Annotated in this window: 228 protein-coding genes, 2 tRNA genes and 1 riboswitch (2 of these 231 cut by a window edge); of the genes, 101 read left to right on the top strand and 129 right to left on the bottom strand. The window is 65.1% G+C overall.

The window, feature by feature from the left end; translation table 11 throughout:
• Together AC3WJR_RS03730 and AC3WJR_RS03725 are read left to right on the top strand one after the other, a co-directional pair.
• Positions 1-1,126, top strand: partial view of a DEAD/DEAH box helicase gene (locus tag AC3WJR_RS03730; protein WP_492722397.1) — the 3' portion only. The gene continues 368 nt to the left of window position 1, outside the view; 1,126 of the gene's 1,494 nt are visible here — the last part of the coding sequence; its start codon lies off the left edge, out of view; its stop codon occupies positions 1,124-1,126.
• A gap of 11 nt (positions 1,127-1,137) precedes the next feature.
• Entirely contained in the window at positions 1,138-1,362 is a 225-nt protein-coding gene (locus tag AC3WJR_RS03725) for a DUF1289 domain-containing protein (protein ID WP_492722395.1), read from the top strand.
• Positions 1,363-1,369: 7 nt separating this feature from the next.
• Here AC3WJR_RS03725 and AC3WJR_RS03720 read toward each other — a convergent pair whose 3' ends face one another.
• The 9 genes from AC3WJR_RS03720 to AC3WJR_RS03680 form a co-directional block, all read right to left on the bottom strand.
• Positions 1,370-1,993, bottom strand: coding sequence for a glutathione S-transferase family protein (locus tag AC3WJR_RS03720; RefSeq protein ID WP_492722394.1), 624 nt, complete (start codon positions 1,991-1,993; stop codon positions 1,370-1,372).
• A 63-nt stretch (positions 1,994-2,056) separates the two neighbouring features.
• Positions 2,057-2,929 (bottom strand): dienelactone hydrolase family protein, encoded by an 873-nt coding sequence (locus AC3WJR_RS03715; protein ID WP_492722393.1) that lies wholly within the window; start codon positions 2,927-2,929, stop codon positions 2,057-2,059.
• Between the two features lie 48 nt (positions 2,930-2,977).
• Complete coding sequence (locus AC3WJR_RS03710) at positions 2,978-4,072, bottom strand: MBL fold metallo-hydrolase (RefSeq protein ID WP_492722391.1); 1,095 nt, start codon at positions 4,070-4,072, stop codon at positions 2,978-2,980.
• Between the two features lie 57 nt (positions 4,073-4,129).
• Entirely contained in the window at positions 4,130-4,636 is a 507-nt protein-coding gene (locus AC3WJR_RS03705) for an EF-hand domain-containing protein (protein ID WP_492722388.1), read from the bottom strand.
• Positions 4,637-4,638: 2 nt separating this feature from the next.
• Positions 4,639-5,673 (bottom strand): tRNA preQ1(34) S-adenosylmethionine ribosyltransferase-isomerase QueA, encoded by a 1,035-nt coding sequence (gene queA / locus AC3WJR_RS03700; RefSeq protein WP_492722386.1) that lies wholly within the window; start codon positions 5,671-5,673, stop codon positions 4,639-4,641.
• A 47-nt stretch (positions 5,674-5,720) separates the two neighbouring features.
• On the bottom strand, positions 5,721-6,482 hold the full coding sequence (locus tag AC3WJR_RS03695) for a peptidylprolyl isomerase (protein ID WP_492722384.1): 762 nt from the start codon (positions 6,480-6,482) through the stop codon (positions 5,721-5,723).
• Positions 6,483-6,612: 130 nt separating this feature from the next.
• The gene (gene coaD, locus AC3WJR_RS03690) at positions 6,613-7,131 is read right to left on the bottom strand and encodes a pantetheine-phosphate adenylyltransferase (RefSeq protein ID WP_492724143.1); all 519 of its coding nucleotides are present in this window, start codon (positions 7,129-7,131) and stop codon (positions 6,613-6,615) included.
• Positions 7,132-7,133: 2 nt separating this feature from the next.
• The gene (locus tag AC3WJR_RS03685; RefSeq protein WP_354280066.1) at positions 7,134-8,033 is read right to left on the bottom strand and encodes a polyprenyl synthetase family protein; all 900 of its coding nucleotides are present in this window, start codon (positions 8,031-8,033) and stop codon (positions 7,134-7,136) included.
• 4 nt (positions 8,034-8,037) lie between these two features.
• Positions 8,038-8,277 carry an exodeoxyribonuclease VII small subunit gene (locus AC3WJR_RS03680; protein ID WP_354280064.1) on the bottom strand — a complete coding sequence of 80 codons (240 nt, stop codon included), beginning with the start codon at positions 8,275-8,277 and terminating at the stop codon, positions 8,038-8,040.
• A gap of 110 nt (positions 8,278-8,387) precedes the next feature.
• Between AC3WJR_RS03680 and AC3WJR_RS03675 the strand changes: the two genes are divergently transcribed.
• The gene (locus AC3WJR_RS03675) at positions 8,388-9,734 is read left to right on the top strand and encodes an NAD-dependent succinate-semialdehyde dehydrogenase (protein ID WP_492722381.1); all 1,347 of its coding nucleotides are present in this window, start codon (positions 8,388-8,390) and stop codon (positions 9,732-9,734) included.
• 135 nt (positions 9,735-9,869) lie between these two features.
• On the opposite strand, the gene leuB is transcribed toward AC3WJR_RS03675, so the two are convergent.
• The 4 genes from leuB to AC3WJR_RS03655 form a co-directional block, all read right to left on the bottom strand.
• A complete protein-coding gene (leuB, locus tag AC3WJR_RS03670) occupies positions 9,870-10,922 on the bottom strand; it encodes a 3-isopropylmalate dehydrogenase (RefSeq protein ID WP_492722379.1) in 1,053 nt (350 codons plus the stop codon).
• Between the two features lie 52 nt (positions 10,923-10,974).
• The gene (recO, locus tag AC3WJR_RS03665; protein WP_492722377.1) at positions 10,975-11,601 is read right to left on the bottom strand and encodes a DNA repair protein RecO; all 627 of its coding nucleotides are present in this window, start codon (positions 11,599-11,601) and stop codon (positions 10,975-10,977) included.
• A 325-nt stretch (positions 11,602-11,926) separates the two neighbouring features.
• Positions 11,927-13,330, bottom strand: coding sequence for an NAD(P)H-dependent flavin oxidoreductase (locus tag AC3WJR_RS03660; protein WP_354280057.1), 1,404 nt, complete (start codon positions 13,328-13,330; stop codon positions 11,927-11,929).
• 67 nt (positions 13,331-13,397) lie between these two features.
• Positions 13,398-14,414 carry a glycosyltransferase family 4 protein gene (locus AC3WJR_RS03655; RefSeq protein ID WP_492722373.1) on the bottom strand — a complete coding sequence of 339 codons (1,017 nt, stop codon included), beginning with the start codon at positions 14,412-14,414 and terminating at the stop codon, positions 13,398-13,400.
• Here AC3WJR_RS03655 and AC3WJR_RS03650 point away from each other — a divergent pair.
• Positions 14,371-15,681, top strand: coding sequence for a GGDEF domain-containing protein (locus AC3WJR_RS03650; protein ID WP_492722371.1), 1,311 nt, complete (start codon positions 14,371-14,373; stop codon positions 15,679-15,681). The two genes, AC3WJR_RS03655 and AC3WJR_RS03650, sit on opposite strands and share 44 nt — an antisense overlap.
• Before the next feature lie 78 nt (positions 15,682-15,759).
• Here AC3WJR_RS03650 and AC3WJR_RS03645 read toward each other — a convergent pair whose 3' ends face one another.
• The 4 genes from AC3WJR_RS03645 to AC3WJR_RS03630 form a co-directional block, all read right to left on the bottom strand.
• The gene (locus tag AC3WJR_RS03645) at positions 15,760-16,158 is read right to left on the bottom strand and encodes a hypothetical protein (RefSeq protein WP_492722368.1); all 399 of its coding nucleotides are present in this window, start codon (positions 16,156-16,158) and stop codon (positions 15,760-15,762) included.
• A 127-nt stretch (positions 16,159-16,285) separates the two neighbouring features.
• The gene (locus tag AC3WJR_RS03640) at positions 16,286-17,413 is read right to left on the bottom strand and encodes a glycoside hydrolase family 130 protein (protein WP_492722366.1); all 1,128 of its coding nucleotides are present in this window, start codon (positions 17,411-17,413) and stop codon (positions 16,286-16,288) included.
• The gene (locus AC3WJR_RS03635) at positions 17,410-18,168 is read right to left on the bottom strand and encodes an SDR family oxidoreductase (RefSeq protein ID WP_354280049.1); all 759 of its coding nucleotides are present in this window, start codon (positions 18,166-18,168) and stop codon (positions 17,410-17,412) included. The genes AC3WJR_RS03640 and AC3WJR_RS03635 overlap by 4 nt, the downstream gene beginning before the upstream one ends.
• 35 nt (positions 18,169-18,203) lie before the next feature.
• Positions 18,204-19,079: an alpha/beta fold hydrolase gene (locus AC3WJR_RS03630; RefSeq protein WP_492722363.1), complete on the bottom strand. Its 876-nt coding sequence runs from the start codon at positions 19,077-19,079 to the stop codon at positions 18,204-18,206.
• Positions 19,080-19,116: 37 nt separating this feature from the next.
• Here AC3WJR_RS03630 and AC3WJR_RS03625 point away from each other — a divergent pair, with 37 nt between their 5' ends.
• Positions 19,117-20,478, top strand: coding sequence for a protein adenylyltransferase SelO (locus tag AC3WJR_RS03625; RefSeq protein WP_492722361.1), 1,362 nt, complete (start codon positions 19,117-19,119; stop codon positions 20,476-20,478).
• 51 nt (positions 20,479-20,529) lie between these two features.
• Positions 20,530-21,942 carry a succinylglutamate-semialdehyde dehydrogenase gene (gene astD, locus AC3WJR_RS03620; protein WP_492722359.1) on the top strand — a complete coding sequence of 471 codons (1,413 nt, stop codon included), beginning with the start codon at positions 20,530-20,532 and terminating at the stop codon, positions 21,940-21,942.
• Positions 21,943-21,995: 53 nt separating this feature from the next.
• On the opposite strand, the gene AC3WJR_RS03615 is transcribed toward astD, so the two are convergent.
• The 6 genes from AC3WJR_RS03615 to AC3WJR_RS03590 form a co-directional block, all read right to left on the bottom strand.
• Positions 21,996-22,319 (bottom strand): hypothetical protein, encoded by a 324-nt coding sequence (locus AC3WJR_RS03615; RefSeq protein WP_354280041.1) that lies wholly within the window; start codon positions 22,317-22,319, stop codon positions 21,996-21,998.
• Between the two features lie 105 nt (positions 22,320-22,424).
• Entirely contained in the window at positions 22,425-22,979 is a 555-nt protein-coding gene (locus AC3WJR_RS03610; RefSeq protein WP_354280040.1) for a F0F1 ATP synthase subunit B family protein, read from the bottom strand.
• The gene (locus AC3WJR_RS03605) at positions 22,972-23,466 is read right to left on the bottom strand and encodes a F0F1 ATP synthase subunit B family protein (RefSeq protein ID WP_354280038.1); all 495 of its coding nucleotides are present in this window, start codon (positions 23,464-23,466) and stop codon (positions 22,972-22,974) included. Before AC3WJR_RS03605 ends, AC3WJR_RS03610 begins: the two co-directional genes overlap by 8 nt.
• Before the next feature lie 19 nt (positions 23,467-23,485).
• Positions 23,486-23,698, bottom strand: coding sequence for a F0F1 ATP synthase subunit C (locus AC3WJR_RS03600; RefSeq protein ID WP_354280586.1), 213 nt, complete (start codon positions 23,696-23,698; stop codon positions 23,486-23,488).
• Positions 23,699-23,758: 60 nt separating this feature from the next.
• Positions 23,759-24,517, bottom strand: a complete 759-nt coding sequence (locus tag AC3WJR_RS03595) for a F0F1 ATP synthase subunit A (RefSeq protein ID WP_492724140.1) — start codon at positions 24,515-24,517, stop codon at positions 23,759-23,761.
• Positions 24,518-24,537: 20 nt separating this feature from the next.
• Complete coding sequence (locus tag AC3WJR_RS03590) at positions 24,538-24,822, bottom strand: AtpZ/AtpI family protein (RefSeq protein WP_492722355.1); 285 nt, start codon at positions 24,820-24,822, stop codon at positions 24,538-24,540.
• 219 nt (positions 24,823-25,041) lie between these two features.
• Here AC3WJR_RS03590 and radC point away from each other — a divergent pair, with 219 nt between their 5' ends.
• The 4 genes from radC to arsH all read left to right on the top strand — a co-directional run bounded on the left by radC (position 25,042) and on the right by arsH (position 27,585).
• The gene (gene radC / locus AC3WJR_RS03585; protein ID WP_354280034.1) at positions 25,042-25,734 is read left to right on the top strand and encodes a RadC family protein; all 693 of its coding nucleotides are present in this window, start codon (positions 25,042-25,044) and stop codon (positions 25,732-25,734) included.
• Between the two features lie 341 nt (positions 25,735-26,075).
• Positions 26,076-26,408, top strand: coding sequence for an ArsR/SmtB family transcription factor (locus AC3WJR_RS03580; protein WP_492722350.1), 333 nt, complete (start codon positions 26,076-26,078; stop codon positions 26,406-26,408).
• An 11-nt stretch (positions 26,409-26,419) separates the two neighbouring features.
• Positions 26,420-26,848, top strand: a complete 429-nt coding sequence (gene arsC / locus AC3WJR_RS03575; protein ID WP_492722347.1) for an arsenate reductase (glutaredoxin) — start codon at positions 26,420-26,422, stop codon at positions 26,846-26,848.
• A complete protein-coding gene (gene arsH / locus AC3WJR_RS03570) occupies positions 26,848-27,585 on the top strand; it encodes an arsenical resistance protein ArsH (protein WP_492722345.1) in 738 nt (245 codons plus the stop codon). Before arsC ends, arsH begins: the two co-directional genes overlap by 1 nt.
• 579 nt (positions 27,586-28,164) lie before the next feature.
• Here arsH and AC3WJR_RS03565 read toward each other — a convergent pair.
• Positions 28,165-28,617: an EF-hand domain-containing protein gene (locus AC3WJR_RS03565; protein ID WP_492722343.1), complete on the bottom strand. Its 453-nt coding sequence runs from the start codon at positions 28,615-28,617 to the stop codon at positions 28,165-28,167.
• A gap of 237 nt (positions 28,618-28,854) precedes the next feature.
• On the opposite strand from AC3WJR_RS03565, the gene purB reads away from it, so the two are divergent.
• Complete coding sequence (gene purB / locus AC3WJR_RS03560; protein ID WP_492722341.1) at positions 28,855-30,174, top strand: adenylosuccinate lyase; 1,320 nt, start codon at positions 28,855-28,857, stop codon at positions 30,172-30,174.
• A gap of 468 nt (positions 30,175-30,642) precedes the next feature.
• On the opposite strand, the gene dnaJ is transcribed toward purB, so the two are convergent.
• Both dnaJ and dnaK read right to left on the bottom strand, forming a co-directional pair.
• The gene (gene dnaJ / locus AC3WJR_RS03555; RefSeq protein ID WP_492722339.1) at positions 30,643-31,776 is read right to left on the bottom strand and encodes a molecular chaperone DnaJ; all 1,134 of its coding nucleotides are present in this window, start codon (positions 31,774-31,776) and stop codon (positions 30,643-30,645) included.
• 123 nt (positions 31,777-31,899) lie between these two features.
• On the bottom strand, positions 31,900-33,801 hold the full coding sequence (gene dnaK, locus AC3WJR_RS03550) for a molecular chaperone DnaK (RefSeq protein WP_354280021.1): 1,902 nt from the start codon (positions 33,799-33,801) through the stop codon (positions 31,900-31,902).
• A gap of 168 nt (positions 33,802-33,969) precedes the next feature.
• Here dnaK and AC3WJR_RS03545 point away from each other — a divergent pair, with 168 nt between their 5' ends.
• Positions 33,970-34,410: a copper chaperone PCu(A)C gene (locus AC3WJR_RS03545; RefSeq protein WP_492724138.1), complete on the top strand. Its 441-nt coding sequence runs from the start codon at positions 33,970-33,972 to the stop codon at positions 34,408-34,410.
• Positions 34,411-34,419: 9 nt separating this feature from the next.
• A complete protein-coding gene (locus tag AC3WJR_RS03540) occupies positions 34,420-34,887 on the top strand; it encodes a vgr related protein (RefSeq protein ID WP_492722336.1) in 468 nt (155 codons plus the stop codon).
• A gap of 27 nt (positions 34,888-34,914) precedes the next feature.
• On the opposite strand, the gene AC3WJR_RS03535 is transcribed toward AC3WJR_RS03540, so the two are convergent.
• From AC3WJR_RS03535 to glmU, 7 genes are all read right to left on the bottom strand, one after another.
• Positions 34,915-36,753, bottom strand: a complete 1,839-nt coding sequence (locus AC3WJR_RS03535; protein ID WP_492722334.1) for an ATP-binding protein — start codon at positions 36,751-36,753, stop codon at positions 34,915-34,917.
• Positions 36,750-38,663, bottom strand: coding sequence for a putative bifunctional diguanylate cyclase/phosphodiesterase (locus tag AC3WJR_RS03530; RefSeq protein ID WP_492722332.1), 1,914 nt, complete (start codon positions 38,661-38,663; stop codon positions 36,750-36,752). Before AC3WJR_RS03530 ends, AC3WJR_RS03535 begins: the two co-directional genes overlap by 4 nt.
• Before the next feature lie 62 nt (positions 38,664-38,725).
• Entirely contained in the window at positions 38,726-39,634 is a 909-nt protein-coding gene (locus AC3WJR_RS03525; RefSeq protein ID WP_492722330.1) for an ROK family protein, read from the bottom strand.
• Positions 39,631-41,454 carry a glutamine--fructose-6-phosphate transaminase (isomerizing) gene (gene glmS / locus AC3WJR_RS03520; protein WP_492722328.1) on the bottom strand — a complete coding sequence of 608 codons (1,824 nt, stop codon included), beginning with the start codon at positions 41,452-41,454 and terminating at the stop codon, positions 39,631-39,633. Before glmS ends, AC3WJR_RS03525 begins: the two co-directional genes overlap by 4 nt.
• 15 nt (positions 41,455-41,469) lie before the next feature.
• Positions 41,470-41,850, bottom strand: coding sequence for a PIN domain-containing protein (locus AC3WJR_RS03515; protein ID WP_492722326.1), 381 nt, complete (start codon positions 41,848-41,850; stop codon positions 41,470-41,472).
• A complete protein-coding gene (locus tag AC3WJR_RS03510; RefSeq protein ID WP_492722324.1) occupies positions 41,847-42,221 on the bottom strand; it encodes a CopG family transcriptional regulator in 375 nt (124 codons plus the stop codon). The genes AC3WJR_RS03515 and AC3WJR_RS03510 overlap by 4 nt, the downstream gene beginning before the upstream one ends.
• 30 nt (positions 42,222-42,251) lie before the next feature.
• A complete protein-coding gene (glmU, locus tag AC3WJR_RS03505; protein ID WP_492722322.1) occupies positions 42,252-43,601 on the bottom strand; it encodes a bifunctional UDP-N-acetylglucosamine diphosphorylase/glucosamine-1-phosphate N-acetyltransferase GlmU in 1,350 nt (449 codons plus the stop codon).
• A 61-nt stretch (positions 43,602-43,662) separates the two neighbouring features.
• Here glmU and AC3WJR_RS03500 point away from each other — a divergent pair, with 61 nt between their 5' ends.
• The 10 genes from AC3WJR_RS03500 (at position 43,663) to AC3WJR_RS03455 (ending at position 53,382) form a co-directional block, all read left to right on the top strand.
• Positions 43,663-44,337: an HAD-IA family hydrolase gene (locus AC3WJR_RS03500; protein ID WP_492722320.1), complete on the top strand. Its 675-nt coding sequence runs from the start codon at positions 43,663-43,665 to the stop codon at positions 44,335-44,337.
• A gap of 137 nt (positions 44,338-44,474) precedes the next feature.
• Positions 44,475-45,758, top strand: coding sequence for an ATP-binding protein (locus tag AC3WJR_RS03495; RefSeq protein ID WP_492722318.1), 1,284 nt, complete (start codon positions 44,475-44,477; stop codon positions 45,756-45,758).
• A gap of 91 nt (positions 45,759-45,849) precedes the next feature.
• The gene (locus AC3WJR_RS03490) at positions 45,850-46,926 is read left to right on the top strand and encodes a substrate-binding domain-containing protein (protein WP_354280581.1); all 1,077 of its coding nucleotides are present in this window, start codon (positions 45,850-45,852) and stop codon (positions 46,924-46,926) included.
• 32 nt (positions 46,927-46,958) lie between these two features.
• A complete protein-coding gene (gene pstC, locus AC3WJR_RS03485) occupies positions 46,959-48,335 on the top strand; it encodes a phosphate ABC transporter permease subunit PstC (protein WP_492722316.1) in 1,377 nt (458 codons plus the stop codon).
• On the top strand, positions 48,328-49,626 hold the full coding sequence (gene pstA / locus AC3WJR_RS03480) for a phosphate ABC transporter permease PstA (RefSeq protein WP_492722314.1): 1,299 nt from the start codon (positions 48,328-48,330) through the stop codon (positions 49,624-49,626). The genes pstC and pstA overlap by 8 nt, the downstream gene beginning before the upstream one ends.
• On the top strand, positions 49,623-50,393 hold the full coding sequence (pstB, locus tag AC3WJR_RS03475; RefSeq protein ID WP_492722312.1) for a phosphate ABC transporter ATP-binding protein PstB: 771 nt from the start codon (positions 49,623-49,625) through the stop codon (positions 50,391-50,393). The genes pstA and pstB overlap by 4 nt, the downstream gene beginning before the upstream one ends.
• Positions 50,394-50,404: 11 nt before the next feature.
• Positions 50,405-51,109 carry a phosphate signaling complex protein PhoU gene (phoU, locus tag AC3WJR_RS03470; RefSeq protein ID WP_354279993.1) on the top strand — a complete coding sequence of 235 codons (705 nt, stop codon included), beginning with the start codon at positions 50,405-50,407 and terminating at the stop codon, positions 51,107-51,109.
• Between the two features lie 13 nt (positions 51,110-51,122).
• Complete coding sequence (gene phoB, locus AC3WJR_RS03465; protein WP_010187105.1) at positions 51,123-51,815, top strand: phosphate regulon transcriptional regulator PhoB; 693 nt, start codon at positions 51,123-51,125, stop codon at positions 51,813-51,815.
• Positions 51,816-51,898: 83 nt separating this feature from the next.
• Complete coding sequence (locus AC3WJR_RS03460; RefSeq protein ID WP_354279990.1) at positions 51,899-52,297, top strand: hypothetical protein; 399 nt, start codon at positions 51,899-51,901, stop codon at positions 52,295-52,297.
• A 185-nt stretch (positions 52,298-52,482) separates the two neighbouring features.
• A complete protein-coding gene (locus AC3WJR_RS03455) occupies positions 52,483-53,382 on the top strand; it encodes an SDR family NAD(P)-dependent oxidoreductase (protein WP_354279988.1) in 900 nt (299 codons plus the stop codon).
• 132 nt (positions 53,383-53,514) lie between these two features.
• Here the strand turns inward: AC3WJR_RS03455 and AC3WJR_RS03450 are convergent, their stop codons facing one another.
• The gene (locus AC3WJR_RS03450) at positions 53,515-53,859 is read right to left on the bottom strand and encodes a DUF2794 domain-containing protein (protein ID WP_492722308.1); all 345 of its coding nucleotides are present in this window, start codon (positions 53,857-53,859) and stop codon (positions 53,515-53,517) included.
• On the bottom strand, positions 53,859-54,539 hold the full coding sequence (gene epsC / locus AC3WJR_RS03445) for a serine O-acetyltransferase EpsC (RefSeq protein WP_492722306.1): 681 nt from the start codon (positions 54,537-54,539) through the stop codon (positions 53,859-53,861). The genes AC3WJR_RS03450 and epsC overlap by 1 nt, the downstream gene beginning before the upstream one ends.
• 159 nt (positions 54,540-54,698) lie before the next feature.
• Here epsC and AC3WJR_RS03440 point away from each other — a divergent pair, with 159 nt between their 5' ends.
• Entirely contained in the window at positions 54,699-55,478 is a 780-nt protein-coding gene (locus tag AC3WJR_RS03440; RefSeq protein WP_354279982.1) for a sulfite exporter TauE/SafE family protein, read from the top strand.
• A 61-nt stretch (positions 55,479-55,539) separates the two neighbouring features.
• On the opposite strand, the gene ahpD is transcribed toward AC3WJR_RS03440, so the two are convergent.
• Positions 55,540-56,061, bottom strand: a complete 522-nt coding sequence (ahpD, locus tag AC3WJR_RS03435; RefSeq protein ID WP_131531504.1) for an alkylhydroperoxidase, AhpD family — start codon at positions 56,059-56,061, stop codon at positions 55,540-55,542.
• Between the two features lie 132 nt (positions 56,062-56,193).
• Positions 56,194-56,736, bottom strand: a complete 543-nt coding sequence (locus tag AC3WJR_RS03430; protein ID WP_354279980.1) for a peroxiredoxin — start codon at positions 56,734-56,736, stop codon at positions 56,194-56,196.
• Positions 56,737-56,885: 149 nt separating this feature from the next.
• On the opposite strand from AC3WJR_RS03430, the gene AC3WJR_RS03425 reads away from it, so the two are divergent.
• Complete coding sequence (locus tag AC3WJR_RS03425; RefSeq protein ID WP_354279978.1) at positions 56,886-57,785, top strand: hydrogen peroxide-inducible genes activator; 900 nt, start codon at positions 56,886-56,888, stop codon at positions 57,783-57,785.
• 76 nt (positions 57,786-57,861) lie between these two features.
• Positions 57,862-58,569 carry a fasciclin domain-containing protein gene (locus AC3WJR_RS03420; protein WP_492722302.1) on the top strand — a complete coding sequence of 236 codons (708 nt, stop codon included), beginning with the start codon at positions 57,862-57,864 and terminating at the stop codon, positions 58,567-58,569.
• Here the strand turns inward: AC3WJR_RS03420 and AC3WJR_RS03415 are convergent.
• The 3 genes from AC3WJR_RS03415 to pgsA are packed head-to-tail and all read right to left on the bottom strand — an operon-like array spanning position 58,566 to position 59,841.
• Complete coding sequence (locus tag AC3WJR_RS03415) at positions 58,566-59,006, bottom strand: molybdenum cofactor biosynthesis protein MoaE (RefSeq protein WP_492722300.1); 441 nt, start codon at positions 59,004-59,006, stop codon at positions 58,566-58,568. The genes AC3WJR_RS03420 and AC3WJR_RS03415 overlap by 4 nt on opposite strands.
• 7 nt (positions 59,007-59,013) lie before the next feature.
• Positions 59,014-59,271 carry a molybdopterin converting factor subunit 1 gene (gene moaD / locus AC3WJR_RS03410; protein WP_492722298.1) on the bottom strand — a complete coding sequence of 86 codons (258 nt, stop codon included), beginning with the start codon at positions 59,269-59,271 and terminating at the stop codon, positions 59,014-59,016.
• A 3-nt stretch (positions 59,272-59,274) separates the two neighbouring features.
• Entirely contained in the window at positions 59,275-59,841 is a 567-nt protein-coding gene (pgsA, locus tag AC3WJR_RS03405) for a CDP-diacylglycerol--glycerol-3-phosphate 3-phosphatidyltransferase (RefSeq protein WP_277969676.1), read from the bottom strand.
• A gap of 167 nt (positions 59,842-60,008) precedes the next feature.
• On the opposite strand from pgsA, the gene AC3WJR_RS03400 reads away from it, so the two are divergent.
• Positions 60,009-61,298, top strand: coding sequence for an MFS transporter (locus AC3WJR_RS03400; RefSeq protein ID WP_354279970.1), 1,290 nt, complete (start codon positions 60,009-60,011; stop codon positions 61,296-61,298).
• Positions 61,299-61,347: 49 nt separating this feature from the next.
• Here AC3WJR_RS03400 and AC3WJR_RS03395 read toward each other — a convergent pair whose 3' ends face one another.
• On the bottom strand, positions 61,348-61,554 hold the full coding sequence (locus AC3WJR_RS03395; protein ID WP_492722295.1) for a hypothetical protein: 207 nt from the start codon (positions 61,552-61,554) through the stop codon (positions 61,348-61,350).
• 148 nt (positions 61,555-61,702) lie between these two features.
• Between AC3WJR_RS03395 and AC3WJR_RS03390 the strand changes: the two genes are divergently transcribed.
• The 3 genes from AC3WJR_RS03390 (at position 61,703) to AC3WJR_RS03380 (ending at position 66,552) form a co-directional block, all read left to right on the top strand.
• Positions 61,703-63,493, top strand: coding sequence for a sensor domain-containing diguanylate cyclase (locus AC3WJR_RS03390; protein ID WP_492722293.1), 1,791 nt, complete (start codon positions 61,703-61,705; stop codon positions 63,491-63,493).
• A 43-nt stretch (positions 63,494-63,536) separates the two neighbouring features.
• Positions 63,537-65,225, top strand: coding sequence for a M28 family metallopeptidase (locus AC3WJR_RS03385; RefSeq protein ID WP_492722291.1), 1,689 nt, complete (start codon positions 63,537-63,539; stop codon positions 65,223-65,225).
• Positions 65,226-65,535: 310 nt separating this feature from the next.
• Positions 65,536-66,552: an alpha/beta fold hydrolase gene (locus AC3WJR_RS03380; RefSeq protein WP_492722289.1), complete on the top strand. Its 1,017-nt coding sequence runs from the start codon at positions 65,536-65,538 to the stop codon at positions 66,550-66,552.
• A 3-nt stretch (positions 66,553-66,555) separates the two neighbouring features.
• Here the strand turns inward: AC3WJR_RS03380 and AC3WJR_RS03375 are convergent, their stop codons facing one another.
• From AC3WJR_RS03375 to AC3WJR_RS03365, 3 genes are all read right to left on the bottom strand, one after another.
• Positions 66,556-68,520, bottom strand: coding sequence for a glycoside hydrolase family 127 protein (locus AC3WJR_RS03375; RefSeq protein ID WP_492722287.1), 1,965 nt, complete (start codon positions 68,518-68,520; stop codon positions 66,556-66,558).
• A gap of 69 nt (positions 68,521-68,589) precedes the next feature.
• Positions 68,590-69,381, bottom strand: coding sequence for an IclR family transcriptional regulator (locus AC3WJR_RS03370; protein WP_492722285.1), 792 nt, complete (start codon positions 69,379-69,381; stop codon positions 68,590-68,592).
• Positions 69,382-69,410: 29 nt separating this feature from the next.
• On the bottom strand, positions 69,411-71,840 hold the full coding sequence (locus AC3WJR_RS03365) for a glycoside hydrolase family 95 protein (protein WP_492722283.1): 2,430 nt from the start codon (positions 71,838-71,840) through the stop codon (positions 69,411-69,413).
• 187 nt (positions 71,841-72,027) lie between these two features.
• Between AC3WJR_RS03365 and AC3WJR_RS03360 the strand changes: the two genes are divergently transcribed.
• The gene (locus tag AC3WJR_RS03360) at positions 72,028-73,038 is read left to right on the top strand and encodes a zinc-binding alcohol dehydrogenase family protein (protein ID WP_492722281.1); all 1,011 of its coding nucleotides are present in this window, start codon (positions 72,028-72,030) and stop codon (positions 73,036-73,038) included.
• Positions 73,039-75,378: 2,340 nt separating this feature from the next.
• Positions 75,379-77,397, top strand: coding sequence for a family 43 glycosylhydrolase (locus tag AC3WJR_RS03355; RefSeq protein WP_492722279.1), 2,019 nt, complete (start codon positions 75,379-75,381; stop codon positions 77,395-77,397).
• A 22-nt stretch (positions 77,398-77,419) separates the two neighbouring features.
• Here the strand turns inward: AC3WJR_RS03355 and AC3WJR_RS03350 are convergent, their stop codons facing one another.
• From AC3WJR_RS03350 to AC3WJR_RS03340, 3 genes are all read right to left on the bottom strand, one after another.
• Entirely contained in the window at positions 77,420-78,445 is a 1,026-nt protein-coding gene (locus AC3WJR_RS03350; protein WP_492722277.1) for an aspartyl/asparaginyl beta-hydroxylase domain-containing protein, read from the bottom strand.
• A 263-nt stretch (positions 78,446-78,708) separates the two neighbouring features.
• Positions 78,709-80,274 carry an alpha-N-arabinofuranosidase gene (locus tag AC3WJR_RS03345; RefSeq protein WP_492722275.1) on the bottom strand — a complete coding sequence of 522 codons (1,566 nt, stop codon included), beginning with the start codon at positions 80,272-80,274 and terminating at the stop codon, positions 78,709-78,711.
• Between the two features lie 186 nt (positions 80,275-80,460).
• Positions 80,461-83,691, bottom strand: a complete 3,231-nt coding sequence (locus tag AC3WJR_RS03340) for a glycoside hydrolase family 2 TIM barrel-domain containing protein (protein WP_492722273.1) — start codon at positions 83,689-83,691, stop codon at positions 80,461-80,463.
• A 489-nt stretch (positions 83,692-84,180) separates the two neighbouring features.
• Here AC3WJR_RS03340 and AC3WJR_RS03335 point away from each other — a divergent pair, with 489 nt between their 5' ends.
• The 6 genes from AC3WJR_RS03335 to AC3WJR_RS03310 all read left to right on the top strand — a co-directional run bounded on the left by AC3WJR_RS03335 (position 84,181) and on the right by AC3WJR_RS03310 (position 89,620).
• A complete protein-coding gene (locus tag AC3WJR_RS03335) occupies positions 84,181-84,900 on the top strand; it encodes a FadR/GntR family transcriptional regulator (protein WP_492722271.1) in 720 nt (239 codons plus the stop codon).
• 60 nt (positions 84,901-84,960) lie between these two features.
• Entirely contained in the window at positions 84,961-86,319 is a 1,359-nt protein-coding gene (locus AC3WJR_RS03330; protein WP_492722267.1) for a glycoside hydrolase family 27 protein, read from the top strand.
• Between the two features lie 115 nt (positions 86,320-86,434).
• Complete coding sequence (locus AC3WJR_RS03325; RefSeq protein ID WP_492722263.1) at positions 86,435-87,931, top strand: helix-turn-helix transcriptional regulator; 1,497 nt, start codon at positions 86,435-86,437, stop codon at positions 87,929-87,931.
• Positions 87,932-88,058: 127 nt separating this feature from the next.
• Entirely contained in the window at positions 88,059-88,286 is a 228-nt protein-coding gene (locus AC3WJR_RS03320; RefSeq protein ID WP_492722259.1) for a CsbD family protein, read from the top strand.
• Positions 88,287-88,296: 10 nt separating this feature from the next.
• Complete coding sequence (locus AC3WJR_RS03315; RefSeq protein ID WP_354279939.1) at positions 88,297-89,217, top strand: hypothetical protein; 921 nt, start codon at positions 88,297-88,299, stop codon at positions 89,215-89,217.
• Between the two features lie 136 nt (positions 89,218-89,353).
• Complete coding sequence (locus AC3WJR_RS03310) at positions 89,354-89,620, top strand: CsbD family protein (protein ID WP_492722256.1); 267 nt, start codon at positions 89,354-89,356, stop codon at positions 89,618-89,620.
• A 72-nt stretch (positions 89,621-89,692) separates the two neighbouring features.
• Here AC3WJR_RS03310 and AC3WJR_RS03305 read toward each other — a convergent pair whose 3' ends face one another.
• From AC3WJR_RS03305 to AC3WJR_RS03280, 6 genes are read right to left on the bottom strand one after another with little or no spacing between them, the layout of a single operon-like run.
• On the bottom strand, positions 89,693-90,559 hold the full coding sequence (locus AC3WJR_RS03305; protein WP_492722254.1) for an RDD family protein: 867 nt from the start codon (positions 90,557-90,559) through the stop codon (positions 89,693-89,695).
• Positions 90,540-91,568, bottom strand: coding sequence for a stage II sporulation protein M (locus AC3WJR_RS03300; protein ID WP_492722252.1), 1,029 nt, complete (start codon positions 91,566-91,568; stop codon positions 90,540-90,542). Before AC3WJR_RS03300 ends, AC3WJR_RS03305 begins: the two co-directional genes overlap by 20 nt.
• Positions 91,565-92,875, bottom strand: a complete 1,311-nt coding sequence (locus AC3WJR_RS03295; protein WP_492722250.1) for a DUF58 domain-containing protein — start codon at positions 92,873-92,875, stop codon at positions 91,565-91,567. Before AC3WJR_RS03295 ends, AC3WJR_RS03300 begins: the two co-directional genes overlap by 4 nt.
• 52 nt (positions 92,876-92,927) lie before the next feature.
• Positions 92,928-93,899, bottom strand: coding sequence for an AAA family ATPase (locus AC3WJR_RS03290; protein WP_492724135.1), 972 nt, complete (start codon positions 93,897-93,899; stop codon positions 92,928-92,930).
• The gene (locus AC3WJR_RS03285) at positions 93,881-95,092 is read right to left on the bottom strand and encodes a hypothetical protein (RefSeq protein WP_492722249.1); all 1,212 of its coding nucleotides are present in this window, start codon (positions 95,090-95,092) and stop codon (positions 93,881-93,883) included. Before AC3WJR_RS03285 ends, AC3WJR_RS03290 begins: the two co-directional genes overlap by 19 nt.
• Positions 95,089-95,793: a DUF4129 domain-containing protein gene (locus tag AC3WJR_RS03280; protein ID WP_492722247.1), complete on the bottom strand. Its 705-nt coding sequence runs from the start codon at positions 95,791-95,793 to the stop codon at positions 95,089-95,091. The genes AC3WJR_RS03285 and AC3WJR_RS03280 overlap by 4 nt, the downstream gene beginning before the upstream one ends.
• 415 nt (positions 95,794-96,208) lie before the next feature.
• Between AC3WJR_RS03280 and AC3WJR_RS03275 the strand changes: the two genes are divergently transcribed.
• From AC3WJR_RS03275 to AC3WJR_RS03260, 4 genes are all read left to right on the top strand, one after another.
• Positions 96,209-96,994: a hypothetical protein gene (locus AC3WJR_RS03275; RefSeq protein WP_492722246.1), complete on the top strand. Its 786-nt coding sequence runs from the start codon at positions 96,209-96,211 to the stop codon at positions 96,992-96,994.
• Positions 96,995-97,056: 62 nt separating this feature from the next.
• Positions 97,057-97,527 (top strand): DUF2141 domain-containing protein, encoded by a 471-nt coding sequence (locus AC3WJR_RS03270; RefSeq protein ID WP_492722244.1) that lies wholly within the window; start codon positions 97,057-97,059, stop codon positions 97,525-97,527.
• Positions 97,528-97,530: 3 nt separating this feature from the next.
• Positions 97,531-100,119: a hopanoid transporter HpnN gene (hpnN, locus tag AC3WJR_RS03265; RefSeq protein WP_492722243.1), complete on the top strand. Its 2,589-nt coding sequence runs from the start codon at positions 97,531-97,533 to the stop codon at positions 100,117-100,119.
• A 316-nt stretch (positions 100,120-100,435) separates the two neighbouring features.
• On the top strand, positions 100,436-101,293 hold the full coding sequence (locus AC3WJR_RS03260; RefSeq protein ID WP_492722241.1) for a serine hydrolase: 858 nt from the start codon (positions 100,436-100,438) through the stop codon (positions 101,291-101,293).
• 202 nt (positions 101,294-101,495) lie between these two features.
• On the opposite strand, the gene AC3WJR_RS03255 is transcribed toward AC3WJR_RS03260, so the two are convergent.
• On the bottom strand, positions 101,496-102,509 hold the full coding sequence (locus AC3WJR_RS03255; RefSeq protein WP_492722239.1) for an MlaA family lipoprotein: 1,014 nt from the start codon (positions 102,507-102,509) through the stop codon (positions 101,496-101,498).
• Positions 102,510-102,541: 32 nt separating this feature from the next.
• Positions 102,542-103,147 (bottom strand): ABC transporter substrate-binding protein, encoded by a 606-nt coding sequence (locus AC3WJR_RS03250; RefSeq protein ID WP_492722237.1) that lies wholly within the window; start codon positions 103,145-103,147, stop codon positions 102,542-102,544.
• 248 nt (positions 103,148-103,395) lie between these two features.
• On the opposite strand from AC3WJR_RS03250, the gene ispH (AC3WJR_RS03245) reads away from it, so the two are divergent.
• The 3 genes from ispH (AC3WJR_RS03245) (at position 103,396) to AC3WJR_RS03235 (ending at position 105,948) form a co-directional block, all read left to right on the top strand.
• Positions 103,396-104,403 (top strand): 4-hydroxy-3-methylbut-2-enyl diphosphate reductase, encoded by a 1,008-nt coding sequence (ispH, locus tag AC3WJR_RS03245; RefSeq protein WP_492722235.1) that lies wholly within the window; start codon positions 103,396-103,398, stop codon positions 104,401-104,403.
• Positions 104,404-104,411: 8 nt separating this feature from the next.
• Positions 104,412-105,557, top strand: coding sequence for an adenosyl-hopene transferase HpnH (gene hpnH / locus AC3WJR_RS03240; RefSeq protein WP_492722233.1), 1,146 nt, complete (start codon positions 104,412-104,414; stop codon positions 105,555-105,557).
• 73 nt (positions 105,558-105,630) lie between these two features.
• Complete coding sequence (locus AC3WJR_RS03235; RefSeq protein ID WP_492722231.1) at positions 105,631-105,948, top strand: hypothetical protein; 318 nt, start codon at positions 105,631-105,633, stop codon at positions 105,946-105,948.
• Between the two features lie 6 nt (positions 105,949-105,954).
• Here the strand turns inward: AC3WJR_RS03235 and AC3WJR_RS03230 are convergent, their stop codons facing one another.
• The 7 genes from AC3WJR_RS03230 to hpnA form a co-directional block, all read right to left on the bottom strand.
• Entirely contained in the window at positions 105,955-106,713 is a 759-nt protein-coding gene (locus AC3WJR_RS03230; protein WP_492722229.1) for a phosphorylase family protein, read from the bottom strand.
• A 2-nt stretch (positions 106,714-106,715) separates the two neighbouring features.
• Positions 106,716-108,815 (bottom strand): terpene cyclase/mutase family protein, encoded by a 2,100-nt coding sequence (locus tag AC3WJR_RS03225; protein WP_492722227.1) that lies wholly within the window; start codon positions 108,813-108,815, stop codon positions 106,716-106,718.
• 9 nt (positions 108,816-108,824) lie between these two features.
• Complete coding sequence (gene hpnE / locus AC3WJR_RS03220; RefSeq protein WP_492722225.1) at positions 108,825-110,093, bottom strand: hydroxysqualene dehydroxylase HpnE; 1,269 nt, start codon at positions 110,091-110,093, stop codon at positions 108,825-108,827.
• The gene (gene hpnD, locus AC3WJR_RS03215; protein WP_492722223.1) at positions 110,090-110,929 is read right to left on the bottom strand and encodes a presqualene diphosphate synthase HpnD; all 840 of its coding nucleotides are present in this window, start codon (positions 110,927-110,929) and stop codon (positions 110,090-110,092) included. The genes hpnE and hpnD overlap by 4 nt, the downstream gene beginning before the upstream one ends.
• The gene (gene hpnC / locus AC3WJR_RS03210) at positions 110,926-111,765 is read right to left on the bottom strand and encodes a squalene synthase HpnC (RefSeq protein ID WP_492722218.1); all 840 of its coding nucleotides are present in this window, start codon (positions 111,763-111,765) and stop codon (positions 110,926-110,928) included. Before hpnC ends, hpnD begins: the two co-directional genes overlap by 4 nt.
• On the bottom strand, positions 111,762-113,009 hold the full coding sequence (locus AC3WJR_RS03205; RefSeq protein WP_492722216.1) for a glycosyltransferase: 1,248 nt from the start codon (positions 113,007-113,009) through the stop codon (positions 111,762-111,764). Before AC3WJR_RS03205 ends, hpnC begins: the two co-directional genes overlap by 4 nt.
• A gap of 178 nt (positions 113,010-113,187) precedes the next feature.
• Positions 113,188-114,186, bottom strand: a complete 999-nt coding sequence (gene hpnA / locus AC3WJR_RS03200) for a hopanoid-associated sugar epimerase (RefSeq protein ID WP_492722213.1) — start codon at positions 114,184-114,186, stop codon at positions 113,188-113,190.
• A 156-nt stretch (positions 114,187-114,342) separates the two neighbouring features.
• On the opposite strand from hpnA, the gene hpnI reads away from it, so the two are divergent.
• The 5 genes from hpnI to AC3WJR_RS03175 are packed head-to-tail and all read left to right on the top strand — an operon-like array spanning position 114,343 to position 118,906.
• Positions 114,343-115,521, top strand: a complete 1,179-nt coding sequence (gene hpnI / locus AC3WJR_RS03195; RefSeq protein ID WP_492722211.1) for a bacteriohopanetetrol glucosamine biosynthesis glycosyltransferase HpnI — start codon at positions 114,343-114,345, stop codon at positions 115,519-115,521.
• On the top strand, positions 115,518-116,963 hold the full coding sequence (gene hpnJ / locus AC3WJR_RS03190; RefSeq protein WP_354279896.1) for a hopanoid biosynthesis associated radical SAM protein HpnJ: 1,446 nt from the start codon (positions 115,518-115,520) through the stop codon (positions 116,961-116,963). Before hpnI ends, hpnJ begins: the two co-directional genes overlap by 4 nt.
• A gap of 12 nt (positions 116,964-116,975) precedes the next feature.
• A complete protein-coding gene (locus AC3WJR_RS03185) occupies positions 116,976-117,173 on the top strand; it encodes a hypothetical protein (RefSeq protein WP_492722208.1) in 198 nt (65 codons plus the stop codon).
• Entirely contained in the window at positions 117,170-117,994 is an 825-nt protein-coding gene (gene hpnK / locus AC3WJR_RS03180) for a hopanoid biosynthesis-associated protein HpnK (RefSeq protein WP_492722206.1), read from the top strand. Before AC3WJR_RS03185 ends, hpnK begins: the two co-directional genes overlap by 4 nt.
• Before the next feature lie 15 nt (positions 117,995-118,009).
• Entirely contained in the window at positions 118,010-118,906 is an 897-nt protein-coding gene (locus tag AC3WJR_RS03175; RefSeq protein ID WP_492722204.1) for a ferritin-like domain-containing protein, read from the top strand.
• A gap of 7 nt (positions 118,907-118,913) precedes the next feature.
• Here the strand turns inward: AC3WJR_RS03175 and AC3WJR_RS03170 are convergent, their stop codons facing one another.
• Positions 118,914-120,311 carry a methyl-accepting chemotaxis protein gene (locus AC3WJR_RS03170; protein ID WP_492722202.1) on the bottom strand — a complete coding sequence of 466 codons (1,398 nt, stop codon included), beginning with the start codon at positions 120,309-120,311 and terminating at the stop codon, positions 118,914-118,916.
• A gap of 347 nt (positions 120,312-120,658) precedes the next feature.
• Here AC3WJR_RS03170 and AC3WJR_RS03165 point away from each other — a divergent pair, with 347 nt between their 5' ends.
• On the top strand, positions 120,659-121,633 hold the full coding sequence (locus tag AC3WJR_RS03165) for a lysylphosphatidylglycerol synthase domain-containing protein (protein WP_492722200.1): 975 nt from the start codon (positions 120,659-120,661) through the stop codon (positions 121,631-121,633).
• A 57-nt stretch (positions 121,634-121,690) separates the two neighbouring features.
• On the top strand, positions 121,691-123,751 hold the full coding sequence (locus tag AC3WJR_RS03160) for an NAD(+) synthase (RefSeq protein ID WP_492722198.1): 2,061 nt from the start codon (positions 121,691-121,693) through the stop codon (positions 123,749-123,751).
• Positions 123,752-123,930: 179 nt separating this feature from the next.
• Here AC3WJR_RS03160 and AC3WJR_RS03155 read toward each other — a convergent pair whose 3' ends face one another.
• Positions 123,931-124,263 carry a DUF6481 family protein gene (locus AC3WJR_RS03155; protein ID WP_354279883.1) on the bottom strand — a complete coding sequence of 111 codons (333 nt, stop codon included), beginning with the start codon at positions 124,261-124,263 and terminating at the stop codon, positions 123,931-123,933.
• Positions 124,264-124,299: 36 nt separating this feature from the next.
• A tRNA-Ser gene (locus AC3WJR_RS03150) sits at positions 124,300-124,389 on the bottom strand.
• Positions 124,390-124,538: 149 nt separating this feature from the next.
• Between AC3WJR_RS03150 and hspQ the strand changes: the two genes are divergently transcribed.
• The gene (gene hspQ / locus AC3WJR_RS03145; RefSeq protein WP_354279881.1) at positions 124,539-124,919 is read left to right on the top strand and encodes a heat shock protein HspQ; all 381 of its coding nucleotides are present in this window, start codon (positions 124,539-124,541) and stop codon (positions 124,917-124,919) included.
• A gap of 257 nt (positions 124,920-125,176) precedes the next feature.
• On the opposite strand, the gene AC3WJR_RS03140 is transcribed toward hspQ, so the two are convergent.
• Positions 125,177-127,807, bottom strand: coding sequence for a TonB-dependent receptor plug domain-containing protein (locus AC3WJR_RS03140; protein WP_492722195.1), 2,631 nt, complete (start codon positions 127,805-127,807; stop codon positions 125,177-125,179).
• A 540-nt stretch (positions 127,808-128,347) separates the two neighbouring features.
• Between AC3WJR_RS03140 and rplU the strand changes: the two genes are divergently transcribed.
• From rplU to AC3WJR_RS03125, 3 genes are all read left to right on the top strand, one after another.
• Complete coding sequence (rplU, locus tag AC3WJR_RS03135) at positions 128,348-128,698, top strand: 50S ribosomal protein L21 (RefSeq protein ID WP_010162753.1); 351 nt, start codon at positions 128,348-128,350, stop codon at positions 128,696-128,698.
• A gap of 13 nt (positions 128,699-128,711) precedes the next feature.
• Positions 128,712-128,981, top strand: coding sequence for a 50S ribosomal protein L27 (gene rpmA, locus AC3WJR_RS03130; protein ID WP_277968727.1), 270 nt, complete (start codon positions 128,712-128,714; stop codon positions 128,979-128,981).
• A gap of 164 nt (positions 128,982-129,145) precedes the next feature.
• A complete protein-coding gene (locus tag AC3WJR_RS03125) occupies positions 129,146-129,682 on the top strand; it encodes a GNAT family N-acetyltransferase (protein ID WP_492722192.1) in 537 nt (178 codons plus the stop codon).
• 22 nt (positions 129,683-129,704) lie between these two features.
• Here AC3WJR_RS03125 and AC3WJR_RS03120 read toward each other — a convergent pair whose 3' ends face one another.
• Positions 129,705-130,781, bottom strand: a complete 1,077-nt coding sequence (locus AC3WJR_RS03120) for an alpha/beta hydrolase (protein ID WP_354279876.1) — start codon at positions 130,779-130,781, stop codon at positions 129,705-129,707.
• Positions 130,782-130,904: 123 nt separating this feature from the next.
• Positions 130,905-131,765 (bottom strand): metal-dependent hydrolase, encoded by an 861-nt coding sequence (locus AC3WJR_RS03115; protein ID WP_492722190.1) that lies wholly within the window; start codon positions 131,763-131,765, stop codon positions 130,905-130,907.
• An 85-nt stretch (positions 131,766-131,850) separates the two neighbouring features.
• Here AC3WJR_RS03115 and AC3WJR_RS03110 point away from each other — a divergent pair, with 85 nt between their 5' ends.
• The 15 genes from AC3WJR_RS03110 (at position 131,851) to AC3WJR_RS03040 (ending at position 146,294) form a co-directional block, all read left to right on the top strand.
• Complete coding sequence (locus AC3WJR_RS03110) at positions 131,851-132,462, top strand: TetR family transcriptional regulator (protein ID WP_354279872.1); 612 nt, start codon at positions 131,851-131,853, stop codon at positions 132,460-132,462.
• Between the two features lie 17 nt (positions 132,463-132,479).
• On the top strand, positions 132,480-133,526 hold the full coding sequence (gene obgE, locus AC3WJR_RS03105; RefSeq protein ID WP_492722187.1) for a GTPase ObgE: 1,047 nt from the start codon (positions 132,480-132,482) through the stop codon (positions 133,524-133,526).
• 53 nt (positions 133,527-133,579) lie between these two features.
• A complete protein-coding gene (locus AC3WJR_RS03100) occupies positions 133,580-134,140 on the top strand; it encodes a Uma2 family endonuclease (protein WP_492722185.1) in 561 nt (186 codons plus the stop codon).
• Positions 134,141-134,196: 56 nt separating this feature from the next.
• The gene (proB, locus tag AC3WJR_RS03095; protein WP_492722183.1) at positions 134,197-135,303 is read left to right on the top strand and encodes a glutamate 5-kinase; all 1,107 of its coding nucleotides are present in this window, start codon (positions 134,197-134,199) and stop codon (positions 135,301-135,303) included.
• On the top strand, positions 135,300-136,214 hold the full coding sequence (locus AC3WJR_RS03090) for an NAD-dependent epimerase/dehydratase family protein (protein WP_492722181.1): 915 nt from the start codon (positions 135,300-135,302) through the stop codon (positions 136,212-136,214). Before proB ends, AC3WJR_RS03090 begins: the two co-directional genes overlap by 4 nt.
• A 60-nt stretch (positions 136,215-136,274) precedes the next feature.
• Positions 136,275-136,517, top strand: a complete 243-nt coding sequence (locus AC3WJR_RS03085) for an acyl carrier protein (RefSeq protein WP_010162746.1) — start codon at positions 136,275-136,277, stop codon at positions 136,515-136,517.
• Between the two features lie 7 nt (positions 136,518-136,524).
• Positions 136,525-137,784, top strand: a complete 1,260-nt coding sequence (gene spt / locus AC3WJR_RS03080) for a serine palmitoyltransferase (protein WP_354279863.1) — start codon at positions 136,525-136,527, stop codon at positions 137,782-137,784.
• A 56-nt stretch (positions 137,785-137,840) separates the two neighbouring features.
• Complete coding sequence (locus AC3WJR_RS03075) at positions 137,841-139,793, top strand: ATP-binding protein (protein ID WP_492722178.1); 1,953 nt, start codon at positions 137,841-137,843, stop codon at positions 139,791-139,793.
• A 171-nt stretch (positions 139,794-139,964) separates the two neighbouring features.
• Complete coding sequence (locus AC3WJR_RS03070) at positions 139,965-141,137, top strand: LptF/LptG family permease (protein ID WP_492722176.1); 1,173 nt, start codon at positions 139,965-139,967, stop codon at positions 141,135-141,137.
• Entirely contained in the window at positions 141,134-142,228 is a 1,095-nt protein-coding gene (gene lptG / locus AC3WJR_RS03065; protein WP_492722174.1) for an LPS export ABC transporter permease LptG, read from the top strand. The genes AC3WJR_RS03070 and lptG overlap by 4 nt, the downstream gene beginning before the upstream one ends.
• Positions 142,229-142,330: 102 nt before the next feature.
• Positions 142,331-143,131 (top strand): uroporphyrinogen-III C-methyltransferase, encoded by an 801-nt coding sequence (cobA, locus tag AC3WJR_RS03060; protein ID WP_492722171.1) that lies wholly within the window; start codon positions 142,331-142,333, stop codon positions 143,129-143,131.
• Positions 143,128-143,424, top strand: coding sequence for a DUF2849 domain-containing protein (locus AC3WJR_RS03055; RefSeq protein WP_492722168.1), 297 nt, complete (start codon positions 143,128-143,130; stop codon positions 143,422-143,424). The genes cobA and AC3WJR_RS03055 overlap by 4 nt, the downstream gene beginning before the upstream one ends.
• Positions 143,425-143,514: 90 nt before the next feature.
• Positions 143,515-145,146 carry a nitrite/sulfite reductase gene (locus AC3WJR_RS03050; RefSeq protein ID WP_492724133.1) on the top strand — a complete coding sequence of 544 codons (1,632 nt, stop codon included), beginning with the start codon at positions 143,515-143,517 and terminating at the stop codon, positions 145,144-145,146.
• Positions 145,139-145,546, top strand: coding sequence for a DUF934 domain-containing protein (locus tag AC3WJR_RS03045; RefSeq protein WP_354279852.1), 408 nt, complete (start codon positions 145,139-145,141; stop codon positions 145,544-145,546). Before AC3WJR_RS03050 ends, AC3WJR_RS03045 begins: the two co-directional genes overlap by 8 nt.
• Complete coding sequence (locus AC3WJR_RS03040) at positions 145,539-146,294, top strand: phosphoadenylyl-sulfate reductase (protein ID WP_354279850.1); 756 nt, start codon at positions 145,539-145,541, stop codon at positions 146,292-146,294. Before AC3WJR_RS03045 ends, AC3WJR_RS03040 begins: the two co-directional genes overlap by 8 nt.
• Positions 146,295-146,473: 179 nt before the next feature.
• Here the strand turns inward: AC3WJR_RS03040 and AC3WJR_RS03035 are convergent, their stop codons facing one another.
• A complete protein-coding gene (locus tag AC3WJR_RS03035) occupies positions 146,474-147,964 on the bottom strand; it encodes a replicative DNA helicase (protein ID WP_354279848.1) in 1,491 nt (496 codons plus the stop codon).
• A 332-nt stretch (positions 147,965-148,296) separates the two neighbouring features.
• Here AC3WJR_RS03035 and AC3WJR_RS03030 point away from each other — a divergent pair, with 332 nt between their 5' ends.
• Genes AC3WJR_RS03030 through dcd form a run of 4 tightly spaced genes read left to right on the top strand, consistent with a single transcriptional unit; the run spans position 148,297 to position 150,575 of the window.
• Entirely contained in the window at positions 148,297-148,779 is a 483-nt protein-coding gene (locus tag AC3WJR_RS03030; RefSeq protein WP_354279846.1) for a UPF0262 family protein, read from the top strand.
• A 16-nt stretch (positions 148,780-148,795) separates the two neighbouring features.
• The gene (locus tag AC3WJR_RS03025; RefSeq protein WP_492722164.1) at positions 148,796-149,485 is read left to right on the top strand and encodes a glycoside hydrolase family 25 protein; all 690 of its coding nucleotides are present in this window, start codon (positions 148,796-148,798) and stop codon (positions 149,483-149,485) included.
• A gap of 11 nt (positions 149,486-149,496) precedes the next feature.
• Positions 149,497-149,961, top strand: a complete 465-nt coding sequence (locus AC3WJR_RS03020; protein WP_492722162.1) for a cytidine deaminase — start codon at positions 149,497-149,499, stop codon at positions 149,959-149,961.
• A 59-nt stretch (positions 149,962-150,020) separates the two neighbouring features.
• Positions 150,021-150,575 (top strand): dCTP deaminase, encoded by a 555-nt coding sequence (gene dcd / locus AC3WJR_RS03015; RefSeq protein ID WP_010162822.1) that lies wholly within the window; start codon positions 150,021-150,023, stop codon positions 150,573-150,575.
• A gap of 135 nt (positions 150,576-150,710) precedes the next feature.
• Here dcd and AC3WJR_RS03010 read toward each other — a convergent pair whose 3' ends face one another.
• The 5 genes from AC3WJR_RS03010 to AC3WJR_RS02990 all read right to left on the bottom strand — a co-directional run bounded on the left by AC3WJR_RS03010 (position 150,711) and on the right by AC3WJR_RS02990 (position 153,821).
• Positions 150,711-151,067, bottom strand: coding sequence for a tetratricopeptide repeat protein (locus AC3WJR_RS03010; protein ID WP_492722160.1), 357 nt, complete (start codon positions 151,065-151,067; stop codon positions 150,711-150,713).
• A gap of 170 nt (positions 151,068-151,237) precedes the next feature.
• Positions 151,238-151,666, bottom strand: coding sequence for an ExbD/TolR family protein (locus AC3WJR_RS03005; protein WP_354279838.1), 429 nt, complete (start codon positions 151,664-151,666; stop codon positions 151,238-151,240).
• 29 nt (positions 151,667-151,695) lie between these two features.
• Positions 151,696-152,175, bottom strand: a complete 480-nt coding sequence (locus AC3WJR_RS03000; RefSeq protein WP_354279837.1) for an ExbD/TolR family protein — start codon at positions 152,173-152,175, stop codon at positions 151,696-151,698.
• A 93-nt stretch (positions 152,176-152,268) separates the two neighbouring features.
• Entirely contained in the window at positions 152,269-153,078 is an 810-nt protein-coding gene (locus AC3WJR_RS02995) for a MotA/TolQ/ExbB proton channel family protein (protein WP_354279835.1), read from the bottom strand.
• A gap of 68 nt (positions 153,079-153,146) precedes the next feature.
• On the bottom strand, positions 153,147-153,821 hold the full coding sequence (locus AC3WJR_RS02990; protein WP_354279833.1) for an energy transducer TonB: 675 nt from the start codon (positions 153,819-153,821) through the stop codon (positions 153,147-153,149).
• An 84-nt stretch (positions 153,822-153,905) separates the two neighbouring features.
• Between AC3WJR_RS02990 and AC3WJR_RS02985 the strand changes: the two genes are divergently transcribed.
• Positions 153,906-154,916 (top strand): hypothetical protein, encoded by a 1,011-nt coding sequence (locus AC3WJR_RS02985; RefSeq protein WP_354279831.1) that lies wholly within the window; start codon positions 153,906-153,908, stop codon positions 154,914-154,916.
• 28 nt (positions 154,917-154,944) lie between these two features.
• Here the strand turns inward: AC3WJR_RS02985 and AC3WJR_RS02980 are convergent, their stop codons facing one another.
• From AC3WJR_RS02980 to AC3WJR_RS02970, 3 genes are all read right to left on the bottom strand, one after another.
• Entirely contained in the window at positions 154,945-155,271 is a 327-nt protein-coding gene (locus AC3WJR_RS02980) for a Rossmann fold domain-containing protein (protein WP_492722152.1), read from the bottom strand.
• Positions 155,272-155,278: 7 nt separating this feature from the next.
• Positions 155,279-155,650, bottom strand: coding sequence for a dihydroneopterin aldolase (locus AC3WJR_RS02975; RefSeq protein WP_492722150.1), 372 nt, complete (start codon positions 155,648-155,650; stop codon positions 155,279-155,281).
• A gap of 75 nt (positions 155,651-155,725) precedes the next feature.
• A complete protein-coding gene (locus AC3WJR_RS02970) occupies positions 155,726-156,358 on the bottom strand; it encodes a glutathione S-transferase family protein (RefSeq protein WP_492722148.1) in 633 nt (210 codons plus the stop codon).
• Between the two features lie 169 nt (positions 156,359-156,527).
• On the opposite strand from AC3WJR_RS02970, the gene AC3WJR_RS02965 reads away from it, so the two are divergent.
• The 4 genes from AC3WJR_RS02965 (at position 156,528) to AC3WJR_RS02950 (ending at position 159,440) form a co-directional block, all read left to right on the top strand.
• Complete coding sequence (locus AC3WJR_RS02965; protein ID WP_492724130.1) at positions 156,528-156,992, top strand: GNAT family N-acetyltransferase; 465 nt, start codon at positions 156,528-156,530, stop codon at positions 156,990-156,992.
• Positions 156,993-157,060: 68 nt separating this feature from the next.
• Positions 157,061-157,627 (top strand): DUF1285 domain-containing protein, encoded by a 567-nt coding sequence (locus AC3WJR_RS02960; protein ID WP_492722146.1) that lies wholly within the window; start codon positions 157,061-157,063, stop codon positions 157,625-157,627.
• Positions 157,624-158,223, top strand: coding sequence for a CoA pyrophosphatase (locus tag AC3WJR_RS02955; RefSeq protein WP_492722145.1), 600 nt, complete (start codon positions 157,624-157,626; stop codon positions 158,221-158,223). The genes AC3WJR_RS02960 and AC3WJR_RS02955 overlap by 4 nt, the downstream gene beginning before the upstream one ends.
• Positions 158,211-159,440: a CCA tRNA nucleotidyltransferase gene (locus AC3WJR_RS02950; RefSeq protein ID WP_492722143.1), complete on the top strand. Its 1,230-nt coding sequence runs from the start codon at positions 158,211-158,213 to the stop codon at positions 159,438-159,440. The genes AC3WJR_RS02955 and AC3WJR_RS02950 overlap by 13 nt, the downstream gene beginning before the upstream one ends.
• Here AC3WJR_RS02950 and AC3WJR_RS02945 read toward each other — a convergent pair.
• On the bottom strand, positions 159,410-161,125 hold the full coding sequence (locus tag AC3WJR_RS02945) for a putative bifunctional diguanylate cyclase/phosphodiesterase (protein ID WP_354279819.1): 1,716 nt from the start codon (positions 161,123-161,125) through the stop codon (positions 159,410-159,412). The genes AC3WJR_RS02950 and AC3WJR_RS02945 overlap by 31 nt on opposite strands.
• A 223-nt stretch (positions 161,126-161,348) precedes the next feature.
• Positions 161,349-163,610: a DNA topoisomerase IV subunit A gene (gene parC, locus AC3WJR_RS02940; protein ID WP_492722141.1), complete on the bottom strand. Its 2,262-nt coding sequence runs from the start codon at positions 163,608-163,610 to the stop codon at positions 161,349-161,351.
• Between the two features lie 103 nt (positions 163,611-163,713).
• On the opposite strand from parC, the gene AC3WJR_RS02935 reads away from it, so the two are divergent.
• The 5 genes from AC3WJR_RS02935 (at position 163,714) to purQ (ending at position 167,856) form a co-directional block, all read left to right on the top strand.
• Complete coding sequence (locus AC3WJR_RS02935) at positions 163,714-164,613, top strand: alpha/beta hydrolase (protein WP_492722139.1); 900 nt, start codon at positions 163,714-163,716, stop codon at positions 164,611-164,613.
• On the top strand, positions 164,610-165,824 hold the full coding sequence (kynU, locus tag AC3WJR_RS02930) for a kynureninase (protein WP_492722137.1): 1,215 nt from the start codon (positions 164,610-164,612) through the stop codon (positions 165,822-165,824). The genes AC3WJR_RS02935 and kynU overlap by 4 nt, the downstream gene beginning before the upstream one ends.
• Positions 165,825-165,943: 119 nt before the next feature.
• Entirely contained in the window at positions 165,944-166,723 is a 780-nt protein-coding gene (gene purC, locus AC3WJR_RS02925) for a phosphoribosylaminoimidazolesuccinocarboxamide synthase (protein ID WP_354279811.1), read from the top strand.
• A gap of 234 nt (positions 166,724-166,957) precedes the next feature.
• A complete protein-coding gene (gene purS / locus AC3WJR_RS02920; RefSeq protein ID WP_131531432.1) occupies positions 166,958-167,188 on the top strand; it encodes a phosphoribosylformylglycinamidine synthase subunit PurS in 231 nt (76 codons plus the stop codon).
• A complete protein-coding gene (gene purQ / locus AC3WJR_RS02915; RefSeq protein WP_492722136.1) occupies positions 167,185-167,856 on the top strand; it encodes a phosphoribosylformylglycinamidine synthase subunit PurQ in 672 nt (223 codons plus the stop codon). The genes purS and purQ overlap by 4 nt, the downstream gene beginning before the upstream one ends.
• A gap of 17 nt (positions 167,857-167,873) precedes the next feature.
• Here purQ and AC3WJR_RS02910 read toward each other — a convergent pair whose 3' ends face one another.
• Both AC3WJR_RS02910 and AC3WJR_RS02905 read right to left on the bottom strand, forming a co-directional pair.
• Positions 167,874-168,182 (bottom strand): hypothetical protein, encoded by a 309-nt coding sequence (locus AC3WJR_RS02910; protein ID WP_492722135.1) that lies wholly within the window; start codon positions 168,180-168,182, stop codon positions 167,874-167,876.
• Positions 168,183-168,267: 85 nt separating this feature from the next.
• On the bottom strand, positions 168,268-169,032 hold the full coding sequence (locus AC3WJR_RS02905) for a queuosine precursor transporter (protein ID WP_492722133.1): 765 nt from the start codon (positions 169,030-169,032) through the stop codon (positions 168,268-168,270).
• A gap of 79 nt (positions 169,033-169,111) precedes the next feature.
• Here AC3WJR_RS02905 and AC3WJR_RS02900 point away from each other — a divergent pair.
• Positions 169,112-169,188, top strand: a tRNA-Arg gene (locus AC3WJR_RS02900).
• 63 nt (positions 169,189-169,251) lie between these two features.
• Here the strand turns inward: AC3WJR_RS02900 and guaA are convergent.
• Positions 169,252-170,808 (bottom strand): glutamine-hydrolyzing GMP synthase, encoded by a 1,557-nt coding sequence (gene guaA / locus AC3WJR_RS02895; RefSeq protein WP_354279804.1) that lies wholly within the window; start codon positions 170,806-170,808, stop codon positions 169,252-169,254.
• Positions 170,809-170,964: 156 nt separating this feature from the next.
• Between guaA and AC3WJR_RS02890 the strand changes: the two genes are divergently transcribed.
• Positions 170,965-172,617, top strand: a complete 1,653-nt coding sequence (locus AC3WJR_RS02890; protein ID WP_492722130.1) for a DUF6311 domain-containing protein — start codon at positions 170,965-170,967, stop codon at positions 172,615-172,617.
• On the opposite strand, the gene AC3WJR_RS02885 is transcribed toward AC3WJR_RS02890, so the two are convergent.
• The 37 genes from AC3WJR_RS02885 to AC3WJR_RS02705 form a co-directional block, all read right to left on the bottom strand.
• Entirely contained in the window at positions 172,611-174,740 is a 2,130-nt protein-coding gene (locus AC3WJR_RS02885; RefSeq protein ID WP_492722128.1) for a prolyl oligopeptidase family serine peptidase, read from the bottom strand. The two genes, AC3WJR_RS02890 and AC3WJR_RS02885, sit on opposite strands and share 7 nt — an antisense overlap.
• Before the next feature lie 77 nt (positions 174,741-174,817).
• Entirely contained in the window at positions 174,818-175,240 is a 423-nt protein-coding gene (gene rplQ / locus AC3WJR_RS02880) for a 50S ribosomal protein L17 (protein WP_492722126.1), read from the bottom strand.
• Between the two features lie 208 nt (positions 175,241-175,448).
• On the bottom strand, positions 175,449-176,516 hold the full coding sequence (locus AC3WJR_RS02875; protein ID WP_242137497.1) for a DNA-directed RNA polymerase subunit alpha: 1,068 nt from the start codon (positions 176,514-176,516) through the stop codon (positions 175,449-175,451).
• Positions 176,517-176,610: 94 nt separating this feature from the next.
• A complete protein-coding gene (gene rpsK / locus AC3WJR_RS02870; protein WP_010164557.1) occupies positions 176,611-177,000 on the bottom strand; it encodes a 30S ribosomal protein S11 in 390 nt (129 codons plus the stop codon).
• 54 nt (positions 177,001-177,054) lie between these two features.
• Positions 177,055-177,423, bottom strand: a complete 369-nt coding sequence (rpsM, locus tag AC3WJR_RS02865) for a 30S ribosomal protein S13 (RefSeq protein ID WP_010164558.1) — start codon at positions 177,421-177,423, stop codon at positions 177,055-177,057.
• Positions 177,424-177,580: 157 nt separating this feature from the next.
• A complete protein-coding gene (locus AC3WJR_RS02860; protein ID WP_492722121.1) occupies positions 177,581-178,927 on the bottom strand; it encodes a glycosyltransferase family 4 protein in 1,347 nt (448 codons plus the stop codon).
• Positions 178,928-179,093: 166 nt separating this feature from the next.
• Positions 179,094-180,434: a HAMP domain-containing sensor histidine kinase gene (locus tag AC3WJR_RS02855; RefSeq protein WP_492722118.1), complete on the bottom strand. Its 1,341-nt coding sequence runs from the start codon at positions 180,432-180,434 to the stop codon at positions 179,094-179,096.
• Positions 180,431-181,123, bottom strand: coding sequence for a winged helix-turn-helix domain-containing protein (locus AC3WJR_RS02850; protein ID WP_492724128.1), 693 nt, complete (start codon positions 181,121-181,123; stop codon positions 180,431-180,433). The genes AC3WJR_RS02855 and AC3WJR_RS02850 overlap by 4 nt, the downstream gene beginning before the upstream one ends.
• Before the next feature lie 404 nt (positions 181,124-181,527).
• Positions 181,528-182,178 (bottom strand): adenylate kinase, encoded by a 651-nt coding sequence (locus AC3WJR_RS02845; protein WP_492722115.1) that lies wholly within the window; start codon positions 182,176-182,178, stop codon positions 181,528-181,530.
• A gap of 29 nt (positions 182,179-182,207) precedes the next feature.
• Positions 182,208-183,560 (bottom strand): preprotein translocase subunit SecY, encoded by a 1,353-nt coding sequence (gene secY / locus AC3WJR_RS02840; protein ID WP_492722113.1) that lies wholly within the window; start codon positions 183,558-183,560, stop codon positions 182,208-182,210.
• Between the two features lie 194 nt (positions 183,561-183,754).
• Entirely contained in the window at positions 183,755-184,297 is a 543-nt protein-coding gene (gene rplO / locus AC3WJR_RS02835) for a 50S ribosomal protein L15 (RefSeq protein WP_131531388.1), read from the bottom strand.
• A 172-nt stretch (positions 184,298-184,469) separates the two neighbouring features.
• Positions 184,470-185,558: an acyltransferase family protein gene (locus AC3WJR_RS02830; RefSeq protein ID WP_492722110.1), complete on the bottom strand. Its 1,089-nt coding sequence runs from the start codon at positions 185,556-185,558 to the stop codon at positions 184,470-184,472.
• Between the two features lie 94 nt (positions 185,559-185,652).
• Positions 185,653-185,829 carry a 50S ribosomal protein L30 gene (gene rpmD, locus AC3WJR_RS02825; RefSeq protein ID WP_492724126.1) on the bottom strand — a complete coding sequence of 59 codons (177 nt, stop codon included), beginning with the start codon at positions 185,827-185,829 and terminating at the stop codon, positions 185,653-185,655.
• A gap of 5 nt (positions 185,830-185,834) precedes the next feature.
• Positions 185,835-186,560 carry a 30S ribosomal protein S5 gene (rpsE, locus tag AC3WJR_RS02820; protein WP_492722105.1) on the bottom strand — a complete coding sequence of 242 codons (726 nt, stop codon included), beginning with the start codon at positions 186,558-186,560 and terminating at the stop codon, positions 185,835-185,837.
• 3 nt (positions 186,561-186,563) lie between these two features.
• On the bottom strand, positions 186,564-186,923 hold the full coding sequence (gene rplR, locus AC3WJR_RS02815; RefSeq protein WP_010164568.1) for a 50S ribosomal protein L18: 360 nt from the start codon (positions 186,921-186,923) through the stop codon (positions 186,564-186,566).
• Positions 186,923-187,456 carry a 50S ribosomal protein L6 gene (gene rplF, locus AC3WJR_RS02810; RefSeq protein ID WP_354279791.1) on the bottom strand — a complete coding sequence of 178 codons (534 nt, stop codon included), beginning with the start codon at positions 187,454-187,456 and terminating at the stop codon, positions 186,923-186,925. The genes rplR and rplF overlap by 1 nt, the downstream gene beginning before the upstream one ends.
• Positions 187,456-187,851, bottom strand: coding sequence for a 30S ribosomal protein S8 (gene rpsH, locus AC3WJR_RS02805; protein WP_010164570.1), 396 nt, complete (start codon positions 187,849-187,851; stop codon positions 187,456-187,458). The genes rplF and rpsH overlap by 1 nt, the downstream gene beginning before the upstream one ends.
• A gap of 10 nt (positions 187,852-187,861) precedes the next feature.
• Entirely contained in the window at positions 187,862-188,167 is a 306-nt protein-coding gene (gene rpsN / locus AC3WJR_RS02800; RefSeq protein ID WP_010164571.1) for a 30S ribosomal protein S14, read from the bottom strand.
• A gap of 1 nt (position 188,168) precedes the next feature.
• A complete protein-coding gene (gene rplE / locus AC3WJR_RS02795) occupies positions 188,169-188,771 on the bottom strand; it encodes a 50S ribosomal protein L5 (protein ID WP_354279789.1) in 603 nt (200 codons plus the stop codon).
• Positions 188,764-189,081, bottom strand: a complete 318-nt coding sequence (gene rplX, locus AC3WJR_RS02790; RefSeq protein ID WP_242137509.1) for a 50S ribosomal protein L24 — start codon at positions 189,079-189,081, stop codon at positions 188,764-188,766. Before rplX ends, rplE begins: the two co-directional genes overlap by 8 nt.
• Positions 189,081-189,449, bottom strand: coding sequence for a 50S ribosomal protein L14 (rplN, locus tag AC3WJR_RS02785; protein WP_492722097.1), 369 nt, complete (start codon positions 189,447-189,449; stop codon positions 189,081-189,083). The genes rplX and rplN overlap by 1 nt, the downstream gene beginning before the upstream one ends.
• A gap of 65 nt (positions 189,450-189,514) precedes the next feature.
• On the bottom strand, positions 189,515-189,787 hold the full coding sequence (gene rpsQ, locus AC3WJR_RS02780) for a 30S ribosomal protein S17 (protein WP_010164576.1): 273 nt from the start codon (positions 189,785-189,787) through the stop codon (positions 189,515-189,517).
• A 10-nt stretch (positions 189,788-189,797) separates the two neighbouring features.
• The gene (rpmC, locus tag AC3WJR_RS02775; protein WP_010164578.1) at positions 189,798-190,004 is read right to left on the bottom strand and encodes a 50S ribosomal protein L29; all 207 of its coding nucleotides are present in this window, start codon (positions 190,002-190,004) and stop codon (positions 189,798-189,800) included.
• A 1-nt stretch (position 190,005) separates the two neighbouring features.
• Positions 190,006-190,440 carry a 50S ribosomal protein L16 gene (gene rplP / locus AC3WJR_RS02770; protein WP_010164579.1) on the bottom strand — a complete coding sequence of 145 codons (435 nt, stop codon included), beginning with the start codon at positions 190,438-190,440 and terminating at the stop codon, positions 190,006-190,008.
• A 10-nt stretch (positions 190,441-190,450) separates the two neighbouring features.
• Positions 190,451-191,152 carry a 30S ribosomal protein S3 gene (gene rpsC / locus AC3WJR_RS02765; RefSeq protein ID WP_010164580.1) on the bottom strand — a complete coding sequence of 234 codons (702 nt, stop codon included), beginning with the start codon at positions 191,150-191,152 and terminating at the stop codon, positions 190,451-190,453.
• Positions 191,152-191,529, bottom strand: a complete 378-nt coding sequence (gene rplV / locus AC3WJR_RS02760; protein ID WP_010164581.1) for a 50S ribosomal protein L22 — start codon at positions 191,527-191,529, stop codon at positions 191,152-191,154. The genes rpsC and rplV overlap by 1 nt, the downstream gene beginning before the upstream one ends.
• On the bottom strand, positions 191,529-191,804 hold the full coding sequence (gene rpsS, locus AC3WJR_RS02755) for a 30S ribosomal protein S19 (protein ID WP_010164582.1): 276 nt from the start codon (positions 191,802-191,804) through the stop codon (positions 191,529-191,531). Before rpsS ends, rplV begins: the two co-directional genes overlap by 1 nt.
• Position 191,805: 1 nt before the next feature.
• The gene (gene rplB / locus AC3WJR_RS02750; protein ID WP_131531372.1) at positions 191,806-192,660 is read right to left on the bottom strand and encodes a 50S ribosomal protein L2; all 855 of its coding nucleotides are present in this window, start codon (positions 192,658-192,660) and stop codon (positions 191,806-191,808) included.
• A 4-nt stretch (positions 192,661-192,664) separates the two neighbouring features.
• Positions 192,665-192,976 (bottom strand): 50S ribosomal protein L23, encoded by a 312-nt coding sequence (locus AC3WJR_RS02745; protein WP_131531370.1) that lies wholly within the window; start codon positions 192,974-192,976, stop codon positions 192,665-192,667.
• A complete protein-coding gene (rplD, locus tag AC3WJR_RS02740; protein ID WP_492722089.1) occupies positions 192,969-193,595 on the bottom strand; it encodes a 50S ribosomal protein L4 in 627 nt (208 codons plus the stop codon). Before rplD ends, AC3WJR_RS02745 begins: the two co-directional genes overlap by 8 nt.
• Before the next feature lie 2 nt (positions 193,596-193,597).
• Positions 193,598-194,353, bottom strand: a complete 756-nt coding sequence (rplC, locus tag AC3WJR_RS02735; protein WP_354279783.1) for a 50S ribosomal protein L3 — start codon at positions 194,351-194,353, stop codon at positions 193,598-193,600.
• 247 nt (positions 194,354-194,600) lie between these two features.
• Positions 194,601-194,909, bottom strand: coding sequence for a 30S ribosomal protein S10 (gene rpsJ / locus AC3WJR_RS02730; RefSeq protein ID WP_007406109.1), 309 nt, complete (start codon positions 194,907-194,909; stop codon positions 194,601-194,603).
• A gap of 159 nt (positions 194,910-195,068) precedes the next feature.
• The gene (gene tuf / locus AC3WJR_RS02725; protein ID WP_242137512.1) at positions 195,069-196,262 is read right to left on the bottom strand and encodes an elongation factor Tu; all 1,194 of its coding nucleotides are present in this window, start codon (positions 196,260-196,262) and stop codon (positions 195,069-195,071) included.
• 122 nt (positions 196,263-196,384) lie between these two features.
• Positions 196,385-198,481 (bottom strand): elongation factor G, encoded by a 2,097-nt coding sequence (gene fusA / locus AC3WJR_RS02720; protein ID WP_354279779.1) that lies wholly within the window; start codon positions 198,479-198,481, stop codon positions 196,385-196,387.
• 94 nt (positions 198,482-198,575) lie between these two features.
• Positions 198,576-199,046, bottom strand: a complete 471-nt coding sequence (gene rpsG, locus AC3WJR_RS02715) for a 30S ribosomal protein S7 (RefSeq protein WP_010164592.1) — start codon at positions 199,044-199,046, stop codon at positions 198,576-198,578.
• A gap of 57 nt (positions 199,047-199,103) precedes the next feature.
• Positions 199,104-199,475: a 30S ribosomal protein S12 gene (gene rpsL / locus AC3WJR_RS02710; protein ID WP_010164594.1), complete on the bottom strand. Its 372-nt coding sequence runs from the start codon at positions 199,473-199,475 to the stop codon at positions 199,104-199,106.
• 283 nt (positions 199,476-199,758) lie between these two features.
• The gene (locus AC3WJR_RS02705; RefSeq protein WP_492722081.1) at positions 199,759-200,607 is read right to left on the bottom strand and encodes an alpha/beta hydrolase; all 849 of its coding nucleotides are present in this window, start codon (positions 200,605-200,607) and stop codon (positions 199,759-199,761) included.
• Positions 200,608-201,099: 492 nt separating this feature from the next.
• Between AC3WJR_RS02705 and glpD the strand changes: the two genes are divergently transcribed.
• Together glpD and AC3WJR_RS02695 are read left to right on the top strand one after the other, a co-directional pair.
• Positions 201,100-202,554 carry a glycerol-3-phosphate dehydrogenase gene (glpD, locus tag AC3WJR_RS02700; protein ID WP_492722079.1) on the top strand — a complete coding sequence of 485 codons (1,455 nt, stop codon included), beginning with the start codon at positions 201,100-201,102 and terminating at the stop codon, positions 202,552-202,554.
• A 45-nt stretch (positions 202,555-202,599) separates the two neighbouring features.
• Positions 202,600-203,538: a DMT family transporter gene (locus tag AC3WJR_RS02695; RefSeq protein ID WP_492722077.1), complete on the top strand. Its 939-nt coding sequence runs from the start codon at positions 202,600-202,602 to the stop codon at positions 203,536-203,538.
• A gap of 4 nt (positions 203,539-203,542) precedes the next feature.
• On the opposite strand, the gene AC3WJR_RS02690 is transcribed toward AC3WJR_RS02695, so the two are convergent.
• From AC3WJR_RS02690 to AC3WJR_RS02665, 6 genes are all read right to left on the bottom strand, one after another.
• Entirely contained in the window at positions 203,543-204,175 is a 633-nt protein-coding gene (locus AC3WJR_RS02690) for a DUF938 domain-containing protein (RefSeq protein WP_492722075.1), read from the bottom strand.
• A gap of 16 nt (positions 204,176-204,191) precedes the next feature.
• Complete coding sequence (gcvPB, locus tag AC3WJR_RS02685) at positions 204,192-205,853, bottom strand: aminomethyl-transferring glycine dehydrogenase subunit GcvPB (protein ID WP_492722072.1); 1,662 nt, start codon at positions 205,851-205,853, stop codon at positions 204,192-204,194.
• Positions 205,850-207,208 carry an aminomethyl-transferring glycine dehydrogenase subunit GcvPA gene (gcvPA, locus tag AC3WJR_RS02680; RefSeq protein ID WP_492722070.1) on the bottom strand — a complete coding sequence of 453 codons (1,359 nt, stop codon included), beginning with the start codon at positions 207,206-207,208 and terminating at the stop codon, positions 205,850-205,852. The genes gcvPB and gcvPA overlap by 4 nt, the downstream gene beginning before the upstream one ends.
• A 121-nt stretch (positions 207,209-207,329) precedes the next feature.
• Positions 207,330-207,701, bottom strand: a complete 372-nt coding sequence (gcvH, locus tag AC3WJR_RS02675) for a glycine cleavage system protein GcvH (RefSeq protein ID WP_492722067.1) — start codon at positions 207,699-207,701, stop codon at positions 207,330-207,332.
• Entirely contained in the window at positions 207,701-208,873 is a 1,173-nt protein-coding gene (gcvT, locus tag AC3WJR_RS02670) for a glycine cleavage system aminomethyltransferase GcvT (protein WP_492722065.1), read from the bottom strand. The genes gcvH and gcvT overlap by 1 nt, the downstream gene beginning before the upstream one ends.
• A gap of 162 nt (positions 208,874-209,035) precedes the next feature.
• Positions 209,036-209,127: riboswitch (glycine riboswitch) on the bottom strand.
• A gap of 65 nt (positions 209,128-209,192) precedes the next feature.
• Positions 209,193-209,849, bottom strand: a complete 657-nt coding sequence (locus AC3WJR_RS02665) for a hypothetical protein (RefSeq protein ID WP_354279761.1) — start codon at positions 209,847-209,849, stop codon at positions 209,193-209,195.
• A gap of 117 nt (positions 209,850-209,966) precedes the next feature.
• Here AC3WJR_RS02665 and ispH (AC3WJR_RS02660) point away from each other — a divergent pair, with 117 nt between their 5' ends.
• From ispH (AC3WJR_RS02660) to AC3WJR_RS02645, 4 genes are all read left to right on the top strand, one after another.
• The gene (ispH, locus tag AC3WJR_RS02660; RefSeq protein WP_492722062.1) at positions 209,967-210,926 is read left to right on the top strand and encodes a 4-hydroxy-3-methylbut-2-enyl diphosphate reductase; all 960 of its coding nucleotides are present in this window, start codon (positions 209,967-209,969) and stop codon (positions 210,924-210,926) included.
• Positions 210,927-210,929: 3 nt separating this feature from the next.
• Positions 210,930-211,895, top strand: coding sequence for a homoserine kinase (gene thrB, locus AC3WJR_RS02655; protein WP_492722060.1), 966 nt, complete (start codon positions 210,930-210,932; stop codon positions 211,893-211,895).
• Between the two features lie 9 nt (positions 211,896-211,904).
• Positions 211,905-212,381, top strand: a complete 477-nt coding sequence (gene rnhA, locus AC3WJR_RS02650; protein ID WP_492722057.1) for a ribonuclease HI — start codon at positions 211,905-211,907, stop codon at positions 212,379-212,381.
• 213 nt (positions 212,382-212,594) lie between these two features.
• On the top strand, positions 212,595-213,089 hold the full coding sequence (locus AC3WJR_RS02645) for a protein tyrosine phosphatase family protein (RefSeq protein WP_492722055.1): 495 nt from the start codon (positions 212,595-212,597) through the stop codon (positions 213,087-213,089).
• Between the two features lie 157 nt (positions 213,090-213,246).
• Here AC3WJR_RS02645 and AC3WJR_RS02640 read toward each other — a convergent pair whose 3' ends face one another.
• Complete coding sequence (locus AC3WJR_RS02640) at positions 213,247-214,338, bottom strand: NAD(P)/FAD-dependent oxidoreductase (RefSeq protein WP_492722053.1); 1,092 nt, start codon at positions 214,336-214,338, stop codon at positions 213,247-213,249.
• A gap of 6 nt (positions 214,339-214,344) precedes the next feature.
• Positions 214,345-215,289, bottom strand: coding sequence for an alpha/beta fold hydrolase (locus tag AC3WJR_RS02635; RefSeq protein ID WP_492722051.1), 945 nt, complete (start codon positions 215,287-215,289; stop codon positions 214,345-214,347).
• 48 nt (positions 215,290-215,337) lie between these two features.
• Between AC3WJR_RS02635 and AC3WJR_RS02630 the strand changes: the two genes are divergently transcribed.
• The 8 genes from AC3WJR_RS02630 to AC3WJR_RS02595 all read left to right on the top strand — a co-directional run bounded on the left by AC3WJR_RS02630 (position 215,338) and on the right by AC3WJR_RS02595 (position 222,830).
• Positions 215,338-215,820 (top strand): A24 family peptidase, encoded by a 483-nt coding sequence (locus tag AC3WJR_RS02630; RefSeq protein WP_492722049.1) that lies wholly within the window; start codon positions 215,338-215,340, stop codon positions 215,818-215,820.
• A 35-nt stretch (positions 215,821-215,855) separates the two neighbouring features.
• Positions 215,856-216,899 (top strand): Flp pilus assembly protein CpaB, encoded by a 1,044-nt coding sequence (cpaB, locus tag AC3WJR_RS02625; RefSeq protein WP_492722047.1) that lies wholly within the window; start codon positions 215,856-215,858, stop codon positions 216,897-216,899.
• Between the two features lies 1 nt (position 216,900).
• Positions 216,901-218,469, top strand: a complete 1,569-nt coding sequence (locus AC3WJR_RS02620) for a type II and III secretion system protein family protein (RefSeq protein WP_492722046.1) — start codon at positions 216,901-216,903, stop codon at positions 218,467-218,469.
• Positions 218,470-218,489: 20 nt separating this feature from the next.
• The gene (locus AC3WJR_RS02615; RefSeq protein ID WP_492722044.1) at positions 218,490-219,143 is read left to right on the top strand and encodes a CpaD family pilus assembly protein; all 654 of its coding nucleotides are present in this window, start codon (positions 218,490-218,492) and stop codon (positions 219,141-219,143) included.
• A complete protein-coding gene (locus tag AC3WJR_RS02610; protein ID WP_492722042.1) occupies positions 219,140-220,438 on the top strand; it encodes a CpaE/TadZ family protein in 1,299 nt (432 codons plus the stop codon). The genes AC3WJR_RS02615 and AC3WJR_RS02610 overlap by 4 nt, the downstream gene beginning before the upstream one ends.
• Positions 220,439-220,495: 57 nt before the next feature.
• Positions 220,496-221,470, top strand: coding sequence for a type II secretion system F family protein (locus AC3WJR_RS02605; RefSeq protein ID WP_354279738.1), 975 nt, complete (start codon positions 220,496-220,498; stop codon positions 221,468-221,470).
• A gap of 30 nt (positions 221,471-221,500) precedes the next feature.
• A complete protein-coding gene (locus AC3WJR_RS02600) occupies positions 221,501-222,466 on the top strand; it encodes a type II secretion system F family protein (protein WP_492722041.1) in 966 nt (321 codons plus the stop codon).
• A 67-nt stretch (positions 222,467-222,533) separates the two neighbouring features.
• A complete protein-coding gene (locus tag AC3WJR_RS02595; RefSeq protein WP_492722039.1) occupies positions 222,534-222,830 on the top strand; it encodes a hypothetical protein in 297 nt (98 codons plus the stop codon).
• Positions 222,831-222,976: 146 nt separating this feature from the next.
• Here the strand turns inward: AC3WJR_RS02595 and ppdK are convergent, their stop codons facing one another.
• Positions 222,977-225,643, bottom strand: a complete 2,667-nt coding sequence (gene ppdK / locus AC3WJR_RS02590) for a pyruvate, phosphate dikinase (RefSeq protein ID WP_492722037.1) — start codon at positions 225,641-225,643, stop codon at positions 222,977-222,979.
• A 79-nt stretch (positions 225,644-225,722) separates the two neighbouring features.
• Positions 225,723-225,813, bottom strand: the 3' end of a protein-coding gene (gene glyS, locus AC3WJR_RS02585) for a glycine--tRNA ligase subunit beta (protein WP_492722035.1). 2,186 nt of this gene lie beyond the right edge of the window; 91 of the gene's 2,277 nt are visible here — the last part of the coding sequence; its start codon lies off the right edge, out of view; the stop codon is at positions 225,723-225,725.

The following is a 225,813-nucleotide window of genomic DNA, read 5'->3' as shown; positions in this document are numbered from 1 at the left end:
GGACGTGCTGATCGCGACGCCGGGCCGGTTGATGGACCTGTTCGGACGCGGGAAGATCCTGCTGACTGGCTGTTCGATGCTTGTGATCGACGAGGCCGACCGGATGCTCGACATGGGGTTCATCCCCGACATCGAGGAAATCTGCACCAAGCTCCCCAAGACGCGGCAGACGCTGCTGTTCTCGGCGACGATGCCGCCGCCGATCAAGAAGCTTGCCGACAAGTTTCTCTTGAACCCGAAAACGATCGAAGTCGCGCGGCCCGCCACCGCGAACGTCAACATCAAGCAATGGCTGGTCAACGTGACCGCGGCAAAAAAACGCGACATGCTGATGAAGCTGCTGCGTTCGGAAGACGTGCAGACCGGGATCATCTTCTCGAACCGCAAGACCACGGTGCGCGAACTTAACAAGGCGCTGCAGCGCTCGGGGTTCGCCTCGAGCGAGATTCATGGCGACATGGAACAGTCGCAGCGCATCGCCGAACTCGACCGGTTCAAGAAGGGCGAGGTCAAGATCCTTGTCGCCTCCGACGTCGCGGCGCGCGGAATCGATATCAAGGGCGTCAGCCACGTCTTCAACTTCGATGCGCCGTGGCATCCGGACGACTATGTCCACCGCATTGGCCGCACTGGTCGCGCGGGAGCAACCGGTGTCGCCTTCACCTTCGCGACGCCGGATGACGCCGAAAACATCCAGAACATCGAAAAGCTGACCGGTCTCAAGATCGAACGCTACGCAAGCACGGAAGCGACTCCTGTCGAGGACGCGCCCCCCGTTGCCGACGCCAGCGAGGCCCCTGCCCCAAAGAAGCGGCGCACGCGCTCCAAGCCCAAGACCGAGTCAACGCCCGAAGTCGCGGTTGCCGAAGAGCCGGTGGACGAGATCGTGCCAATCGTCGAAGCGCCGCAACCGGCCGCTGCGCCGGTCGACGCACCCGAGGCCGAACGCTCCTCCGTTCCCGAACGCCCACGGCGTGAGCGCGAACCACGGCGCGGTCGGTCGCAGGATCGCGCGACACCGGTCGCGCAACCGCCCCAGCGTCCGGAAGCGGACGAGCCGTCCTTCGCCGACAGCGACTGGAACGGCCCGGTCCCGAACTTCCTGCTCGCGCGGTTGACCTACTGATCGCTCGGACCGTGACGGCGGCGCGTTCTCTTGTCCCTGCGCCGTCGATTACAAGTCCATGCGTATCATTGTGTCGGATCGACCCCACCGGCGCTCTGTGCATTGGATGCGCACGGACTCTTGCGGAGATTGCGGCCTGGTCGACCGCGACCCCCGAATGGCGGAACCAGGTGATGGATGCGCTTCCCGCACGCCTCGCAGCCTATCGAGAGCGCAACCCGGCCCCGCAGTCCTAGCGCGCTATCATGCGGCCTCTGTAGCCGCAGCGATCAGTGCGTCGTCGATTTCTGCAGCCCGCGCATACGCCGCGCGGCTTGTGACGCGGCTCGCGTAATCCTCGAACACCGCGTTCTTGGGGATCGAGCCGAACCGCATCCCCCACAGGATTTGTGATCCCGCGTACACGTCGACCGCACTGAAGGACTGGCCCGCAAAGTACGGGTTGACCGTAAGCGCCTTGGTCAACGTCTCGATCGTCAGGTCGAACGTTCCATACCCTGCCATGCGCTGCTGCTGCTCGTTCGGGACCACGCCAAGCGACTTGTTGGTAACCGCGTGTTCGACCGGTCCCGCCGCGAAGAACATCCACCGGTAATAGTCCGCGCGGTCGTCGAGCGACGGTGCCAGGCCTGCGCCGGGAAACGCATCCGCCAGATACGTGCAGATCGCCGCGCACTCCGTCACGATCCGTCCGTCGTGGACGATCGCGGGGACCTTCCCCATAGGGTTGATCCCGCGATACGGCTCGTGCTTCATCGTCGTGGCGTAATCGAGCACGACCGTTTCGTACGGCTGCCCGACTTCCTCGAGCATCCAGCGCACCATACGACCGCGCGACATCGGATTGGTATAGAACGTCAGCGACATTGTTTCTCTCCCGAATCGACCTGGAACGGGAGTAGAACGATGCGGTGCCCACGGTCAATGTGGTCAGAGCGTCCGCCCGAACAGCGCTAACATGCGACCCCATGCCCGGTCCGCCTGAGCCGCGTCGTACACGCGGCTGTCAGGCGGGCACCAGCCGTGCTTGGTGCCCGGATAGACTTCGATCTCGGCGGGCAACTTTGCCGAGGCAAAGGCAGCCTTCAGCGTATCCTTATCGGTCGGTGCGCGCTGATCGTCATTCTCCGCGATCGCAATCAGATACGCCGCCTTCATCTGCGGGATCAGCTTGTCGGGCGCATCGGGTTCGCTCCCGACCATGCCACCGCCGTGGAAGGTTGCGCCCGCCTTGATCCGGCCCGGCACGGCCGCGGCGGTCCGCATCACCATAGGTCCACCCATGCAATAGCCGCTCGACGCCATTCCGCGTTTGCGATCGACCTCCGGCTGCGCATCAACGAACGCGGTGAAGGCGATCGCATCGCGCATCGTCCCCGCCGGACTTAGCGCCTTGGTGAACGGCATGATCTTGGCACGGACCTCAGGCTGGTCGAACGATTCGCCGGGGGCCAGGAACGGCGACTTAGTCGAACGGTAGAATTGGTTGACGACCAGCACCGCATAACCCGACTGCGCCAGACGGTCCGCCATCTGCCGGAATGCCGGGCGCAAGCCCATGATGTCGGGCCAGATCAATACCGCAGGATGCTTGCCGGTTGCTGGCGCGACGAAATAGGCGTCCGCGCTGCCATCCGGCGTCTTGATCGCAACGTCGCGGCCCTTGATCGTGGCCGCATTCGCCGGCGCGGGCAGCAGCATCGCGAGACCCGCAGCGCCGCTCATCGCCCCGAACTGCCGTCGCGAGATGGCACCATTGCCGAGGAACGTGTCGTTATCGGCTGCGGTATGCTCATCGCACATAGGGCTCTCCTGTGATTCGCACGGTGGCGTTGCGGAGAGGCTAGCGTGTCACCGCGCGCGATACCACCAGACGCCGTCCATGATTTCACGCTCGGCCCGCCCCTCGACTTCGAGCCGCCGCAAATGCGCGAGCGCCTCCCCCGTCGCCATACCGAGGACATCGGGGCCGATCGCGCGCCGGAACAACCGACCGAAGCAATCGACCGCGCGCCGCGGTTCGGACAGGAACACGTGCAGTTCGTCGAGCCGCTCGCGGTGTTCGCGGTCCATCGCATCAAGCCGACGGTCCAGCCCGGTGAACGGGTCGCCGTGCCCCGGCAGCACGAGCACATCGCCGGGCAGTTGCTTCAACCGCGCGATCGACGCGAACCATTCCCCGAGCGGGTCGGCCTCGGGCTCGGTCACGCCAAGCGATACGTTGGGACTGATGCGGGGCAGCACCTGATCACCGGCGATCAGCACCTTGCCGATTGGGTCGTAGAGGCATGCATGTTCCGGACTATGCCCGGACCCGACGACCACGCGCCATGCGACTCCCCCGATCGTCAACGTGTCGTCGTGCGCGATCCGCGTGAAGCCGAGCGGCAACGGCGTGACGATACGCTGGAACCCGGCCCAGCCACGCGTCTCGGCATGCGCGACCTGCGCGTCGTCCCACCCTGCCCCGCGCCAGAACGCGACCATTTCGCCGGGGACGGCTTCGCGGGCATCCGCGATCAACATCCGGGCCGTGAGCCACTCGCCCCGCGTCATGACGAGCGGCGCAGCGTGGCGATCACACATCCAGCCGGCCAGTCCGATATGATCGGGATGGAAATGCGTTCCGATCATCCGGGTCACCCGCACGCCGGCAAGATCGCTGCGCCACAGCGCCTTCCACGCATCACGCGCGGCGTCGGTGTTCATCCCGGTATCGATCATCGCGACACCGTCACCGCGTGCATCGCTATCGTCGAGCAACCAGCAGTTGACGTGCCGCAATGGCCCCGGAACGTGCAGCCGGACCCAGCGGACACCGGGTGCGACCGGCATCGCGGTTCCCGCTTCCGGCTCGATCCCGCCAAACGGATATACCAACCCCTTGTGCGTGGTCGGCTTATGTTCCTGCACAGGGCGGACGAGCGCGTCGGAGACTTGAGACATCGGTTGCAACTAGCAACGCGTTGCGCCGCAAGTCACGCGATATGTGCGGCGGTCACCTCACCGCGCGCCGCGACGCCCGCGCTTGCCGGTTTCGACGGGACGCAGGCCGCTGCGAATCGACAGGACTTCGGCGCGCGTCACCACGCCGTTCCGATCGACATCGTACCGGTCGAACAGCCGGCCGAACTCCGCCTGCAACTCGTCCGGGGTGATCCTGTCGTCCTGATTGGTGTCGACGCCGAACGGGCTCGGCAGGGCATTGCGATCACCAAGCCATAACAAAGCCCAGTCGGCATATCCGATATAACCGATCGACCCGCTGTTGGCGGTGTCGATCCGTGCAAAGCTTCGCGTGACGCACGCGGTCAGTTCGGCGCGCGTGGTGCGGCCGTCCGCATCCTGATCGCATGCCGCGATAAATACCGCTGCGGGTTCGGCGACGATCGTCGCGGTCGGTTGCGCAGGTGCGGATGGGGTGACGGCGGCGGGGGGCGGCGTCTGCGCCGTAACCGTTGCACCGACGGGCGCGGCGATCATCAGGGTGGCAGCCAGGAAAGCGCGCATCGTTACCCTTTCGACGGAAGCAGCAGGCTAGCATCACCATAGCTGTAGAAGCGATAGCCCTCGCGGATCGCATGGTCGTAGGCGCCTTGCATCCGGTCAGTGCCCATCAGCGCGGAAACGAGCATGAACAGCGTCGAGCGCGGTAGATGAAAGTTGGTCATCAGCCCGTCGATCCCGCGGAAGCGATAGCCCGGCGTTATGAAGATCGACGTATCACCCTCGAACGGGCGGATCATGTCAGCCTCATCGGTCGCGCTTTCGATCAGCCGCAGACTGGTCGTACCAACCGCAATGACGCGTCCGCCATTCGCGCGCACCGCATTGAGCCGATCCGCCGTCGCTGCGTCGATCCGGCCCCATTCGGCGTGCATCTTGTGCTCGGTCGTGTCGTCCGCCTTGACCGGAAGGAACGTGCCCGCCCCGACGTGGAGCGTCAGCATCGCATGGTCGATGCCCGCCGCGCCGAGCCGCGCCAGCAAGTCCGACGTGAAGTGCAGCGCCGCAGTAGGGGCCGCAACGGCGCCTTTCTCCGCGGCGAACATCGTCTGGTAATCGTCCTGGTCCTGCGCATCGGCCGGGCGGCGCGCCGCGATGTACGGCGGCAACGGCATCCGCCCCGCGCGTTCCAACAGCAGCTCGACCGGCTCGTCCCCTTCGAAATCGAGGGCAAAGCTGCCGTCCTCGCCGCGGTCGCGCGCGATCGCGACGACGCCTGCACCAAAGTCGATCGCATCGTCCTGCTTCAGTCGCCGCGCATTGCGGATGAACGCGCGCCAACGGCGCGGCCCCTCGCGCTTGTGAAGCGTCGCACCGATCTTCGAATCGCCACGCCGCCCTTCCAGCTGCGCCGGGATCACACGCGTGTCGTTGAAGACGAGCAGATCGCCTGCCCGCAATGTGGTCGGGAGATCCGCAACCGACCGGTCGCGCGTCTCCGCGCCGTCCAGCACCAGCATCCGCGCGGAGTCGCGTGGCACAGCAGGGCGCAGCGCGATCCGCTCCGGCGGTAGCGCGAAATCGAACAGGTCGACCTTCATGACGTTCCTCTACCGCGCCCCTCTACCGTGTCGTAACGGCTGGCGGATTATGCCGCCTTCTTGCGGGGTGCAGGCGACGCCGCGGGACGGGGCTTCGCCTTGGGCGCGAGCTTCAGGACCGGTGCAGTGGTCGGAAGCGCGACCGGTGCAGGCGGTGCGGGGACATAAGCGGGGGGATTGTCCGTGCCGAGATAGGCGTGGAGAATCCGCGACGGTGCCGTTGGCGGCTCGCCGCGCGCGACCTGATCGACATATTCCATGCCGGAGATGACGCGGCCGAACACGGTGTACTTCTTGTCGAGCTTCATCGTCGGATTGAACACGATGAAGAACTGGCTGTTGGCGCTGTTCTCGGCCTTGGTCACTGCCTCGACGGTCGCGCCTTCGGGGGCACCCTCGCGCGCGGCCGAAACCGCGCCGCGCACGTGCGGCAGCCAGTTGAACTCGGCGTCAACGTTCGGCAGCGTCGAGCCGCCGGTACCGTCACCCTTGGGGTCGCCGGTCTGCGCCATGAAGCCTTCGATCACGCGGTGGAACAGCAGGCCGTCATAGAAATGCTGGCTGGTCAGCAGCTTTACCCGTTCGACCATCTTGGGGGCGGCATCCGGACGCAACCAGATGACGACACGGCCACCGGTCGACAGGTCGAGATACCACAGGTTCGCGGGGTCGGTGACCGACGGCACAGCCGGGCGGTTGGCGGTCGACACCTTGGCGTCCTGGACCTCGACCTTGTCTTTCTTTGCGGCGAAAGCGGGGCCGGAAACCAGTGCCAGGATGAAGGCAAGAAGGGTGGCTACGAAACGCATCAGGTCCCCGCGAAAATCTCGATGAATGGTCGCTTAGACCAAGTCGTCGCTTGCGCCAACGTGAACGTCACCGCCAGCGTGTTGCGGCAGATGCCGTGCGAAAGCGACCACATTAGGGCCGTGGCGGAAATCAGGCCCGCTGGCGATGCGCTTCGCCCTTGCGACCGATGCGATCGACCCGTTCGGCGACCTCCGCGGCGACGGTCGCGGTGACGAAACGGTCGATCGGCCCGCCGTAGAGCGCGATTTCCTTGACCAGTCGGCTGGCGATCGGTTGGAGCGAAACGTCCGCCATCAGGAATACGGTCTCAACGCGCGGATTGATCTGCTGATTCATCCCCGCCATTTGATACTCATATTCAAAATCGGCGACCGCCCGAAGTCCGCGGACGATGACCTTGGCGCCTTCGCGCTCGGCGAAATCCATCAGCAGCGAATCGAAGCTGACGACGTGAATCTCACCCGCGACGCCTTCGACCTCGCGCTGGACCATCGCCATCCGCTCGTCGATCGTGAACATCGGCGACTTGGACGGGTTGGTCGTAACCCCGATCACCAGCCGGTCGACCAGCTTCGCGCCGCGCCGGATGATGTCCATGTGTCCCAGCGTGACCGGATCGAAGGTGCCGGGATAGACCCCCGTGCGGATCGTCACCGATCTCTTTCGAGCGTGAACCGGGCGATCTCGCGGAGTAGATCGGCTTCCGCGCCATAAGGCTTGAGATGCGCGATCGCCTGATCGACCAGCATCCGCGCCTGTTCGCGCGCGCGCGGCAGGCCAAGCAATGAGAGGAACGTCTCCTTGCCCGCACCCGCATCCTTGTGGAGCTTCTTGCCGACCGCGGCTTCATCGCCTTCGACGTCGAGGATATCGTCGGCGATCTGGAACGCGAGGCCAAGATCACGCGCGTAGCCACGCAGACCGGTGCGCCCTTCCGGCGGCAACTTGCCGAGGATAGCGCCCGCCTCGACCGAGCAGGCGATCAGCGCGCCGGTCTTCATCGCCTGCAGCCGCGTGACGGTCGGAAGGTCGAAGGTGGTCTTCTCCGCCTCCAAATCCATCGCCTGACCGCCCGCCATTCCGGCGGGACCGGCTGCACGGGCAAGATCGAGCACGAGCTCGCTCCGCACGAACGGATCGGCGTGGGTCGCGGGATCGGAAAGGATCTCGAACGCCAGCGCATGCAGGCAATCGCCCGCAAGGATCGCGGTAGCCTCGTCAAACGCCTTATGGACGGTCGGCTTGCCACGGCGCATGTCGTCATTGTCCATCGCGGGCAGATCGTCGTGGATCAGCGAATAGACGTGGACGCATTCAATCGCCATGCCGGCCCGGCCGACACAATCGCGATCGACCGCGAACAGCCGCGCGGTCGCCATGACCAGCAACGGACGAAGCCGCTTGCCGCCACCGATCGCGGCGTGCCGCATCGCGCGGTACAACGGCGCGCGCGCGTCGTCGGGGACCGAGATCAGCGAATCGAGCCGGGTATCGATGTCGAGACTCACCTCGGCCAGGGCCTCGGCGAGCGACAGGGGCGCCATGCTCACGGGATCAACCTGCTGCAAAGGGCTGCGTGCCGATGGCGCGCCCCTCACTGTCGGTGCGGATCGCCTCGATCCGGGCCTGCGCGGCGTTCAGCCGGTCGTCGCAACGGCGGCGAAGCTTGTCGCCGCGTTCGTAGAGCGCGATCGCCTGATCCAGCGGCGCGTCCCCACTTTCCAGTCTCGACACGATCCCCTCCAGTTCCTTTAGCGCCGCTTCGAACGTCAGCTCATCGATCGGTGTATCCATTGCCAACCTATGCGGCAGGCAAGCGACGGGGGTCAAGGATACCGCGGCAAGACTTTGCGTTTGTCAGAACATAATCCCATCCCGGACCCATGTCACAGGAGCCTTCGCCCATGTTCACCAGCATCAACCCCGCCACCGGCGCGCCGGGCGAAAGCTTCGCCGAGCTGACCAAGGACGAGATCGCGGCGAAGGTTGCACAAGCTGACGCCACCTATCGTCAGTGGCGGCTGACCGACCCGGCGGAGCGCGCCGCGCTGTTGGAGCGGATTGCAGAGCAATTTGACGCCAACACGCATCGCCTCGCCGAGATCGCGACGCGGGAAATGGGCAAGACCCTCAAGTCCGCGATCGCCGAGGTACAGAAATGCGCCGCCGCTTTCCGTCATTATGCGCAGGAAGGCCCCGCGATGCTGGAGCCGCGCAGTTTCCCCGGCGCGACCGCGACGTGGCACCCCATGGGGCCGGTGCTCGCGGTGATGCCGTGGAATTTCCCGTATTGGCAAGTGGTTCGCTTCATGGCGCCGACGATCATGGCGGGGAATGTCGGGCTGCTGAAGCACGCCTCCAACGTTCAGGGCTGCGGTGCCGCGCTGGAGGAAATGGTGATCGCCGCGGGTGGCCCCGCGGGTCTGTTCCAGAACCTTGCGATCAAATCGGACAAGGTCGCCGACCTGATCGCGGACGACCGGATCGTTGCGGTGACACTTACCGGCAGCGAAGGCGCGGGGATGAAGGTGGCGGAAGCCGCGGGGCGCGCGCTCAAGAAGGTGGTGCTGGAACTGGGCGGGTCGGACCCGTTCATCGTGATGCCGTCCGCCGACATCGACGAGGCGGCCAAGCAGGCGGTCACCGCGCGCGTCCAGAACACCGGGCAATCCTGCATCTGCGCAAAGCGAATGATCGTGCATTCAGATGTTTATGACACGTTCTTCGAGAAGTTCTCTGCGGGTATGAAGGCCGTCGTGGCGGGTGATCCGTTCGATCCGGACAGCACGATGGGGCCGCTTTCCAGCGAGGAACAGCGCGACACAGTGCTTGGACAGCTCAAATTGTTCGAACAAGCCGGGGCCAAGCTGCTGTTCGGCGGCGAGGCGTTGCCCGGCAAGGGGGCGTATATGTCGGCCGGGATCCTGGTCGACGTGCCGCTCGATCATGCTGTCGCCCAGGAGGAATTGTTCGGGCCGATCGCGATGCTGTTCCGCGCCGACGATCTGGATGCGGCGATCGCGCTGGCGAATGCGGTGCCGTTCGGGCTGGGATCGTCGGTGTGGACCAACGATGCCGACGAACGGGCGCGGTTCGAGCGGGATATCGAGGCGGGCATGGTCGCGGTGAATGCAATGCTGGCGTCATCGCCGGAAGCGCCGTTTGGCGGCGTGAAGCGGTCGGGGCATGGGCGGGAGCTCGGGCCGTATGGGCTGCACGAGTTCATGAATTTGAAGACGGTGATCGGGTGAGGCGCTGACTATAAAAGCCCCTCCCCTTCAGGGGAGGGGTTGGGGTGGGGGAGTCCAGCAGAACCTTGCTCTCCATAAGACACGTCCCCACCCCCAACCCCTCCCCTGAAGGGGAGGGGCTTCAGAAGTAGAAGATCAGTTCAGCGCTGCCAGGATCGCGTCGCCCATCTGCGACGTCGTCAGCGTACCCCCGAGATCCACGGTTCGCGCGCCGTCGGCAATCGCCGCACGTACTGCCGCCTCCACACGCACCGCCGACTCCTCGTCCGACAGCGAGTGCCGCAAGAGCAGCGCCGCCGACAGAATCGCCGCGCAGGGGTTGGCCTTGCCCTCCCCCGCAATGTCGGGCGCCGACCCGTGGATCGGCTCGTATAGGCCGCAGCTACCCTGCCAGTCGTTGAGCGATGCCGACGGGAGCATCCCGATCGACCCCACGCACATGCTCGCCTGATCCGACAGGATGTCGCCGAACAGGTTGCTGGTCACGATCACGTCGAACGCCCCGGGATTGCGCACCAGCTGCATCGCGGCGTTGTCGACGTACATGTGGCTGAGCTTCACCTCGGCATAGTCACGCGCGATCTCGTTGACGATCTCGCGCCATAGCTGCGACGTCTCGAGCACATTGGCCTTGTCGACCGAAGTCAGCCGCCGGTTGCGCCGCGCCGCCATCTCGAACCCGACGCGCACGATCCGGGCGATCTCGACCTCGTCGTAGCGCATCATGTCATGCGCCTCGCGCAGGCCGGTGTGCGAAAAACCACGGCTCTTGTCGCCGAAATAGACGTCGCCGGTCAGTTCGCGAACGATCACCATGTCGATCGCGCGCGCGATCTCGGGGCGGAGCGCGGAAGAATCCTCCAGCCCCGGGAGCATCGTCGCGGGCCGGATGTTGGCGAACAGCCCGAGTTCCTTGCGCAGGCCGAGGATCGCCTGTTCGGGGCGCACCGCGCGTTCGAGCCCGTCCATGTCCGGATCGCCGACCGCGCCGAACAGGATCGCGTCCGCACGCTTCGCGAGCGCGAGCGTCTCGGGCGGCAGCGGGTGGCTGGTCTTGCGGTAGGCGGCGCCACCGACCAGCCCGGTCTCGAACGTGAGGTCGAGCCCGAGCGCTTCGAGCACGCGGCGTGCCTCGTGCGTCACTTCGGGGCCGATGCCGTCTCCAGCGAGGATTGCGATCAGTGCCAAGGTCCGTCCCCATCCGTCAGTCGAAGGCGCGGCCATGCCGAGCCTTGCGGCTTCACGCAACCGCCCTTTTGAGCCGATCGATCAAACGCGCCCGTGATTCGAGCGTTACGGCGCGTCGATCGACCATGATTTGCGCGCCCAAAGCGTCGCCCAACACGTGCAGGGCCGCGAACACGTCGGACCAGTCGTCCGCCGTGGGATCGGTCAGCGCACGCGGCAGCGCGTCGTCGTCGAGCCCGTAGCCGAGTTCCGCGAGCACCAGTTGCTCGTAACGCGCAAGCGTCAGCGCCCAGCCGCGTGCGGCGGGGGCAAGCGCGATCGCTTCGATCACCGCATCGAGCGCGAGGTACAGGCGGGGATAGGGCAAGGCCTCGGGCAATGCGGCGGCGGTAAGCGCGGTCACCCAGTCGAGCGCCAGCGCGGGCAGCGGTTCGGCGTAGAGCGGCGCGCGGCTGGTGACGAGTTCGACCGTCAGGCTGGCGAGCTGGTCATCGGTCCGCGCGCGCCATTCGCCGACGACGCGGTTGGCGGGTTGCAGGATCGGGCGGATTCGGCTGGACCGGCCGCCACGCACATAGCCCGCCTGCAATCCATCCTCGGGGGTCAGCGCGCGCACGATCGCGCCGTGTTCGCCGTGGTGGCGGACGCCGAGGATCAGGGCGGTGGTGCGCAGGTGCATCGCAGGGCTGTAGCGCGTGGGGGGCGGTGTGGGAACGGCGGGGGGGGACGATCCGCGTCGCCCCTCCCTTTCAGGCTTCCCCCTCCTTCCGCTTCCCCCTCCTTCCGCTTCCCCCTCCTTCCGCTTCCCCCTCCTTCCGCTTCCCCCTCTTTTCGCTTCAATCCTCTTTCCGCTTCCCCTTTTTCCGCTTCCCCGGCGAAGGCCGGGGCCCAGTCGCGAAACAGGAAAATGCTGGCCGCTGTGCTCCATTACCAAAACCTGCGCTACTGGGCCCCGGCCTTCGCCGGGGAAGCGCAGTAAGTGATGAGATTGGAGAGTTCGTCCCTCAGTCACCCGTCAGGATGCGATCCACCAGCTGCTTCACCGTCGGCACGAACCCATTCGAATAGAACGGATCACGCTTGAACTGGTACGCGCCATGCCCGGCGAACATCAGATTCTGCTCGACGTCACCACCGTGCGCGATGTCCTGCAGCGTCTTCTGGATGCAGAAGCTGCGCGGGTCGGCAAGGCGACCGGTCGAGTTGGTCTCCGTATCCGACCAAGACGAGAAGGAGCACTGGCTGAGGCAGCCCATGCAATCCGCCTGATCCTTGCGGATCACGCCCTTGTCCTCGGGCGTCACGAAGACGAGCGTGTTGTCGGGCGTCTTGAGCGCGTCGGTATACCCCGCGCCGAACCATTCGCGCGCGCTGAGCAGGTCGTTGCGCGTGACCCAGAAGTTCTTGCCCTTCACGCCAACGTCGAGCTGGAACGTGTGATCGCCCGCGCTTTGCGTCGAGAAGGCGATCTGGCGCTCGGAGCGCGCCTGCAGATGCCGCAGGAACGGGTTTAGCACCGCGCTCGAATAGAAACCGGTCGGGGAGAAGCGATGCAACAGCACCTCGCCTTCCTGGATATTGGTGAGGCGCGCCTTCCAATCCTCGGGGATCGGGCTTTCCTGCGTCAGCAGCGGGCGCGTGCCGAACTGGAAGGCGATCGCGCCGAGCTCGGGATTGTCGATCCAGTCGGACCAGTCGCGCAAATACCAGACGCCGCCCGCCATCACGATCGGCACGTCGTCCGAAATGCCGCCTTCGCGCATCGTGTCGCGCAGCGCCTTGACGCGCGGATACGGGTCCTGCGGCTGCAACGGATCCTCGGCGTTGGACAGGCCGTTATGCCCGCCCGCGAGCCACGGGTCCTCATAGACCACTGCCGACAGATAGTCCGCCGCCTTGGAATAGGCGCGCTTCCACAGCGCGCGGAACGCGCGGCCCGAACTGACGATCGGGAGATAGCTGACCTCGTAGGACGAGGCGATCTCGCTCAGCTTGTACGGCATCCCCGCGCCGCAGGTGACACCCGCGACAAGACCACGGGTGCGTTCGAGCACGCCGTTCAGGATGCGCTGCGCGCCACCCATTTCCCACAGGACGTTGATGTTGATCGCGCCCTGGCCACCCGCGATATCATAGGCCCGCTGGACCTGCTGGACCGCGCCCTCGATCGCGAACTCGATCAGTTCCTCATGACGTTCGCGCCGGGTCAGCTTGGTATAGACCTGCGGGATGATCTTGCCGTCGGGATCGTAGCTGTCGGCGTTGACCGCCGATACCGTCCCGATCCCGCCAGCCGCGGCCCAGGCACCCGCGCTCGCATGGTTGGTCGCGGCGACGCCCTTACCGCCCTCGACGAGCGGCCAGACCTCGCGGCCTCCATAAACGATGGGCTTCAAACCTTTGAACAAGTGAACGGCTCCCGGGTTAACATACGTTCGATATAGGCGTTGGATGCCATCAGCGGCAAATCGTGAATCAGCCCAGCCGGCCTGGCTGGCCGAGGACCGTGGAGTATAACGCGCGATACCGCGCAATCATCGTCGCCTCGTCAAATTCCGCGATCGCCTTTGCCCGATTCTTCTGCCCCAGCCAGCCGCGCTGCTCGGGCGTGGCATCACATAAGGTCTGCAGTGAATCGCGCAAAGCCACTTCATGCGTGCGCCGTTCGATAAAGCTGTGATTGTCGGGCGAAACCATCGCCAGGATATCCCCGACGGGGGTCGCGACGATCGGCAGGCCCGCCGCCATCCCCTCGATCACCGCGATCGGCAGTTGCTCGCTCCTCGACGACAGCGCGAGGATGTCGAACAAGCCGATGTAGCGATGCGGATCCGGCAGGAAGCCGGGAAGCACGAGCTGGCTCTCCATCCCCATGCGCTCGGCGGTGTCGAGAATCGCCTGTCGCTCGGGCCCTTCCCCGACGATGACCAGACGCACCTTACCCGACAGGCCCCCGACTGCACGGACCAGCATCGGCAAATCCTTGACCGCGCGCAGGCCAGCGAGCGTGCCGATGACGACTTCGCCGGGCTTGCGCTTGAAACCCGGGATCGCCTTGGGGTCGGGCTTCTTGGCGTACAGCGCAGTGTCGACTCCGGTGGCGATCCGGTGGACGCGGTCACGCGGCTGTTTCCACGTCTTGAGCGCGACCCCTTCCAGCGTCTGCGACGGCACGACGAGCGCATCGGCCTTGGTCAGCGCGAAACGGCGATACAGGTTGCGTTGCGGCTTGAGCCCGTCGGCTTCGTCGGCATCGAAGCCATCCTCGTGATGCACAACCGGGGGCATCCCCTTGGACGACACGCGCTTCGCCATCACCCCATCGATCGCGCCCCAATCATACGTCAGCACCAGATCAAACCGGCGCATATACGCGGCGATCGCCTCGTACCGCTGGACCGAGGGGCCACCCGTCAGCGGCGGCGGGTTCTGCGCAATCTCGTAATCGATGCCCGACGCGATCCCGCTCTGGGCGCCATATGCGCCGTCCATACTGAAGGCGATCGTATGGCGCGCAGTGGCGCCGAACGCATTGATCAGCCGCACGCAACGCGCCGCCTTCCCGCCCGGCGAGAAGGTCGAGTGCAGATGGAGGATGTTCACGGCGCGCATTGCGGGCGTGCTTACCGACTCCGCGGCGCAAAACCAGCCCCGTCGTGTCGGAGGGCTGGCGTTGGCGCGATGGGCGGTTCGCCTGCCAGGTAAACGCCAAGGTGACGGCGCGACGAAGCTGCGTCAGTGCAGTCCTCTCCCGCCGGTGCCTCCCGCCGATGGCATGGTAACACAAGCTTTACCTTATGATCGTTACGGCACCCAAATGAATAGACCATTGTCTCTTCAAGCGATGCCGCCTCCCCGGCGCTGGCATGACCGGCTGGATGCGTTGATTGCCTGGACGACCGCACTCTCGCGCGCCCGGGCACGCGCCCTGACCGCCACAGCGGTCGTCATCGTCGGGCTCGCCGATTATGCGACCGGGAATACCCTCTGGTTCGGCCCGATCTACCTGCTGATCCTGTGCATGCCCGCCTGGACCCTGGGATGGCGCGACGCCGCGCTGACCAGCGCCGCCTGCGTCGCGGTATCGCTCGCCGCGAACGGGCTAGAAGCCTATCCGCTCGGCCATACGGCGATCGCCTGGAACATGGCCATGCGTCTGCTGGCGGTGGCGATCATCATCGTCCTGATGGCCGGCACGCGCCGCTCGTACGATCGCGAGTGGCATCGCGCACGCAGCGATTCCTTGACCGGGCTCGCCAACGAGCAGGCCTTCTACGACAATGCCGGTGCGGTCGCGCGGCATCGCGCGTGGGGCATCCTTGCCTATGTCGATCTCGATGGCTTCAAGCAGATCAACGACCGGCACGGCCATGCCGCGGGGGACGAAGCCCTCCAGGCGTTCGCGCACGGGGTCCGGGATTTGATCCGACCGAACGATGTGTTCGCCCGGATCGGGGGCGACGAGTTCCTGCTGTTCCTGCCGGTCGACAGCGAAGCCGAAGGCTACCGCCGCGCCACGACCCTGCATCTGGAGATGAACTGCATGCAGACGCCGTTTCCGCTCGGCTGCAGCATCGGCGCCCTGGTGTTGAATCTCAGCGAAACCGGTGTCGACAAAGCGCATGTCGGCGTCGCCGACCGGCTGATGTATCAGGCCAAGAACGACGGCGGCACCATCTGGATCCGCACACTTGGCGTGGCGGAAGACGGCTGGCTGGACGGCCCCAGCGACGACCAACGATCACTACGCGCTGCTTAGGGTGATCTCGGTTCGACTGTCGTGGTTTGGTGGTTATGAGACAGTCCGGTTTCGGGCTGGAACGCCGCCAAGCGGACGTTAGCTCCGCACGCACCGTTTCTCCTGTTCTGAATAGCGCCAGTTCTCAACTGCAACTGAGACAGCGTTTTCAGAGCCATCTTGGAGAGTCAAAGGGTCGCGCAGAAGACGAGCACGAACCCGATAAGCTGTTGCCGCGCACAAGATCACGCGCAGATCGTTTGGACTTGCCCATGTCACGCGTGTCGCATCCACAATAGCGGCGTCAGCAGACACGATTTCTCCCGGCGAGATCAGCGTTCCTCCGTTGCCATTCTCGACGCTGATGCGCGTGGTGTTAGAGCTTGATGCGCCCCGCAATTGTACCTCTACAGTGGCCACTGCGCGACCGTCAGGCGACGTTTTCTGGTCTGTCTGGTGCCATTCTCCGCATGCCGAAAGGCCGGTGAGGACGATCAAGTAGCATGTCATATGGATACGCATCCGTTGAACCTACCGGATCGACGAACGTCCGCAATCAGGATCAACCGACTGCGATCGGTATATCCGCAAATGGGCGGAAGCGGCCTCCGCCGTCCCGACGATATTAGCGAAACAGCGCCTTGGGCAGATGCGAGATCCGGCACGCCAGATCCGCCTCCCCGCTCGCGACGACATAATGATCCCCCGCATCGGCGATGCCCGTAGTGAAGACGACGTTGTCGATATACATCTGGTCGCGCAGCGTATCGGTCAGCGCCGGGTTCGCTTCGATCAGCGCGTCGTGGCTGGTGCGGATCACCCGGCTGGGATCGTCGCGGTCGAGCAGCGACCAATAGGTGCGATACACGCCGACCACGCCCATCGGCTCGACCCCGTGCCACAGGCTCAGCCAGCCGCCGCCGTCCGGCCCGTCGACCAGAATCGGCGGGGTGCCGCCGCCCATCCGCGCGGTCGCCATCGTCGCCGAATGCGGGCGGATACCGGGGCGGTCGTGCGGCTTCCAGTGAAGCGCGTCGGGCGAGGTCGACAGGTTGATCGACGGCCCCGCGCGCCATTCGCTCCCCGGCGGATAGGCGAAGTACAGGTCGCCCAAGGGCCGCGTCTGCGCCCAGTATTTGTCGCCGACCAGCCCTTCGAAGATCAGCATGTCCTTATTCTGGTGATCGAGCACGATCCCCTCGAGCGTCCAGTCGAGCGCATTGTCGGAGCTGTACAAGGTCGTCGAATGCCGCTCCGGGCTGACCGAGCAGGTCGTCATCAGATAGCGATCGCCGACCTTGCTGATCCGCGCATCTTCGACGCCATAACATTGGTAGGACGCCTGCGGTGCGATCGCCTTGTCGTAATGCACCGCCACCACCGCCGTGCCGTCGGCGTTGAGTTCGACCGGGAGCAGCCACGACAGCGAGGTCAGCGCCATCACCTTCCACCCGCCGCCGCGCATCATGAACTTGCGCGGGTCGGCCGTATCGACGAAATCGAGCGGCCAAGCATCGAGGCAATAGCCGCCGTCATGCCAGCGGATCGCGTGGATCTGCTGTTCCTTGATCGGCGTGCGCAGCGCCTCCGCGATCCGCACCATCAGTAGCAGATTGCCGTTGGGCAACCGCGTCATCCCGGGATTGAACGCGCCGAGGACATAGGTCTCAGCGTCGATCTGTCCGGCGAGCGGAGACTTGCTCAGGTCGACGTCGGCAGGAGTGAAGATCAGCGCGTCATGGGGAAAGGTCATTCTGAATCCTGGTTCCGCGGCGAGATGGTGAGCTGCTGGATAACCGTGCGGCGTGGCTGCGTCAGGATGTACTGCACGCCGACCGCAATGTCTTCCGCGCGCAGCGAGGTTTCATCGCGGATCTTCTCGCGCTGCTTCTCGGGCGGCGATTCGGGTTCCTGCATCGTCGATCCGGTGAGACCGGGTTCGACCAGCGATACGCGCACGCCCTTCGGCCCCATCTCGCGGCGAAACGCCTCGGCAAAGCCCTGGATGCCGTATTTGATCCCGGCGTAGACCGTGGAGTTGGGCCCGAGCACATGCGCGCTCATCGATCCGATCAGCACGATGTCGCCCGCGCCATCGAGCGCAGGGATCGAGGCGTGCGCGGTCATCAGATATCCGGTGAAGTTGGTAGCAATGGCATAGCGGACCTCCTCCTCGGACATGTCGCTCAGGCCTTCCGCAGCGATCGCCGCGTTGATCACCGAGACATCGACCCCACCCAGATACGCCTTGCCTGCCGCGACGAACGCCTTGGGGCTCGCCTCATGCGACAGGTCGAGCGTGATCCCGTCGCCCTCGCCCACTTCGCGGATCCGCGCGAGCGCATCGGCCAGATGTTCGTCGCTCCGACCGCAGATAAAGACACGCGCACCTTCGCTCGCCAGCAGCACGGCGATTGCGCGACCGATGCCGGTGGTGCCGCCGGTGATGATCACCCGTTTGCCCTTCAGGCTCGGCATCGCGGTATGCGCGTCGGACAGGTCGGTCATGCAAGGGCTCCCGGTTTCAGTCCCTTGGAGACGCCTCAGCCCGAAGCGGGTTCCGCGGCGATCCGGGCGAGCAGCCGGTCGATCGCGGCGATCGCTTCGGGTTCGTCCAGCGTCGGCGCGTGGCCGGTGTCGGGGATCGTGAGGAGGTCGCCCTGTTCGAGCACCCCGGCCATCCGCTCGGCAACATTCGCCGCGAGGACGTCCGAGGTCGCGCCGCGCACCAGCAACGTGGGTACGGTCTTCAACCCGTCGAGCGCGCGCCACATGTCGGGTCCGGCCTCGTTGCCGGGAACGCGGAACGGTTCGGCGATCTTCATGTCGTAGTCGAGCACGATCCGCCCGGCGCTGTTGAGCCGGTACAACCGCTTGGCCATCGCCAGCCAGTCCTCGAGCTGGAAGTCGGGATAGACCGACTCGTTCGCCTCCGCGACCGCGCGCGCTGCGTGGAGCCAGGTCGGCCAGGTGTTGGACTTGCCGACATAGCTGCGGATCCGCGACAGGCCCTCGGGGCTGATCTCCGGGCCGACGTCGTTGAGTACCAACCCCGCCAGCTTTTCCCGAGCGGTCCCGGCGAGCAGCATCGCGACGATCCCGCCGAGCGACGTGCCGAACGCGACGTAACGCGCTACGTCCAGTTCGCGCAGCAACGCCTCCACGTCCTGGACATAGGTGAGCGGCACATAGCTCATCGGGTCCTTGGCATAGCCGCTGTCGCCGCGCCCGCGCAGGTCGATCGCGATCACGCGCCAGTCGGGGGACAGGCGCCGCGCGAGGTCGTGATAATCGCGCGCGTTGCGCGTCAGACCGGGCAGGCACAGGATCGGCGGGCGATCGGCAGGACCCGGATAGTCCCGATAATGGAGCCGGAGGCCGTCATTGGACCACCAATATCGGTTTTCGTACGGTGGCATGGTTGCGTCCTGCGGTTGGTACCCTCCATATTCACGTATGGACCAGCACCCGCAACCCTATCGCCCCGAAACCGCGATCCTCGATCTCGGCGACGCATTCTATGATCCTGTCGTCGCGGCGAATTTCCCCGAAACGCACCTGCGTTTCCGCAACGATCGCGCCGCCGCCGAGGTGGGGCTCGGCGATCTTGGTGCCGCAGAATGGATCGAGCATTTCGGGCGCTTCGCGGCGATGCCGGGCAGTCTCGAGCAGCCGCTTGCGCTGCGCTATCACGGCCATCAGTTCCGAAACTACAACCCAGAGATCGGTGACGGCCGGGGGTTCCTGTTCGCGCAGCTCCGCGATGACCGCGGCCGGCTGATGGACCTTGCCACCAAGGGGTCGGGGACGACGCCGTGGAGCCGCTTCGGCGATGGCCGACTGACGCTCAAGGGCGGGATGCGCGAAGTGCTGGCGACCGAGATGTTAGAGGCGCTGGGCGTGCCGACGTCGCGGAGCTTCTCGCTGATCGAGACCGGGGAGGAGTTGGAGCGCAACGACGAGCCTTCGCCGACGCGCTCGGCGGTGCTGGTGCGGCTCAGCCACAGCCACATCCGGATCGGCACGTTCCAGCGGCTCGCCTATCTGCGCGATGCGGAAAGCATGACCCGGCTGGTCGGATATGTGCTCCGCAACCTGTATGGCGAGGAACCGGGCGAGGACGCGCCTGCGCGGCTGCTCGACCTGGTCGTCGGGCGGACCGCGACGCTCGCGGCCAGCTATATGGCGGCCGGGTTCGTCCACGGCGTGCTCAACACCGACAACATCAACGTGACGGGCGAGAGCTTCGACTATGGCCCGTGGCGCTGGGCGCCGACATGGGACCCGGCGTTCACCGCCGCCTATTTCGACCACGCCGGGCTTTACGCCTTCGGCCGCCAGCCCGAGGCGATTCACTGGAATGCGATGCAACTCGCAGTCGCCTTGCGCACCGTCAGCGAGGCGCAACCGCTGATCGACATCCTCGAGACCTTCCCCGAGCGCTATCAACGCGCCGTGTCGGACGCGATCCTGTGGCGGCTCGGCGTGGTGCCGCAGGAGCCGACACGCGACCGTGCGCTGGTCCAGACGATCGAACAAGGCCTTACGCAGAGCGCGATCGGGATCGACCGCTTCTTCTTCGACGCCTTCGGCGGCACCGTTCCGGAGGGCGAGGCTTTCGATCCCCTGCGCGCCGCGCTCGCGGGCTATGCGCCGCGGAAAGCGCGTACCCACCCCTATTGGTCAAGCGCACCGTGTTCGATGCTGATCGACGAGGTCGAGGCGATCTGGGCGGCGATCGATCAGCGCGATGATTGGGCACCATTCCATGCGAAGATCGCCGCGATCCGCCAAATGGGCGAGGCATTGGCGGGATAACGTCGCGTCAGGGAAGTGGATTCACCCTTAATTCTGGGGCAAGACTCTCCGATGACGAGCAATCTCCTATCCTACGAACCCGCAACCGGTGCCTTGCTGTGGGAGGGTGCCATCGGCGACGCCGACGTCGAGGTCGCCGCCGCGCGGGCAAGCTGGGCATCGTGGGCGGCGCAACCGCTGACCAACCGGATCGAGACGCTCCGCCGGTTCGCCAATGTCGTCCGCGCGCGGGCCGAGCCGTTTGCCGACCTGATCGCGCGCGAGACCGGCAAGCCATTGTGGGAAGCGCGCACCGAGGTCGAGACGGTGATCGCCAAGGTCGACATTTCAGTCAGTGCCTATGCCGACCGGACTCCGCAGCGGCGGCTCGATTCGCAGATGGCCGGACGGATGGCGCTGCGTCACAAGCCGCACGGCGTGCTGGCCGTCCTCGGGCCGTACAACTTCCCGGCGCATCTGCCCAACGGCCACATCGTGCCCGCGCTGCTCGCAGGGAATGCGGTGGTGTTCAAACCGTCCGAGAAGACCCCGGCGACCGGCGCGTTCCTGGTCGACTGTCTGCGCGCGGGCGGCGTGCCCGAGGGGTGCATCCGGCTGCTGATCGGTGGCGCGGACGAAGGCAAGGCGCTGGCGGCGCATGACGGGATCGACGGGCTGCTGTTCACCGGCTCGGCACCGACCGGGATCGCCCTCAACCGTCAGTTCGCGACTCGCCCCGAGAAGATCCTCGCGCTCGAAATGGGGGGCAACAACCCGATCATCGTGTGGGAGTCGCCTGATCTCCATGCCGCGGCCGTGCTGATCGTCCAGTCCGCCTTCACCAGCGCGGGCCAGCGCTGCACCGCCGCGCGCCGGTTGATCGTCGACGAGAAGCAATACGATCCGCTGATGGACGAACTGACCAAGCTGGTCGGACGGATCATCGTCGATGAACCGCACGCCTCCCCTGCCCCGTTCATGGGACCGGTGATCGACAATCAGGCCGCTGACCTGCTGACCGAGAGTTTCCTCGAACTGATGATGCGCGGCGGTCGTGCAATTCGCCACCTCGAGCGTCCGGTCCCCGACCGTCCGTTCCTGCGCCCGGCGCTGATCGACACGACCGATCTCAACGACCGCCCGGACATCGAGCTGTTCGGGCCGATCCTGCAGGTGATTCGTAAGGCGAGCTTCGAGGATGCAATCGTCGAGGCGAACAACACGCGCTACGGCCTGTCGGCGTCGCTGCTGAGCCAGAACCCGAAGCTGTACGACCAGTTCTGGGCGAATGCCCGCGCCGGAATTGTCAACTGGAACAAGCCGACCAACGGCGCTTCGTCGGGCGCACCGTTCGGCGGGATCGGCTGGTCGGGCAATCATCGCCCGAGTGCTTATTATGCCGCCGATTATTGCGCCTATCCGGTCGTGTCCAACGAAGCGGAGCAGGCGCGCGCGAGCATCGGTGTGGGCTTGCGCGACGCCTGAACCGCGCTTGCCCGCATTCCGGGCCCAACAGGCCCGGAATGCGGGCAGAAATGCTATTTCAGCGCGGCCAGGTCCGCCTTGACCTTGACCAGCGCCGCATCGGTCAATGCGCCCTGCGACAACGGCTGGACTTGGGACAGCGACATGCTCTTGAACTGATCGTACATCGGGTGCGCGGTGATGTTGTCCAGGTCCGCGTCGAGCACCTGTTTCGCCGCGGGATCCGCGGCGATCGTCTCGATCGGCGTATCGAGCGTGAATTTCGCGGCCGGAGCGGGTGCGGGCGCAGTGGTGGTCGGGGTCGTAGGCGCGGTCGATTGGGCCGCCAGAGGTGCTGCCGATGACAGCATGACGGCAGCGAGGACGAAAGTTTTCATGACGGAGCCTCGTTGAGTGACGACGGCGCGAATCGCCGTGGCACGCTACCCTAGCTCCGACGTGTGACAAGGCAAACGCAGCGCGCCGGATCGACCGGCGCGGGCTTAGTTGAGGCGGCCCAACCCTGCGATTGTGCGGTCGACCAGCGCCTTGTCGGCGTCGGCACCGTGACGCTCGGCAATGATCGTCGATGCGGCGCGGGCGGCTGCATCGGCGGCCGAGGCGCGGACTTCGGCGATGGCACCGCGCTGTGCAGCGGCAATCTGGTCCTGCGCCATCGTCTGGCGACGTGCGACGAGCTCGGCCAGATCGGTTTCTGCCTTTGCCACCATCGCGGCGGCTTCGGCTTCGGCATGCTTGACGATCGCGGCGGCGTCGCCCGCGCTTGCCGCATCGCGTGCCTGCGCCGCCACGAGCAGCGCTTCGGCCTCGGCCCGCAACCGCGAGGCCTCGTCCAGTTGCGACCGGATCTTCTCGATCTGCCCGTCGAGCATACGGGCAACGAGGCCCGGTACGTTCTTCCAGAGCAGCAGCCCGATCACGACCAGCATCGACAGCGCGACCCAGCCGGCTGCGTTGATGCCGAACGCGGTTGGCTCGTGATGGAGTTCGGCGACGCCCGTCGATGCTACCGTTTGTACGGTGGAACCCTCAGCCATGCGCCAATTCCGTCTTCACACGCGCTTCGATCGTCGAACGGTCCACCGCCACGCCCGAAAGCTTGGCGACGATCGCTTCGACCGCATCGGTCGTTGCTGTTTCAATCTCGGCGAAGGCCTGCGTCTTGGACGCTGCGACCTGCGCGGTTGCGGCGGCAAGCTGTGCCTGCATCGCCGCATCGCTTGCCTTGAGCTTGGCTTCGGTATTCGCGGTTGCGCGATCCTTGGCCTCGCCCAGCGCCAGGGCAGCCTTCGACCGGGCGTTTTCAAGCCCGGTCTGATAGGCTGCCTCGACGGCGTGCGCTTGCGCGCGCGCAGCCTCTGCCGCGGCGATGTCACCGTCGATCCGGCCGTTACGATCGTCGATCGTCGCCTCGATCTTGGGGACCATCGCCTTGCCGATCCCGAAATAGATCAGCGCGAATACGATCGCCAGCCAGAAGAGCTGGGAGGCGTAGATCTCACCGATCTGGGAAAGCTGCGGCATGGGCTGCGCTCGCTCTTACTTAGCGGACGACGAAGAGGATGAGGATCGCGACGACGAACGCGATCAGGCCGAGCAGCTCCGATGCTGCGAAGCCGATGAACAGGCGGCCCTGCTGGCCGTCTGCTGCGCCCGGGTTACGCAGTGCGCCCTCGAGGAACGAACCGAACACGTTGCCGACGCCGAGTGCCGCGAGACCGACACCGATCGCTGCCAGGCCGGCACCGATGTACATTGCACCAAGATCAGTCATGTTAAGCTCCTTAGAATACAGTCAGATGGGTGTTGAAAACGATTAGTGCAGATGCACCGCGTCGTGCAGGTACAGCGACGTGAGCAGTGCAAAGACGTAAGCCTGGATCGCGCAGACCAGCAGCTCGAGCGCGCTGACGCCGACGATCATGATGAAGCTGAGCACGCTGACGATCGGGCCGAGCGCGCCGCCGGCGTTGATCCCCTGCACCACGAAGCTGCCGAACACCTCGAGCAGGATGTGCCCGGCGGTCATCGCGACGAACAGTCGCAGCGCGAGGCTGAACGGGCGGACCATGAACGACACGAACTCGACCGGGATGATGACGGGCATCAGCCAGCCGGGCGCACCGTGCGGCACGAACAGCGAGAAGAACTTGAGGCCATGCTTGGCGAAGCCGACGACCAGCACGATCGCAAACGACAGGAACGCCAGGATCGCGGTGACCGTGATGTGGCTCGTCACCGCGAAGGTGTGCAGCCCGGGCAGGATCGCAAGCGGCATAACGCCGATCAGGTTGGCGAACAGGATGAAGAAGAACAGCGAGAAGATGTAGGGGGCGAACTTCTTGCCGCCCGAACCGATGTTCACGCTGACCATCGAATCGATGAAGCTCACCGCGTTCTCGGCCATCACCTGCCAGCGGCCGGGGATGAGCTGGCGCTTGAGACCGCCCGCCATGAATACCGCCAGCAGCACGAACACGACGACCATGAACAGCGCCGAGTTGGTGAAGGAGACGTCGTAACCGAACAGCTCGATATGGCGGCCCAGGACGGGCTCCACCATGAACTGTTCCATCGGATCGATTTTGCCGGCGCTCACTCCGCGCGCTCCTTCGAAATCTTCATGATGTTCATGAACGCTCCAACGACGGCCAGCGCCAGCACGATGAGCAGAGCCCACGGGCTGGTACCGAGCCACGAATCAAGCGCCCAGCCAAGAATTCCACCACCAAGCAACGCACCAAGCAATAGCGCGAGAACCCGGGTTCCCTGGCCATAGCCCTTTGCCTGCGGCACCACGCCCTGGCCACGCGCCTGCGATGCCGCACGTGCCGAAGCAATGCGGGCGTCGAGGTCGTCGGTCGGGCGTTGATCGGCCAAGGGGCGCGTGTCCTGATAAGAAAACGCCGCCGTGCCGTCATGGCACCGCGACGATATGTGCGGGAAACAGGGGCAACCCCCGTGTGACGGATCGTTTAAGAAGCAGACCGGGGGGTGTCAACCATTGGTCGCCGTCCGGACCTACCAGCGGCACGCCAATATTGGAGACATAGACGCGCGCGTTGCTTCGTCGCAAGCGTAACGATAGGTCTGAGGACGATGAGCGCGCCAGCCCCTTCCCTTCCGGACCAAGCGGGGCACCGTGCGCGGTTGCGTCAGCGGCTGTTCCTCCAGGGCGAGGAAGCCCTGCTCGATCACGAACTGGTCGAGTATCTCCTCGCGCTCGCGATACCGCGCCGGGACACCAAGCCGTTGGCCAAAGCGCTGCTCGCCGAATTCGGCGGGATCGGCGGCGTTTTCGGGGCCGAGCCCGAGGCCCTGATGCGGGTTGCCGGAATGGGCGATACGTCGGCGGCCGCGATCAAGATCGTGCAGGCCGCCGCGCTCCGCCTGCTGCGGGTCGAGGCGAGCACGCGCCCGGTCCTCGCGAGCTGGCAGGCGCTGCTCGACTATCTCCATGCCGACATGGCGCACCGCACCAACGAGCGCGTCCGAGTGCTGCATCTCAATGCGCGCAACATGCTGGTCCGCGACGAAGTGATGAGCGACGGATCGATCGACGAAGCCGCGCTCTATGTTCGCGAGGTGATCCGGCGGGCGATCGACCTGGGGTCTGCGGCGATCATCCTGGTGCATAATCATCCGAGCGGTGACCCCGCGCCGAGCCGTGCGGACATCGACATAACGCGGCGCGTTGCCGAGGCGGGCAAACGGTTGGGGATCGCCTTGCATGATCATATTATCATCGCTGGGTCGGGACATTCGAGCCTGCGCGCTATGGGGCTGCTGTAGGGCGGTGGCTGCGGAAGGTTAGGGGGAGTCGCCTCCCGGCGCCGGCGGCCGCCCGGTGGGGCGAGACCTTCGCAAAGGGCTTGGCACGGCCGTCTGCTGCGCCACCCCACACCCCAACCGCTGCCGTCATGCTGAACTCGTTTCAGCATCCACCGTGCAACAAGGATGGTCCGGACTCGCGGTGGGCTGGATCCTGAAACGAGTTCAGGATGACGGACGGTTTCGCAGAACTCATCCGAACGTATCAAACCTGCCCTTATTCGTACCATGCCGTACCGGACAGCTGGCCTTTCAATTAGATACCCCCTTGCACACGAACAACCATCCGCTATTCCGGATATATGGAATCAGCTCTCGCCATCGCAGCGCTCAGCGCGCTCGCCCAGGGAACGCGCCTCGATACGTTCCGTCTGCTCGTCCGGCACGTCCCCGAGGGCCTTCCCGCCGGCGAAGTCGCCCGGCAACTCGGTGTCCCGCAAAACACCATGTCCGCGCATCTGGCGATCCTGACGCGATCCGGCCTCGTGCGATTCGAGCGCCAGGGCCGGACGATCTTCTACCGCGCGGACCTCGATTCGGTCCGGGGGCTGATGCTGTTCCTCGTGCAGGATTGCTGTGCTGGCAATGCCGATCTGTGCACGCCGCTGATCGAGGCGCTCACCCCCTGCTGCTGAAAGGTCACGCCATGTCCGTCGATATCATCGTCTATCACAACCCCGCCTGCGGGACGTCGCGCAACACGATCGGGTTGATTCGCAACGCCGGGATCGAGCCGCATGTCGTCGAATATCTCAAGACACCCCCGTCGCGCGACCTGCTCGTCGATCTCGTTCGCCGTGCCGGGATCACGCCGCGCGCGCTGTTGCGCGAGAAGGGCACGCCCTATGCCGAGCTAGGTCTGGCCGACGAAACGCTGTCGGACGACGCCCTGTTCGACGCGATGGTCGCACACCCGATCCTGATCAACCGCCCGCTGGTCGTCTCGCCAATGGGTGTCAAACTGTGTCGTCCGTCGGAAGCGGTGCTCGATCTGCTCCCAACCGCGCAACAAGATGCGTTTGCCAAGGAAGACGGCGAACAGGTGATTGACGCCGCTGGTCAGCGCGTCGCCTGATGCCGTTACGCCCCCTGCCCGACCCGACGCATTTGCCCGCGCTCGACCGCCGCTATGCCATCGCGCGCCCGGCCTCAGGGTTGGGCGCGGGCGACCCGCCGCCGCGGATCCTGCTGCTGTACGGGTCTTTGCGCGAACGGTCGTTCTCGCGGCTCTGTGTCGAGGAAGCCGCGCGGCTGCTGCAATTCTTCGGGTGCGAGACACGGATTTTCGATCCCTCGACCTTGCCGCTGCCCGATCAGGTGGCGGGCGACGATCACCCGGCAGTCCATGAACTGCGCGAGCATTCGCTGTGGTCCGAGGGACAGGTGTGGTGCAGCCCCGAGCGGCACGGCCAGATCACCGGGATCATGAAGCTGCAGATCGATCACCTCCCGCTCGCGATGGGTGGAATGCGCCCGACCCAGGGGCGGACGCTTGCGGTGATGCAGGTCTCGGCGGGGTCACAATCGTTCAACAGCGTCAACACGCTGCGCATTCTCGGCCGCTGGATGCGGATGGTGACGATCCCCAACCAGTCGAGCGTCGCCAAGGCCTTCGCCGAATTCGACGAGGCCGGGCGGATGAAACCGTCGAGCTATTACGACCGGATCGTCGACGTGATGGAAGAGCTGGTGCGCTTCACGGTGCTGCTGCGCCCGCATGGCGCGCAACTGGTCGAGCGCTATTCGGAGCGGAAGGAAGCGGGGCGCGTGATCGACCCCGCGACGGATCTGGCAAGCATCGCCGGGGGCTGAGCGATGCGCTGGAAGCCTGGAAGTTGGTGATCGCATGCCCCCGTTCGCCCTGAGCGAAGTCGAAGGGCCAGCTCGACCGGGGCAAAGCAGTGCTTCGATTGCGCTCAGCACGAACGGGGAATGGAAGAAATGGTCGGAAAGGTAGCCAACCCCTCCTCACCGTTCGCCCTGCGCGCAATCGAAGGGCCTACTCGACCGGGGCAAAGCGGTGCTTCGACTTCGCTCAGCACGAACGGGGAATGGAAGAATTTGCTGGAAAGGTAGCGCCCCCCTCCTCCCGTTAGCCCTGAGCGCAGTCGAAGGGCATGCTCAACCGGGGAAACGCAGTGCTTCGACTTCGCTCAGCACGAACGGGGAATGGGAAAAATGGTCGGAAAGGTAGCCCACCCCTCCCTCACCGTTCGCCCTGAGCGCAGTCGAAGGGCATGCTCAACCGGGGCGAGGCAGGGCTTCGACTGCGCTCAGCACGAACGGGGGGCGGGGCGCGGAAATAGTGACACAATGGCGCGCGCTGATGGCGCGGTCCCGCCCCTCATCGCCGCGCCGTGCGCAGGCGACGAGGAAGCGGCACGGGATTGATCAGCCAGCGGCCGACAGGAAGGTGGTCAGTTCGCCCTTGGACACCTTCTTGTTCTTGTCCGCGTCCGCCTGCGCGAACGCCGTCGCGACCCAGGTCTTGGTCGCAGGCGCGGTTGCCTTGGTCGAAGGGTCGCTCGCGGTCTTGAGCGCGACCATCCAGGCACTGAACTCGGTGGCGCTCAGCGAACCGTCGCTGTTCTTGTCATAGGTCGGAAATTCGGTGCCGACGACATCAGCGATCTGCGCACCCGTCGCGGGTTGCGCTTCGGCGGCCTGCGCCGGTGCCGATTCGGTGCCAGCCGGTGGCTGCGCCATAGGTGTCGCCTGGCTGGGGTCAGCATTGGTCGCACCTTGCTGCGTATCGGCAGGAACAGCGGCAGACGGTTGCGTGACTTGGGCCAGTGCCGGTGCAGACACGACCAGTGCGCTGGCAATAATGATCGACTTCAACATTACACGTCTCCTTGACTTGGATCGCACGGGTTTGCGGCCCAGCGATGCCAATACCGCCTTATGCTGCACCACGCCGCCCATTGCTATGGCTGGAGCCCCTTGCGCCCACATTTGAAGCCTCGCCCCGTCCCTGCTAACGCCCCGCTCACCCGGTTGCGTGCCGAATCCACGATGGGCCGATCCGGCCCCTTGTCCGGTGCACGACCCCACTCGCTGCGTTTTGATGAAGGATTGCCGATGGTCCCCCGCTACTCCCGCCCCGCGATGACCGCGATCTGGACGCCCGAGGCGCGTTTCCGCATCTGGTTCGAGATCGAAGCGCATGCAACCGAGGCGCTGGCCGACCTCGGCGTCGTCCCGCGCAAGGCAGCGGACGCGCTTTGGGCGTGGTGGGCGACCAAGCCCGCAATCGACGTTGCCGCGATCGACGCGATCGAGGCGGTCACCAAGCATGACGTGATCGCCTTCCTTACCTGGGTGGCGGAGCAGGTCGGCGATGAAGCGCGCTTCATGCACCAGGGGATGACCTCGTCCGACGTGCTCGACACCTGCCTCGCGGTGCAGCTGGCGCAGGCGGCGGATTTGCTGATCGCGGATATCGACGCGCTGCTCGCGGCGCTGTCGGTCCGCGCGCATGAGCACAAGATGACCCCGACGATCGGGCGGAGCCACGGAATCCACGCCGAACCGGTGACGTTCGGTCTAAAACTGGCGCAGGCTTATGCTGAATTTGCGCGAAACCGGGAGCGTTTGGTGGCTGCGCGTGCTGATATTGCAACCTGTGCGATCTCGGGCGCGGTCGGGACCTTCGCCAATATCGACCCGCGCGTCGAGGAACACGTCGCCGCCAAGCTCGGTCTGACCGTCGAGCCGGTCTCCACTCAGGTCATCCCGCGTGACCGCCATGCGATGTTCTTCGCGACCCTGGGCGTAATCGCCTCGTCGATCGAACGACTCGCGACCGAAGTGCGCCATCTCCAGCGCACCGAAGTGCTGGAAGCGGAAGAGTATTTCTCGCCCGGCCAGAAGGGCTCGTCGGCGATGCCGCACAAGCGCAACCCGGTGCTGACCGAGAACCTCACCGGTCTCGCGCGGATGGTGCGCGGCTATGTCACGCCTGCGCTCGAGAATGTCGCGCTGTGGCATGAGCGCGACATCAGCCATTCGTCGGTCGAGCGCTATATCGGCCCCGACGCGACGATCACGCTCGACTTCGCGCTCGGGCGGATGACCGGGGTGATCGAGAAGCTGCTCGTCTATCCGGTGCGGATGGAGAAGAATCTCAACAAGATGGGCGGCCTCGTCCATTCGCAGCGCGTGCTGCTCGCGCTGACGCAAGCCGGGGTGAGCCGCGAGGATTCGTATCGCCTCGTCCAACGCAACGCGATGAAGGTGTGGGAATCGGATGGCGAATTGTCGCTGCTCGAACTGCTGAAGGCCGATCCCGAAGTGACCGCCGCGCTGTCGGTCGCGGAGATCGAGGACAAGTTCGATCTCGGCTATCATCTGAAGCACGTCGACACGATCTTCGCGCGGGTGTTCGGGGCGCAGGGTTAACCGTTCGTCTACACCAGAGCACGTTTCAACGTGCAAATGCTGCACGTGCGAATGCGCGTAATAATATTGCTGAGTTAAGCAACAATCTCCAAATGTCTCCGTGCCGGGATGATCCGGCACGGAGACTCTCAAATGCGTATCCTGCAGAACCTGGCCAGCGGCCTTATTGCCGTGGCCGGCGTCGCGCTGGTGGCGGAAGTCCTGATCTTCTGACCACCCGACCGCTCGACCGCCCCTTGTGACAAGGGGCGGGAGAAGCGCTTTTTGGCTTCCTGACTTTTTCGCGCGGGCCTGTTCCCCGCCATCTCCTACCCCGGCGAAGGCCGGGGCCCAGTCGAGATGGCCGAGGTAACGTAGCGCAGCGCTTAAGGCTCTTATGTGTCACTACTGGGCCCCGGCCTTCGCCGGGGAAGTAGCAGATAGGGGGGAAGCGCTTCCTTACGCCCGTTCACGCCACCCCCTTCAGCATTACACCCAGGCGCTCTTCACCTTCTTGAAGAACCCGGTCGTCTGCGGGCATTCCTTGCCCGTCTCCGTCGCGCGGAATTCCTCGAGCAACTCGCGCTGGCGCGACGTCAGACTCGTCGGCGTCTCGACCTCGACGCGAATCACCAGATCACCGCGCCCGCGCCCCTGCAACACCGGCATACCCGCGCCACGCTGGCGCAACTCGCGCCCGCTTTGCGTCCCCGCCGGGATCTTGATCGTGTGATCGACCCCATCCGGCCCCGGAATCGTGACCTCGCCCCCGAGCGCCGCGGTCGTGAAGCTGATCGGCGTGCGCGCGAACAGCGTGGTGCCCTCGCGCTCGAACAGCGGATGCCGCGCGACGTGGAGGAAAATGTAGAGATCTCCCGACGGTGCGCCGCGCAGACCCGCCTCGCCCTCGCCGGTCAGGCGAACGCGCGTGCCCTCGTCGACCCCGGCCGGAATGTTGACGGTGCGCGTCTTGGTCTGGTCGATCCGACCTTCGCCATGGCATGCGCCACAAGGGTCCGCGATCGTCTGGCCAGCACCATGGCAGCTCGGGCAGGTCCGCTCGACCACGAAGAAGCCCTGCTGCGCGCGGACCTTACCGTGACCGTGGCACGTAGCGCAGGTCTTGGCGGACGTGCCGCGCGTCGCGCCGCTGCCGTCGCACACGTCGCACGGCGCGGACACGTCGATCGTGATGTCGGTCGACTTGCCGTGGAACGCGTCCTCGAGCGTGATTTCCATGTCGTAGCGCAAGTCCGCGCCACGTCGCGGTCCCTGAGCGCCACCGCCACCGCGCTGGCCGCCCATGAACTCGCCGAAGATGTTCTCGAAGATATCGGAGAAAGCGCCGAAGTCCTGCGCGCCACCGCCCCCGCGACCGCCGCCGCCACCGCCCTGCCGGAATGCCTCATGGCCGAAACGATCATAGGCCGCGCGCTTCTGCGGATCCTTGAGGCAATCATACGCCTCGCTGATCGCCTTGAAATGCGCCTCGGAATCCTTGCAACCGGGGTTGCGGTCCGGGTGATATTTCATCGCCAGCTTGCGATAGGACGTCTTGATCGTCCCGTCGTCGGCGGTGCGCTCGCATTCGAGCAGTTCGTAGAAATCGACTTCGGTGCTCATGTCAGGCCCTCAGACCGGGAGACGGTGGCGGGTGGAACAGCGACCGGATCAACCGCCCTGCCCATGCCCGCCACCGCCGCGCCCGGCGGCCCTCCCCCGCCAAGCGAGAGAGGGCGTTTGTGCTTATGCCTTGGTGTCGTCGACTTCGGAGAATTCCGCGTCGACCACGTCGTCCTTCGGTGCCGCTGCACCATCGGCGGCGGGCGAAGCGTCGGCCTGCGCCTGCTTCTCGTAGATCGCCTGTCCAAGCTTCATCGCAACCTGGCCGAGTGCTTCGGCCTTGGCCTTCATCGCTTCGGGATCGCCACCTTCGACCGCAGTCTTGGCTTCGGCGATCGCCGCTTCGATCTCGCCCTTGAGCGACGCGTCGACCTTGTCGGCATTGTCGGCAAGCTGGCGCTCGGTCGTGTGGATCAGGCTCTCGGCGTTGTTCTTCGCCTCGGCCGATGCACGGCGCTTCTTGTCGTCCTCGGCGAACTGCTCGGCGTCGCGAACCATCTGCTCGATGTCGCGATCCGACAGGCCACCCGATGCCTGGATGCGGATCTGCTGCTCCTTGCCGGTGCCCTTGTCCTTCGCCGACACGTTGACGAGGCCGTTGGCATCGATGTCGAACGTGACCTCGATCTGCGGCACGCCGCGCGGTGCGGGCGGGATGCCGACCAGGTCGAACTGGCCGAGGATCTTGTTGTCCGCCGCCATTTCGCGCTCGCCCTGGAAAACGCGGATGGTGACAGCGCCCTGGTTGTCGTCCGCGGTCGAATAGGTCTGCGACTTCTTAGTCGGGATCGTCGTGTTGCGATCGATCATCCGGGTGAACACGCCACCCAGCGTCTCGATGCCGAGCGACAGCGGGGTCACATCGAGCAGCAGCACGTCCTTGACGTCACCCTGCAGCACGCCCGCCTGGATCGCCGCACCCATCGCAACGACCTCATCGGGGTTGACGCCCGAATGCGGCTCCTTGCCGAAGAAGTCCTTCACGACCTGACGGACCTTGGGCATGCGCGTCATGCCGCCGACGAGGACGACTTCGCTGATGTCGGCCGACTTGACGCCCGCATCCGCCATCGCCTTCTTGCACGGCTCGAGCGTACGCTGGATCAGGTCCTCGACCAGACGCTCGAGATCCGAACGCGTGATCGCCTTGACGAGATGCTTCGGGCCGGTCGCGTCCGCGGTGATGAACGGCAGGTTGACTTCGGTCGTGGCTGCCGACGACAGCTCGATCTTCGCCTTTTCGGCCGCTTCCTTCAGACGCTGGAGCGCCAGCTTGTCCTTGGTGAGGTCGATGCCTTCGGCCTTCTTAAAGTCTTCCGACAGGAAGTTGAGCAGCTTGTTGTCGAAATCCTCACCGCCGAGGAAGGTATCGCCGTTGGTCGCCTTCACTTCGAACACGCCGTCGCCGATCTCGAGGATCGAGATGTCGAACGTACCGCCGCCGAGGTCATAGACCGCAATCGTCTTGTTGGTGTCCTTGTCGAGGCCATACGCAAGCGCAGCAGCCGTCGGCTCGTTGATGATGCGGAGCACTTCGAGACCGGCGATCTGCCCGGCGTCCTTGGTCGCCTGGCGCTGCGCGTCGTTGAAGTACGCGGGCACGGTGATGACCGCCTGCGTGACCGTCTCGCCGAGATAGGCTTCCGCGGTTTCCTTCATCTTTTGCAGCGTGAATGCCGAGATCTGCGAAGGCGAATATTCCTTGCCGCCAGCGCCGACCCATGCGTCGCCGTTGTTGCCGCGCACGATGTGGTACGGGACCAGCTCGGTGTCCTTCTTGGTGATCGGGTCGTCGAAACGACGGCCGATCAGGCGCTTCACCGCGAAGATCGTGTTCTCCGGGTTGGTCACTGCCTGGCGCTTGGCCGGCTGGCCGACCAGTCGCTCGCCATCCTTGGCGAATGCGACGATCGACGGCGTGGTACGCGCGCCTTCTGCGTTTTCGATGACCTTCGGCTTGCCGCCTTCCATGACGGATACGCAGCTGTTGGTCGTGCCGAGATCGATTCCGATTACTTTTGCCATTGGTCCTCTTGGGCCCCCGTCAGTCAAAAAATGGACGTTCAGCCGTGCCCTCGAACTGAGCGGCACGACCCGTTACTCCAGCGATATAGGGGGGCTTTTGCTTGTCGCAAGATTTTCGCACGCCTAGAGACGCCTTTGGGTTCCCAATGCGGGAGATAAGATTTGAACGTGCGGTTTTTTGCGGTTTTGGCGTGCACTGCGGTTGCCGGCTGCCAGTCGCCGCCCGAACTCAAGGTCGATCACGGCTATGTCCGTCTGGGCACGATGCCCAGCCGCCCGTCCGCGGGCTATTTCACGATCCACGGCGGGCCGACCGCAACGACGCTGATCGCGGTCAACAGCCCGGTCGCGGTCAAGAGCGAGCTGCATGAATCGATGACCGCCGGGGGCATGGCGACGATGAAGCCGCTCGGCGACCTCAAGATCCCCGCTTTGTCCACGACCGAGTTCAAACCCGGCGGCAAGCATCTGATGCTGTTCGACATGAACCCCGGGATCAAGCCGGGCCGCCCGATCACGCTGACCTTCACCTTCTCCGACGGTCGGCGGATCAACGCGCTCGTTCCAACGATCGCGCCGGGCGCGTCTGCTCCCGTGTTCAAGGACTGAGACGACAGCGTGGCACGGGCACCGAAACGGACGTTGACCGACGGCGAAGTAACGCTCGCGCGCAGTGTGTTCGGCGATGCGATCGATTACGCAAAAGTGCGGCTGACGCAGCGCAAATGGGCGTTCTTCCAGCCGCGCGAGACCGTCATGGCCCCCACCGGATGCATCTGCTTCCATCCCAAGGGATCGCTCTACCACGATGATTTCGCGTGCGGAAATCTCGATGCGCAGGGGCTGCTGATCCATGAGCTGACGCACATCTGGCAGACTCAGCGCGGCATTTTCCTGCCGCTCGTGCGGCATCCGTTCTGCCGCTATGATTATGCGATCCGGCCCGGGTTGCCGCTCAAGCGTTACGGGATCGAGCAGCAGGCGGAAATCGTACGACATACCTTCGTGTTGCGCCACGGCGGGTTCATTCGCGGAGCGCTGCCGCTGGCGACCTATGAGAGCATCCTGCCGTTTCGGCCTGACTGACGCAGGGGCGACAGAGGAACCTGCCGGTTAAACAGCATCGCTTTCATCGGGCGCCAGCCGCAGCGACAGCGTCGCGACCGCCCCCTGCCCCGGCCCCGCACTGTCGAGCCGCAGCGTCCCCTGCATCGCCTGCATCGCGTTGGCGCACCAGTGCAGCCCAAGCCCCCCGACCTTGTGCTGCCGGGTGGAATAGCCACGCTGAAAGAGATTGGGCGCCGCGCCAGCCGCGAACCCCTCGCCATCGTCGCGGATCACGATCTGAGCCATGTCGCCGGTCTGTTCGATCGTGACCCGGATGCTGCCACTGCCGGTCCCGTGCGCCGCGATCGCGTCGGCGGCGTTGGCGAAGAGATTGCCGATCACCTGACTGAGGATGATCCGGCTCGCCAGCACTTGACAGGGTTGCGCGGGGAAACCGACCGCGATCGAAACGCTGCCTGAATAGCGCGCGATCGTCGCGTTACGCGCGATGATGTCGGTCACGTCGCACGGCGACATTTCGGGGCGTTCGTGAACAGCGCGCTGCTGCTGCCCGATGATTTCGAGCACCTGACCCATCGCCTCGCGCGCCACCAGCAGCGCACGATGACGATCGGTGCGATCCTGCACTTCCGCCGCGACCGCCGTCGCGACGAACGCCGCCAGTTTCTCCCGGCGCGCGGGCGCAACCGTATCGTTCGCCAGTTCCGCGACAGCGCGGTTGAGCAGCGCCAGATCGACCGGCGCGGTCTGCGTGCTTGCGCGGCTCAGAATCGTGCTGACCGGGGTGAGCGCATTGCGGACGTTGTGCAGCATCGCGGTGGCGCTCTCGCTTTTACCCAGCGCGAAATTCTGCGACTCAAGTTGCTGCCGCAAATCGTGCAACTGCCGCAACATCGCGTTGAAGCTGGTGGCAAGCGATCCGATCTCATCGGCAGACATCGGGCCAGGTAACAGCGCCAGCGTACCGGAACGCTGGACCGTCTTCATGTGACGCTCCACCCGCGCGAGCGGGCGAAGCACCTGCGTGGTGATCAGCCATCGCACTGCCAGCAACAGCAGCAGCAACAGGACGACCGATCCCGCGACCGCGAGCAGCAGCATCCGCTGACCGAGCACCGCGAATTCCCGCCGTACGGTGAACGCGGCACCCGCAACCGCTTGTCCGTCAGGTCCGCGGATCGGTACGACGATGTGCATGGCGGTGCGCGTCGCCTCGGTCGTCGCGCCATCTGCGGTACTGTCGAGATCGACCCGCGTCGGCAGGTGGGACGCTTCCGACAACAGGGTCGGCGAAAGACGGCGGGCTAGCAGGACGAAATGCGGCGGGGTGCGACTGTCCTTGCCCGAAATCCGCACGACCCCCACGGCCGCGACCGCCTTCCCCAGTCTCAGGTAGAAGTGCGCAGACCGGTTGAACCCCACGAGCCGGTCGAGCGGGAGCGGTCGTATCGCATCGGCAAAGGCCCGCTGTATTGCCCGCCCATCGCCGGATCGCCATTGGACGCTACCGTTTCCGTCAGGCGTCTCATTCTCTGCGCCGCCCAGCCAGGCGATCCCATCCACCTGTCGATCGTCGAAGATGTGCCGAGCCTGCGCGCGGTTCGGTGCGAATGCGGCATCTTCGGCGAAGTCACGCGCCTTGAGTTCGACCGTGCGCGCCACCGCCTCAAGCGCAGTCCGGGTGCGGTCCATTTCCACCTGGATCGACTTGCCCTCGAGCGACTTGAAACTGGGGATGATGACACTCGACAGAACCGCGATCAGGAAGACCGCCCCGATCAGCCCGACCCCGGTCAGGATGGCGACAAGTTTCGCCGCAAGCGCCCGCGAAGCCCGCGATGCCCGGGTGCGTCGTCGAATCCACCGGGCGAGGGCGGACCTCATGGTTGCGGTACGGTGCTGCCTCCGAACAGCAACTCGGGCTTCTCGGGCGGAAGCGGCGGGCCGTTGTCGACCATGTAGCGCGTGAGCGCGATCTGCCGTGCGAACACCTTGGAAACCGGACGGCTGAACAGGAACCCCTGCATGTGCGAGCAGCCCGCGACGCGAAGCGCCTGCAACTGCGCCTCGCTTTCCACGCCCTCGGCGACCACGCCCAGCCCCAGCGCACGCCCGAGATGGATGATCGACTGGACGATCGCCGCACTCTCGCGCTCGCGGCCCATGCCGTCGATGAAGCTGCGGTCGATCTTGAGGCAATCGAGCGCGAACTTGCGGATGTTGTAGAGGCTCGAATAGCCTGTCCCGAAATCGTCCAGCGCGATGCGGAAGCCCATCTGGCGCAACTTGTAGAGCGTGTCCGCTGCCCGGTCGGCATCGTCGAAGATCGCGGTTTCGGTGATTTCGATCTGGAACCGCGTCGGATCGACGCCAGCGCGCTGCACTTCCTCGATCAACCGTGCGACGAAATTGTGCCGCCGGAACTGGCGCGGCGAGAAGTTTACCGACACATACTGCGTCGGCCACTCGCAGAGCACCTTCAGCGATTCACGCACCACCCAGTCGCCGATTTCGTGGATCAGGTTGGATTCCTCTGCGATCGGCACGAACACTTCGGGCCCGATCGGTCCGTGCGCATCGGTCTCCCAGCGCAACAGCGCCTCGAACCCGACGATCTCCAATTGCTCCCGCTCCACGATCGGCTGGAATGCGAGCGACAGTTCGTTGCGCGCGATCGCGCCCGACAGTCCGGTTTCGATCGCACGACGCAAACGGATCGTCTCGTCCATCCCGTCGTCATAGACCCGGACGATCCCCCGACCGTCGCGCTTCGCATCGTGGAGCGCGAGGTCGGCCCGGCGCATGAGATCGACCGGATCGCGTGATTCGCCCGGCTCGGTTGCGATCAGGCCGATCGATGCGCCACCCTGCACGGAATGGCCCAGGACCTTGAACGTCGATGCGCACGCCTTTGCGATCCGGGCGCAATCCTGTTCGGCGGCATCGGTCCCGGCGGTGTCGAACAACAGCCCGAACTCGTCCCCGCCAAGCCGCGCGACCATTCCGCCCGACGGTATCGAGCGCTGCAACACCGCGCACATCGTGCGGATCAGTTCATCGCCGGCGAGATGCCCGAGCGTATCGTTGACCAGCTTGAACCGGTCGAGATCGACCATCGCGACGGCAAACTGCGCCCCCGACTTGGCACGGTCGCTCAGTGCGCGCCGGAACGCCAGACGGTTGGGCGCTTCGGTCAATGAATCGTGGTTGGCGAGATGCATCGCCCGGCTTTCGTTCGCCGCGAGTTCGTGGCCTTGCTCTTCGAGTTGCCGCACCTGCGCCGCCAGCGTCTCGCGCGCGGCAGTCAGTTCCCGGTCGCCTTCCCAGCGATGCCCGAGCGCGATCGCCATCTGCTGGACCTCTGCGACCTCGAACGGTTTGGCGATGTAGAAGATCTTGTCCGGAGGCCCGGCGACCCGCGCGATCTCGGTCGGTGTGAAGTCCGAATAGCCGGTAACGATGACGATGTGGATGTCCGGGTCGAGTGCACGGATGCGCTGCGCTGTGTCGCGGCCGTCGATTCCGGGCGGCATGCGCACATCGATGAACGCCACCGCAAAGCGCTTCTTGTCGCGCATCGCATCGGCAACCGCAGACACGCCTTCCGCCCCTTGCAGCGCGAAGGTCAGCTCGAACGCAGGTCCGTGTTCGACGGTATCGGGGGCCAAATCGTCCCCGAATAATTCCGCAGCCATTTCCCCAAGGGTGGCGGCCATACCACTGTCATCACAGGTAAAACTGCGTCGATAGCTTTCGTGCATGGCCGGTTCGTCATCGACGATCAGAATTCGCATCGGACACCATCTCACAAGACAAAAGGCGCGATGCACCTTTTGTTCCTGCTACGCAAACTGGGTTAACAATTTCTGAAGCTCGACCCCTTGCTCAGTGCCCGTACGCCCAGCTCGATCGCACCCAGCGGACCGGCCATGCCGCCAAGTTCCGCTGGAACAACAAAGGCTTCGAACGGCATCAGACCACGCGCATTGCCATATCCCGCCAGGCTCTCGGCGAGCTTGTGCTGGATCATCGCGAACAGATGCGGAACACCGACCATCACACCGCCACCCATCACAATGCGACGTGGTATCCCGGTCAGAACCAGCGTGTGGCACAGTTGCGCCAGCGCGTGCGCGACGCCGTCCCATACGGGATCACCGATCGCGATGTCCTGCGCAGGTGTTCCCGCGCGGGCGCGGATCGCGGTGCCCGACGCCAGACCTTCGAGGCAATCGCCGTGGAATGGGCATGACCCTTGCCAAGTGTCGCCGGAAAGCCGGACTGGACGGATATGCCCGAGCTCGGAATGCGTAAGCCCTGAAACCGGGGTCCCGCCAAGCACCAGGCCAACGCCGAGCCCGGTCCCGACCGTGACATAGGCATGATCCGCCACGGTGCGCGACGCGCCCCAGCGCCCCTCGCCGAGCGCCGCGCCCGCGACGTCGCTGTCGAACCCGGTCGGGACGCCGGCGACGCGCGCCAGTCGCTGCCCGACGTCGGTGTCCGACCAGCCGGGCTTGGGCGTCGCGGTGATAAAGCCGTGCCTGGGGTCGGCGGGATCGAGCGACACCGGACCGAAACTCGCAATGCCGAGCGCCTCATAACCCGACCAGCGCCCAAGCACGGCCTCGACCGCGTCCATCGTTTCCGCAGGCGTCGTGGTCGGGATCGTCACCGTGTCGCGGACATCGTCGGGTCCGCTGGCGAGAACGCAGATGACCTTGGTTCCGCCGAGTTCGATCCCGGCGACGAGGGGCGTGCTCATTCTACCGTCACCGACTTTGCAAGGTTGCGGGGCTGGTCGACATCGGTCCCCTTGATGACAGCCACGTGATAGGCGAGCAACTGTACCGGCACCGCATAGACCAGCGGGGCGATCAGCGGATGGACCTTGGGCATGGTGATCGTCGCGAGGCAATTGTCGCCCGCTGCCTGGATACCGTCGTAATCTGAAATCAGCACGACCTTGCCGCCGCGCGCCTGGACTTCCTGCATGTTGCTGACGGTCTTGTCGAACAGCGGGCCCGAGGGGGCGATGACGATCACCGGGACATTCTCGTCGATCAATGCGATCGGCCCATGCTTCATCTCGCCTGCGGCATACCCTTCGGCGTGGATGTAACTGATTTCCTTCAGTTTCAATGCGCCTTCCAGCGCCAGCGGGTAATCCGTCCCGCGGCCCAGATACAGCACGTCGCGCGCGACCGCGACGTGATGCGCCATCGCCTCGATTGCCTCGTCATAGGCGAGCGCACCGTTGAGCGCGGCGGGCGCTTCGGCGAGATGCTTGACGATCATCTTCTCCTCAGCGGGGCTGAGCTTGCCCTTGGCACGCGCGAGATTGGCGGCGAGTGCCGCGAGCACCGCGAGCTGGCACGTAAACGCCTTGGTCGAGGCGACGCCGATCTCGGGACCGGCATGGGTGGGCAGCAACAGGTCGGCTTCGCGCGCCATCGTGCTCGTCGGCACGTTGACGACGACCGCGATCGTCTGCCTCTCGGCCTTGGCATGGCGCAGCGCCGCGAGCGTATCCGCGGTCTCGCCCGACTGGCTGATGAACAGCGCAAGACCGCCCTCCTCCATCACCGGCGCGCGGTAGCGGAATTCGGACGCGACATCGAGATCGACCGGCACGCGGGCGAACTGTTCGAACCAATATTTGGCGACCATGCCCGCGTAGAAGCTCGTCCCGCACGCGACGATCGTGACGCGCTTGATCGTCGACAGGTCGAACTCGGGGATCGGGAGCGTCACGCGCTCCTCCATCCGCTGGAGGTACGACCGCAGCGTCTGCGCGACGACGATCGGTTGCTCGTAAATCTCCTTGAGCATGTAATGCTTGTGGTTGCCCTTGGACACCAGATCGCCGGTCACGCCGGAGATCGTGATCGGCCGCTCGACGGGCGTGTTGTCGCGGTCATAGACCTGCGCGCCGTCGCGCGTCAGCACGACCCAGTCGCCCTCGTCGAGATACGCGATCCGCTGCGTCAGCGGCGCGAGCGCGAGCGCATCCGAGCCGAGGTACATCTCGCCCTCGCCATGCCCGACGACCAGCGGCGAACCGAGCCGAGCACCGATCAGCAGATCGGGGTGTTGGCGGAACAGGATTGCTAGCGCGAACGCGCCGTGAAGCCGTGGCAGGATTTCGCGCACCGCCTCGATCGGGCCAAGCCCCGCCTCGACCTTCTCGCTGATCAGATGCGCAACGACTTCGGTATCGGTCTCGCTGGTGAAGGTGCGCCCGCGTGCGATGAGTTCGTCACGGAGCGGCTTGAAATTCTCGATGATGCCGTTGTGGACGACCGCGACTTCGCCAGTCGCGTGCGGGTGCGCGTTGTTGGTGGTCGGGCCGCCATGCGTCGCCCAGCGGGTGTGCGCGATCCCGGTCTTGCCGGGCAGCGGGTGCGCCGCAAGTTCATTGGCGAGGTTGACCAGCTTGCCCGACGCACGCCGCCGCTCGATCGCGCCGTCGAAATCGGTTGCGATCCCCGCGGAATCATAGCCGCGATATTCGAGCCGCTTGAGCCCGTCGAGCAGACGGTCCGCCACGTCTTCGGTGCTCAGGATGCCAACGATGCCACACATGTGCTTGTCTCGACCTTAGAGGGTGTAGGGGATGTGGATGCCCGGCATGTTGGCCGGAAAATCCCTGGTGTTCCGGGTCACTAGCACGCGACCATGAATTTGGGCTGATGCGAGGATGATGGCATCGGGCGAATTCAACCCGGCCCGGTGCCGACGCAGCGTCGCTGCGCGCAACGCCGTCTTGGGATCAATCTCATCGAGCTCGAAGCGCTCCATGAACGCCATCGCTTCACGGACGACTCGATCGTCGCCTTTCGACAGGACTTCGATCCACGCCATGCGACTGACCCACAGTCCTTCGCCCGTCTCGGCAATGCGCGCCAACTCTGTCTGCGCAGGCTGATGGGCAAGCAGGGCGTCGATCAGGATGTTCGCATCCAGACTATAGCCGCTCACGTGCCGGACGCTGGCTTGGCGGCGGCGGCACGCATCAGCGCGAGATAATGCTCGCGCTCGCCATCATCGTCGGGCGTGAAACAGTCCGGCGACTCGGCGCGCACTGCTTCGTAATCATCGTCCCACGGACGAGTCCATTCGGCGCGGCGGCGGCGCTCATACTCTTTCGGATCGACAATCATCCCGTGCCGCGCCCACAGGCCAAAACCCTGTTCGAGCCAATCCGCTGGCGGGGTGGCCTGGACGGTCTGAGACTTATACCGGGACACCGCCTCTCGGAGAATGGAGGCGCGAGACTTGCCTTCCTCAACGGCGCGCTGATCGAGCCATCGAATATCGTCGTCAGGCAGATCGGCGAGAATACGCGTCATCCGAAATTGATATCACCAGGCGATATCATGTCAAGACCTCGCCTTCCGCGCCGCCATCGTAGCGCGGAACCGCTTGCCCCAGCCGGGTCGTGCTTCCTGCCGCGCGCGTGCCAGCCCAAGCGCATCGGCCTCGACATCGGCGGTGATGACCGACCCTGCCCCGACCGTAGCGCCCGCGCCGATCATGACTGGCGCGACCAGCGCGGAGTTGGATCCGATGAACGCGCCCGCGCCGATCACCGTCTTGTATTTGAAGAAGCCGTCGTAATTGCAGGTGATCGTGCCCGCGCCGATGTTCGCGCCCTCGCCTACTTCGGCATCGCCCAGATAGGTCAGGTGGCTCGCCTTCGCGCCCGCGCCGAGCACCGCCTTCTTCATCTCGACAAAATTGCCGATCTTGGACGCTTCGCCCATTACCGCGCCGGGGCGCAATCGCGCGAACGGGCCGACCTCGGCCTTCGCGCCGATCCGTGCGCCCTCGATATGGCTGAAGGCATGGATCACTACCCCGTCGGCAATGGTGACACCCGGACCGAAGAAAACGTTGGGTTCGATCACCACGTCGCGACCGATCTGCGTGTCATGCGCGAACCATACCGTCTCGGGCGCAATCAGCGTCGCGCCCTCGGCCATCGCGCGCACGCGGCGCTGCACCTGCCAGTCCGCCTCGACCGCGGCGAGTTCGGCGCGGCTGTTGACGCCCGCGACTTCGCCCGCGCTGGTCTCGATCACCGCGGACCGGCGGCCATCGGCGGCGGCGAGCATGACGATATCGGGAAGATAATATTCCCCCGCAGCATTGTCGTTCCCGACGCGTGCGAGCAGCGCGAACAAATCTTCGCTGCGCACGGCCATCAGCCCCGAATTGCACAGGTCGACCGCGCGTTCGGCGTCGGTCGCGTCCTTATATTCGACCATCTTCTCGATCACGCCGTCATGCGCGATGATGCGGCCATAGGCCCCGGCATCGCTGGGGCGGAAGCCGAGCACGACGATTGCTGGCGCATCCGGCGCGGCAAGCCGGTCGAGCATGGCGCGCATCGTCGCGGTCGAGACGAGCGGCACGTCGCCGTACAGGATCAGCACGTCGCCGTCGAAGCCGGCAAGTGCCGCCTCGGCCTGCGCCACCGCATGCCCCGTACCGAGTTGCTCGGCCTGCAGCGCGGTGGCGATGCCGAGCGGGGCGACCGCCGCCTCGACCTGCTCCCGCCCGGCCCCCGTCACCACCACGGTCCGCGCGGGATCGAGCGCGGCGATGCTGCCGACCAGATGGAGCAGCATCGACCGCCCCGCGATCGGATGGAGGACCTTGTGCAGGTCGCTTTTCATGCGGGTGCCCTTGCCAGCGGCAAGGACGATTGCGGCAACGGGTCGGTTCATCCCCAAAGCACTGCCACGACCGTCTTGCCAATTCCATAGCAACCCTGCCAGTCATGCCGTCATGACGAAGAATTCATTCGATATCGTGGGGTTCGACCTCGATGGGACGCTGGTCGACAGCAGCGGCGATCTGACCGCGGCGGTGAACGATACGCTCGCGTCGGTGGGCCGTGCCCCGCTGACGATCGCGCAGGTCAAGACGATGGTCGGCGGCGGCGCGAAACACATGCTGACCCAGGGGCTGGACGCGACCGGCGGGATCGAGGCCGATGCGTTCCGCGCGCTCTACAAGCGGATGCTCGCTTATTATGGCGATCACCTCTCGGTGCATACACGCCCCTTCCCCGGTGCGGTTGCGGCACTCGACGCGCTGGCGGAACGCGGCGTACGCGTCGCGGTGTGCACCAACAAGTTCGACTCCTTCGCGACCCGGCTACTGACCGACCTGGGTCTGATCGACCGGTTTGCCTGCATCATCGGGGGCGACACGCTCGGCCCCGGCCTGTCCAAACCCGACCGCGCGCCGATCGACGAGATGATCCGGCGCTCGGGCGGCGGTCGCGCCGCGTTCGTCGGCGATTCGATCTATGACATCATGGCGGCCCGCAATGCGGGGATTCCGGGCATCGCGGTCAGCTTCGGCTTCCTGCTCGAGCCGGTCGAGCAAATGGGTGCGGATGCGGTGATCGATTCGTTCGACGACCTGATCCCGACGCTGGATCGCCTGGCAGCCTGACGCCGGGGCCGCGCCGCGCTGGCGCAGCCCGGGCCACAAAAGCCATGCCAGCAGGCCCTGTGGCTTCCCCCAGCTGGTACAGCCGCACGCTGCACTGTTCGCTTCCGCCTGCCTGCAACACTCGCTAAGGCACTCCGATGCTGCAAGGGTTCGGGACACGCACGGTTACCGCCATCGGGCTCGTCGTGATCGCGGCGGTCGCGGTATTCCTGCTCGAATGGAATCTCCAGGCGGCGATCATCGCGCTCGTTGGCGGTATCGCCGCCGCGCTGGTCGCGACCGGGACCGGCGACCAGCCGATCGAATCCCCGCGCCCACCCGAAGTCGTGCCGCAAGCCCCCGTGCCGCACCTGCAGGAAGTGATCGAGGCGGTCCTCGGCCCCGTGCTGATCGTCGCCGAAGGATTGGTGACCCATGCCAATGCCGCGGCAACCGGGTTGCTCGGCAATCATATCGTCGGGGAAGACGTGCGCGTCGCGATCCGTCATCCGGGCGCCGCCGAACGGCTCGCGAGCCCGCTGGCAACTACGCCGCAGGGGCCGACCAACCTTGTCGGCCTCGGCGCGCGCGACCAGCATTGGGAGATGCACGTTACCCCCGCCACGAACGGCCAGCGGATCGTACATCTGATCGACCGGACCGGCAGTTATGCGGCAGAACGGATGCGGGTCGATTTTGTCGCCAACGCCAGCCACGAACTGCGCACGCCGCTGGCGTCGATCCTTGGCTACATTGAGACGCTCGGCGACGACAAGGCAGGCGAGGACGCGCAGGTCCGGGGCCGTTTCCTCAAGATCATGTTCGACGAAGCGCGCCGGATGCAGCGCCTGATCGAGGATCTGATTTCGCTCAGCCGGATCGAGGCGGAGAAATACCGCCTGCCCGATCGCGCGGTCGATCTCGCCGAGTTGATCGAGGAAGTGCGATCCGAACTGCTCGACGCGCAAGCCAGACGCAGCGCGGACATCGTCGCGGATCTCGACCTCGGGGTGCCCGCGGTGGCGGGTGATCGCGCGCAGCTGAGCCAGATCCTCCACAATCTGATCGGCAACGCGATGAAATATGGCCGCGCCGGAACCCCGGTGACGGTCAAGCTGTGGAGCGACCGGCTTGGCATGGTGCGGATCAGCGTCGCCGACGAAGGCGAAGGCATCGCGCCCGAACACCTGCCGCGCCTGACCGAACGCTTCTACCGCGTCGATCCGGGGCGCAGCCGCGCGGCGGGCGGGACCGGACTGGGGCTGGCGATCGTCAAGCACATCGTCGAGCGGCACCGAGGCCGGTTCGACGTCGCCAGCACCGTCGGCACCGGCACGACCGTCACCGTCATGCTTCCACCGCATGCGAAGACCAGCCCGCCCTCCTCCGCAGCTGTGCGCTCTACGAACGGGCTTTCCGATGCTATTGTCATCAAACGGTAACGTGAACGTCACAGAGGCAGCGTGCGACGATGGTAAGCGGTTCAGGACACCAGCCTTCCGCCATGCGAATCGTTGACCGTAGGGAATCATGATGAACCGGAAGCACGGCAAGTTTGCGAAGGTCGGCGGCGTCATTCTGGCTGCCGTGGCGATCGGTTCGCTCGGCGCATGCCAGGATCAGGCGAATGGCGGCGGTGCCGGATCGCGCGATCACATCACCGTGGTCGGGTCGTCCACCGTATTCCCATTCACCACGCTGGTGGCGGAACGGCTCGTCAACGGCACGCCCGGCATGAAGGCCCCCGCGATCGAGGCAACCGGGACCGGCGGGGGGATGAAGCTGTTCTGCGCCGGCGTCGGCGCGGCCTACCCTGACATCGAGGACGCCTCGCGCCGGATCAAGGCGAGCGAGTATAAGACGTGTGTCGGTAACGGCGTCTCGAAAATCATCGAAGTCCAGATCGGCCTCGACGGCATCGCCTTTGCAGAAGCCAAGACCGGCCCGAAATTACAGCTGACCGCAGTCGACCTGTACAGCGCGCTCGCGGCCGCACCGAAGGGGCGCCCCAATACCGCCAAGACGTGGAAGGACGTGAATGCGGCGCTGCCCGCGATCCCGATCCAGGTCTATGGTCCTCCTTCGACCAGCGGCACGCGCGACGCATTTGCCGAACTGGTGCTGGCACGCGGGTGCGAGACGGTCCGTCCCGAGATGGCCGCGGTCAAGGAAAAGGATGCCGCCGCCTTCGCGAAGGGCTGCACCGCGATCCGCGAGGACGGCGCCTATATCGACGCGGGTGAGAACGACAATCTGATCGTCCAGAAGCTCCAGTCCAACCCCAATGCCATTGGCATCTTCGGCTATTCGTACCTCGAACGGAACACCGACAAGCTGAACGGCGTCCCGCTCAACGGGGTCGAGCCGACCTATGAGACGATCGCGCGCGGTGCCTATCCGGGGTCGCGGCCGCTCTACCTGTACGTCAAGGCGGCGCACCTGAGCGCGATCAAGGGGCTGCGCGAGTTCCTCGCCTTGTACGCAACATCGTGGGAGCCGGGCGGTCCGCTTGCGGCCAAAGGGTTGATCGCCGCGCCCGAAGACGTTCGCAAACGCAATGCCGAGATCGTAAAGAACGCTACGCTGCTTCTGCCGTCGCAACTCAAATGACCTGTCCTCCAGCCCAAGATCGAGCCTGACGCGTGTCCTTACTCGCCCTTTTCCTGGTTGTTGCCGGACTCGGCCTGATCGGCTGGCTGACCGCGCGGTTGCGTGCGGTCGCGTTCCGGCGCGGCAGCACCGCGCGGTTCAGTTCGCTGCCATCGCATTTCGGCGGCTATGTCGCCCTGTGGACGATCCTGCCCGCCACGCTATTCCTCGCGATCTGGGCGTGGACGTCCCCCGCGCTCGTAACCAACAGCGTGTTGCAGGACCCGATCGCGGCACAGTTGCCGCCCCCCGGGTTCGACCGCGCCGCAATCCTGTCCGAAGCGCGCAGCCTGGCGTCGGGCAACAGTTTCGGCGCGTTCAACCCGCTCGCCGAGAAGCTCGCACCCGCCTATGCGGTCGCGCAGGGACAGATTGACTGGATCGGCACCGCCGTTGCTCTGCTGCTCGTGGTGGCGACCGGCGGGTTTGCCTATACGCGGGTCCGCCCCGATTTCCGCGCACGGACACGGGTGGAGTTCTTCGTGATGGGCGGCCTGCTCGCCGCCTCGCTGATCGCGATCCTGACGACCGTCGGGATCGTCGCGTCATTGCTGTTCGAATCATGGCGCTTCTTCGAGATCGTCCCAATCACCGATTTCCTGTTCGGCACGCACTGGAGCCCGCAGGTGATCGACCCCGCCGATCCGGGCGCGACGCTCGGCGCGGTGCCGTTGTTCTGGGGGACGTTCCTGATCGGCGCGGTGATCGCGATGATCGTGGCGATCCCGTTCGGGCTGATGAGCGCGGTCTATCTGACGCAATATGCGACGCCGACCGCGCGCCGCTGGATGAAACCGATCCTCGAGATCCTCGCGGGCGTGCCGACGGTCGTCTACGGCTATTTCGCCGCGCTGACCGTGGCGCCGGCGGTGCGGGATCTGGCGGTGTCGATCGGCGTGACCTGGGCCAGTTCCGAGAGCGCGCTTGCTGCGGGGCTGGTGATGGGGGTGATGATCATCCCGTTCGTCTCCTCGATGGCAGACGATTCGCTCGCCGCGGTGCCGGGCTCGATGCGCGACGGCAGCCTTGCGATGGGCGCGACCTCGTCCGAGACGATCCGCCGCGTGTTGCTTCCCGCAGCACTTCCCGGCGTGGTCGGCGGCGTGTTGCTCGCGGTGTCGCGCGCGATCGGCGAGACGATGATCGTGGTCATGGCCGCATCGGGCGTCGCCACGCTGACGCTCAACCCGTTCGCCAGCGCGACCACCGTGACCAAGCAGATCGTCGACCTGCTGACCGGCGAAGCCGAGTTCGACAGCCCGAAGACGCTCGCCGCCTTCGCGCTGGGCCTCACGCTGTTCGTCATCACCCTGCTGCTCAACATCGTCGCGCTGACGGTCGTCAAACGGTATCGCGAAGCTTATGAGTGAAACCCTCGTTGCCCAGCTCCCGGTCGGTGCCGCCGAACCCGACGAGCGCGCGCCGACCGACTGGCGGACGCAATCGATGCAGCGCCGCATCCGTCAGCGCTATGCCGCGGAACGCCGGTTCCGGCTGCTCGGGCTCGCCGCGGTCGTGCTGTCCGCGGGGTTCCTCGCGGTGCTGCTCGTCACGATGGTCTACAATGGCGCGAGCGGCTTCGTGCAGACGCGGATCGCGCTGCCGGTCGATTTTGCCCGGGCGGGGCTGGTGCTCGATCCCGCGCGATTGCGCGGGCCGGGTGCGGATCTCGCGCTTGCCGCCGCGGGCGTGGAGGACGCCACCGACAACGCCGCCGTCGCGGCCTTCGGCAAGGACGGCGCGACGCTGCTGTCGGACGGCGCGTGGCTTTCGGTACGCGCGGCGATCAAGCTCGATCCTGCGATCATGAACGGGCGGAGCATCGTCTGGGTGCCCGCGTCCGAGGCGATCGACAGCGCTGCGAAACGCGCCGACAGCCCGGCAAACGAAGCGATCGTTGCACAGCTCAAGGCGCGCGGCGCGCTCTCGACCGGGTTCAACTGGCCGTTCCTGACCGCGTCCGATTCGAACGATTCGACCCGTGCGGGGATCTGGGGGGCATTCAAGGGCTCGCTGTTCACAATGGTCGTGACGCTGCTGATCGCCTTCCCGGTCGGCGTACTATCTGCGCTATATCTTGAGGAATATGCGCCGCGGAACCGCTGGACCGATCTGATCGAGGTTTCGATCAACAATCTGGCGGCGGTGCCCTCGATCATCTTCGGCTTGCTCGGCCTCGCGGTGTTCCTCGGTACCATGGGTCTTCCCCGCTCGGCCCCGATCGTCGGCGGGCTGACGCTAGCGCTAATGACGATGCCGGTGATCGTCATCGCCGGGCGCAACGCGATCAAGGGCGTGCCCCCGTCGATCCGCGATGCGGCCCTCGGGATCGGCGCGAGCCCGGTGCAGGTGGTGTTCCACCACGTGCTGCCGCTTGCGCTGCCGGGCATCCTGACCGGCACGATCATCGGCATGGCGCGCGCGCTGGGCGAGACCGCACCGTTGTTGATGATCGGGATGCGCGCGTTCATCTCCGCCCCCCCGGGCCGCATTTCCGACCCCTCGACCGTGCTGCCCGTGCAGATCTTCCTGTGGTCCGACCAGATCGACCGTGGCTTTGTCGAGAAGACGAGCGCGGCGATCATCGTCCTGCTGGTCTTCCTGCTCGCGATGAACGGCTTTGCGATCTACCTCCGAAACAAGTTCGAGACCCGCTGGTGAACATTCCCAACCAACCCAAGATCTCCGCAAAACGGGTCAGCGTCTATTATGGCGCGAAACGCGCGATCGACGACGTGTCGCTCGATTTCGACGAACGCTATGTGACCGCGCTGATCGGCCCGTCGGGCTGCGGCAAGTCGACCTTCCTGCGCACGCTCAACCGGATGAACGACACCGTCCCCAACGCGCGGGTCGAGGGTGACATCACGCTGGACGGTGAGGATATCTACGACCCGTCGATGGACGTGGTGCAGCTTCGCGCGCGCGTCGGCATGGTGTTCCAGAAGCCAAATCCCTTCCCCAAGTCGATCTTCGAGAATGTCGCCTACGGCCCGCGCATCCACGGGCTTGCCGCGAACAAGACGCAGATGGCCGAGATCGTCGAACAGTCGCTGCGCCGCGCGGGGTTGTGGGACGAGGTCAAGGACCGACTGAGCGACAGCGGCACCGCATTGTCGGGCGGGCAGCAGCAGCGTTTGTGCATTGCCCGCGCGATCGCGGTCGATCCCGAAGTGATCCTGATGGACGAACCGTGCTCCGCGCTCGATCCGATCGCCACCGCCAAGATCGAGGAACTGATCCACGAACTCAATGGGCGCTATGCAATCGTGATCGTGACGCACAACATGCAACAGGCCGCGCGCGTATCGCAGCGGACGGCATTCTTCCACCTGGGTACGGTCGTCGAATATGGCGCGACCTCGGACATCTTCACCAATCCGCGGCAGGAACGCACCAAGGATTACATCACCGGTCGGTACGGCTGAGACGGGACGGAATGGGCAGCATGGAACATACGGTCAAAGCCTTCGACGCCGACATCGGGCAGTTGCGCGGGCTTATCGCGCAGATGGGCGGGCTCGCCGAACAGGCGATCGGCGCCGCGATGGAAGCGTTGCGGCTCCACGACCTGGAGGGGGCGCGGCGCATCATCGACGGCGACAAGCGGATCGACGCGCTCGAGATGGAAGTCGAACAGTTGGCGGTTCGGATCATCGCGCTGCGTGCGCCGCTGGCGGACGATCTTCGCGAGGTCGTCGCGGCGCTCAAGATCGCGGGCGTGGTCGAGCGGATCGGCGATTACGCCAAGAACATCGCCAAGCGCGTCCCCGCGATCGAAAGCCACGGCGAGATCGAGCCGCTGTCGGTGCTGCCCGCCATGTCGGTGCTTGCGGTGCAGATGGTCCACGACGCGCTCGACGCCTTTGCGGCACGCGATGCGGCGGCGGCGGAGGAAGTCTGTGCGCGCGACCGGCAGGTCGACGATTTCTACAACAGCCTGTTCCGCGTGCTCGTCACGCACATGATGGAAAACCCCAAGACGATCGGTCAGGTCGCGCAACTGCTGTTCGTTGCGAAGAACCTGGAACGCGTCGGCGACCATGCCACCAACGTCGCCGAGATGGTCTATTTCTCGGCGACCGGCACGCACATGGCCGAACGCGATCGCGGACCGAATTCCTATTTAACGCCGACCGCTTGAAGGAATACACGCCATGGCGCGCGCGAAAATGTTGCTGGTTGAAGATGATGCGGCGCTGGCCGAACTGCTGATCTGGCATTTCAAGCGCGAGGACTTCGAGATTGCCCAAACGCCCGATGGCGAGGAGGCATTGTTGCTGGCGAAGGAGAACACGCCCGACATCGTCCTGCTCGACTGGATGGTCGAGGGGCTGTCGGGGATCGAAGTCTGCCGCCGCCTCCGCCGGATGCCCGAGACCGCGAACGTCCCGATCATCATGCTCACCGCACGCGGCGAGGAGGAGGACCGCGTTCGTGGGCTCGAGACCGGCGCGGACGATTATGTCACCAAGCCCTTCTCCCCGCGCGAACTGGTCGCTCGGGTCGGTGCGGTGCTGCGGCGCGTGCGCCCCGCGCTCGCAGGCGAACAGTTGACCTATTCCGACATCGAGATGGACACGGTCGGCCACAAGGTCCGTCGCTCGGGTGAGGTCATTCCGCTCGGGCCGACCGAATTCCGACTGCTCAAGCACTTCCTCGAACATCCCGGCTGGGTCTTCTCGCGCGAGCGGCTGCTGGATGCGGTGTGGGGGCATGACAGCGACATCGAAAGCCGCACCGTCGACGTGCATATCCGTCGCCTGCGCAAGGCGATCAATCGCGGCGATCGACCCGATATCATTCGCACGGTTCGGTCAGCAGGCTACGCACTCGATTCGGGAGCGTAAGAATTTTGGGAGCCATGACCGGACATGCGCGTTTGTCCGGTCGTGCAGTACGCAATGCTGCCATTGTTTGCAGGAGTCCCGATATGAAGTTCACGATGCTCGCAGCGCTTGCTGCCACGGTCGCCATGCCTGCCCTCGCGCAGACCACCCCGACCACCGCCGACACGTCGATGCAGCAGCCCGCCCCAGCGCAGCCCGCAGGCGCGCCCGGCATGCAGCAGGCTCCGGCAGACCCGGCCATGGCGCCCGCAGCACCAGCCGCTCCGGCAGCCGACCCCGCAATGGCACAGCCCGCCGCCCCCGCAGGCGGTCCGGCAATGGCACCCCAGGGTGGCCAGCCGCCAATGGCAGCCCCGGCCGCAGCAGCGCCGATGCCGGCAACCGCCGATTATCCGGCATGCTCGGCCTCGGTGAAGGATCAGTGCATCGACAAGCGCGGCACCGGTTCGCGCAAGGCGACGATGCGCCGCAAGCGTAAATAATCGTACCGGCGGCGCATCACGCGCCGCCACCGCGATCGACCAAGGCCGACGTAGGGGAAAGTCCCTGCGTCGGCTTTTTCGTGTGTTCGGTTTGGCGCAGATCGGGGCGGATCCGGGGGATTCCCGCCCTTGCGCGCTCTGCGCATTGGCCTAGGACGCGCTCCAGCGATATTAGAGGAGCCAGTATGACCATCCGTTTCGACGACAAGGTTGCGATTGTCACCGGTGCAGGCGGGGGCCTCGGCCGGGCCTATGCGCTCGAACTCGCAAAGCGCGGGGCGAAGGTCGTGGTCAACGATCTCGGCGGATCACGCGACGGCACCGGCCATAGCGATGCGGCGCTCAAGGTCGTCGAGGAAATCGAAGCCGCGGGTGGTACCGCGATGTCGAACGGCGGCAGCGTCACCGAATATGCGCAGATGGTCGAGATGGTCGCCAAGGCGAAGGAGGCCTGGGGCGGCGTTCATATCGTCATCAACAACGCAGGCGTGCTGCGCGACAAGAGCTTCGCCAAGATGGAGCCCACCGACTTCGAGTTCGTGGTCGACGTTCACCTCAACGGCTCGGCCAACGTCACCAAGGCGGTGTGGGAGACGATGCGCGCGCAGAATTATGGCCGCTTGTTGATGACCGCATCGTCGACCGGGCTGTTCGGCAATTTCGGGCAGGCGAATTACGGCGCGGCAAAGCTGGGTCTGGCCGGGCTGACCAAGACGCTCGCGATCGAGGGTGCCAAGAACAACATCAAGGTCAACACGATCGCCCCGACCGCGGGCACGCGGATGACCGAGGACCTGTTCCCCGCCGAAGCGTTCGCCGCCTTCGCGCCCGAGAAGGTCGCCCCTGCGGCGCTGTATCTCGTGTCGGAGGATGCGCCGACCAACATGATCGTCGGCGCTGGCGCGGGCGTGTTCCAGGCGTCCTATGTCACGCTGACGCAGGGCAAGTTGCTGACCGGGGACGATCTGTCGCCCGAAGGCATCGCGGCGCACTGGGCCGAGATTACCGATCGTACCGGCGAGCTGACGCCGCAGAGTGGCGCGGAGCAGGCGATGAGCATCCTGAAGAAGCTGCAGGGCGGCTGATTCGCCTTGGGGGTCGAAGCTTGCGTCCAGTGCAGGCTTCGACTTCGCTCAGCCCGAACGGAGTTTGGAGCGGGCGGCATCCCTCCCTCCGTTCGCCCTGAGCGAAGTCCAAGGGCCGACCCAACGCCCGCGTCAGTCCTCGACCACCTTCATCAACCGCCGCTCGACCGGGGCCAGCACCGGCCCCAGCTCATGCCCGCGCTTGAGCACGACGCCCTGTTCGTTGATCAGCGCCCACATCCCCTGCCGATTGCGCAAGGCAGGGCGTTTCTCGATCCGCACTTCGGGCCGCTCGGCCGCGCGCCGGAACGCCGCGAAGATCGCGACGTCGTGGCCGAACTCCATCGCATAATCGCGCCAGATCCCGGCCGCGACCATCCGCCCGTACAGGTCGAGGATGCGGTTGAGTTCGAGCCGTTCGAAACCGATTTGCTCAGGCTTGCCCCGTGTCGCGGGGAATGGCGTTACCGTCCCCATCAGGCGCGGTCGCGCACGTCCTGATGATCGGCCAGCAACGCATCGAGCCGCTTGCGCATCGTCTCCAGTTCACAACGGAGCAGTTCGACCTTCTGCGTTTGCGGGTCGAACACGTCGGAGCACGGTGTACCGTAGGCGAGGAATTGCGCGGGCTGCTTGCCACCCTCGACCATCGTCGCGCGGGCCGGGATGCCGACCATCGTCGCGCCCTGCGGCACGTCGCGCGTGACGACCGCATTCGCGCCGACACGCGCGCCCTGCCCGACCGTGATGGGTCCCAGCACCTGCGCGCCCGAACCGATGATGACGCCGTCGGACAAGGTCGGGTGCCGTTTGCCGGGGACGCCATTGTCGGGGTTGGTCCCGCCGAGCGTGACGCACTGATAGATCGTGACATTGTCCCCGATCTCGGCGGTCTCGCCGATCACGACGAAGCCGTGGTCGATAAAGAAATGCCGCCCGATCTTCGCACCCGGATGAATGTCGATCGCGGTCAGGAAACGGCTCATGTGGTTGACCGCCCGCGCCGGGAAAAACAGCCCCGCCCGGAACAGCCGGTGCGCGACGCGGTGATAGGCCAGCGCCCAGACACCGGGATAGGTCAGAATCTCCCACCGCGAGCGCGGTGACGGATCTCTCGCCTTGATCGAATCGAGATAGGCGAGCAGCCGTCCCATCATCTCAAAAATCCCCTTAATTCGGCTGGCTATTTAGGCCTTCGCGCGTGCGAATTAAAGGTCCGCGGAATGATGATCGACGGTGGCAATACCCGACCAAAGCTATAGGACATGGGAAACACCGTGATGTGGACGCGTCCAAGGACCTGAGAGTACACGCTTATGCCCGATTTCGCACAGATGGATTTCGCGACGGTGTTCTGGACGATGCTGCCGTTCATCGCGGTGGGATTTGCCGCGCAGATGGTCGACGGCGCGCTCGGCATGGCGTTCGGGGTTATCACCAATACCGCGCTGGTGGTGTTCCTGGGGCTGCCCCCACGCCTCGCGTCGGCGACGGTCCATGCGGTCGAGACCTTCACCACGGCCGCGTCGGGCGTGAGCCATATCCTGCACCGCAACGTCGACTGGAAGCTGTTCGTGCGGCTGGTCATCCCCGGGATGATCGGCGGGGTGCTCGGCGCCTATGTGCTGAGTTCGATCGATGCCGAAGTCGCGAAGCCGTTCGTGATGGTCTATCTCGCGTCGATCGGGCTGTACCTGCTGTACCGCGCGTGGCGCGGGCGAGTCGAACCGCGCGAGCCGCGGATCGTCGAGCCGCTCGGCCTGATCGGCGGGTTTCTCGATGCCGCTGGTGGTGGTGGCTGGGGGCCGGTGGTGACGTCGAACCTGCTTGTGCAGGGCGCACAACCGCGCAAGACGATCGGGACGGTCAACACGTCCGAATTCTTCCTGACCGCGACGATCTCGGCGACGTTCATCTTCACGATCGGGTTCGCGGCGTTCACCGTCCAGGCGATCGGGATTCTGATCGGCGGGGTGGCTGCGGCGCCGTTCGGCGCGGTGCTGGCGAAACGTGTCCCCGCGCGACCGTTGATGGGGCTGATCGGCGGCTTGCTGACCGCGACGAGCGCTTATTCGGTATGGGCGGCGCTGACCTGAGGGACCACCCCCGTCATTCCCGCGAAGGCGGAAATGACGGAGGAGGCGGAGAAGCGACCGCTTAGTTGATCGCGGCGTGAACCGTGGCAACCGCCTTCATCACCGCGCCGATGCGGACCGATGTCTGGATCGCTTCGGCGGTGGCGCCGGCCTTCTTCAGGATCTGCTCGTGCGAATCGATGCACATGCCGCAGCCGTTGATCGCGCTGACCGCGAGGCTGAACAGCTCGAAATCGACCTTGTCGATCCCCGGCTGGCCGATCACGTTCATCCGCAGCTTGGCGGGCATGTTCTGATATTCCGCATTCCCGGCAAGATGCGTGAAGCGATAATAAACGTTGTTCATCGCCATCACCGCCGCCGCTGCGCGCGATGCGTTGGCCGCCTCGGGGGTCAGCTTGCCCGCGACTTCGGCTTCGGCGGCATCGACCAGCGGCTTGTAACCGGTGGCATGCGCGCAGGCGAGGAACAGGCCGAACTTCTGCTGGTCGGGCAGATGCGCCTCATTAAGCAACGATCCGACGTTGAGGCGGATGTCCTTGGCGAAATCCGGGAGCGTCCCGGCGAAATCCTTGAGTGACATGGGGGGTCTTCTTTCTTGCTCCCCTCCCGTCTGCGGGAGGGGTCGGGGGAGGGCCGGGACATAGAAAAGGGGCGCCCGTTCCCGGCACGCCCCTCCCCTAGCCCCTCCCGCAAAGCGGGAGGGGGACTTCGCTTACGCTGCGAGCTGGAGGACGTCGTCGCCCTTGTTCCAGTTGCACGGGCAGAGCTCGTCGGTCTGCAGCGCGTCGAGCACGCGGAGCGTCTCGGCCGGGTTGCGGCCGACGTTCAGGCCGTTGACCTGGACTGCCTGGATGACGTTGTCCGGATCGACGATGAAGGTCGCACGGAACGCGACATGCTCGTTCTTGTCGAGAATGCCGAGCTGCGAAGCGAGCACGCCGCCGTTATCCGCGAGCCACGGGAAGTCCGCTGCCGCCAGATCCGGGTCCGACTTGCGCCATGCGAGGTGGACGTGCGCGGTGTCGGTCGATGCGCCGATGAGAACCGCGTCGCGATCCTCGAAGTCGCCCTTCAGGCCGGCATAGCCGACGATCTCGGTCGGGCAGACGAAGGTGAAATCCTTCGGCCAGTAGAACAGGACCTTCCACTTGCCGGGGAACGCATCCTGGCTGAGCGTCTCGCCTGCCGGAAGCGCGCTGGTGCCCTGCTGAACGGGAACGGTGAAGTCGGGGAGCTTGTCGCCGATGGTCAACATGATGGTGGCCTCCTGGTTGAATTGGGGCCTCTCACCAGCATCCTCAAAAGCGCCGCTTTGCCGCGTCGTCTCGTTGCCATCTTCATATAGGGCCTAGTTTAATCGATCCAAGTGGTTATTTATCCACCAGTGATCGATTGGAGCAATGAGTGGCCACCTACCTACCGACGTTGAAACAGCTGCAATATCTCGTGGCGTTGCAGGACCACGGGCATTTCGGACGCGCGGCGGAATCGTGTTTCGTGACGCAATCGACCCTGTCCGCGGGGCTTCGCGAGCTCGAAACGCTGATCGGCGTGACACTGGTCGAGCGCACGCGGCGAGTCGTTCGGTTCACCCCGCTCGGCGAACGGATCGCCGAAAAGGCGCGCCGGGTGCTGCGCGAAGCCGATGAGCTTGGCGACATGGCGCGCGCTGCCGGTCGGCCATTGTCGGGGGAGATGCGGATGAGCGTCATCCCGACGATCGCGCCGTTCATGCTGCCGCGCATTCTCCCACGGCTGCGGCGCGACTATCCCGACCTCAAGCTGTTCCTCCGCGAGGAACCCAGCGGGCCGGCGTGCGAGGGGCTGCACCACGGACGCGCGGATTGCGTGCTGCTCGCGCTGCCCTTCGCGTGCGGCGAAGTGGATTCGGAAGTTCTGTTCGAGGATCGACTGTTCGTGGCGGGCGCACCCGACGAGATGGGCGATGCCACGCTCGCGATGCCAGCGGGCGAGATCGACGAAACCCGGCTGCTGCTGCTCGAGGACGGGCATTGCCTGAAGGACCATGCGCTATCCGCCTGCGCGCGCCCCGAATTGCGCGCTGAAGCGACGATGCTCGGCACCTCGCTCCACACGATCGTGCAGATGATCGACAATGGATTGGGCCTGACGATGCTGCCCGAAATGGCGCTCAAGGCGGGGATCCTCGATCATACCGGACTGATCGCCCGGCCGCTCGACGCGAGCAGTCCATCGCGCAAGATCGCGCTTGTGTGGCGGCGGGGTTCGCCGCGGGAGAAGGACTTCCAGCTGCTCGCCACGGCGCTGGCGGACGCGGCCTGACGAAACCATTTCGTTGCTCAACCGTATTTATGCTGCGCCGCCCCCAGGGGTCGCCATCATTTTCACGGAGAGCCTTATGACCCTCAAGAACACTTTCTATGCCACGGCAATGGCCAGCGCCCTCGCAATCGGCGCTGCCGCCACCGCGCAGACCGCAACGCCCCCGGGCGCGCCCGCAACCGGCATGCAGCAGGCCCCGACCGCGCCCACGACCGGCACGCAGACCGCACCCGCACAAGGCGCTCCCAACGCTGGCGCACCGGCAGCAGGCACACCCGCCGCCCCGGCTGCAACGACCAATCCGACCGTCGGTGGTGCCGCAATGGATGCGACCAAGACGATCACGGACAACGCAGCGGCTGCGCCGAACCTCAGCACGCTGGTAAGCGCAGTTAAGGCAGCTGGCCTTGCGACGACGCTGTCGGGCACGGGTCCGTTCACGGTGTTCGCGCCGACTAACGATGCATTCACGCGTCTGGCACCCGGCACGGTCGACACGCTGATGAAGCCCGCCAACAAGGCGACGCTGGCCAAGGTCCTGACGTATCACGTCGTCCCGGGCACGATCACGCTTGCCGACCTGCAGCAGAAGGCGACCGCCGGTGGCGGGAAGGTCGTGCTGACCACGGTCGAGGGTGAGCCGCTGACTGTCGAGATCGCCAACGGCGCAGTCGCGCTGACCGACGTCAACGGCAACAAGAGCTATGTCGAGACGCCGGACGTCCGCCAATCGAATGGCGTCGTCCATGTCGTCAACGGCGTGGTCCTGCCGAAGCTGAACTAAGCCTTCCACCGCGCGGCGGCGGCATCGTCGCTGTCGCGCGGTTCTACCCAGCTGGTCTCGCCCCCGCGCGTTTCCTTTTTCCAGAAGGGCGCCTCGGTCTTCAGGCGATCGATCAGGAATGCGCAGGCCTCGAGTGCCGCGCCACGGTGGCGCGCTGCCGTTCCTACGAACACCACGATCTCCCCCGGATACATGTCGCCGACACGGTGCGTGATCCGTGCACCGATAAGCTCCCACCGCGCGATCGCGCCGTCGGCAAGCGCCTCAAGCGCGGCTTCCGTCGCGCCGGGATAATGTTCGAGCGACAGCGTCGCGACATTGTCGTCGCTGCGGACGAGACCGACGAATGTCGCAATGCCCCCCGCCCCGCTCGCTGAAATCGTGGCGAACTCGACGCCCGCGTCGATGATCGCTTCGCTGACCGTGACCGTCATCATGCGCGCGTCACCCGCCCGTGACTGGAGGAAAGATTGCGACTTCGCGTGCGTTGCCCAGCGGCGAATCGAGCGCGACGAACACCTGATCCACCGCCGCGCGCAGCCGTTGCCGGTCGACAAAGGCGGCGGCATGCACCGCGCTGTCCGCCGCCAGCCAGTCGATCAGCTGCGCGACCGTGGTCACGGTCTCCGGCGGCGAGACGGTCTCGCTCGCCTTCCCGATCCGTTCACGCACCCACGCGAAATACAGCAACTCTATCGTCAAGGTTCAGTCCATATGCTTCAGGCCGACGCGCAGGTAATCCCAGCCCGTCACCAGGGTGAGCGCTGCCGCGCCCCATAGGGTGATCAGCCCGACCTGATCGACCCACGGATAGGCGGTGAGCGCCCCGCCGAGGATCAACGCGCCAAGCGATACGAGTTGCAGCGTCGTCTTCCACTTTGCGAGTTTCGAGACGGGCACGGAAACCTGCAACTGCGCCAGGAACTCGCGCAGCCCCGACACCGCGATTTCGCGCAGCAGGATCACGAGCGCCGCGATCTGGTGAATGCCCGGGATGATCGCGGGTTCCGGTCCGCGCGTGCCGACCAGCAGCAGGATGACCGCGGCGACCATGATCTTGTCCGCGATCGGATCGAGGAAGACGCCGAGCTTCGACACCGTGCCTTGCGTCCGCGCCAGATAGCCGTCGAAATAATCGGTGATTCCCATCAGGCAGTACAGCACGAACCCCGCTGCATAGCCGTCGAGCCAGTCCGGCCACCACAGGAACCACGCGAGCAAGGGGATCGCGACGATACGCGACAGGGTGAGGAGGTTGGGGAGCGTCAACACCCGCCTGCTCTAGCTCTGTGGGCCGCGCGGCGAAAGCCCGCGATGGTAAATCGTGTCGCCCAAGGGGTTTGCCGATTGGGGGTTTGCAGATTGGCGGGTTGCCGCTTGGCGGAAGGGTGGGCTATGGAGCGGGCTTATTCCCGCCACATCGAGGCAACGATCCCATCATGCACAACGCGCTCGGCTTGCTGAAGGAGCGCCGTTTTCTCCCGTTGTTCGTCACCCAGTTCCTCGGCGCGCTCAACGACAATCTGTTCAAGACGGTGATGGTGCAGTTCGCGATCTACAAGATCTTCGCGGACCCCAAGCTGGAGCAGAATTTTACGGCATTGGCGACAGCCCTCGGCATCCTTCCGTTCTTCCTGTTCTCCGCGCTCGCCGGACAGCTGGCGGACACGAACGACAAGGCCAAGATCATCCGCATCGTGAAGACGGCGGAGATCCTGATCATGATCGTCGGCGCGGGGGGGCTGCTGCTCGCATGGACCGGCTATTCGACCGTCGGGCTGGTGATGATGCTGTTTTCCACGCTGTGCTTGGGGATTCACTCCGCTTTCTTCGGGCCGATCAAATACGCGATCCTGCCGCAGCATCTGCATGAGGACGAAGTCCTCGGTGGTACCGGTCTGGTTGAATCTGCGACCTATATCGCGATCCTGCTAGGCACGATCCTCGGTGGCTTCATGGCGGTGCAACACGCCGCGATCGCGGTTCTAACGATTGCGGTAGTCGGCTGGCTGGTCTCGTTCAAGGTCCCCCCGGCCGCGCGCGAGGGCAAGGAACTCGTCGTCAACTATAACCCGTTCACGTCCTCCTGGCGGCTGATCTCGGGGACGATGCACATCCGCCGCCTGTTCCTCGCGATCTGCGCGATCAGCTTCTTCTGGACGATGGGATCGATCCTGATCATCGTCTTCCTGCCGCTGGCGAAGAACGTGCTGACCGCGAACAACCACGTCTTCACGCTGATGACCGCGCTGTTCTCGATCGGCGTCGCGGTCGGATCGGTGCTGATCAACTCGCTGCTCAAGGGGCATACTTCGGCCAAATACGCGCCCGCCTCGGTGCTTGCGATGGGTGGATTCGTGGTGTTGTTCTCGCTGCTTGTGCGCGGCTGGCCGGTGGCACCGGTCGGCACGCTGTACGATCTGGCAAGCTTCATCGCGATCCCGCGCGCGATCCTGCTGGTGTCGGTGCTGATGGGGATCGCGATCACCGGCGGGATGTTCGTGGTGCCGCTGTACGCATTCCTGACGACGACGGTGTCGAAGGACGAGACCGCGCGCACCGTGGCGGCGAACAACGTCGTCAACGCGGGCGCGATGACGATTGGCGCGCTCGGCGTGCAGGGGCTGACGCTGCTGGGCGTCACGCCCGACAACATGCTGCTGGTGGTCGCGGCGATGTGCCCGGTCTCGGCGTGGATCGCGTGGAAGCTCCACGTTGCCTGTGATTGACCGGGCCTGCGATTGACCGATCCGGGCTGCGCCGGACCGGACGCGTCCCTTAAAAGATAAACGTGTAGAAGCAGACGAAGAAGGCGGAGAAGCTCAGCACGAAGAGCTTCACGTCCTCCTCGTCGCGCACGCGAGTCCGCGCGATGCGCTGAGCGGCGATAGCCTGTCGGAAAGGATGGCGGGCGCCGGATGCGGAAAGCGGGAGGGTGCGTTGCATGATGCTAGTTAACGCTTTGTTTACGATTTCAGCCAGCATCCGTTGCGGTTAACGGACGTCCAAAATCGGGACTCGGCACCCGCCCGAATCCTCGACGTATCCGCCCACCACACGACCTGTCGCAATAGTTCACTGACGGATCAGCTTGTTAAGACGTCGTTGACCAACGGTCGTGTTAACCAGTGGCATGAGTATCCGGCGTATCCCCTCCGAACATACGGTGGCGTTCCTGTTGGGCGTCGTGTTCTTCGCGGTGGCCACGGCGTCGGTCAGCTTCGCGCGGTTCGATGGCGGAGTCGCCTATGTCTGGGGTGCCGCCGGACTGTTGCTGGCCCGCCTGGTGACCTTGCCGATCAACCGCTGGCATTTGCCCTTGCTGTGGTGTGGGCTGGGTTGCGTGCTGGAGATCGCGGTGTTCGGGCTCGGCTGGCGCGCGGTTCCGGCGCTGACGCCGGTGCTGCTGCTCGAACCGGTCCTTGCGGCGATGCTGCTCCGCCGCGTGCTGGGGCCGGGGCTGCACATCGCGACGGTGCGCGGCATGCTGTGGTTCATCGGGCTTGCCGGGATCGTCGGGCCGCTGGTGTCGGGGGTGTTCGCCGGCGCGATCGTCGTTTTCTACGCAAACGCACCGTATTGGACCAACCTGCTCCACTGGGTCGTCGCACACGGGCTCGGCGCGGTGCTGGTCACGCCGATCGCTTATGTCGCGTTCAACCCGGAATGGATCGGCCGTATCAGCCATTGGAAACGCAGCGACCTGTTCGCGAACACCGCGCTGTTGCTGGTGGTCGCGGCAACGTCGGTGTTCGTCTTCTACCAGAAGACCGCGCCGATCCTGTTCCTGCCGCTGCTCCCGATGGTGCTGGCGACGGTTCGCGGCGGACGGATGGCGGCGATCGCCAGCGTCATCATCGTTGGCGCGACCGGCGCGGTGCTGACCGCGCAGGGCCGCGGCCCGATCAACCTGATGCCGGGATCGACGGGTGAGAAGACGTTGCTGCTGCAGGGGTTCATCGCCTGCACCGTCCTGCTCGTGCTGCCGGTCGCGTCGCTGCTGACGCAACGCCGGATCATCGCGGAACGCTGGCGCGAGAGCGAGGCGCGCTATCGCACGATCGCCGACAGCCTGGGCGACGCGATCATCGACGTCGCCGCCGACGGGACGATCCGCTACGCATCGTCCGCGATCGCGGGAATGACCGGCCTGCCCTCCGATGCCGTCGTGGGCAGCAGCGCGCAGGACTTCATCTTCGCTGACGACGCGCCAACCGTCGCCGAAGCCTATCGCCAGGCGCTGGAGACCCCGGGCCGGGCGGTCATCGTGCAATATCGCGGCGCACCCGTCGACGACGGCGAGCGTCGCTGGTTCGAGGCATCGATCCGCGCGGTGACCGCGCAGGGCGAGGCGCTGGGCATCGTCGGGTCGATCCGCGACATATCGGACCGCAAGAGCCTGGAACTGTCGCTCACGCGCGAGGCCCGGCTCGATCCGCTGACCGGGCTGGCGAACCGGCGCGCGTTCCTCGAGCAGCTCGAACAGCGTTGCGCGGCAACGCCCTCCGCCTCGCCCAACGTGCGCGCGGGGAGCCTCGCGATCCTCGATCTCGATCATTTCAAGCGGATCAACGATCGCTTCGGCCATCCGGCCGGCGATGCGGTGCTCCAGGCGGTGGCAACCGAAGCGATGCGCTTCTGCCGCAGCCACGATCTGGTCGCGCGGATCGGGGGCGAGGAGTTCTGCGTCATCTTCGGCGGCGCGACCATGGCGGATGCCGAGACCGCTGCGGACCGGCTGCGGCAGGCGATCCGCGCGCTGCGCATCCCGATCGGCGACGGCCAGACGATCACGGTCACCGCGAGCATCGGCCTGGCCGAGATCGTCCCCGGCGGTGCCGCGCCCGAGATTCTCAAGCGGGCCGATACCGCGCTGTACGAAGCCAAGCGGCACGGGCGCGACCAGTTGCGGATCGCTGCGTAAAGCCGTTGGCGACGGCGAAAAGGTCCCCTAAGCAACGGGAATGATGAGCCCCTTTCCCCGTCGCCGCAGCCATTCCCTCCGTCGTCTCGCGGCCTTGCTCGCGGTTTCCACGGCAATCCCGCTCGCGCCCGTCGCCGCCCAGATGAAGACCGACGCCGCGCGGATCGAACAAAGTGTCCGCACGCTCGCCTCGGACACGTTCGAAGGCCGCGCACCGGGGACGCGTGGCGAGGACCGGACGCTCGGCTATCTGATCGCGCGGTTCCAGTCGCTCGGGCTCGAGCCCGCCGGGACCGATGGCGGATGGGTCCAGAAGGTCCCGCTGATCCACACCCGGCTCGGCACGCCGCGGACGATGCGGTTCGATGCGGCCAAGGGTCCGCTTCCTGCCGAGCAATCGAAGGAGATCTACGTCTCCACCATCCGCCCCGATGATGCGGCAAAGATCGCCGCCGCCCCGGTCGTCTTCGTCGGCTACGGCGTGAACGCGCCCGAGCGGAAGTGGGACGATTTCAAGGGCACCGACCTCAAGGGCAAGGTCGTCGTGATCCTGGTCAACGACCCCGATTTCGCCGCCGCCAAGGGCGAGCCCGTCGCGGGGACGTTCGGTGGCCGGACGATGACCTATTACGGGCGCTGGACCTACAAGTTCGAGGAAGCCGCGCGGCAGGGCGCGATTGGCGCGCTGATCGTCCACGATACGCCGGGCGCGGGGTACGGCTGGAACGTCGTGGTCAGCAGCGGCGGCGAAAATTACGACATTGTGCGCGACCCGTCCAAGCTGACCAGCCTTGCGCTGCAGGGCTGGATCGAGGGCGACGCCGCATCGCGCGTTTTCGCGGCGGGCGGGCTCGATCTCGCCAAGATGCGGATCGAGGCGCGCAAGGCGAGCTTCCGTCCGGTGCCGCTCAAGGGCGTGACCTTCACCGCCGACGTGCCCGTCCAGCACGAGCAGGTCGACAGCTACAACGTGCTCGCGCGCATCCCCGGGACCGAGCGGCCCGACGAAGCGGTGATGTTCGGCGCGCATTGGGACGCATACGGGTCTGGCAAGCCCGATGCGCAGGGGCGGATCTACCGCGCGGGCGCGAATGACGATGCGCTGGGGATCGCGGGCCTGTTCGAGATCGCGCGCAACATGAAGGCCGCGACGCCGCCCAAGCGCAGCGTCGTATTCGCCGCCTGGACCGCGGAGGAACGCGGACTGCTCGGATCGGAATATTATGCGACGCATCCGACCATCCCGATGGCGAAGACCGTCGCCAATCTGACGATCGACATCCTGCAAACCGCGGGGGCCGCAAAGGACGTCGTGCTGGTCGGCGCGGGGCAGAACAGCCTCGAAGACGACATGGCACGCGTCGCGGCGACGCAAGGCCGTCACGTCACGCCCGAGGGCTTGCCCGAGCGCGGGCTGTTCTACCGCGCGGACCACTTCTCGTTTGCCAAGCAGGGCGTGCCGACGCTGCTGCTGATGGGGATCGCGGGGGCGTCCGACATCAAGCAGGGCGGCGTCGCGGCGGGGCAGGCGTGGATCGATGCCTATACCGGCAAATGCTACCATCAGGCCTGCGATGCGTGGAGCAGCGACTGGAAGCTGGACGGGGCGGTGCAGGATATCGACCTGATCGGCACGATCGGCACACAGCTCGCCAATTCGACCGCCTGGCCGATGTGGAAGGCCGGGTCCGAATTCAAGGCAATCCGCGACAAGACCCGCCCGACGCGCTGAACGATTCGGCACCCGGGCTTGTCTTGGGGGCCGCGGTCGGTTGCGCTGGCACGCGCTGCCTTACCTTGAAACTCTTCCCCGGCGAAGGCCGGGGCCCAGGAGCGGAGGTCGTCGTAGCTTGGCACAACGCGCGCATTACGACCGCCTCACTCCTGGGCCCCGGCCTTCGCCGGGGAAGCAGAAATGAGAGAGGGTAGCGACGGAACCCCGGAACGTCGGTATCGGTCGCCTCCCGCCCCGTCGGAACGCCCTGCCCTCCGCAAGCATTAGGGATCCAACGTCGCTGTGCGGCGGAACGAAGGACCCCGATATGCGCGCTATCCCCGCCCTGCTGTTGCTCGCTGCCGCATGGACCAGCGCGGCCGCGGCGCGCGACGTCCCGGCCGCCCCCGCGGTAACGCCCCTCGGCGCGAACCTCGAAAAGTTCGACTACCCCTACCCCGTCCAATGGTTCGACGCGCAATCCCAAGGCGCGCCGGTACGCATGGCCTATCTCGACGTCCCCGCAACAGGTCAGGTGAACGGGCGGACGGTCGTGCTGCTCCACGGCAAGAACTTCTGCGCGGCGACATGGCAGGAAACGATCGGCGCGCTGTCCAAGGCAGGCTACCGCGTGATCGCGCCCGACCAGATCGGTTTCTGCAAATCGTCCAAGCCGGCGGGCTATCAGTATAGTTTCCGTGCACTCGGTGCGTTGACGGCAGGGCTGCTCGACAAGGCGGGGGTCGGCAAGGTGACGCTCGTCGGGCATTCGACCGGCGGCATCCTCGCGGCGCGGTTCGCGCTCAGCTATCCCGACCGGGTCGATCGCATCGTGCTGGTCAACCCGCTCGGCCTCAACGACACGCTGGCGCAAGGCGTGCCCTATACCGATCTTGGCGCATTGCGGCAGGAGGAAGCCAAGACCGACGCCGCGTCGATCAAGGCATATCAGTTGCGCAACTATTATCACGGCGCATGGCGCCCGGCCTACGACCGCTGGGTGGCGATGCTCGCGGGGCAATATGCGAGCCCCGACGGCGACACCGTCCGCGATGCGCAGGCGCGCCTGTCGGACATGATCGAGACGCAGCCGGTCGCCGCCGAACTCGACCGGATCACCGCGCCGGTCACGCTCATCATCGGCCAGCGCGACCTGACCGCCTTCCGCGCCAACACCGCACCCGCGGCGGTACGCGACCGCGTCCTGACGGTCCCGCGCGCCGCCGAGGGCGCGGTCGAGCGCTTCCCCCATGCGCGCCTGATCCGCATCCCCGACGCGGGCCACGCCCCGCAGGTCGAGGACCCGGCCGGGTTCAATGCGAAGTTGCTGGCCGAACTGCGCTGACCGCTAAACCGCGGCGGGGCGGACCTTCCAATAGGTCGCGTAACGGTCGTGCGCGACCCGGTGGTACGGGACAAGGCGGACCGCGCTCTGATCTTCCGACGCGATCGTGAACTCGAGCGGCGCTGCACCGGGGCGAACTCGTGCCGCGATCGTATCCGGAAGCCCCGTCAGGGTCGGCGGGGTGAACGGCGCGTCGTTATACTCACCATATTTGCGCTCGCTGACGATGATGTCAGCGTCCTTCGCCAATCCCTTGGTGCCGAACACCCCGGCCAGCACGATCGGCCCATAAGTGAACGCCACCACGTCCGGCGCGGCGGGTGCATGGTCGGTCGCGACTTCCATCGCGAGGCGCAGTTCGACCGTATCCCCGTCGCGCCACGTCCGCGCGACTTTGACGTAGCTGCCCGCGGCATTCGACCGGACGGTCTCCACCCCGTTGACGAGCACGGTCGCGGTCCTGCTCCAGCGCGGGTGGCGCAATTGCAGCGTCAGTTCGGTCGGTCGTCGCAATGTCCAGCGAAGCGTCGTCGTCGGCGAATCCGGGAAAGTCGTCACCTGCCGCAACACCGCCCCCTTCTCGCGCCACGTCACCGACGAGGGAACGAACAGGTTCACGTACAGCGCACGATCGTCGTGAAAGTAGATCGAGTCGCGATATTTGACGTGGTTTTCCATCCCCGTGCCGGTGCAGCACCAGAAGGAATGCTCAGGCGTGTGGTACAGCTTCATGTAGCCGGGCCGCGCGCCCTGGAAATAGGTTACCATCCCCGAATCCGGATCCTGCGACGCGAGGATGCCGTTGTAGAGCGTCCGCTCGTAATAATCGGCATAGTCCGCCTGCGGGTTCTGCAGGAACAACGCGCGGGTCAGCTTGAGCATATTGTGCTGGCAGCAAGTCTCCGACCCCTTGGCCGAAAAGACGTGCTGCTCGAAATCCGCCATCGGGAAGAAGTGCTCGTTGTCGCCGTGCCCGCCGGTCGCGAACGAGCGCGTCAGCGCGACGGTCTTCCAGAAGAACGCGGCGGCATCGCGGTATTGCGGGTTGCCGGTCACTTCGTAGACGCGCTGGAAGCCGATGATCTTGGGCACCTGCGTATTGGCGTGCATCCCGTCCAGACGGTCGCGTCCAAGCGCCAGCGGCTCGAGGATCGCCTTGTGCGAGAAGCGTTCGGCCATCTCGCGATAGGCGGGGTTGCCGGTCATCACGAACAGGTCGGCGAAGGTCTCGTTCATCCCGCCATGTTCGGTATCGAGCATCGTCTCGAACTGCGCGGCCGTCAGCGGGCGCGTCGCCACCACCGCCCAGTCGGCCATCCGCAGCAGGACCGCCTTCGACGCGGCGCTGTCCGCGAGCAACGTCGCATCGCGCAGGCCCGCATAGACCTTGTGCAGCGTGTACCACGGCACGCCGGTGATCTTGTCGCCGCGCAGATGCGCCGCGACCAGCGCCGCGCCATCGGGAAACGCACAGACCAGCCCCGTCTTGGCGGCATCCTGGCACGCCGCGAGTTCGCCCGCGATATAGTCGATCCGCTGCTTGAACTGCGGCTCGCGGGTGGAACGATACGCCAGCGCGCATGCCGACAGATAATGGCCGAGCGTATGCCCGTGGCAGTTGATGTCCGCCCACTGCGCTTCCGATTCCCAGCCGCCATAGACGGGGGCCTTGGGCTTCAACCCGGCGTTGACGCGGAAATTGTGGAGCATCCGGTCGGGGCTGAGGCTCATCAGATATGCGATCGTCTTGCGCTGCGCATGGAGGAACGGTCCTTCGGACAGCTCGACGTCGGCAAGATCGAACGGCTGCAACGCAGCCTTGGGGCGCGGGCCGGTCGTGGCGGAAGGCTGCGCCGCGAAGACCACGCCCGGCATCCCGGCGAACATTCCCGCGACCAGCCCGCCCGCGCCCGAACTGGCAAGGAAGCGTCTGCGCGTGGCGCCAGTACGGCGGGTCTCGATCGTCATGATACACTCCTAGGTCGTGCCGTTAAGACGGCATCGTTGTGGTGCAGGGGATAGTCCCGGGGTCCCGGATCACCCTAACCGATTGGCGCGATACCCCAAAGTTTCCGAAATGCGCGCCACCGCCGCATGCAGCATCGCGCGGGCGGCTTCCGCGTCCACCTTCTGCGATCCGTCGATCAGTTCGAGGAAGGGAATGGTGAGCGCGGCGGCGACGTTGCCGTCGAACCCGAAGACGGGGCAACTGATGTCGGTCACGCCGTGCGTGATCGGGCTTTGTCGACGATCATAGCCACGCGTGCGGATCAGCGCGAGCTGCTCCGCCAACCGCGTACGATCGATCGGGTCGGCGCGGTCCTGCTCGGCTGCCGCGAGAATCTGTCCGGCGCGCGTCTCGCTCGAAAAGGCGAGCAGGACTTGTCCGGAGCAACTGTTGACGATGTCGATCTTGGCGCCGACCCGCAGCGAAAACCCGCGGATGCCCGGCTGCTGCTCGCATGCGATGACCAGGCCGCTACCGGCGTTGGGCACGACCAGATGGCACGACTGCCCCGCATCCTGCGCCAGCCCCTGCATCTGCGGCAAGGCGGCGCGGGTGATGTCTTGCGCGGGCGTGGCGCGATAGGCGACCTCGAGCAATTTGTACGCGACCGTATAACGATCGGTCCGCGCCGACTTCTCGAGATAGCCAAGCCGTTCCATCACGATGATGATGCGGAACAGTTCGCCGACCGAACGCCCCAGCAACGTCGCCATCTCGCTGACCAGCGCGCCCTCGGGATGTTGCCCGAGCAATTCGATCACCTCGAACGCCTTCTCGATCGCCGGTGCGGTGTAGGTGCCTTGCGGGCCGCTTTGCTTCATCACTTCCCCGATGTGTTACGCCTGCCCGGTCACGCCCAGCGCCGCCGGTATTGCCCCGCCGTGCCGATCCGGGCCGTGAAGCTCTCTTTGCCAGCCCGTACCGCCACCGTCGATCCCGCGGGTCCGCGAATCGTCAGCGCCTGCGGCCGCCCCTGCCGCCATGTCAGGTCGACGCGCAGACCGCCGCGCGCGCGAAACCCGGTGATCGCACCGTCGGGCCACGCGCTCGGCAACGCCGGAAGCAAATGGAGCGTATCGCCCCACGACTGGAGCAGCATCTCCATGATCCCCGCCGCCCCGCCGAAATTGCCGTCGATCTGGAACGGTGGATGCGCATCGAACATGTTGGGATAGGTGCGCTTGGGGCCGAGCAGCCCGTTGAGGATGTCATGGGCGTGATCCCCTTCCCCCATCCGCGCCCACAGGCACAGCCGCCACGCGGTCGCCCAACCGGTCGACAGGTCGCCGCGCCGCCGCAGGGTGACCTTGGCCGCTTCGATCAGTTCGGGCGTATCGCGCACGTTGATCTGCCCGCTCGGATAGACCGCATAGAGATGCGAGACGTGGCGATGATGCGGATCGGGGGCCTGTTCGTCCCAATCTTCGAGCCATTCCTGCAACTGCCCCTGCGCGCCGATCCGGTCAGGCGCGATCCGCGCGCGCGCGGCGGCGACCGTCTCGAGCCACGCCGCATCGCGCTTCAGCCGCTTGCCCGCCGCGACGGTGTTGGCGAACAGGTCGCGGATGATCTGGCGGTCCATCGCCGGGCCGACGCATAGCGACGATCCGAACGGGTGCAGATTCTCGGGCGACACCGACGGCGATGTGACGAGGCCACGCCCCTTCGGATCCTCGATCAGCGTATCGAGGAAGAAGCGCGTCGCCCCCGCCAGCAACGGATACAGCCGCCCGAGCAGCGCGTCGGTGCGGTGATGATCCCAATGCATGAACAGCGTGTTGCACAGCCACGCTCCGCCGCACGGCCACAGCCCCCACAAAGGCCCGTCGATCGGCGCGCTCGCCCGCCACAGGTCGGTATTGTGATGCGCGACCCAGCCCCCCGCACCGTACATCGCGCGCGCGGTCCGTGCGCCGGTAACCGCAAGTTCCTCGGTCATCCGCAGCAACGGCTCGACGCACAGCCCGAGGCCCGCGGGGTCGGCGGGCCAGTAGTTCATCTCGGTATTGATGTTGATCGTATATTTGCTCCCCCACGGCGGGCTGGTCCCTTCGTTCCAGATCCCCTGCAGGTTCGCCGGCTGCGTGCCTGGGCGCGACGACGCGATCATCAGGTAGCGGGCGTATTGAAGGTACAGCGCCGCCAGCCCCGGATCGGTCCCGCCCTCCCCCGCCGAGATCCGCCGATCGGTCGGCAGTGCGGCGGCGGCGGGGTTGCTGCCGAGGTCGATCGTCATCCCGCCGAACAGCGCGGCATGATCTGCGACATGCGCGCGCCGGAGCGCTTCGTAGGATTTCGCCGCGGCCTCGGTACCGACCGAGCGGACGAGCGCGACCGGGTCGGCACGCTGATCCGTGGGCCCGCGGTAGCTCGTCGCGGCGGCGATCAGCAGAGTCACCTGCCGTGCGCCACGGACGGTGATCCCCGCAGCGCTGGCGACGATCCTGCCATCACCTTGGGCAATCACGCGCAACGCATAGGTCAGCCCCGCCGCGATCCCGTCGGACGCTTCGTTGCGGCCCGTGACCAGCATCGCATCCGTGCCATCGGCGGCGACCGTGACGCCGGGTCGCGCAGGCTCGGTGGTCTCGCGCTGCAGCCAGTCGGTCTTGGCGGTCGCAGGGGGGGCCGCACCCTCGACGAACTGCTCGCGCGGAACCGCGACCTTGCGCGGGCCGCGATACGCGAGGTCGAAATCGAGCGTCCCGCCCTCCGCGGTCAGCCGCAGCACAATCACCTGATCGGGTTCCGAGGCGAACACCTCGCGCGCATAGCGTTTGCCGCCGCCGCCATAGGTCGTGGTCGCGATCCCCGATGCGAGATCGAGCGATCGCCGATAGTCTTCGGGTCGCCGCGCATCGACGAAGGTCAGCAACAGGTCGCCGAGCGCACCATAGGGCATTTGCGACAGCGGCTTGGCCATCAGCTTCGCCGATGCCAGATCGGTCGCGTCCTTGTAGCGACCAGCCGCGAGCAACGCACGGACCTGCGGCAGCGCGGCCAGCGCCGCGGGATTGTCGGGGTCGTAGGGTGATCCCGCCCATAGCGTGTCGCTGTTGAGCTGGAGCCGTTCCTGCGCGACGCGTCCGAACACCATCGCACCCAGTCGACCGTTGCCGACCGGCAGCGCCTCGGTCCAGGCACCCGCCGGCTGGCGATACCACAGCATCTCGTCCTTGTGGCCGGTGCTTGTCCCGGCGGCGGCGACCGCGGGCAGCGCGCCGAGCGCAAGACCGGTCGCCAGCGTCTCGCGCCGCGTCAGTCCATCCGCAGTTTTCATGCGCCGCATCCTCCTCCCCTTGGCCGTAATCTCCACCGCCTGCCGCGATGGTTTGCCTGTCGAGGATTGTCCGGCACTATGCGGCAATAGTCCAGCGCCGGATTGCGCATATGATCGCTTGCTTGCATATACGCGACAAATTGTCGGACCCGACGCATGCCTGACTCTGTTTTTTGAGGATCGTACCATGAAGACCGTCGTTTGCCGGGAGCCGTTCGATCTGGCGATCGAGGATCGTCCCGCCCCCGCCGTGCGCGCCGGTGAGGTTCTGGTCCGGATACGACGCGTCGGCTTGTGCGGCACCGATTATCACATCTACGCCGGGCGGCATCCGTTCCTCGCCTATCCGCGCGTGATGGGGCACGAACTCTCGGGCACCGTCGAACAGGCGCCGGAGGGGTCGCCGCTGCGTCCGGGCCAGATCGTCGCGATCAACCCGTATCTCGCCTGCGGCACCTGCATCGCCTGCCGCAACGGCAAGCCCAACGCCTGCGTCAACATTAGCGTGCTCGGGGTGCATTCGGACGGTGGCATGACCGAACTGATCGCCGTCCCCGAAAGCGCGGTGCTCGACGCGGGCGACCTGACGCTCGAACAGGCCGCGATGATCGAGTTTCTCGCGATTGGGGCGCACGCGGTCGCGCGCGCGGAGGTTCCGTCGGGGGCGCGCGTGCTGGTGGTGGGGGCCGGGCCGATCGGCGTTGGCACTGGTCTGTTCGCCCGCTTCAACGGCGCGCACGTGACCCTCGTCGACACGCGCCCGACGCGACTGACGTTTGCGCGAGAGAAGCTCGGTTTCGACGCCACCGTCGAAGCCGGCCCCGACATGGCCGCCGCACTGGCGGAGGCCACGGGTGGCGAAATGTTCGATGCGGTGTTCGACGCGACCGGCTCGCTTGCCGCAATGGCGGGCAGCCTCGCTTATGTCGCGCATGGCGGGAAGCTGATCCTGGTCGGTGTCGCCCCCGGCGACCTGGTCTTCGCCGACCCCGAATTCCACAAGCGCGAGACAACGCTGATCGCCAGCCGCAACGCGCTCTCGGCCGATTTCGAGCGCGTCAAACGGGCGATGCTCAGCGGCGCCATCCCGACCGACGCGCTGCACACGCACAGTCTCGACGCGGATGACATCCCGGTGCGGATGCCCGAACTGATCGCCGAGGCCGACCACGTGCTGAAGGCGATCGCGCGCTTCTGAACGGGGGGTCGGAGCCAGTAGCGGACAATAGGCCGCTATCTACCGTTTGCTCCGACGACTGAACGTTGCCCACGTAAGGAAAGCCCATATTCCGCCAACCGGAAGGAGGCCTCGCGTGGCAAAGAACCAAGGAACGACTTCTGAACAGGGCCGCGGGTCTTTGGGGCTATCGCATGGGAAACTCAGGAGGCTGTGGGATACCCAGAGAAGACCGAGCAGTGCTACGCACGCAGCCGTAAAGGCAACATATGCTGCTATGGCAAAGATGCGTTTGCTCGTCACTTAGTCTGTTTTACATGCGTCAGTAGTAAAGGTCACCGGCAAGTTTAGGCATTGGGCGGAGCATGTGCTCTCTACCAGGTCATGACGTTCAGCCGCTACTGGCGTGGCAACCATTCATGAATAGCCGACTGGCAGCTTTCGGGTGTCCGAGCGGGCGGACTGCAAACGCCCATTTCCGGACATTCGCTAATAGCCGCGGCAGCCGCAGCATTAGACAGCCAGTTTCACACTTATGCGGTATATCGCCCCGCCTTATCAGGTATAGATGCTTTTGTAGCGAATTGGAGCCGACAGCATTGGGCTGATAATGGTAGACTCCGCCACTAAACTCTGCCCAATGTTACGATAAACCGTTATTCTCTCATACCGGTCGCCTATATACTTCGTCTCTACAATTTCATCATCTTGCCTGGCTGATACATCTATAACTTGGCCATCATTTATCTTCCACTTCACCGGTCCACCGTCTGAATAAACGTGGATTATTGGCCTAGGGCTATCGTCGCTGATCAAAATTCGACCTGCTACGATTGTAAATCTGAAAGTGTCCGTGGGCAGACTGGACTTGTATATTTTCCTACGGAGTTCAGGCCAATAGATGTTGAGAGGGTTCGGAGCGGCGTTCGCTATCACTCGCGCAGCATTATCGCTTTGTTTGCGGTCTAGGATATATGTTTTTGAGATTAAACTTTGCGCCGAGCTTGCAGGACTATGTGCAACAATGGCGATTGCGACCACAACCGGGAAAGTCCAACGATCCATCATACTTTCCTAACGCTTCGCTGATTGCAGAAGAAGTGTAGTGCTGATCCGATCCGCCGTATAGGTCGCCTTCGCCTGTCGCGGAGACCGCCAACATCCTTCGGAATCCGACGTTCGCGGCGATAGGACTGATTGTCCGCTACCGATGGGACAATATGTTTATCAATTCCGTTATGCTGGCGATGACGCAATAGGACGTCGCCCGCCAATTGCGGAATATCCGCTTGCCACCAGGACGGGACGTTCAAGCACTCTTAGCGTGCCGGCCGTTCCTAGAAGCTGACTGGCAGCGTTCAAGTGGCAATGCGGACGGACCGGAGACGCTCAATTGCGGACGATCAATCGCGCGGGTAACGGGGCGTATGAATAAGCTAAGACTCATTCACTTACTTATGCTTCCCGCTGCGACCTTAATGTCGTGCAATAGCCGGACCGACTCCGAGGTCGTGGCAATAATTGAAGCAAAGTGCGGCATCAAAAACGTTGTTAGCTTAGAGCACAATAGAGGCGACACGCCATGGAATGGCTGGTCGGCTATCCGCGAAAATCAACGGATTTCTGTAAGGAAGCAACTATGTGTGGAAAAGCAAACGGCACTCCTTGGCTACAATTATAGGCATCGGATTGCTCCCCCCAATCCAGGTTCGGAATGACTGTTTTCCACCACCTATCGCCGTTTAGACCCTTCGGCGGCGTCCATCGTGCCCGAAAGCCGACCGGCAGCTATCGGGCGGGAAAGCTGACGGTCCGCAAGCGCCCAGTTGCAGACGTAGGTGAGTGGATGCATCATCGTCGCCATGGCTCTTCTCCGAAGTCTCACCACCTCTGCCAAGTGGCTGGCGTTCGAGTTGGTCGCCTTGCTCGGTGCAGTCGCGTATGTCTTGCTTAGCAGCGCTCTGCCGGAAAGCGGCGCACAAGTGCTGGCGGGGATGGTTCTTATACTGATCGTGGCGGGCGTTGGTTATCGGCTAGTTCAGGTGCTGAGAGACCCTGTTGGCGCGATTCAACGACGACCCAAGAAGTGATCTAAGCGGAATTTCGGCACGTCTGCTTTCCACCACATTGCGACGTTCCGCCACTATGAACGCGACCACCGTTCCCAAAAGCTGATCGGCAGCTTGCGGGCGAACAAAGATGGTTTCGCAGAGGCCATGCTTCCGCAGAAAACGACCTGCGGAAGGCAGCCCATGCACCGGTCACGCCCGCGCGATCGGTTGCCAAGCCACCGGATCGCGCTATTACTCATACTAATGAAGCCGCGCCCTTGCAGCGCGAACCACGCGCGGGGAGAGACGTATGAAATGGTGTTGGCTCGCGAGCGTCGCCCTAGCCCTCCCCTGCGCGACCGTCCTCGACGCGGCCCCGCAACAGCCGCGCCCCGGCACCACCTGGACCGCCGACAACGGCAACGGAACCTTCACCAACCCGTTGTTCTTCGACGAATTCTCCGATCCCGACATGATCCGCGTCGGTGACGACTTCTATCTGACCGGCACCACCATGCATGCCATGCCGGGCCTGCCGATCCTCCATTCACGCGATCTGGTGAACTGGGATTTCGTCGCCTACGCGCTCGACACGCTAGACCTTGGCCCGGAATATCGGCTCGAAAACGGCCAGAACGTTTACGGTCGCGGCATCTGGGCGCCGAGCTTTCGCTATCACGCGGGCACCTTCTACATCTTCAGCAACGTCAACGGGCAGATGACCCAGATGCTGACCGCGCCCTCCCCGCGCGGGCCGTGGAAGCGCACGCCGATGAAGCGCAGCTTCCATGATCTGTCGGTGCTGTTCGACGACGACGGCAAGACCTACGTCATCTGGGGCTATCAGGAGATCCACCTCGCGCAGCTCGACCAAAGCCTGACCGACATCGTCCCCGGCAGCGAACGGATCATCATCCCCAAGGGCAGCGGGATGGGCGAGGGCTCGCACTTCTTCAAGATGAACGGCAAATACTTCATCACCAGTGCGGAATATGCCGGCCCCTTCCGCATGCCCGCCGCGCGGTCCAGTTCGCCGCTCGGCCCCTATGAGATAAACCCGTCGATCAGCCAGTGGGAGGATTTCGGCGAGCTGCAGGGCTACCGCGTCAAGGATGCGCGCGCCGAACCGCTGGTACTGACGCCGCCCAATCCGAAGGCGCGCGGCGGGCTGTCGCTGCATCAGGGCGGGATCATCCAGACGCCCAAGGGCGACACCTGGGGCTGGTCGATGTTCGAGGGCAACTCGGTCGGTCGCCTGACCGCGCTGTCGCCGGTAACGTGGAAGGACGGCTGGCCGTATTTCGGGCTCCCCGGCAATCTCGGCCGAACGCCGCGGACCTGGGTGAAGCCCGATCTGCCGACGACACCACCCCATGCGCCTTACGTACGAAGCGACACGTTCGACGGCCCCGGCCTGCGTGCCGTATGGCAATGGAACCACGTCCCCGTCCCCGCCGCCTGGTCGCTGACCGAGCGCAAGGGCGCGCTGCGGCTCCACGCTTTGCCCGCGACCGGCTTCCTGCAAGCGCGCAATACGCTCACGCAGCGCGCGATCGGTCCGCAATCCTCCCCGACGGTCGAGCTCGACGCGAGCGCGCTTAAGGTCGGCGATGTGGCCGGGCTGGGGCTGCTCAACCGGCCGTACAGCTGGTTCGGGGTGCGGCGCGATGCGACCGGGCTGACGCTGGTGCAGACCGACGAGACCGGCGGTGAGAAGGCGCGCATGCCGCTCCAGAACGCGCATGTCTGGCTCCGCAGCGATGCCGACTTCTCGACCGAGACCGCGCGCTACAGCTATTCGCTCGACGGGCGGCGGTTCGTGGCTTTGGGCTCACCCGTGCCGATGGCGTTCCAGCTGATCACCTTCCAGGGCGTCCGTTACGCTTTGTTCGCCTATAACGGTGGCGGCACCGCCGGTGGACAGGCGGATTTCCTGTCCTACACCCTCACCGAAGGCCGACCGGAAAGCCGACCAACGATCCCTTATGGCCGGACGGTCCGCTTCACGCCGGTGGGGACGAGCGACGCAGCCGGAATCCTACGCGACGGCGTGCGCGTAATCGACCACGGTCTCGGTCGCGTCGGTCTGGAACAGGGCAACCGTGCGCTGACGGCAGCAGCGGATGGCAGCGTGGCGTGGCAACCCAAGCGTGACGGGCATGACGCTACGCAAAGCTTCCAGTGGATGGAGAGCCTCAGCGGCGGTGCGATGCTGATGGCCTTGTCGACCAACCGCTATCTCCACCTGACCGACGCCGGCACGCTCCGCGCCGACAGCCCCGGCGTGACGGCGGACAATGCCGACCGGAGCCGCTGGACCGTCCGGTGATGTGACATTCCCCCGGCTGCGATCATTGCCCGCCAGCGTAAAGGCCCACTGACTCGAACAGGATCGTCAGCGCGGCGCGTTCGTCCGCCGAAAGCTCGGGGCGCCACACCTCGAACAGCAACACGACGCGCGTTGCGTCCGATCGATTCCACGCTTCATGTTCGATCGAATCGTCGAAGATCATGAGCTTTCCCCGTTCCACGGGCTCGATCTGATTGCCCACGCGCAACGTGCAGTCCGGTGGGACGATCAGCGGCAAGTGGCAGATCAGACGCGTATTGAGCATACCGGTGTGCGGCGGAATATGCGTGCCTGGCTGCAGGACGGAGAACAGCGCCATCGGAGATCGCGCGGCAATCACGGGCATCGGGACCTTCGCCAGCACCTCCAACGTGCGCGGAAACCGCTCGGTGGCATCTGGGACCGGGGCACCGTTTTCGATCAGGTGAAACGCGCTCCAGCGCGGATCGTCGAGCAGCGCGTGACCGCGGTTGGCCCGCGTCGGGTCCGCGCGCACATAGGGTGACAGGCCGGAACCCTCCTTCAATACCGCCCGAAGTTCGGCCTCAATGTCATCGGTTGCCGCCATCACATCGGCGGCCCAAACGAATTCGGTCGGTGGGAAGAATTGTCGGTGCGGCAAGCCCGGGAAGAAGAAGCTCGTCGGGCTCTGGAAATACAACTGCTTTTCCCCGAGCACGAGCGCGACGGCCTCGTCGAAGCGTGCGCCGGCCGGATGGGCTGCCATGGTGGCCCGGAGATGCGTCGCAAAGCGCTCGGCCATCCGCGCCAGCTTCGCCTGTGCCTGACTTATCAAGGCTTTGGTCGCGGGATCCGCCGCCTGCGCGCCTTGCCGCTGCGAAACGGCCAACTGATAGTAGGACGTTGCCGCACGGTCATCTGCGGCCCGATCTCCCTTCAGGATCAACGCAGCAACGTTGCGCGGCTCCATCGCGAGCACGTGATCGAGTGCCTGATCGACAAGGTCTTCGGCACCGGTCGCAATCCGCGCCTGCGCCAGGAGCAGCCACAATGCCGGGGTCGCCACGCCCGCCGCGGCGATATCCTCGAACAAGGCGCGGGCGGTCGCGACATCGCCCCGCTGCCATGCGGCCCATCCCGCCTGAGCGGTCGCGCGCTGATCGTCCTGTGCCATTCGTGGCAGCGTACACCGATATTGGCCAGCGTCACTGTCGCAGTTGACGTGCAGCGACATCTCCCGACCCAGCGTTTTGCCACGGCGCTTTGGAGGCGATGTCGTGACGCTCCGAACCAAGGACCGCGACGTTGCCGCCGCGGTCCCTCAGCCCATCACTTGATGTCGAGCATCACGATCGCCTTGGCCGGGATCGCGACCGTCAGCACCCCGCCCTGCAACGTCGCACCGGTGAAGGCGACCGGCTTGACCGTCTCCGGCGCATCGAACGTGTTGTGCGCATCCATCACGCTTCCCGTCAGGATCCGCCCCGACACGGTCGCCCCCGTCACGCCGTCTAGCTTGACGCTCACCGTAGTCGCACGGTTCGGGTCGACGTTGGTCAGCCCGACATGCACCACGCCGTCAGTCCCCCGCACCGCGCTCGCGCTGACCGCCTTCATCGTCCACTCGTTCTTGTTGTAATAATGCGACTGGACGTCGATCGGCAGGACCGTGCCGTCCTGATAGTCCTTGTACAGATCGAACACCCAATAGGTCGGCGTCTTCACCATCCGCGCGCCATCGGTCAGCAGCATTGCCTGGAGCACGTTGACCATCTGCGCGATATTGGCCCCGCGCACGCGGTCGGCGTGGCGGGCGAAGATGTCGAGGTTGAGGCTCGCCACCATCGCGTCACGCAGGCTGTTCTGCTGGTACAGGAAGCCCGGGTTGGTGCCCGGCTCGACGTCGTACCACGTGCCCCATTCGTCGATCAGCAGGGCGACCCGCTTGGCCGGATCGTATTTGTCCATCATCTTGGAATGGCCGACGATCAGCGCATCCATCCGCAGCGTCTTGGAAAGCGTGCGCGCCCAAGCGTCCTCGTCGAACCCGGTCGCCGCGCCTTTCTTCTTCCAGTCATAGGGGATCGTGTAATAATGCGCGCCGATCCCGTCGATCTGATCGCCCGCCTTACGCATCATCGTCTCAGTCCAGACGTAATCGTCGACGTTCGCGCCGCTGGCGATCTTGAGCAGCTTCTGGCCTTCAGGCACCTTGAGGAAGGTCGAATAACGCCGCGTGACGTCCGCGCCATAGTCCGGAAGCATGTTGCCGCCGCAGCCCCACAGCTCGTTGCCGATGCCGAACATCGTCAGCTTCCACGGCTCCTTGCGGCCATTGGCGCGCCGCTGGTTGGCGATCGTCGAGACGGTCGGCGAGGTCATATACTCGACCCATTCCGCCATCTCCTGCGGCGACGCCGTGCCGACATTGCCCGAGACGTAGCTTTCCGCGCCGACCAGCTCGGCATAGTTCATGAACTCATGCGTTCCGAACGCATTGTCCTCGGTCACGCCGCCCCAGTTGGTGTTGACCTTGACCGGACGCTTGCCGCGCGGGCCGATCCCTTCCCGCCAGTGATATTCGTCGGCAAAGCAACCACCTGGCCAGCGGATCAACGGAACCTTGATCGCCTTCAATGCGGCGATCACGTCGCTGCGATAGCCCTGCACGTTGGGGATCTTGCTGTTCGTGCCGACCCAGATGCCCGAGTAGATGCCCTTGCCGAGATGCTCGGCGAATTGACCGAACAGGCGCTTGTCATATTTGGGACCCGGGCGATCGCCGTGGACCGTCACCGTATCGGGCGCGGTGGCGGGGGCTTCCTGCGCGAGCGCGGGCATGCTCGCGCTGAGCAGCAAGGTGGCCAACGTCAGTCCGGCAAAACGTTTCATCATCCATTCCCTCTTTGATATTGCTGCAAAACCGCGCTGCCCCCGTGTCCCTACCCCCGGCGAAGGCCGGGGCCCAAGAGCGATACGAAAGCAGGCGGTCCGCTGCGCTTCGTTACTGTGACCATCGCACTTGGACCCCGGCCTTCGCCGGGATGGTCCATCTCCTGTCGGCGGCCGAACTTTTCTTGCTTACTCGCCGGTGGTCGCGGTCGCTGGCAACGCCTTGTCGGGCGTCGTTCCCGCGCCGGTGAACGGCGCGAGGCGGAAGCTGACACGGGTGGGTGCGAGCGGGATGCGATATTTGGGGAGCGGCTTGCCGATCTCGCTCCACTCCGTATCCCCGCCGACGCCCCATTGCGCGCCATCTACCAGCAACGTCACCTGTCCGTGCGGGACGACGTCGGTCGATTTCCAAGTGCCGGGCGTATGCCGGTCTAGGTCGGCATACGGGAAGGCCAACGCGTTGATCATCAGCGGTGTGTCACCGCTGACACGCAGGCCGTGCCCTGCCCCACTCAGCTCCATCCAGCGCACGTCGACCTTGTTGCCGGTTTCCTGCGGGCGGATGTAATCGTGGTTCTGCTCGGCGATCGCGCCGCGCCACAGGCCGATCGGCGCGGACGTCTTGCGGTCGACATAGCTTTCATGCGGCCCGCGGCCATACCATTCCGCCGTCGTGATATCGGTCGGCATCGCAAAGGCGAACCCGACGCGGAACGGGGACGGCAGATCCTGCTTGAGCGGGGTCAGATCGCCCTGCACCGCGACTGCGCCGTCGCCGGTCATCGTGTACAGCGTGGTGAACGTCGCCGCTCCGTCGCCCAGCGCATAATCGACGCGCACACCGGCGGCTCCATCGGCGCCCGCAACGCGCGTGACGCTGCGGACGGTGCGCGTGTCGTTCATTGTCTTCCACACCGCCAGTTGCTTGGCGGTGCCAATGCCGAGGTCGTTGTCCGTCACCGCGCGCCAGAAGTGCGGCGCACCGCCGGTCGCGAGCGTCACGTCGCCTTGCGCATAGCGCCGCACCAGCCCGGTCTTGCGATCGATCGCCAGCGTCGCGCCGCCTGCGCTCAGCGTGAGCGCGCCGTCCCGGTCGGTCGTGGTGACGGTTCCGCGCGCAGCCGCGACGGCCGGTGCGGGCGCTGGCCCGGTCGCGAACTGTTCGAAGCCGACGACATAGCCCGCCGGCACCAGCGGCACCGCCCCGGCTTCGGCGCGCGCGCGCACCGTCACGAAATATTCGGAGCCCGGCTTGCGCGGGATCGTGCCAATCGGGAGCGTCACCGTCTCGGTTCCGTGCGCGGCGGTCTTCATCGCGGGGAGCGCGCCCTTGGCGATCGCGACGCCGTCTTCCTGCACTTCCCATTCGAAGCCGAAGCCCGACAAGTCACGGAAATCATGCCGGTTGCGCACTGTCACGCGTCCGGTCGCGGGGTCGAAGCCCTCGAACTGGATCGGCGCATAGACCTTCTGCAATTCGTACCACGCCGGATTGGGCGTGCGGTCCGACTGGAGCAGGCCATCGCCGAACTCGATGTCGCCACCGGGGTTGGGGCCATATTCGCCACCGTCGCCCCAATAACGGCGACCGTCCTTGGTGTAGCGATACATCGACTGGTCGACCCAGTCCCAGATGAAGCCGCCCTGCAGTTTCTTCGGATGCGCGTAGATCGTGTTCCAATATTCGAGCAGATTGCCGCCGGAATTGCCCATCATATGCGCATATTCGCACTGGATGATCGGCTGCGCGAAGTTCCAGTTGGTCGCGTAGTTCGCCATCTGATCCGCGCTGTCGTACATCGGCGCGTAGATGTCGGCATAGAAGTTCGGGCGGTGATCATCGATCTTGTCGAACGTCCCCCAGCCGAGATAGCTGATCAACCGGTTCGGATCGCGTGCCCGCGCGGCAGCGGCGGCGGCGGCGAAATTGGGGCCGATCCCGGCTTCGTTGCCGAGCGACCAGAAGATCACCGAGGGGTGGTTCTTGTCGCGCTCGACCATGTTGACGACGCGGCTGACGTGCGCCTCTTTCCACGCTGGATCGAAGCCGAGCTGGTATTTGGCGCGCTCCTCGGCGTGGTTGTTGCCATACTCCATATAGGCGTGGCTCTCGATATCGGCCTCGTCCATCACGTACAGGCCGTATTCGTCCGCCAGCGCATACCAGCGCGGATCATTGGGGTAGTGCGACGTGCGCACCGCGTTGATGTTGGCGCGCTTCATCAACTCCATGTCGCGGCGCATCGACGCTTCGGAAATGACGTGGAAGGTTTCCGGGTCATGTTCGTGGCGGTTGGCGCCGCGGATGATGATCGGCTTGCCGTTAACGCTGACCTGGCCGTCCTTCATTTCCACGGTGCGGAAGCCGATCCGCTGTGGCGTCGCCTGGATCACCTTGCCGTCCGTGCCCACCAGCTCGACCAGCAGCGTGTAGAGATTGGGCGTCTCGGCGGTCCACGGCTTCACGCCCGGCACGGGGGCCGCGAGCGTCACGGTCTGTGCCGCCGCGCCGGCCTTCACCGCCTGCGCGCGGACCAGCACCGCGCGGTCGCCTTCCATCAGCGTCATCCGCGCGGTGACGGGCTTCGTCGTCGGCGACACGGTCACCTCGGTCGACAGCACGCCGTCGCGATATGCCTTGTCGAGCCCGGCGTGGACGAAGATGTCGTTCACGCGGGTCTTGGGCGCCGCCATCATATACACTTCGCGCTCGATCCCCGAGACGCGCCAGAAATCCTGATCCTCGAGATAGGAGCCGTCCGACCAGCGATGGATCTGGATTGCGACCGTGTTGCGGCCTGCGGTCACGAAGGGCGTGACGTCGAATTCGCTCGGAAGCTTCGAATCCTCCGAATAGCCGACCTTCTTGCCGTTGACCCACACGTCATAGGCGGAGCCCGCCGCCCCGATGTGCAGGATCACGTCCTGTCCGCTCCAAGCAGCGGGCAGCGTAACGTCGCGGCGATAGCTGCCGACCGGATTGGTCGCGTGCGGGATCAGCGGGCGGTTGGCGGGGAACGGATAGACGATGTTATTGTAGCGTGCCTGATCGAACCCCTGCGTCTGCCAATCCGCGGGCACCTTGATGTCCTTCCAGGATGCAACGTCGAAACCGGGCTGCTCGAACCCGGTCGGGGTGGCATCCGACGACGGCGAGAACGCGAACTTCCACGTCCCGTCGAGGCTGAGGAACCGCGCCGATCGCGCCTTGTCCCCGGCGAGCGCCGCAGCGCGGGTCTCGAACGGGAAGCTCGTCACATGCGCAGGCAGCTTGTTGCGCGCGAACACCGCGGGATTTTCCCAGTCGGGGCGCGACGGATCGACCTGCACCGGCTGAACCTGCGGCGCATTCTGCGCGAAGGCGGTGGTGGCAAGACCCAGCGTGCTGACGCCGATCAATAGGGTGCGAAGCTTCATCTGAGTCTCCCGGTATCGTATCAAGGGATGCGCACGGTCGCTGGCGCGAAACTGTGGCGCGGAAGGTGGCGAATAGAATGTTGCAGAATCGACCCCGGACCTGAAAAAACGCCGACGTGGCGGAGGGCACCACGTCGGCAGGAGGGAATCAATAGGGTGCAAAAGTCGAACAGCGGCGACGCTGCTGGCTCAATGGGAAGGGCACGAACCGCCGCCTTGGGCGATCGCTGACGAATGTCGATCCGCCGTGGGCGATACGCCTGACAGCGTGGTGTAGCGAATGTTCGCGATGACCGGCCCCTTCCCCTCGATGCGCGATGTCGTCAACGACTTGCCCGTCGTCCGCATCAACTGCTTGTATGAGTTATTAGCACGCTCAAATTGTAGGACAAGACTGAAATTTGCGTGATAAGGGTGCCCGCAATCTTTTATGTTCGTGCAGCCAAACGTGGCGCACGATGCGCAGTACCGACGGGGAGGAACGCCTTGATGACCAGCCACCCGATTGCCGAACGACGACGTGGCCCGGCGCACAGCGCCGTCGCGCGCGATATCGGCATCGCGATCGTAACGGGCCGCTACCCGCCGATGTCGATCCTGCCGGGCGAGCATGAACTCGCCGACCAGCGCGGCATTTCGCGCGGGGTCGTGCGCGAGGCGTTGCGGATGCTCAGCGCGAAGGGGCTGCTCGAGAGCAAGCCCAAGACGGGCACCCGGGTCCGTGAGCGTGCTGAGTGGAATTTGCTCGATCCCGATCTGCTCGCCTGGATGTTCGAGGCCGAACCCCCCGTCTCGTTCGTGCGCAGCCTGTTCCAGCTCCGCTTGATCATCGAACCCGCCGCGGCGGAGCTCGCTGCGATGACCCGCACGTCGCGCCAGGTGTCCGGCATGGGCCATGCGCTCGAGGAAATGCACCAGCACGGCCTCGCCTCCGCGATCGGTCAGGCCGCCGACCAACGCTTCCACCACATCATCCTCGAGGCGACGCACAACGAGCTGCTGGTCAGTCTGGCCGGGACGATCGGATCCGCGGTGCGCTGGACGACGATCTACAAACACCGTCAACCCGTCAAACCCAGCGATTCGATGCCGCAGCATCAGCGCCTGTTCGATGCGATCGCAGAGGGGGAACCCGACGCCGCGCGCGAGGCGACGATCGCGCTGATCCGCCAGGCCGAAGACGACACCGCGATCCTGATCCGCGCGTGACATCGCGCTTGCAGACCGCGCACAGAACGCGGCCAATTCCCGCATCGGAGACCTGACGCCATGAGCGTAACCCGTCGAACAATCCTCCAGGGTGCCGGGCTCGGCATCGGCAGCGGTGCAGCACTTGCGGTGTCGGCGCCGCTCGCCGCCAAGGCGCGCGGCGCCGCGGTGCTCGCGCCGCGGCCGCCGATGGGGTGGAACAGCTGGAACAGCTTCGCCACCACGATCACCGAGGCGCAGGCGATCGAGACCGCGCGGATCATGGCAGAAAAACTGCTGCCGTCGGGCTATGACGTGTTCACCGTCGACATCCAGTGGTATGATCCCGACGCCAAAAGCTACACTTACAACGCCAAGCCGAAGCCCACGATCGACGCGCACGGGCGGCTGATCCCTGCCCTCAACCGTTTCCCGTCGAGCGCGGGTGGCGCAGGGTTCCGCCCGCTCGCCGATACCGTGCACAAGCTCGGCCTGCGCTTCGGGGTTCATCTGATGCGCGGCATTCCGCGGCTTGCGGTCGAGCGCGACCTGCCGATCCTCGGCACCAACCTGCGTGCCAGCGCGATCGCAGATACCTCCAGCGTGTGTAGCTGGAACCCCGACATGTACGGCGTCGACATGCGCAAACCGGGTGCGCAGGCCTATTATAACAGCGTCTTCGCGCTGTTCGCGTCGTGGGGCGTCGACTTCGTCAAGATGGACGACATGAGCCGTCCCTACGATGCGCATGCGCCCGAGATCGAAGCCGCCGCCCGCGCTATTGCCGCCACCGGGCGTCCGATCGTGCTGAGCCTGTCGCCCGGGGAAACCCCCGTGGATCGCGCCGAGCATGTTCGGCAACATGCACAGATGTGGCGGATTTCGGACGATTTCTGGGACAATTGGGCGATGCTGGAGGCGCAGTTCACCCGGCTGGAGAATTGGAACCCCTATCGTCGCGCGGGCGGTTGGCCCGATGCCGACATGCTCCCGCTCGGACGCCTGTCGCTCGGCGAGCGCGATACGCGCTTCACGCCGGACGAACAGCGCACGCTGATGACGCTCTGGTCGATCGCGCGGTCGCCGCTGATCATGGGCGGCGATCTGCGGCACCTCGATGCGCCGACGCTCGCGCTGCTCACCAACCCCGAGATCATCGCGGTCAACCAGGCAAGTCGCGACAACCAGCCGCATTACCTCACCGACGCCGCACGGGTCTGGTCGGCGCGCCCCGAAGCCGGGGCGGACCGCTATCTCGCACTGTTCAACACCGGCAAGGAGCCCAGCACCGTGACGATCGACTTGCGCGCGGTCGGCGCGCCGGAAGCGGTACGTGTGCGCGATCTGTGGAGCCGGACGGACGAAGGCGTCGTCCGAGGTCGCCTGACGCGGCGGCTGCCGGTGCATGGTGCGGCCCTGTATCGCCTCGCACCGGAATGACGGCAGAACGCAGCGCGACCTGACCGCGTCCGCCGGAATTTTCGCAACGGTTGCTCCCGACCCTTGGTCATCCGCGTTGTAACATTTGTTACTAGATTTACGGAAGCCGAAGGCAATGCCCGCATTACATCACACCGGCGTCGATCTGCGTCGCCTTCAGCAGATCGTGTCGGGTCTGACCGAGGGGGTGATCATCGTGTCCCCCGATCAGGATATCCTGTGGGCGAACGAAGCGGGTTTGCGGATGCACGGGGTCGAGCGGATCCCCGATCTCGGGAAGACGATCGACGAGTATCGCAACCGGTTCCGCCTGCGCTATCGCAACAACCATTGGCTCGAAGCCCCCGATTATCCGCTGGAACGCGTCGTCGCCGGGGAGGCGTTCAGCGAGGTCATCGTCGAAGTGCTGCGCGAGGGCGACGAGGAAGCCCGCTGGATCCACCAGATCCGCAGCCTGGTGCTGACCGACAGCGAGGACAAACCCGATCTGCTCGTGCTGGTGATCCAAGACGTATCGATGCTGTTCGAGGCGGAGGAACGGTTCGAGCAGACGTTCAAGGCCAACCCCGCCCCCGCGGTAATCTGCCGCCTGTCCGACCAGCGTTTCGTAAAGGTCAATACGGGCTTTCTCGAGATGACCGGGCGCGAACGCGAGGACGTGCTGGGCCGCACCGTCTACGAACTCGACGTGCTTGCGGACGTGTCGGACCCGGGCCTCGCCAAGCAGCGGTTGCGCGAAGGGCGGACGATCCCGCAGATGCAGGCGGACCTGCATTTGCCGAACGGTGGGCGCAAACTGGTGATCGTCGGCGGGCAGCCGATCGACCTGAACGAGCAACCGTGCATGCTGTTCACCTTCGCGGATCTCGAGCCACGCCGCCGGATTGAGGGGGAATTGCGCGAAAGCGAGGCGCGTGCGCATCGCACGTTCGAACTGGCACCGATCGGCCTGGCGGTCGCCACGCTCGACGGGCATCGGTTCCTTCAGGCCAATGCGGCGCTGCTGGAACTCACCGGCTACACCACCGAGGATATCCAGCAGCAGTCGGCCTGTTCGCTCAAGCTGCTCGACGGGGCAACCGTGCGAACCGAAATTGAGCGGGCAATCCGCGACGATGGCGGCTTCCACGCGCGCGACGCCTGCCTTCAGCGCAAGGATGGTGAACGCGTCGACGTACTGATTTCGACCGGTATCATTCCGATGCATGGCAGCGATTGCGTGCTGTGGGTGATCCAGGACATCGCCGAACGCCGACAGTCCGAACGCGAACTGATCGGCGCGATCGAAACCGTGATGCGCGACACCAACTGGTTCAGCCGCACGATCGTCGAGAAACTCGCCAACCTTCGCGCGCCCAGTGCACAGCGCCATGTCGCGGAAGTATCCTCGCTCACCGGTCGCGAACGCGAGACGTTGAGCCTGATGTGCGAAGGGCTCGACGACGCCGCGGTCGCCGAGGCGATGGGCGTGTCGCGCAACACCGTGCGCAACAACGTCGCGCGTATCTATGGCAAACTGGGGGTCAATCGTCGTTCCGCCGCGATCATTTGGGCACGCGAGCGCGGCTTCCCGCTGCCATCCGCGCGGCGTCCGGCGATCAAGGATAGTTAATATACCCTGATTCTGCACTAAACGATTTGGTGCAAATCGATCTAGGGTACGCCCATTTCGGTATTACTTCTGGTCTCAACGGGGGCGCGGTTTCGACCGCGTCGCCGGTAGCAGAAGGAATTGCGAGATGGACGACCGCATCGAAGGTGCCGGAAAGCAGGTAGTCGGATCGATCAAGGAAGCGATCGGCAAGATTACCGGCAATCGCAACATCGAAGCGCAAGGCGCCGCCGAGAAGGCCGCCGGCAAGGCACAAGCCGAACTCGGCGAAGCGCGGTCCGCCACACGCGATACCCTCGATAAACAGGACGATCGCGGGCGGGTTCCGCCCCGCGATTCCGTCATCGCAGCATAAGGATTAGCATATGGCCCATACCTACGTTGACCCGATCCACGGATCAGACCCGATCGCGCCGCACGATCGCGCGCTCGGTGCGCCCGGTGGGGCGATCGTCCACCGGTCGCGCATGTCGTGGCAGGCAGTGTTCGCCGGCGTGACGATCGCGATCGCGGTCCAGATCGTGCTGGGTCTGCTTGGCACCGGGATCGGGATGAGCCTGGTCGATCCGGTCAACGGCTCGACGCCCAGCGCGAGCGGCTTCGGGATCGGCGCAGGGCTGTGGTGGGTCGTGAGCACGATCGTCGCGCTTGGCGCGGGCAGCTATGCAGCATCGCGGATCGCGGGCCTGACCGACCGGTTTGACGGGTTCGTCCACGGCCTCGTCATCTGGGGCGTGACGCTCATCATCACGCTGTATCTGCTGAGTTCGGCAGTCGGCTCGATCATCGGCGGCACCTTCCGCACGATCGGCAGCGTCGCTAGCGTCGCTGGCACGAGCATCGGCGCAAGCGCACCGACCGTCGCCAAGGCAGCGGGCATCGACGTCGAGGATCAGGCTGCGGCCTATCTCGATGCAGCCCCCAGCGATCCCGCGCTGATGACGTCGCAGGAAGCGCAGAAGGAAGTCGCCAAGCAACTCCCCGCAATGGCGCAGGGCGGTGCCGAGGGTAACCGGGCCGAGGCACGGGTGGTCGACATCGTCGCGGCACAGCGCAAGATCTCGCGTCCGGAGGCGGCAGCGCAAGTCACGCGCGCCAAGCAGCAGTTCATCGCAGCGAAGAACAGCACGGTCGAAACCGCCAAGTCGGCAGCCGACACCGGTGCCAGCGCCGCCGCAGGAACATCCTTTACCGCTGTCATCGCGCTCCTGTTGGGTGCCGGTGCAGCAGGGTTTGCCGGGGCGGCTGCAACGCGCCGCCGCGGCCACGAAGTCCGCCGCGCCTAACGGCGTCGGAGGATGCGCGTCTGCCCCCCCGGCGCGCTGAGACGACGACCACCGCCTGTAGCGTATCAATGCGGTGGTCGTCGGATCTAAATAGCGATTTTCGAGTATATAACCCCCTAGCCAAAGGAGACTTTTCATGGACACGCATCAGGTAACGGGCGGCATCAAGCAGGCCGCAGGTTCGATCGAGGAAGGCTTCGGCAATCTGACTGGCGATCGTTCCACCGAAGTTTCGGGTGCCGTGCGCAAGGTCGCTGGCCAAATCGAGGGAACCTATGGCGATGCAGTCGACGCAGCCCGCGCGACCGTCGAGGATAGCCCGCTGCTTGCGCTCGGCCTGACCGCGATCGTCGGCTTCGCGCTCGGCGCGCTGGTCACCGGCCTCGGCGCGCGCCGCGGCTGAACGATCGCTTGCCGCTGTTGCGGCATCCCACTGTCGAAAGCCCGACGCGACTTCCGTCGCGTCGGGCTTTTTTCATCGTCCAGTCGCGAACTTGTCGGCCCGCCGCCTGCCAACGAGAAGACCCCGTTCCAGCCGGACACACAAAGCGGCGTAATAATCGCTCAGAAAGCCCACGTCGTCGCCATCATCCGGTAAGCCCGCCTTGCGCCGGATCGTCACAGCTACCGTCGCGATCGCGTCCGGCTTCCCGCTGCGCAGCACCTCCTCGAGCGTCTGCAATTCATATTCACCGTACAGGCTCAACGCGGCATCGCTGAACACACGGCGCGGGTGCGCCGACGGCATTGCCAGTTCCGCCCCCAGCGCAACGCCGACGGTGCGGACGACCCAGGTCCCGGCGAGCAGATCCCCGACGCGCAGCCGATCCCGATTGAACAGTGGGAACAACAGGAAGATGCCGCTCCAGCCGAGCGCGAACAGCGTGACGAAGGTATCCGCCGTGCCCTCCGCCGTTTGCTGGCCCAAGAAGGTCAGCGGCAGGAACAGCTCGATCTCGCGCATCGCATTGCGCGCGATCACCGCGCCGCCGCTCAGCCGTGCGCCGTCGCGCGCGACGACGCGCAGGCCCAGGATGCGCTTGCCCGGCGTCGCGCCGCGCCCGCCCATCTCGAACAGCGTGAACCATCCGTTGCGCAGCACGAAGAAGCCGATCATCCACACGATCGCCAGCGCGGGCGCATTGACCGAGAAGAACAGCGAGAAGACCACCACCGTCGCCGCGACCAGCACCAGCATGATCGCGCCGGCGTCGATCAGGAATGCCGCCGCACGGGTTCCCGCACTCCCCAGTTGAAGCCGCAGGTCGACGCCTTCGGGCGTGACGAAGCTGCGCCGCAAGGTCACCGCATCGGCGTGGCGCTCAGCCCGCGGCGGTCGCATCGGATTTCCTCGGCAGGTAGAAATACAGCAACCAACCGATCAGCATCGCCGTGCCGATCGCATAGCGGGTGAGGTCGTCGGTCAGCACTTGCCGCCCGATCCCCTCGAGCATCCCCGCGACGAGCAGCATCACGACCGTCCCCGCCATCGCGACCGCGCCGGTCTGCCCCGCGGCCACCGCCGCATCGCCGCGCGTGCGCCGTCCCGGGAACGCGATCGCCGTACCGATACGGAACCCCGCCGCGCCGGAAAGGATGATCGCGAACAATTCGGTCGTGCCGTGGATCATGATCCAGCCGGTGAAACCGAACCCCAGCCCCTTGGGCACGAACACCGCCATGAACGCCCCCAGCATCATCCCGTTATAGGTGATCAGCAATGCGGTCGGCACAGCGAACGCAAAGCCGAGCGCGAACGAGAAGATCGCGATCTGCGCATTGTGCGTGAACAGATAAGCCGCGAACGTCGCCAGCGCGTTCTGCTGCTCGGTCGCGTAGATCGTCTTGCGCAACGTCTCGACCGAGGCGGACGGATCGCGCCCGCCCGCCATGCCGTCACCGACGATCGCGAAGAACCACGCCGCATCCCCGCGCACGATCAGATAGCCGACCACCGCCCCCGCAACCGTCAGCAACAGCGAGACGAGCGTCTCGCGCCACAGCGACTGGACCGCAGCGGGCCAGCCATGCACGAAGAACCGCTTGAGCTGAGTCCATGCCGATGTCTGGACGCCGTACAGTTGGAAATAGGCGCGCGTGCAAAGCTGCTCGAGATAGTCCGTTAGCGCGCGGTCGAGCGACGTTTCGCGCGCGACCGACAGCGACGACAGCGCGGTGCGATACAGCAGCGGCAGCGCGAGCAGGTCCTCCTGCGGCACCGCCCGGATCGAGCGCCGCTCGATCCGCCGGATAATCGCGTCGAGCCGTTCCCACTCGGGGGCGTGCGCTGCGCGGAAACGGCTGGCGTTGACTAGCACCGGCTGGGTCACCGGCGACACGGACGCGGTCACAACAGGTTCCTCCGTTTGAGCGCGACATAGCCCGCGACGAGACGTTCGCCGACTCGGTCATGCTCCGCCTCGATGACATGGACGCCGACGTGCTCCAGCCGCGCGAGCACCAGCTTGCGGTCGCGGAGCAATGCCGCGGCGGTGACCGCGCGCGTGACGTCATCCGCGGTGGCGGGCGCACGGTCGACGATCGCCTCGACGTCCTCGTCCCGCAACACGACGATCAGCAACAGGTGGGTCTTCACGATCCGCATGGCTGCGCGCACCAGAAAGTCCGCGCTCGTCAGGTCGGTGAATTCGGTGAACAGCACGATCATCGACCGCCGCGTCAGCCGCGTGGCGAGCGTGGTCAGCGCGAACGTATAATTGGTTTCCTCGACACTATAGTCGATCTCCGCCGCGAGCCGCTGCAGATTGGCGAGGGCGGGCATTCCCGACACCAGCCCGCTCGCGATCCGCGGCCGCGAATCGAACGCATGGAGCGCGACCCGGTCGCCCAGCTTGAGCGCGACCCATGCGGTCAGCAGCATCGCCGACACCGCGCGATCGACGCGCGGGACCCCCGCGACCGGGTCCGACATCTGCCGCCCGCAATCCACCGCGAAGACGATCTGGTTGTTGCGTTCGGTGCGATATTCCTTGGCGTGGAGCTTGCGGTGCCGCGCCGATTGTTTCCAGTCGATCGCGCGCCGGTCCATGCCCGAGCGGAACTCGACCAGCGCATCGAAATCGGTCCCGTCGCCGCGATCGACCTGAGTCAGCAAGCCGTCGATCGCATGGCGTCGGAAGATTTCGGCACCCTTATCGTGGTGCAGGCGGATATCGGGGAGGATCGCGACGCGCACGTCGCTGGCGACCGCGCGCTGATGCCAGACGAGGCCGAGCGGGCCACGCCAGCGTGTCCAGACGCGATCGATCCGCCCGATCCCGCGCCGATGCGCCGTCAGCGGCAGCAGCGCGGCCCCCTTGCCGTCGCGCATCACGACCGACGCGCGTCCGTCATTCTCCGCGGCGAACAGGGCGTTGGCCGCCAGAGCGACCTCCGCACTACTGACCTTTGCCGTCCCGTCCAGCGTCACGGTCAGGGTTGCATCGATCGTGTCGCCGACCGAAGCGGTCGCGGGCAGGTCCACCCGCACGGCGGCAGTACGCCCGCCCTTCGCCGCATCGACCACCGCGAGCACGAGCACCGCCAGCGGCCACGCCAGCCCGGCATACCAGCGATCGGGCAACAGCACGCCGATCACCAGCGCAACCGGCGCCCCTGCCGCTGCCGCCAGCACCGCAAGGCGAGTGGGATAAATCACGCGCGCGCCGTGCTCCTGCGCAGGCGCACGGTTGCGCACGGGGTGGCTTTGCTCACCGCGGCACTTCGATCGTTTCGATGATCTGCGCGACGACATCCTCGATCGTCCGCCCGTCGATCTCTGCGGCGGGCGACAGGATCAGGCGGTGCCGCAGCAACGCCGGGGCGAGCGCCTTCACGTCATCGGGAATGACGAAATCGCGGCCATCGATCACCGCCCGCGCGCGCGCCGCGCCGGCCAGCATCGCGCCTGCGCGCGGCGAAGCGCCGCTTTCGAGATCGGCGACCCCGCGCGTGCCCCGCACCAGGGCTGCGATATAATCGATCACTTCGTCCACCAGCCGCACGCCCGCGACCGTGTCGATCGCTGCGCCGATCGTCGCGGCGTCCGCACGCGGTTCGACGCCCCATTCCTCCGGGGCCATCGCCTGCTGATGCGCGCCATGCGTCGCGATGATCCGGCGTTCCTCGGCGGCGGATGGGTAATCGACGGTCTGCTTGAACAGGAAGCGATCGAGTTGCGCCTCGGGCAAGGGATAGACGCCTTGCTGTTCGATCGGGTTCTGCGTCGCCACCACCATGAAGCGCGGCCCCAGCGGCAGGCTTTCGCCGTCGATCGTCACGGTGCGCTCCTGCATTGCCTCGAGCAGCGCGGCCTGGGTCTTGGGCGGGGTGCGGTTGATTTCGTCGGCGAGCAGCAGATCGGTGAAGATCGGCCCGCGCGTCAGCGTGAAGGTGCTCGTCTGGAAGTTGAACAGGTTCGCGCCGATGATGTCGCCCGGCATCAGATCGGGGGTGAACTGGATTCGCCCGAAGTCCAGCCCGACGACCCGCGCGAACGTCCGTGCCAGCAAGGTCTTCGCGGTGCCCGGCGGGCCTTCGAGCAACACGTGCCCGCCCGCGAATAGCGCAACCAGCAGGATGTCGACGCTCGCCTCCTGCCCGACCACGGCCTTGCCGATCTCCTGCCGGATCGCCTGCGCGAGCCCGCGCACATCGTCTACGGTCACCGTGTCTTCTCCCATAACCAATGATGCAGCGCCTGCGCCGCCGCGAGCATGTCGCGCGGATGGCGTGCCGTACGCGCCTGCTCCGCCAAAGTCGTGAAGCGCGCGCGCCCCGACAGCGCGTCCAGATAGCGATCGAGCGCATCGTCGCGCATCCGCACTGGCACACCGAACACCCCGACCGCGCGGTCGCGCACGACCTCGACGTAGCGTGGACCCAGGCCACCCTGACGCCCGGCCTTGCGCACCAGCGCGGCGGCATTGTCGATCAGCGCCGCCTTGCCGAACGCGATCGCGCGCGGCCGCCGTCTCGGCGCGCCGAACGTCGCGGTCGCCTGAATGCCCGCGAGCAGCGCCGCGGCCGCGATCGCCAGCGTCATCGCAAGGAACGGCGGGTCGAACATCAGCTTCAACGGACTGGGCGAGCGACCGAAACCGTTGAGCGTCACGTCGAACACGACCGAATCCGCCCCCGTGGAATTGAGCCAGTCGAGCAAATCGAGCGCGGCGCGTGCCTGCCCCGCGTCGCGCATTCCGACGTTGGACAGCAAATCGGGATCGGCGAGGACGTAGAACGGGTGCTCCCCGATCTGCGCCAGCACGACGTGCCCGGCGGCATCGGTCAGCAACGGCCGCACACCGGGTCCGGTAATCGTCTGTACCGCACGCGGCGCCATGAAGCGCATGGTCGCGGGCATCCAAGCCAACCCCTTGAGCGGCCGCCCGCCGCTGCGATAGCGTTTCACCACGAGCGGATATTGCGGTGCGAGCACGCCTTGCGGTTCGCTCTTCGGCAGCAAGGCGGCGACGTTGACCCATCCGCTGTGCTGCGGGTCCTTGGTCGTCGCCCATTTCGGTAGCACCACCAGCGTCGGCTTGGCGCTGCGCTGCGCGAGCACCTTGGTCATGTCGGTGTCGGCGCGCTCTGGGGTGAGGACGACCAGATCCTCGGTGTTGAAAAGGCGGGGATCGCGAACGATGCGGGGGTTGCGTCCGGTCGCTTCGGCCAGCCGCACGATCCCGCCGAACCCGACCGCCGCATTCGACAGGGCATGCGCGCCACCGTTGCGCCCGGAACGCAGGTCGGGCGCATAGGCGCCGAGCACAACCATCGCTAGGAACGCGACAATCCCGACAGCGATGAGGATGGCGACCGTGCGGACCTCAAACGCGCTGTCCGCCGCTCCGCGTGTCGTGGAAACATCGCTCATCCGCGCCACGCCTGCGGTAGCGCGAAGTCCTGATACGCCGCGCGGGCGGTGGCCCAGTCACTGGCGTCGACTGCGCACGCGCCGAACAGGCTGCGCTCGACCAGCGTGGCGATTCCAGCGAACAGGCGCCGCGCGGCAGGCGGCACCGCGTCCGCTTGACTCAGTTCGCGGCTGGTCAGCGCGGGCCGTACGGCGCGGGGACGGCGGCGCGCGATATCGTCGATCGAGCGAATCAGCAGCACGTGCGCCGCCTCGGCAAAGCGTCCGTCCGCGGCCAGCCGGTCCGCCTCGCGTAGCCAGGCCTGCGCCGGCGCGGCGTCCGGGTGCCAGTCAGGATCGGGGACGACCGGCTCGGTCTGACGCGTGCCGCGGCGGTGCGGCCAGCGCCATTCGCCGTGGCGGATGCGTTGGTAGACCACCCATCCGAGCAGCACGACCAATGCGGCGATCAGCGTCCACAGAAAGATTCGCGCATACGGCGCTTGCGGCATCTGCCGGGAGATCCAGCCGATCAACCGCGCGACCGGCTGCAGGACGTGCGCAAGCCACTCGAGGACCTGTGTCAGCCATTCCGGTGGCCTCGGTGGCGGGGCTGCGCGGGTCAGGGTGAACTGCACGCTCGGGTCCGCGCGGAGCGCCGCGTGGGCGGCAGCGAACCGGTCGCCGTCGGCGGCGGCGTCTTGCGCGATTCCCCCGCTCACTTGGCATCCCCCGGGCCGCAATTGGCGCTACGCCGTTGAACCTAAACCAACGCGCGAAGCACGCAAACGGCAAAATGGGTCTGCCGGGCTCGGCACCGAGGATGGGACCCGGCGCGCTTTGCCTCCTGGACTGCTCTCCCGCGCAAGCGAGACCTCTGCGTAAAGGCAATCGGAGGTTTGATTGTCACCCGCGCCCCAAAGTTGCCGTCATGCTGAACTTGTTTCAGCATCCACCGTGCGACAAGCACGGACCGGACTCGCGGAGGGCTGGATCCTGAAACAAGTTCAGGATGACGGACGGTTTTCCAGAACTCCCGCCTTCGCGGGAAAAACGGGCGGCCGCACGCGAACGAATCCGTTTGCCCCGCCTCGCATCTCGCGTCAGGGTCGCACCAATTCACGGGGGGTTTCCACGATGGCCAGCGCAGCATCAGCGTCCGACCGCCGCATGTCGATCGGTCGGGTGTTCAACCGGGCCTTTGCCGCGCTGGGGGCCAATGCCGGCACGATGTTCGGAATCGCGTTTCTGTTCAGCGCGCTGCCGATCGCGCTGCTCAACCTCTGGCAGGCCGGGCTTGGCCCGACGCGTGATTTCGGGACCAATGCGGTGCTGATCGGCGGCATCTATCTAGCGAGCTTCGTGCTGACGCAACTCGCGCAAGGCGGGCTGGTTCGCGCGACGATCGCGCATAGCGACCATCGCACCGTCAGCTTCGCCGCCTGCGTGGCGACGGGTGCGCGCTTTGCCCTGCCGCTGCTCGCGCTCGGGATCGTGATGGGTTTTGCGCTGCTGCTGGGGTTCATGGTCTTCTTCATTCCCGGCGTGTTGCTGTATCTCGCCTGGGCGGTCGCAGTGCCAGCGCTGGTGATCGACGGAACCAGCGTGTTCGGCGCGTTCGGGCGCAGCGCGTTCCTGACGCGCGGTGCGCGCTGGAATATCTTCGGGATCGGGCTGGTGGTGCTCGTGCTATACTACATACTGCTCGCCGGCGTCGGGATCGTCACCGTTGCGATCACGGGATTCCCTTCGCCCGCGACGCGCGGTCTGGACGGCTTCCTGACATTATCGTCGGTGCTGAGCGCTATCTCGACGACGGTCAGCACGGCGGCGTTCGCGGCGATCCAGACATCGCTCTACGTCGAGTTGCGCGACTGGAAGGATGGCCCGCAGATCGATCAACTCTCGGACATCTTCGCCTGACCCACCGACCGGCGGGCCGATCCCGCCTTAATCTCGGACGCAATCCCGGCTAGAGCCGCGCGATGACTCGGTTCCCCTCCCCGCTCCGCTGGAAGTTCCTGCTTCCGATCGCGCCCTTGTTCGCGATCGGTGCAGCCCCCTCCGGCGGCACGCTTCACGTCCAGGTCGACAACGTCCGCGCGTTGACCGGGCGAGTCCATGTCGACCTCTGCACACAGAGGCAGTTCCTCAAGGATTGCCCGATCACCGCCGAAGCCCCGCCGAGCATCGGGCTGACCACGGTGACGCTGCGCAACCTCAAACCGGGCCGTTACGCGGTGCAGGCGTTCTATGACCAGAATGGCAATAAAAAGGTTGATCGCGCACTCTTCGGCATCCCCAAGGAAGGCGTCGGTTTCTCGAACGATGCCAAGATCCGCATGGCCCCCCCGAAGTGGGACGAAGCCATGTTCGATTACGACGGACAAGAGCGCACGATCCGCCTGAAACTCCGCTACTTCATCGGCCCCGACGCGCCGACGGCAGGCAAGTAAACGATGATCGCTCGCATGCTCGAACGGCTCGTCGCGCTCGGCGTGCGGTCGCCCTATGCGGTCCTCGGACTGTGCCTTGCGCTGGTGGTCGGCGCAGGCGCCTATGCCGCCGGCCATTTCGCGATGACGACCGACACCGCGGCGCTGATCTCCCCCACAATCGAATGGCGCAAGCAGGAGAAGGCGGTCGAACAGGCGTTCCCACAACTGAAGGACGTCCTGCTGGTCGTCGTCGACGGCAAGACACCCGAACTCGCCGAAGCCGCGACCGCGAAACTGACGGCGGCGCTAACTGCCGACACACAGCACTTTCGCAGCATCCAGCGTCCGGATGGCGGGGCGTACTTCGACCGCGAAGGCCTGTTGTTCGGATCGACCGACGAGGTCCGCGCCTCCACCAAGGCGTTGATCGAGGCGCAGCCACTGCTCGGTCCGCTGGCGAGCGACCCGTCGCTCCGCGGAATCGCGGGCGCGTTCTCGACGATGCTCACCGGGGTCGAGCGCGGGGACATTCCGTTGTCGCGGCTCGCGCGTCCGATGCGAACGATGGCGGACGCGCTCGATGCGTCGGCGGCGGGGAAACCCGCCTATTTCTCGTGGCAGGACCTGTTCGCCGGATCGGGCCAGACCGCCCCGCCGCGCCGCCGCCTGATCCTCGCGCAACCGCGACTCGATTACGGCGCGCTCCAGCCAGGCGAGGATGCGGTCGGCGCGATCGTTGCGGAAGCTGCGAGGCTGGGGCTTGATCCCGCCCACGGCGTCACCGTCCGCACGACCGGCGAAGTCCCGCTGGCGGACGAGGAGTTCGCGACGCTCGAGGAGAATATCGGTTGGGTCGGCGCGGTGATGGCGCTCGCGATGCTGGTGACGCTGTGGTTCGCGGTACGCTCCGCGAAGATCGTCACCGCGATCCTGCTGACCATTGTGGCTGGGCTGGTCGTCACAACTGCACTCGGGTTGCTCGCGGTCGGCGCGCTCAATCTCATCTCGGTCGCGTTCATTCCCTTGTTCGTGGGGCTTGGCGTCGACTTCGGGATCCAGATCGCGGTGCGCTTCAACGCCGAGCGGCTCGACGGCGCCAACACCGGCCCTGCGCTGGAACGCGCAGCTCGTGCGCTTGGCGCGCCGCTTGCGCTGGCCGCCGGGGCGGTGTTCCTCGGGTTCGGGGCGTTCCTGCCGACCGACTATGTCGGGATCGCCGAGCTGGGAATCATCGCCGGGCTGGGGATGCTGGTCGCGCTAGCCGCCAGCGTCACGCTGCTGCCCGCGCTGCTGATGCTGCTCAAGCCGGGCGCGCCGCGCCGTGAGGTCGGCTTTGCCGAAGCCGCCCCCGCCGACCGCTGGCTCCACACCCACCGCAGGACGGTGTTGTGGGCGTTCGCGCTGTCGATGGCGGGGAGCATCGCGCTGCTTCCCTTCGTCCAGTTCGACTTCAACCCGCTCCACCTGCGCGCCAAGGACGGCCCGGCGATGCGCGCGCTGACCGACCTGATGCGCGATCCGCTACGGACCCCGAACACGATCAACGTCCTCGCCCCCAATGCGCAGGCCGCACAGGCGCTTGCGACCAGGCTGTCGGCATTGCCCGAAGTCGCGGAAGCGGTTTCGATCGATGGATATGTCCCGCAGGACCAGGAGGCCAAGCTCGCGCTGGTGCAGGATGCATCGCTGCTTCTGGATGCGACGATCAACCCGTTCGACGTAGCCGCCGCCCCGAGCGACGCCGAGAACATCGCCGCGCTGCGCCAGACCGCAACCGCCTTGCGCACCGTGGCGGCGGGGGAGCCGCGTGGCGGGGTGAGCGACGCGCTCCATCTTGCCAGCGCGTTCGAGCAACTCGCGGCGGGAACCCCCACGCTGCGCACCCGCGCGACCGCGCTGCTCGTCCCCCCGCTCGGCACGATGCTCGACCAGATCCGCACCGCGCTTCAGGCCGAGGCAGTGACGCGCGAGACGCTCCCGCCCGAGATCGCGGGCAATTGGGTCGCCAGGGACGGCCGCGCGCTGGTGCAGGTCTTCCCCAAGGGCGACAGCAACGACAATGCCGTGCTCCGGCGCTTCACGGCCGCGGTGCGCAAGGTTGCGCCCACCGCCAGCGGCCTGCCGGTTGCGACACAGGAAGCCGCCAAGACGGTCGCCTGGGCGTTCGTCGAGGCTGGCGTGCTCGCGCTTGCGCTGGTCAGCGTGCTGCTGTTCGTCGTGTTGCGCGATGCGCGCGAGGTTGCCTTCACGCTAGCCCCGGTCGTGCTGTCGATGTTCCTGACGCTTAGCAGTTGCGTGCTGATCCGGCAGCCGATCAATTTCGCGAACATCATCGCCTTCCCCTTGCTGTTCGGGGTGGGCGTCGCGTTCCACATCTATTTTGTGATGGCATGGCGCGGCGGGGCGACCGACCTGCTCCAGTCGAGCCTCGCGCGCGCGGTGCTGTTCAGCGCCCTGGCGACGGGCAGCGCGTTCGGAAGCCTGTGGCTGTCGCACCATCCCGGCACCGCGAGCATGGGTAAGATCCTGATGATCTCGCTTGCCTGGACGCTGGTGTGCGCGCTGATTTTCGAGCCTGCGTTGTTGGGGCCGCCGCGCAAGAAGGCGTGAGATCAACCATCCCATTCTCGGCGCTTCCCCGGCGAAGGCCGGGGCCCAGGAGCGAAACGGAAGAATGCGAGCGCCTGCGCTTCGTTACCACGACCTTCGCTCCTGGACCCCGGCCTTCGCCGGGGAAGCGCGTGTGGTTGGGGAAGCACCTTGATGCGCGACAGCGCCTCGCATCGGGCAAGTCCCCAGCGCAAGAAAACGTAACACACGCCTTTCGCTTCCCGGCTATGATGTTCCGCGATATGTAACACGACGTGTTCAGGTTTTTCGGTCTAGCACCAGCACATCGCTGAAGGACAACACGCAAGGACGATCGATGCGCGCAGCACTGCTTTCCCGCCTGCTTCTTACCGGTCTCGCCGCCAGTGTCCTCATACCGGCCCCCGCCGCCGCGAGTTCGCCCGAGTTGATGGGGCTCGAGCGCAAGCTGAGCATGCTGCTCGCCGAACGCTCCGGCGAATATGGCATCGCCGCGCTCGACCTGCGGGATGGCTCGATCGTTTCCGTCAACGGCGACGTTCCGTTTCCGATGGCGAGCACCGTCAAGGTGGCGATCGCGGCAGCGTACCTTGCACAAGTCGACCAGGGACATCGCACCCTCGGCGACATGGTGTACGGTCGTCCCGCCGCAAAGGTGCTGGAGCTGATGATCATTCGCAGCGACAATTATGCGACCGACCAGATACTCGCCACGCTCGGCGGGCCGCTCGCGGTGCAGCAGTGGCTGTCGTCGCACCAGATGGCCGGCATTCGGGTGGACCGCAACATCGCGCAGCTGCTGCGCGAGCGCGGGCATCTTGCCGACATCAAGGACGTCGCCACCCCGGTCGCGATGGTCGCGCTGTTGTCGAGGCTCGACAGCGGCACCGTCCTGACCGCGCAAAGCCGCAGCTTTCTGTTCGGGCTGATGAGCCGGTGTGCGACCGGCACCCGCCGGATCCGCGCGCTGCTGCCCGCGGGGACTCCAGTCGAGGACAAGACCGGCACGCTTGACGGTGTTACCAATGACGTGGGGTTCATCACCATGCCCGATGGCCGCCGCGTGGCGCTTGCGGTGTTCGCGCGCGGTGGGCGCGACCGCCAGCCCGTGATCGCCGAAGTCGCGCGGGCGATCTACGACCGCTTCGCAGACAGCACCCGCAACGCGCTTGCGCTGTTCATGCGAATGCGGTGATCGCGGGAGACTGACCGGTCCTGGCAGCCGCCTGGGTGGTGCGAGAACGTGCCGCTTCGCTGTCTAGCTCAGCGCTTCTCCGGCGAAGGCCGGGGTCCAGTAGCGAAACAGAAAACTGCGGGCGACTGCGCTCTGTTACCGCGACCTTCGCGACTGGGCCCCGGCCTTCGCCGGGGAAGCGGGACTGTTTTGAGGAAGCGGTCTATTTTGGCGACGCGCTGGCAGCCGGGTCAGCAAGCGGATCGCTCAGCGGATCCTCCGACGTTCGTTCTGGTTTTGACGTCGCCGTTCCCACTGCTCCCTCAGCAGCAGGGTCCGTCAGCGGATCGGCAAGTGGATCATTCGCTGACGCCGGTGAGGCGGGCGCTACCGCCGCGGACCCACCCGCCGGATCGGCGAGCGGATCGGCCAGCGGGTCCGCCAGCGGATCGCTCATCGCCCCTCCCCCCCGCGCTCCATGCGTGGCCGCAACCCGCCCAGCCCGGTCCTGCAGATACGACGACCGCAACGTCGCATACGGGTCGATCGCGCTTGCGGTCAGCGCCTTCAGCGGCGCGTCCGACTCGACCCGCAGGTCCAGCCCCGTCAGCACCGCTTGCGGAATACGGAATTCCGCCCGGTCGAACGGAGACCCCACCACCACGGGCAAAGCCTGCGCCTCCGCAGCCCCGGCCGGCAGATCACGGAAGGTGCTTGGCCCGAGGAACGGCAGGAACAGATACGGCCCCGGCCCGACCCCGTAATGCCCGAGCGTGTCGCCCAGGCTGTTGTCCCGATGCGGCAGGCGGAAGTCCTTCGTCTTGGCGACGTCGAGCAACCCCCCGACCCCCACCGTCGAATTGACCACGAACCGCCCGAGCGTCTTCACCGCGCGCTTGGGCTTCAGCTGGAGCAGGTCATTGGCGAACACCAAAGGCTCGCCGACGTTGGAAAAGAAATGTCGGATGCCCTTGCGCGCGAAGTTCGGGACGACCGTCTTGTACACCATCGCGACAGACCGGAAGAACACCCGGTCGAACACCTGGTTGATCGCATACATCTTACGGTTGAAGCCTTCGAGCGGATCACCCTTGGCATGCCGCGGGCGCACCCCCTCGTTCGGCGTTTGCGCGCGGACCGCGGCGCGCGTGATCGTGCCAACCGGCGCCGGCGCGACGACGGTTTCCTGCGCCGCTGCGGCCATCGGCGTCGCCATCAGCACGATCGCGACCGCCAATATGCTGCTTCCCCCCCGGATCTGCACCGTCTTTAGCGACCGCTCTTGGCGGTGAGCGCGTCGAGGTGCGTGATCAACGCCTTCGCGCCGCCCTTGGCGAACACACCGGCGAAATCCGCGCGCCGCGTGGCGAGCTGGCTGATCGAATTGCGATAATAGACGTCGATCACACGCCATTTGCCGCCGCTCTGGCGCAGGCGATAGGCGATCGGCACCGCCTCGTCCTTGGGCGCGGACAGCGTCGTGCGCACCAGCTTGTCGGCCCCACGCGTCTCGATCTTCGGGTCGATCGTGAAGCTGTGGCCCGACCAGCTGCTGAAGTTCGAGGCATATTGCGCAGCGGTCATGCGCCGCATCGCCGCGACCAGCGCGCTCTGGTCAGCGGGTGCGACCTTGACCCAGTCAGGACCAACCGAGAGGCGGGTGATGAGCGGAATGTCGAAGGTCTGATCGACGACCGGGCCGATCTTGGCGATCCGTCCCTGGGTCCCGAGGCTGCTTCCACCCTTCATGATCGCGATCAGCCCGTCGTCGAGCATCTGCACCGGTGCACGTGCCGGGTCGGCGGTCTGTGCAGCGGCAGGGGCTGCGATCATCACGAGAGCACCGGTCAACGCCGTGCGGAAGGAAAAAGACATGCGAAAGCTCCTTGGGGAAAAGCAGAAACGGCCCCCCGCGCGTCGCGGCGGCGGTATCATCGCCAGTTCGCTAGCACAAACCGCTGTAGCCGCGATGAACGGCCAAAACGCCCACCCGATCCTTCAGCTTGTGCCGCCAAAAGCACAACATATGGAAAAACAGGCGAGAAATCTCGCTTTCGCATATGTTGCGGCGCGGCTAGAATATCTATCTGGGGGCGTGCGTGACGAAACGGTCCGGTCATTCTATGTCCGGCACCCGGTTTCAGCACGAGAGCGGACGGAAAGGTTTTTACTTGCAAGTGATTCTCGCCAACCCGCGCGGGTTCTGCGCCGGTGTCGTACGCGCCATCGAAATCGTCGAACGTGCGCTGCAACGCTATGGCGCGCCGGTCTATGTCCGGCACGAAATCGTCCATAACCGCCATGTCGTCGATACGCTGCGCGGCAAGGGCGCGGTGTTCGTCGAGGATCTGGACGAGGTGCCCGAGGGCGCGATGACCGTCTTCAGCGCACACGGCGTCGCCCGCACGGTCGAGGAAGAGGCAAAGCGCCGCAACCTGCCCGTGTTCGATGCGACCTGCCCGCTCGTCACCAAGGTCCATCTGCAGGGGCGGCGCTACGCCAAGGCCGGGCGGACGCTCGTAATGATCGGTCATGAAGGCCATGCCGAGGTGATCGGCACGCGCGGACAGGTCGACGTCCACGTCCATCTTGTCTCGACTGAGGAAGATGTCGCCGCGCTCGACCTGCCGCTCGACACGCCGCTGGCGTACATCACGCAGACCACGCTCAGCGTCGACGACACGCGCGGCGTCATCGCGGCGCTCGGTGATCGCTTCAGCGACCTGATTGGTCCGGACGTTTCCGAGATCTGCTACGCGACGCAGAACCGCCAGAGCGCAGTGCGCGACCTCTGCAAGGTCGCCGACCTCATCCTCGTCGTGGGTTCCGAAAACAGCTCGAACTCGAGTCGCCTGCGCGATCTCGGCGCGGACGAAGGCTTGCCGAGCTACCTCGTCGCCGATGGCAGTGCGATCGATCCGGCGTGGTTCGACGGCATCGAGCGCGTCGGCCTGACCGCGGGCGCATCCGCCCCGGACGAACTGGTCGACAGCGTGATCGACGCGCTGCGAAAGCTCGGCCCGGTTGAGGTCAGCCAGCTCGCAGGCGTCGACGAATCGATCCAGTTCGGCCTGCCGCGCGAGTTGCGCGATGTGCCTACCCCTACCCAAGCTGCTGTAATCAGCGCATAGGAGCCGACATGAGCCTCCCCATCGCCCCGCTGGCGCGCATCGGCGCCTATACCCTCAAGAACCACATCAAGGGCGGCAAATACCCGCTCGTCCTGATGCTCGAGCCGCTGCTGCGCTGCAATCTGGCATGCCCCGGTTGCGGGAAGATCGATTATCCCGATGCGATCCTCAACCAGCGTCTGTCGTTCGACCAGTGCATGGACGCGATCGACGAATGTGGCGCGCCCGCGGTTTCGATCGCGGGTGGCGAGCCGCTCCTGCACCGCGACATGCCCAAGATCGTCGAGGGATATATCGCCAAGAAGAAGTTCGTCATCCTGTGCACCAACGCGCTGCTGATGAAGAAGAAGATCGACGACTATAAGCCGTCGTCCTACTTCACCTGGTCGATCCATCTCGATGGCGACAAGGGCATGCACGACCATGCGGTCGATCAGGCCGGCACCTATGAAGTCGCGATCGAAGCGATCGAGATGGCCAAGGCCAAGGGCTTCCGCGTCCAGGTCAATTGCACCGTGTTCGACGGGGCGGATTCGACCCGGCTCGCAGGGTTCTTCGACGAGATGCAGAAGCGTGGCGTCGAGATCACCATCTCGCCGGGCTATTCGTACGAGCGCGCCGCCGACCAGGAGCATTTCCTGACGCGCGAGCGGACCAAGAACTTCTTCCGCGACGTGTTCCGCAAGGGCGACGGCGGCAAGGCATGGACCTTCACCAACTCACCGCTGTTCCTCGATTTCCTCGCGGGCAACCAGACGTATGAGTGCACCCCCTGGTCAATGCCGCTGCGCACCGTCTTCGGCTGGCAGAAGCCGTGCTACCTCGTCGGCGAAGGCTATGTCGACACGTTCGCCGATCTGATGGAAGGCACCGACTGGGACCAGTATGGCGTCGGCAAGTACGAGAAATGCTCGAACTGCATGGTCCATTGCGGGTTCGAGGGCACCGCTGCGACCGACTCGATCCGTCACCCGCTCAAGATGTTCACCATCGGGCGCAAGGGCGTGAAGACCGAGGGGCCGATGGCACCCGACATCGATCTGAGCCACGCGCGCAAGTCGACCGACGTCCATTCGCTCCACGTCGAGCAGGAACTCGCCAAGATCAAGGCGGCGGATCCCGAGGGCTACAAGCGCACCCAGCGCGCGGCCTGATGGACCGTCTGCGGCCGCCGCCCGACCGGGTGGCGGCCGTGGAGCCTAATTCCGATCACGACGTTTGATCGCAATGCCTCACGCCAGTAACATCGTATTCTGCGACGGACCGGATAGCCCGCACGCGTTCGACGTCGTCCCGCTCCAGCATCGCAACGGCATGCTCGATGCGCGCTGCCCGATCTGTCACGGCTTCGGCCAGTGGAACAGCGAGATCGATCTGGTCAGCTTCCGCTGCAAGCGCGTGATCTGCGATCATTGCCACGGCGCGGGCTGGGTCGAGACCGGGAATGATCCGGTCGCCTTGCCCGATATCGTGCTTGCCCCCGAGGGCTATCCCAAATGGATCGTGCGGCTTGTCCCGCGTGAGGATGCCTGCGCCAAGCCCTGACGCGGGTTAACGGGTCGGATCGAGCCTTGCGAGGCCGCCAGCATCGAGTGTTTCCATTGCACGCGCCAGCGCCTTGAACGCAGCCCCCGCATCGCGCCCGGTGCGGATGAGCGCGGGCAGTTGCGCCGGGTTGCGCGCGAGCGACGCGAGGATCGCCCCGAGCGCTACGCCGCCATCGGGCTTCATCCCCACGAGCGCGGCGGGGGGAAGGGCCCGGTCGGCGCTGTCGGAGATGGTGCGGACAATCGCGAAAGGCAGGTCGTGCCGCGCGGCGACACGGGCGGCTATGTTCGATTCCATGTCGACTGCGATTGCACCGGTATTGGCGTAGAGCGCGGTTTTCTCAGGCACCGAGCCGATGATGCTGTCCGCGCCCACGACAGTGCCGCGATGCGAGTCGGGCAAGGTCTGAAGGAGCCACTCAACCAACGCCCCCCCCACTCCGCTTCCCCGGCGAAGGCCGGGGCCCAGTCGCGAAGGTGGTTGTAACTGAGCGCCACGCGAGATGCTCTTCTGTTCCTCGACTGGGCCCCGGCCTTCGCCGGGGAAGGAATTAGGGGCAAGCACCCCCACCACCACATCCCCCGCACGCAAGCTCGGGGCGAGCGCCCCCGCCACCCCGCACGACAACACCACAGAAGCGCCCCCAACCGCCGCCTCGAGCTCCCGCTCCAGTCGAGCAGAATCCCCACCGCCCGCCACCACCACGAACCCGGGCCGCGCGATGATCGCCGCCTCGCGCACCAGCCCGCAGGCGACGAGCACGCTCACATCCCGAACGCCGGCCGCGCGCTGTTCGAGCGTTTGAGGTTGCGATAGCGCGCCACCGCCCACAGCGGGAAATACGCCGGATAGCCATGATACCGCAGGTAGAACACGCGCGGGAATCCGCCGCCCGTGTACAACTCCTGCCCCCACAGCCCCTCGCCGTCCTGCGTCGCGATCAGGTGCCGCACGCCGCGTTCGACCGCGGGATGATCGACCTTCCCCGCCGCCATCAGCGCAAGCAGCGCCCAGCCGGTCTGCGACGCGGTCGACGGCGCGGGCGTGTAGCCCTTGTAATCGAGCGCATAGCTGTCGCAGTCCTCGCCCCAGCCGCCGTCGAGGTTCTGGATGTGAAGCAGCCAGTCCGCCGCCTTGCGCACCATCGGATGCCGCCCGTCGAGCCCGGCCGCGTTGAGCGCGCACAGCACGGACCAGGTGCCGTAGATGTAATTCACCCCCCAGCGCCCGAACCAGCTGCCGTCGGGCATCTGCTCCTTCTCGAGGAAGCCCATCGCCGCTGCCATGCGGGGACTGTCGATCGGCTCGCCGAGTTGCGCGAGCATCGACACGACGCGCGCGGTGACGTCGCTGGTCGGCGGGTCGAGCAATGCGCCGTGATCGGCGAAGGGGATGTTGTTGAGGTAGTGATAGCTGTTGTCCGCATCGAACGCGCCCCAGCCGCCGTCCTTGCTTTGCAGGCCGACGGTCCATTCGACGCCGCGCGCGATGGCGTGGTCGTAGCTTTCTCCGCTCGCCTCAAGAGGAGGAGCTGCACTTCCTTCGCCCCTCCCCTTCAGGGGAGGGGTTGGGGGTGGGGACGTCTCGCCTTGCCCTGACGTCAGTTTTGCTGGACTTCCCCACCCCAACCCCTCCCCCGAGGGGGAGGGGCTAAGAAGGCCCTGCGCCCGGTCCATCGCCATCACCACCACGGCAGTGTCATCAAGATCCGGATAATGCGCGTTATTATACTGGAACGCCCACCCGCCAGGCCGGACATCGGGCTTCTCCTCCGCCCAGTCGCCCTTCACGTCGAGCACCTGCAACGGCTTCAGCCAAGCAAGCCCAGCCGCCGCCCGCGCCTCGGCCTCTTCGCCGCCTGCCTCAAGCATCGCATGCGCGGCAAGCGCGGTATCCCACACCGGCGAAACGCACGGCTGGCAATAAGCCTCGTCGTCCTTGACCACGAGCAGCTTCTCGACCGATCGCCGCGCCACCGCCCGCGCGGGATGGTCCTCGGGATAGCCCAGACAATCGAACATCATCACGCTGTTCGCCATCGCCGGATAGATCGCGCCGAGCCCGTCCTCGCCGTTCAACCGTTCGGTCACGAAGGTCGCGCAAGCGTCGATCGCGCGCTGCCGTGTCCCCTTGGGCCACAATCGCTCGACGCGCTTGAGCACGACATCGAGCCCGTTGAAGAAGCGCGTCCAGTGCGCCTTGGTCCCCGCCGCCTTGCTCGTCAGCTTCGCGCGTTTTGCGGTGTACAGCTCATCGACTCGCACGCCCGACACATCGCGCGCGACCGGTTTCTTCGCCGCGAGCACCAATAACGGCACGATCACGGTGCGCGCCCAATAGGACATCTTGGAAAGATGCACCGGGAACCAGCGCGGCAGCAGGATCAGCTCGACCGGCAGCGTCGGCACCGAACTCCACGGCGCGCAATCGAACAACGCCAGCTGGATCCGCGTGAACACGTTGACCGCCGCCGCGCCGCCCGCCTTGTGGATCGCCGCGCGCGCGCGCGCCATGTGCGGCGCGTCGACGTCGTCGCCGATCATCTTGAGCGCGAAATACGCCTTCACGCTCGCACTCACGTCGAACGCGCCGCCGTGGAACAGCCCCCAGCCGTGATGCGCCGCCGACTGGATCCGCCGCAGGTACACGCCGATCTTGCGTTCGATCTCGGGATCGCGCGGCTCGCCGAGATAATGCCGCAGCAGCACATATTCCGCCGGGATCGTCGCATCGGCTTCGAGCTCGAACACCCAATGCCCGTCGTCGCGCTGGCGTTCCCCTAGCGCCGCCGCGGCGCGCAGCGCGGTCGCGTCCGCCGCTGCGACGATATCGTCACGTTCCAGATTCACCATTTCAAGTCCCATGACGCGGCCTTAGCCGAGCCCCGACGTCCGCGCCAAGCGGGCAGCGACTTCGCCCGATCGAATCGCACCCTCGATCGTCGCGGGCAAGCCGGTCTGCGTCCAGTCGCCGGCCAGGAACAGGTTGCGCCAGCGCGTCTGCGCGTCCGGGCGACGCGCGTCCTGCTCGGGCGTCGCCGCGAAAGTCGCGCGCTTTTCCTTGACGATCTGCCACGCCGGCATCTCGGCGGGGCCGCCGTGCACCGCGCGGATATCCGACCAGAAGGCGCGCGCGAGCTCGGTCCGGTCGCGATCGACCAGATGGTCCGCCGCGCTGACCGTGATCGAAATGCGATCGGGAAAGGCGAAGATCCACTCCGCCGTCCCGCCGAGTACGCCGACCATCGTCTGCACCCCCGCGGGCGGCGCGATCGCGAAATGCGCGTTGACGATCGCGCGGAAATCGTTCGGCACGGTCAGGCCGGGGAGCAGATCGCCCGCAACCCACGGCGGCACCGCGAGGATGATCGTCTCGTCCGCGTCGACGCTTTCCACGCCCCGCCCGAAATCGAGCCCGACGACACGGTCGCCATCGGCGTGGATCGCGCGCAGCCGCGTGCCGAGCGCGAGCGTCGTCCCCTTGCCCGCAAGCCAGGCAAGCGCAGGATCGACGAACGCCGCGGCCAGCGTCGGCTCGGCGATTTGCGGTCGCATCGCGCGTCCGCCGCGCCCGAGCGTCTCGCGGATCACCCGCGAGGTCAGCATTGCCGAGCCGGTCGCGGACGCGGTATTAAGCGCTGCCAGCAACACCGGGTCGATCAGTTTGTCCCACACCGGACCGCTCGGATCGACGCGGTCCGCCACGACCTGCCCGGGCTTCCCGCCGCTCAGCCCCGCGAGCCGCAGATAATCGCGCACCGTCGTCCCCGGCACGCGCCGCCCGTCGCGGCAGATCCACCACGGCACCGGCCCGTCGTTGATCCGCACCGACCAGCGCGCGCCCGTGGTGATCTCGGCAAACGCGAAATCGGCGTGCTTCGGCCCGCTCAGCCGGTCGCTCGCGCCGATCGTGTCGAGATAGCGGTGCACCGCCTTGTTCCCCGACAGCACCAGATGGTTGCCATTGTCGATCGTCCGGCCGAGTTGCGGATCGTGATAGCTGCGGCACCGCCCGCCCGCTTGCGCCGCGCCGTCGACCAGCGTCGTCGCCAGCCCCTCGCGCGCGAGTTCGACCGCGGCGGACAGGCCCGCCATGCCCGCGCCGATGACGCGAACGCGCTGCTGGTTGGACGCGCGCTTCAACGGAACAGGCTGAGCCGCAGGACGGTGAACAGCAGCGCGGGCTTGTTGACCCGGATCCGCGTGCGCGGCGTGCCCCAGCCTGCCGCCTCCATCCTGCGCAGGATCGGTTCGTACACCGCCGCCATCAGCCGCGGTGCAAGCAGATGCCCGCGGGGCCGCGCTGCCAGGATCGCCTGCGCCGCCGCGAAATGCTCGTGTGCCTTCGCCGCCAGCATCCGGCACGCGCCGTCGATCCGCGGATCGGCAACGAGCACGAGCGGTTCGCCGAACGTCACCCCCGCCGCGTCGAGCGGTTCGCGCGGCAGATAGACGCGACCGATCGTCGCATCCTCGTCGATGTCGCGCAGGATGTTGGTGAATTGCAGCGCCCGCCCGAGATGATAGGCGAGCGCGATCCCCGGCTCCTGCTCCATCCCGAAGATCTTGACCGACAACCGCCCCACGGCGGAGGCCACGCGGTCGCAATACAGGTCGAGCGTCTCGAACGGCGGCCAGCGCACGTCCTCCTCGACGTCCATCGCCATTCCGTCGATCACCGCGATGAAATCGGCCTTTTCGAGCTTGAACCGATCCACCGCGTCGACCAGCAACGCCGCCTGCCCTGGGTCGCGACCCGCATACAACGCATCGATATCCGCGCGCCACGCATCGAGCGCCGCCGCGCGGTCCTCGCGCTTACCGCCTTCGTCGTCGGCAATATCGTCGACCTGACGGCAGAAGGCATAGACCGCGTACATCGCCTCGCGCTCGGCCTTGGGGAGCACGCGCATTCCGGCGTAGAAGGAGCTGCCCGAGACCTGTGCCTGCAGCTGCGCGGGAGTCGCCTTGGGATTCATGCCCGACCTTTAATCATTTGCGTCACCGCCGCCAACGCTGCGAGGCCAAGTGCCTCCGGCGCACGGTGGTGGACTCGCTGCGACAACGGATCACGCCGTTTGAGCCGCGCGTTGAGGCTGACCGCGAGCCGGTGGATGATCGCGACTTCCGCCGCCAGCCGCCGATCACGGATCTGGCGCGCGAACCCGGCCGACTGCGCAAGCAGGCCGTCGGTGCGCGTCGCCATGTCGACGATCACTGCGCGCAGCGCCGGGGTCGCCGCCGCACCGCCCAGATCCTCGACCCGTGCGCCGTGCTGTGCGAGGATATCGCGCGGCAGATAGACCCGCCGGATCGCGCGATAATCCTTCCCGCAATCCTGCACGTGGTTGATCACCTGCAACGCCGTGCACAGCGCGTCCGACGCACCCCAGGTCGCATGGTCCTCGCCGTGGACATCGAGCACGTACCGCCCGACCGGCATCGCGGAATAACGGCAATATTCCATCAGCGCGGGCCAGTCGTCATATCGATCGACGGTACAATCGCGCGCGAACGCGACAAGCAGGTCGGTCGCATGATCCGACGACAGGCCGTGTACGGCCATCGTCTCACGCAGCGCCAGCGCGGTGGGTTCGGCATCACCATGCCCGAGGATCGTCGCGCGCATCGCCCCCAGCAGCGCAAGCTTCTCGGGCGGGGTCGCCGCGGGATTGTCCGCCACATCGTCCGCCGCGCGCGCGAAATGATAGAAAGCCATCACGGGCGCGCGATGTTCGGCCTTGAGCAGAACCGAGGCGACGGGAAAATTCTCGTCCTTATGCCCCTTGCCGGAGGCGAGTGCGGTGGCAGTCATGACCGAAAACCCTCTTCATGCCGCGCCGCCTGGACCCGGCCCTTCCACATGCCTCCACGCCCGCGGACATGCTGCCATGCCGACAGCAGCGTGCACCCGGCATAGAAGGTCGCGATCAACGGCAAGGCCAGCCCCCAAAGTGGCGACCGTTTGTAGAACCGCAACATCGGCTGGAACGCCAGCGCCATCAATCCCCAGGCGGCGATCGCGGTCATCCGGGTTTCGCCCTGACCGAAGATCGCGAACAGCGGCGGCACGAGATAGGTGAGCGCAAGCCCGATCGTGGTGCCCGCCAGCAGCAGCGGCGAATAGTTGAGCTGCGCATAGGCCAAGCGGGAGATCATCGCGGCGACCGATTCCCAGCTGTCGTAACGCCGGATGCTGACAGCACGATCCGTCAGCCCGAGCCACACCGCACCCTGCTTCTTCATCAACGCGCCGAACGCGCAATCGTCGATCAGCGCGGAGCGCACCGCCGCGATCCCGCCAGCGGCGTCGAGCGCCGCACGTTCGACCAGCATCACGCCCCCCGCCGCCGCCGCCCGGCCCGAAGCGCGCCGGTTCACCGCCGCGAACGGATAGAGCATCTGGAAGAACCACACGAACGCCGGGATCAACGCGCGCTCGGCAAGGCTTTCGCACCGCAGCCGCGCCATCAGCGAGACAAGCACGCGCTCCTCCGCGACCGCGCGCGTGACGAGCGTACGCAGCGTGTCGGGGGCGTGCGCGATGTCGGCGTCGGTCAGCAGGAGATAGTCGGGCGTGGTGCCAGCAGCGGCGATCCCTTGCGAGACCGCCCACAATTTGCCGGTCCAACCGTCCGCCAATGCCGCGCCCGTCACGACCTGCAACCGCTCGCCTCCCGCGGCGCGCGCGATGTCGGCGGTGCCGTCGCTGCTCGAATCGTCGACCAGGATGATGCGGAAGTCGCCCCGATAATCCTGCGCGGCAAGGCTCCCGATCGAGCGCGCGATCACCTCCGCCTCATCGCGCGCGGGGACGATCGCGACGACGGACGGCCACGGCCCGCCTTCCCCCCTCCCTGCAAGGGAGGGGTTGGGGGTGGGTTGGTAGGAGGAGAGTGCGTCCGCCGCCACGGGCCGACCCACCCCCAGCCCCTCCCTTCCAGGGAGGGGAGCGAGCGGAGACGTATCGCGCTCGCTGGTCTGCCAGAACCCGTCGCGCGCGAACACCAGCACCAGCCAGATCGCCAGCGACGCCATCGCAATCCAGAACGTGATCATCGGGCACCCCCCAACTGCGACGAGCAAATCCGCCCTTCTCCTCCCCTCCCTGGAAGGGGGGGGTCGGGGGTGGGTGGGTATGGGGAGAACGCAACCGCCGCCGCTGGCCAACCCACCCCCAGCCCCTCCCTTCCAGGGAGGGGAGCACGTGCAGGTCGGTGCGTGCGCTCAAAACCAATCACGCGAGCATCCCCGCTTGCCGGAACCACGCCACCGCGTCCTCCAGTGCCACCCAGTAAGGCCGCGCGCGATACCCGAGCTCGGCTTCCGCCCGCGCGCTAGAATAATACATGTCGTGCGCCGCCATCCGCAGCGCATCCAGCGTCAGAAACGGCTCCTTGCCCGTCACGCGCGCGAGCTTCTCATTGACCCACGCCAGCGGAAACAGCGGGCCGCGCGGAATCTGCACCGTCGGCGGCTTGCGCCCGACGATCGCGGCGACGCCCGCGAGCATTTCGCGCAGCGATACGTCCTGCCCGCCGAGCACATAACGCTCGCCGATCACCCCGTGCGCCATCGCGGCAATATGCCCGTCCGCAACATCATCGACATGCACCAGATTGAGTCCGCTCTCGACGAACGCGGGCATCCGCCCGGACGCCGCCTCGACGATGATCCGCCCGGTCGGCGTGGGCCGCGCATCGCGCGGTCCGATCGGGGTCGAGGGATTGACGATCACCGCGGGCAGCCCCTGCTCGCGCACCATCGCCTCGACCAGCCGCTCGGCGACGACCTTGCTGCGCTTGTACGCGCCGACCGCCTGTTCGGGGGTCGCGGGGCGGGTCTCATCCGACGCCCTGCCGTGGTCCGGCCGCAACGTCGCGACGCTGCTGGTATAGACGATCCGCGCCACCCCCGCCCCCAGCGCCGCCTGCATAACGGTCTGCGTGCTGAGCTGGTTGTTGCGGACGATCTCCTCGGTGTCCGGTGCCCAGATCCGGTAATCGGCGGCGACGTGATACAGATGCGTCACGCCCGCCATCACGCGTGCCATCGCTTCGGGGTCGCGCGCGTCGCCCTCGACGATCTCGCCCGGGAAGTCGGTCAGATTGGTCCGCGCGCTGCTCGCCCGCGCCAGCCCGCGCACGCGCGTGCCAGACGCCGCCAGCCGCCGCGCGACCGCCGAACCGACGAAACCGGATACTCCGGTCACCAGCGTAATAGGTTGATCGCTCACGCAGCCTCCATGCGGCGACGCTGTAGAACGCGAGCGCGCAAGCGCAAACAATCTCGCGCAATGTGGCAGCAACAAAGTCTTCGCGCACGGCAAGGTGACGCCTTTTTCACAAACGCGCGCCTGTACCCGTCACCACCGCGGCGCTACGGGGGCTGTGTGATCCATATCCTGCACCTACTGGGCACAGTCTTGGGCTGGCTGACGATCGTGGTCGCGGCGCTCGGCGTGGTCTATTCGACCGCCGCCGCGCTCGTCTTCCGCCGCTATTTCGCGGCGGCGACGCCCGCGCCCGCGCGGCACGAGGCGGTCACGCTGGTAAAACCGCTCTACGGCGACGAACCGCGGCTCTACGACAATCTCGCGAGCTTCCTCGCACAGGATCATGCCGGGCCGATCCAATTGCTGTGCGGGATCCAGCGTCACGACGATCCCGCGATCGCGGTGGTCGAGGCCCTGAAAGCCGCACATCCCGACGCGCAGATCGATCTCGTGATCGACGGCACGGTTCACGGCGCGAGCGGCAAGCTCTCCAACCTGATCAACATGGAGCCGCTGATCCGCCACGATGTGGTCGTGCTCAGCGACAGCGACATCGCGGTCGCGCCCGACTATGTCGCGCAGATCCTGCGCGCGCTCGATCAGCCAAAGACCGGACTCGTCTCCTGCGTCTACGCCGGTCGTGGCGACACCGGCTTCTGGTCGCACTTCGGCGCGGCGGGGGTGAGCTACCAGTTCATGCTCGGCCTCGTCTTCGGGGTCGCCAACAAGCTTGCGACGCCGTGCATGGGATCGACCATCGCGATGACACGCGAGACGCTGCGCCGGATCGGCGGGTTCACCCGCTTCGCCGACAAGCTCGCCGACGATTACGCGATGGGCGAAGCGGTCCGCGACCTCGGGCTCGAGATCGCAGTGCCGGCGATGCTGGTCGACCATGCGTTCGACGAGACCAGCTTCGCGGCGCTGTGGCGCCACGAACTCCGCTGGGGTGCGACCGTCCGCGACGTCGCCTTCTGGCCGTATGTCGGGATCATCATCGGCCTGCCGCTCCCGGTCGCTATCCTCTCGGTGCTGTACTGGCCGACCGTCGGGCTGATCCTGTGTGCGCTTGCGGTCGTTGCACGGTTGGTGGTTGTGCGGACCGTGGATGCGACTGTAGGGAGGCGCATCGCTCCGTTGTGGATGGCGCTGGCGCACGATGGCATGAGTTTTGCCATCTATATCGCAAGCTTCTTCGTCCGATCGGTTGATTGGCGCGGCGCGACCCTTACAATGAAGAATGACGGCCGCATTGTTGCGGCGCACAAGATTCAGAATGCGGAGCAACGGGCATGATGCGGGCGCTTTTCCTCCAGGCGCCGTCTTTTGACGGTTACGACGGTGGCGCGGGTGCGCGCTACCAGATGAAGCGGGAGGTCAAATCCTTCTGGTATCCGACCTGGCTCGCGCAGCCGGCGGCAATGGTCGAGGGCTCTAAGCTGATCGACGCGCCTGCGCACGACCAGTCGTGGGACGACATCGCGCATGAGTTCGACGATCGCGATCTCGTGATCCTCCACACCTCGACGCCGTCGTTCAACCAGGACATCCGCACCGCCGCGCTGATCAAGCAACGCAACCCGCGGATCCTGATCGGATTCGTCGGCGCGAAGGTCGCGGTCGAGCCCGACAAGAGCCTCGCCGCCACCCCCGACGTCGATTTCGTCGCGCGCGAGGAATATGACTTCACGATCCTCGAGATCGCGCAGGGCAAGCCGCTGCGCGAAGTCGACGGCATCACCTGGCGCGATTCGGACGGCGCGTTCATCCGCAACCGCGACCGCGCGATGATCGAGGACATGGACTCGCTGCCGATGGTCTCGCCGGTCTACAAGCGCGACCTGCAGATCGACAAATATTTCGGCGGCTACCTGCTGCATCCGTACGTCAGCTTCTACACCGGCCGCGGTTGCAAGAGCCGGTGCACCTTCTGCCTGTGGCCACAGACGATCGGCGGGCACACCTACCGCTTCCGCTCGGTCGCCAAGGTGATCGAGGAAGTCGAGTACATCATCCGCGAGATCCCCGAGACCAAGGAGATCTTCTTCGACGACGACACGCTGACCGACAACCACGCGCGCGTCGAGGAACTCGCGATCGCGCTCGGCAAGCTCGGCTTCGGCAAGCCCGGCTTCAAGATGTCGTGGAGCTGCAACGCCAAGGCCAACGTGCCGCGCAAGACGCTCGAAGTGCTCAAGGCGAACGGCCTGCGCCTGCTGCTCGTCGGATACGAGAGCGGCAACCAGCAGATCCTGCACAACATCAAGAAGGGTCTGCGCACCGACGTCGCGCGGCAGTTCACCAAGGATTGTCATGAGCTGGGCGTCGTGATCCACGGCACCTTCATCCTCGGGCTCCCGGGCGAGACGCTCGAGACGATCGAGGAGACGATCAACTACGCCAAGGAGATCGATCCGCACACGATCCAGGTCTCGCTCGCGGCACCCTATCCCGGCACCTTCCTGTACAAGCAGGCGACCGAGAACGGCTGGTTCGACAATTCGCACGAATTGCTGACCGACGGCGGCAACCAGATCGCGCAGCTCAGCTACCCGCATCTGCATTCGACGGTGATTTTCGACAAGGTCGAGGAGTTCTACAAGCGCTTCTACTTCCGCCCGTCGAAGATTTGGGAAATCGTCCGCGAGATGCTGACCGACTGGGACATGATGAAGCGCCGTCTGCGCGAAGGCGTCGAGTTCTTCGACTTCCTGCGGCGCCGCAAAGAGGCCGTGTAAGGGTTAGGTTCGATGACGACGATGGCCCGTATGACGGTCAACGAGCGGCTCGAAGCGACCGGGCGGCTGGACGCATGGAACGCTGCGGTCGAGGCGCGCGACATGGACACAATGGTTCTGTTGCTGCGCCTCGTCGCCGCGCCCGATCCGCGTCGGGTTGCGCAGGGCGTGCTCGCGGACCCGGAATTCTACGGGTTTGCGACGCGGTGAAGACCGCGATCATCACCGCGGACGATTTCGGCGTCTCGGTCGAGGTCAACGCCGCGGTCGAGCAAGCGCATCGCGAGGGGATCCTCACCGTCACCAGCCTGATGGTGACGGGCGCCGCCGCGATGGACGCCGTGCGGCGCGCGCGGCGGACGCCTACGCTTGGAGTCGGCTTGCACATCGCGCTTGCCGAAACCCCGCCCGCGCTGCCGCCCGCGCAGATCCCCGACCTTGTCGACGAGGCAGGCCAGTTCCGGATCGAATCGCTTCCCGTTGCGCTGGCACTGGTCGGCAAGGCGTCGGTCCGCCGCCAGCTCGAAGCCGAGATCGATGCGCAATTCGCCTTGTTCGCAGCGACCGGACTGCCGCTCGATCACGTCAATTCGCACAAGCATATGCACATGCACCCGGTGATTGCCGCGACCGTGCTCAAGGTCGGCAAGCGGCACGGCATGACCAGCGTTCGCGCGCCCGTCGAACCACGCGACGTGCTGGCGAAGTTCGAAAAGGCGACCGGGCTCCACATCGCCAAGCCGTTCGCGCGCAGTGTCCAGCGCACGATGCGCGGCGGGGGCATGAAGGTCCCCGACCATACCTTCGGCCTCGCCTGGTCGGGCGCGATGCACACCGAACGGCTCCGCGGTGTGCTGCGACACCTTCCCGATGGCGTCAGCGAAGTGTATCTTCACCCCGCGACCGGGCCCTACCCGCTGTCCGCCCCCGGTTACCAATATGAGGCGGAACTGGCGGCGCTGCTCGACCCCGTCGCGCGCGACATCGTTTCCGAGAATCACATCACCCTGGCGCGTTTTGCCGATCTTTAAACCGGGAGAGCCCCGATGAATTTCATTCCCAAGTCGATCGCCCCCGCAGGTCCCGCCCCGGATGTGCGCGTCAAGCTCGGCAGCCCCGAACACAAGACGCTGTTCTGCCGCACGATGCTCGACACGCACGATCCCTATCGCCCCGCGCTGATCGACTGGCCGGTGCTCGAGCCCGAAACACGCAACAAGATCGTCTCGCTGCCGATCTGGGACATCGCCGTGGCGACCGAAGGCCGCGCGGGGATGAACGTCAAGACCTATGGCGAGCAGATCAGCGACCCGCTGCTGCGCGACGCGATCGACATGAACGCCTATGAGGAAAGCCGCCACAAGATCGTGCTCGCGGACATGGTGACCTTCTACGGCATCGTTCTTCAGCCCGAGGAAGAGTATAAACGACCACGCGACCCGGAATTCGCGTTCATGCGGACGGGGTTTTCCGAGTGTATCGACAGCTTCTTCGGCTTCGGCCTGTTCAAGGTCGCTGCCGACACCGGCTTCTTCCCCGAGGAGCTGATCGACACATTCGAGCCGGTGATGCGCGAGGAAGGCCGCCACATCCTGTTCTTCGTCAATTGGGTCGCCTGGCACCGCCGTACCATGCCGTTCTGGCGCCGCCCGTGGTTCGAGATGAAGGTTTGGGCGGTGTGGATCGCGCTGATCTGGGAACGGATCGACATGGCCAAGGGCATGGGCGACGACAACACCAAGGCACAGGAAAACAATTTCACGCTCAACGGCTCGAAGGAGCTTGGCGTCGAGATCGAATTTCCCGAACTGGCGGCGATCTGCCTGGCAGAGAACGACCGGCGGCTGGCGGTCTATGACCCGCGGCTGATCCGGCCGAAATTCGTGCCGGGGATGATCCGGCTGGTGCTGCGCTTCATGGGAAAGAAGCCCGCGCGGGCGTGATCCTCGGTCAGTCCTGGCTCTCATAGGCAAGCTGAAGCACGCCCCAGTGTCGACCCTCGACCCAGATCGAGGCGATGACCTGTTTGAGCAGGACCACGCCGCCGTTCGCCACGGGTCGGCGATAGGCCTTCAGGCAGAATGGCGCCTCGATCCGCACCTGTATCTGCGTTTCCGGATAGGTGTAGATCAACCCGGCGCGGGAATGCTCCTCGTTCCACACGCGATCGTTCGGGCGTTGCGGAAGCGAGCGTTCGGGCATCGCCACCGCGCCAAAACAGTTTCGATCGGTGAAGCTCATCCCGAAGAAGCCCGGCAGTTGACGCGCGCGTTCTTGGTGTGGGCGCGCCAGCCGCGTGAACAGCGCCTGCGCGGCGTGGGTGAAAATGGGCGGGTCGCTCGCCGGGACGGGCCGGTAGTCATCGCTCATGATCGCGTCGAGCGCCATTTCGCGAGACGCGACCGCTTTCTCGAGACCATCGCCGACCGACCGCGCAACCTCGAGCCCGAAGTTGATATAGGGCGAATCGAGCATATCCGCACCGCTTTCGGCGAGCATTTGCAGCAGTGCGTTCGTATCGTCGCTGACCGCGCTCACGCGGGCGGAGAGCTGCTGGAGCCCGGTGGCATTCTGGGTCGAGGCGCTCGACAGCGCCATCAATCCCGCCCGCACCATATCGACCGCCTGCACCATCGATTCGACACGTTTGGCAACGCTGTCGCTATTCTGTTCGAGCCCCTGCATGATCGTACCGAGCTGACACACCAGGGTTTCGATCCCCTTGGCGCTGCCATGTGCCGACTGCGCCTTGGCGACGCCCTGCCCGATCCGATCCAGCATGACGCCCGCTTCGAAGGTGAGCGACCCGATCGACTGCTCGATCCGGTTCGTGGCCGCGGCGGTTTCGCTCGCGAGCTTCTTCACCTCGCTGGCGACCACGGCAAATCCGCGCCCCGCATCCCCCGCGCGGGCGGCTTCGATCGTCGCGTTGAGCGCAAGCAGGTTGGTCTGCCGCGCGATCACGTTGATCCCCGCGGTCACATGGCTGACATCGCTGAGCGCGGTGTTGAATGCTCCCAGACCGTTGTGAATATGGCTGACCTGTTCGATCAGTTCGACGACGTCCGACGTTGCCGTGCCGAGTTGCGCGGTTGAATCTTCGATGACGCCCTTCGCCGCCGCAGTATCGTTGCGCGCGTCTCGCGCGGCCATTGCGACGTTATCGACGTCGCCCGACAGGATATTTGCCTCGGACCCGATCGCTTCGATCGTCGTGGCCTGTTCCGTCACCCGTTCCGCCAGGGCAGCGATGTCGGCCTGCAGATCCAGCGAACGAATGCCGAGTTCGCCCGACAGGCGCGCGGCTTGCCGAATGGTATGATCGAGCCTGAGCGCCGGGTTGGTCATGCGCACGTGGATTAACTATCACCGATTAAGAGGTGTTTAAGTATCCAGGCCCGTGATGATTTTGCCGACTTTCGTCTCGCTGCGGCGTCGCCCCTACGCGGGCCAGTTGGCGACCGCGCGAAAGCACCCACCGCGCGCGTTCGCTTCCGCTGCCATCTGCGCGCTATTGCAAGTTATTGCGCCAAATCGCCGTTCCAGACCGCAAGAACCCACGTCATCGGCGCAAGCCGGGTTGATTGCCGCGTCCAAAGCCCCAAAGACCCCCCAATGCTGCGCGACTCATCCCGCCGTTCCACCGCCCGCACCGATAGCGCGCGACAGGTGCCTCCTGTGGCGATGCTGCTGCGATGAGCCGTTCCGCACGAATCGGGTTGCTCGTTGCGACGATTGTGGGCCTCGTGGTGGCGGCGGCCACCGTCGGCACGGTCGGGTTGCGCCAGGTCGTCGACGTCATGGCGTCGATCGGCTGGATCGGTATGGCGACCTTCACGCTGTGGTCGATCGGCGTGCTGGTCCTGTTGGGAATGGCGTGGCTCGCAGTCGCGCCGGGGCAACCCATCGATCGGCTCGGCTGGTTCGTCTGGGCACGCACCACGCGCGAGGCGGCGACGGATATCCTGCCTTTCTCGCAACTCGGCGGGCTGGTAGTCGGCGCGCGGACGCTGGCGGTATTCGGCGTTCCGCAGCCGGTAATCTATGCATCGATGATCGCGGATATGACGACCGAGATGGCGGCACAGTTGATCTTCACGCTGTGCGGGGTGGCGGTCCTGCTGCTCGTCCTTGCGGCGGAGCCGGTGCAACAGGGGCTGGTCCCGCTCGCGCTTGGCGGGCTTGCCGCGATGATCGCGCTGATGCTGTTGTTCGTCTTCGCGCAAAAGCCGATGCTTCGGCTTGCTGGCTCACTCGGCGCGCGGATGCTGCCTGGCTCAGTCGCAGCGATGGCGGCGGTGCGCGAGCAACTCGACGCGATTTACCAAACCCCGCGCCGCGTGATCGCCGCGTTCATATTCAATCTCGCCGCATGGCTCGCAAGCGCGACGGGTGCGTGGATCGCGCTTCGGTTCATGGGCTCGGACCTGCCGCTGTGGGCGGTACTGACGATCGAGGCGCTGATCTTCACGCTGCGCAGCGTCGCCTTCGCGATCCCCGGCGCGGTCGGTGTGCAGGAAGCCGCCTATGTGCTGATCGGCCCGTTGTTCGGCCTGCCCCCAGCGCATGCGCTCGCGCTGTCGCTGCTCAAGCGCGCGCGCGACATCATCATCGCGGTCCCCGCGTTGCTGGCATGGCAGGTCGGCGAAGCACGCCGGGTGGTCTCCTGACGCCGCCCTGACCGCGCGCAGGTGGCATCGCACGCCAAAGCTCGCTAAGCGCCGGACATGGCGAAGACGAAGGCGCATCCGTTCCATTCGATCCACACGCACGGGCTGATCCGGGTCGGCGCGTGTACCCCGCGCGCCAGCGTCGGCGATACCGCGGCGAACGCTGCCGAGACGATCGCGCTCGCGCAACAAGGCGATGCACGCCACGCCGACCTGCTCGTGTTCCCCGAACTCAACATCACCTCCTACGCGATCGACGATCTGCACATGCAGACCGCGCAGCAGGCGGCGACCGAAAGCGCGATTGCCACGGTCGCGGCAGAGACCGCAACACTGCGGCCGGTGCTGATCATCGGCGCGGCGCTTCCGCGGAACGGGAGGCTGTACAATTGCGCGGTGGTGATCGCGCGAGGGCGGATCCTCGGGGTCGTGCCCAAGGTCTTCCTGCCGAACTACCGCGAATATTACGAAAAACGCTGGTTCGCGAGCGGTGCCGGGCTGACCGGGCTCGACATCACCATCGCTGGGCAGACCGTTCCGTTCGGCACCGACCTGCTGTTCGCCGCCCGCGACCTCGCGCCGTTCATCTTCCACGCGGAGATTTGCGAGGACTATTGGGCCCCCACCCCGCCCTCCACGATGGGCGCGCTCGCGGGGGCGCTGATCTGCTGCAACCTGTCGGCATCGAACATCGTCGTCGGCAAGGCGCGAGAGCGGTCCGTGCTGTGTGCCTCGCAAAGCGCGCGTGCGATGTGCGGCTATGTCTTCGCGGCCTCGGGCCCGGGCGAAAGCACGACCGATCTGGCGTGGGACGGCCAAGCCACGATCCACGAACTGGGCGAATTGATCGCTAGCTCGACGCGATTCGGTCGCGAGGCGGAGCTGGTGATCGCCGACGTCGACGCCGGGCGAATCGCGCAGGAACGGATGCGCGTCGGCACGTTCAACGATTCGGCCGATCTGGCGGGGCATCCGGAGACGCGCTTCCGGCGAATCGAATTCGATCATCAGCCGGATTTCGCCGACGTCGGGCTGGTGCGCGATATCCGCCGCTTCCCGTTCGTCCCCAATACGCCCGCGCTGCTCGACGAGGATTGCTACGAGGCGTTCAACATCCAGGTCGAGGGACTGCTCAAGCGGTTCGAGGCGGCGCGCGCCGAGACTCTGGTGATCGGCGTTTCGGGCGGGCTCGATTCGACCCATGCGCTGATCGTCGCGGCGAAGGTCATGGATCGGCTCGGGCTTCCGCGCGACCGGATCCTCGGCTTCACCATGCCCGGATTCGCGACGAGCGATGGGACCAAGGCCAACGCCTGGGCGCTGATGCGCGCGCTCGGCATCACCGCCGACGAAATCGATATCCGCCCCGCTGCCCGCCAGATGCTGTCCGACATGGGCCACCCGTTCGCGGACGGCGAGCCTACGTATGACATCACGTTCGAGAACGTTCAGGCGGGCTTACGCACCGACTATCTGTTCCGCCTTGCCAATCAGCGCGGCGGGCTGGTCGTCGGCACGGGCGACCTGTCAGAACTCGCGCTCGGCTGGTGCACGTACGGCGTCGGCGATCAGATGAGCCATTACGGGGTCAACGCAGGCGTTCCCAAGACGCTGATCCAGTTCCTGATTCGTTGGTGCATCCGCACCGATCAATATGACCCCGCGACCGATACGATCCTTGAGGCGATTCTGGCGACGGAAATCTCGCCCGAACTCGTCCCGGCCGGGGCGGATGGCGCAATCCAGAGCACAGAGGCGCGAATCGGGCCGTATGCGCTCAACGACTTCTTCCTGCATTATGTGGTGCGCCACGGCATGGCGCCGTCCAAGATCGCGTTCCTGGCGCTGCAGGCGTGGGGCGACGTGGAGCAAGGCCGCTGGCCGCGTGACTTTCCGGCGGCGGGGCACGTGGCCTACGATCTGCCGACGATTCGCGGCTGGCTGGCAAAGTTTCTGGTGCGGTTTTTCGCGACCAGCCAGTTCAAGCGCTCGGCACTCCCGAATGGTCCGAAGGTATCGAGCGCGGGGGCCTTGTCCCCGCGGGGCGACTGGCGGGCGCCGTCGGATGGGACAGCGCGGATTTGGCTGGAGGAACTGGCGCGAGGGTTGCCGCTCTAGGCCAGGAGTGCTTCAGTGGCAGATCGGTAGTGCTTCCCCGGCGAAGGCCGGGGCCCAGTAGCGAGAACTTGAGAAAGTCCGCGCTGCGCTATCTTACCACGGTCATTTCGACTGGGCCCCGGCCTTCGCCGGGGAAGCAATAAAAATGGAAGCGATCAATGGGGCGCAGCAGACCGCCTTTACTTGCGGCTTTTCCGCGCAGCGTAGCGTGCGTCGCGCGCTGCCTTCTTGTCGATCTCGGCCTGGATCGCGGCCTGCTTGGCCTCTTCGATCGCGCGCTCTGCGGCTTCAGCCTTGGCGATCTTCTCGAGCCGGGCCGCTTCGATCGCGGCTTTCTTCTCTTCGCGCTTCTTGGCTTCCGCCTCTTCCTTCGCTTCGCGCGCAGCCGCACGGGCCGCGACGACCGCAGGATCAACCGGCGGCTTGGACTTCAGCTTTTCCAGCGCACGTTGCTTTGCGTCGGCGGACAAGGCTGCCCGGTCTTTGAAGGAAGGTTCTTTGTAGGATGCCATGTGGCGGGCTTTAACCTCATCGAGGAAAGAAGGAAATGGCGGAGAGGGTGGGATTCGAACCCACGGTACCCGTGAGGGCACGCCGCATTTCGAGTGCGGTACATTCGACCACTCTGCCACCTCTCCGCGAGGTCGTGTGATGCTGTCTGTAAGGCCAGCACCGGTCGGTGAGCGGGCGCCTCTAACGTAGTGCTCTACGGTACGCAAGCGCTTCGATGCAGGTTTGTCGCACAGCAATCGCTTGTGTGCCGCGACGGAGCCCCTAAATTATCCTCATGTACCGTACCCCCATCACGTCCCCGCCGTTCGACAGCAGCATCGCCCTCCCCCCGGTCAGCCATGCCCGATTCACGATCGGCGACGTGGTGCGGCATCGCCTGTTCGATTTCCGCGGGGTCGTGTTCGACATCGACCCGATCTTCGCCAACAGCGACGAATGGTATGATGCGATTCCCGAGAACATCCGCCCGCCCAAGGACCAGCCCTTCTACCACCTCCTCGCCGAGAACATGGAGTCGAGCTACGTCGCCTATGTCAGCCAGCAGAATTTGATTCCGGACGACACCGACGAACCGGTCGATCATCCCGCGATCTCTGGGCTGTTCGGGGACTATGCGGGCGGGAAGTACCCGTTGCGGCGCGAACACCGGCACTGAGGCCCAGTTGCGGGAGCGGGATGACGCCGTTCTAACGCGCCTCCCCAATTTCAGCTTACTTCCCCGGCGAAGGCCGGGGCCCAGTCGAGAAACGGTAGAATGCGGGCACGGCGCATCGTTATCTCGGCCATTCCGACTGGGCCCCGGCCTTCGCCGGGGAAGCAGGTATTAAGTCACGTCGGAAATGCTCAGCGTCCGGGCACGCTCCTCTCAACGCCAGAATCCCCGGGACGCGCTAACGCCCCGGGAACCCCGCCTCAATATTTCACGCGAAGCCGCGTATAGTAGAAGCCGCCGTTGAACCCGAATGGCCCGCCGTTGCGGGCATAGACCTGCCCGTCCGACGTCCCGCCCGTCAGCGGATACAACTGCACCGTCGACGTCGCCTTCAGCCGGTCCGGCTTCTCGTCGAGGAAGTTCTGCGCGCCGATCGCCAGCGTGAAGTGCTTGGCGAAGGTATAGTTCAGCTCGAGGTCGGTCACGAACTTGCCCCGGAAGGTCTGGTTCGCGACGCCGTTGGTCTGGCCGTAATCCTGCGCGCTGGTCCAGGAGCTGTAATAGTTCTCGCGCACGGTGAAGCCGAAGTCGCCCAGCGTCAGCCCGGAATTGAACACGATCCGGTGCTTCGGTGCGAGGTTCTCGGCGTCGATCAGTTGCGCAACGCTGACCACGCGGGCATCGGACCCGGTCACCTTGGTCTTGTTGTAGTTATAGGCGAGCGAGAAATTGAGCTGCGCCTCGCTGACCCGGGCACGATAGGTCGCGACCACGTCGACGCCGCGCGTCCGTGTGCGGAAGCCGTTGGTGAAATACTGCACCTGCCCCCCGACCCCGACCGGCAGCAGCGCGGGTTGCGCCGCCAGATCCGCTGCGCTGACGATGAAGGGCGACGTCAGGCCGATTCGATCGCGCAGGTTGATCTGATAGGCATCGACCGTGATCGTCATCGCACGCAACGGCTCCAGGACGAACCCCAGACCGTAATTGGTCGACTTTTCCGGGCTCAGCGTCGTCGCGCCATAATATTGCGCGACCGCATTGTTGGTCGGATAGGTCCCGCTCTGGAACGCGACGCCATTGTTGAACGAGGTCGTGACGATCGAGACGTTCGCCTGCCCCGGGGATGGCGCATGGAAGCCCGTGCCGAAGCTGCCGCGCACCGACAGCGCGTCCACCAGCTTGTAGAGCGCGTTGACCTTGCCGACCCAGGCATCGCCGAACGTGTTGTAATGTTCGTATCGCCCCGCAGCCCCCACGGTGAACGCCTCGGTAATGTCGGTTTCCAGCCCGACATAAGCGCCGAAGTTCTCCTGGCTGAACTTGCCTGCGGTGCTCGGGCTCGTGCCGGCATAGCCGCTTGCCCCCACGCCTTGCGCGGCGCTCGTGCCCGAGAAGGCATACACCCCCGGCGCGGTCTGCGTGTAGAGTTGTTGCGCGACGGCATAGGGTCCAGCCCCATAGGATTGCGCGTCACCTGCGGTCTGTTCGTAGGTTTCCTTGCGGAATTCGCCACCGGCCGAGATCGTCAGCGGGCTGGCGAGCCCCAGGTCGGCGGCATAGGTGAAGTCGGCGTTGAAGTTCATCTCGTTCTGGATGAGATCGCCGAACTCGAAGCGCGTCTGCGTCTGGGGGCCGTAGGAGAAGTTCGCCGAATCATACATCGACAGCGACATGGTGTTGCGCGCCAGCGTGCCCGACACGTCATAGCCGAACTTGCCTGCCGTGCCCTTGTAGCCGAGCACGCCGTACAATTCCTCGGTCTTGCCAACGAAACGCGGGGTGAAACCTGCCGGATAAAGCTGGCCGAAGCGGAAGGTGTTAGTGTCGCGGACAAATCCACCCGCCGGGCAGGTCGCGTTGCCTGCCGGGCACGCCGTCAGGAAGAAGGTGTTGTTGAACGCGCCATTGGCACCCTGATTGCGCACCACGCCATTCGAATCGACCGCCGTGCTCGACACCGAAGCGCGATAGTTGAAGCTCTGGTTGCCCTCCCTGTTCGCGTAATTGCCGAAGAAGTAGATCTTGCTCGAGTCGGTCACGTTGAGCGCCGCGTTGACCACGCCTTTATAGGCTTTCGACGGCGAGCTGCCCCAGATCTGCACCGGCAGCGGATAGTTGGGCAATTGCGACGCCAGCGCGGGGAAATTGTTCGCAAAATTGGCAGCGGAGGGGCGCGTCACGCCGCGGCTGGTTTGCCCGTCATCGGTATATTCGCCGGTCAGGTTGATGAAGCCGAAGTCGCGCTTGAACCCGACATTACCCGCAATCTGATAGCTCTCGCCATCACCGGCGTAATATTGGCCGGCACGCCCGACCAGCTCGATTCCCTGATCCTCGCGCAACCCGTAGTTGAGCACGCCGGCGATCGCGTCCGACCCATATTGCGCGGTCGCGCCTTCGCGCAGCACCTGCAGGCTGCCGATCGCGAGTGATGGGATTGCAGAGATATCAGGTCCCTGCGCGCCACGGCCAAGGCCGGTATCGCTGCCGCCATAGACCTGCACCAGCGCCGATCGGTTATACCGCTTGCCGTTGAGCATCACGAGCACCTGATCGCCCGACAATCCGCGCAGCGAAGGCGACCGAACGAAGGTCGACGCGTCCGAGATCGTATTCTGCCCGACGTAGAAGGACGGGACGATGTTCTTGAGCGCGTCGATCATGTTGGTCGCGGGTTGCGACGTCAGTTCGGCCGAGCTGATCACGTCGACCGGCGACGGCGAATTGGTGAGGGTGCGATCGGTTCGCCTGGTCCCGATCACGACGATGTCATTCGGGGGTACGTCACCGGCAGTTGGGTCCGCGGGGTCAGTCTGCGCAATCGCGGGCACAGCTGCAGCCGCGATGGCGGTGTTCGCCTGGTCATTCGTCGCTGCCAGCGCAGGCATCGCCGACATACTCGCGACAAGCGCAAGCGTCGAAATGGAGTGTTTGTAAAGCAAGGAAATCCTCCCAGGGTTCTACAGTTGTCAGGTCATTCATCACCAAAGCTACGCCGCCACAGTAAGTGGCTGACGCAGTTCCCCCTGCCGCAAAACACGACATTCCAGTAATCCTGCCGAACACTTGACACGCATACCTTGACCGGACGCTTTATTCCGCGCCTCGGTCTCTGCCGCCTCGAAAACCCTGTGGCGCTTATTACTTCATTGCATCCCGTGGGTGCTGATTTGGTAATTGCTCCATCTGTTCCAACACGATGACGCCATAGGTTCTGACGCATTGCAACAAAAAGTTCACCGACCGTCGCAAGAAGGGTCCGAACCGAACCGATTGGTGTGGTCCTATTGCGTTTGTGCAACGCTTTTGGCGGTCATCCGGCGGCCTCGGCGGTTGACACCGCGCCACGCTTGGCATAGCTGGCGCTTCTTTCCCGCGCTCGGCTTGCCGTGGCGTGGAGCACAGGTATTTTGAAGGTGATGAGGGCCATGTTCGCAATCGTGCGCACAGGCGGCAAGCAGTATCGCGTTGCCGCCGGAGACAAGATCGTCGTTGAGAAGCTCGACGGTGAAGCCGGCGCGTCGATCACGCTCGGCGACATTCTGCTGGCGGGCGAAGGCTCGGAGCTGCATTCGGTCGAGGGCCTGACGGTCTCGGCAGAAATCATCGCGCAGGCGAAGGCGGACAAGGTCATCGTCTTCAAGAAGCGTCGCCGTCACAACTATCGCCGCAAGAACGGTCATCGCCAGCGTCACACGATCCTGCGCATCACCGCGATCGGCAACAATGACAAGCAGGCAGCACCGGCCAAGGCCGATGCCCCGGCCGCTCAGGCGTAAGGAGTAGTTCGAGATGGCACATAAGAAAGCAGGCGGCTCTTCGCGCAACGGTCGCGATTCGGCAGGCCGTCGCCTTGGCGTGAAGAAGTTCGGTGGCGAGATCGCCATTCCGGGCAACATTCTCGTGCGTCAGCGCGGCACGAAGTTCTACCCGGGCACCAACGTCGGCATCGGCAAGGATCACACCTTGTTCGCGCTCGTCGAAGGCCGCGTGACCTTCCACCAGGGCAAGCTCGGCCGCAAATTCTGCTCGGTCGAGATGCTGGCGCAAGCCGCAGAATAACGGGCAACCGGACGGGTTGCCCACCAGGGCGACCCGCGTATCCGCAAGGATACCGAAACAAGGGAGACGGGTCGCCCCGGCTCCCTTTTTTCATGGCTCCCTCCCCGCTGTCGCATCCATGTCATCCCGGCATGCGAGCGACGCCGCCTGAGGAGAGTCGTATCATGTTCGCTCGGACTCCGAGATTGACGCTGCGCCCCGGCTGGCCGGAGGACGCCCCCGCGCTGGTCGAAGCGATCGCGCACGAATCGGTCTGCACGATGCTGGCGCGCGCGCCGTGGCCTTACACGCTGGCGGATGCCGAGGCGTTTCTGACACTGCCCCGCGACCACCGCAGCCCACGGATGCTGATCCTTGCGCACGACGGCGCACAGCCACGGCTGGTCGGGGGAATCGGGCTGACGCAGGACGAATCGGGCCACGAGTTCGGCTATTGGCTGACCCCCGACGCATGGGGCCGTGGTTACGCCACCGAGGCGGGCCGCGCGGTGATCGACATGGCACGCCATGCGCTCGGGCTGCGGCATGTCCATGCCGGGCACTTCCACGACAATCCGGGATCGGGCCGGGTGCTGCGCAAGCTCGGCTTCCGCGAAACCGGCGTCGCGCAGCGCGCCTGCCGCGGGCGGGGCGCGGATGTGGCTGGCGTCGACTATGCGCTAGATCTGGCGCCGGCGCAGGCGATGCCGCTGGCGGCGTGATCTGCCTTGGCTGACGGAACTGCTATCGGTGTCCAAGCATACCGAGGTTTCGCAGCCATTGCTTGACCTGTCCCGGCCACTCCCTGGTGATCGGATCGGCGGTCGGTCGCATCCCGAACGCGTGACCACCTTTCGCATAGAGACGCATGTCCACCGGCACGCCAGCGTCGTTTAACGCCAGCCCATAGGCCATGCCCTGACGCACGTTGTCCGTCGGATCGTTCATCGCGTGGAGGATGAGCGTCGGTGGTGCTTTCGCGCTGATCTTGACCCACGGTTGCAGCTCGAGGTTGTTCTTCCCCTTGCTGCTATCGAGCATCCGCGCCGTATAGGCGACGATCGCAAAATCGGGCCGCGGCGACTGCCGGTCGGCAGCGTCGGTCAGCGGGTATGTACGCTCCTCCGTGTTGCTCATGTTCGCCACGAGATAAGCGCCTGCGGAAAAGCCGATCACACCGATCCTGTGCGGATCGATCCCGTAGCTGGAGGCACGTTCCCGCAACATCCCCATCGCGCGCTGCGCGTCTTCAAGCCCCAGCAGTACCTTCGGCCGCTGCTGCTTTCCGATCGCGTTCTCCCACACTTGCGGTGTCCGATACTTGAGCAGCACGCAGGTCATGCCCTGTCGCACGACCCAGTCGCAGATTTCGGTCCCTTCAAGATCGGTCGCCACGGCGTAAAACCCGCCGCCGGGCAGGACCATCATCGCGGCCCCGGTGTTGCGCCCTTTTGGCCGGTAGATGGTTATGGTCGGTCGGGTGACATAGCTTGCCCAATACCACATCCGTCCACCCACGAGCGGCGAGCCATTACCGGTCGCTTCGGGATGATCGCCCGTGTCGGGCTGTGCCAAAACGACGCTCGCGGGCCAGAGCGGCACCTGCGTTCCACCCGGGGCTGGCTGCCATATCCCCTCGCGTTCCACCTTCGGAACCTGGACCTTTGCAGGCGAACCCTTGAACGTGCTGGCCTCGCCTTGAGCCGCCCCGGCAAAACCAAGAATAAGCAGAACTGGCACGACGAACTGGAACCGCGACAAACCGTCTCTCCTGTCGTGAGGGTGCAACCCACCCATCAGGACTGGCCGGAAGAAGCACAAGCCAAAACTCGTGACCGCTGCCCTCTCCGCGGAGGAGCCACTCGAGCCACTCTCATCTCACTTTAGCGTGACTTATTGCGCACCTACGGCTGCAGTACCAATTCGGTCACCGCCCCGCAGAGTTTAGCCCACCACCGCCACGCGCGGCAGCACAGCAGCGGCATAGTCGCTCTCGGCCAGCGCGATCAGCGCGCGGTCGTCATGTTTCCACGGGTGGAAGCCCGGCAGGAAGAACGCGATCCACGCCCCGAGGATCTTGCGCGCCATCCCCGGGCGGCCGAGCGCGTACCACAGGATCCCGCGATGCGCGCGCCAGCCGGTGATCCCATCCTGCCGCAGCAGCTCGAGCATCCCCTTGTACCGCCCGGCAAAGAACTTCTTGGTCGTTGCCAGCATGACGATCGCCTTGATCAGCCAGCGCCGCCGCCGCGGCCAGTCGCGGGTCGCATGAAGCCAGGTGTCATAGGCGACACCCTTATGCTCGATCTCCTCCGCGGCATGCCAGCGCCACAGCGCCGCCGCCTGTTCGTCGCCCCCCGCGAGATGGCGCGGGTTGGCGATCAGCTCATGCGCCAGCATCGCGGTGAAATGCTCGAGCGCCATCGTCGCGGCGAGCGCCCCGATCGGCGGCTTCCCCTTCGTCAGCGCCAGCGCCTCGTCGACATGCTGCTCCAGCAGCCGCGTGTCATAGCCCTGGTCGGCGACATGCCGGTTGAACGCGACATGCTCGCGCGTGTGGATCACTTCCTGCTTGATGAACGCCTGGATCTCGGCCCGGAGCCGCGGCGGCGTGCCCTCTCGAAAATTGCGGACACTGTCGACGAAGAACCCCTCGCCCTTCGGAAACGTGACCGACAGCGCACTGTAGAAAGCGGTCGCGAACGGATCGTCGTTGAGCCACCACCGTCGCATCGTCGTGCCCCGACCGAAGCGCAGGTCGCGCGGCGTGATCGTCAGATCGGCGGGACTGGTTGCTTTCGCCACGGAAACCTCCAAACGTTTCTGCAATGCAGCGGACCATAGGATCCGTGACTGCTGACAAGACTGTCAATAGGCGTTACTTACAACCGTGTCAATTATACGCAAGCGTCTCAGCCCCGAAGAATCGCGCGATGCCGCCATCGACGCTGCACGCGCGCTGTTGATCGAACAGGGGCCGCAAGCCGTCACGCTGAAGGCCGTCGCCGCACGGATCGGCCGGACCCATGCCAATCTGCTCCACCATTTCGGCTCGGCGGCGGATCTGCAACGCGCGTTGATCACGCATCTGGCCGACACGATCACCGCGCAGATCGGCGATGCCGCCAAGCGCGCCCGCGCAGGCGAAGCGGATCCGCGTGAAGTGGTCGACCTGACCTTCGATGCGTTCGCCAATGGTGCCGGCGCGATGGCCTCGTGGATGATTCTGTCGGGCAACCACGACGCGCTCGATCCGGTGCTGACCGCGATCCACCGGCTCGTCGACGATCTTGCCGAGGGCGACGCAGCGGGCAAGGCGATCCACGAGGAAACGCTGCAACTGGTGCTGATGGCGATGGGCGACGCGCTGCTCGGCCGCGCGATGGCGAACGCGCTCGGCCTGCCGCCGGAGACCGCGCGCACGATCGCGACTCGTGCACTGATTGCGTCGCGCAGTGGCGAATCGGAAGCCGACTCGGCTAGTCTGGCTAAAATCGCGTAATCCGCTAAGGAGCGGCCATGCATTTTCTTGACCAAGCAAAGATCTTCGTCCGATCGGGCGCGGGCGGCCCCGGCGCCGTCAGTTTCCGGCGCGAGAAGTTCATCGAATATGGCGGCCCCGACGGCGGCAACGGCGGCAAGGGTGGCGACATCATTTTCGAGGCCGTCCCCGGCCTGAACACGCTGATCGACTTCCGCTACACCCAGCATTTCCGCGCCCCGCGCGGTAATGGTGGATCGGGGTCGAATCGCACCGGCGCTGGCGGCGACGACCTCATCATCCGCGTACCGGTCGGGACTCAGGTCCTGGCCGAAGACCAGGAAGAAGTGCTCGCCGATTTCACCGTGCCGGGCGAGCGAGTCGTGTTTCTCCGCGGCGGCGATGGCGGTCGCGGCAATGCGACCTACAAGACCTCGACCAACCGCGCCCCGCGCCAGCACGGCACCGGCTGGCCCTCGCAGGAAATGTATGTCTGGCTGCGGTTGAAGCTGCTTGCCGATGCCGGCCTCGTCGGGTTGCCCAATGCGGGCAAATCCACCTTCATCAATGCCGTCACCAACGCGCAGGCAAAGGTTGGCGCCTATCCGTTCACGACCGTCCGCCCGCAATTGGGCGTGGTCAGCCGCTACAACCGCGAATTCGTCGTTGCCGACATCCCCGGCCTGATCGAAGGCGCGGCGGATGGTGCGGGGATCGGCGACCGCTTCCTTGGGCATATCGAGCGGTGCAAGGTGCTGCTCCATCTGGTCGATGCGACCGAGGATAACCCTGTGGATAACTACAGGATCGTCCGTGGAGAACTCGAGGCATACGGCGCGGGGCTTGTGGATAAGCCGCAGGTGATCGGCCTCAACAAGATCGACGCGCTCGACCCGGCGGACGTCAAGAAGCTGATCACCAAGCTCAAGCGCGCGAGCAAGGCGGAGGTCCTGCCGATGTCGGGCGCGAGCGGTGATGGGATCGATGCGGTCCTCGACCGGCTGATCGAGGCGATCGGCCCAGCGGAGACCGTGGCGAAGCGTGCGGACGGCAGCGACGAACCGGCGGAGTGGTCGCCGGTTTGAGGAGGACGGGCCACCGTCTATGACGGGCGGGTCGCAGGTGGTATGATGCCGCCATGCGACCCGACCCCGCCTATCGCAAGATTACGGCCGACGAATTCCTCGCGATGGAGTTCGGCACGGATCGCAAGTTCGAGCTTGCCGATGGTGTGATCGTGATGATGGCGGGCGGCACTGAGCCCCACGCCTGGGTTCAGGGGAACATCTTCGTCTGGCTGCGGATGAAGTTGAAGGGGACGCGGTGCCGCCCCTACGGCCCCGACATGGCGGTCCGGATCACCGAGACCGACGTGCGCTACCCCGACGTCAGCATCTTCTGCGATCAGCGCCCGCGCGGCGAGTTGACCGAGGTGCGGGCGTTGTCGGACCCGACGGTAGTAATCGAAGTCCTTTCGCCCAGCACCACGACGCTCGATCAGGGGACCAAGCTCGATCTGTACGAAACGCTGCCCAGCATTCGCACCATCGTGTTCGTGGATCCGATCAACGAGATGATTCGCACGCGGGAACGCATGGCGATGGGGTGGTATGAGCAGATGTTCTCCGCGCAAACGGGGATCGTTATCCCCACCCTCGGCATCACCATCCCCCACGACGAGATCTTCGCGCGCGACTGATCCCCGGCCAAGGGGCATTGGCGCAGCGCCCCTGCCACGCTAACGCAAACCCACGCATGCCCGTCTTCCCGCCCCCCTCCTGCCCACGCCTGATCGTCAAGGTCGGCTCCGCGCTGCTCGTCGCGCCTGATGGAACGGTGCGGCGCGAGTGGCTCGAAGGGCTGGTCGCCGACATCGCCGACCGTGCCCGCGCCGGGCAACAGGTCGCGGTCGTCTCCTCCGGCGCAATCGCGCTTGGCGCGCGCCGGCTCGGCCTTGCCAAGGGTGGCCGTGCCAGCCTCGAGGATGCGCAGGCCGCCGCCGCGACCGGCCAGATCGCGCTCAGCCAGGTCTGGGCCGAGATGCTCGGCGCGCAGGGGCTGACCGCCGCGCAGATGCTGGTGACGCTCGACGATCTGGAAGACCGCCGACGCTATCTCAACGCCGCCGCCACGCTCGGTCGGTTGTTGTCGCTCGGCGTCGTGCCCGTCATCAATGAGAATGACAGCGTCGCGACCGAAGAAATCCGCTTTGGTGACAACGATCGGCTCGCCGCGCGCGCCGCGCAGGCGGCGGGCGCACAGGGTGTCGTCCTGCTGAGCGACATCGACGGCCTCTACGATCGCAACCCGGCGCTCCCCGGTGCCAACCACATCGCGCGGATCGAGCGGATCGACGCCGCAATAGAGGCGATGGCGGACCGCGGCTCGGCGTCGGGCATGGGCAGCGGCGGGATGGTGTCCAAGATCGCCGCCGCCCGGATCGCCAACGCAGCCGGCGCGACGCTCGCGATCGTCAGCGGCAAGATCGACCATCCGTTGTCCACCCCCGCCCGCCACAGCGTGTTTCTCCCCGAAAAGAGCGCACCCGCGCGCAAGGCGTGGCTCGCAGGCGGTCTGACCGCGATGGGTGAGATCACGATCGATGCGGGCGCGATCGCCGCGCTCCGCAACGGCAAGAGCCTGCTAGCGGCGGGGGCGACTCGCGTCGCGGGAACCTTCGCGCGCGGCGACCTCGTCACGGTCATGGACCCGGATGGCCGCACCCTCGCCCGCGGCCTCAGCGAATATCACGCTACCGAAGCCGCCGCGATCATTGGCCTGCGCAGCGAGGCGCAAGCCGCCATTCTCGGCTACGCGCCCCGCGCCGCGCTGATCCACCGCAATCATATGGCGCTGCTATGACCCCCAAGACCCTCGCCATCACCGGCGGCACCGGCTTCGTCGGCAGCCGGCTGATCGATCTCACGCTCGCCCGAGGACACACCGTCCGCGCACTGACCCGACGCGCGCAGCCCGATCGCGCGGGCGTCACCTGGGTCTCTGGCGCGCTCGACACCCCCGATGCGCTCACCACCCTCATTGCGGGCTCGGACGCGGTGCTGCACGTCGCCGGCGTGGTCAACGCGCCCGATCGCGCGGGGTTCGTCGCGGGGAACATCACCGGCACCCAGGCAGTCGTCGATGCAGCAATGCGCGCGGGGGTCCGTCGGTTCGTCCATGTCTCCTCGCTCGCAGCGCGCGAGCCCGACATCTCGACTTACGGCTGGTCAAAGCGCGAAGCCGAAACCGTCGTCATGGCGTCGACGCTCGACTGGACGATGGTGCGCCCGCCCGCGATCTACGGCCCCGGCGACATGGAGATGCGCGACCTGTTCCGAATGGCGAGCAAAGGGGTCGCCTTGCTGCCCCCCGGCGGTCGCCTGTCGGTGATCGAGGTCGGCGATATCGCGACGCTGCTGCTGGCGGTCGCGGAGACCGATCCCGGCAAACTGATCCTGGAGCCTGACGATGGTCGTCCGGACGGCTGGAGCCATGCCGAACTGCTCAGCGCGATGGGCATCGCCTCGGGCCGCAAACGCGTCGTGCCGATCGCCCTCCCCCGCTTTGTCCTCGATCTGATCGCGCGGGGCGATACGATGCTGCGCGGCAAGGCCGCGAAGCTGACGCACGACCGCGTCGGCTACATGTGCCATCCCGACTGGACCGCCGCGCCCAACAAGCGCCCATCCTCCGATCTATGGACCCCGCAGGTGCCGACCGCGCAGGGCCTCGCCGACACCGCAGCATGGTATCGCGCGCACGGCTTGCTATAGGCGGTGCATAAAGCCGCCGCATTTTGGCGGCAAAAGCGTACCTAGTTTCAAGGACCGAGCATGAGCGACCGCCAATCCATCTACGACACCGTCACCGCGCAGATCGAGCCGTTCAACAAGAAGGGCGTGACGCTGAGCGACGCGACCACCTTCCAAGGCGATCTCGAATGGGACAGCCTGACCGTGATGGATTTCGTCGCCGCGATCGAGGACGAGTTCGACATCATCATCACGATGAACATGCAGGCCGAAATCGAGACCGTCGGCCAGCTCGTCGATGCCGTTGCCAAGCTCAAGGGCTGAATTCACGATGACCGAAGCTGCTGCCACCGCCCACGCGCTCGCCGAGCCCGAGACCGTCGCACCTGAGCGCGATCTGATGAGCAAGTTCGACGGTTTGATCGCCGAACGTCAAGCGCTCAAGGATACCGGCGTGCGCGACCCGTTCGCGATCGTGATGGACGAAGTCAAATCCCCGACCGAAGCGGTGATCAAGGGTCGCGACACGATCCTGCTCGGCACGTACAATTACATGGGGATGACCTTCGACCCCGACGTGCTCGCGGCGGGCAAGGAAGCGCTCGACAAGTTCGGGTCGGGCACCAACGGCAGCCGGATGCTCAACGGCACCTTCCACGATCATATGGAAGTCGAGCAGGCGCTCCGCGATTTCTACGGCGTCAGCGGCGCGATCGTTTTCTCGACCGGCTATATGGCGAACCTCGGGATGATCTCGACGCTGGTCGGCAAGGGCGAGTACATCATCCTCGACGCGGACAGCCATGCGTCGATCTACGACGGCTGCAAGCAGGGCAATGCCGAGATCGTCCGCTTCCGCCACAATGACGTCGCGGATCTCGACAAGCGGCTCGGCCGCCTGCCCAAGGAAGCGGGCAAGCTGGTGATTCTCGAGGGCGTCTATTCGATGCTCGGCGACATCGCCCCGCTCAAGGAAATGGTCGCGATCGCCAAGAAGCACGGCGCGATGGTCCTGTCGGACGAAGCGCATTCGATGGGCTTCTTCGGCCCGAACGGGCGCGGCGTGTACGAGGACCAGGGCTGCGAGGCGGACGTCGATTTCATCATCGGCACCTTCTCCAAGTCGGTCGGCACGGTCGGCGGGTTCTGCGTGTCGAATCACCCCAAGTTCGAGGCGATTCGCATGGCGTGCCGCCCGTACATCTTCACCGCCTCGCTCCCCCCGTCGGTCGTCGCCACCGCGGCGACGTCGATCCGCAAGCTGATGCATGCGCACGACAAGCGCCGCCAGCTGTGGGAAAACGCGCGTGCGCTGCATGGCGGGCTGAAGGCGTTGGGGTTCCACCTCGGCACCGAAACGCCACAGTCGGCGATCCTCGCGATCATCCTGGAAGACCAGACCCAGGCGGTCGCGATGTGGCAGTCGCTGCTCGAGGGCGGGCTGTACGTCAACATGGCGCGCCCCCCCGCGACTCCGGCGGGCACATATCTGCTGCGTTGCTCGCTGTGTGCCGAGCATACGCCTGCGCAAATTGCCACCGTCCTGAAGATGTTCGAGGCAGCAGGACGCGCGACCGGGGCCATTGCCTGATCGTTACGGGCGCGACGCCCCTATCAACCGGTCATTCCATTCGCTAAGCTGATGGAATGATCGGGGACTTCGGCGAAACCGAGGAGGGCACGACGTCAGGCACGACGTGGCGTTCCTTTACGCTGGTCGTGATGGCCGTGCTGGGCGTGCTCGTTCTCGTCGCGCTTGGCCTCACGCTGCGGGACGCGGATCGGCAGCGCGATCGCGCGCTGACGCTCCAGAAGCACAGCTACGACGTGATGATCCTCACGGCGAACCTCGCCGGCACGCTCGCCCGGGCCGAGGCGTCGCTTGGCCGTTATGTCATCAGCCTCGACGATCATGTAGGCCGGGCCTATTCCGCCGACTGGCAATTGGCATCGCAGCAGATCAGCCGTCTCAAGCGGATCACGCACGACAACCCCCGCCAGCAGGTTGCGATCGAGGCATTGCGCAACGCCTTCAGGGTGCGCAGCACCGAGCTCGACGCCATCGCGCTCAACACGTTCTACAAACGCAATACCCAGGCGCTGGGGCTTTACTACAAGGTGCGGCAGACGCCCGCGCGCGACGCGATCGACCGGTTGCTGACCTTGATCGGCGACCAGGAACGCACCGTGCTCGAACAGCGCGGCGGTGCGGCGCTCAAATCGGTTGCGCGGTCCAGCAAGATTGCGAGCGCGCTCGGGGTGTTCGGCGTCCTGATCCTGCTCGGTGCGCTGGCGATGGGCTGGCTGACAGTCGCCGCGCTCGGCCAGAGCGCCGCGGCCCGCGCCGAAGCCGAATCGGAGCGCGACCGCGCGATCGAACTGGAAGCCGCGGTCGCCAAGGCTTCGGCCGAATTGCTCGCGCAGGAAGCGAAACTGCGACAGGTCCAGAAGCTCGAAGCCGTCGGTCAATTGACGGGCGGGATCGCCCACGACTTCAACAACATGCTCGCGGTCGTCATCGGCGGGCTGGAACTTGCCCGGCGGCATGTCGAAGACGATCCCGCCGCCGCCCAGCGCCACATCGCCAGCGCAGCCGAAGGCGCAGACCGTGCGGCGGCACTGACTCGCCGCCTGCTCGCCTTCTCCCGCGAAGAATCGCTCCGGTCCGAAACGCTCGACCCCGCAGTGTTGATCGGCGGCATGTCCGATCTGCTTGACCGGACGCTGGGCGACGGGGTGGTGGTGTCGGTCCGCGCTGACGCCGCGCGCGGTTGGATGGTCCGGTCCGATCGCCTCCAGTTCGAGAATGCGGTGCTCAACCTCGCCGTCAACGCGCGTGACGCGATGGACGGGCGTGGCGGCCTCTCCATCGCAGTGACCCATGTGACATTGCTCCAGGGAGAGATCGGAACGTGCCGCACCGGCGAATATATCGCGCTCGCGGTGTCGGACTCAGGGTGCGGCATGTCCCCCGAGCTTACGGAACGCGTGTTCGAGCCGTTCTTCACCACCAAGCCGTCGGGCAAGGGAACCGGACTCGGGCTCAGCCAGGTGTTCGCCTTCGTGCGACAGGCGGACGGCGAGGTCCTGCTCGAATCGGTCGTCGGCAAGGGAACGACGGTCACGCTGTACCTGCCCCGTCACATCGCGGAGGACGACACCAGCAACGCGCCCGCGCCGGTCGTCGCAATCGAGGACGAACGCTCAGGCCTCGACATCTTCGTGGTGGAGGATGACCCGCGCGTGCTCAACGCCACGATGGGCGCGCTCGAGGAACTCGGGCACCGTGCGATCGCGTGCGACGACCCGATTGCGGCACCCGGGGTGCTTGCCGGCCTTGGCAGCATCGACCTGATCATTTCGGACGTGCTGATGCCGGGCCGCACCGGCCCCGAACTGATCGCCACCGTCGCGCCGCAGCGTCCGAACATGGCGGTGCTGTTCGTGACCGGATACGCCGGAGACGCCGGCGGCGAGGCGGAATTCGGCGGGCGGCACGTTTTGCGCAAACCGTTCACGCTCGCGGGGCTGGCGCAGGCGATCGACGCCGCGGTGCAGGATCGCCCGTCGCATTCCCCCCACAGCATCGCCGCGGAATGATCCCCGAGCCGCCAGAAACGGTGCTGCCCGCCGAAACGACCGGCATGAGGGATTGAGCGCAAAGCTTTGGGTAGCTCAGCCGCGAACGTCGCGATATAGCCGGGGCCACGCCCGGCATCCGCTCGGGCCAGAGGCGTCCTTCCGGCCAACATGAAGTCCATCGACCGCTACATGGCCCGGCTTATCGCGGTGCCGCTGTTCTCGACGCTGATCATCTCCGCGATGCTGCTGGTGCTCGACCGGATGCTGCGCCTGTTCGACTTCGTCGCAACCGAAGGCGGACCGGTCAGCGTGGTGTGGCGGATGCTCGCCAACCTGCTCCCCGAATATCTCGGCCTCGGCATCCCGATCGGCCTGATGCTCGGCATCCTGCTCGCCTTCCGCAAGCTCGCGACCTCGTCCGAACTGGACGTCATGCGCGCGGTCGGCATGAGCTATCCGCGGCTGCTGCGGGTGCCGTATATGTATGCAATCGCGCTTGGCGCGATCAATCTGGCGATCGTCGGCTTCGTCCAGCCCGATGCGCGCTATGCGTATGAAAAGTTGCGCTACGAATTGCGCACCGGCGCGCTGGGCGCATCGATCAAGGTCGGCGAGTTTACCCACTTCGGCAGCGACATGACGCTGCGGATCGAGGAAAGCCACGAATCGGGGCGTCGCCTGTCGGGCATCTTCCTGCGCCGTGACGACAAGAAGGGCGGATCGATCGCGATCACCGCCGCGGGCGGGCAGTTCTTCGCGACCGACAATCCCGACGAGATTATCTTCCGGCTCGATCAGGGCACGCTGGTCCGCACCGAGGCCAAGGTGCCGACCCCGCGCGTGCTGCGCTTCACGGTGTTCGACCTGCCGATCCCGCTACCCAAGACCGAGAACTTCCGCGTCCGCGGCGCCGAGAACCTCGAGCGCACCCTGCCCGAGCTTGCCCGCATCGGTCAGGATCGCGATGCGCCCAGCCAGCTCCGCAATACCAGCCGCGCCGCCTTTCACTTCCGCACCGCCGAAGTGCTGACGATCCTGCTGCTTCCGTTGCTCGCGATTTCGCTCGGCGTCCCGCCCAAACGCTCGACCTCGGCGCTGGGGGTGTTCCTGTCGATCATCATGATCGTCGCCTATCACAAGGTGAACGAATACGCTCAGGCGGTCGGCGGGCTCGGCAAGATCGACCCGCTGGTCGCGATCTGGGTGCCGTTCGTGGTGTTCGCGGGCCTGACGCTCTGGATGTTCTACACCGTCGCCTTCGTCCCGGGCGGACAACCGATCGGCGCGCTCGAACGCGTGTTCGCCAAGCTCGGCAAGGCGATCCTCAAGCTCATTCCCGGCCGCCGGGAGAAGACGGCATGATCCTCGATCTCTTCCCGTCGCGCACTGTCGCGATCTACATGGGCCGGATGTTCCTGATCCGCACCTTCGCGGTGCTCGCGATGCTCGTGCTGATCCTTCAGGCGCTCGACCTGCTTACCGAATCGGGCCACATCCTCGCGCAACCGGGGAATGGCCAGTCGCAGATCTGGACGTATCTGACGCTGCGCATCCCGGAGATCGTCGCGCAGTTCCTGCCCTTCTCAGTCCTGCTCGGCACGATCATCACGCTGTCGACGCTCAACCAGAACAGCGAAGTCATCGCACTCAAGGCGTCGGGCCTGTCGGCGCATCAGGTGCTGGCCCCGTTGCTGATCACCAGCCTGGGTGTCGCGATCATCTCGTTCACCTTCAACGACCGCGTCGTCAGCCGCGCGACCGCGACGCTCGATTCATGGCAGAAGGTGTCCTACGGGCCAATGCCGGTGGACCGGGGCGACCGAACCAACGTGTGGGTTCGCGACGGCGACGATCTGATCGAGGTCGAGCGCGTCAGCGGCATCGGCAATCAGGCGCGCCTGACCAACGTCACGCTGTTCGATCGCACCAACGGGTCGCTCGTCGCGGTTGTCACCGGCGGGACCGGGGTGCGCGAAGGCAACGGATGGCGGCTGACCCCCGCTGCGCGCTTCGACGTCGTGACGGGCAAGAAACAGGCGCTTGCGACGACCACGATCGGCGATGGTGTCCGTCCGGACCAGTTCACCCTGTCGACGATCGACGCGGGGGGCCTGTCGTTCGGGGCATTGCGCTCCGCGATCGCGGACCTGCGCGCCGGGGGACGGCCGACCAAGGCGCTGGAGGGCGCGATGTGGCACAAGCTGTCCGCGCCGCTGTCGTCGATCCTGATGCCGTTGCTCGGCGCTGTCGCCGCCTTCGGTCTTGCGCGATCGGGCAAGCTGTTCGTCCGCGCGGTGATCGGGATGATGCTGGGCTTCCTCTACTTCGTCGCGGACAATTTCGCGCTCGCGATGGGGAATATCGGTGCCTACCCGCCGTTCCTTGCAGCATGGGCACCGTTCCTGCTGTTCTTCATGATCGGCGAAGCGGTTCTGATCCGTACCGAGGAATAACGCGGCCGCAGTTCCGGGGAGGCAGTCGTGCGAAAGATTGCCTACCCCCCGACAAAGCATCCTTGAATTGCCGTGGCGCTTGGTCCAGCCCATCTGACAGCGATGGCAAGACTTCTTGATCCTACCGCCCGCGGGCGCGTTATTCTCGTCGGTGCCGGGCCGGGCGACCCCGGACTGCTCACCGTGCGCGCGGTCGAGGCGCTCAAGCAAGCGGACGTCGTCGTCCATGACGGGCTGATCGACCCCCGCGTGCTCGACATCGCACCGCTGCAAGCACAGCGCATTTCGGTCGCCAAGAAGCGCGCACGCCACACGTTGCCGCAGGAAGCGATCAACGCGCTGCTGGTCGAGCACGGAAAGGCCGGCAGCGTCGTCGTGCGACTGAAAGGCGGCGACCCGTTCATTTTCGGGCGCGGCGGCGAAGAGGTCGAGGCCGTGCGTGCCGCCGGATTGCTGGTCGAGGTCATCCCCGGCGTGTCAGCGGCGCTCGGTTGCTCCGCGCAAGTGATGCTGCCCCTCACCCATCGTGATTATTCCAGCGCGGTCAGCTTCGTCGCAGGCCAGTGCAAGGGGCTTGCCGAGCAGGATTGGTCGGGGCTGGCCGGCAAGGGCCGTACGCTCGTCATCTATATGGGCGTCGCAACCGCGCCCGACATCGCGGACAAGCTGATGTCTGACGGCGTCGCACCCGAGATGCCGGTTGCCGTGCTCGAGCGTGGAACGCTGGAGGGCCACCGCGCCATCCGCACCCTGCTCGCCGACCTCGGCGCGATGGTCGAGCGTGAGGCGGTTGCATCGCCCGCGATCATCATCGTCGGTGAAGTCGTCGAACTGTCCGACGCGGAAGACAAATTGGGTTCCTGGGCACGAATCGCCGGGACATTGGCGGAGACTGCTGCGTGAAATTGCTGACCGGGAATGACTTGCCGACGGGTGATGTGATCTGGTGGACCGGCAGCGGCTGGTCGCGCCATGTCGAGGACGCTGGTGACGTCGCCGACCAGGGCGAGAGCATCGCGCGTGTCGAGGAAGGCGCACGGCATGTGACCGGCCCCTATGTGATCGACGCGACGATGACCGCCGAGGGCCCCCGCCCCGCGCACATAAAGGACCGCGTCCGTGCGCTGGGTCCAACGGTGCGGCCCGACCTGACCCTGAAGCCTGCCGACCCGACCGCCGGAAGCTGGGTGATATGATTTTCGGTCTCGCAAACCGATCGTCTCTCCTCTTCGCGGCTTCGCGCCTTTGCGTGAAAACCCCTTCTGCGATCCTGCCCGGAATTGCCCATGTATAAATATGACCAGTACGACCAGTCGATCGTCGACGCCCGCGTCGAGGAGTTCCGCGATCAGGTGAAGCGCCGCCTCGCGGGGCAGATCACCGAGGATCAGTTCAAGCCGCTGCGGTTGATGAACGGTCTGTATCTGCAACTTCATGCTTATATGCTGCGCGTAGCGGTGCCATATGGTACTCTCGACGGGCGGCAAATGCGTATACTCGGGCACATTGCGCGTAAATATGACCGTGGCTACGGCCATTTCACGACGCGCCAGAACATCCAGTACAACTGGATCAAGCTGTCCGAAGCGCCCGATATCCTTGCCGAACTGGCGACGGTCGAGATGCACGCGATCCAGACCAGCGGCAATTGCATCCGCAACATCTCGTCCGACCAGTTCGCCGGAGCCGCCGCGGACGAGGTCGCCGATCCGCGCGTGTGGGCCGAGCTGCTCCGCCAGTGGAGCACCTTCCACCCCGAATTCAGCTACTTGCCGCGCAAGTTCAAGATCGCGGTGATCGCCGCGGACGAGGACCGCGCAGCGATGCGGCTTCACGACATCGGCATCCAGCTGATCGAGCGTGACGGTGTGCTCGGCGGGCGGATCTTCGTCGGTGGCGGCATGGGCCGCACCCCGATGATCGCGCCCGAAATCAAGGACTTCGTCACGGCGGACGACTTGCTCAGCTATGTCGAGGCGTGTCTGCGCGTCTACAATCGCTACAGTCGCCGCGACAATATCTACAAGGCGCGGATCAAGATCCTGATCCACGAACTCGGCGCTGATGAGTATCGCCGTCAGGTCGAGGAGGAGTTCGTCGCGGTCAAGGCGCTCGGGCTCGATCCGCCCAAGGCCGAATTCGACCGCATTACCAAGATGTTCGCGCCCCCCGCCTTCGCCGCGGTGGGTCCGCAGGCCGACACCGCGCCCAACCCGGCGTTCGACGCCTGGCGCGCGCAGAACACCGTCGCGCACAAGCAGCCCGGCTATGCGATCGTCACGATCAGCCTGAAGCCCACCGGCGGCATCCCCGGCGATGCCACGGCCGACCAGATCGACGTCATGGCTGACCTGGCAGAACGGTTCAGTTTCAATGAGTTGCGCGTGACCCATGCGCAGAATATCGTCCTGCCGCACGTTGCTGTAAGCGACCTTCACGACGTTTGGAGTGCGCTCGACGCGGCCGGTCTGGCGCCTGCCAACGTCGATCTGATCAGCGACATCATCGCCTGCCCCGGCCTCGATTACTGCAGCCTTGCCAACGCCCGCTCGATCCCGGTCGCGCAGAAGATCGCCACGCGCTTCGCCGACCCCGAGCGCCAGCGCGACCTCGGCGAGCTGAAGCTCAAGATCAGCGGCTGCATCAATGCCTGCGGCCACCACCATGCGGGCCACATCGGCATCCTCGGCGTCGACAAGAAGGGCACCGAGAATTACCAGCTTCTCCTCGGCGGCTCGGGCGCGGAAGACACGAGCCTCGCGCGGATCACCGGCCCCGGCTTCAGCGAGGACGGCATCGTCGACGCGGTCGAGACCGTGACCAACGTCTATCTCGACAAGCGGGAAGCGGGCGAACGCTTCCTCGATACCTACCGCCGGCTCGGCATGGAACCGTTCAAGGAAGCGCTTTATGGTTGATGCTACCCACGACGAGCCAGCCGTCACGCTCGACGCTTTCCTCGACACGCAGACGAACGCCACCGCGGTCCGCCTCGAAGCGGGGGAAGACGCACGTGCGCTGCTCCCGCATCTCGACCGGATCGCGCTGGTAGAGGTCAGCTTCCCGAGTTTCCGCGATGGGCGAGGCTATTCGGCAGCGCGGATTCTGCGCGAAGCGGGCTACACCGGCGAACTCCGCGCGCAGGGCGATGTGCTGGTCGATCAGGTCCTCTTCATGAAGCGGTGCGGTTTCGACAGCTTCGCGCCCGAAGCAGAGATCGATCCGGCAACGTTGGAAGCAGCGCTGACTCGCTACGATCACGTCTATCAGAAGGCCGCCGACGGCCAGGTTCCGGTGTGGAAACTACGGCATGGCTAGCAGCGCGCGCAAACTCGACCTGATCGACGTCGCGCCCTTCACGCCTGCCGACGCAGCGGCGCTGGAGGCGCGCTATGCTGGCGTCGGCACGGGCGACCTACTCGGCGAGTTGCTGACGGGCGAATTACGCGGCCGTGTTGCCGCAGTCTCCTCATTCGGGGCAGAAAGCGCGGTGCTGCTCCACCTGATCGCGCAGGTCGATCGCGACATTCCGGTGATCTTCCTCAACACACAGAAGATCTTTGGCGAGACGCTGGCGTATCGTGACCAGCTGTCGGAGATGCTCGGGTTCACCGACCTGCGCGTCTTCCGTCCCGATCCGCGGTTGCTCGCTGCCAAGGACGCGACGGGGCTTCGCTGGAATTACGATCCCGACGGATGCTGCGACCTGCGCAAGGTCGAACCGTTGCGGCGTGCGCTCGCACCGTTCGATTCTTGGATCTCGGGGCGTAAGGGCTTTCAGGCGGGCACGCGGATCGCAATGCCCCGGTTCGAGGAAGACGAGGGGCGGTTGAAGATCAACCCGCTTGCAGACTGGGACAAGACCCGACTGGAAGCGTATTTCGCCGACCATAAACTGCCGCGCCATCCGCTGGAGGCGCAGGGCTATCCGTCGATCGGCTGCGCGCCGTGCACGTCCAAGGTGCAACCCGGCGAAGATCCGCGTGCGGGGCGCTGGCGCGGGTGGGACAAGGTCGAATGCGGGATCCATGTTCCGGAGGCGCCGGGTGAGGAACCGGTGTTCTGAACGTCTGCCCCTTGTCATATTAGCGCTTCCCCAATTTGCCCTTTCTCGGCGGAGGGCGGGGCCCAGAAGTCACCGTGCTGAAGCAGTCGCTGCGCTAACCAACAACAACCTCCGCTACTGGGCCCCGGCCTTCGCCGGGGAAGCGGCAGCGGCAAGGGAACGCTGCGACAGCCCGCTTCTCAATACCCCACGTAATCGCTGAACCGCGTAACGCTCGGCTCGAACTTCAGGATCACCTTGCCGGTTGCGCCGTGGCGCTGCTTGGCAACGATCAACTCGGCTAGGCCGAACACCCGCTCCATCTCAAGCGCCCATTGCGCGTGATCCTCGAACACCTTCGGATTGTCCCCCTCGACCGGGCGCTTCGGCTCGCGAGACGCCACGTAATAATCCTCGCGGAACACGAAGAAGACGATGTCTGCGTCCTGCTCAATCGATCCCGATTCGCGCAGATCCGACAGCATCGGGCGCTTGTCCTCGCGGCTTTCGACCGCGCGGCTGAGCTGCGACAGCGCCATCACCGGCACGTTCATGTCTTTCGCAAGCGTCTTCAACCCACGCGAAATCTCGGAAATCTCCTGCACGCGGTTGCCCTCGGAGCTTTTGCCCGACCCGGTCAGCAACTGGAGATAGTCGACGACCACCAGCCCGATCTCGTTGTTATGCCGTCGTTGCAACCGCCGCATTCGCGTGTGCAAGGCACCGATCGTCAGGCCCGCGGTGTCATCGATGAACAGCGGGAGATTCTCGAGGTCCGCGGCGGCGGCGGCAAGCTGATTAAACTCGTTGCGGCTGATCTTGCCCATGCGCAGCGCTTCCGAGCTGATCCGCGCCTGCTCGGACAGAATACGCGTCGCAAGCTGGTCGGCGGACATTTCGAGGCTAAAGAACGCGACCTTCGCGCCGACGGAATCGGCGGGCTTAATGCCGTCCTGCATGTCGCGCATCCAGCGCGCCGCCGCGTTGAACGCGATGTTGGTCGCAAGCGAGGTCTTGCCCATGCCCGGACGTCCGGCGAGGATCATCAGATCGCTGTGATGCATGCCACCGATCTTGGCGTTGACACTGTCGAGCCCGGTGGTGATCCCCGACAGGCCACCCCCGCTGTTGAGCGCCTTCTCAGCATTGCGCACCGCAAGCGTCGTCGCCTGCGCGAACGACTTGATCGCGCTCTCGCTGCCACCATCGGCCGCGACCTTGAACAGTTCCTCCTCTGCGGCCTCGATCTGTGCGCGTGGATTCACCTCCTCGGACGTGTCCATCGCGCGGTCGACCAGCCCGCGCCCCACCGTCACCAGCGTCCGCAGCATCGCCAGATCATAGATCTGCTGGGCGAACTGGCGCGCGCCGATCAGGCCCGCACCGCTACCCGTCAGCTGCGCGAGATACGCCGGGCCGCCCAGTTCGCGCATCCCCGCATCCTGTTCGAACATCGGGCGCAGCGTAACCGGGGTCACCAGCATGTCGTTACCGCGCAGCATCTTGATCGCGCTGAAAATGCGCCCGTGGAGCGGTTCGAAGAAATGCTCGGGTTGCAGCTTGTCGACGAGATCGTCGGCAAGCCGGTTGTCGATCATCATCGCCCCCAGCATCGCCGCTTCCGCCTCGACGTTCTGCGGCAAGGAAACGGCTTCGGGGACGACGGGCGGAGGAGCAAATGCGGTGGCCATGCGCGCGGTCTGGACCTGTCGAGCCGACCGCTCAAGCGTGTTGCGATCTACCGCTCGTCGCACCTGTGGATAAGTATGCGGATAACTCCGGTATTGCCTGTAGGTGAGGTGCGGAAAAGCTGTTGGTATCGCCGGGATAACTCCGGCAATTCGTGGGATATGTCTGTGGACAAGCATGTGCGTATCCCGCGAACAAGTTCGGCAAGAGATGTTGGTATCATTGTGGATAGAACCGGCAAACCGCATTGCCGCCGGACAGTTTGCGCAACGCCCCGCATATGCACGACGGGAATGCGTTGATTCTCCCTGCCCTTCCCCTCTACGGCAGGCATATGGCCGATCCGCGCATCATTGCCGTCACGCTCGACGAGCGCACGATTCTGTGGCGTTCTGCGGATATCGAACAGGAGCGGCGGATTGCGATCTTCGACCTGATCGAAGGCAACCATTTCGCGCCTCAGCGCGAATATCCGGACAGCTATGCAGGGCCCTATCGAATCGCCTTGGCTGTCGAGGAAGGCCGCCTCGCGATCGCCATCCACCGCAATGACGAGACGTTGCTCGAAACCTATGTGCTGGGGATGGGCCGCTTCCGCCGACCGATCAGAGATTACTTCGCGATTTGCGACAGTTATTACCAGGCAATCCGCAATGCGACGCCTGCGCAGATCGAAACGGTGGACATGGCGCGCCGCGGCATCCACAACGAAGCCGCAGAGCTTCTCCGCGAACGGCTGGCCGGCAAGATCGAAATCGATTTCGACACCGCGCGACGCCTCTTCACGCTGATCTGCGTCCTCCACATCAAAGCATAAGAGCAGGGGTAAAGCGTTGACCGTTCGCCGTTTGGGCAGACTGGTCGCTGTATTCGCGAGCGTCGCCGTGGCGCTCGGGGTGGCAGCGATCGTGGCTTGGGTATTGTCGATGACATGGCGACCCGGGGCACCTTACACCTTTCAGGGGGTCGATGTGTCGGGCGTCGATGGGCCGGTCGACTGGTGGGCTGTGAAGCGCGACGGTGCGGACTTTGCTTACCTCCGCGCCACGGTCGGTGCCGATCGCCGCGATACGCGGTTCGAGGAAAATTGGAACGCCGTCGGCGAGACCGGGATGCGGCGCGGGGCGATGCATCGTTACTCCTTGTGCAAGCCAGCGACCGACCAAGCCAACAACTTCAACACCACCGTCCCACGCACCGAAGATTCGCTGCCGGCGGCGGTCGTGCTCGACTTCGCCGCGGACTGCACTACCCGTCCCTCGCCCGCGAAGGTTCGGGAGGACCTTCGCCGATATATGGAGATGGTCGAGGCGCATACCGGCAAGCCCGTGCTCATCAAGATCACCAGAGCGTTCGATACCGCTTATGCCGTAACCGCGGATCTTCCCCGGTCGGTATGGGCCGTGCAGAATTACCTCGCCCCGGATTATCCTTCGCGCACGTGGCGGATGTGGCAGGCGAATGATGCGCGGCATATCGAAGGGATCGACAAACCCGTGCATTGGGATGTCGTCCGACCATGAAAGAAGCTGCCATGACCGATTCGTCCACCGGAGCCACCCTCATCGCCGCAGCCCGCACGGCGGCGCGTAACGCGCATGCGCCATACTCGCGCTTCGCGGTTGGCGCGGCGGTATTGCTCGACGACGGGCGCATCGTCACCGCGGCCAATTTCGAGAATGCGAGCTACGGTCTGTCGCTTTGCGCAGAGACAGTCGCGCTTGCCACCGTCAACAGCGCGGGCGATCTGGCGCGCGTGGTCGCGATCGGCATCATCGGCGGGGCGATGGACGCGGACGGTCGCCCGACCGGCACCGCGCCGGTCGGCCCGTGCGGTCGCTGCCGTCAGGTCATCAACGAAGCTGCGCAAATCGGCGGTCGCGACGTGGTTGTCTGGTGCGGCCCGGCAGAAGGCGACCAGATCGAGCGCTATCCGCTATCGGAGCTTCTGCCGCATGCATTCGGCCCTGCGGACCTCGGGCTTGGCAAGCCGGTCTGATCGTTCTTGCCTGCCGCGGCCTATCGCGCGAAACGGGCAAACCTTTTTAGGAGCATTGCATGTCGATCATGTCCGACCGCTGGATTCGCGAGCAGGCGCTTGCGCATGGCATGATCGAGCCGTTCGTCGATGGGCAGAAGCGTGACGGGTGCATCAGCTACGGCCTGTCGTCCTACGGCTATGACGCCCGCGTGTCTGACGAGTTCAAGGTGTTCACCAACATCGACAGCGTCATCGTCGACCCGAAGGATTTCGCGTCGAACAGCTTTGTCGATCGGAAGACCGACTGCTGCATCATCCCGCCGAACAGCTTCGCACTGGCGCGGACGGTCGAGTATTTCCGCGTTCCGCGGGACGTGCTGGTCATTTGTTTGGGCAAGTCGACTTATGCCCGCTGCGGAATCATCGTCAACGTGACGCCGCTAGAGCCCGGCTGGGAAGGCCATGTCACGCTCGAATTCTCGAACACGACGCCATTGCCCGCGAAGATCTACGCCAACGAGGGCGCGTGTCAGTTTCTATTTCTCGAAGGGAACGAGCCGTGCGAGACGAGCTATGCCGACCGTGCGGGCAAATACATGGGGCAGCGCGGAGTCACGTTGCCGCGCCTGTGAGCGGTCTCGCTCGTAACGGGCCATAACCCTCCAGCTTCCCGCGACCAAAGCAGACGGCGCGAGCGCTTACCTGGGCCCAGGCCGCCGGCCCGTTAGCACGCCGACAGCCCCCCCCCATCATGCTCGCTAAAAGCCTTAGCGCGCGGTGATCTGATAGCCGTCGAGCCGTCGCAATGCGGCACCTGCCAGGGCATGGGAAGACTGTGGTCGCGCCGCGTTCGGCAGATCCATCAGGTCATCGGGGCGTGCAAGCACGGCGCTGTAGGTCGCACGCGCCTCGCTGGTGCGGCCCGTCAGGCTATAGATGCGCGCGAGATTGAGCAGGAGATCTGCATCCCCCGGAAACATCCGTTGCTGTTTGAGGATGACCTTTTCCGCACTGGCATAGTCGCCCTGCAGGATCTGCGTCGCGCCGTTATAGTCGTCCTGCGCGACCGCGGGTGCTGCCACGAACAAGCCTGCCGTCGCAGCCACAAGTTGCAAGGTTTTCACCACTCCACCTCCTCGCCCTTCCAATATCGGAAGGTTTCAATTTTGTGACACTAACGTGTCATATATGTGAAACGGCAGCAAGGCGGATTTTCGGATGGCGCCCGTTACGCATTGACGAAAAAAAGGCGGCCCCGAAGGACCGCCTTGAAACCTCAACTATATTCTAACGATTAGAATTCGTTGCGATATTGCTCGTTGCCGATGAAGCCGAGCTTGGAAACGTTCGACCGCTTGATGATCGCAAGGACCTGATCGACCTTTTCGTAGCGCGCAGCCGGATCGGGCTGGAAGTGAAGTTCCGGCTCCGGGTTCAGCTGAGTCGTCTGCGTCAGATACTGCTGCAGGGTCGCCGCGTCGGTCGGTGCGCCGTTCCACAGAACCACGCCGTCTGGCGTGATGACGATCTTGTTCTTCTGCGGATCGACTGCCGGCTTGACCTGGTTCGGGTCGTTGATCGGCAGATCGACCTTAACCGCGTGGGTCTGGATCGGGATCGTGATGATGAACATGATGAGGAGCACGAGCATGACGTCGATCAACGGCGTCGTGTTCATGTCCATCATGGGCTCGCCTTCGGCGCCGCCTACACTCATAGCCATGGGTATTACTCCTAGGTGCTAGCGCACGCTTACGATGACGGACCGCCGGTGGGGGGCGGCTCGGAAATGAAGCCGACCTTGGCGAAACCTGCCGACTGCATCGTGTAGATTGCACCACCAATGCACCGGTACGGCGTTTCCACGTCGCCGCGGATATGTGCCTCGGGGAGATCCTCGGTCGTCAGGTTAGCGGCGCCACCTGCCTTCTTGACGATTTCCTCGAGCTTGTCAGTCGCGCGCTTGAGCAGTTCTTCATGCGTCACGCGGGTCAGACCCCAGTAAACGGCGCAGGCGCCGCCGGGTTCGCGCGTGATCGAGAGCGAGACGTTCTCGGGCTTGGTCACGGTCGGGTCGTACTTAACGTCTGGCAGCTTCAGCTTGACGCTCTGCACAATCGCCGGAACCGTGATGAGGAAGATGATCAGCAACACCAACATGACGTCCACGAGCGGGGTCGTGTTGATGTCGGACATCGGGGCGTCTTCTGCACCACCAGTACTAATCGCCATGAAAGGCCATCCTATCCGTATCAGTCAGGCCACCCGGCACGTCCGAGTGGCTAGAAAAGCGGGGTCGCCCGGTTGGACGACCCCGTATCGTCCTTAGACGCGCGTCTGGACGCCACCTGCCTGGCCGGCAGTCGTCGTGCCGGGAGCAGCCGCCTTCGTGCCACCAACGACCGCTGCACCCTTGACCGGTGCCGCTGCGCGCGTTGCTGCCGGGCGAACTGCGCCGTCCGAAGCGAGGTAGCCGAGAACGTCGGTCGAGAACGCGCTCAGGTGCTCTGCAATCGCCTTGTTGCGGCGCTGCAGGTAGTTGAACGCGAGCACTGCGGGAACCGCGACGACCAGACCGAAAGCGGTCATGATCAGCGACTCACCGACCGGGCCTGCGACCTTGTCGATCGATGCCTGGCCAGCCTGGCCGATGCCGATCAGTGCGCGGTAAATACCAAGCACCGTACCGAACAGACCGACGAACGGTGCGGTTGCGCCGACCGTTGCGAGGAAGGCGAGACCGCCGCCCAGCTGCGAGTTGATGATGGCTTCCGAACGCGAGAGCGAACCGTGGAGCCAGTCATGTGCCTCGACCGGATCGGTCAGGCGGCCGTGCTGCTCCTGAGCGGCCAGGCCGTCATCGACGATCTGCTTGTAAGCCGAGTTCTTCTCGAGCTTGGCAGCGCCTTCCTTCAGCGAGTTCGAATTCCAGAAGGTTGCCCGGACGCGACGGCCCTGGTTGATGATCTTCTGCTGCTCGAAAATCTTGGTGAACAGGATGTAGAGCGTGAAGAACAGGAAGATCGTCAGGATCGCAGCGGTCGTCCACGTGACGGGGCCGCCCTGCTTCATCGCGTTCATGAAGCCGAAATTGTCTGCAGCCGAACCTTCGGCAGCGAGGATGATAATGGACATTAGAGGACTTCCTTCTCGACAAGATCACCATGGGGCCCCTTCGCAGGCCCTCACGGCTAGGATTGGGTTTATTCTGGCAGACGCCAAACGACGTTGCGCGACTGGCCGCTGGTCCGCATCGGCGCACCGTTCTGATCCAGCGCAGGCGAATAGCGCCCACGCCGCGTCAACGCGCTACAGGCTGCGCGATCGAGCGACGAGTTGCCGCTGGATGCGACGATCGTGCAATTCTCGACGCGGCCTGCCGGGCTGATGTCCCAACGGATCTTGGTCGTGCCCTGTGCTTCCGCACTCAGCGCGTCCGACGGGTAATCGTCGTTCGTGATCCAGTCGGCCGGGTTCCCCTTGGGTCCTGCCGCCTTGCTGACGGTCGGTGCCGCAGGCGGTGCCGGAACCGGCACGGGAGCCGGCGCAGCAGCCACGACCGTGATGGGCGCGGATGGCGGCGGGGTGATGACGGTGGTGACCGGCGGCGGCGGAGCCTGCACGCGCACGATCGGCGGCGGCGACACGACCGGCGGGGTCTGCAGCTGCGGCTGTTCGGGCGGCGGGGGCGGCGGCTTGTCAGGCGGCGGTGGTGGCGGCTCGACGACGTCGAACGTGTTTAACTTCTCGGTAACCTTCTTGATATATTTGAAGGTCAGACCGTTCACGAAGCCCCACGCGAACAGTGCGACGATGACCGAAACGATCACGATCGACACGGCGCGGCTGCCACTTGTATTGCGATCAGCGTAAGCCATTCAGAAACGAAACTCCTCTATTCCGGCACGACGGTCCAAGCCCGATCCGTAACGTCCGCTCGTTATCCGGCCTGTCATGGGTTAATGTATCCTGGACAGGCCCTAACCTCTATCGCGCCAAAAACCACGACGCAAACGCTTTGTCTGACGCAACAAACGTACAAGCTATGCATGGCAGAATTATTTCTGTTTAAAACTGGCACGGTCGGGTATCGGATACGCATGAACTACGTTCCCAAATGGCTGCTTGCTACCTGTCTTCTCGCAACCGCTTCCAGTCTTGCTGCAATGCAGCAAACACCACCGAAGGCGCTGGAATCCGCGGTTTCTCCTTCGTTAACCGCAGTACCCTATTCGGATTACGCCGACCTGGTGGTGGCCTCGCCCGTGATCGTCGACGCGACGGTTCGAAGCGAAGTCCGGCTGAAACCGGCGGAAGCTCCAAATGTCCCACAAAATGCCGTGCGACTGTACATCGAGGCCGATGTGACGGCTTTGATTCGTGGAACCGGAGCCGTGCCGCCGAGAATCGGGTATACGATCGACGTGCCATTGGATTCGCGCGGTCGTCCTCCACGGTACCGCAAGATGCGCGTGTTGCTGTTCGCGCGCGGTGTCGCGAACAACCAGGGGCAGATCCAGTTGGTCCGCTCCGATGCCCAGCGCAACTGGACCGCGAGCAACGAGGCGCTGACACGGCGGATCGTTCGCGAAGTGCTCGCACCGGATACGCCACCGACCGTCACTGGAATTGGCAACGCGTTCTACACCTCGGGCGACCTGCCGGGCGAAGGCGAGACGCAGATCTTCCTTACGACCGCAGACCACCGCCCGATTTCGCTCAACGTACAGCGTCGTCCTGATCAGCCGCCGCGCTGGTCGGTGGCGCTCAGCGAAGTCGTCGATCAGTCCGCGCCGCCCCCGCCGCGTGATACGCTGCTGTGGTATCGTCTGGCATGCAGCCTTCCCGCAACGTTGCCTGACGCCGCGCTGCACGGCAGCGAAGCCGACAATGCGATCGTGGCCGAGGATTACGCCACCATCATGAGCGGCCTCGGCAGTTGTGGTCGCGCAGCGGGGCGCACCGGCGCGTAGGACGCCTCGACGGAACCGTGTCCGCGGGTCAGGTTACCCGCAGGGACTGTCCCGTAATGGAGCATGCCGACGCGAGATACTGCCCCGCCGCGATGACGCGTTCGGACGCGGCGTTCGTAGTCACGTCGATCACAGCGATTCGCCGCGGTGCCAGTTCGATCGCGAGAGGCCCCAGCGCCGCCAACAGCATCGCACGATCGATCGCGGACACGTCAGGCAGGATCAGGACGATGACCGCGTCGTCGGGCGATACTGTCCGCAACGATGCTAGCACATCGGTCAAGGCGACAGTTGCATCCGCCACGACCACCGCAGCCTGCCCCGCCAGTGCTGCTGCGACCGCGTTGCTCAGCACCGCGACGTCACCGCCGATGCCGCGTCAGCGTGATCCCGATCGATTCGCCCGCTTCCGCAATCGCGAGCTTGACGATCGTCACCTCGACCCGGGTCACGCGCTTGTCCTGCAGGAACAGCGTCTCGCAAATGTGATCCGCCACCGCCTCGATCAGCGTGAAGTGGACGCCTTCCGGCAACGCCGTCGTCGCGGCGTGCTTGAGATCGAGATAGTTTTTGGACGCGCTGAGCGGCGTGTCCGGCGTATAGCGCTCGGGTATCGTCAGATCGACCGTCAGCGAGATGCGCAGCGGCTGCGGCAGATGTGTTTCCTCTGAATAGATGCCGGTCAGCACCTGCACTTCGAGGTCGTGCACGTTCAGCGTCAATCGGTCGTCCAAGGGAAGCCCTTCATTCGGTCGCGTCTAAGGAATGTCGGCGCGCCATAGCAGATCGATGCGGCAGGGGAACCGTGCTCACGCGGCAGCGCCGGGCCGCGCGGTCGCCGCAGCATGCCAGCGCGCCACATGGCTGGCCCGATCCGGCAGCGTCAACCGCACCGCCTTGGCGAAATCCACCGTCACCAACGCCGAAATGTCCGCAAAGCTATACGCTTCCGTGGCGATCCACGAACGGCTTGCAAGGTGCGTATCCAGCCCGAGCATGAACGCGTCCCACATCAAACGCCCGCGCTCAACCAGTTCAGGAATCTGCGGAATTGCCGGCCACTTCCCCGCCACGCCGCGATCCCGAAACGCCGCGCGCTGATTGCGAAGCACATAAACGACTGCGGCATAGGCTTCGTTCTCGATCCGCCGGGTCCAGCTTTCGATCCGCGCGATGTCACGCGGGGTTTCGCCGAACAGGGCGGATGGATCTCCCATTGCTTCAAAATACCGACAGATCGCCGCGGACTCGCACAGGACTTCGCCATCGTCGAATTGCAGCGCCGGGACGATCCCGCGTGGGTTCATCGCGAGATAGGCTTCGCTGAACTGTTCGTCCTCGCGCAAGTCAATCACCGCGCGCTCGACCGTGATCTGCTTTTCCGCCAAATAGATCCGGACGCGCCGCGGGCTCGGGGCCCAGTCGGCATCGAAGAGTTTCATGGCGAAGACTCCTTCTTTCTTGCGTTCGCCCGCGCGAAGGCTAAAGCGCGCGGCCCCGTCGGTCCATCCGGGACTGTACGGCGGTGAGGACACGCCTGTGGTCGCCCCCAAGATCGACAGCCCGATCGATATCGTACCGATTGCGCACATCGCCGCCGAACGCGTCGAGATGCTGCTCGATCACGCGTTCGGCGCGGCGCGTCACGAGCGCACCGCCTACCGTATTCGCGCGGGGATGTCGGTGATTCCCGAGGCGAGCTTCGCGGCGCTGTCCGGCACGCTACTGCTCGGCACGATCCAGTGCTGGCCGATCCGCTTCGCTGGCGATGACGCGACCGATGTGGATATGCTGCAGATCGGTCCGGTCGCGGTCGACCCCGCACACCAACAGGGCGGGATCGGCAGGATGCTGACCAGTTACGCGCTCGATGCTGCGGCGGGGCATCACTTGGCCGATGCCATGACGCTGATCGGCGACCCAGAATATTACGGGCGCTTCTTCGGTTTCGATGCCAGCCGGACGACGCTGTGGCGCGTGCCCGGACCGGTCGAGCGGCATCGCCTGCTGGCACGCGGCAGCGCCGTGCCCGACCGCGCCGGGATCCTCGGTCCCCGCATCCACGCGCTGGCCTGAGCGACCTTCGGGCTGCGCCGCTCAGGCATCGCTTTACGCCTGCACCGCGCTGTCCTACCGCCTGCGACATGCCCATGGAGCCGATCCCCGACCTTTCATCCCTATCGCTCGCCGACATTGCCCGGCTGGCGCAGGACCATAAGCTGCCGCCGATAGAGCGTTGGAACCCGACGCATTGTGGCGACAGCGAAATGCGGATCGCGCGCGATGGCACGTGGTTTCACCAGGGCTCGCCGATCGGCCGACCCGCGATGGTTCGCCTGTTCTCGACGATCCTCCGGCGCGAGGCGGATGGCAGCTATGTGCTCGTCACGCCCGTCGAAAAGCTCGACATCGAGGTCGAGGATGCACCGTTCGTCGCGGTCGAAATGAAGGTGGAGCGCGACGGCCGCGATGCGATTCTGGTGTTTAAACTCAATACCGGCGACATCGTCACCGCGGATGCGGAGCACCCGCTGCGCTTCGAACACCGCGAGGACGGGCCACGCCCGTATCTGCACGTCCGCGGCGGGCTGGATGCGGTAATCGGGCGGACGGTTTATTACGATCTGGCCCAGCGCGCGATCGATGGCCGCGACGCGCCCCCCGGCGTGTGGAGCGCCGGAACCTTTTTTCCGATCGAGCCAGCGGAATGACTCTCGTCTCGCGACTGGGGCAAGCGCTTTCGAGCGGGCCCGCGATCGACGCCGTGTTGCTGACCGGCGACCATGTCGACCATGATCCGCTGCCGTCTGCGCTCACGCAGGCGGCGGTACTGGTGCCCGTGACCGACCGCGCCGAACCCGGCGTGATCCTGACGCGGCGGACCGATACGATGACGCGTCATGCAGGTCAGGTCGCCTTCCCCGGTGGCCGGATCGACCCCGGCGATCCAGACGCGATCGCGGCGGCACTACGCGAGGCCGAAGAAGAGATCGCCCTCCCCCGCGACGCCGTGCGCGTCGTCGGCGAAGCGGACCGCTATCGCACCGTCACCGGTTTCGAAGTGACGCCGGTCATTGGCGTGGTGCCGCCCGATCTGGTCTTCACCCCCAACCCCACCGAGGTTGCCGCGGTGTTCGAAGTCCCGCTCAGCTTCCTGCTCGATTCGGGCAACCACATCGAGGCCAGCGTCGAATGGCAGGGGCGCAACCGCCATTATCACGAGATCTTCTGGGAAGAACACCGGATCTGGGGCGCGACCGCTGCGATGATCGTCAACCTGTCGCGGAGGCTGCGGTGGAACGCGTGACCCTTCCCCCTGCTGCTTGGCGCGACCGGGCAGAGTTGCAGGAGCTGTGCCGCGTTCTCCGAGCGGACGCGGGGGATACGCGCGTCGTCGGCGGCGCAGTGCGCGATACGCTGCTCGGCTGTGCGGTGTCGGATATCGATCTGGCGACGCGACAGGCGCCCGAAGACGTTCTCGCGGCGCTCCAGCGTGCGCGGATCAAGGCGGTGCCGACCGGCCTTGCACACGGCACGATCACCGCGGTGCTGGCGGACGGGCCGGTCGAGGTGACGACGCTGCGGCGCGACGTGTCGACCGATGGACGCCACGCGGTCGTCGCCTTCACCGACGATTGGCGCGAGGACGCGGCGCGGCGTGATTTTACGATGAACGCGCTCTATGCCGACCCCGCCACGGGGGAAATCTTCGACTATTTCGGGGGCATCGATGATCTGGCAGCGGGCCGGGTCCGGTTTATCGGGGATCCCTTGCAGCGGATCGCCGAGGATCATTTGCGGATCCTGCGTTTCTTCCGCTTTCACGCGCGCTTTGGCGACGTGCCCGATCCCGACGGTCTCGCCGCCTGCACCGCCCGCGCGAACGACCTGATGGCGCTGTCGCGCGAACGAATCGCGGCAGAGATGCTCAAGCTGCTGGTCGCACGGGGCGCTGTGCCGACGCTCGAGCTGATGATCGCCCACAGCATCCTGCTGCCCGTATTGCCTGAGATCACCGCCGCCGGCGTCGCCAAGATGGCCAAGGTCGCACAACACGAAACGGCAGCCGGTCTGCAGCCCGATCCGCTGCGCCGTCTTGCTGCGCTGCTGCCGCACGATCCTTCCGTGGCCGAAGTCATTGCAAACAGGCTTAAGTTTTCGAACGCTCAGCGTCGGCGCCTGATCCTGGCGCTGAGTGGACCGGAGCGGGAGCCTGGGGACACGCCTCAAACCCTCGCCTATCGCCTTGGTTGCGACGGGGCGCTGGATCGCTGGTTGCTGGCCACGTCGGGTGCAGAGGCGGTGGAGGGCGCGCGCGCGATCGTCGGTTTCGAGATCCCGGCCTTCCCCCTCACCGGTGGCGCGCTGGTCCAACGCGGCGTCGGCAAGGGACCCGATGTCGCGCGGTTATTGCGGCAGGTCGAGAATGCGTGGGTTGCCGAAGGCTTCCCCGATGCCGATCGCACCGCGCAGCTCGCGGACGATGCCGTCGATCAGTGGCAGCGATCGAGCAGCATCGCGTAAGCAGCGTCCGCCTCAAGCGGCCGCGCGAAGAAGTATCCTTGACCGTAGGAGCAGCCAAGCGCGGCGAGCGTCTGCGACAGCTCGACTGTCTCGATCCCCTCGGCGGTGGTCTGCATCCCAAGCGCCTGCGCCAGGCTGAGAATCGCTCGGACGATGGCGATCTTGTCGCGATCCGCGAGCATACCCGTCACGAAGCTGCGGTCGATCTTGAGCACGTCGATCGGCAGTTTCTGCAGATAAGCGAGATTGGAATAGCCCGTTCCGAAATCGTCCATTGCGATCGTCGTGCCCAGCGCCTTGAGCGCGTGCATGATCGTTGCGATCCGATCGGGATCGCTAACCAGCGCACTTTCAGTCAATTCGAGCGTGAAACGGTCCCCATTGAGACCATTGCAGTCGAGCGCCGCCTGGACCACCGGCGCAATCGCGTCGCGCTGCAACTGGATTGCGGACAGGTTGACCGCAAGCTTGATGCCGCAATCCCCGCCGAGGCGCGCATCCCATCCCGCCAGCGTCGCCGCCGCTTCCTGGATCGCCCACCGCCCGAGCGGAACGATCAGCCCGGATTCCTCGGCGACGGGAATGAAATCGTTGGGTGAATATTCGGTCCCGTCCTCCGCGCGCCACCGGGCGAGCGATTCGAAGGCGACGAGCTTGCCGGTCGCGAGATCGATGATCGGCTGATAGCACAGCCGCATCTGTCCACGCTCGATCGCCCGGCGCAGCGCGGTTTCGATGCCGAACTGCTCCCGCGCGATGTCGAACGCCTGAATCTGGTATGCTTCGGACTTGCCCGTCACCTTGGACCGCTTGACCGCGAACTGGGCGTGGCGGATCAATTCTTCCGCATCGTCGATCTCGGCCGCCCCGAAGGCGATGCCGATCGAACAGGCGACCCGGATCTCAAAGTCGGACAAGCGGAATGGCGTCGCCAGCGCGCCGAAAATGCGTTTCGACACGTGATCCGCATCGACTGCGCCATCCTCGAGCGTCAACAGGATCGCGAACTCGTCGCCCCCCGTGCGCGCCAGCACGTCCTGCGCCCGAAGCGCGCCCTTCATGCGCCGCGCGACGGTGATGAGCAGTTCGTCCCCCGCCATTGACCCGAGGCAGGCGTTGACGCGGCTGAACCGGTCGAGATCGATCACCAGAACGGCATATCGTTCTCGCGTCGCGGGGTCCTCGATCAACCCTTCCAGCCGATCGCTGAATCCTGCGCGATTCGGCAGGCCCGTGAGACTGTCGGTCAGCATCTCGCGCCGCAGATTATGTTCGGTGCGCAGTTCCGCGGTTTGGTCGACCAGTGTCAGAATGCAGCGTTGCTCAGGGTTGCGGATCAGCCGCGCGAGGGTCGCCTGGTAATGGCGCCCGTCCACAAGATCGCCGAAATCGATCCGAAATTCAGCGCGCAGGGTTTCGCCCCGGATGAAGGCGGTGATCTGCGGCTCGATCTGCGCGACCAGCGATTGCCGTCGCTCGCCCGGTCCCAGCCCTGCAAGATCGAACGCGGTATTGGAGACCTCGATGCGAACGCCGTCATCCCCAAGGACAACCAGCGCAGCGGGGATCGGCAGCAAATCGATCGCGCGGGACACGAGCATGACCGATAGCGCATTGTTATCAATCATGGTCAGCGCGCTGACCACGGGATCTTCCACCAAGACGGGTTTGGTCCTGAGCGCCATGCATTCGGTAGTAGTGCGCAATAGTTAACAAGCCGCTGCAATCGTACGATTCCACCGTGTGTCGACCATGCCCGTGATGACGGATTTCTTGCCGCATCGGTGCTCAGAACAGGGATGATTTGGTCAACGAAGCCGAGCAGAAAGAACATTGTAGGACGCGGCAAGACCGCGTGAGATGGATCCTACCTCGCGCCTTGCGGCTTCTATGTGCGATCGTATCTGCTCATCCGAAATGATTGTCGCGCGGGAATCCGTTGGGCGGCATGCGCCCCGCAGCACCGCGCGCGGCGCGCCACGCACCAAGATCGGTTTCGGTCCGAACGCGCTTGGTATCGCCGCCCATTTGCCAGCTCAGACCGTTCGCGAAGACGAAGGTGATCGCGTCGGACAGCCCGCCATCCCGGAAGCGCATCAATTGCACCCCCTGCCCCCGCGTCAGTTCGGGAAGTTCGCTTAGCGGGAAGACGAGGAGTCGGCGATTGTCGCCGATCGCCCCGACGTAATCGTCCTCGAGCCCAACCGGCTTGACCAGCTTGAGCTTGGCGCCCAGCCGCGGCGTCACGACCGTCTTACCCTTGCGCGTCTCCGCCAGCGTATCAGCGGTGCGAACGATGAACCCGCGCCCGTCGGTCGCTGCGACGAGCCAGCGGTCGGACTGGCTGGCGCGGAACACGCCGACGATCCCGATGTCGCCGTCGAGATCAATCATCAGCCGGAGCGGCTCGCCAAACCCGCGCCCGCCGGGCAGCTTGTCCGCGGGTAGCGTAAAGAACCGTCCGTTCTCCGCCGCGACGAGGATCTTGTCGGTGGTCTGTGCGTGGAAGTCGAACAGCGGCGCATCGCCGTCCTTGAACTTGACCGCAGCGACCCCGGCGGCATCGACATGCCCCTTCATCGCGCGGATCCAGCCGCGCTGCGACAGGATGACGGTAATCGGCTCGCGCTCGATCATCGCGTCGAGCGGGATGTCGCGCAAAGGCGCCGCCTGCTCGATCGTGGTGCGCCGCTTGCCGAGCGTGGTCTCCGGCCCGTAGCGGTCGCGGAGCTTGCCGAAGTCGCGCTTAAGCCGCGTCCGCTGCCGCGCTTCGCTGCCAAGCAGCGCCTCAAGCCCGGTCCGCTCGGCATCGAGCGTATCGCGCTCCTTGCGCAACTCCATCTCTTCCAGCCGCCGCAGGCTGCGCAACCGCATGTTGAGGATGGCTTCAGCCTGCCGGTCGTTGAGCCCGAACTCGGCGATCATCACCGGCTTGGGCTCGTCCTCGGTGCGGATGATCTCGATCACGCGGTCAAGGTTGAGATAGGCGACGATATAGCCGTCGAGCAGCTCGATCCGGTCGGCAATCTTCCCCAGCCGGTGCGCCGTACGCCGCTGGAGCACGATGAACTGGTGCGTGATCCACTCGTTGAGCGCCTCGGCGAGACTCATCACGCGCGGCGTCCGGCTTGCATCAAGCACGTTGAGGTTGAGACTGAAGCGCGTCTCGAGGTCGGACAGCTTGAACAGGCTCTCCATCAGCACGACGGGATCGACGGTGCGGCTGCGCGGTTCGATCACGATGCGGATCACCGCGTCCGATTCGTCGCGGACGTCCGCCATGATCGGCAGCTTCTTGTCGTTGACGATCGCGGCGAGCTGCTCGATCAGCTTGCCCTTCTGCACGCCGTACGGAATTTCGGTGACGATCGCGGTCCACGTGCCGCGCCCAAGATCCTCGACTTGCCAGCGCGCGCGCACGCGGAACCCACCGCGTCCGGTCGCATAGCTCTCCGCGATCGCGGCGGGCGAATCGACGACGAGCCCGCCGGTCGGGAAATCGGGCCCGCGAACGTGATCCAGGATGTTGAACCCGGTCAGATCCCCCGACCGGTCGATCAGCGCGATCGCGGCGTCGTACAGTTCGGCGACATTGTGCGGCGGGATGTTGGTGGCCATGCCGACCGCGATCCCCGCCGCGCCATTGGCGAGCAGGTTGGGGAAGGCGCCGGGGAACAGCTCGGGTTCCTGTTCCTCATTATTGTAGGTCGGCTTGAACGCGACCGCGTCCTCGTCGAGCCCCGCCATCAGGTCGATCGCGACCTGCGTCAGCCGGGCTTCGGTGTACCGGAACGCAGCGGCGTTATCCCCGTCGATATTGCCGAAATTGCCCTGCCCCTCGACCAGCGGATAGCGGACCGAGAAATCCTGCGCGAGCCGGACCATCGCGTCATAGACCGACTGGTCGCCGTGCGGATGGTATTTGCCGATCACTTCGCCGACGACGCGTGCCGATTTCTTGAATGCGGTGCCCGGGTCCATCCGCAGCGCGCGCATCGCCCACAGCAAGCGGCGATGCACCGGCTTCATCCCGTCGCGCAGATCGGGGAGCGAGCGCGCAGTGATCGTCGACAGCGCATAGACCAGATACCGATCCGACAGCGCGCTATCGAACGGTGCGTCGGCGATCGCATTGAAGGGGTCGTTGGGGTCGATGATGTCGGTCGCCATCTGTTCCGGTTAGCAGGCCGGGGCCGCCCCCGTCCACCGCGACTCATCCGATCACCATGACACCCCTTCGACAAGCGCGCGGGGGCGTCGTATCGATACGGGGATGCTCAGATTCGCCCTCGCCGCCGCCGCGTTGCTCACCCCCGTCGCGGTTGCCGCGCAGGATGCCCCCAAACCCCTGCTGACCTGGCCCGACCTAGTCGAACGCGAGAAGCCTGCGCCCGATGCGACGGTCGATTACGGAACCGATCCCTATCAGAAGGTCGACGTGTGGGTGCCGCAGGGCAAGGGGCCCTTCCCGACCGTGCTGATGGTTCACGGGGGTTGCTGGACGACCAGCATCGCGGACCGCAGTCTGATGAACTGGATCGCGGACGATCTGCGCAAGGATGGCATCGCGGTTTGGAACATCGACTATCGCGGGGTCGATCGGCCGGGCGGTGGCTATCCGGGGACCTTCACAGATGCGGCGGCGGCGGCGGATGCGTTGAAGACCAACGCGCGCAAATATCACCTCGATGCGAAGCATGTGGTCGCCGTCGGGCATTCGGCGGGCGGGCATCTCGCCTTGTGGCTCGCCGCGCGCGGGAAGATCGCGCGGACGAGCCCGCTTTACACCCGGTCGCCGCTCAAGATTGCCCATGCAATCAGTCTCGGCGGACTTCCTGATCTCGAGGCCACCGCCGCCAGCCCGGATAATGGCTGCGGGGTCGAGGTGGTCGGCAAGCTCGTTGGGGCACCCGGTTCACGCCCCGACGTCTATGCGGACACATCGGTGCCGCGCCTGCTGCCGATCGGCGTGACGCAGGATCTCGTCAACGGGCAGGACGACAAGATCATTCCGCGGCGGATGGGGACCGACTACGTCGCCGCCGCGCGCGGCAAAGGCGATCGCGCCGCGTTGCACGTCGTCGCGCAAACCGGGCACGTCGAACTGGTCGCGCCCGAAACCGCTGCCTGGGCGACGACCAAGCGCCTGATCCGCGCGGCTTTCGCGAAATGACCCCCGCCGAAGCCCAAGCCCGCGATGCCGCCGATCCGCTTCGGGCGTATCGCGATGCGTTTCATATCCCTGCAGGCGTGATCTATCTCGACGGCAATTCGCTGGGGCCGCTGCCGCGAACGACCCCGGCGGCGCTTGCCGACATGGCGGAGCGCCAATGGGGCGATCGGCTGATTCGCAGCTGGAACGAAGGCTGGATCGAGGCCCCGCGCCGTGTCGGCGCCAAGATCGCTCGGCTGATCGGCGCGGCCGAGGACGAAGTGATCGTTGCCGATTCGACCTCGGTCAATCTGTTCAAACTGCTTGTTGCCGCGCTGCGCCACGCGACCCCGCGCGGGACGATCCTGAGCGAGACGGGAAACTTCCCGACCGACCTGCACATCGCAGAGGGCGCGGTCGGCTGTGTCCCCGGCGCACGTCTCCACTCGGTCGCGCGTGACCAGTTGGCGACATCGCTCGACAGCGAGACCGCGCTGCTGATGCTGACGCACGTCCATTACAAAACATCCGAATGTTTCGATATGTTAGCGTGGTCCGCGAAGGCACGTGAGAATGGTGCTTTAACCCTATGGGATCTCAGCCATAGCGTCGGCGCGATTCCGATCGACCTCAACGGTGCCGGGGCGGATATGGCGGTCGGCTGTGGCTACAAATATCTTAATGGCGGCCCAGGCGCGCCCGCGTTCCTCTACGTATCGAGGCGCCTGCAAGACACGCTCGCCAGTCCGTTGTCGGGTTGGATGGGGCATGCGGCACCGTTCGGATTCGCCGACGCCTATGCCCCCGCCCCCGGCATGACGCGCTGGCTTGCGGGGACGCCGCCGATGCTCGGGATGGCGGCGCTGGAAGCCGGCCTCGATATCTGGCGCGACGTCGACCAGCAGCAGGTCGCGGAGAAGAGCGCGGCCTTGTTCGACACGCTGGCAGCGATCGGCGCGGCGGCCGGACTGGAATGCGTCAGCCCCGCGGACCCGGCAAGACGCGGAAGCCACATCTCGTTCCGTCATCCCGATGCCTATGCCATCTGCCAGGCGCTGATCGACCGCGGCGTGATCGGCGACTTCCGCGATCCCGACATCTTGCGGTTCGGCCTGACGCCTTTGTATCTCGGCTTTGCGGACGTCGTTCGGGCGGGCGAGATCCTGGGCGAAATCGTGTCGAGCGGTGCCTACCGCGATCCAGCGTATCAGGCGCGCAACGCGGTTACGTAAACGCCTGCCAAGCGATTGATTGCACCCCCGGCATCGATCCGGTATAGGCGTGATCTTCCCGCCCCGGCCCGCGTGATCCGCGTTGCCGGGGCCGCTCATTTCCAGGGGTTAGCGCAAACATGGCACGCCGCCGCCAGATCTACGAAGGCAAGGCCAAGATCCTGTACGAGGGTCCTGAGCCGGGTACGCTGATCCAGTATTTCAAGGACGATGCCACCGCTTTCAATGCCCAGAAAAAGGGCACGATCAGCGGCAAGGGCGTACTGAACAACCGGATTTCCGAGCATGTCTTCACGCTGCTCGGCGCGATCGGGGTGCCCACCCACTTCATCCGTCGCCTCAACATGCGCGAGCAGCTGATTCGCCAGGTCGAGATCATTCCGATCGAAGTCGTCGTCCGCAACGTCGCAGCCGGGTCGATCTCGACTCGCCTCGGGATCGAGGAAGGCACGCAGCTGCCGCGCACGATCATCGAATATTATTACAAGGACGATGCGCTCGGCGATCCGATGATCACCGACGAGCATATCGCCGCCTTCGGCTGGGCCGGTCAGGAAGAAATGGCCGACATCGCCGACCTGGCGATTCGCGTGAACGATTTCCTGTGCGGCCTGTTCGCCGGGATCGGCATCCGTCTGGTCGACTTCAAGCTCGAATTCGGGCGGGTGTGGGACAATGATTATCCGCGCGTGATCCTCGCCGACGAAATCAGCCCCGATGGTTGCCGTCTGTGGGACATGACGACCAACGAGAAGCTCGACAAGGATCGCTTCCGTCGCGACCTCGGCGGTGAAGTCGAGGCGTATCAGGAAGTCGCCCGCCGGCTCGGGCTGTTGCCCGAGGAAGCCGATGGCGCGGTGCTCGACATGGAACAGCACCGGCTCAACAAGGGTAAGTAAGCCGCGGGGCTTGCTTCACCTTACTTCTTCCCCGGGCAGGCCGGGGCCCAGGCGGACAGGTTCTGGTAACGGGTACAGCGCCCGCCATAACCCGCCCTCGACTGGGCCCCGGCCTTCGCCGGGGAAGCGTTTCAAGGGATGTGTGGCGGACTATCCCCCGCATCCACACTTGCAGCCCGTAGCCCGGGCGAGCATAGCGGCCCGCATCCCCTACCGTCGCAGCAGGACATATCTATGAAGCTCCGCATCTTCGTCACGCTGAAGCCCGGCGTGCTCGATCCGCAGGGTCGCGCGATCCACAAGGCGCTGGACGGCCTCGGCTTTGCCGGCGTCAACGATGTCCGCGCGGGCAAGCTGATCGAACTCGACGTCGCCGACGACATGGCCGACGCACAGGTCGACGAGATGTGCCGCAAGCTGCTCGCCAACACTGTCATCGAGAATTTCCGGGTGGAACGCGCATGAAGACCGCGGTCATCGTCTTCCCCGGCTCGAATTGTGACCGCGACGTCGCGGTCGCGCTGCGCGAGGTGAGCGGGACCGCGCCGACGATGGTGTGGCACGGCGACACCGCGCTGCCCGACGGGATCGATCTGGTCGCCCTCCCCGGCGGCTTCTCCTACGGCGACTATCTGCGCTCGGGCGCGATCGGCGCGCGGTCGCCGATCATGCGCGCTGTCAGTGACGCCGCCGAGCGCGGCGTGCCGGTGCTCGGCGTGTGCAACGGCTTCCAGGTGCTGACCGAGGCGGGTCTGCTGCCGGGTGCGCTGATGCGTAATGCCGGGCTCGATTTCGTGTGCCGCGATGTCGCGCTGACGGTCGACAATGCGCAGACCGCATTCACCAGCCGCTATGCCGCGGGCGAGAAGATCATCATCCCGGTCGCGCACCATGACGGCAATTATTCGGCGGATGCCGAAACGCTCGATCGGCTCGAAGGCGAAGGCCGGGTTGCGTTCCGCTATGCCGAACCCGTCAACGGATCGGCGCGCAACGTTGCGGGCGTCCTGAATGCCGCCGGCAACGTGCTTGGCCTGATGCCCCATCCCGAGCGCCGCATCGATGGCGCAGCGCACGGTGGGAATGATGGCCGCCGGATGTTCGAAGGCCTGTTGGAGACGGTCGGGGCGTAAGCCCCCCGTCTCCCATATCACTCCGGCTGGTGGCCGAGCGCCATTGCATCAGCGCTTCCGACCTGCTGCTCTCCGTCGAACAGACGGTCGAGGCGGGTGCGGATTTCCCCGCGATAGCCTTTCGCGGCGAGCGAGCGCGGTGCCGTGACAGACACTTCGTCGGCGATCGCATCCTTGATCCGGTCGATCGCTGCCTCGTCGAGCACATTCGCGCGCTTGAGTTCATGACAGAGCTGCACCAGCCCCACTGCGGTCGCCTGCGCGCGCAGCCCCACGTTGGTCAGGTCGAAGTGCAGCTTTTTTTGCTTGTCATACGGGGTGGTCATCGGAGTTTCCTTCCACGATCCACCCTAAGCCCCGTTTGCCAGTCCGGCTAGGGCAGCCGTGGTAGACACTGCGGCGGGACGTGCGTCAGACGCCCGCCTTGAACGGCGAGAAATCGGTTCCGCGATCGTACACGTCGATTCCCTCGCGGCGTTTAAGGAACCCCACCACCAGATAGGTGGCCGGCGTCAGCAACACCTCCCACGACACCTTCAGCACGAACTGGCTGAGCATTACCGACAGCATCGCCTCGACCGGCCAGTCGGGCGCGCCCAGGAACGCCAGCGGGTAGAAGATGAGGCTGTCGAACCCCTGCGCAACGATCGTGCTGCCGATCGTGCGGGTCCAGAGCATCCGGCCTTCGGTAAGGATCTTGAGTTTCGCCAGAACGAAGCTGTTCGCGATTTCTCCGACCCAGAAGGCGGCAACCGACGCGACGATGATCCGCAATCCCGTGGCCGCCGCGGGATCGATCAGGACCGAACGCCCGAATACATATTCATACGCCGCCTGACCGTTCCACCCCGCCGCGGGTGGCAGCGCGACGACGATCTGCTCCATGACGGCCAGAAAAACCAGCGCGCAGAACCCCGCCCACACACAGCGCCGCGCACGGGCGTAGCCATAGACTTCGGTCAGCACGTCGCCGATCACATAGCTGACCGGGAAAAACAGGATGCCAGCACCAAATGGCCACAGCCCGATCCCCGGCAGGTCGATCACCGATCGTTTTCCCGCGCCGACCACATTGGACAGCAGCAGGATCACGACGAACGCGACCATGACGAAATCATAATATCGGAAAGCCCGCCCGCCCAGGTCGCGCGCGGCTATGCTCGTTGGTGCGTTCATCGGCCCCCGTCCCATCCGCATCACCGGTATGAAGACCGTTTCGCAAACGCGCAATCCACGCTACAGCCGACCCCGGCGCGCGCCCGTAGCTCAGTTGGATAGAGCAAGGAGCTTCTACCTCCTCGGTCGGGGGTTCGACTCCCTCCGGGCGCGCCAACCTTTCCCTCGTTTCCGCATACCGGCTCTTTTACCGAGCCAGAAACTTGCGGGACGCTGGTCTCACTCCCACTCGATCGTGCCGGGCGGCTTGCTCGTATAGTCATAGGTCACGCGGTTCACGCCGCGGACTTCGTTGACGATCCGGGTGGCGACGCGCGGGAGGAAGTCACCCGGGAACTGGAACGCCTGTGCGGTCATCCCGTCGGTCGACGTCACCGCACGCAGCGCGAGCACGTAATCATAGGTCCGCCCGTCGCCCATCACCCCGACCGAGCGCACCGGTAGCAGTACCGCGAACGCCTGCCAGATCGCGTCGTACAGCCCGGCGCGGCGGATCTCGTCGAGATAGACCGCATCCGCCTTGCGCAGAATGTCGCAGCGGTCCTTGGTGACTTCACCCGGAATACGGATCGCCAGACCCGGCCCCGGGAACGGATGCCGCCCGACGAAGATCTCGGGCAACCCCAGTTCGCGCCCAAGCGCACGGACTTCGTCCTTGAACAGTTCGCGCAGCGGCTCGACCAGCTGCATCTTCATCCGCGCCGGCAGGCCGCCGACATTGTGATGGCTCTTGATCGTCACCGATGGCCCGCCGGTGAAGCTGACGCTTTCGATCACGTCCGGATACAGCGTACCCTGCGCGAGGAAGTCCGCCCCGCCGATCGCCTTGGCTTCCGCCTCGAAGATGTCGATGAACGCACCGCCGATGAACTTGCGCTTCGCCTCGGGGTCGGTGACGCCCGCAAGCCCAGCCATGAACGTTTCCTCGGCGTCGACGTGGACGAGCGGGATGTTGTAATGGTTGCGGAACAGCGTGACGACCTGGTCCGCTTCGCCACTGCGCATCAGGCCGTGGTCGACGAACACGCACGTCAGCTGCTCGCCGATCGCCTCGTGGATCAGCACCGCCGCGACCGCCGAATCGACCCCGCCCGACAGACCGCAGATGACCTTGCCGCTGCCAACCTGCGCGCGGATCTCGGCGATCTTGGTCGCGCGGAACTCCGCCATCGTCCAGTCGCCGCTCAGCCCGCACACATGCCGCGCGAAGGTTGCGATCAGCTTGGCACCATCGGGGGTGTGGACGACCTCGGGGTGGAACTGCATCGCGTAATAATGCCGCGCGTCGTCCGCGATCACCGCGAACGGCGCGCCGGGGCTTGCCGCGACCGGACGGAAGCCGGGGGCGAGCTCGGTCACCTTGTCTCCGTGACTCATCCACACCTGATGCGACTCGCCCGGCTCCCATGCGCCATCGAACAACGCGCAAGTATCGCGGATCTCGATTACCGCATGGCCAAACTCGCCGCTGTCGCCGAGCGTCACCGTCCCGCCGAGCTGGTGCATCATCACCTGCTGGCCGTAGCAGATTCCCATGATCGGCACGCCGCTGTCGAGGATCGCCTGCGGGATTCGCGGGCTGTTTTCATCAAGCACCGACGCAGGGCTGCCCGAGAGGATCACACCCTTGGGCTGCATCCGTTCGAACGCATCGGCGGCGGTGGTGAAGGGCGCGATCTCGCTATAGACCCCCGCTTCGCGCACGCGCCGGGCGATCAACTGAGTCACCTGGCTACCGAAATCGACGATGAGGATGGAGTCGCTGGGATGTGTCATGCGGCCAGATAGCAGAAGTGCGCCGCGATGCCAGAGTCGCACCGCAAGTTTCGCCGCGCCGCGGAGAAGACCCGCGTGGTTAGCCCCCCGGCCGCGCATGTTCCGCAGATCAGTGCGGTTAACACGTCCTACATCATGCCGTGGCACTGGCTTTGTATGCGTTCATCATCCCGTCTACCGACAGATCTCGCCCTGATCGTTGTGCTGGCGATCGCGCTGTTCTGGACGTTCTTCGACGTAAACATGCTCGACCCCGGCAATATCGGCTGGCTTTTGCGCGGCACCGACAATGGCGAGAATGCGCTTGGGCTGCATGCCTGGCTGAACGACCCCCATGCAGGTCTCTGGCGGACGGAAATGCTGAATGCCCCCGAGGGGGTCGCATTACTGTTTACCGACAGCAATCCCCTGCTGGCGACGATCGTTGCGCCGTTCCGGCACCTGATCGGCCGGGATTTTCAGGTCGTCGGGCCGTGGCTGTTGGCGTGCCTGATGCTCCACCTGGGGTTGGCGCGCGCCTTGCTGGCGCCATATGCGCCGAACCGCTGGATGTTGTGGGCCGGTGTGCTGGTGTTGGCGCTGCTGCCGTCGCTGTATCTCCGACAGATCCACGTCAATCTCTGTGCTCACTGGCTGATCCTGTGGGCGCTGTGGATCTACGCCAGTCCGCACCGGGCAAGCGACTGGCGCTGGTGGATTGCGGTGCTGGTGACCGCCGCGCTGATCCACAGCTATCTGTTGCTGATGGTCGCGGCGATCTGGGGAAGCGCTTTCCTCGAGCGGTTGGCCAACGCCGACGGGGGCTGGGTGGCGCGCCGACGGCTGCTGGCAGGAGCGGTCGTCGTTGTGATCGCGGTCGGCCTGGTTCTGGGCTTGCTGATCGATCGCGGAGGGTTCGTTGCGACGGGCACGTTCGGGCGGTTCGGAATGCCTCTGGATGCCCCATGGAACCCGGCAATCGCGGGTCTGTCGCGGTTCCTGCCGGCGAGCGCGCAAGCGCCGGACCGGCAACTGGAAGCGTTCCAGTATTTGGGCGCAGGGCTGCTGCTCATGATCATCGCAATGCCTTTCGCATTGGCGACGACGCAGAATGACCCCTCGCCTGCGACCGGACTGCACCGGCGGCTGTGCTGGCTGCTGCCGGCCGGTGCCGTGCTGACCCTCCTCGCCATCTCGCACCGAGTCGATTTCGCGGGGTCGACACTGTTCACCCTTCCGCTGTCGCCGCGCGCCCTGGCTGCGCTCGACCCGGTCCGTGCATCCGCGCGGCTGTTCTGGCCCGTTGCCTATGGACTCCTGTTTGCAGCGATCACGGCGGCCTATCGCCTGCCGATCGCGCGGGGGCGTCTGTTGATGGCCCTGGCGGTGGCGATCCAGCTTCTCGATCTTGGCGGATTGGCACAGCTCACGCGCGCCGAAACCGCTGCGGCGCAAGATCGTAGCAACTGGAAGCGGACGACCGATCCGCGTTGGCAAAGCGCGATCGCGAGCGCGCGGGACGTCACGATCATGCCACCCGACGCCACGCGGCAGCTCGACCTTTTCCAGGAGATCGCTTGGCGGGCGATCGACGCGGGGCGGCCCGTCAGGCTGGTCTATGCCGCCCGCACCAACCGTGTGACTGCGGCCCGGCTGATCGCCGAGGAACGCGCCTTTGCTCAAGGGGTTCTCGACCCTCATCGGCTCTACGTTCTTCTACCCGATGCGCCGCTACCCCCGGTCGCCCCTGACCGTCTGCTGGTGCTTGACGGCGTACGGGTCATCCTGCCCCTGCGCGATGCGGGGCAGGATGCCCCACGAGGTCACTGAACCGGCTTCACCTGCAACCCGGTCCACTTCGCTGCAAACGCCCAGGCATCCGCGGTTTCAGCGATGACCTTGTCGGTCGGCTTGCCCGATCCGTGGCCTGCACGGGTCTCGATCCGCACGAGTCGCGGCTTTGGTCCGAGATCGAGCGACTGGAGCATCGCGGTATATTTGAACGTATGCCCGGGCACGACGCGGTCATCCGTGTCCGCCGTCTCCGCGAGGATTGCCGGATAGGGCTTGCCCGCGCGGATGTTGTGATAGGGCGAATAGGCGTAGAGCGTCTTGAAGTCGGCCTCCTTCGACGGATAGCCGTAATCGTCGACCCAATAGCGTCCCGCGGTGAACCGGTCGAAGCGCAGCATGTCCATCACGCCGACCGCGGGGATCGCGGCGGCAAACAGGTCGGGCCGCTGGTTGGTCACCGCGCCGACGAGCAACCCGCCGTTCGAGCCACCCTGGATCACGAGCTGGTCCTTGCCGGTGATCTTCTCCGCCTTGAGATACTCGCCCGCCGCGATGAAATCGTCGAACACATTCTGCTTCTGCGCGAGGCGGCCACCGTCGTGCCATGCCTTGCCATATTCCCCGCCGCCCCGGATGTTGGCGACCGCAAGCACACCGCCCTGCTCGAGCCACGCCAGCCGCGTCGCTGAGAAGGTCGGCGTGACCGAGATGTTGAACCCGCCGTACGCGTAGAGCAGCGTTGGGGCCGCGCCGGTGACATCCTTGCGGCGCACCACGAACATCGGCACGCGTGTGCCATCCTTCGACGTGTAGAACCGCTGCTCAACCTGATAGCGCGCCGGGTCGAACGCGACCTTGGGACTGGCCCAGGGGGTCGCCTTCCCGGTCTTCACATCATAGCGATAGATCGTCGTGGGGGTAGCGAAGCTGGTGAAGGCGTAGAAGGTCTCACTGTCGTCCGCGTCCCCGCCAAAGCCACCGACATCGCCGATCCCGGGCAGCGCGACCGTGCCGTCCGCCTTGCCCTCCAGCGTGAATCGACGGCCCTCGCTCTTCACGTCCGCGAGATAGGACACGAGCAGACGCCCGCCGACGAGGTTCGCCCCATCGATCACGTCCTTGCCCTGCGCGACGATCTCGGTTTCGGGCACTTCGGCCGACCGCGCATAGAGGTTGGTCGCGACGATCCGCCCGCGCGGCGCGCCCTTGTTGGTCACCCAATAAAAATTTCCGCCGACATTGCCCGCGAGCGTCCACTCGTTTTCGAGGCCCTTGACGATCGTCCGGGGCGCGGGCTTGGGCGCGGTCAGGTCGATGACGGTGATCTGATAGCGGTTGTCGGTCCCCTCATGCGTGGTGATGACCAGCCACTTGCCGTCATCCGTCACTTGCGCATTGTGCCCGAGCTTCGGCTGGTCCGGGGTCGCGTAGATCAGCGGATCTGCCGATTGTGGCGTACCAAGCTTGTGGAAATAGACCTGCTGGTTCTCGTTGAGCGCCTGGAATTTCGACCCGTCCGCAGGTGCGGCGAAGCGCGAATAATAGAATCCTGACCCGTCCTTCGCCCAGGACAGACCCGAAAACTTGACCCACTCGATCGAGTCCGACACCGCACCGGTCGCGACGTCGAGCACCTTGACCGTCCGCCAGTCCGTCCCGCCATCCTGCACGGCATACAGTAGCTTCTTGCCGTCTTCCGAGGGCGACCATTCGGCCAGCGCAGTAGCGCCGTCATTCGACCAGCCGTTGGGATCGATCAGCACGCGGCCCTCGCCGTCCACGCTGTCGCGCACGTACAGCACCGCCTGGTTCTGCAGGCCCGCGTTGCGGCTATAGAAATAGCGCCCGCCCTTCTTCACCGGCACGCCGAACCGCTCGTAGTTGAGCAACTGCTTTAATCGAGCCGCAAAAATGTCGCGCCCCGGAAGCGTCGCCAGATAGGCGTTGGTCACTGCATTCTGATCCGTGACCCACTTGGCCACCTCGGGATCGGTGCGGACGTCATTCTCGAGCCAGCGGTAGGGATCGGCGACCTTCACGCCGAACTGCTCGTCGACCTGGGGAACGCGGCGCGTTTCGGGATAGTGCATCATGGGAGCCTGTGTCTGCGCGATAGCGGGGGAAGCCAAGAGAACCGCGAGGATCGGAAAAGGTCGCATGCAAAGCCCCGAAACGAAGAAAGGAGCCGCACTCTGGACGAGTACGACTCCTTTCTCAACGTCCGATGACGAGGGGCTTATGCCGCTTCGTTATACTCCTCGCCGGTCATCACCGGGCCCGAGTCCTGACCCTTTGCGGTGACGTCGCGGTCGACGAATTCGATGATCGCCATCGGCGACGCATCCGACAGGCGGATGCCGGCCTTGATGATGCGCGTGTAGCCGCCGTTACGACCGGCATAACGCTCGGCCAGAACGTCGAACAGCTTGGTCAGCTGCGCATCGTCGAGCAACCGCGCATGCGCAAGACGACGGTTGGACAGGCCACCCTTCTTCGCAAGCGTGATCATCTTCTCGATGTACGGACGCAGTTCCTTCGCCTTGGCGACGGTCGTGGTGATCTGCTCGTGCTTGATGAGCGCGGCGCTCATGTTGCGGAACAGGGCAATGCGGTGAGCCGAGGTCCGCTGAAGCTTACGGCCGCCTACGCGATGACGCATGGTATTTCCTTCGTTCGATAAGGGGCCGTGTGAGGTACCCCAGAGCCGGTGGGGACGGTGGCCCACCCAAATTACCGTCATACCCGCGATGGCGGGAACCCTAACTGATGCCGGATACGCCGCGGCGAAGCCGCGTCGTCGGTCGGACCGAGGTCCGCCGGCCGGGCTTTCGCCATCTCGAGATTAGCTCGCGCTAATCCCGTGCGGCTCAGCCCATGATTTCCTGCTCGAGCTTCTTCGCCATCTCTTCGATGTTCTCGGGCGGCCAGCCGGGGATTTCCATGCCTAGGCGGAGACCCATGCTCGACAGCACTTCCTTGATCTCGTTAAGCGACTTGCGGCCGAAGTTCGGCGTGCGCAGCATCTCGGCTTCGGTCTTCTGGACCAGATCGCCAATATAGATGATGTTGTCGTTCTTGAGGCAGTTGGCGCTGCGAACCGAAAGCTCGAGCTCGTCGACCTTCTTGAGCAGGTAACGGTTGATCTGCTGCGTATCGCCCGAAACCTCGGTGCCACCAGCGGCAGGCGCTGCCTGGCCGATCGGGGCCTGACGCGTGACGCTCGAATCGTCGAAGCCGACGAACAGCGCAAGCTGGTCCTGCAGGATGCGACCGGCGTAACCGACGGCTTCCTCCGGCGAAACCGTACCATCGGTCTCGATCGTCAGCGTCAGCTTGTCGTAATCGAGTTCCTGCCCGACGCGGGTGTTCTCGACCTTGTAGCTGACCTGCTTGACCGGCGAATACAAAGCATCGACCGGGATCAGGCCGATCGGCGCATCGGCCGGACGGTTGGCGACGGCGGGGACATAGCCCTTGCCGACGTCTGCGGTCAGTTCCATGTTCAGCGTCGCGCCATCATCGAGATGGCACAGCACGAGCTGCGGGTTCATCACTTCGATGTCGCCCGAAACCGCAATGTCGCCAGCCTTGACCGGACCCGGGCCCGTTGCCGACAACTGGAGCCGCTTGGGGCCTTCACCCTGCATGCGCAAAGCAATCTGCTTCACGTTGAGCACGATGTCGGTCACGTCCTCGCGAACGCCCGCCAGCGACGAGAATTCGTGGAGCACGTTCTCGATCTTGATCGACGTCACCGCCGCGCCCTGCAGCGAAGACAACAAAACGCGCCGCAGCGCGTTGCCGAGCGTCAGGCCGAAACCACGCTCCAGCGGCTCGGCGATAAAGGTCGCCTTGCGCTTGCCGTCACCGCCGGGCTTCTTTTCGAGACCGGACGGCTTCTTGAGCTCCTGCCAGTTCTTTGCATTGACGGACATAGGCTATCCCTTGATTTTGGGTCGGCACGGGCGATGCCGACCAAGTGGGAATCGGACCGTGCAGCGCGATCAACCGCGCACGGCCGAGACGAAATCAGACGCGGCGACGCTTCGAAGGACGCACGCCGTTGTGCGGGATCGAGGTAACGTCACGGATCGAGGTGATCTGGAAACCGACCGCCTGCAGCGCGCGAAGCGCCGACTCACGGCCCGAACCCGGGCCCTTCACTTCGACTTCGAGCGTCCGGACGCCGTGCTCGGCGGCCTTCTTGCCCGCGTCTTCCGCTGCGACCTGGGCCGCATACGGGGTCGACTTGCGCGAGCCCTTGAAGCCCATTGCGCCGGCCGACGACCACGAGATCGCGTTGCCCTGGGCATCGGTGATCGTGATCATGGTGTTGTTGAAGCTTGCGTTCACATGCGCGACACCAGAGGTGATGTTCTTGCGCTCACGCCGCTTAATGCGTTGCGGTTCACGTGCCATTGTCTTGTCCTAACCCTACTGCAGGAGCGAGCCGCGGTCACCCGCGGCTCAAGCTCACTTCTTCTTACCGGCGATCGGCTTTGCCTTGCCCTTGCGGGTGCGCGCATTGGTATGCGTGCGCTGGCCGCGAACGGGGAGGCCCTTGCGATGGCGCAGACCGCGATAGCAGGCCAGATCCATCAGGCGCTTGATGTTCATCGCAACGGTGCGACGAAGATCACCCTCGACCGTATAATCGGCGTCGATGGTTTCGCGGATGTGAAGGACTTCCTGGTCGGTCAGGTCCTGCACGCGCGCGGTCATCGGAATGCCCAGCTTGGTGACGATTTCCTTGGCCTTGGTGTCTCCAATGCCGTGGATGTAGGTGAGCGCGATAACAACGCGCTTGTTGGTCGGGATGTTGACCCCGGCGATACGTGCCATGAACTTGGTTCTCCTGCTCCACGGGACATGCATGGCTGCACATCCCATCTCATCGCGTTGCGTCCTTCCGAAACGCACGAGAACGGCGAGCGCAGACGAGCGCCGCCGGGACCCGGTGGTTCGGAATGGATGGCCGTAAGACCGCGACATGCGGCTGTCAAGCGCCTCGCTCGAATACGGGTTTCTGCGCCGGCGCGAACGCTGGCTCCTGCTCCGATCCGTCTTCGGGAAACAATGCGGCATAATCCAGCGGCATCTGCTGCTGATGACCGACATCACCCAGCATTGCATCGATCGCCGCCGCGTAGCTCAGACGTCGATCCAGGAACTGCTCACGCGCAGCGAGGATTGCCTGTCCAAGCTCTGCCCGTAGCAGGGGATCGCTGGCGAACCGCACGATTTGCGCCACATAGCTGGCTGGGTCATCGGGAATAGCCTCAAGCATAGCGGCACCCAGTACCGGGATCGCATTCGTCACCCGACTCGCAAGCACGGGTCGCAGCGCCAGCATCGCCTCGGCGCAGACCAACGGCATACCCTCGGTAAAGTCACTTCGCGTCGGGACGATGACCAAGCTGCTTGCAGCATATGCCACCAAGAGTTCGCCCCGCTCCAGACGGCCGCGGATCGTGATCATGTCGGCAACGCTGCTGGCAGCAACCGCATCCCGAAATGCGTCCAATGCCGTTCCATTGCCGCACACCGTAATATGCGCGCCACCCAGCCCGTGCTCACGAAGGCCACGCGCGATATCGATCAGATCGAACACACCCTTGTTCACCTCGACCCGCCCGACGAACACCAGGCGAAGCGGGTCGGCCTGACAGTTCAGGGCCGCGGACGGGGCCGGAAAGCCCTTCCCGGAATATTGCGCGGTCCAGCCGTAGAAGGGCAACGCGTCCGCGCCATCGATCCGTGCCTGATCGGCACACGCTGGCGAACATCCTAATGCTGCCAATGCTCCGTGGCGAAAAAAGTAGGAGTCCAATGCGCGCACTATGCGGCTAACGCCGTGAGTTGGAGCGAAGCCCTGCGCCCACCGCACGTTATGAAAATTGACCGCAACGGGAATGCCGTATCGTCGAAAAGTCCACAGGGCGAAGAAATTGGTCGTACCTGAGTCGATGATTGCAAAGTCCGCACCGCTCCGCCGGGCCAGATTGGCAAGGCGCCAGGCGTAGGCGATCCGCGACCAGTAAAAGGCCAGGCCCCGCGCGCCGTCTAGCTTGCGTGGCAAATTGATGAGCTTGATCGCCCCGATCTGCAGTTCATCGGCACGAGAGTGCGACGATACCAGCAGGGCATTGTGGCCCCGCTTCTCGAGAAGCCGGATCAACTGACCGGAAAACGTAATACTTGTTTCACCATGACGAGGTTTATCATGCTGAGAATCGGTCAATCCCCTAGAGCTGCGTGCATCCTGAACAGTGTCCCCCGGCCCCATTGCGAAAAACAACCGCATGTTCCCAACTACCTGTTCGGTTTCTAATGAATGTACGGACATATCGTCTGGCCCCCGCGACAAGGCTGTCCCACACTTAAACTCAATATACTAACGCTTAGTGCACTTACACCATCCGGACTACACTATGGTCTTAACCATAAAGACTGCAATCGTTCACTACTGTGCGTGCAACCGTAGGGCTTGGCCGCGATGCGAATCATTCTCGTCAGGTGGGCAGCACGATCGCGACGATCAATCCCGGTGCATTATCGCCCAACTCCAGTCGCCCTCCGTGTAATCTGGCGACCGCGTCCACTAAGGCCATGCCCAACCCGGCACCAGGCAGGCTGCGGGCACTGTCGAGCCGACCGAACCTGCGCAAGGCCTGTGCGCGATCGGCCTCGGCGATGCCTGGCCCCCGGTCCTCCACCTGGAATCGCGCCGCTTCGCCATCGAAGGCCAATCGCACGGTAATCGAACCGCCCGCTCCGGCATGTCGCAACGCGTTGTCGACCAGATTGGCGATTGCCTGAGTCAGCAACTCGCGGTGCAGCACCATTGCCGGCGCGGCGGCAGGCAGTTCCAAATGGAATCGCATCCCCGCGTCCTCAACAACCGGGGCATATAATTCCGCAATTTCTTCCAGCAATCCGACTGGGTCCATCGGCGCAAGCCGGTCGCGCGACACGCTTTCCGCGCGTGTGATCTCGATCATCGTCGACAGCATCCGCATCACCAGATCGGTCTCGATCAGCAGCCCGCCCATCGCCGCCTCGCGTTGCGCAGGGTCCGCCTGGAGCACCGCCGCCTCGGCCTTGGCGCGCAACCGCGCGAGCGGCGAGCGCAGGTCGTGCGCCAGCCCGTCAGTGACGATCCTGAGCTCGCTCATCAACCGCTCGGTCTTGTCGAGCATCGCGTTGAGGCGAACGGCAAGCCGGTCGAACGCATCCCCGCTCGCGGCATTGCCGACCCGTCGCGACAGATCGCCCGCCGCGACGCCCTCGATCACGTCCGCGACTCGATCGAGCCGTCGCCCGACATAACGCGTGACGACCAGCCCCCCGCCGACCCCCAGCGCCAGCGACAGCAGCATCGCGGCCGCAAGCCCGCGTTCGATCCCGCGTTGCTCGGCGTCCCAGTCATCCAGCACGCGGCCACTGACGAGCCGATACGGCCCAATCTGGCGCACCGCATAGCCGACCTCGCGGTCCGCCCAGGGGGATCCGATCGCGCGGATCCGGAAGCCGAGATTGGGCCAGCGCGCGAATCCGTCGAGTTCGGGGCCGACCCCGGCGATCAGCCGACCATCCCGCGCAATCACCGCGACGATCCGCGACACATCGCCCGGCGTCCGCGCCTCGCGGATCGTGCGACCCAGCGCGGGGAGACCGCCGCTGCGATAAACCGCGATCAACGCGTCGGATTGTTCGATAGTGTCGCGACGCAATTCGTCGATCGCATCGTCGCGCACCACCTTCCACACGAAAGCGACGAGCACGAGATTGGAAACGAGCGCCAGCAGGATCGACAGCAGCGCGATCCGCGCCGTGACCGACAGGCGAATCAAGGCTCGACCGACAACCGATACCCGGCGCCACGCACCGTATGCAGGATCGGCGCGGGGAAGCCGTCCTCGATCTTGCGCCGCAACCGACCGATATGGACGTCGACCACGTTCGAGCCCGGATCGAAGTGATAATTCCAGATCTTCTCGAGCATCATCGTGCGCGTCACCACCTGCCCCGCGTGGCGGGCGAGATATTCGAGCAGGTTGAACTCGCGCGCGCCAAGCGAAATCGCTCTGCCCTGCCGCGCGACGGTGCGCGCGAGCAGATCGATCTCGAGGTCGCCGACCGAGAGGCGAGTCGTCTGCCCCTCTGCTGCGTTTCGGTCGACGCGGCGGAAGATCGCATCGATTCGTGCAGTCAGTTCCGCAAAGGAGAAGGGTTTGACCAGGTAATCGTCCGCGCCCGCATTGAGCCCGTCGATCCGGTCGTCGACCGTGCCGAGCGCGGACAACACCAGCGTCGGCGTGCTGACCCCCGCCGCGCGGATCGCGCCCAGCATCGCGAGCCCATTGAGGCCCGGCAGCATGCGGTCGGCGATGATCAGGTCGAAGATCCCCTCACTCGCGAGGAACAGGCCGTCGCGGCCATCGGCGCAGGTCTCGACGGCATAGCCGGCTTCGGCCAGCCCCTTCGCGAGATAGGCGGCGGTCGAGCTATCGTCTTCGACAATCAGGATCTTGCGGGTCACAGGCGGCATTCCGGGCGGTTTCCTCATGCCTAGAATGAAATGAGGCCGACGGAAAGCAAGCCTTCCGCCGGCCACCGACACCCCCGGGAGTGCGAGTGCCGATCTCGGTGATCATTTCGGGCCGCGTTTGCTGGCCATGCAGAGATGTTTGCACCGAATTGCCTGCGCGATCCGGTGACATTGGGATGACGAAAATGTCATTTGGGGTTCTAGGATGTCGCGCGGATCGCAGGGGAACGTACCGCCACCAGCTACTCTTCCGCCGTCATGCTGAACTTGTTTCAGTATCCACCGCCCAACAAGGACGGTCCTGACTCGTGGAGGGCTGGATCCTGAAACAAGTTCAGGATGACGGGCGGGGGGGGCGCATGCCGTCAGGCGCCGGGTGCCAGCGCCCTCACCCCTCAAACCGCGTCGAGAATACCCTCGATCGCCTTCGAAACGCTATCCATGTCCGCCATCCCGTCGACTCGCGCGAGCAGCCCGCGCGCTTCGTAGATCGGGATGATCGGCTCGGTCTTGGCGCGATACTCCGCCATACGCGTGCGCACGGTTTCCTCGTTATCGTCCGGACGGCGCTTGAACTCGTGGTGCCCGCACACGTCGCACGTGTCGGCAACCTTGGGCTGCTTGAAATGGTCGTGATAGCCAGCACCGCAATTACCGCAGGTGAAGCGCCCGACGATCCGCTCGACCAGCGCGTCCTCGTCGACGGTCAGTTCGATCACCTTGTCGAGCGTCCGGCCGCGTGCGGCGAGGATCGCGTCGAGCTGCTCGGCCTGCGCCGCAGTGCGCGGATAGCCGTCGAAGATCACACCCTTGTCGGTGTCACCCATGTCGAGACGCTCGCCGATGATCCCTGAGACGATCTCGTCCGAAACGAGCTGTCCCGATTCCATCACCGCTTGCGCCTGGAGCCCGACCGGGCTCCCCGACTTGACCGCAGCCCGCAGCATGTCGCCGGTGGACAACTGAACCATGCCGCGGTCGCTTTCGAGGCGCGCCGCCTGGGTGCCCTTGCCCGCGCCCGGGGGGCCCAACAGAATGATATTCACGCGCGTCTCCCGTTTACCGTCGCCGCGCTTCAGCGCAGGCGTCCGCCCTTCAGCTTCGCCTTCTTGATCAAGTCACCATATTGGTGCGCAAGCAAGTGGCTCTGGATCTGCGTCACCGTGTCCATCGTCACGTTGACGACGATCAGCAGGCTCGTCCCGCCGAGGTAGAAGGGAATCGACAGCGCCGAAACCAGATACTCGGGCAACAGGCAGATTATCGCGAGATAGCCCGCCCCGATCACGGTGATGCGCGTCAGCACATAATCGAAATAGGTCTCGGTGTTCTTGCCCGGACGGATGCCGGGAATGAACCCGCCATGCCGCTTGAGATTGTCCGCCGTCTCTTCCGGGTTGAACACGACCGCGGTGTAGAAGAACGAGAAGAAGACGATCCCGGCACCGTACAGCAGCATGTACGCGATGCTGCCATGCTGCAGATACTGGTTGAGCGTGATGACGACCGAGCCCCACCACGTGTCACCCGACACGTTCTTGCCCGCGAACTGCGTGATCGTCAGCGGCATCAGCAGCAACGACGACGCGAAGATCGGCGGAATGACGCCTGCGGTGTTGATCTTGAGCGGCAAATGGCTGCGATCCGACTGCATGCCGCGCTGGGTCTGACGCTTGGGGTATTGGATCAGGATGCGGCGCTGCGCGCGCTCCATGAAGCAGATGAACAGGATCAGCCCAGCCACCGCGACGATGATCGCGACCAGCGTGAATCCGGTGACGTTCCCGCCCCCGGTCCGCGCGGTCTGCGCGAGGTTGAACAGCGTCGTCGGAAGGTTGGCGACGATCCCCGCCATGATGATCAGCGACATGCCGTTGCCGATCCCGCGGCTGGTGATCTGCTCACCGATCCACATCAGGAACATCGTACCGCCGACAAGGCTAATGACCGAGCCGACGATGAACAGCATGCCGGGATCGACCACGACGCCCTGGCTCTGGAAGCCGAGGCTGAGGAAGTATCCCTGAATGACGGTCAGGCCGACGGTGCCGAAGCGCGTATACTGGTTGAGCCGCTTGCGCCCGCTCTCGCCTTCCTTCTTGATCGCGGCAAGCGTCGGCGACAGCGAGGTCGCGAGCTGCACCACGATCGAGGCGGTGATGTACGGGGTAACACCCAAGGCAATCAGGCTGGCGCGCTTGAGCGAACCACCCGAGAACGCGTTGAAGAAGTCGAGCACGCCACCGTTGGTGCGGCTCGCCAGCGCGGCCAGCGCGGTCGGGTCGATCCCCGGGAGCGGGACGTAGCTAAGCAGGCGGAACACGATCAGCGCGCCGATGGTGAACCACAGCCGCTTCTTGAGGTCGGTCGCCTGCGCGAACTTCGACAGGCTGATGCTTGAGGCCATTTTATCGGCTGCGGATGCCATGCGGTTGATCGTCCTGGAATCGATATCGGCGGAAACAAAAACGGCGGGAAACGTTTTACCGCCCCGCCGCTTCATATAGGGGCCCGAACGGGCTTGTCTAATGCCTAGCGTTCGCGCCCGCCCCGATTTGGCCGTTCACCCCGGGAATGAACCCGGGGCAAACTGGTGGGATGGTGCGCGTCGCCGAGCGACAGTTACGCCTTGAACGACGCCTTGTGCGCCTGGCGCTCCTTGTACTTCACGCCCTTCTTGGCGGCAGCCTTCTCGTTAGCCGGCATGACGTAGATCACGTCGACCGAACCGCCAGCCTTCTCGACCGCCTCGATCGCGCCCTTGGACGCGCCGGCAACCGTGAACTTGAGAACCGTGGTCAGTTCGCCCTTGCCGAGCAGACGGACGCCGTCCTTGCCACCGCGTGCGAGACCAGCGGCCTTGAGCGCCTCATGGTCGATCGAGGCATTGGCTTCGATCTTGCCCGCGTCGATCGCCTTCTGGATCGCACCGAGGTTTACCTCGGCATAATCCTTGGCGAAGATGTTGTTGAAGCCGCGCTTAGGCAAACGCATGTGAAGCGGCATCTGGCCGCCTTCGAAGCCGGCGATCGAAACGCCTTCACGGCTCTTCTGGCCCTTCTGGCCGCGGCCAGCCGTCTTGCCCTTGCCCGAACCGATACCCCGGCCGACCCGCATGCGGGACTTGCGGGCACCATCGTTGTCGCGGATTTCATTAAGTTTCATGAGCTGCACTCGCTTTCGCTTTTGTCGCGCGGACTGTTAGGAAGTGGTCGCGCCTAGCGGACGACCGTCATTTCTGCAACCTCTTTCAACGCCTGGACCGCCCTGCCCCCGTGTCCGGCCGAAAGACAGACGGTATTGCAGCGCCCTGCGGCCCGGACCTCCGGTTACGCCGTTACTTTGCCGAAAAACGCGTCACGACTGGCCCTGCGCTTTGCCCTAACCCTCTATTGATGCGGGCGGGCAGACGGGCGTGCAGCCATCGCCCCAGTGGCCGTTCGTACCAGAGATGGATCGCAACCCCGACGGACGCTGCTACGATCAGCGTGGCGGCTCCGCACAGTGCCACTGTCTCCGGACCCTTTGGAAGGCGACTGAGCGCCTTGACCACCAGGACGGTCGACAGGAGGTGGACCAGATACACCGCATAGCTTGCCGCCCCCAGCAGAAGCCACAACCGGGACCGCACCACCACGCCTTGCCGCTCCAAGACCACGACGCCGAACACTGTGAGGAGCGCGAACGGGCCGAGGACATATCCACGGGTGCTCGCCGGGAAATAGGAGGTGATCGCCAATAACGACGAGAAACCAACGATGACGAACAACCAACCCACACCGCGGTTAGGAACGAGCCGTATCCAACGCTCGGCGAACATCCCGAGCAATATTCCGTATCCGAACTCTAGGAGGAGCGACGCCGTATAGAACTTCGCCACGAAGCCTGCCGGTTGGAAAGTGATCCCGACCGACACCAGGAAGCAGAGCGCGGCGAGGACCGTGACACGTTGCAAAAAGACGTTTCGAAGGCACAGGCTGAGTGAAAAGATTGCGTAGAAGAACATCTCGTAATTGAGCGTCCACCCGGTGAACAGCACTGGCGAAACGGCACCGCGTTGACCCAAGTTCGGCGGGTTTGCCGGGTACGGCACGAACAGCAGGGACTTCAGGAGTGGCCCCAGATCCGTCGTGGTGGACCGGAAGATTCCAGGCGCGATTGACGCTCCGAGGAAAAGGCCGATCGTGAAGGTCCAGTAAAGCGGAACGATGCGGATGATCCGGCTGGCGGCGAAGCGCCCCGGCGAGACCGGCAGCCCGGCTGTCGCATGGATCATGACAAAGCCGCTGATGACGAAGAAGACGTCGACGCCGACAGCGCCAGTCGCACCAATTCGTTGCAACAGCCCCCCATACAGTGCGGCCCAGTGGTCGAAAACCACAAGCAATGCTGCAACCGCCCGCAACACTTGGATGTTTTTGATCATGCCGCCCCCGCGGCCTGCACATAACAAAAATCCGGGGATCGCGCCATGCGACCCCCGGACCTTTATTATTCAGATGTGGTCGCGACGGACGATGTCAGTCGACGATCTTCACCATGTGCGCGACCTTGCGGATCATGCCACGGACTTCCGGGCTATCCTCGAGTTCGCGCGTCTTGTGCATCTTGTTGAGGCCGAGACCGATCAGCGTTGCGCGCTGGTCCTTCTCGCGGCGGATCGGCGAACCGGTCTGCGTGATCTTGATGGTCGCCATCATTATTACTCCGCGATCGCTTCGGCCTGGGCCTCGGCGACGTCCTTGTCCGCGCCACCACGGCCGAGCAGGTCTGCAATCTTCTTGCCGCGACGCTGCGCTACCGCCTTCGGGCTAACCTGTGCGGTCAGCGATTCGAAGGTTGCACGGATCATGTTGTAGGGGTTCGAAGTGCCGACCGACTTGGTCACCACGTCCGCGACGCCGAGCGCCTCGAACACGGCGCGCATCGGGCCGCCTGCGATGATGCCGGTGCCGGGAGGCGCCGAGCGCAGCGTCACGAGGCCGGCACCGAAGTGACCGCGACCGTCATGGTGCAGCGTACGGCCTTCCTTCAGCGGAACGCGAACCATCGCCTTCTTGGCAGCAGCCGTCGCCTTGGAGATGGCTTCCGGCACTTCGCGTGCCTTGCCATGACCGAAGCCGACACGGCCCTTGCCGTCGCCCACGACGACCAGCGCTGCGAAGCCGAAGCGCTTACCGCCCTTGACCGTCTTCGAGACGCGGTTGATGTGAACCAGCTTCTCGATCAGCTCTTCGCCGCCATCGTCCGAACCCGGACGACCGCCACGATTGTCGCGACCGCCGCGGCTGTCACGGCCACCACGGTTTGGACCACCGCCACCAGGGCCGGTGCGACCACGACCACCACGGGGGCCACGGCCCTGCGGTGCATCGTTCGGCGTCGTTGCCGGTGCGGCGATCTCGCCGATGTTGATCTCATCCGCCATGTCTTAGAACTCCAATCCGGCTTCGCGCGCGGCTTGCGCCAGCGCCTTGACGCGGCCGTGGAACAGGAAGCCGCCACGGTCGAAGACGACCTGCGTCACGCCGGCTGCCTTGGCAGCTTCGGCAACACGCGTGCCGACACCGATCGCTGCATCGACATTGGCCCCGGTCGTGTCGCGCACGTCCTTTTCCAGCGTCGAGGCAGCAGCAACGGTCACGCCCTTGGCGTCGTCGATGATCTGCGCATAGATGTGACGACCCGAGCGGTGGATCGACAACCGCGGACGGCCCGTTCCACGCGCACGGAGCGCAGTGCGATTGCGGCGGCGCCGCTTCTCGAAGAGAGACATACCCTTGGTCGACATTACTTCTTCTTCCCTTCCTTGCGGAAGATGAACTCGCCGTCGTACTTGATGCCCTTGCCCTTGTACGGCTCGGGCTTACGCCACTGGCGAATTTCCGCGGCCAGCTGGCCGACCTTCTGCTTGTCCGTGCCCGAAATCTCGACCGTCGTGTTGTCGGGGGTCTTGACCTCGATCCCCTCCGGCACGTTGATGTTGACGTCGTGGCTGTAGCCGAGCTTCAGGTTCAGGTTACGACCCTGGGCCGCAGCACGATAACCAACGCCGTTGATCAGCAGCTTCTTGGTGAAGCCATCCGACACGCCGGTGATCAGGTTCTGAACCATGGTACGCTGCATGCCCCAGAAGGCACGTGCGCGCTTGGTCTCGTTCGCTGGGACGACCGAAATGCCGCCGTCCTCGAGCGTGTAGCTGATCTCGTCGCGCAGCGGCATCGCGAGGGTGCCCTTGGGACCCTTCACGCTGATCTGCCCGCCGTCGATCGTCGCAGTGACGCCGGCGGGAACGGTGATCGGCTTTTTACCGATGCGGCTCATCAGAACACCTCCGCGAGGACTTCGCCGCCGACATTCTGTTCACGCGCTTCCGCGTCGGACAGAACACCCTTGGGGGTGGAAACGATCGTGATGCCGAGGCCGTTCATGATGCGCGGCAATTCGGTCGAACCCGAATAGACGCGACGACCGGGCTTCGAGACACGGGCAACGTGCTTGATTGCGGGCTGGCCCTCGAAATACTTCAGCTCGATGCGGATGCCGGCCGCGGGGCCCATCTGCTCTTCGCTATAGCCACGGATGTAGCCTTCGCGCTGCAGCACGTCGAGAACGCGGGTCCGCAGCTTGGAGCCCGGCGTCAGGACAGAGTCCTTGCGCGCGCGCTGGCCGTTGCGGATGCGGGTGAGCATATCACCCAGGGGATCGGTCAATGCCATCTCGTGATCCTTACCAGCTCGACTTCGTAACGCCGGGGATGAGGCCCTTGTTGGCCAGATCGCGCAGCTGAATACGGCAGAGGCGGAACTTGCGATAATATGCGCGCGGACGACCCGTCAGCTCGCAGCGGTTGCGGATGCGCGTCGGGTTCCCGTTGCGGGGTATCTCGGCCATCTTCAGACGAGCCTCGATGCGCTCGCCGTCGCTCAGCGTGCTGTCGGCAGCGATTGCCTTCAGCGCGGCGTACTTGGGCGCGTACTTCTTGACGAGCATCTTGCGACGCTCGTTCTTGTTCACCGAACTTACCTTGGCCATCTTATGCCGCCTTCTTCTGGTCGTCAGCAGACTCTGAGCCAGTCTCTTCTGGCGGGAACGGGAAGCCGAACAGACGGAGCAGCTCGCGCGCCTCGTCGTCGGTCTTCGCGCTGGTCGTGACGATCACGTCAAGACCGCGGATCTTGTCGATCTTGTCATAGCTGATTTCCGGGAACACCAGCTGCTCCTTCAGACCGCAGGCATAGTTGCCGCGTCCGTCGAACGACTTGGGGTTGAGCCCGCGGAAATCGCGAACGCGCGGGAGCGCGATCGTGATGAAGCGATCGAGGAATTCATACATGCGCTCGCGACGAAGCGTAACCTTGACGCCGATCGGCATGCCTTCACGCAGCTTGAACTGCGCGATCGACTTCTTGGCCTTGGTCACGACGGGGCGCTGCCCTGCGATCAATTCCATTTCGCCGAAAGCCTGGTCGACCTTCTTCTTGTCCTGCGTCGCTTCGCCCACGCCCATGTTGAGCGTGATCTTCTCGATGCGCGGCACTTCCATCGCGTTCTTGTAACCGAACTTCTCGGTCATCGCTGCGACGACCTTGTCGTCGTAGATGCCCTTCATGCGGGGCTTGGTAGCTGCATCAGCCATCGATCTTGTCTCCGGTCTTGACCGCAACACGAACCTTCTTGCCGTCCTGGGTCTCGAAACGAACGCGCGTCGGCTTGCCGTCGGCGGTCACGTGCGCGACTTTCGAAACGTGCAGCGGCGCTTCGCTGCGCATCAGGCCACCCTGCGGGTCACCCTGGCTCGGCTTGGTGTGGCGAACGGCGATGTTCACGCCGGACACGACGACCTTGCCGTCCTTCGGCATGGCCATCGTGACGTCACCGGTCTTGCCCTTGTCCTTGCCGGACAGGACGATGACACGGTCGCCTTTCTTGATACGTGCAGCGGCCATTACAGCACCTCCGGCGCAAGGCTGATGATCTTCATGTGCTTCTTGCCGCGAAGCTCACGCACGACTGGGCCAAAGATACGGGTGCCGATCGGCTCCTCGTTCTTGTTGACCAGCACGGCCGCATTCGAATCGAAGCGGATCACGGTGCCATCGACGCGGCGAATGTCCTTCGCCGTACGCACGATGACGGCACGGTGCACGTCGCCCTTCTTCACGCGGCCGCGCGGTGCGGCCTCCTTCACGCTGACGACGATGATGTCGCCCACGCCTGCAACACGACGCTTGGAACCCCCAAGCACCTTGATGCACATAACCCGCTTCGCGCCGCTGTTGTCAGCGACCTCGAGATTGGATTGCATCTGGATCATTGGATCCGCTTCCTTCTCATCTGGGGCCGATACCGACCGGTCCCCGCCTCAATAAACGCTGACGCTTACGCGTCGACGTCAACTCGCTGTGGCGTCGCGTGGGCGTTAACCCGCTCGATCACCTTCCACGTCTTCAGCTTGGAAATCGGCGCGGTCTCTTCGATCCGCACGATCTCGCCCAGCTTGAACTCGTTGCCCTCGTCGTGGGCATGGTACTTCTTGGTACGACGAATGATCTTGCCGTAGAGCGCATGCTTGACCTTGCGCTCCACGTTCACGACCACCGTCTTGTCGCCCTTGTCGGAGACGATCAGCCCCGTCAGCACGCGCTTTGGCATGTCTAAATCCTTACTTTGCCGCAGTGTCGCGCGAACGCGCGGTCTGCAGGGTCTTGATGCGAGCGATGTCGCGACGGACTTCACGAACCCGGCTCGGCTTTTCGAGCTGGTTGGTCGCGGCCTGGAAGCGGAGGTTGAAGGCCTCGCGCTTCAGGTTGCCGAGTTCTTCACCCAGCTGGTCCTCGGACTTCGCCTTGAGGTCGTCGATGCGGGCCATCTTATGCAACTCCCAGATGCGAGGTGTCGCCGAGACGGGCAACGACCTTCACCTTGATCGGCAGCTTCATCGCTGCGCGGCTGAACGCCATAGCGGCAATGTCACCGGGAACGCCATCCAGTTCGAACAGGATGCGGCCTGGCTTGACGCGGGCTGCCCAATATTCCGGCGAACCCTTGCCCTTACCCATGCGGACTTCGGCGGGCTTGCCCGAGACGGGAACGTCCGGGAAAACGCGGATCCACAAACGGCCCTGACGCTTGATGTGACGCGTGATCGCGCGGCGAGCCGCCTCGATCTGGCGTGCGGTGAGACGATCCGGCTCCATCGCCTTCAGGCCGTACGACCCGAAGTTGAGCGTGGTGCCACCCTTGGCGTCGCCATGGATGCGGCCCTTGAAGGCCTTGCGGAACTTGGTCTTTTTCGGTTGCAGCATGATCTATTCCTTAGCGGCGCGGATCAGGCCGGACGCCGGAAGTCTGCGCTTCCATCATCAGCCGGTCGGTCGCCATCGGGTCATGACCCAGGATTTCGCCCTTGAAGATCCAGACCTTCACGCCGCACACGCCGTAAGCCGTGTGTGCCTGCGCTTCGGCGTAATCAACGTTTGCGCGCAGCGTGTGGAGCGGAACGCGACCTTCGCGATACCATTCCGACCGTGCGATCTCGGCGCCGCCAAGACGGCCACCGCAGTTGATCCGAATGCCTTCGGCACCAAGACGCATCGCCGACTGAACCGCACGCTTCATGGCGCGACGGAAAGCGATACGACGCTCGAGCTGGTCGGCAATGCCCTGAGCAACGAGCTTGCTGTCGACTTCCGGCTTGCGGATCTCGACGATGTTCAGGCTGACATCCGAAGACGTCATCGCACCGAGGGTACGACGCAGCTTCTCGATGTCCGCACCCTTCTTGCCGATGATCACGCCGGGGCGTGCAGCAAAGATCGAAACGCGGCACAGCTTGGCCGGACGGTCGATCACCACCTTGGAGATCGCGGCCTGCGGCAGCGTCTTCATGATGTAGGTGCGCATCTTGAGGTCTTCGAGGAGAAGACGACCGTAGTCGGCGCCTTCGGCGTACCAACGGCTGTCCCAGGTGCGGTTGATCTGCAGGCGCAGACCGATCGGGTTCGATTTCTGACCCATTATGCTTCTTCCTGCTCGCGCACGACAATGCGCAGACGGCTGAACGGCTTGAGGATGCGCGTCGACTTGCCGCGACCACGAGTCGCGAAACGCTTCATCACGATCGACTTGCCGACCGAAGCCTCTGCGACGACGAGCGCGTCGACGTCGAGGTTATGGTTGTTCTCGGCGTTGGCGATGGCCGAAGCCAGTACCTTGCGCGCGTCGACGGCCATACCCTTGGTCGAGAACTGCAGGATGTTCATCGCATCGCCGACCTTCTTGCCGCGGATGAGCGCTGCAACCAGACCGAGCTTCTGCGCCGAACCACGAATCTGCGTGCCGACCGACAGCGCCTCGTTGTCCGCCACGCGGCGGGGAGCTTTTGCCTTAGACATTAGCGCTTGCCCTTCTTGTCCGCGGCGTGGCCGGGGAAATAGCGGGTGGGCGCGAACTCGCCGAGCTTCATGCCCACCATGTCCTCGTTGACCGAAACCGGCACGAACTTGCGACCGTTATAGACGCTGAACGTGAGGCCGACGAACTGCGGCAGGATCGTCGAGCGGCGCGACCAGGTCTTGATCGCACCACGCGCGTTGGTTTCCTGCGCGGTTTCTGCCTTCTTCAACAGATGGAGATCCACGAAGGGACCCTTCCAGACTGAGCGAGCCATCTTAGCCCTTCCTCTTCGTCGAATGACGCGAACGGATGATCATCTTATCCGTCGACTTGTTATGACGGGTGCGCGCACCCTTCGTCGGCTTGCCCCAAGGCGTGACCGGATGACGGCCACCCGAGGTGCGGCCTTCACCACCGCCGTGCGGATGGTCGACCGGGTTCTTGGCGACACCACGCGTCAGCGGGCGGATGCCCAACCAGCGGTTACGACCGGCCTTCGCCAGGTTGGTGTTGCCGTTGTCCGGGTTCGACACCGCACCGACCGTCGCCATGCAATTGGCGTGGAGGTAACGCTGCTCGCCCGAGTTGAGGCGGACCATGACCATGCCCTTGTCGCGACCGACGACCTGCACATACGTGCCTGCCGACCGTGCGAGCTGACCGCCCTTGCCCGGCTTCATCTCGACGTTGTGGACGATCGTGCCGACCGGCATCTGGCCCAGTTCCATCGCATTGCCCGGCTTAACGTCGGTCTTCTTGTCGGCGATCACGCGATCACCAACGGCCAGACGCTGCGGCGCGATGATGTACGCGACGTTGTCCTTGCCTTCCGCGGTCTGACCATAATTGATCAGTGCGATGAAGGCGGTGCGGTTGGGATCATATTCGATCCGCTCGACCACGCCATCGACGCCCCAGTTACGGCGCTTGAAGTCGATGATGCGGTAGCGCTGCTTGTGACCACCGGCGATGCCGCGCGAGGTCACATGGCCCTTGTTGTTGCGCCCACCGGTCTTGCGCTTGCCTTCGGTCAGCGCCTTGACGGGGCCGCCCTTGTGCAACGCCGAACGGTCGACGAGGATGAGCCCGCGTTGGCCGGGGCTCGTCGGATTATAATGCTTCAGTGCCATCGGATCAGATCCCCGTCGTCACGTCGATGGACTGACCGTCCTTCAACGTCACGATCGCCTTCTTGATGTCGGAGCGCTTGTAAGGAGCACCCTTCCACTTCTTGGTCTTGCCCTTCTGGACGATCGTGTTGACCCCCAGAACGGTCACGTCGAACAGCGCCTCGACCGCAGCCTTGATCTGCGGCTTGGTCGCGTCGTTGGTGACCTTGAACACGACCGCGTTGTGCTCGCTGAGCAGCGTCGCCTTCTCGGTGATGTGCGGCGCGACGATGACGTCATAGTGACGTGCGTCGATCGCCTCTTTCTGCTTAGCCATTGAAGCGGGCCTCCAGCTTCTCGACGGCAGCGCGGGTCAGGACCAGCGTGTCGTGCTTCAGGATATCGTACACATTGGCGCCTGCAGCCGGCATCACGTTGATCGTGTGCAGGTTGCCCGCAGCCAGTGCGAAGCTCGTGTCGACCATGTCGCCGTCGATCACGAGTGCGGTCTCGCCCGCACCGATGTTCGACCAGCTGCCGATCAGCGTCTTGGTCTTGTTCGCCTCGACAGCGAGGCTGTCCATGACGACCAGCGTGCCAGCCTGCGCATGGCTAGACAGCGCCATCTTCAGACCGAGCGCACGAACCTTCTTGTTCAGGCCCGGGTTGAAGTCGCGTGTCCGCTGACCGTGCGCCTTACCACCACCGACGAAGATCGGCGCGCGGCGATCGCCGTGACGTGCCGTACCGCCGCCCTTCTGGCGACCGAACTTCTTGCCGGTGCGAGCAACGTCGGCGCGCTCACGCGTACCGCTTGCGGTCGCACGACGCTTCTCAAGCTGCCAGGTAACGACGCGGTGCAGAATGTCGGCGCGCGGATCGAGGCCGAAGACCTCGTCGTTGAGCTCGACTTCCGTGCCGGCTGCGCCGTCGAAAGACTGAGAGGTAACCTTCATGATCAGCCCTCCTGGCCGTCGGTCGCGTCCACGGTCGCGACGTCGTTAGGCGTCTCGGCGGGAGCGGTGTCGTTGTTATTGGCGACCTGGCGGAGACCGGCGGGGTACGGCGCATCAGCGTGACGCGCGACCTTGACCGAGTCCTTGACGAGCAACCAGCCACCCTTCGAGCCCGGGACCGAACCCTTGACGAAGATGAGGCCGCGCTCGACGTCAGTCGATACGATTTCGAGGTTCTGCTGGGTGCGGTTCTTGTCGCCCATCTGGCCGGCCATCTTCTTGTTCTTGAAGACCTTGCCCGGATCCTGACGCTGACCGGTCGAACCGAGCGAACGGTGCGAGACCGAAACGCCGTGGGTTGCCCGAAGACCGCCGAAGCCCCAACGCTTCATGCCGCCCTGGAAGCCCTTACCCTGGGTAACGCCCTGGATATCGACGATCTGGCCGGAAACATAGTGATCTGCCGAGATGGTCGCGCCGACTTCGAGGACAGCATCCTCGGCGACGCGGAATTCTGCGAGCTTCGCCTTGGGCTCGACTTCGGCCTTGCCGAAGTGGCCACGCTGCGGCTTGGCGACATTCTTCGCCTTCGCAACGCCGGCACCAAGCTGCACAGCAACATATCCATCACGGTCGGCCTCGCGAACGGCCACCACCTGCAGATTTTCCAGTGCCAGGACGGTGACGGGCACGTGGCGCCCATCGTCCTGGAACAAGCGGGTCATCCCCAACTTTTTCGCGATCACGCCAGTGCGCATGACCAATGCTCCAATCAGTGCAGAGGCACATCCCGGACCATTCCGGAACATGCGTGCTGGCCCCGACCGAAGCGTCTCGCCTCGACCGGAACCGGTTCAGCCCAAATTCTTTTATACTGCTGCCCCGACCCGGGCTGGTGCCCCCGCCGTGGCGGGAAACGTGTCGGGGGACGCAGACCCAGCCGAGGCTGGCGGTATCCCTATCAGGTCCGTTTTGGCGGACCGAATCTCTTGCGAAGCGCCGCTATTAGGCGAGCTTGATCTCGACGTCAACGCCTGCGGCGAGGTCGAGCTTCATGAGCGCGTCGACCGTCTGCGGGGTCGGCTGAACGATGTCGAGCATGCGCTTGTAGGTGCGGACTTCGAACTGCTCACGCGACTTCTTGTCGATGTGCGGGCCGCGGTTGACCGTGAACTTCTCGATGCGCGTCGGCAAAGGAATGGGGCCACGGATAAGAGCGCCAGTACGGCGCGCGGTGTCGGCGATGTCGCCGGTCGCCTGATCGAGCACACGGTGATCGAACGCCTTCAGACGGATGCGGATATTGCTGTCCATAGTCCCTACCAATGCGAAAGAGCGGGCCCGTTACCGGGCGCTAGTTAGTTCTTTTAAAAACCGGAGGCGGGCCACTACACGGCCCTCCATAAAAAGGCAACCGCCCGCGCCTCGATTTGAGGCGCGGGCGGCAGCTTTTTTTAAAAAGACGGTTAGGTCTTACTTGGCGATCGCGCTGACGATGCCCGAGCCGACCGTACGGCCGCCTTCACGGATCGTGAAGCGCTGGCCAACGTCCATGGCGATCGGTGCGATCAGCTTGACGCCGAGTGCAACGTTGTCGCCAGGCATAACCATCTCGGTACCCTCAGGCAGCTCGACCGTGCCGGTGACGTCCGTGGTCCGGAAGTAGAACTGCGGGCGGTAGTTGGCGAAGAACGGCGTGTGACGGCCACCCTCGTCCTTCGACAGCACGTACACTTCCGACTGGAAGTCGGTGTGCGGCGTGATCGAACCCGGCTTTGCCAGAACCTGGCCACGCTCGACTTCTTCACGGCCGACGCCGCGGATCAGCGCGCCGATGTTGTCGCCTGCCTGGCCCTGGTCGAGCAGCTTGCGGAACATTTCGACGCCCGTGACGGTCGTCTTGCGGACTGCCGGGTGAATACCGACGATCTCGACTTCTTCGCCAACCTTGACGATGCCGGTCTCGACGCGGCCGGTGACAACCGTACCACGACCCGAGATCGAGAAAACGTCCTCGATCGGCATCATGAACGGCTTGTCGAGCGGACGCTCGGGCTGCGGCAGGTACGTGTCGACAGCCTGCATCAGCTTGAGGACGGCGTCATGGCCGATCTCAGGCGTAACGTCGTTGAGGGCTGCAACAGCCGAACCCTGGATGACCGGGATGTTGTCGCCGTCGAAGTCGTACGACGAGAGCAGCTCGCGGATTTCCAGCTCGACGAGCTCGAGGATCTCGGCGTCGTCGACCAGATCGACCTTGTTCATGAACACGACCATCGTCGGCACGCCGACCTGGCGTGCGAGCAGGATGTGCTCGCGGGTCTGCGGCATCGGGCCGTCGGTCGCCGAAACGACGAGGATCGCGCCGTCCATCTGTGCCGCACCGGTGATCATGTTCTTCACATAATCGGCGTGACCCGGGCAATCGACGTGCGCGTAGTGACGTGCTTCGGTCTCATACTCGACGTGTGCGGTCGAGATCGTGATGCCGCGCTCGCGCTCCTCGGGAGCCTTGTCGATGTTGGCATAGCTGGTGAACGTGGCGCCACCGGTCTCAGCGAGCACCTTGGTGATCGCAGCCGTGAGCGACGTCTTGCCGTGATCGACGTGGCCGATCGTGCCGATGTTAAGATGCGGCTTGTTCCGCTCAAACTTTGCCTTCGCCATGATTTCCTACCTTATTGATCGTTTTCGGTTCGCCCGGAGCGCCACGCGAAGCGCGCCCCATAGCGAGAGTTTTTCGGTAGCGCCAGCCCTGACGCCCATTCACGGGCGTCAGGTTTGACACCTTAGGCCAGCTTGGCCTTCACTTCGTCCGCAACGTTCGCGGGAACTTCCTCGTAATGCGAGAACTGCATCGAGTAGTTCGCACGACCCTGCGTGAACGAGCGCAGCGCGTTCACATAGCCGAACATGTTCGCCAGCGGAACCATCGCGTCCACCGACTGCGCGTTGCCGCGGGTGTCGGTGCCCTGGATCTGGCCACGACGGCTGTTCATGTCGCCAATCACGTCACCCAGGTAATCCTCAGGCGTCACGACCTCGACCTTCATGATCGGCTCGAGCAGCTTGATCCCGGCCTTCTGCGCGACTTCACGCATTGCGCCACGAGCACAGATTTCGAACGCCAGCGCCGACGAGTCGACGTCATGGTAGGCGCCGTCATAGACGAGGATCTCGAAGTCGATGATCGGGAAGCCGACCAGCGAACCGGTAGCAGCCGTCTCGCGGAAGCCCTTTTCGATCGCCGGGATATATTCCTTCGGAATGTTACCGCCCTTGATCTCATCCTTGAAGATGATGCCCGAACCGCGCTCGCCCGGCGTGACCTTGACCTTCACGCGACCGAACTGGCCGGTACCACCCGACTGCTTCTTGTGCGTGTAGTCGACGTCGACCGGCTTGCCGAGATATTCACGGTAAGCAACCTGCGGCGCGCCGACGTTTGCCTCGACCTTGAACTCACGCTTCATGCGATCGACCAGGATCTCGAGATGGAGCTCGCCCATGCCCTTGATGATCGTCTGACCCGATTCGGAGTCCGACGAAACGCGGAACGATGGATCCTCGCGTGCGAGACGATTGAGCGCGACGCCCATCTTCTCCTGATCGGCCTTGGTCTTGGGCTCGACCGAGAGCTCGATCACGGGCTCGGGGAATTCCATCCGCTCGAGGATGATCGGAGCACTCATCGCGCAGAGCGTGTCGCCCGTCGTGGTGTCCTTGAGGCCTGCGAGTGCGACGATGTCGCCCGCATATGCCACCTGGATGTCCTCGCGCTCGTTCGCATGCATCAGCAGCATGCGACCGACCTTTTCCTTCTTGTCCTTGACCGAGTTCGTGACCTGCGACGCAGTCTCGAGCTTGCCCGAGTAGATGCGCGCGAAGGTCAGCGTACCCACGAACGGATCGTTCATGATCTTGAACGCGAGCGCCGAGAACGGCGCCTCGTCCGACGAAGGGCGCTCGTCGACGGTGGTGCCGTCGAGCTTGAGGCCCTGAATAGCCGGAACGTCGAGCGGCGACGGCAGATAGTCGACGACGGCGTCGAGCAGGGGCTGGACGCCCTTGTTCTTGAACGCCGAACCGCAAACCACCGGCACGAACGAGAAATTGAGCGTGCCCTTGCGGATCAGCTTCTTGAGGTCAGCCGTGCTCGGCTCGTTGCCCTCGAGATAGGCTTCCATCAGCGCATCGTCCTGCTCGACCGCCATCTCGATCAGGTCGCTGCGATACTTCGCTGCCTTCTCGACGAGATCCTCGGGGATCTCGGCATATTCGAACTTCGCGCCGAGGCTCTCTTCGAGCCAGATGATCGCGCGGTTCTCGACGAGATCGACGAGACCCTTGAAGCCGCCTTCCATGCCGATCGGGAGATACAGCACAGCCGGGCGCGCACCCAGGCGATCGATGATCGACTGAACGCAGAAATAGAAATCAGCACCGGTCCGGTCGAGCTTGTTGACGAAGCACATCCGCGGAACCTTGTACTTCTCAGCCTGACGCCACACCGTCTCGGACTGCGGCTCAACGCCGGCAACGCCATCGAAACAGGCGACCGCACCGTCGAGCACGCGCAGCGAACGCTCCACTTCGATCGTGAAGTCGACGTGGCCGGGGGTATCGATGATGTTGATCAGATGCTCTTCGCCCTTGCCTTCTTCGGCGCGCCATTTGCACGTCGTAGCGGCGGACGTGATCGTGATCCCGCGCTCCTGCTCCTGCTCCATCCAGTCCATCGTCGCCGTGCCTTCATGCACTTCGCCGATCTTGTAGGACTTGCCGGTATAGTAGAGGATACGCTCGGTCGTCGTCGTCTTGCCGGCGTCGATGTGCGCCATGATGCCGATGTTGCGATAGCGTTCGAGCGGATGGCTGCGGGCCATGTCAGTGCTTCCTTAAGGATATGGGGAGCCAGCGAAACCGGCTCCCCAATATATAGGTGTTAGTTCTGTCGGCGAAAAGCCGCCGTCTGAACGATTACCAGCGATAATGCGAGAAGGCGCGGTTGGCTTCGGCCATGCGATGCGTGTCTTCACGCTTCTTGACCGCGTTGCCGCGATTGTTCGCCGCATCCATCAGCTCACCCGACAGGCGTGCCGACATGGTGTTCTCGCTGCGCGCACGGGCGGCAGTGATCAACCAGCGGATCGCCAGGGCCTGGGCGCGCTCGGGGCGAACCTCGACCGGGACCTGATAGGTCGCACCACCGACACGGCGGCTGCGAACTTCGATGCCGGGCTTCACGTTGGTCAGCGCGTCATGAAAAACCGCGATCGGGTCCTTCTTGGCGCGCGTCTCGACGGTTGCGAGCGCACCGTAGACGATCAGCTCTGCGACCGACTTCTTACCGTCGAGCATTACGCTGTTCATGAACTTGGAGAGAACCTCGTCCCCATACTGGGGATCCGGAAGAATGACCCGCTTTTCGGGCCGACGACGACGTGCCATATCAAAAACCTTTTCTAACTTCAGCCATAAGATGGTCGGCTATCAGAGCCGACCGGCTTACTTCGGACGCTTGGCGCCGTACTTCGAACGCGACTGGCGACGATCCTTGACACCCTGTGTATCGAGGACACCGCGCAGGACATGGTAACGCACGCCGGGAAGATCGCGAACGCGACCGCCGCGGATCAGCACGACCGAGTGCTCCTGCAGGTTGTGGCCTTCACCCGGGATGTAGCTGATGACTTCGCGCTGGTTGGTCAGGCGAACCTTGGCCACCTTGCGCAGAGCCGAGTTCGGCTTCTTCGGGGTCGTCGTGTAGACGCGGGTGCAAACACCACGCTTCTGCGGATTTGCTTCCATCGCAGGGACCTTGGACTTGGCCTTCTGCGGGTCGCGGCCCTTGCGGACCAGCTGGTTGATTGTCGGCATTGAATCTCTTCACCTTGGATCGATGGTTACTTTGCTGGAGCCATCACGCCCCCCGAGAACAAATTTCGGGAATACAAAAAGGACCGTCAGGGACATGCGCCCCCCGGGTCCTGGAATGCATCCAGCAATGTTCAAGCACTGTCCCGCAGGAAAACCTTCGGTCGAGCGGAGGTGCGCATACAGTGCGACGGCTTCCGGGTCAACCGAGTCGGTCGGCTTTGCAGACGGGACGGAGGGGCTAGCGGCGCAAATGCATGGGTTTGCGCTTACTGCGATGCGCCCGTCATAGCACACCGAGGGTTCGGAGCCATTGCTTGACCTGCCCGGGCCATTCCCGCGTGATCGGATCGGCGGTCGGGCGCATCCCGAAGGCATGACCGCCTTTCGCGTAAAGACGCATGTCGACCGGCACGCCAGCGTCGTTCAACGCCAGCGCATAGGCCATGGCTTGACGGACATTGTCGGTCGGATCGTCCATCGCATGGATGATCAGCGTCGGCGGAGCGTTCGGGCTGATCTTCACCCAGGGTTGCAGGTCGAGCGTGTTCCTCCCCTTGCTGTTGTCGAGCATCCGCGCAGTGTAGGCCACGATCGCGAAGTCCGGCCGGGGCGATTGCCGGTCGGCCGCATCGGTTGGCGGGTAGGTACGCTCTTCGGTATTGCTCATGTTCGCCACGAGATAAGCGCCTGCGGAGAAGCCGATTACGCCGATCTTGTGCGGATCGATTCCGTAGGTGGACGCGCGCTGCCGCAACAGCCCCATCGCGCGCTGGGCGTCTTCCAGCCCGAGTAGCGCCTTCGGGCGCTGCTGCTTTCCATTCTCCTGCGGCCAGACCTGCGGTGTGCGATACTTGAGCATCACGCAGGTCATGCCTTGTCGCACGACCCAGTCGCAGATCTCGGTGCCTTCGAGGTCGGTCGCAACCGCGTAGAATCCCCCGCCGGGCAGGACCATCATCGTGGCACCGGTGTTCCGCCCCTTGGGCCTGTAGACCGTCATGGTCGGCCGGGTGACATAACTGGCCCAATACCACATCCGCCCACCGACGAGCGGCGAGCCGTTGCCAGTAGCCTCGGGATGGTCGCCCGTATCGGGCTTCGCCAGCGCGACAGTCTCAGGCCAGAGCGGCACTTGCGTTCCACCTGGGGCTGGCTGCCATACCCCCTCATGTTCCACCTTCGGAACGTTGATCTTGGCAGGCGCACTGCTGAATCTGATGGCTTGCCCACCAGCCATGCCAGCCATGCCGAAAGCAAGGAGATACGGCACAACGAACCGGAACCGCGACAAACCGTATCTCCTGTGGGTCGGCGCAACCGTGCTCCGGGATCGGGCTGGCTACAGAAGCGAAGCGTAGCAACCCTTGCCAGAGGTGCAATCAACACCTCCTGTCAAACCCCCCTTCCCGGGAGAACGACACCGCCGATGTCCTACATCGTATGGTTCCGCTAAAGGTCCCCTCCCGCTCTTTGACACTGTCGGCCACCCTGTATTTAAAGGATAAATTGCGTCGAAACGCGGCGCATTTCGCCTAACTTTCCCCTAACTTTCCGACGTCGCCGTTCGCTTCCGAACACCAAAACCCGGGTCGCTTCCCGCGTGTGACTGCGATAGAGGACAGCGGTGACATACGATCTCCTCATCGTCGGCGGCGGTATCAACGGCTGTGCGATCGCACGCGAAGCGAGCCTGCTAGGGCTCAAGGTCCTGCTGGTGGAACGCGACGATCTCGCCGCGCATACTTCCTCGGCATCGACCAAGCTGATCCACGGCGGGCTTCGCTATCTCGAATATTACGAGTTCAAGCTCGTCGCCGAGGCTTTGCGCGAACGCGAACGGCTGGTGAAGGCGGCACCACACATCATCCACCCGCTACGTTTCGTGCTTCCGCACGAAAATGCGGTGCGGCCGTGGTGGATGGTCCGACTGGGCCTGTATCTGTACGATTTCCTTGGCGGCAAGATGACGCTGGCGCGCTCGCGCGGGCTCCGCAAGAGCGATACGGCGTTCGTGGCCCCGCTCAAGGCCGCGTCCAAAGGCTTCGTCTATTCGGACGCGTTCGTCGACGATTCGCGGCTTACCGTGCTCAACGCGATCGATGCCGCCGCCAATGGCGCGGACATCCGTGTCGGAGTCGCGCTTGACTCGGCACGGCGGGACGGAGCCGTATGGCAGGCGCATCTTTCCGACGGCAGCAGCGTCAGCGCGCGCGGAATGGTCAATGCGGCGGGGCCGTGGGTCTCGCAACTGCTTGGCCGCCTCGGCGTCAACGCCGCCTCGGGCGTGCGGCTGGTCAAGGGAAGCCACATCGTCGTCCCGCGGCTGTATGACGGCGACCACGCCTATATCCTGCAACAGCCCGATCGGCGGATCGTGTTTGCGATCCCCTATCAGGACCGCTTCACCGAAATCGGCACCACCGACGTCCCGGTCGACGCGCCAGAAGACGCCGTGATCGACCAGGACGAGATCGCCTATCTGTGCGAGGCGGCGAACCGCCACTTCACGCGGCAGATCACCCCCGCGGACGTCACCTCGACCTGGTCGGGGGTCCGCCCGCTGTACGACGACGGCGCAAGCGAAGCGAAGGCGGTGACGCGTGATTACGTGCTGGAGCTCGACACGAACGGCCCCACGCTCCTGTCGATCTTCGGCGGTAAGATCACGACCGCACGGCATCTGGCGGAGGAAGCGCTCGAGAAGCTAGCTACGCCGATGGGCTTCAGCGCGTATCCTGTCACGCGCGCGCGCGCGTTTCCCGGCGGTGCAATCCCCGCCTTCCCGCAATATGTCGCAAAAGTCTGCGCGACCTGGCCTTTCCTCGGCGCGGCCCGCGCGGAGCGGATGGCGCATGCCTATGGATCGATGCTTCCGGATATGTTGCAGGACGTTAAAACCGCCGAGGATCTGGGCCAAGACCTTGGCGGGGGTGTGAGCGAAGTCGAAGCGCGGTGGTTGCGCACCCGCGAATGGGCCCGGAGCGCGGAAGACGTGCTGTCGCGGCGCTCCAAGATCGGCCTGCACCTGAGCGAGACCGAACGAAGCGCGTTCGAGGCTGCGTGGGACGCGCTTGCCTGACCCCGTAGCTGGCGGTCCGGCGAGCATCCTCCTAGGAGGACGCCAATGACGTCCCCTGCCCCCAGCAAGCACATTCCTCGCGACATCCTGCGCACACCCGACCGTATTCTTGCCGCGATCGGGATGCGGCTCGTGTCGGTCATGCTGTTCGCCATCATGAACGTCGTCATCAAGCTGGCCGAACAACACGGTGCGGCGCTGGGCGAAATTCTCTTCTTCCGCCAATTGGGGGCATCAATTCTGGTCGGCAGCATCGTTGTCGCCGGCCCCGGCTGGCGTTCGGTCGCGACGCAGAAAATCGGGGCACATATCTCGCGCGCCGTTCTGGGATTGGTCGCGATGGCGTTCACCTTCACGACGATCGTTACGCTGCCGCTCGCCGAGGCGACAACGCTCGGCTTCACGATGCCGATCTTCGCGACGATCCTAGGTGCGCTCATCCTCCACGAGCCGACCGGCTGGCACCGGTGGATTGCGGTCATTGCAGGGTTCATCGGCGTGCTGATCGTCGCGCAACCTGGGAGCGGGCATTTCCCGCTATGGGGGGCGGTTACGGGCCTACTCGGCGCGCTGGGGACCGCAGGCGTGTCGATCCTGCTGCGCCAGATCACCCGAACCGAAAGCGCGATGACGGTCGTCTTCTGGTTCTCGACCCTGTCGTTGCTGCCGCTCGGCCTGATCTACACGTTCGTCGCGCGCAGTCATTCCGCCGACGTCTGGCTGTTGCTGGCGGGCGTGGGTTTGATCGGCGGCATCGCGCAGCTGGCGATGACGAGCGCGCTCGGCTGGGGGCCCGTGTCGGTTGTGGTGCCGATGGACTATTCGTCGCTGCTTTGGGCGACGCTGTTCGGCTGGCTGATCTTCGGAACGCTCCCCGCCGCGGCCCTGTGGATCGGCGCACCCGTCATCGTCGCGAGCGGCCTTTACATTCTGTGGCGCGAACGCGTTCGCCACGTCAAACGCGCACTCGAGGAAGTGCAGTAACGCGCTACCCCGCGCGGAACACCAGCATCAGGTTGTTCGCGGGCATCTCGATCAACCCGCCGCGCGTGAAACCGTGCCCCGCCGCGATACGCTCGATTGATTCGACCTGCCGCAAGCCCCAGCGCGCATCCCGTGCCCGCAGCGATTCGTCGAAGGCGGTGTTGCTCGGTGCAGGCGGCACGTCGGTCTGCAGGAACGGGCCGTACAGGATCAGCGGTGCGTCCGGCGCCAACAGTCTGGCCGCGCCCGTCAGGAGGCCCAGCGTCGCGTTCCACGGGCTGATATGGACCATGTTGATGCACAATAACGCATCCGCCCTCGAGATCGGCCAATCGCTTGCGCTCGCGTCGAGCGCGAGCGGCGGCGCGACGTTGACGATTCCGTCGCACCATGCCGCGATCGACACCAGCGCGTCCGGATCAGGATCGCTCGGTTGCCAGTCGAGTGCTGGAAACTCCTCCGCGAAATAGGCGACATGCTCGCCCGATCCGCTCGCGACTTCCAGCACCATTCCGCTGCGCGGCAGTTGCTCGCGGAGCACGTCCGCGATCGCCATGCGGTTGCGCAGCGTGGCGGGCGCGTGGCGTCGTGCCTCGCTGCCCGCCTCCCCGGGGATCCAGGGCCCCGACCCGGTCATGCCGGACGCCGCACGATCATTCCGCTGCTTCCGCCAGCGGTCGGTCCTTCCATACCAGCACCGGCTTGCGTGCGGCGAGCGTCTCGTCGAGGCGGCTGCGCGGCGCGAAGTGCGGCGCACTCTTGAGGCTGACGTCGCCCGCCTTGGCGCGCTCCGCGACCGAGCGCAAAGCGGCGACGAACTGGTCGATCGCGGCCTTCGATTCGGTCTCGGTCGGCTCGATCAGCATCGCGCCGTGGACGACCAGCGGAAAGTACATCGTCATCGGATGGAACCCCTCGTCGATCAGCCCCTTGGCGATATCGATCGTCGAGAAACCAGTCGCCAGGCCGTTATCCGAGAACAACGCCTCATGCATGCACGGCCCCGACGCGCCGAACGGCGCATCGAGCGTCGTGTCGAGGCTGCGCAGGATGTAGTTCGCGTTGAGCACTGCATCCTCTGCGACCTGCCGCAGGCCATCCGCGCCGTGGCTGAGGATGTAGGTGAGCGCGCGCGTGAACATGCCCATCTGGCCATGAAACGCGACCATCCGGCCGAATGCGTGCGGGTGATCGTCGCCCGCGGTCTCTTCCTCGATCAGCGCGAAATGGCCATCGGCCTGCTTGGCGACGAACGGCAGCGGGCCGAACGGCGACAGCGCTTCGGACAACACGACCGGGCCCGAACCGGGTCCGCCGCCGCCATGCGGGGTCGAGAACGTCTTGTGCAGGTTGATGTGCATCGCATCGATGCCGAGATCCCCCGGCCGCACGCGCCCGACGATCGCGTTGAAGTTCGCGCCGTCGCAATAGACATAGCCGCCCGCCGCATGGACCGCGTCCGAGATCGTCCGCATGTCGCGCTCGAACAGGCCGCAGGTGTTGGGGTTGGTGATCATCACCCCCGCCACGTCCGGCCCGAGCCGCGCGATCAGCGCCGCCGTATCGACGCGGCCTTGAGCGGTCGCGGGGATATCCTCGACCTGATAGCCCGCGAACGCCGCGGTCGCCGGGTTGGTGCCGTGCGCGCTTTCGGGGACGAGGATGATCTTGCGATGCCCCTCGCCCTTGGCTTCCAACGCAGCGCGAATCGCGAGCACACCGCACAGCTCGCCGTGTGCACCCGCCTTGGGGCTCATCGCGACGCCGTGCATGCCGGTGAGCGTGATCAGCCAGGTGGCGAGTTCATGAATGACGCCGAGCGCGCCCTGCACGCTGTCGACCGGCTGGAGCGGGTGGATATCCGCGAACCCGGGGAGCCGCGCCATCTTCTCGTTGAGGCGCGGATTGTGCTTCATCGTGCACGAACCGAGCGGGAAGAAGCCGAGATCGATCCCGTAATTCTGACGCGACAGGCGGGTGTAGTGGCGCACGGTCTCGGGCTCGGACAGGCCGGGGAGACCGATTGGGGTGGTGCGCGCGAGGTCCCCAAGTCTCCCGAGACTCCCCTCCCCTTCAGGGGAGGGGCTGGGGGTGGGGGGAGTCTCACCGAGAGCAGCGCCCGGTACGGCCCCACCCCAACCCCTCCCCTGAAGGGGAGGGGCTTCAGCGAAATCAACGCCGGTTGTCTCTGCATCACCAATCTCGAAGATCAGCGCTTCTTCCAGCATCAGTCCCTTGTTGCCAGTAACCGTCGGGGACGCTTTGTCCCCGGCGACGGGCGCTTCGGGGCGCCATCCGCTTGCGTTGATGCTCATGCCAGGATCTCCTCAAGCGCTGCCGCCAGCGTTTCCACATCTTCTGCCGACGTCGTTTCGGTCACCGCGACGACCAGCCCGTTGGCGAGACCATCCTCACCCGGATACAGCCGCCCGAGCGACACGCCCGCCAGGATGCCGCGATCCGCCAGCGTCCGCACGACCGGGCGCGCCTCGACCGGTAGCTTGAGCGTGAATTCGTTGAAGAACGCAGGCGTGACCAGTTCGACACCGGCAACCTTGCTCAACCGCTCCGCCGCCGCGACCGCGCCCAGATGGTTGATCTGCGCCAGCGTGCGCAGCCCCTTCTCGCCCAGCAACGTCATGTGGATCGAGAAAGCCAGCGCACACAGCCCGGAGTTGGTGCAAATGTTCGACGTCGCCTTCTCGCGACGGATATGCTGCTCGCGCGTCGACAGCGTCAGCACGTATCCGCGCCGGCCATCCGCGTCATAGGTCTCGCCGCAAAGACGACCCGGCATCTGGCGAACATATTTGTCCTTGCACCCGAACAGCCCGACGTAAGGCCCACCGAACTGCAACCCGACGCCGAGCGACTGCCCCTCGCCGACGACGATATCCGCGTCCATCTCGCCCGGCGCCTTGATCGCGCCCAGCGCGACCGGCTCGGTCACGACCGCGATCAGCAGCGCCTTGTTGGCATGGCACGCATCCGCAAGCGGCGTGAGATCAGCGATCCGCCCGAGGATGTCGGGATATTGCACGACGACGCACGACGTATCCTTGTCGATCGCGGCGATCAGCGTCTTGAGATCGGTCTCCGCGCTCAACGTGGGCGTGGCGGTTTCGAGCAGGTCACCCGTGAACTTGGCCATCGTCTTGGCGACCGAGACATAATGCGGGTGGAGCCCCGACGACAGGATCGCCTTGCCGCGCTTGGTGATGCGCCGCGCCATGCCGATCGCTTCCCAGCACGCGGTCGAGCCGTCGTACATCGACGCGTTCGCGACATCGGTGCCGAGCAGCCGCGCGACTTGCGTCTGGAACTCGAACAGCATCTGCAGCGTGCCCTGCGCGATCTCGGGCTGATACGGCGTATAAGCGGTGAGGAACTCGCCACGCTGGATCAGGTGATCGACCGAGGCGGGGACGTGATGCTTGTACGCGCCGCAGCCGAGGAAGAACGGCGCTTCCCCCGCGGTCAGGTTCTTGCGCGCAAGGGCGGTCATATGGCGTTCGACCGCCATTTCGCTGGCGTGCATCGGAAGGCCGTGGATCGGCCCGTCGAGCCGCGCGGCTTCGGGCACGTCGACGAACAGGTCGTCGATCGTTGCCACGCCGATCACGCCGAGCATCGCGTCGCGGTCAGGCTGAGTCAGGGGTAGATAGCGCATTTCCGAAATCTCCCCCCTCCCCTTCAGGGGAGGGGCCGGGGGTGGGGCCGTACCACGAGTGGAGCGCCCGCGGAGAGGCCCCACCCCAACCCCTCCCCTGAAGGGGAGGGGCCAGTTCAGATCACAGCTTCTCGACGAACGCCTTATACGCGATCTCGTCCATCAGCGCGTTGAGCTCGTCTGCATCGCTCAGCGTCAGCTTGAAGAACCAGCCTTCCGCCTCGGGATCCTCGTTGACCAGCCCGGGCGTGTCGGCGAGCGCCGCATTGCCCTCGATCACCGTGCCCGACACCGGCGAATAGACGTCGGACGCGGCCTTGACCGATTCAACCACGGCAGCTTCGTCGCCCTTGGCAAGGTCCTTGCCCTCTTCGGGCACGTCGACGAACACGATGTCGCCGAGCTGGCTCTGCGCATATTCGGTGATGCCGACGATGCCGACGTCACCATCGACATCGACCCATTCATGATCTTCGGTAAAATAACGGCTCATCACTTGCCTCCTGCGCGAACGTAGCGGTGGGGAACGAACGGCATCGCGGTGACGGTCGCCTGATGGACCTTGCCGCGCTGCGCGAGTTGAATCGTGGTGCCGGCAACCGCCAGCGCGGTCGGGACATAGGCCATCGCGATCGGCGCACCGACGCTCGGCGCGAACCCGCCCGAGGTGACGCGGCCGACTTCCGAGCCCTGATCGTCGAGCACCGCCGCGCCTTCGCGCACCGGCTGGCGCCCTTCGACCAGCAGGCCGACACGCTTGATGATCGCACCCGACTCGCGCTCGGCGAGAATGCGCGGCGCGCCCATGAAGTCGCCCGCCTCGCGGCGGCGCTTAGACAGCGCGAACCCAAGGTCGGCCTGGACCGGCGTCGTCTCGGGGTCGAGATCATGACCATAGAGCGGCAAGCCCGCCTCGAGCCGGAGCGAATCACGTGCACCGAGGCCGATCGGCTTGACCTCGGGCTCGGCGGTCAGTGCATCGGCGAGCGCCTCGACATTCTCCGCAGGCACCGAAATCTCGAACCCGTCCTCGCCGGTATAGCCCGAGCGGCTGATCCACAGCGGCACGCCGTTCCAATCGAACGCGCCCGCGGTCATGAACACCAGCGCATCGACGCCCGGCACCAGCCGCGCGAGCGCATCGACTGCCTTGGGGCCCTGCAACGCGAGCAGCGCCTGGTCTTCCATATGGTTGAGCGCGATCCCGTCGGGCAGATATTCGAGCAGATGCGCGATATCGTCGATCTTGGTCGCGCCGTTGACGACCATATAATAGCCCTGGATGTCGAACGGATTGGCGTCCGGCAGATGCGTGACCATCAGGTCATCGAGGATACCGCCATCCTCCGACAGCAGCAGCGAATAGCGCTGCTTGCCCTGCCCCAGCCCGGCGACATCGGCGGGCAGCACCGCTTCCAGCGCCGCGACGACGTCTGCGCCCTCTTCCGAGCGGAACAGCAGCTGGCCCATGTGGCTGACGTCGAACAGCCCGGCCGATTCGCGCACCCACAGATGCTCCGCCATGATGCCTTCATATTGAACGGGCATTTCGTAGCCCGCGAACGGCACCATCCGGCCACCCCGCGCGCGATGCCACGCATCGAGCGGGAGTTGCTCGATCGCAATCTCGTCGGCTTCGGTCTCGTATGGGTCGAGGTCGCTCATGTTGGTCTTCCGCAAGAGGTCAACGGCGCGCCATGGCGCCGGAACGCCGTGATGTGCCGCCCCCTCTGTCACGGAACCTGAGAGCTTTCACGGAACCACATGGTCCGCTTACCCCTTCGGTGGCGCTCGCCCACAGGGCAGCGCGCTTTCCAGAGTGTCGATTCGATCCGCGCGGTCCGGTTGCCTGAGAGATTCCGGGGCGGTTGCTCCTTCGGCGGTCCGAGTTACCCCGGACGCTCTCCCGCGCGTACCCTTGACGGTTGCCCGTCAACGACGCGGCCGGTTTGCCGCGCCGCAACAGGCAAGTCAACGAGAAGGGTCAGCGGGTAGCGTTATATTTGAGCTGTTCGTCGGTCAGCTGGAAGCCGACCAGCGCCTCGAAGCTCGCGCGCAGCACCGCCTGGCGGATTTCCGGACGGCTCAGCGGGTCGGTCGCGGCGTCTTCGTCGCCGGCCTTACGCTTCTCAGTCAGCTTCTTGCGGACGTCGTCGGGAAGCGTCGCCGCTGCGCGCGAGACGCTCGCCTCGCCGGTGCCCTGCGCCGATGCGCGTGCCTGCCCGGCATCGAAGTGCAGCGTCACACGACCCACGCGCTTGGCGACGACCGCGGTACCGCCCTGCACGACCGTGACGAAATACGGCAGCGTCACGTCGCGTGCGGTCTCGGTATGAACGCGGCGCGCTTCGACCGAGAACGTCAGCTTCGTGAGCACGTCGGCGGTCGAATCATCGCAGGTCGAACGGACGTTGGTCAAAACCGCCGTCAAATCGATCGCATTCGCTTCGCGGCTGGCGGGCGGATCGAACATCGTGACGTCGCCGGTCGCGGCGGGCACGCCGACCGATGGGCACGCATTGCGGACCGCGGTGATGCCGCCCGACGCGTCGAGTTCGCCGGTCTTGGCGCACCCACCAAGCAGGATCGCACCGCACGCGCTGACCGCTAGAGCGGCAATGGCTGATTTCCGGTTGGTCACGGGGGCACGCACCTTATCATGCAAAAGGATGCCGCCCCGTAAAGCGACGGAACGGACACCTCGCTTCATAGGAACCGCCTTTCGCGCACGCAAGCAATCGCGTAGGCTCCCTGGGGTATGGGTACCCTCATCGCAAAGCCGCCGCTCGACCTCGTCATCGCCGCCCCGCGCGGGTTTTGCGCCGGGGTGGACCGGGCAATCCGCATCGTCGAACTGGCGCTCCAGAAATACGGCGCGCCCGTCTATGTCCGTCACGAGATCGTCCACAACCGCTTCGTGGTCGACATGCTGCGCGACAAGGGCGCGGTGTTCGTCGAGGAACTGGATGCGGTGCCCGACGGCGTGCCCGTCGTTTTCTCCGCCCACGGCGTGCCCAAGGCGGTGCCCGACAAGGCGACCGAACGCGGGCTCGAGTTCTTCGACGCGACCTGCCCTTTGGTGTCCAAGGTCCACCGCCAGGCCGAGCGGATGGTCGCACAGGGACGCCACATTGTTTTCATCGGCCATCATGGCCACCCCGAGGTGATCGGCACGTTCGGCCAGGTGCCCGAGGGCGCGATGACGCTGGTCGAAACGGTCGCGGATGCCGAAGCGTATCGCCCGAGCGACCCCGCCAATCTCGCCTTCCTGACCCAGACTACGCTGTCGATGGACGACACCGCCGACGTCATCGCGGTGCTGACACGCCGTTTCCCCGCGATCCAGGGGCCGCCGGGCGAGGACATTTGCTATGCGACCTCCAACCGTCAGGCCGCGGCGAAGGCGATCGCGCAGACCTGCGATGCGATGCTGGTGATCGGCGCGCCCAATTCGTCCAACTCGGTCCGGCTCGTCGAAGTCGCCGAGCGCGAAGGCACCCCCGCCCGCCTGATCCAGCGCGCCGCCGAGCTGGACTGGGCGTTCCTCGAGGGCGTCCGCACGCTCGGGCTGACCGCCGGGGCGTCCGCGCCCGAGCTGCTGGTACGCGAACTGGTCGATCGGCTGGCGGAACGCTACGACGTGACCGAACGCGAGGTCGAGACCAAGCGCGAGACGGTCTCGTTCAAGCTGCCCCGCGGCCTCGAAGTCGCGGCCTGAACCATGGCGGTCTACACGCAGGTTTCCGCCGAGGCGCTCGGCACCTTCCTTCGCGACTTCGATTGCGGCGAGCTCGTCTCCGCCAAGGGGATCGCCGAGGGAGTGGAGAACACCAACTATCTGGTCGACACGACGACCGGGCGGTTCATCCTCACGCTTTACGAGAAACGCGTCGACAGCGGGGATCTGCCGTTCTTTCTCGCGCTGCTCGATCATCTCGCGGCGCGCGGTAATCCGGTCCCGCCCGCGATCAAGAACCGCGCCGGGGTCGCGATTCACACGCTCGAACGGCGACCGGCATGCCTGATCCAGTTCCTGCCCGGCGTCTCGATCTCGCACCCGACCGCGGGACAGGCACGCGCGGCGGGCGCGGCGATGGCGGCGATGCACGCCGGCCTCGCCGATTTCCCGCTGACCCGCCCCAACACGATGGGCGTCGACAGCTGGCAGCCGCTGTTCGATCGCTGCGGGCGCAGCCTCGATGAGATCGCGCCGGGCCTGTACGACGACCTTGGCTTCGCGCTCGACTCGGTCGTTCGCCGCTGGCCCGATAAGTCGCTCGACCGCTGTGCGATCCATGCCGATCTGTTCCCGGACAATGTGCTGATGCGCGGCGAATCGGTGTCGGGGGTGATCGACTTCTATTTTGCCTGCACCGACATCCGCGTGTTCGACCTCGCGATCATGGACACCGCCTGGTCGTTCGATCCGACGGGCGCGCATTTCGATGCGGGCATCAGCGCGGCGTTGATGGCGGGTTATGCCGATCGCTTCCCACTGACCTCGGACGAAACCTTGCACTTCCCGACGCTTGCGGCGGGCGCATGCATCCGTTTCGCGCTGTCCCGGGCGTGGGACTGGCTCAACACGCCGGCGGACGCGCTGGTGACGCGCAAGGATCCGCTCGCTTATGTCCGGCGGCTTTCACACTATGCGCCGGAGCTAGCTAAGCGCTCATCGGCTGGCTAAGCGCAGCCGATGACCGATACCCCTCCCCCGATCACCCCGCCCGAACTGACCAAGGTCGAAATCGCCACCGACGGTGCCTGCAAGGGCAACCCCGGCCCCGGCGGCTGGGGCGCGCTGATTCGCAGCGGCGGGACCGAGAAGGAATTGTCGGGCGGCGAGAAGATGACGACCAACAACCGCATGGAGCTGATGGCCGCGATCGAGGGCCTGCGCGCGCTGAAACGCCCGTGCCGCGTCACGCTGTCGACCGACAGCCGCTATGTGATGGATGGCCTGACCAAGTGGATCAAGGGCTGGCAGAAGAACGGCTGGAAGACCGCCGCCAAGCAGCCGGTCAAGAACGCCGAACTGTGGCAGGCGCTGCTAGACGCCGCCAAGCCGCACCGGGTCGACTGGGTGTGGGTCAAGGGCCACGCCGGGCATCCGGACAATGAACGGTGCGACAAGCTGGCGAGCGATGCGGCGATGCTGGCGGCGCGGCGGTAGCACGATCGGATAGCGCGCCGGGGGCGTACGAATCTCGCCAACCCGTTCGGGCTGAGCGCAGTCGAAGCCCCGCCAGCCCCACGGGCGTCGCGCTCCATAGCGCGGTGCCCTTCGACTGCGCTCAGGGCGAACGGGGATGGGATCAGGTTTGGAGATTTGCGGCATCTACAGCCGTGCCGATCGCCTTGGCTTTCATCGCTGAAAGGATGCCGCATGTCCGACCCGACCCACATCCCCGTCTGGCGCCGCCTTGATGGAGAGCTCACGACATCCGGACAGCCGACGGAGGACGATCTCAAGGCGCTATCGGCGCTCGGGGTCGAACACGTCATCAACCTAGCCTTGCACACGCACGAACGGGCGTTGCCGGACGAAGCTGGCAGCGTAACCGCGCTAGGAATGGCCTACACGCACATCCCGGTCGCGTTCGACGCTCCGACCGAGGGGGATTTCAACCGCTTCTGTGCGGCGATGGAAAGCATGGCCGGGGCGAAAGTGCACGTCCATTGCATCGTGAATGCACGCGTTTCGGCGTTCCTGTACCGATATCGCCGCGACGTCCTTGGCATGGCCGAGCAGCTGGCGCGGCAGGAGATGGAAAGCATCTGGCAGCCGGGGGGCATATGGGCGTCTTTTATCGGTGATGAGAATGCCGTTGGGCTACCGCATCGGCCCGGCAAGGCGGCGGATAGCGAAGCAAGATCGTGAGACTTTAAAGTGCTTCCCCGGCGAAGGCCGGGGCGCAGTAGAGACACCTGAGGGTGCGAGCGACTGCGCTTCGTTACGTCGGCCACTTCGACTGGGGCCCGGCCTTCGCCGGGGAAGCGTCTTTGGGATCAGCTCGCAACGACCCTAGCAAACGGTTTCACTTGCACACGCCGAACCGCCTCGGCGCATAGCGCTCCGCGTCGATCCCGCTCACGCTATCGTCCGGCACCCGTTCCAGCAGCAACGAAGCCGCCAGCGCCGCCGCCGCGGGTGCCGTCTGGATCCCGAAACCGCCCTGACCCGCACACCAGAAAAACCCCGGCGCATCCGGCGCGAAGCCGTAGACCGGCAACCGGTCGGGCGCGAAGCTGCGCAGCCCTGCCCAGCGCCGTTCGACCTTCGTCACGCGCCAGTCGACGACATGCTCGAACCGGTCGATCGCTGTGGCGACGTCGATTTCCTCGGGCTGGACGTCGCCCGGGTCGGCTGCGGTTTCGTCGTGCGGGCTGAGCCAGATCCTGCCACCCGCCTCGGGCTTGAAATAGAAATCGCCACCGATCCCGACGACATGCGGCAATCCCTCCGGCGCACCCGGATCGGTCGCGAGCTGGACCATCGTGCGGCGGTAGGCGGTGATCCCGATCGGCGCGACTCCTGCCAACAGCGCGACCGCATCGGCCCACGCCCCGGCGGCGTTGACGAGCACCGTCGCGTCGAACCTCCCCGCGCCTGTCTCGAGCGACCAGCCGTCGCCGACGCGCGCCACACCCGACAGCGGCGCGGACACGACCAGCCGCACGCCCCCGCGTCGCGCCTGCGCCAGATAGTGCGCGTGGAGTGCGCCCACGTCGATGTAGGTGCTGCTCTGTTCGAGCACGCCGAGCGTCCAGTCGGAGCGCAGACCCGGCACCATCGCCTGCGGATCGACCCGTTCGAGAACGACCCCGCTCCCGTCGAACTCCGCAAGAAAGGCGTCGACCGCGACGTGATCCGCTTCCCGACCGATATGCAGCGACCCCAGCGCTTGCAGGAACCCGCCGCCGTGGAGCGCGGGCCCGGAGGCGGTCGTCAGCGGCTGGACACCGGGACCGCCGTACGTCTCCGACCAGAACGCCGCCGACCGCCCGGTCGCGTGATATCCGGGCTGGTCCTCCGCCTCAAGCAACACGACCGAGGCATGTGGCGCGATCGCGGCAGCGAGACTCGCGCCCGCCATGCCCGCGCCCACGATGGCGACATCATACCGCATGTCCGCTTATCCCTTTGCTGCGTGCGCCGCGAAGAACGCGTCGATCGCGCCGATCGCGCGGCTGCGGACCCCGTCCGCCTCGCGCAGGACCTCATGTGCCGATTCGGGTCCGAAGCGCAGCATTTCGCTTGCCGGCATCCGGCCGGCTATGCGCGCAGCAACCTTGGTCGACACCAGCTTGTCGGCATCGGCGAGGAGGAACAACGTCGGCACGCTGAGCAAGGCGATCCGCGAATCGCGTTGCAGCGCCCGCGTCGAGGCGAAGGCCTGCGCGAGCCAGCGCCAGCTCGGTGGTCCCAGCAGCAGTTCTGGCCGAGTCGACTGCCAGAAGATCTCGTCCTCGTACCGCGCCGGATCGTGCGTCAGCACCGCCTGCCGCGTCTCAGTCGTGGCGGGGCGTTCGTTGCCGCGCCAGGCGGGGCGCGCGGGATCGCCGAGCCGCGCCATCGCGTCCGCAACCCGTCCGCCCAGCCCCTGACCGACCGGACTGTGTAACCCCAGCATCGGCGCGACGAGCACGACCGCATCGGGGGTCGCGGCGCCCTCGACCAGCGCGCGGAGCAGCAAATGCCCGCCCATCGAATGGCCGATCGCGACGTGCGGTCCTGCCCCCTTGGTCACCCATTCGGCCCAAAAAGCTCGAAAATCGTCGATATAGTGTTTGAAGTCCTCGACATGGCCGACGTGCGGGGTCTTCGCCAGTCGCCCAGATCCACCCTGCCCGCGCCAGTCGAACGACGTCACCGACCAGCCTTGCGCATGCCAGTGCGCGAAGGTTTCCAGATACTTCTCGAAAATGTCGCCGCGTCCCCCCTGGAACAGCAGGCGCCCGCGCGGCGTGCCCTTGGCGGGCCAGTCGAACCGGCGGAGCATCCATCCATCCGGCGCGGCCCAGCGCGTGATCCGCGCCGCTGCGGGAATCGCGCGCCGGTACAATTGGGGGGAGACCATGCGGCATGGTTACGTTTTCGAAAGGCACGTCGTCTAGGGCTTTCGGCCATGAGCGCGCCTTCTCTTTCCGCCACGGTGCTCTTCGCGCTGGTGTGCCTGCTGCTCTCGGCCGCGGTCGAGGACGCACGAGCCCGGGAAATCGCCAACTGGAAAAACGCGACGATCGCGCTGCTCGCGCCCTTGTGGTGGTGGGGCAACGGGCTTTCGCTCTGGCCTGACATGGCGATTCAGCTGGGCCTCGCGGCGGTGGTGTTCGCGGGCTTCGTCGCGGCGTTTCACTTCGGCTGGATGGGCGGCGGCGACGTCAAGATGATCGGCGCGCTCGCGCTGTGGCTGCCGCTGCAATCGCTGCTGTGGATGCTCGTCGTGATGTCGCTGCTGGGTGGCGTGCTCACGGTGGCGTTGCTGATCGATCGTGCGGTGCGGCCGCGCACCACCCCGATCGAGGTCCCCTACGGTGTCGCGATCGCCATCGCCGCGCTTTTGGTCCTGCGTGCACCGCTTTTTAACCACCTTGGTGGATATGCTTAACGCAGGCCCAACCGGCCGTGTTCGAGAGGTCGGAAATGGATAGTCGTAAGGTCATATTGCTGGTGGGCGCGCTGATCGTCGCCGCGATCACCGCATTCATGGCGCGGTCGCTTATCGTTGGCAGCCCGGCGCCGCAATCTGCCGCGATGACCGTCGTCGCCGCGGCACCCGATGGCCCGGACGTGCTCGTCGCGACAAAGGCGCTGCCGGTCGGCACGATCCTCGACGCGAGTTCGCTGCGCTATCAGCCGTGGCCCAAGGAACTCGTCCAGAACGTCTATTACATCAAGAAGGCCGGGTTCGACCCCAAGTCGCTGCAAGGCACCGTCGTCCGCAACGCGATCACCGCGGGGCAGCCGCTGACGCAGGGCGCATTGGTCAAGCCGGGCGACCGGGGGTTCCTCGCGGCGGCGCTCGGGCCCGGGATGCGCGCGGTCACCGTGCCGGTCGAGGCGACCACCAGCGTCGGGGGCTTCGTCTTTCCGGGTGACCGGATCGACCTGATCCTGACGCAGAGCGTCGCGGGCGGGGGCGATGGTCCACCGCTCAAGGCAGCCGAAACGATCATGCGCAACATTCGGGTCCTGGCGACCGACCAGCGCACCGACAACGCCGTCGGCGACGACGGCAAGACGATCGTGAAGACCTTCTCCAACGTGACGATCGAGGCGACGCCGCGGATGGCCGAGCAGATCGCGGTCGCGCAAACGGTGGGGACGCTGTCGCTCTCGTTGCGCTCGATCGCGGACAACAGCACGGAACTGGAGCAGGCGATCGCGAGCGGCGACGTGTCGATGCCGGACGATCCCAAGGCCGAACGCGCGATGCTGACGCGGATCGCAAGCGCGCCCTCTGCCGGTGGCGGCTCAATGGCGACGGGTGCGGACGTATCGCGCTACCAGCGCCGCACCGTGCCCGGCAAGGCAGTCGATCAATCCGGGGGGAACGGCGGCGTTCCCATGGCCCCGACGAGCTCGACCGGCGCCGCTTTCCCGGGCGGCTCGATGGCCACAAGACCAATGATCCGCGTCGCACGCGGCAATACGGTGACGGACGTCGCCGTCGAGGGGAAGAAGTAAAATGCGTAGCGTTTCGATCTCGCTCCGCTGGTCGCTGGCCTGCGCGCTGGTCGCCGGCAGTGTGGCCAACCTGCCCACCGCCGCATCCGCGCAGACCGCCGCGCCGGTACAAGCCGGCACGGGCACGCCGGTGTTCCAGGTCAATACCGGTCGTGGCCGCCTGGTCACGCTGATGCGCCCGATGAGCGACGTGTTCGTCGCCGACGACAAGATCGCGGACGTCCAGGTCCGCTCGCCGACCCAGCTTTACATCTTCGGCAAGGGGGCGGGCGAGACGACGATCTCGGCGACCAGCCGGACCGGCGCGGTCGTCTATTCGGCGACGATCCGGGTTGGCAGCAATTTTGACTCGATCCAGCAGATGCTGGGGCTCGCCATGCCCGAGGCAAAGATCGTCGCGACGCCGATGAACGGGCTGGTCCTGCTCACCGGCACGGTCGCCTCGCCCGAGGATGGCGCGGAAGCGACCCGTCTCGTCCAGGCGTTCGTGGGGGAAACCACCAAGGTGTTGTCGCGCCTTGCCACGGCGACACCGTTGCAGGTCAACTTGCAGGTCCGCATCGCGGAAGTCAGCCGCAGTTTCGTCAAGAATCTGGGCGTCAATCTGACCAACCGCGGCAGTGGGAACGTCCTGTTCGGGATCAGCCAGGGTCGTCAGGGTACGATCACGACCGTTCCCGGCGTGCCGAACCAGCCCAATGCCCCGGTCGATGCAAACGGTGCGCGACCCGGCGCCACGCTCTTCGGCTTCCCGGGTGCAACGGCTTCCGGCACGACCATCGGGCTTGCTGGGCGAATGCTTGGCATGGATCTTCTGAGTTCGCTCGATCTGGGCGAAACCGACGGACAGGTATCAACGCTGGCCAATCCAAATCTTACCGCGATCTCCGGCGAAACGGGCTCGTTTCTCGCAGGCGGTGAAATCCCGATCCCGCTCAGCCAGGGTCTTGGCGCCGTGTCGGTCGAGTATAAGCAATATGGCGTGAGCCTGTCCTATACGCCGACCGTGCTCGCGGACGGCCGCATCTCGCTGCGTGTTCGTCCCGAAGTGTCGCAGCTGACCTCGGACGGCGCGGTGCAGATTTCGGGGACCACGATCCCGGCCCTCACCACCCGCCGCGCCGAGACGACGGTCGAGCTGGGTTCCGGGCAGAGCATGATGATCGCCGGGCTGCTCCAGAACAGCCACAACAATTCGATCACAAAGGCCCCCGGTGTCGGCGACGTGCCGATCCTCGGCGCGCTGTTCCGCTCGAACGCGTTCCAGCGCAACGAGACCGAACTCGTGATCGTCATCACGCCGTATCTGGTCAAGCCGGTCAACGCGAACGACATCGTCCTGCCGACCGACGGCATCAAGGCTCCGACCGATCTCGACCGCGTGCTGTTCGGCCAGCTCGGCGGAGGGAAGACCGGCGCGGAACGGCCGAAGCCAAGTTTCGCCCCGGCCGCGCCGGCCCTTCCGATGAACCAGGGACCGCGCACGGTTGATCCGGCCGCCCCGACCGCCGCCCCGCGTTCGTCCGCCAAGCGCGACAGCAATGCCGCGCCCGGTTTCAACCTGAAGTGAGGTCTTCGAGGGACATGATGATGGATATGCGCGCACGGTCGATCGCGATCGGCCTGCTCCCCGCGCTTCTGATCGCAGGCGGCTGCGCCGGGACCCAGAACCGCGGCCTCGAATCGGTGCATCAGCCGGTTGTCAGCCGGACCAGTTATGCCTTCGACGTGGCGACCACGCCGGACGGCCTTGCGCCCGGCGAGCAACAGCGACTCGCGGGATGGATGGCGTCGCTGCGGGTCGGCTATGGCGATGCGGTCTCGGTCGAGACGTCCGACGGCTATGGCAGCGCGGTTCGCGACACGGTCGCGGCCGAAACCGAACGGTACGGCCTGATCCTGTCGAACGACACGCCGCTGACCGATTCGCCCGTCCTTCCCGGTACCGCCCGGATCGTCGTCACGCGGATGTCCGCCAAGGTGCCCGGCTGTCCGGATTTCAGCCGGGTCCGCTCGCCTGAATTCGAGAGCAACACATCGTCCAATCAGGGTTGCGCGATCAATTCCAACATCGCCGCGATGGTCGCCAATCCGGGCGATCTCGTCCGGGGCCAGACCGGACGCGCGATCACCGATCAGGCCACGTCGAACCGCGCGATCGACACATACCGCAAGGCCGTACCGACCGGCGCCGGCGGCACCACGATCAAGTCGGAAACCACCGGAAGCGGCAGCAAGCAATGAACGCACCCTTCAATTCAGGCCGCCTCGGGCTTCGCGATCCGTTTGCGGCCTATGTCTGCGACGAAACCACCGCCGAGACGCTGCGCCCGGTCGCGGTCGAAATGGGCTGGGCGCCGGAGAAGGTGAACAAGGGCGGTTTGCGCAATGCGGTGCAATCGCTCTCCGTATCCGCCTCCCCGCAAATCCTGTTCGTCGACCTGTCCGAAAGCGGCGATCCGATCAACGACATCAATGCGCTCGCCGAAGTGTGCGAGCCAGGTACGGTCGTCATCGCGGCAGGGCAGGTCAACGACGTGCGGCTGTACCGTGAACTGGTCGTCAGCGGGATCCAGGATTACCTGCTCAAGCCGCTGAGCGCGGACATGCTGCGCGATGCATTCAGTCATGCGCAGGCGATGCTCAACGCCCCCAAGGCGGTCGAGGCGTCGACCGAGCGCCCGCATATCTCGACCTGCTTCATCGGCGCGCGGGGCGGGGTCGGCGCGTCGACGCTTGCGACCTCGGTTGCCTGGATGATGAGCGAGAAAGGCGCCCGCACCACCGCGCTGCTCGACCTCGACGTGCATTTCGGCACCGGCGCGCTGACGCTCGACCTCGAGCCTGGCCGTGGCCTGACCGATGCGATCGACAATCCGAGCCGGATCGACGGACTGTTCATCGAACGCGCGATGGTCAAGGCGAGCGAGCGGCTGTCGGTGCTGTCCGCGGAAGCGCCTATCAGCGTCCCCGTGATGACCGACGGCAGCGCTTTCTACCAGTTGCAGGAAGAAATGCGCGCCGCGTTCGAATGCACGATCGTTGACCTGCCGCGCGGCATGCTGGTGCAGCATCCGCATCTGATGACCGATATCCAGGTCGCGGTGATCGTCACCGAACTGACGCTGGCGGCGGCGCGCGACACGATCCGGCTGTTGTCGTGGCTGCGATCGAACGCACCCCAGACGCAGGTCGTGGTGGTCGCGAACAAGGTGCAGATCGCCGCCCAGCTCGAAATCAGCCGCAAGGACTTCGAGGGATCGATCGAGCGCAAGGTCGATTTCGCGATCCCGTTCGACCAGAAGCTCGCGGCACAGGCCGCCAAGCTCGGCAAACCGCTCGCCGAGGCGGGCAAGAATTCCAAGACGATCCAGCCGATGGTCGATCTCGCCGCCAATCTGATGGCGGTGGGGGACTCAGCAGCGCCGATCGACAGCGCGGGCAAGCCGGGCAAGAAGGCGACGGGGGCCAAGGGGACGTCGCTGATCGGCAAGTTCAACCTGAAGGGGATGATCAGCCAGTCGGGCAAGAAGAAATGAGCGCCACCCCCTGCCCCGGTAACGCGCCTGTAACGGTGCGAGGCGTCTGATAGCGTCATGAACCTGATGCCGATCCTGTCGCTGGGCGTGGGCGCGCTCATTGTGCTGATGCTGATGGCGTTCGCCTTTGCCGGGCCCAATGCGGACAAGGCGGGCGCGCGTCGCCTGGGTGCCTTGCGCGAGCGGCACAGCGAGGCGGCCCATGTGCTGGCGGATGCGCAGCTGCGCCGGATCGCCGCCGCGCGCAGCAACCGCATGGACGTGGCGGCGGCGCGATTCCTGCCCAACGTCGCGCTGCTCAAGAAGCGGCTTGCGATGACGGGCAAGACCTGGACGGTCGGCCAATATGGGATGGCGACGCTTGGCGCGATCACCGGGGTCACGCTATTGCTGGCGATCCTCGGGTTGCCGCTCCTGCTGGCACTGCTGCTCGGCGTCGTGATCGGGGCAGGCGTGCCGCACAAGGTGATCGGCATCACGATCAAGCGCCGGATCGCGAAGTTCACCGCCAAGTTTCCCGACGCGATCGAGTTGCTCGTGCGTGGCCTTCGCTCGGGGTTGCCGATCACCGAGACGATCTCGGTCGTTGCGAACGAAGTCGATGGCCCGGTCGGGGTCGAGTTCAAGTCGATTACCGACAAGATGAAGATCGGGCGGACGTTGGACGCGGCGTTGCAGGACACCGCCGACCGGCTGGGCACGCCCGAGTTCCAGTTCTTCGTCATCACCATCGCGATCCAGCGCGAGACCGGCGGCAATCTCGCGGAGACGCTCGCCAACCTCGCGACGGTGCTACGGATGCGCGGACAGATGAAGCTCAAGATCAGGGCGATGTCGTCTGAATCGAAGGCGTCCGCCTATATCGTCGGCTCGCTACCGTTCATCGTTTTCACCCTCATCTGGATCATTAACCCGCCGTACATGGCCAACTTCTTCATCGATCAGCGGCTGATGGTGACGGGCGGGATCGGGATGCTGTGGATGGGAATGGGCGCGTTCATCATGAGCCGCATGGTCAGTTTCGAGATTTAAGTGATGAACCCTCCATCCTCCACCGGCCCTATGATCCTTGGCATCGACGTCTATACCGTGGCTACGCTCCTCGCCGGGGTGGCGGCGTTCATGGTGCTGCTCGCAATCTACGCGGTCACCACCGTCAACGACCCGATGACCAAGCGTGTCAAGGCGCTCAACGACCGGCGCGAACAGCTGAAGGCGGGCATCACCGCCTCGACCAAGCGCCGCGCCAAGCTCGTCACCAAGAACGAGACGACCGACCGGATCAAGAGCCTGCTGTCCAGCCTGAAGGTGTTGCAGGACAGCCAGGTCAAGGCAGCCCAAGTCAAGCTGATGCAGGCGGGAATCCGGTCGAAGGAATATGCGGTCGCGGTGATCTTCGGGCGGCTGGTGCTGCCGCTGACATGGGGAGTGCTGGTCCTGTACCTGGTCTATGGCAGCGGGATCTTCGCCAACTGGACGCCGTGGAAGATGTACGCGATCGTCGCGACCAACTTCGTCCTGTCGTACAAGGCACCCGACCTTTACCTCGACAACAAGATCAAGAAGCGGTCGCTGGCGATCCAGAAGGGCCTGCCCGATGCGCTCGACCTGCTCGTCATTTGCGCGGAGGCGGGATTGACCGTCGACGCCGCCTTCAACCGCGTCGCACGCGAATTGGGCAAGGCCTATCCCGAACTGGGCGACGAGTTTACGCTGACGGCGATCGAACTGGGGTTCCTTGCCGAGCGACGGCAGGCGTTCGAGAACTTTGCGTCGCGGGTCAAGCTGGACGCGGTCAAGGGCGTCGTCACCACGATGGTCCAGACCGAGAAATACGGGACGCCGCTCGCCTCCGCATTGCGCGTGCTGTCGTCGGAGTTCCGCAACGAACGGATGATGCGCGCCGAGGAGAAAGCGGCGCGGCTGCCGGCGATCATGACGATCCCGCTGATCCTGTTCATCCTACCGACGCTGTTCATCGTCATTCTCGGCCCGGCCGCCTGCTCGATCGCGGATGCGTTCAAATAGAGGCACTTGCGGTACGGTTGGCGAGCGGCCAGGATCACGCCCTTGGCTTTGCGACAGGGGATCCGGAATGCCGTTCACGACACCCGAACAGTTCATTTTGCTCTTCGTCATATTGGTGGCGGGGTGGCTGATCGGCTATGCCAGCGCGCCGGGTACGCGGAAGTACAAGCGGCAGCTGCGCGACGAAGCGACGCGCTACGCCGCCTATCACGACGATGCGGAAGGCCGCCTGCGCATCGCCGACCAGCGCGTTGCGGATCTGCACCGCGAGACCGAAGTGCTACGCGACGAGCTGGCAGAGGCGGATCGGACCATCGCGGCATTGCGCGGGTCCGAGCCTTTGCCGCCGCGCGACCTGATCTGAAGCGGAACCGCTATCGGCCCCTCCCCCGTCATTCCCGCGAAGGCGGGAATCCATAGTCACCGTCCGTCGTTGCTCGCGCCGTTCGCCAATATGGATCCCCGCGTGCGCGGGGACGGTGGAGGGACGTCGGGTACGCCCCTCCTTCTTCAGTCGCGCTTCGCCAGCGCCGCCTGCGCCGCTGCCAGCCGTGCAATCGGCACGCGGTACGGCGAGGCCGAGACGTAATCGAGCCCGACCGTTTCGCAGAAAGCGATGCTCGCGGGATCGCCGCCATGTTCGCCGCAGATGCCGAGCTTGATGTCGGGCCGCGTCTTGCGCCCGCGCTCCGCCGCCATCGCGATCAACTGCCCGACACCCTCGACATCGAGGCTGACGAACGGGTCGCGCGCATAGATCCCGCGTTCGACATAGGTGCCGAGGAACCGCGCCGCATCGTCGCGGCTGACGCCCAGCGTGGTCTGGGTCAAATCGTTGGTCCCGAACGAGAAGAACGCGCCCACCTCGGCGATCTCGTCCGCCATCAGGCAGGCGCGCGGCAGCTCGATCATCGTCCCGACGTGATAGTCGAGCGTCGTGCCGGTCCGCTCGAAGACGATCTGCGCTGCCTTGTCGACGACCGTCTTCATCAGCTCGAGCTCGCGCCGCGTGCCGACCAGCGGGATCATCACCTCGGGGATCGGTGCCGCGCCCGAGCGCTTGGCGACATCGACCGCCGCCTCGAAGATCGCGCGCGCCTGCATCTCGTAGATTTCTGGATAGGTCACGCCCAACCGGCACCCGCGATGCCCGAGCATCGGGTTGAATTCGTGCAGTTCTGCCGCACGCCGCTTGAGCACGTCGACCGCGATCCCCGCGGCTGCCGCCACATCCGCAAACTCGGATTCTTCGTGCGGCAGGAACTCATGCAGCGGTGGATCGAGCAGGCGGATCGTCACCGGCAGCCCCGCCATCACCTCGAACAGCTGGACGAAGTCCGCACGTTGCTCCGGCAACAGCTTGTCGAGCGCGGTGCGGCGACCGGCCTCGTCCTCGGCCAGGATCATCTGGCGGACGTTGGTGATGCGCTCGGCATCAAAGAACATGTGCTCGGTCCGGCACAGGCCGATCCCTTCGGCACCGAACTCGCGCGCGACCTTGGCGTCGAGCGGGGTCTCGGCGTTGGCGCGGACCTTGAGGCGTCGCACGCCATCCGCCCACACCATCAGCGCCGCGAAATCACCCGACAATTCGGGCTGAACGGTCGGGACTTCGCCCGCCATCACTTCGCCGGTGGTGCCGTCGATCGTCACCATGTCGCCCGCCTTGATCGTGCGGTCACCCACACGCATCGTGCCCGCCTTGGCGTCGATCGCAATCGAGCCAGCGCCCGATACACACGGCCGCCCCATGCCGCGTGCGACCACTGCCGCGTGGCTGGTCATCCCGCCGCGCGCGGTGAGGATGCCGCGTGCCGCGTGCATGCCGTGGATGTCCTCTGGCGACGTCTCGGTACGGATCAGGATCACCGACTCGCCCGCATTGGAGCGCTTCTCGGCGGTATCGCTGTCGAATACCGCATGGCCCGAGGCGGCACCCGGCGACGCGGGGAGCCCCTTGGTCAGCACGTCGCGCGTCGCCTTGGGATCGAGCGTCGGATGGAGTAGCTGATCGAGCGCCATCGGATCGATCCGCGCGACCGCTTCCTCGCGCGTGATCAGCCCCTCGTTCGCCATGTCGACCGCGATCTTGAGCGCGGCCTTGGCGGTGCGCTTGCCCGAGCGCGTCTGGAGCATCCACAGCTTGCCCTGCTGCACCGTGAATTCGATGTCCTGCATGTCGCGGTAATGCGTCTCGAGCAGGTCGAACACCTTGGCGAGCTCGCCGTACACTTCGGGCATCGCCTCTTCCATCGAGGCGGGCTTGGCGCCGGCGGCTTCACGCGCAGCGACGGTCAGATATTGCGGGGTGCGAATGCCGGCGACGACGTCCTCGCCTTGCGCGTTGATCAGGAACTCGCCGTAATAAGCGCGGGTGCCGATCGAGGGATCGCGCGTGAACGCCACACCGGTCGCCGAGGTCTCGCCCATGTTGCCGAACACCATCGCCTGGATGTTGACCGCGGTGCCCCAGCTTGCCGGGATGTCGTTGAGGCGGCGATAGACTTTCGCGCGCTCCGACTGCCACGAGCCGAACACCGCGCCGACCGCGCCCCAAAGCTGGTCATGCACGTCCTGCGGGAAAGGCTTGCCCCATTGCTGCTCGACCAGGCCTTTATACTCGGCGACGAGCGCGCGCAGGTCGTCCGCGCTGAGATCCGTGTCGAGGAAGTATCCGCGGTCTTCCTTCGCGATCTCAAGCGCTTCCTCGAACGCGCCGTGGTCGAGTTCGAGCACCACGTCCGAATACATCTGGATGAAACGGCGGTAGCTGTCCCACGCGAAGCGCGCGTCGCCCGAGGTGGTCGCAAGGCCCTCGACGGTCTGGTCGTTGAGCCCGAGGTTTAGGACCGTGTCCATCATCCCCGGCATCGACGCACGTGCACCCGAGCGCACCGAGACGAGCAACGGATCGGCTGCGTCGCCGAACGTCTTGCCGGTGATGCCCTCGATATGCGCGATCCCGGTCGCGACCTCATCGCGCAGGCCCTGCGGAAACTGGCCGCCCTCATCGTAATAGACCGCGCAGAAATCGGTCGAGATGGTGAAGCCCGGCGGGACCGGCAGGCCGATCGATGCCATCTCCGCTAGGTTAGCGCCCTTGCCCCCCAGCAAGTTCCGGTCGCCCTTGCCCCCATCGGACACCCCGCCGCCGAAGCGATATACGTACTGAGTCATGCGTCTTCCCTCTAACAGGTTGAATTCGCTGGGGAGGCGATTGGAAGGTTAGGCTAAGGTCAGGCGTAACGCGTTGGCATCACCCCTCGATCCTCGAAAAGTCTGCCACATTGTGCACTGCAGCACGAACGCGGTCGAGCAATGCGAGACGGGCCGTGCGCTTTTCGGGC

The sequence above is a fragment of the Sphingomonas sp. FW306-05-A genome (genome assembly GCF_058782275.1).
This window is presented reverse-complemented; position numbering and strand designations above follow the sequence as displayed.

Coding starts and splice junctions, on each gene's coding strand:
- AC3WJR_RS03030 (WP_354279846.1), top strand. CDS start 148,297: ATGGCCGATCCGCGCATCATTGCCGTCACGCTCGACGAGCGCACGATT.
- guaA (WP_354279804.1), bottom strand. CDS start 170,808: ATGACACATCCCAGCGACTCCATCCTCATCGTCGATTTCGGTAGCCAG.
- rpmC (WP_010164578.1), bottom strand. CDS start 190,004: ATGGCCCGCATCGACGACCTCAAGGCGAAGTCCGAGGACCAGCTGGGT.
- epsC (WP_492722306.1), bottom strand. CDS start 54,539: ATGATGGGACGGCTGCTCGCCTATCTCGATTCGATCAAGGCGAGAGAT.
- gcvPA (WP_492722070.1), bottom strand. CDS start 207,208: ATGCGCTATCTACCCCTGACTCAGCCTGACCGCGACGCGATGCTCGGC.
- AC3WJR_RS03710 (WP_492722391.1), bottom strand. CDS start 4,072: ATGTCTCAAGTCTCCGACGCGCTCGTCCGCCCTGTGCAGGAACATAAG.
- lptG (WP_492722174.1), top strand. CDS start 141,134: ATGATCCTCGATCTCTTCCCGTCGCGCACTGTCGCGATCTACATGGGC.
- phoU (WP_354279993.1), top strand. CDS start 50,405: ATGGGCAGCATGGAACATACGGTCAAAGCCTTCGACGCCGACATCGGG.
- AC3WJR_RS02935 (WP_492722139.1), top strand. CDS start 163,714: ATGCTCAGATTCGCCCTCGCCGCCGCCGCGTTGCTCACCCCCGTCGCG.
- AC3WJR_RS03235 (WP_492722231.1), top strand. CDS start 105,631: ATGCCTCACGCCAGTAACATCGTATTCTGCGACGGACCGGATAGCCCG.
- AC3WJR_RS03140 (WP_492722195.1), bottom strand. CDS start 127,807: ATGCCTGCGCTGGCAGCGACGAATGACCAGGCGAACACCGCCATCGCG.
- AC3WJR_RS03605 (WP_354280038.1), bottom strand. CDS start 23,466: ATGCCGCAGCTTTCCCAGATCGGTGAGATCTACGCCTCCCAGCTCTTC.
- rplB (WP_131531372.1), bottom strand. CDS start 192,660: ATGGCACTGAAGCATTATAATCCGACGAGCCCCGGCCAACGCGGGCTC.
- AC3WJR_RS03045 (WP_354279852.1), top strand. CDS start 145,139: ATGGTTGATGCTACCCACGACGAGCCAGCCGTCACGCTCGACGCTTTC.
- AC3WJR_RS03345 (WP_492722275.1), bottom strand. CDS start 80,274: ATGATGAAACGTTTTGCCGGACTGACGTTGGCCACCTTGCTGCTCAGC.
- rpsQ (WP_010164576.1), bottom strand. CDS start 189,787: ATGCCAAAGCGCGTGCTGACGGGGCTGATCGTCTCCGACAAGGGCGAC.
- AC3WJR_RS03330 (WP_492722267.1), top strand. CDS start 84,961: ATGAGCGTAACCCGTCGAACAATCCTCCAGGGTGCCGGGCTCGGCATC.
- AC3WJR_RS02960 (WP_492722146.1), top strand. CDS start 157,061: ATGCCCATGGAGCCGATCCCCGACCTTTCATCCCTATCGCTCGCCGAC.
- ahpD (WP_131531504.1), bottom strand. CDS start 56,061: ATGTCACTCAAGGATTTCGCCGGGACGCTCCCGGATTTCGCCAAGGAC.
- hpnN (WP_492722243.1), top strand. CDS start 97,531: ATGATCGCTCGCATGCTCGAACGGCTCGTCGCGCTCGGCGTGCGGTCG.
- AC3WJR_RS03390 (WP_492722293.1), top strand. CDS start 61,703: ATGAGTATCCGGCGTATCCCCTCCGAACATACGGTGGCGTTCCTGTTG.
- secY (WP_492722113.1), bottom strand. CDS start 183,560: ATGGCATCCGCAGCCGATAAAATGGCCTCAAGCATCAGCCTGTCGAAG.
- AC3WJR_RS03695 (WP_492722384.1), bottom strand. CDS start 6,482: ATGCGTTTCGTAGCCACCCTTCTTGCCTTCATCCTGGCACTGGTTTCC.
- rplD (WP_492722089.1), bottom strand. CDS start 193,595: ATGAAGGTTACCTCTCAGTCTTTCGACGGCGCAGCCGGCACGGAAGTC.
- AC3WJR_RS03495 (WP_492722318.1), top strand. CDS start 44,475: ATGCTGCAAGGGTTCGGGACACGCACGGTTACCGCCATCGGGCTCGTC.
- rpsH (WP_010164570.1), bottom strand. CDS start 187,851: ATGGCATTGACCGATCCCCTGGGTGATATGCTCACCCGCATCCGCAAC.
- rplQ (WP_492722126.1), bottom strand. CDS start 175,240: ATGCGTCATCGCGTAGGCGGCCGTAAGCTTCAGCGGACCTCGGCTCAC.
- AC3WJR_RS03370 (WP_492722285.1), bottom strand. CDS start 69,381: ATGAAGCAAAGCGGCCCGCAAGGCACCTACACCGCACCGGCGATCGAG.
- AC3WJR_RS03680 (WP_354280064.1), bottom strand. CDS start 8,277: ATGGATACACCGATCGATGAGCTGACGTTCGAAGCGGCGCTAAAGGAA.
- AC3WJR_RS03455 (WP_354279988.1), top strand. CDS start 52,483: ATGACCATCCGTTTCGACGACAAGGTTGCGATTGTCACCGGTGCAGGC.
- AC3WJR_RS03185 (WP_492722208.1), top strand. CDS start 116,976: ATGACGACGATGGCCCGTATGACGGTCAACGAGCGGCTCGAAGCGACC.
- pstA (WP_492722314.1), top strand. CDS start 48,328: ATGAGTGAAACCCTCGTTGCCCAGCTCCCGGTCGGTGCCGCCGAACCC.
- AC3WJR_RS03530 (WP_492722332.1), bottom strand. CDS start 38,663: ATGCGAATTCTGATCGTCGATGACGAACCGGCCATGCACGAAAGCTAT.
- AC3WJR_RS03630 (WP_492722363.1), bottom strand. CDS start 19,079: ATGCCACCGTACGAAAACCGATATTGGTGGTCCAATGACGGCCTCCGG.
- thrB (WP_492722060.1), top strand. CDS start 210,930: ATGGCGGTCTACACGCAGGTTTCCGCCGAGGCGCTCGGCACCTTCCTT.
- rplE (WP_354279789.1), bottom strand. CDS start 188,771: ATGGCTGATGCAGCTACCAAGCCCCGCATGAAGGGCATCTACGACGAC.
- fusA (WP_354279779.1), bottom strand. CDS start 198,481: ATGGCCCGCAGCCATCCGCTCGAACGCTATCGCAACATCGGCATCATG.
- AC3WJR_RS02965 (WP_492724130.1), top strand. CDS start 156,528: ATGCTGCTCGATCACGCGTTCGGCGCGGCGCGTCACGAGCGCACCGCC.
- purC (WP_354279811.1), top strand. CDS start 165,944: ATGGCACGCCGCCGCCAGATCTACGAAGGCAAGGCCAAGATCCTGTAC.
- AC3WJR_RS02605 (WP_354279738.1), top strand. CDS start 220,496: ATGAACCTGATGCCGATCCTGTCGCTGGGCGTGGGCGCGCTCATTGTG.
- AC3WJR_RS03635 (WP_354280049.1), bottom strand. CDS start 18,168: ATGACCGACCTGTCCGACGCGCATACCGCGATGCCGAGCCTGAAGGGC.
- obgE (WP_492722187.1), top strand. CDS start 132,480: ATGCATTTTCTTGACCAAGCAAAGATCTTCGTCCGATCGGGCGCGGGC.
- AC3WJR_RS03155 (WP_354279883.1), bottom strand. CDS start 124,263: ATGGCATCCTACAAAGAACCTTCCTTCAAAGACCGGGCAGCCTTGTCC.
- AC3WJR_RS02875 (WP_242137497.1), bottom strand. CDS start 176,516: ATGTCCGTCAATGCAAAGAACTGGCAGGAGCTCAAGAAGCCGTCCGGT.
- AC3WJR_RS03260 (WP_492722241.1), top strand. CDS start 100,436: ATGCGCGCAGCACTGCTTTCCCGCCTGCTTCTTACCGGTCTCGCCGCC.
- dnaJ (WP_492722339.1), bottom strand. CDS start 31,776: ATGAGCACCGAAGTCGATTTCTACGAACTGCTCGAATGCGAGCGCACC.
- AC3WJR_RS03070 (WP_492722176.1), top strand. CDS start 139,965: ATGGCCCGGCTTATCGCGGTGCCGCTGTTCTCGACGCTGATCATCTCC.
- AC3WJR_RS02905 (WP_492722133.1), bottom strand. CDS start 169,032: ATGAACGCACCAACGAGCATAGCCGCGCGCGACCTGGGCGGGCGGGCT.
- AC3WJR_RS03125 (WP_492722192.1), top strand. CDS start 129,146: ATGTTCGCTCGGACTCCGAGATTGACGCTGCGCCCCGGCTGGCCGGAG.
- AC3WJR_RS03380 (WP_492722289.1), top strand. CDS start 65,536: ATGCGCGCTATCCCCGCCCTGCTGTTGCTCGCTGCCGCATGGACCAGC.
- AC3WJR_RS03490 (WP_354280581.1), top strand. CDS start 45,850: ATGAACCGGAAGCACGGCAAGTTTGCGAAGGTCGGCGGCGTCATTCTG.
- AC3WJR_RS02890 (WP_492722130.1), top strand. CDS start 170,965: ATGCGTTCATCATCCCGTCTACCGACAGATCTCGCCCTGATCGTTGTG.
- cpaB (WP_492722047.1), top strand. CDS start 215,856: ATGGATAGTCGTAAGGTCATATTGCTGGTGGGCGCGCTGATCGTCGCC.
- AC3WJR_RS03340 (WP_492722273.1), bottom strand. CDS start 83,691: ATGAAGCTTCGCACCCTATTGATCGGCGTCAGCACGCTGGGTCTTGCC.
- AC3WJR_RS03440 (WP_354279982.1), top strand. CDS start 54,699: ATGCCCGATTTCGCACAGATGGATTTCGCGACGGTGTTCTGGACGATG.
- phoB (WP_010187105.1), top strand. CDS start 51,123: ATGGCGCGCGCGAAAATGTTGCTGGTTGAAGATGATGCGGCGCTGGCC.
- AC3WJR_RS02610 (WP_492722042.1), top strand. CDS start 219,140: ATGAACGCACCCTTCAATTCAGGCCGCCTCGGGCTTCGCGATCCGTTT.
- AC3WJR_RS03205 (WP_492722216.1), bottom strand. CDS start 113,009: ATGATCACGTTCTGGATTGCGATGGCGTCGCTGGCGATCTGGCTGGTG.
- AC3WJR_RS03430 (WP_354279980.1), bottom strand. CDS start 56,736: ATGTTGACCATCGGCGACAAGCTCCCCGACTTCACCGTTCCCGTTCAG.
- AC3WJR_RS03615 (WP_354280041.1), bottom strand. CDS start 22,319: ATGAAAACTTTCGTCCTCGCTGCCGTCATGCTGTCATCGGCAGCACCT.
- AC3WJR_RS03415 (WP_492722300.1), bottom strand. CDS start 59,006: ATGATGACGGTCACGGTCAGCGAAGCGATCATCGACGCGGGCGTCGAG.
- rpsJ (WP_007406109.1), bottom strand. CDS start 194,909: ATGGACAGCAATATCCGCATCCGTCTGAAGGCGTTCGATCACCGTGTG.
- rnhA (WP_492722057.1), top strand. CDS start 211,905: ATGACCGATACCCCTCCCCCGATCACCCCGCCCGAACTGACCAAGGTC.
- rpsS (WP_010164582.1), bottom strand. CDS start 191,804: ATGGCTCGCTCAGTCTGGAAGGGTCCCTTCGTGGATCTCCATCTGTTG.
- tuf (WP_242137512.1), bottom strand. CDS start 196,262: ATGGCGAAGGCAAAGTTTGAGCGGAACAAGCCGCATCTTAACATCGGC.
- AC3WJR_RS03000 (WP_354279837.1), bottom strand. CDS start 152,175: ATGGCGATTAGTACTGGTGGTGCAGAAGACGCCCCGATGTCCGACATC.
- AC3WJR_RS03040 (WP_354279850.1), top strand. CDS start 145,539: ATGGCTAGCAGCGCGCGCAAACTCGACCTGATCGACGTCGCGCCCTTC.
- AC3WJR_RS02910 (WP_492722135.1), bottom strand. CDS start 168,182: ATGACCACCCCGTATGACAAGCAAAAAAAGCTGCACTTCGACCTGACC.
- AC3WJR_RS02615 (WP_492722044.1), top strand. CDS start 218,490: ATGGATATGCGCGCACGGTCGATCGCGATCGGCCTGCTCCCCGCGCTT.
- gcvPB (WP_492722072.1), bottom strand. CDS start 205,853: ATGAGCATCAACGCAAGCGGATGGCGCCCCGAAGCGCCCGTCGCCGGG.
- AC3WJR_RS03090 (WP_492722181.1), top strand. CDS start 135,300: ATGACCCCCAAGACCCTCGCCATCACCGGCGGCACCGGCTTCGTCGGC.
- AC3WJR_RS03160 (WP_492722198.1), top strand. CDS start 121,691: ATGGCGAAGACGAAGGCGCATCCGTTCCATTCGATCCACACGCACGGG.
- AC3WJR_RS02955 (WP_492722145.1), top strand. CDS start 157,624: ATGACTCTCGTCTCGCGACTGGGGCAAGCGCTTTCGAGCGGGCCCGCG.
- AC3WJR_RS03165 (WP_492722200.1), top strand. CDS start 120,659: ATGAGCCGTTCCGCACGAATCGGGTTGCTCGTTGCGACGATTGTGGGC.
- AC3WJR_RS03595 (WP_492724140.1), bottom strand. CDS start 24,517: ATGGAACAGTTCATGGTGGAGCCCGTCCTGGGCCGCCATATCGAGCTG.
- AC3WJR_RS03360 (WP_492722281.1), top strand. CDS start 72,028: ATGAAGACCGTCGTTTGCCGGGAGCCGTTCGATCTGGCGATCGAGGAT.
- AC3WJR_RS03325 (WP_492722263.1), top strand. CDS start 86,435: ATGCCCGCATTACATCACACCGGCGTCGATCTGCGTCGCCTTCAGCAG.
- AC3WJR_RS03290 (WP_492724135.1), bottom strand. CDS start 93,899: ATGGGAGAAGACACGGTGACCGTAGACGATGTGCGCGGGCTCGCGCAG.
- AC3WJR_RS02695 (WP_492722077.1), top strand. CDS start 202,600: ATGACGTCCCCTGCCCCCAGCAAGCACATTCCTCGCGACATCCTGCGC.
- AC3WJR_RS03365 (WP_492722283.1), bottom strand. CDS start 71,840: ATGAAAACTGCGGATGGACTGACGCGGCGCGAGACGCTGGCGACCGGT.
- AC3WJR_RS03355 (WP_492722279.1), top strand. CDS start 75,379: ATGAAATGGTGTTGGCTCGCGAGCGTCGCCCTAGCCCTCCCCTGCGCG.
- AC3WJR_RS03075 (WP_492722178.1), top strand. CDS start 137,841: ATGATCGGGGACTTCGGCGAAACCGAGGAGGGCACGACGTCAGGCACG.
- AC3WJR_RS02645 (WP_492722055.1), top strand. CDS start 212,595: ATGTCCGACCCGACCCACATCCCCGTCTGGCGCCGCCTTGATGGAGAG.
- purS (WP_131531432.1), top strand. CDS start 166,958: ATGAAGCTCCGCATCTTCGTCACGCTGAAGCCCGGCGTGCTCGATCCG.
- AC3WJR_RS03720 (WP_492722394.1), bottom strand. CDS start 1,993: ATGTCGCTGACGTTCTATACCAATCCGATGTCGCGCGGTCGTATGGTG.
- AC3WJR_RS03005 (WP_354279838.1), bottom strand. CDS start 151,666: ATGGCTATGAGTGTAGGCGGCGCCGAAGGCGAGCCCATGATGGACATG.
- rplC (WP_354279783.1), bottom strand. CDS start 194,353: ATGCGCACTGGCGTGATCGCGAAAAAGTTGGGGATGACCCGCTTGTTC.
- AC3WJR_RS03310 (WP_492722256.1), top strand. CDS start 89,354: ATGGACACGCATCAGGTAACGGGCGGCATCAAGCAGGCCGCAGGTTCG.
- AC3WJR_RS03715 (WP_492722393.1), bottom strand. CDS start 2,929: ATGTGCGATGAGCATACCGCAGCCGATAACGACACGTTCCTCGGCAAT.
- AC3WJR_RS03625 (WP_492722361.1), top strand. CDS start 19,117: ATGGACCAGCACCCGCAACCCTATCGCCCCGAAACCGCGATCCTCGAT.
- AC3WJR_RS02635 (WP_492722051.1), bottom strand. CDS start 215,289: ATGGTCTCCCCCCAATTGTACCGGCGCGCGATTCCCGCAGCGGCGCGG.
- spt (WP_354279863.1), top strand. CDS start 136,525: ATGACCGAAGCTGCTGCCACCGCCCACGCGCTCGCCGAGCCCGAGACC.
- arsH (WP_492722345.1), top strand. CDS start 26,848: ATGCCGTTACGCCCCCTGCCCGACCCGACGCATTTGCCCGCGCTCGAC.
- AC3WJR_RS03175 (WP_492722204.1), top strand. CDS start 118,010: ATGAATTTCATTCCCAAGTCGATCGCCCCCGCAGGTCCCGCCCCGGAT.
- rpsK (WP_010164557.1), bottom strand. CDS start 177,000: ATGGCACGTGAACCGCAACGCATTAAGCGGCGTGAGCGCAAGAACATC.
- AC3WJR_RS03250 (WP_492722237.1), bottom strand. CDS start 103,147: ATGTCTTTTTCCTTCCGCACGGCGTTGACCGGTGCTCTCGTGATGATC.
- AC3WJR_RS03400 (WP_354279970.1), top strand. CDS start 60,009: ATGCACAACGCGCTCGGCTTGCTGAAGGAGCGCCGTTTTCTCCCGTTG.
- AC3WJR_RS03460 (WP_354279990.1), top strand. CDS start 51,899: ATGAAGTTCACGATGCTCGCAGCGCTTGCTGCCACGGTCGCCATGCCT.
- AC3WJR_RS03655 (WP_492722373.1), bottom strand. CDS start 14,414: ATGGACGGCGCATATGGCGCCCAGAGCGGGATCGCGTCGGGCATCGAT.
- AC3WJR_RS03395 (WP_492722295.1), bottom strand. CDS start 61,554: ATGCTGGCTGAAATCGTAAACAAAGCGTTAACTAGCATCATGCAACGC.
- proB (WP_492722183.1), top strand. CDS start 134,197: ATGCCCGTCTTCCCGCCCCCCTCCTGCCCACGCCTGATCGTCAAGGTC.
- AC3WJR_RS02945 (WP_354279819.1), bottom strand. CDS start 161,125: ATGGCGCTCAGGACCAAACCCGTCTTGGTGGAAGATCCCGTGGTCAGC.
- rplN (WP_492722097.1), bottom strand. CDS start 189,449: ATGATCCAGATGCAATCCAATCTCGAGGTCGCTGACAACAGCGGCGCG.
- AC3WJR_RS03525 (WP_492722330.1), bottom strand. CDS start 39,634: ATGAGCACGCCCCTCGTCGCCGGGATCGAACTCGGCGGAACCAAGGTC.
- queA (WP_492722386.1), bottom strand. CDS start 5,673: ATGAAGGTCGACCTGTTCGATTTCGCGCTACCGCCGGAGCGGATCGCG.
- hspQ (WP_354279881.1), top strand. CDS start 124,539: ATGTACCGTACCCCCATCACGTCCCCGCCGTTCGACAGCAGCATCGCC.
- gcvH (WP_492722067.1), bottom strand. CDS start 207,701: ATGAGCCGTTATTTTACCGAAGATCATGAATGGGTCGATGTCGATGGT.
- AC3WJR_RS02690 (WP_492722075.1), bottom strand. CDS start 204,175: ATGACCGGGTCGGGGCCCTGGATCCCCGGGGAGGCGGGCAGCGAGGCA.
- AC3WJR_RS03510 (WP_492722324.1), bottom strand. CDS start 42,221: ATGACGCGTATTCTCGCCGATCTGCCTGACGACGATATTCGATGGCTC.
- rplV (WP_010164581.1), bottom strand. CDS start 191,529: ATGTCTAAGGCAAAAGCTCCCCGCCGCGTGGCGGACAACGAGGCGCTG.
- AC3WJR_RS03675 (WP_492722381.1), top strand. CDS start 8,388: ATGTTCACCAGCATCAACCCCGCCACCGGCGCGCCGGGCGAAAGCTTC.
- hpnD (WP_492722223.1), bottom strand. CDS start 110,929: ATGAATCCCAAGGCGACTCCCGCGCAGCTGCAGGCACAGGTCTCGGGC.
- AC3WJR_RS03705 (WP_492722388.1), bottom strand. CDS start 4,636: ATGCGCGCTTTCCTGGCTGCCACCCTGATGATCGCCGCGCCCGTCGGT.
- parC (WP_492722141.1), bottom strand. CDS start 163,610: ATGGCGACCGACATCATCGACCCCAACGACCCCTTCAATGCGATCGCC.
- rplF (WP_354279791.1), bottom strand. CDS start 187,456: ATGAGCCGCATCGGTAAAAAGCCGATCACCGTTCCCGCCGGCGTCACT.
- dnaK (WP_354280021.1), bottom strand. CDS start 33,801: ATGGCAAAAGTAATCGGAATCGATCTCGGCACGACCAACAGCTGCGTA.
- AC3WJR_RS02970 (WP_492722148.1), bottom strand. CDS start 156,358: ATGAAACTCTTCGATGCCGACTGGGCCCCGAGCCCGCGGCGCGTCCGG.
- AC3WJR_RS02990 (WP_354279833.1), bottom strand. CDS start 153,821: ATGGCTTACGCTGATCGCAATACAAGTGGCAGCCGCGCCGTGTCGATC.
- gcvT (WP_492722065.1), bottom strand. CDS start 208,873: ATGAGCGACCTCGACCCATACGAGACCGAAGCCGACGAGATTGCGATC.
- AC3WJR_RS03450 (WP_492722308.1), bottom strand. CDS start 53,859: ATGGGGACGGTAACGCCATTCCCCGCGACACGGGGCAAGCCTGAGCAA.
- AC3WJR_RS03035 (WP_354279848.1), bottom strand. CDS start 147,964: ATGGCCACCGCATTTGCTCCTCCGCCCGTCGTCCCCGAAGCCGTTTCC.
- AC3WJR_RS02745 (WP_131531370.1), bottom strand. CDS start 192,976: ATGGCTAAGCAGAAAGAGGCGATCGACGCACGTCACTATGACGTCATC.
- radC (WP_354280034.1), top strand. CDS start 25,042: ATGAGCGCGCCAGCCCCTTCCCTTCCGGACCAAGCGGGGCACCGTGCG.
- hpnH (WP_492722233.1), top strand. CDS start 104,412: ATGAGCCTCCCCATCGCCCCGCTGGCGCGCATCGGCGCCTATACCCTC.
- AC3WJR_RS03050 (WP_492724133.1), top strand. CDS start 143,515: ATGTATAAATATGACCAGTACGACCAGTCGATCGTCGACGCCCGCGTC.
- AC3WJR_RS02995 (WP_354279835.1), bottom strand. CDS start 153,078: ATGTCCATTATCATCCTCGCTGCCGAAGGTTCGGCTGCAGACAATTTC.
- AC3WJR_RS03270 (WP_492722244.1), top strand. CDS start 97,057: ATGACTCGGTTCCCCTCCCCGCTCCGCTGGAAGTTCCTGCTTCCGATC.
- rpsM (WP_010164558.1), bottom strand. CDS start 177,423: ATGGCACGTATCGCCGGGGTCAACATCCCGACCAACAAGCGCGTTGTT.
- astD (WP_492722359.1), top strand. CDS start 20,530: ATGACGAGCAATCTCCTATCCTACGAACCCGCAACCGGTGCCTTGCTG.
- AC3WJR_RS03275 (WP_492722246.1), top strand. CDS start 96,209: ATGGCCAGCGCAGCATCAGCGTCCGACCGCCGCATGTCGATCGGTCGG.
- arsC (WP_492722347.1), top strand. CDS start 26,420: ATGTCCGTCGATATCATCGTCTATCACAACCCCGCCTGCGGGACGTCG.
- AC3WJR_RS03315 (WP_354279939.1), top strand. CDS start 88,297: ATGGCCCATACCTACGTTGACCCGATCCACGGATCAGACCCGATCGCG.
- hpnC (WP_492722218.1), bottom strand. CDS start 111,765: ATGACTGCCACCGCACTCGCCTCCGGCAAGGGGCATAAGGACGAGAAT.
- AC3WJR_RS03085 (WP_010162746.1), top strand. CDS start 136,275: ATGAGCGACCGCCAATCCATCTACGACACCGTCACCGCGCAGATCGAG.
- AC3WJR_RS02640 (WP_492722053.1), bottom strand. CDS start 214,338: ATGCGGTATGATGTCGCCATCGTGGGCGCGGGCATGGCGGGCGCGAGT.
- AC3WJR_RS03170 (WP_492722202.1), bottom strand. CDS start 120,311: ATGACCAACCCGGCGCTCAGGCTCGATCATACCATTCGGCAAGCCGCG.
- AC3WJR_RS02885 (WP_492722128.1), bottom strand. CDS start 174,740: ATGCGACCTTTTCCGATCCTCGCGGTTCTCTTGGCTTCCCCCGCTATC.
- AC3WJR_RS03565 (WP_492722343.1), bottom strand. CDS start 28,617: ATGTTGAAGTCGATCATTATTGCCAGCGCACTGGTCGTGTCTGCACCG.
- rpmD (WP_492724126.1), bottom strand. CDS start 185,829: ATGGCGACCATCAAGATCACGCAGACCGGTTCGCCGATCCGCCGCGAG.
- ispH (WP_492722235.1), top strand. CDS start 103,396: ATGTCCGGCACCCGGTTTCAGCACGAGAGCGGACGGAAAGGTTTTTAC.
- rplP (WP_010164579.1), bottom strand. CDS start 190,440: ATGCTGCAACCGAAAAAGACCAAGTTCCGCAAGGCCTTCAAGGGCCGC.
- AC3WJR_RS03640 (WP_492722366.1), bottom strand. CDS start 17,413: ATGACCTTTCCCCATGACGCGCTGATCTTCACTCCTGCCGACGTCGAC.
- AC3WJR_RS02600 (WP_492722041.1), top strand. CDS start 221,501: ATGATCCTTGGCATCGACGTCTATACCGTGGCTACGCTCCTCGCCGGG.
- rpsE (WP_492722105.1), bottom strand. CDS start 186,560: ATGGCGGATGAGATCAACATCGGCGAGATCGCCGCACCGGCAACGACG.
- rplU (WP_010162753.1), top strand. CDS start 128,348: ATGTTCGCAATCGTGCGCACAGGCGGCAAGCAGTATCGCGTTGCCGCC.
- AC3WJR_RS02860 (WP_492722121.1), bottom strand. CDS start 178,927: ATGTCCGTACATTCATTAGAAACCGAACAGGTAGTTGGGAACATGCGG.
- ispH (WP_492722062.1), top strand. CDS start 209,967: ATGGGTACCCTCATCGCAAAGCCGCCGCTCGACCTCGTCATCGCCGCC.
- AC3WJR_RS03600 (WP_354280586.1), bottom strand. CDS start 23,698: ATGTACATCGGTGCCGGCCTGGCAGCGATCGGTGTCGGTCTCGCGGCA.
- dcd (WP_010162822.1), top strand. CDS start 150,021: ATGTCGATCATGTCCGACCGCTGGATTCGCGAGCAGGCGCTTGCGCAT.
- AC3WJR_RS03320 (WP_492722259.1), top strand. CDS start 88,059: ATGGACGACCGCATCGAAGGTGCCGGAAAGCAGGTAGTCGGATCGATC.
- AC3WJR_RS03285 (WP_492722249.1), bottom strand. CDS start 95,092: ATGAGCGATGTTTCCACGACACGCGGAGCGGCGGACAGCGCGTTTGAG.
- AC3WJR_RS03580 (WP_492722350.1), top strand. CDS start 26,076: ATGGAATCAGCTCTCGCCATCGCAGCGCTCAGCGCGCTCGCCCAGGGA.
- hpnJ (WP_354279896.1), top strand. CDS start 115,518: ATGATGCGGGCGCTTTTCCTCCAGGCGCCGTCTTTTGACGGTTACGAC.
- AC3WJR_RS02630 (WP_492722049.1), top strand. CDS start 215,338: ATGAGCGCGCCTTCTCTTTCCGCCACGGTGCTCTTCGCGCTGGTGTGC.
- kynU (WP_492722137.1), top strand. CDS start 164,610: ATGACCCCCGCCGAAGCCCAAGCCCGCGATGCCGCCGATCCGCTTCGG.
- AC3WJR_RS03420 (WP_492722302.1), top strand. CDS start 57,862: ATGACCCTCAAGAACACTTTCTATGCCACGGCAATGGCCAGCGCCCTC.
- AC3WJR_RS03500 (WP_492722320.1), top strand. CDS start 43,663: ATGACGAAGAATTCATTCGATATCGTGGGGTTCGACCTCGATGGGACG.
- ppdK (WP_492722037.1), bottom strand. CDS start 225,643: ATGACTCAGTACGTATATCGCTTCGGCGGCGGGGTGTCCGATGGGGGC.
- glmS (WP_492722328.1), bottom strand. CDS start 41,454: ATGTGTGGCATCGTTGGCATCCTGAGCACCGAAGACGTGGCGGACCGT.
- recO (WP_492722377.1), bottom strand. CDS start 11,601: ATGCACCTGCGCACCACCGCCCTGATCCTCGGCGTCCGCCACCACGGC.
- rpmA (WP_277968727.1), top strand. CDS start 128,712: ATGGCACATAAGAAAGCAGGCGGCTCTTCGCGCAACGGTCGCGATTCG.
- AC3WJR_RS03535 (WP_492722334.1), bottom strand. CDS start 36,753: ATGAGGTCCGCCCTCGCCCGGTGGATTCGACGACGCACCCGGGCATCG.
- AC3WJR_RS03610 (WP_354280040.1), bottom strand. CDS start 22,979: ATGGCTGAGGGTTCCACCGTACAAACGGTAGCATCGACGGGCGTCGCC.
- AC3WJR_RS02985 (WP_354279831.1), top strand. CDS start 153,906: ATGTATCCTGGACAGGCCCTAACCTCTATCGCGCCAAAAACCACGACG.
- AC3WJR_RS03335 (WP_492722271.1), top strand. CDS start 84,181: ATGACCAGCCACCCGATTGCCGAACGACGACGTGGCCCGGCGCACAGC.
- rplX (WP_242137509.1), bottom strand. CDS start 189,081: ATGGCCGCTGCACGTATCAAGAAAGGCGACCGTGTCATCGTCCTGTCC.
- AC3WJR_RS03020 (WP_492722162.1), top strand. CDS start 149,497: ATGACCGATTCGTCCACCGGAGCCACCCTCATCGCCGCAGCCCGCACG.
- cobA (WP_492722171.1), top strand. CDS start 142,331: ATGGCAAGACTTCTTGATCCTACCGCCCGCGGGCGCGTTATTCTCGTC.
- rplR (WP_010164568.1), bottom strand. CDS start 186,923: ATGTCGACCAAGGGTATGTCTCTCTTCGAGAAGCGGCGCCGCCGCAAT.
- AC3WJR_RS03100 (WP_492722185.1), top strand. CDS start 133,580: ATGCGACCCGACCCCGCCTATCGCAAGATTACGGCCGACGAATTCCTC.
- rpsC (WP_010164580.1), bottom strand. CDS start 191,152: ATGGGTCAGAAATCGAACCCGATCGGTCTGCGCCTGCAGATCAACCGC.
- rpsN (WP_010164571.1), bottom strand. CDS start 188,167: ATGGCCAAGGTAAGTTCGGTGAACAAGAACGAGCGTCGCAAGATGCTC.
- purQ (WP_492722136.1), top strand. CDS start 167,185: ATGAAGACCGCGGTCATCGTCTTCCCCGGCTCGAATTGTGACCGCGAC.
- purB (WP_492722341.1), top strand. CDS start 28,855: ATGGTCCCCCGCTACTCCCGCCCCGCGATGACCGCGATCTGGACGCCC.
- AC3WJR_RS03650 (WP_492722371.1), top strand. CDS start 14,371: ATGCCCGACGCGATCCCGCTCTGGGCGCCATATGCGCCGTCCATACTG.
- rplO (WP_131531388.1), bottom strand. CDS start 184,297: ATGAAACTTAATGAAATCCGCGACAACGATGGTGCCCGCAAGTCCCGC.
- AC3WJR_RS02620 (WP_492722046.1), top strand. CDS start 216,901: ATGCGTAGCGTTTCGATCTCGCTCCGCTGGTCGCTGGCCTGCGCGCTG.
- AC3WJR_RS02830 (WP_492722110.1), bottom strand. CDS start 185,558: ATGATCAAAAACATCCAAGTGTTGCGGGCGGTTGCAGCATTGCTTGTG.
- glmU (WP_492722322.1), bottom strand. CDS start 43,601: ATGAACCGACCCGTTGCCGCAATCGTCCTTGCCGCTGGCAAGGGCACC.
- AC3WJR_RS02595 (WP_492722039.1), top strand. CDS start 222,534: ATGCCGTTCACGACACCCGAACAGTTCATTTTGCTCTTCGTCATATTG.
- rpsG (WP_010164592.1), bottom strand. CDS start 199,046: ATGGCACGTCGTCGTCGGCCCGAAAAGCGGGTCATTCTTCCGGATCCC.
- AC3WJR_RS03385 (WP_492722291.1), top strand. CDS start 63,537: ATGAGCCCCTTTCCCCGTCGCCGCAGCCATTCCCTCCGTCGTCTCGCG.
- AC3WJR_RS03305 (WP_492722254.1), bottom strand. CDS start 90,559: ATGCGACCGCCGCGGGCTGAGCGCCACGCCGATGCGGTGACCTTGCGG.
- AC3WJR_RS03225 (WP_492722227.1), bottom strand. CDS start 108,815: ATGGGACTTGAAATGGTGAATCTGGAACGTGACGATATCGTCGCAGCG.
- AC3WJR_RS03375 (WP_492722287.1), bottom strand. CDS start 68,520: ATGACGATCGAGACCCGCCGTACTGGCGCCACGCGCAGACGCTTCCTT.
- rpsL (WP_010164594.1), bottom strand. CDS start 199,475: ATGCCGACAATCAACCAGCTGGTCCGCAAGGGCCGCGACCCGCAGAAG.